Source organism: Maricaulis sp., from assembly GCF_048269565.1.
GTDB lineage: Bacteria > Pseudomonadota > Alphaproteobacteria > Caulobacterales > Maricaulaceae > Maricaulis.
Genome location: NZ_JBLXIK010000001.1, coordinates 446,470 through 672,021, shown reverse-complemented (window position 1 = coordinate 672,021; position 225,552 = coordinate 446,470). Strand labels below are relative to the sequence as shown.

Here is a 225,552-nt window from a genome sequence, read left to right as displayed (position 1 = left end):
GCGGCGAGGCGGCGAAGGCAGGTTGATCGGGTCATGGCGCAACATTGCCGCGCGGCGATCCTCGAGGAAAGGGGGGAAGGAAAAAACATCTGCGCAAGACGGCGATTTTGCAGAATGACGTTGACGTTCGCGTCAAGATATGACCATAGATGCGCCATGATTAAACCGGTCGCACCTGATTCCGAATTCACCATTCGCGAGCTGTCGCAGGAATTCGATGTGACGCCGCGAACCCTGCGCTTTTACGAGCAGAAGGGCATGATCCATCCGGTCCGGCGCGGCGCCAGCCGCATCTATTCGGCGATCGACCATGCCCGGATTGAACTGATCCTGCGCGGCAAGCGCGTCGGCTTTGCCCTCGACGAAATCAAGGAAATCCTCGATCTCGAGCCGATCTACCGCGGCGGTCGCGAACGGATCGAGCCGGCGATCGAGCGCTTCGAGGCGCGCATCAAGGTGCTCAAGCAACAGCGCGAGGATGTCGATCACGCCATTGCCGAATTGCAGGCCGGTCTCGACTGGATGCGTGACCGGCTCGCCGACCGCGTCCCGACTGACGAAGTCCGGCGCCGTGCCCGTGCCTTCGAGGCGCTGGCTGCGGCCCGTCTCGACCCCTGGTCAAGCCTGAACGCGGAATAGCCTCAACACACACAACCCTTTTGCCCTTTACGCCCCATCGGAGATACCAACATGACAACCCCTTATCGCGCCCCGGTTCGTGACCAGCGTTTTGTTCTCCATGATGTGCTCAATATCGCCCAATACGGCGACCTGCCCGGCTTCGCCGACGCCGATACCGACACGATCGACGCCATCCTCGAAGAGGGCGGCAAATTCTGTGAGGGCGTGCTCGCTCCGCTTTCCCATGTCGGCGATGTCGAAGGCTGCGTCCGCGACGCCGACGGCAATGTCAAAACCCCGACCGGTTTCAAGGAAGCGTTCAAGCAGATGGGCGAGGCGGGCTGGACCGCGCTTTCCGGTGATCCGGAATATGGCGGCCAGGGCCTGCCGCACGTGCTCAATCTGGCGGTCAATGAAATGGTTTCCGCGGCCAATATGGCCTTCGGCATGTATCCGGGTCTCACCCTGGGTGCCGCAGCGGCGCTCCACACCGGTGGCAGCGACGAGCAGAAGCGCCTCTATCTGCCCAAGATGATTGCCTGCCAGTGGGGCGGCACCATGAACCTGACCGAGCCGCAGTGCGGCACCGATCTGGGCATGTTGCGTACCAAGGCCGTGCCGCAGGCTGACGGCACCTACAAGATCACCGGCCAGAAGATCTGGATCTCCTCGGGCGAACACGACATGGCGGAGAATATCATCCACCTCGTCCTGGCCCGCATCGAAGGCGCGCCGGAAGGCGTGAAGGGCATCTCGCTGTTCGTGGTGCCGAAATTCCTGCCCGACGCCGACGGCAATCCGGGCACCCGCAACACGCTCAAATGTGGCGGCCTGGAAGAGAAGATGGGCATTCACGGCAATGCCACCTGCGTGATGGATTATGACGAGGCGACCGGCTGGCTGGTCGGCGAGGAAAACAAGGGCCTCAAGATCATGTTCGTCATGATGAATGAAGCCCGCCTCGGCGTTGGCCTGCAGGGCTATGCCCTCGCCGAAGCCGCCTATCAGCAATCGCTTGGCTTCGCCCTCGACCGCCTGCAGGGCCGTTCCCTGACCGGTGCGAAGAATCCCGATGGCCCGGCCGATCCGATCATTGTTCATCCCGATGTCCGCCGCATGCTGATGGACCAGAAGTCCTTCGTGGAGGCGGCGCGCTGTTTCGGGCTCTGGACCGCGCTGCAGGGCGATCTCGAAGAGAAGGCCTCCGATCCGAAAGTGCGCGAGAAGGCCGGCGACTACATGGCGCTACTCACCCCGGTGGTGAAGGGCTATCTGACCGGCAAGGGCTTCGACATGGTCTCCAACGGGTTGCAGATCCATGGCGGATCGGGCTTCACCGAGGAGTGGGGCGCCTCGCAATTGCTGCGCGATGCCCGCATTACCCTGATCTATGAAGGCACGAATGGCATCCAGGCGCTCGACCTGGTTGGCCGCAAGCTGGCGATGAACGGCATGCGTCCGATCATGAGCTTCTTCGCCGAGCTCGACGCCTTTGTTGCCGCCGGTGGCGGCGAGAGCGAGCAGCCCTTCATCGCGGCGGTTGCCGACTGCAAGGCCAAGCTCGAGGAAGCCACCAACTGGCTGGTCGAGAACGGGTTGAAGGATTTCAACAATGCCGGTGCTGCCTCGCACGACTATCTGCAGCTCTTCGGCCTGACCTGCCTGACCTATATGTGGGCGAAAATGGTCAAGGTCTCCGCGGCGAAGATTGCCGCCGGCGACAGCGACCCGATCTATGCCAACAAGATCAAGACCGGCCAGTATTTCATCGAGCGCTGGCTGCCTGAGGGCGCGATGCATCTCGCCAAGGTCAAGACCGGCGCCGATGCGATGATGGCCCTGGCTGCCGAGGAGTTCTAGGGCCGGGCCGGATGCGTGCCGCGAGTACCACAAGAAGCAAAACACACTGGGGAGTGGGTGATATGCAGGATCCGTTGAACGTGCCCAAGCCGGCCTGGCTTGACCGCGAGGACGTTAATATCTTTTCCGAAGCGATCGCCGGCTTCCTCGACAGGGAATGCGCACCCAATGCCGAGCGCTGGGAAGCGGCCGGCATTGTTGATCGCGAGCTCTGGTACAAGGGCGGCGAGGCCGGGCTTCTGGTGCCGTCCTGTCCGGAAGAATATGGCGGCGCGGGCGGCGACTGGCGCCATGACTATGTCTTCCACATGCAGGCCTCGATGCGTGGCACCGGTGGCTGGGGCGCCTCGCTGCACAATTCCATCATCGGGCCCTATATCTGGCATTACGGCTCGGAAGAGCAAAAACATCGCATCCTGCCGCAAATGGTTTCCGGCGAACTGGTCGGTGCCATCGCGATGAGCGAGCCGGGCGCCGGTTCCGACCTGCAGGCGATCAAGACCACCGCCGTCAAGGACGGCAATGGCTATCGCATCAATGGCGCCAAGACCTTCATCACCAATGGCGGCACCGCCAATCTGATCATCGTCGTCGCCAAGACCGATGCGTCGAAAGGCTATGACGGCACCTCGCTTTTCCTCGTCGAGACCGACGGGCTGGAAGGCTTCCGCCGCGGCAAGCTGCTGGACAAGGTTGGCCTCAAATCCCAGGACACCGCCGAGCTCTTCTTCGACAATGTCTGGGTTCCCGCCAGCGCCCTGCTCGGCCCGGAAGAGGGCCAGGGCTTCATCCAGCTGATGCAGCAATTGCCGCAGGAACGCCTGCAGATCGCCGTCCAGGGTGTCGGCGTCATGAAGCGCGCCCTGATCGAGACGATTGCTTACGTCAAGGAACGCGAAGCCTTCGGCCGCCCGATCATCAAGTTCCAGAACACCCAGTTCAAGCTCGCCGAGTGCAAGACCAAGGCGACCCTGGCCGAGGTCTTCGTGCACCATTGTTCCGAACGCCTGCTCAACGGCACGCTCGATGTCTCGACCGCCTCGATGGCGAAATACTGGGTCTCCGATGTCCAGAATGAGGTCGTCGATGAATGCGTTCAATTGCATGGCGGCTACGGCTTCATGAACGAATACCCGATCGCCAAGATGTGGCGCGACAGCCGCGTCCAGCGTATCTATGGCGGTACGAATGAGATCATGAAACTGCTGATCGCCAGGTCGCTCTAGGGCATATTGGACGCGAACCATGTACACGCCAAAACACTTCCGCATCAACGAGCAGGCCTCGCTTTCAGCCTTGATGCGGGCCTATGATTTCGCCATCGTGCTGGTGCCCGGTGAGCCGGATCTGGCGGCGACGCATATTCCGCTCAAGCTCGATGATGGGCGCCAGATGCTGATCGGTCATGTCGCCCAGGCCAATCCGATTGCCCAGGCGATCCGTGAGGGCAAGGAGGCGATTGCGATCTTCTCCGGACCGCACGCCTATGTCTCGCCGACCTGGTATTCGGACCCCGACAATAATGTGCCGACGTGGAATTACATGGCCGTGCACGCCTTCGGCCATTTCATCCCGCTCGAGGGCGAGGCGGCGGAGCGGTCGCTTTCGGCCCAGATCGCCGATTTCGAGTCCGACTGGCGCATCACCAATATCGAGCTTGGCCAGCGTGTCCGGCTCGAATCTGCCATCCAGGCCTTCGAGTTCAAGATTGTCCGCCTGGAGGGCAAGGCCAAGCTGTCGCAGAACAAGCCGGCCAAGGAACGCCTGCTGATCGCCAAGGCACTGGAAGCCCGCGGCGAACAGGCCGTCGCCCATCACATGACCGAGGTGGGGGCGGAGGAATGATCGCCGCCGCACTCATCGCCCGATCGGCCCGGACTGCGTCCGCGCCACTTCCCCGGCAAGCCGGGAAGACAACAACCAAGTCGATAAAGCCACTAACCCGAAAACGGGAAAGGACGTAACATGACCGAAGCTTACATCTATGATGCCGTTCGCACGCCGCGCGGCAAAAAGAAGAACGGGGCGCTCAATGCCGTCACCGCGCTTCAGCTGGCGACCCAGCAGCTGGCCGCGATCCGCGACCGCAACGGGCTCGACACATCCCTCGTTGACGATGTCATCATGGGCTGCGTCTCGCCGGTTGGCGAGCAGGGTTCGGACATTGCGCGTTCGGCCGTGATCAATGCCGGCTATGCCGAAACCACCGCCGGCTATCAGATCAACCGTTTTTGTGCCTCGGGCCTGGAAGCGGTCAATGTCGCCGCTGCCAAGGTGATGTGCGGCGAAGCCGATTTCGCGATCGGTTCCGGCGTTGAATCCATGAGCCGCGTGCCGATGGGCAGTGATGGCGGTGCCATGGGCGTCGATCCGGAAATCAGCTTCGACCATTATATCGTGCCGCAGGGCATCTCCGCCGATCTGATTGCCACCAAGCACGGCTTCAGCCGCGATGATGTCGACGCCTATGCGATGGAAAGCCAGCGCCGTTCGGCCCAGGCCTGGAAAGAGGGCCGCTTCAAGAAATCCATCGTGCCCGTCAAGGACCAGCTCGGCCTGACCATTCTCGACCATGACGAACACATGCGTCCGGGCACCGACATGCAGGCGCTCGGCAGCCTGAAATCGGCGTTCAAGGACATGTCCGATTTCGTCGGTTTTGAAGCCGTGGCGCTGCAGCGCTATCCCGAGATCGAATATCTCAACTGGGTCCACACCGGCGGCAATTCCTCCGGCATCGTCGATGGCTCCTCGGCCATCCTCGTCGGTTCGAAAGAAGCGGGCATCAAGGCCGGCCTCAAGCCACGCGCCCGCATCCGCTCGATGGCCTCGATCGGCTCGGAACCGACCATCATGCTGACCGGCCCGGTCACCGTCACCGCGAAGGCGCTGAAGAAGGCCGGCATGTCGTCCACGGATATCGATCTGTGGGAGCTCAACGAGGCGTTCGCCGCCGTCGTGCTGCGCCTGATGCAGGCCTATGACATTCCGCACGATGTGATGAACGTCAATGGCGGCGCCATCGCCATGGGCCACCCGCTCGGTGCCACCGGTGCGATGATCCTCGGCACGCTGCTCGACGAGCTTGAGCGCACCGACAAGGAAACCGGTCTCGCCACGCTCTGCGTCGGCGGCGGCATGGGCACTGCGACCATTATTGAACGCGTCTAATCGGATCGATCAGGAGATAACACGATGAAAAACTTCACATTCGAGATCGATAGCGACGGCATCGCCCTCGTCACCTTCGACAGCCCCGGCAAGTCGATGAATGTCATTTCCGCCGACGTGATGACGGATTTCGACACGCTCACCGCCAAGATCGCCTCTGATGACAAGGTCAAGGGTGCGGTCATCACCTCCGGCAAGGATGCTTTTTGCGCCGGTGCCGATCTGTCCGAACTGGGCGGGTCTGCCGCCGAGCTCGCCAAGCTTCCCGAAGACGAGATGAAGGCCAAGCTGTTCGAGCAATGCTTCCGTCTCAACAAGACCTTCCGGGCACTGGAAACCTGCGGCAAGCCCGTCGCGGCCGCGATCAACGGCCTCGCCCTCGGCGGTGGCTTTGAAATCGCGCTCGCCTGTCACTACCGCGTCATGCCGTCGGATAATTCCAAGGCCAAGCTCGGCCTGCCGGAAGCCATGGTCGGTGTTCTGCCCGGCGGTGGCGGCACCCAGCGCCTGCCGCGCCTGGTCGGTCTGATGAATGCGGCACCGATCCTGCTGCAAGGCAAGCAGATCGACGCCAATACGGCTCTGGCCCAGGGCATTGTCCACGCTGTCGTGCCGATGGCCGAGCTGGTCGCCAAGGCCAAGGAACTGGTCACGGAAAACAAGCTCGAGTCGAAACAGCCCTGGGATGCCGACAAGTTCCGCTTCCCCGGTGGTGGCCCCTACCATCCGGCCGGTGCGCAAATGTTTGGCGCGGCCAGCCCGATGCTGCGCAAGACCACCTATGGCAATTACCCGGCCCAGCGTTACATCCTGTCCTGCGTCTATGAAGGCGCCCAGGTCTCGATGGATGATGCGATCAAGATCGAGAGCCGCTATTTCACCAAGCTGATGCTGCGGCCTGAAAGCCGCAACATGATCCGCTCGATCTTCCTGTCCAAGCAGGCGCTCGACAAGGGTGGCCGCCGTCCGGCCAGCCAGAAGAAGGGCGAGATCAAGAAGGTCGGCGTCATTGGTGCTGGCTTCATGGGTGCCGGCATTGCCACGGTGTCGGTCCAGGCCGGGATCGAGATCGTCCTGATCGACGCCACGCAAGAGGGCGCCGAAAAGGGCAAGCAGCACGCGATGGATTACTTTGCCGGCGGCGTGAAGCGCGGCAAGGTTTCCCAGGAAAAGGCCGACAAGCTGGCCACCATGATCACCCCGACCACCGATTACGCCCTGTTGAAGGATGTCGATCTGGTCGTCGAGGCCGTGTTCGAGAATTCCGAACTCAAGCACAAGATCACCAAGATGGCCGAGGATGTCATTCCTGAAGGCGCCGTGTTTGGCTCCAACACCTCCTCGATCCCGATCACCTCGCTGGCCACCGCCTCCAAGCGTCCTGACCAGTATATCGGCATCCACTTCTTCTCGCCGGTCGAGAAGATGAACCTGGTCGAGATCATCATGGGCGAGAAAACCGGCGATTATGCCCTTTCGCGCGCGATCGATTTCGTCACCAAGATCAAGAAGACCCCGATCGTCGTCGCCGATACGCGTGGCTTCTACGCCAATCGTTGCGTGATGCGCTTCATCGGCGAGGGCATGAACATGCTCGCCGAAGGCATCAAGCCGGCCCTGATCGAGAATGCGACCAAAATGGCCGGCATGCCGGTCGGTCCGCTTTCCCTGCAGGACGAGGTTGCCCTCGATCTTGGCGTGAAGCTGATCAAGCAGACGAAGGCCGATCTCGGTGCCGACTACAAGCCGTCGCCGACCGAGCCGATCTTGTTCAAAATGGTCGAGGAATACGAGCGTTTCGGCCGCAAGAATGGCAAGGGCTTCTATGATTACCCGGCCGAAAAAGGCCAGCCCAAGCGTCTCTGGCCCGAGCTGGAGCAGTTTGCTCCGGGTGGCAAATACGCGGAAGATCAGCCCTCGGCCGACGAGATCAAGGACCGCATCCTCTACACCCAGGCGCTCGAAGCGGCGCGCTGCATGGAAGAGGGTATTGTCCAGGATCCACGCGAAGCCGATGTCGGCTCCATCCTCGGCTGGGGTTTCGCACCCTATACCGGCGGGGCGCTGAGCTTCATCGACACGGTGGGGGCTGCCGCCTTCGTCAAGCGTGCCGACGAGCTGGCAAAGGCCTATGGCGAGCAGTTCGCCGTTCCGGCCCTGCTGCGCGAAATGGCGACGAAGGGTGAAACCTTCTACGGCCGCTTCGGCGGCGAGGCTGCCGCTGCCTGATTGGCTGCGACACGCTGACTAAAGAGGCCGGTCCGGGATATCCGGGCCGGCCTTTTTGCGTGTCCGGGCCCGGATGGTCGCGGGCGCATAAACTTATCATTAATCAATTATGACGGGCGCGAGGTCGCAGAATGTAGACACTGCAGGTCCTGACTGATGTGAGTCCCTGAACTGGATGCCCGCATGATCCGCACTGATCGCATGACCTGGCAACGCTCAGCCCGTTATGTGGCACTGGCCTCCTGGGCGCTGGCCGCCGCCCTGACCGTTGGCATGGGCTGGCAGGCCTGGACGGCGGTCCAGGACACGAGCGGTCCCAGCCGCTATGACGGACGTCGGGTCGATTCCTCCACCACGCCGACGACGCTGCAATCTGCGGCCCGCATTGTTGCCGACAAGAATCGGAATGGACGCCAGCCGGCGGCGCGGTCCTAGCACACCAGCCGCACACCGGTGCTTGTGCCGCGCGCTGCAAGCGTACAGACTCCTGATAACACAAGGGAGTCCCCCATGAGCTATACGCTGATCGGCACCGCCGTTTCGCTCTATACCGGCAAGGCACGCGGCTATCTGCGCTGGAAGAATGTGCCCTTCCGCGAACAGCTCTCGACGGCCCGGACCTATAAATCCGTCATCCTGCCGCGGGTCGGCTGGCCGGTGGTGCCGGTGCTGCTGCATGATGACGGCAGCGAGCACGGCGCCGTCGTCCAGGACACGACCGAGATTATCGATTATGTCGAGGCGCACGAGCCGGGCCCCTCCGTCTATCCGGCCGGTCCGGTGCAGAAACTGGCCGCCCTGATCCTGGAACTGTTTGGCGATGAGTGGCTGGTCATTCCCGCGATGCACTATCGATGGGCCTATAACCGCGACTTCGCCCAGGGCGAGTTTGGCGCCACATCCTTCCCCGACCTGCCGCCGGAGGAGCAACGTGCGGCGGTACAGAAATCGGTGGACTTCTTCTCGGGCGCGCTGCCTGTACTCGGCATCTGCCCGGAGAGTGTTCCGGCCGTCGAGGCGGCCTTCGAGGCATTCCTCGCGGCTTTCGAGGCGCATCTCGAGCAATATGACTTCCTGTTCGGGACGCGGCCCTCGATCGGCGATTACGGTTTTCTCGGCCCGCTCTATGCGCATTTGCTGCGCGACCCGGCCTCGGGCGAAATCATGGAACGTCTGGCGCCGCGCGTCGCCGACTGGGCCCGCCGCACCCACGCGCCGCAGCATGCGCTGACCGGCGACTTTCTCGAAAACGACGAAATCCCGCCGACGCTGATGCCGATTCTCGAAATGTTTGCTGCGCAGCAATTGCCGGTCCTGTTCGACACCGCCGCGGCGCTGGGAGAGTGGGGCGAAGCCAATCCGGATGCGCAGGAATTGCCGCGCATACTCGGATTCAACAAGGCCGTGATCGGGCATGGCGACAATCGCGTCGAGACCGACCGCGCCATCATCCCTTATCCACTGTGGATGCTGCAGCGCGTGACCGATCACCTCGCCTCGCTACGTGGTGTTGACCGTGAACAGGCCAATGAATTGCTGCGCAGCATTGGTGCAGCAAAACTGATCGATTTCCAGTCGCCCCTGCGGCTCGCACGGGAGAAGTTCAAACTCGTGCGGGGGTAGGCTCGCTTGATCGGCTTGGGCGAATGCCGCATGAATTCGGCCCGCTTTATCGCTTGAGGACATCATGGACCGGATCGACGCCTTGCGGCTTTTCTCCTCTGTCGCCGAGCTGGGCAGTTTCACCCAGGCGGCCGAGCGCGAGGGCATTACGCCCGGCGCAGCCTCGAAGCAGATCACGGCGCTGGAAACCCGGCTGCAGGCGCGCCTGTTCGAGCGCACGACGCGCTCGGTCCGTCTGACCGAGGCCGGCGGCGCCCTGCTCGACCGGGTCCGGCCCTGGCTGGGTGAATATGATGCGCTGGAAGAGGGTGTCGCCGATGCCCGTTCCGCTCCGGCCGGCCTGCTGCGGGTCACCGCCTCGGTCGATTTCGGTGCGCGCCAGCTGATGCAGCCGATCGCTGACTTCATGGCGACCTGGCCGGGCGTCGAGGTGCGGCTGTCGCTGGTCGACCGCATGGTCGATCTGGTCGAGGAGGGTTTTGATGTCGGGGTGCGGATCGGCAATCTCGATGACAGCGCCCTGATCGCCCGCCGTCTGGCCCCGGCCTGCATGGCACTGGTTGCCTCGCCGGCCTATCTCGCGGCGCGCGGTACGCCGCAGCACCCCTCCGATCTCGCCACCCATGACGTCATCATCGACCGTAACAAGCCGGCGCCGCAACAGCTCAAATTCACCCGCGGTGGCGAAGAGACCGAGGTCCGCGTCACCGGCCGGCTTACCCTCAATGGCGCCAGCGCCGCGATCGAGGCGGCCGCAGCCGGCGTCGGCATTGCCTGCTCGCCGCGCTATGCCGCAGAAGCTGCACTGGCCGATGGCCGCGTCGTGCCGCTGCTGCCCGACTGGCAGCCCGAGCACCGCAATCTCTGGGCTGTCTTCCCCTCGAGCCGCTATCTCACCCACCGGGTACGCCTGTTTGTGGATCACCTCGCCGGGCACTTTACCGACAGCATCTGAGGCTGTGGGAAAAGGCGTGGAAAAGCTGTGCAGGGTCTGTGGGCAAACCTGTGGGCAAGCATGCTGGCTGGGCAGGCAGAGCCGTTTCGTCACCGCGCTCGGGCGGGGAAGGTGTGGCGGGATGGCCGCAAGGCCAGCTTGTCTCCGACCTGCCCCGATTTCCCGATTCTGCCCTGTACCGCATCATGGTATAAGGCCCGCAGAAGCAGCATAGAATTCCGGGGGAAATGATGAAAAAGCTGATGGTAATCGCGCTGGCCTGCGCCGGGCTGACGGCCTGTGCCACCACCGATGCCGGGCCGGGCGTGGGCGGCGGGCTCGCCAGCAGCGCCTTTGACTATGCGCCGTCGCGGGCCAATCGATCCACCGACACGCGCTTTGGCTACCGTCTCGCCGGCGAGGGCTGGAGCGGACGGATGGTGTTTGAATCGGTTGGCGGCGAAGCGCGGGTCGATTTCAGCCTGGATGGGGTCGGCGCCGGTCCGGCCCGGGCCGAGCTTCTGATCGCGATGCCGTATCTGGATGGCGGCGTGCGCCGCTATGACGGCGTGACCAGCGAGGGCCGCGATGTCTTCGTCGAACTCCAGGCCGGGCCCTGCCACAATCCCGACGGCGGCACCGACCCCTATTTCGCGACCGTGCGGATGGGCGCCACTGCCCTGAGCGGCTGTGCGTTGGAAACCGCGCCGGTCGACCGCTGGTCGAACTATCTCGCCGCCTATCTGCCGGCGATCGATGCCTGCCTGGCGGAGATGGCAGGCGATGCCGATCATGTCTCGCTCGCCTATACCCTGTCGGGTGGTGCGACCGGCATCCGCCTGGTCGATCATGACGGCGGCAGCTGGGAGTGCGCCACGCGCGAGAATGGCAACCGGGTCAATACGCTGCGTCCCATCGATGCCGCCGACGCGGTCCTCGGCGAGGGCGACCCGATCTTCGTTCGATCCTTGATGCCGTCCGCCGGGCTGAGCTGCTATATCTTTGAATCCGTTCGCGATGCGGAGGGCCGGCTGATCGGTGCCCTGGGCTATGACAGCTGTGATGGCGGCCCCGCCGGGAGTATTGGCTGACCCGATCGGGCCGCTGCGACCATTGCACTTAACCCGGCCTTAACGCGAAGCGGTCGAGGGCTGGGATATGCGCGCTCTGATCTATCTCTGCCTTGCCGTTTTGACCGCCTCTCCGGCCCAGGCCGAACTGCGCGATTTGCGTGCCCGCCTGAGCGGGCAGGAGGGTCTGGTCTGGATTGCCTTTGACGGGCAGCCGACGCTGCTGCGACGCGAGGAGACGGACCATGGCGTCGATCTTGTCGTCGAGGGGATCAGCCTGGAAGCGCGCCGGATCACCCCGCGGCATCGCGAGCTGGTGACTGCCATCGTGGTCGAGCCGACCGAGGGCGGTGCCCGCATCCAGCTGCAGGGCGAGCAGGCCTGGGCCGCCAGCGAGGCCGAATTGCGCCAGGGCGGTGTGCTGGTACGGGTGCATCTGGCCGAAGCCTCCGCGACGATCACGCCCGCCATGCCGGCCGCGGCCTATCCGGCCCCCACTCCAGACTGGCGCCCGACCGTGACGTCAGGACCGGACCGGGTAGCGGCCCCGGCACCAGCATCGATCCCGCTCCCGGCAACGCCCGCACCTGACCGGCCAGAGCCCCGCGCGCCAGCTGCCTTGACCGCGCCGACCGCAGCGTCTGCCCCCGCTGCGGCATCACCCAGGTCTGCCGCGCCGGCGCGCGCAAGCGCGATGCCGGCCCAGGCCGGGGCGGCGGCCGCTGCCGCACTGCCGGCTGAATTGAGCGCTTGCGCTGCCGCTGCTGCCGCCGTCGAGGCCAATCCATGGGATGACGGGCCGCTGATGCAGCATGCCGGCTGCCTCGGCCGCGCCGGCGATCCTGTCGCGGCGATCCGGATTTACGAACAGATCCTCGCCTTCGAGCCCGAGAATGTCACCGCAGCGCTGGCGCTCGCTGATCTGCGCCTGCAGCAGGGCGATCGCGACGCAGCACGGGCGCTCTATCTGCGCGCGGCCGATCATGCGACCAGCGATTCCGAAGCGATGCGGGCGCGTAGCCAGGCGGCAGCACTGCCGCGGGACTGACGCGCCGAACAGGGAAATATCCATGACCGATCTCGAACATGCCGGCCGCGTCCTGGTGATTGCCGGATCCGATAGCGGCGGCGGTGCCGGCATCCAGGCCGACATCAAGGCGGTTGCCGCGATGGGTGGCTATGCCACGACCGCGATCACCGCCATCACCGCCCAGAACACGCTCGGCGTTGCCGCCGTGCATCCGGTCCCCGTCGAAATGGTCGTCGCCCAGATGACCGCCGTGCTCGACGATATCGGCACCGATGCGATCAAGACCGGCATGCTGGTCAATGAGGCCATCGTCCTCGCCGTGGCCGAACTGATCGAACAACGCGCGCCCGGCATGCCCTTCGTGCTCGACCCGGTGATGGTCGCAACCTCCGGCGATGCCCTGCTCGATGCCGGCGCCGAGGCTGCGATCCGCGACCGGCTGCTGCCGCTCGCCCTGCTCGTGACCCCCAATATCGCCGAGGCCGAGCGTCTGGCCGGCGGCAAGATCGAGGATATCGACGGCCAGATCGGGGCCGCCGAAGCGCTGATCGAAATGGGCGCGCGTGCAGCCCTGGTCAAAGGCGGGCATGTGCCCGGCAGTGTCGCGCGCGACGTGCTGGTCTCCTCGCGCGGCATGGAAATCATCGAGCGCCCGCGCATCGACACCCGCCACACCCATGGCACCGGCTGCACCCTGGCCTCGGCCATCGCGGCCCTGCTGGCGCGCGGCTTTTCGCTCTCCGACGCGGTCAGGCATGCAGGCGATTATCTCTTTGAAGCGATCTCGCGCGCGCCGGGTTTTGGTGCCGGCCATGGCCCCGTCGATCATATGTGGATGATCCGCGAATAGGGCTGCGCTCACACGGGTGGCGGCACGGCTTTCTTGCGCGCGATCCAGACGCCGGCGAGGATGATCACCAACGCCAGCAACGCGTTCCAGCCCAGGGTTTCGCCGATCAGCAGGCCGGTTGCGACGGCGGCGACCGGGGTCAAGTAATTGACCGTCGCCAGGAAGCTTGGCCCGGCCGTGCGCGCAATCTGCATCAGCAGGACCGAGGCCAGCGCCGTCGGCCCGATCGCCAGCCAGAACACGCTCAGCCAGGCTGAAACCGGTGCGGCCGGCATCCGGGTCAGGTCCCACAGCCCGAAGGGCAGGCAGAGCAGTGCGCCCATGATCAGCATGCCGGCGCCCGAGAGCGAGGGCGGTGTGTCGGGCAGGAGGCGGGCCAGCACGGCATTGATCCCGTAACAGATCGCCGCGCACAAAATCCCGATCTGGGCCAGCAGCCCCGACCCGCCCAGCCCCTGCAGGGCGACCGGTCCGAGCAGGATAACCACGCCGCCGAAACCGATCAGGAAACCGGCCAGGCGGCGGGCATTCATCCGTTCGCCGGGCACGAAAACATGCGCCAGCGCGATGGTGGTGAGCGGCATGGTGGCGATCAGGATTCCGGTCAGCGAGCTGTCGATGGTCTGTTGGCCCCAGCTGATCAGGAAGAAGGGCGCGGTATTGCCGAACAGGCCCAGCGCGCCAAACCAGAGCCAGCGCCTGTCATTGAGCGGCGGCAGGCGGTGGCCGCGGGCATAGGTCCAGCCGGTCAGTAGAATGGCTGCGCCGCCAATGCGCACCAGGATCAGCGCAGAGGGCGAGAAACTGATCACTGCGTGCTTGATGAAGGCATAGGCCGAGCCCCAGAGCAGGGTCAGCACGAGCAGCATGGCCCAGTCGCGCAGGGACGGGTGGTGAGGCGTGTGGGTCAATTCAGAGCTCGGCTTTCAGCGCGGCGACCAGCCGGGTCAGGTCGGCCTGGTCGTTATAGAGATGCGGCGTCACCCGCAGCCGGTCGCCGCGTTGCGAGACGAAGACCTGGTGTGCGGCCAGACGTTTGACCAGATCGACCGGGGCGCCGCCGGGCAAAGCGAGGCAGAGATAGTGCGGCGCGCGTTGCGGTGTCGCATCGCGCAGACCCAGCGGAGCGACGGTTTCGGCGATTTCGGCGGTGCGCATGGCCAGCGTCGCGGAAATTTCCTCCGGACCCCAATCGAGCAAATGTTGCAGGCAGACATTCGCGGCGGGCACCAGCTGGAAGCCGGAGCGCTCGCCCATGTCGAAACGGCGCGCACCGGGGGCGTATTCATCGGCATAATCGACCAGGCGGGCGAAATCCTCGGCCCGGTCGCGCACGATCCAGTTCTCCTCAAGCGGTTCGCCGCTCTGGTGTTGCGGTGCGACATAAAGCGCACCGATCGAATAGGGACCAAGCATCCATTTATAGCAGGCGGCGACAGCGAAATCGGGCTGGATCGCCGCCATATCGAAGGGCAGGACGCCGAGTGACTGGGTCAAATCGAGCACCAGGGCCGCGCCCTGGCGCCGGGCCGCATCGCTGATCGTGGCCAGGTCGAGCCGGCCGCCATCGGCCCAGTGCACTTGCGGGCAGGCGACGATCGAGGTCGCGGGGCCGATCGCGGCGAGCATGGCATCGGTCCAGCTCTGGTCCTCACGCCGCGAAACGGTGCGGATGCGCGCGCCATACTGTTTCGCCAGGCCTTGCCAGACATAGATATTCGACGGGAATTGCGCGTCGAGGACCAGAATTTCCGACCGGGCATCCGGGGCCAGATTGCGCGCGGCTGTGGCGAGGCCATAGGAGGCGGCCGGCACGATGGCGATATCGTTGCGGCTGGCCGCGAACAGGGTTGCAGCGCGGGTGCGGAAAGCTTCCGGCGCGTCGAAGAAGTCGGCCCGGATATCCAGCGTCCAGGGCTGCGTCTTGCGCGCATAGCTGATGGCGCCGGCGCCCGATGCCGCAATCGGCATCGGACCCATATAGGCGGCGTTGAAATAGGCGACCTCGCGCGGCAGGTCGAACAGGGCGCGCTGTGATGCGATCATGCAAAGCCTCTTGCCCCGCTGCGCGCGGGGCGTCAACGTGTCGGAAACTTCCCCGCCGCCTTATGATCCGGAGATACAAGTGGCCGATTCCATGACAGCAGCCGTCGACACCCCCAATTCCAAACCCATGATCCGTCCGGCCGATCCGCGCTTTTCCTGTGGACCGGTGAAAAAGCATCCGGGCTGGACCTGGGAAGGCCTGTCCGAGGCGCCGCTCTCGCGCACCCACCGTGCCGGCCAGGCCGTGGCCCGGATTCGCGAATCGATTGATCGCACGCATGCGCTGCTGGAACTGCCTGAAGGCTACAAGGTCGGCATCCTGCCCGGCTCCGACACGGGCGCGATGGAAGCGGCGATGTGGTCGCTGCTCGGCCAGCGCGGCGTTGATGTGTTTGGCTGGGACGTGTTCGGCAAGCGCTGGATTCTCGATGCCCGCGACGAGCTGCCGCTTGAGGATTTACGCATTTTCGAGACCCCGGCCGGGCAATTGCCGGATCTGGCGCAGTATGACGGCAAGCGCGATACGGTCTTCACCATGAATGGCACGGCGGCCGGCGTCTGGGTGCCCGATCTCGACTGGATCGATCCGGATCGCGAGGGGCTGACCCTGTGCGACGCGACCTCGGCGGCGTTTGCAGCCGAGATCGACTGGTCGAAGATCGACGTCCTGACTTTCTCCTGGCAGAAGTGCCTCGGCGGCGAGGCCCAGCACGGCATGCTGGTGATGAGCCCGCGCGCGATCGAACGCCTCAACAGCTACAAGCCCTCCTGGCCAATCCCGGGCCTGCTGCAACTGCATTCCGGCGACAAGGCGAATATGGCCGTTTATGAGGGTTCGACCCTCAACACGCCGTCGCTGATGTGTGTCGAGGATTATGTCTCCTCGCTGAAATGGGCCTCGCGCATTGGCGGCCTGCCCGAGCTGATCCGCCGGCGCGAAGCGAATTTCGCGGCGCTGGACGCCTGGGTGCGCCAGTCCGACTGGCTCGGCTATCTGTGCGAGGACGAGGCCGCGCGTTCACCGGTCTCGGTGACGCTGAAATACACCGATCCGCGCGCCGCAGCCCTTGATACCGAGGCGCAATGGGACCTGACCAAGCGGATTTGCAGCCTGCTCGAGCGCGAGAATGCGGCGCTCGACATCTCGATGCACCGCCAGTCCGTGCCCGGTATCCGCATCTGGTGCGGCCCGACGGTGGAGCGTGATGATATGGCCGCACTCGGTCCCTGGCTCGACTGGGCCTGGCGCGAGGCGCTGGACGCGGCGTAGCGGGCGCGCTATCGGTTGGCCAACAGGGGGTCTGTAGCAGGCCACAGCTCAAAGGGGTGATCATGACACGTTGGATGATGGCGGCTGCCGCCACTGCATTGCTGGCCGGGGCCGCCCAGGCCGAAGATCGCGGCATGGAGTTCCGCCTCGGCGTGACCGCCCATGATCTGGCCGACCATGTCGAGGACGGGCCGAATGTGACGGCGGAACTCCTGTTCGCCTCACCGGACTTCCTGTCGGGCATCTGGTCGCCGCGGCCCTATATCTACGGCTCTTTCAACACCAACGGGCTGACGAATTTCGGCGCTGCCGGCCTGGCCTGGAATATCCCGCTCTCGGATCGCTGGCATCTCGAGATCAAGGAAGGCCTGTCCTATAATGACGGCGTGGTTGATATCGACCAGAATTCGGCGCCAAGCGATCCGAACCGGATCCGTCTGGCGACGACGCGGGCGCTGATGGGCAGCCACTATCTCTTCCACACCACCCTCGGCCTTGATTACGACATCAATGACCGCTGGGCCGTCGGTGCCTATTACGAGCACATCTCCCACGGCCAGATCCTGGCTTCGGGCCGTAACCAGGCACTCGACAATGCCGGTGTCCGCCTGAGCTATCGCTTCGGAGGCTAGGCCATGCCTCGCTCGCCGGTGATACGATTCGTGATCGTCGTCGCCGGCGTGCTGGCCATCCTGCTGGCGGCCGCCTGGCTCTGGCTCGACGCCCAGTTTGACGAGCCCGGCGCGCGGCGCGTGCCCTCGATCGCGGGCGAGCTCGGTGCCCGTTCGGTGCTGGCGGTCTTCGCACATCCCGATGACGAGCAATCAATTACCGGCCTGCTGATCCGGGCGAACCAGCGCGACGATGCGGTGACGCGGATGATCACGGCAACGCGCGGCGAGGCGGGCACGCCCTTGCCCCAGGTCAGCCGTCCCGGCGAGCTGGGCATTATCCGCCACGCCGAAGTGCTCAAGAATGGCTGGGCGCTGGGGCTCGAGGAACAGGCGGTCTGGGATTATCCCGATGGCGGACTGTCGGATGCGGACTACGAGGTCTATGTCGGGCGCCTGATGGAGCGGATGCAGGCCTGGCAGCCGGATCTGATCGTCACCTTCTGGCCGGAGAGCGGCCTGTCCTGGCACCCCGATCACCGCACCGCCGGACGTGCCGCGACCGAGGCCGTGCAGCGTTTGCGCGAACTTGATCCCGACACGGCGCCGCGCGCCATCGCCTATATCCTGGCGCCGAGCCGCATGATGGGCCGTTTCGGCGGCGAGCGTGGCCAGCATGTCGTCGCCAACCAGCCCGAGCCCAATCTGCAAATGCCGGGCGAGGGCTGGGCCAAGGTGCGCGGCTGGCAGATCCATGCCTCGCAACGCGATTATCTGCGCCACGCCTACGGTCTCCCCGCCGAGCTGCTCTATGCCCTCTACGACATGGAACACTACTACGTCGTCGAGTTCTGAGCCGCCTTGCCTATTCGCCGCGGGCTGCGGCCGCCTCGGCTGCGCGTGGGTCGGTCTCCTGGCGCACATAGATGCCGACAAACCAGTCAGACCAGCTGCCATCACTGCCCTGTTGCTGGAAATGCTGCCGGACGGAACCATCGTCCTGCAGCGTCCAGACACCGCGGAAGGGCGCGCGAACGCCATTGCCGGTATTGTGGATTTCGCCGGTTAATTCCATGGCGCCATCGGCATTGAGCCCGCCGGTATAGTCGATGAAATTGCCCGGGCTGACCCAGACCTGGCGCCAGGCGCCGACGAGGGGGTCGTAGAAATTCATGCTCTCGCCGGTACTGCCACTGGCGCCGCGCCAGCGTTCGGTAATCAGGCAACCACCCTGGGCCCTGGTGATCGAGTTGTGGCCCTGATAGGGGCCGTCATCGGGCGCATAGACATTCCATTCGCCGACCCAGAAATCGAAATCATCATGCATGGTGTCGTTGCATCCTTGTGGCGCCGATTGCCAAGCGCTGGCGTTCGGCGTCATGGCAAAGGCGAGCAATGCCGAGGCGAGAAGTGTTCGTGCTGAAATCATCATGGTCTCCGCATGAAACTGCCGATGGAGGATTTTCCGGGCACGATGTTGTCGGCATCGCCGGATGAATGCAAATTGATCTGGTCCGGGTCACGGCTTCGTGACAAAAACCCGCGACAGGACAGGAGTCAGACATGGCGAACGTAACCGTGGTGGGCGCCCAGTGGGGCGATGAGGGCAAGGGCAAGCTGGTCGACTGGCTCAGCCATCGCGCCGATGTCGTCGCGCGCTTCCAGGGCGGGCATAATGCCGGCCATACGCTGGTCGTCGGCGAGAAGGTCTACAAGCTGTCGCTGCTGCCCTCCGGTGTCGTGCGCGGCAAGCTGTCGGTGATCGGCAATGGCGTCGTCGTCGATCCCTGGGCCTTCATCGCCGAAGCCGAGCGCATCAGCGCCCAGGGCGTGGATATCAATCCCGACGTCGTCAAGATTTCCGAGACCGCGGCCCTGATCCTGCCGATCCACCGCGAACTCGATGCCTTCCGCGAAAACCGCGATGATGGCGAAGCCATCGGCACGACGCGCCGCGGTATCGGTCCGGCCTATGAAGACAAGGTCGGGCGCCGCGCCATCCGCGTCATCGATCTGATGGACGAGACCGCGCTGAAGGCACGCGTCGCCGATATCCTGCACCATCACAATGCCCTGCGCCGCGGGCTCGGCCATCCGGAATACCCGGCCGCTCAACTGCTCGCGGAAATCCTCGAGATCGCGCCAAAAATCATCCCCTATGCCGCGCCGGTCTGGCGGGTGCTGGCGGACGCGATCCGCGCCGACCAGAAAGTCCTGTTCGAGGGCGCCCAGGGCGCGCTGCTCGATGTCGATCACGGCACCTACCCCTTCGTCACCTCGTCCAACACCGTCTCCGGCCAGGCCTCGGCCGGTACCGGCGTTGGCCCGAAGGATGTCGGCTATGTGCTCGGCATCGCCAAGGCCTATATGACGCGCGTCGGCGCCGGTCCGTTTCCCAGCGAGCTGCACGATGATGACGGCCAGCAGCTCGGCGAGCGCGGCCATGAATTCGGCACCGTCACAGGGCGCAAGCGCCGCTGCGGCTGGTTCGATGCGGTGATCACGCGCCAGACCCTGCAGGTCGGCGGTGTGTCGGGGGTTGCCCTGACCAAGCTCGACGTGCTCGACGGTTTCAAGACGCTGAAAGTCTGCGTCGCCTATGAGCTCGACGGCGAGCGGCTCGATTATCTGCCCGCCGGCAAGGAAGCCCAGGCCCGGGTCACCCCGGTCTATGAGGAGCTTGAAGGCTGGCAGGGCTCGACCGCCGGTGCGCGCTCCTGGGCCGATCTCCCGGCCGAAGCGGTCAAATATGTCCGCCGCGTCGAGGAATTGATCAATTGCCCGATCGCCCTGGTCTCGACCAGTCCGGAACGCGAGGACGTGATCCTGATGCAGGATCCTTTCCGGGCGTAATGACCGGGCGGGGAGGGGCGTGAGGACATGGCTGTTACAAAGGCCCTGATCCTCGCCGTCGCCCTGCTGACCGGGATATTGCTGTCGCTGCCGCGTATCGCCGGCAACCGGCTCTGGCGCGCGACGATCACGCCGCTGGCCTCGATCATCGGCAGCGGTTTTCTCGTCCTCGGGCCGGTGCTGGAAACCTCCTATGGCTATCTTGCACCGCTGGTGATGGCAGGCTTGTGCGCCGGCGCCTGGCTGTTCGGCGCCGCGATTCGCGCCAATATCCATCAGCTTGACCAGGCCACCAGCCCGCGCAGCGCGCTGGAAACCCGGATCGAGACGGCCGCCTCCTGGGTGCTGGCCTTCGCCTACATCATTTCGGTCGCCTATTATCTCAACCTGTTGGGCGCCTTTGGCGTCAGCCTGACCGAGGTTGATGACCGTTTCCATGCCCGGCTGCTGGCCAGCGCCGTGCTGGTGTTGATCCTGGTGGTCGGCTGGACGCGCGGTTTCCATGCGCTGGAACGGCTGGAACAGGTCTCGGTCGGCATCAAGCTGGCGATCATTGCCGGGCTGATTTTCGGACTGATCCTGTTCAATGCCGAACATTTGCGCGCCGGCGATCTGCAAGTCACCGCGCCGGAACTGACCGGCTGGCCGGCCATCACCCTGGCCTTCGGCCTGATCGTCACCATCCAGGGCTTCGAGACCTCGCGCTATCTCAAGGCCAGCTATGACGCTGCCACCCGTATCCGCTCGATGCGCCGCGCCCAACTGATCTCGACCGCGATCTACATCGTCTATATCGCGCTGATTGCTTACGTCTTCACGCCCAGCGAACTGCCCTTCAGCGAGACCGCGATCATCGACATGATGCGGATCGTCGCGCCCATCCTGCCGGTGCTGCTGGTCGCCGCCGCGCTCAGCGCCCAGTTCAGCGCCGCCGTCGCCGATACCGGCGGATCGGGTGGTCTGATGGTGGAGCTGAGCGGTGGCCGCATCAAGCTGCGCCAGGCCTATGCCGTGCTGGTCGGGACCGGGCTGGTACTGACTTGGACGGCCAACCTGTTCGAGATCATCGCCTACGCCTCGCGCGCCTTCGCGCTCTACTACGCCCTGCAGGCGGCGCTCGCGGCGCTCGGAGCACGCCGGGCCGGCGGGCAGAACCTGCGGATGGTGGGCTATGCCGGTCTGTGCCTGCTGGGATTGGCGATCACTGCGTTCGGGACGCCGGTCGAGAGCTAGGGGCTACTCCGCCGCGACCATGCGTGGCTGACGCATCCGGTTCAGCAGGCGGGGCTTCATGGCCAGCGCCGGTTTTTCGACCGTCACCCGCAGCAGCCAGCCGGCGGCAATGGCGCTGACGGTCATGATCGCGAACAGGGCGTTGGCGCCGATGCCCGGGATCAGGGCGAAGGCCATCATGCCCAGCGGCCAGTGCAGGATATAGACGCCGTAGGAGACATCCTCGACCTCGCGCAGCGCCTTGCCGATGCGGCCGGGCACGTCGAGGAAACCAACCCAGAGATAAAGCCAGGCCAGCGCGATCTGCAGCATCACCGGACCCAGCGCCGTGCCCTGGCTGGCGATGGCGGCGAGCAGGGCCAGGCCGACATAGCCGGCCGAGAGCGGCAGCTGGTCGCGGGCGGCATAGAATCCGGCACCGATCATGAAGGCGGGACCAAAGCGGGCCATCGAGCCGATCGTACCCTCGCCAATGCCGCTATAGCCAAAGATCTGGTAGAGGGCGCCGAAGCTGACGGCGAGACCGGCCCAGATCAGGATCACGGTGCGCGAGCGATACAGGCCGACTGCGGCCAGCAGGCCGACGCCGAGATAGGCGAGCAACTCATAGCGGATCGTCCACAGCGCACCATTCATGGTGCCGCCGATCGGTGAGGCGTTGAACACTTCCGGCAGGCCGGCCAGCGGATCGGCCTGGGAGATCACCATCAGCGGGAATTGCAGGGTCTGGGCATGGCTCCAGTATTCGCCGAGCGACAGCTCGGTGAAGAGCGGACCAACCACGAGCCACATCAGCAGCACGGCCGCAATCAGCCCCGGGAAGATGCGCAGCACCCGCGATGCGGTGAAGGAGAGCATGTCCCGGTTATTGAGCAGGCTGGCGGTGATCATATAGCCGGAGAGGATGAAAAACCCGTCGAGCGCCAGCTGTACCGTCGCATCGACAAATTCCGGCCACACCCCGTGATAGGGCAGCCCCATCGGGATCAGCACCGCATGGGCATAGACAACGACAATCGCGAAGACGATCCGCATGGCGGTGAATGTGTTCGACTTGTCTTCGAGCCGGCCATGGCCGGAATGAAAGATCGCCCGCATGATTTCGTCCTCATTTGACCGTTTGTCTTAGGGAATGAGCAATAATTGGGCCGCGATCCGTCAAATGCGGGCCGCGCGGTAAATCTCTTGTTATTGAATTGAATTTGTTGAAAAAACCGGCGCCCAACTTGGCCCGGGCTTAAACCGGATCGCCCAGACTTTCTCCCGTATTGGGAAAAGGGAGGGGCCGATGTCCCGTTTTTGGTTGCGCAATTCACTCGCCCTGGCGGCTGGCCTGGGGCTGGTGGCCGGGTTTGGCGCCCCGGCCCTCGCCGATGATTGCGCGCGCTTCGCGGCCGCGCGGGACAATTATCTCGGCCAGACGGGCGATGGCATGAGGCAGGCGCTGGAACAGATGGCGCGCCAGCGCCAGGTCCCGGTCGAGGCGGCAGCCTTTTATTGGGGCGGCACCCTGCTGCAGGCCGATGACCGTGCCAGCCTCGCCAGTCTGGCGCAATTGACGCTCGCCACCTATCAGTGGGCGGGCAATTCGGACCGCGCCGAACACGCCATGACCCGCATCGCCGACGAGCATGGCAGCCGTGTCGCGGCCCTGTATGCCGGTCTGATGTTCTCCGATGACCGCGGCGCGCGCGATCCCTACCGGGCCCGGGCCTATCTCGCCGAGGCGGCCGATGGCGGCAATCGCGATGCCGACGCCTTCCTGCCCATGCATGATGCCTGTTTCGGGCAGAGGATGGCGCAGAACTGATGGCGCGCGGCGGCGCGTCCGGTTTCTGAACAGGATTTCATCATCCAAATCGCGATGCCGGTGCATCATGGTGACGGCCCGGAATTTCGCCGCGCCGGGAGATTGATGATGCAACACGCGCAGCTCTTTGCAGGCGGCGGGACCTGCGCCCGGCTCAGCTATTATGCCCGGGGCGGGTCGATGCCGGCGCACCATCATGGCGTCCACCAGTTTTCCTGCCTGCTGGCGGGCGAGTTTCTCGAAGCGCATGCCGGGCGTGAGCGGGAAATCGGACAGCCCAGTGTCGGCGTCAAACCCGCCGGTCTCGAGCATCACAATCAATACGGGCCCAACGGGGCCCTGATCCTCTCGATCAATCTGGAGCCGGACCGGCTGGACGAGTATCTGCCGGGGCGTTCAATCGACTGGCGCTGGCAGGCGGGTGTCATGACCGGGCGCGACCGGCGTTCGGCAATGACGCTCGCCGCGCTCCCGCACGGATCGGACGCCGAGGCGGAGGCGATCATTTGCGATCTGCTGGCCGTCATGACGCCGCAGCGCGATCAGCGCAGTGGCGCATCGCCTGGTCCGGCAGTGCCCGGCTGGCTCGTCCGCGCACGCGATGCGCTGCGCGACAGTACGGCCGCTCCCGACCTGAAACGCATCGCCGATGAAGCCGGCGTTCATCGCGTGCACCTGTCGCGAGCCTTCCGTGACCGGTTTGGCGTGCCGCCCAGCCTGTATCGCCGCCGTTGCCGGCTGGCGGGGGCGATCGCCGACATGCTGCAGGGGGCGTCGCTCGCCGACGCGGCCCATGGCGCCGGCTTTGCCGACCAGAGCCATTTCACGCGTCTGGCCAGGAGCGAAACCGGCTATTCGCCGCATCGGCTCAAAACCCTGCTCGCCGCTGCCTGAGACGGCGATGTTACACCCGTTCAATACCGGCCCTGTGTGCCTCTGCTTGACTGGGTCTTGAAATGCTCCCGAGCGGGGAGCGCATAAATGGAGCACCAGGCATGTTACGTCACACTCTCGCGGCCATCAGCGCCCTTCTTCTGACCGGCACCGCGACACTGGCCGAGACGCCCCGGGGCGCAGCCGCGCAGCTGGACGAATTTCTCGACCGCTTTCCCGATCTCGGTCCCGGCTTTGCCGTCGTTGTGGTGACGCCCGACGATATCATCATGAACCGCACCCAGGGGCAGCGCCGCGCCGTGACCGGGGCACCGATGACGTCTGAGACGCCGATCTATATCGCCTCGCAGACCAAGGCCTATATGGGCCTGCTGGCGGCGTATCTCGACCAGGAGGGCATTCTCGATCTCGACAGCGCCATCACGGATCACTGGCCCGACCTGCAATTTCCCGAAGGCGTCGATCCGGCCGACTGGACCCTGCGCGATCTGATCTCGCACCAGGTGCCGATCGAGGCCGACATGATCGTCGTGCTGGAAGCCTATGTGCTGCAGGTGCAGGCGCGTGATTATCCGGGCCTGATCGCCAATTACGCCAGCGTCCGCGAGCCGGGCTTCCAATATGACAATCTCGGCTACAATATTTACGGTGCCATCCTCGAGACGGCGACCGGACGCTCCTGGCAGGACTGGCTTGACCAGGTGATCTTCGATCCGCTTGGCATGGAGCACACCTCGGCGCGCACCTCCGATTTCCCGCTCGACGACCTCTCCTGGGGGCATATCTGGCAGGGCGAGGATGCGGGCTGGTACGAGGTCCGGCCCAAGACCGATGCCATCATGCAATCGGCGGGCGGGCTGGTGACCTCGACCGGGGATATGGCCCAGTGGCTGCAGCTGCAATTGCGCGGTGCCGGGCCTGAGGGCAGCGGTATTAGCGCTGCCATGTTGAGCGATGCCCAGGCCGTTGCGGCGCAGACGCATAGGGATGATCGCCGCAATGCGATCGAACTGCCCTGTTCCGGCTATGCGCTGGGCTGGAATATCTGCGATTTCGAGGGCCATGCGCTCTATGTCCATGGCGGCGGCTATACCGGTATCCGCACCATGATGGCTTTCGCGCCCGATCTCGGTGTCGGTATCGCCACCTTCTCCAATTCCGACAATATGACCGGCTGGGTCACCTCGCGCACCGTGATCCAGTATCTGCAATTCCTCACCGGGCATGAGGATGCCGAGAGCTGGTCCGAGGCCCGGCCGCGCCTCTATCCGGAACGCGCCGCCTGGCTGCTCGACCGGCGCCAGGATAGCCTGGCCGAGGCCCGTGCCGAAGAGCGCTGGGGCGGCTGGAGCTGGCAGCCTTCGGTGACAGAACTCGCCGCCTATGAAGGCCGCTGGAGCACCGGCGATCCCTATCTCGATTTCGACATTGCGCTGGAAGATGGCCAGCTCGTCGCGCGCTGGGGGGATTACGCGGTCACCATGATGCCCGCCACGCCTGACCTGTTTGGTGGTCAGACACACCCGCTCGCCGAACTGGAGGGTTTTGGCTTCAGCCGCGATGCGGCCGGCGCGCTGAACGGTGTCGTCTGGGACGACCGGCACTATACGCGCATTCCCGGCCATTAGGGCTGGCAAGACCGGTCAGGGCGAGCCTGTGTGCCCGGTCGCCATGCTGCCGGGCACATGCGCTTGCCAGAATCACCGGCGGGCGGCATGCTCCGTTCAAGATTTCCGAGGGGCGTCCTGGCAGGTGTCAGGTCTGAGAAGCACCCTTAGAACCGGATCCGGGTCATGCCGGCGTCGGGACGGAGCGGACCATGGACGAAGCCGAATTCAACGCCTTCTGCGGCACGCTGCCCGCCACCAGCACAGTCGTGCAGTGGGGTGAGGCGCATGTCTGGAAAGTCGGCGGCAAGGTGTTTGCCGTTGGCGGCTGGGCGAAGGATGTTGAAGGCTTCGCCATCTCGTTCAAATGCTCGCCCCTGACCTTCGAGATCTACAAGGACGAGCCGGGCATGCGCCCCGCCCCCTATCTCGCCTCGCGCGGCATGAGCTGGCTGCAATGGACCGGCCCGGAAACGCTCGATACCGACACGCTGCGCGACTATCTCGGCGAAAGCCACCGGATCGTCGCCGCCGGCCTGAGCAAGAAGGCCCGCGCCGAGCTCGGCCTGCCCACCGAATAACCCCTTTTCACGCCCCGCCAGGATTTCCCCCAATGAACAAGCCCACCACGCAAGCCAGTTTCGAGACACCCAAGGTCACCACCGGGCCGCTGCCGGGATCGCGCCGCATCTGGACGTCTCCGGTCACCGCGCCGGGCCTGAAGGTTCCGCACCGCGAGATCGATCTGCATCCGACGGCGAATGAGCCGCCGGTGCGCGTCTATGACACGTCGGGGCCTTACAGCGATCCGGATGCGACGATCGATGTCGAGCATGGCCTGCCGCGCATCCGGCTGGCCTCGATCAAAAAGCGTGGCGGCGTTGAGGAGTATGAGGGGCGTCCGGTGACGCCGCTCGATAATGGCGGCGCTTCGGGCAAATATCTGGCGCGCGAATTTCCCGGGCTGCACAAGCCCATGCGTGGCCTCGCTGATGCCCCGGTGACCCAGTATGAATTCGCCCGCGCCGGCATCATCACCGACGAGATGATCTATGTCGCCGAGCGCGAAAATCTCGGCCGCAAGACGCCCATGGCCGGCTTCAAGGAGCGCATGGCCGATGGCGAAAGCTTCGGCGCTTCGATCCCGGAATTCGTGACGCCGGAATTCGTCCGCTCCGAGATCGCCCGTGGCCGCGCCATTATCCCGTGCAATATCAATCACACCGAGCTGGAGCCGATGATTATCGGCCGCAATTTCCTCACCAAGATCAATGCCAATATCGGCAATTCCGCGGTCACCTCCTCGGTCGAGGAAGAGGTCGACAAGATGGTGTGGGCGATCCGCTGGGGCGGCGATACCGTGATGGATCTCTCCACCGGCAAGAATATCCACAACACCCGCGAATGGATATTGCGCAATTCGCCCGTCCCGATCGGTACCGTGCCGATCTACCAGGCGCTGGAAAAGGTGAATGGCGTCGCCGAGGACCTGACCTGGGAGGTGTTCCGCGACACGCTGATCGAGCAGGCCGAGCAGGGGGTGGATTATTTCACCATCCATGCCGGCGTCCGCCTCGCCTATGTGCCGATGACCGCCGACCGCGTCACCGGCATCGTCTCGCGCGGCGGCTCGATCATGGCCAAATGGTGCCTGGCGCATCATCAGGAGAGCTTCCTCTACACCCGCTTCGAGGAAATCTGCGACATCATGCGCGCCTATGATGTCTCCTTCTCGCTCGGCGATGGCCTGCGTCCCGGCTCGATTGCCGACGCCAATGACAAGGCCCAGTTTGCCGAGCTGGAAACCCTGGGCGAGCTCACCAAGATCGCCTGGGCCAAAGGCTGCCAGGTGATGATCGAGGGGCCGGGCCATGTCGCTATGCACAAGATCAAGGAGAATATGGACAAGCAGCTCGAGTGTTGCCACGAGGCCCCCTTCTACACGCTCGGCCCCCTGACCACGGATATCGCGCCCGGCTATGACCACATCACCAGCGGTATCGGCGCCGCCATGATCGGCTGGTTTGGCTGTGCCATGCTCTGCTATGTCACCCCGAAAGAGCATCTCGGCCTGCCCGACCGCAATGACGTCAAGACCGGCGTCATCACCTACAAGATCGCCGCCCATGCCGGCGACCTCGCCAAGGGCCACCCGGCCTCGAAAATCCGCGATGATGCATTGAGCCGCGCCAGGTTCGAATTCCGCTGGGAAGACCAGTTCAACCTCGCCCTCGACCCGGAAACCGCCCGCGATTTCCACGACAAGACCCTGCCCAAGGACGCCCACAAGGTCGCCCACTTCTGCTCCATGTGCGGACCGAAATTCTGCTCGATGGAGATTACGCGGGAGATCCGGGACCGGTTTGGCTCTGCGCGGGCGCCGAATGCGGTCGAGGCTTCCGAGGCCGAGGCCGGGATGGCGGAGAAGGCGGCGGAGTTCAAGGCGCTGGGGTCGGAGATTTATCTCAGCGAGGACGGGAGTGTGAGGGAGGCGATTGATTAGTGGCTTTCGGTATGGCTCGATCAAACGAGCTTGCTCCATCCAAGCCCTTGTTCGGTATTTCAATAGCGCTTGCAGTTTGCGGCTAAACCGATAGAGGTGTTCGCAACTGCTACTACTGAGGGTGTGAGAAGGGGAGATCAAAAATGGATGAATCTGCCGGTGACGTTGAGTTTGACGACGAGCAAGATACGCCATTAGAGGTCGCTTCCGTTGATCGATTTTCACAAGCGGTCTTGTATTCAACCGATTGGACTGTGGAGACCATCGTCTCGCAGCTGACGCGCGGCAACATCGATTTGAACCCTCGGTTTCAGCGTCGCGATGCCTGGTCGCCGCGCAACAAAAGTCGCTTTATTGAATCGGCCATTCTCGGGTTGCCCATACCTCAGATAGTGTTGGCGGAGAAACCGGGAGAGCGTGGCAAATTCGTCGTCCTAGATGGTAAGCAACGTCTTCTTACCCTGCTGCAATATACAGGCAATTCGACAGGTCCAAGAAATGAATTTGGCTTGTCGGGCCTTGAGGCACGAACCGATTTGGCGCGTAAAAAGTATTCTCATTTGAACGCTCAGCCTAATCTGGTTTCTGACCTAAACGCATTTTTGAACCATACGATTCGAACCGTCGTAATTCGAAATTGGCCTGACACGGATTTTTTGCACTTAGTTTTTCGACGTTTGAATACCGGTAGTGTGAAGCTGTCGTCTCACGAACTTAGGCAGGCAGTCGTTGCGGGACCGTTCTTGGATTATGTCGACGATGAGACCCAAGATATGCCCAGCCTTTGGGCTCTTCTAGGCAAGCAAGAACCAGACGCACGAATGCGGGATGTGGAGTTATTGGTTCGAGCTTTGGCATTTCAACTGTATTTGCCGGAATACGGCGGTCGGATGAAAGACTTCTTGGACTTGGTTTGCGGACGCATGAATGATGACTGGGACGCGTCGCTTCCCAGAGCGCAAGCGTTGGTGTCCAATTTCCGAGATGGTTTAACTGTGCTGGTTCAAATATTCGGTGAGAGTGGAATCGCTAGGAAGCCGGGTTCGAACTCGTTCAACCGGGCAATTTTTGACGCCCTCATATTCTACTGTTTCTCAGCCCCGGTGCGGCAAGCAATGGCAGCTCGTCCCCAAGCTGTTCGCGACGCATACCACGGCATTTGGGAGCGGGACCAATTTGCGGAGGCCGTCGAGAGCGACACCGCCGGAATTCCCAACACCGCATCCCGGATGGGCTTATGGGGAGCGCAGCTGGCGCACGCCTTGGGAATTCACATTCCAGTGCCCACTGAGAACCGGGACGGTGATCGTTCGCGCTTGGAATACCGCGGTGTTGAGTGAGTGATGCCATCTTCTCGATTCCGCAAAATGAAGGCATCGGTGGGCGAGTTGCGCCGCCATCTGCTTCCCAAGACCATTGAACCCACTGGGTCCTATGCGTGGCAGGACAAGGTGGAGCGACGGGCTGAGGCGTTCAGGATGCTCGTTCACGCAGAAATTGAGGCGTACCTAGAGGATCGCGCGGAAGAGATCGCCAGCAGCGCTTGGAACGCTTGGTGTGCTGAGCGCAAAGTCTCCGTTGTTACGGTTCATCTATTGGGCTTTAGCGGACGCGAAATGTACGGGCCTGTTAAGACGATTGATGCCCCTACAGATAATAAGAAAAAGGCGTGGCCAGAGAAAAAGTACCTCGATGATCGGTTGAGCCGATCTGTCACGGGATTCATACATTTCCTCCGAACCGAAAATCACGGAATCCGAGAGGCAAATCTATTAAGTATCGTTATTCCTCTCGGTATTGAGGTTGACAAGATTGACGGCGATCTGATTTTCGGTCTCGAGGAGCTTGGGCAACTGCGAGGTCGCGTAGCGCATACTAGCCTGATCGCTCGCGCTTCCGACGGAGTGGATCCGAAGGGGGAATTGGATCGCATTCGATTGTTATTGGGGAAGGTCTCCGTTCTCGATGTTCAGCTCGATTCGTTGCTTGACGAGGCGAAGTGTTAGCGCTTCGTCAGCGGCGCCCGCAGGCATGCTTTTGCTGGGAAACGCAGCCAGTAACACCTGCAACAGCCGAACCTGAAATAACCAAAGGCGACGCGCGCGAGATGGAGTGATTGATTGAAGACGTGTTGTGATCCAATTTGCTTTTGGCGATCATCGACATCGTGACCTGTAAGGGGGGGGGCATGAATCAGCTTGTTGATAACGCATTTTTTCAACAATTGGCTCTATTGGCCTCTGGGCTCATCGGGGGGTGGGCGGTTAGCGAAATTACGCATTACCGAAGAGGTGGCGAGGAAAGGAAGAAAAGGCTTAGTAGGGCATTGGCATATGTCTTGTTTGAACTTCGCCTCTCATATCAAACAATTAATCTGATCGAGTTGTTTAAGGGGAAAGCGGGATCTTGGGCGGACTTCGAGAAGTATCGACAGCGTGTCATTAAGAAAAGGTCATTGACAATCGCAATGGCGCGTCTTGACGGAAGGGATTTAGTAGACGTATGCGCTGACTATTTCCCTTTTGATGTTTCGGAAGCTGTTCTCTTTTCAAACAATTTTGATGAACTTGAGGCAATAAGTTTGAGCCAAGCATCTGTTTTGAGTGATGATGTATACGTCACTATGCTTTCAACGGTCGAAGTAGCTATGGATGGTTCAAATATGATTGGGGAACGTCTGGCAAGGCGTCTCAGTTTAGCTATTGGACTCCTCGAGAGGCGTCGGGCCGGCAAGGCGCTTGATTCAATAAAGCGGCCAACAAAGACCCAGCAGGTAAATCAAGAATTTTTGGGGAATCTAATCGGGGAGTTGTCCTCAAAAATACGGGAAGTGAGAGAGGCGAAATCGCCTCCAAGTTAATCGAACGTCGCGGGAAAAATCGGTGACACACACCTTTTCCCGTCCTGAAAACGGGTGCCCACCCACCCCCCACCTTAAACCCCATGTCGAGAGTCCGCCTCAGGGGACAGGCGCGGTCAAGGGCGCCGGAGGCGCCGCTTCGCGGTTTCACCCTTGACCGCGCCTGTCCCCTGAGGCCCTTTGGCTGGCAAGGGATTTATGGCTTGGCCTCGCCCGGGCGGGCGGGCTTCTGACTCAACGCTTTCCTTCCCGGCTTGCCGGGGAGGGGGACCGTCCGTAGCCTTGGCGTAGGATGGTGGAGGGGCCGGCGCGCGCAGCGCGGCGGTGTCTGGCACCAGCGTTTCACCGCAGCCTGCGGCTGCGGCCCCATCGGCCCCTGCTTCGCCAAGGCTACGCAGGGCCCACTTCCCCGCCCGAGGCGGGGAAGAAAGCGGTTTCGCTGATCAACACGCACAACGCTTTCCTTCTCCGTGAGGAGAAGGTGCCCCGGACTTGATCCGGGGCGGATGAGGCGGGCAATGTTCCCGTCTGCGAGCTTGGCGCTGCCACCCTCACCCGCCCCTGCGGGGCCCCCTCACCCCAGGGAGAGGGAAGGGGAAACTCCGTCGTCCGCCATCGCCTTATCCCCGCCCCACACCGCCCGCAAACCCCCGTCAACAAAGCCAAACCCGAAAAATCGCCTCGACTTATCCCCGCCCCCTCGACCCGCGCGCATAATCTTCAGCGGTTCCCGGGGTGGGAGGCGCAGGCCACGTCACTGATGCCCGGGAGCGCGCGGAGCCTGTCCGGGCGATCGGTGTGACGATCGAAAGCGCTGGCAGGGCGTCCTCTCTTCACGTCCGAGGGCACTAAACGACCGACCCGAGTACGTGTGAGGATTGGAAACGGGGTGGAGACGCCACGGGAAAACTCCGCAAGCGGGATGTCACGATGTCACGCGCTATTCTTCTACCGGTTACCGGCATCGCCGGCATCCCGCTTGCCTCCCATCACTTCGGCGAACGCCGCGCGAAGCGCGCACCCCTGTGCGGGCGCGGCCACAAGACAAGGGATTTCACCATGACACGACGCATTCAATCCGCCACTCCGGCAGAGCCGCCCCTCGACGCGCTGGTCGCGATGTATGAGCACGAGGCATTGCGACTGATGCTGCGCTGCCTCTACCGGCAATTCCTCAATGAGGAGAATGCCGCCGCGGTGCGCACCGCCGCCACCCTGCTCAAATCCCTGCCGCCGGCGCGCCGCGGCCATGAATGGATCGAGGCGCTGGAAGCGGTTGATCGCGACTTCCCCGACGAGGACCCCGAGCTCTATGACGAAATCCAGCGCGAATTTGCCCGCCTGGAGCCGGAGGAGATGGACGCGGAAATCCTGGCGGGGATGGGTGTCGTTGCGGAGGTTGAGGCCGGCGCTGAGGTGGAGGTCGGGGCGGATTGAAGGCGCCTTCCTTCTCCGTGAGGAGAAGGTGCCCCGGACTTGATCCGGGGCGGATGAGGCGGGCCATGCTTCCGTCTGCGAGCGCGGCGCTGCCACCCTCACCCGCCCTTCGGGCACCCTCTCCCTGAGGGAGAGGGAAGGCTTGCCGCCCAACGCACAAAACTACGCCGCTGGCACCGCGCGCACCTTCTCCCCCATCACGCCATTGGCCCTTATCGCCTTTTGGCATTCGAAACTGCCCGGCCGGAAGGCGCGGCAGGCTTCGGGGCGGTGGTCGTAGACGGCGCACAGCGCCTGGCCGGTGTCAGTGCGTAGATGGGTGCAGTGGCCGCAGCTGAAGTCGACGAAAGAACGGCCGCCGTCTTCAAACAGGCTGTCAGGGGGCAGGGCGTCGGGAGCGATGCGGGCCTGGTCTTGCGGCAGGAGGACGAGATAGCGCGGGTGGCGGCTGAAACAGCAGGCTCCGCAGGCGACGCAGTCAAACGCCATATCCGACATGTGAGGTGACGAACCCGCCGCGCGAAGGCGGCCTTCCGCCCCGGCCCGCAGCGCGCGGGATTTACGCCAGTCGGAGGGGATTTGCATCCGGAAAATGCGGCGGCTCTCATCCTCCGTTAATCCCGGGCGTGCTTGGTTTGCGGTTTACCAGAATGGGGGATATCCGATGCGTGCATTTACCCGGCCCGGCCATATCGCCGCGGCTGCCGCCCTTGCCGCGGCGCTGTTGCCGCTCGCCATGCCGGCCGCCAGCGCGCAGGCGTTCGCCTCGCCATCGGGTCAGGTCTATCAGACCCGGATCGAGAATCTGACATCCTTGAAGCTGGCGATCGCCTTCGGCAGCGGCGAGAGCGGCGGCACGGTGACCATTACCCAGCTCGACACCGGCTGGGCCCCGCCGCCGCCCGGCCTGCAAGTCGGCACGCTGGGGGAATGGAGCCAGGCGGCGGACGGTTCGGTGACGATCAGCGGCGATGCGCTCTATTTCCTGCCCGATGGCGGTCCGGCGACCTGCCAGAGCTGGGCGGCGGATTATTCCGGCCAGGAGGAGACCTGCTGGTTCAACAATAACGGGGTCAGCGATAGCGAGCTCCACCTGCAATAGGACCGGACCGGCCGGGCGGGCCGACCGCAATCTCTTCTCGATTGCCCCGACGGCTGAAATTTTACGCGCGCATCAAGCGTCCTCCTCAATCCCGTGCGCCAGACCGGTGCCGAAGCCGAAACGCTCCAGCCAGAAAACGGAAAATCTCATGAAAACCATGCTCATGGCCAGCCTCGCCCTGATTCTTGCCGCCCCCGTCGCGCTGGCCGATGACGGTCCGGCGGGACAGGAATTCACCGCCGTCGCGACCCGCAATACGGATTACGCGCGCATCGGCCAGACGGCGACCATCCGTTTCGAGAGCGGCGGCAATATCACCGTGTCCGGCGTCATGGATGGGATGGGGTCCGACCCGTGGTCGACCGAATGGAATGAGGACGCCAATGGTGAAATCACCAATGGGGCCGATATTTTCTGGATGGATCCCTGGGGCGAGCCTCCGATCTGCCGCAGCTGGCCGGACTATCCGGTCGGCGCCGATGTGGAATCGGTCGGCGGCGACTGGGAGGCGACCGGCGTCTGCTGGCTCGGCCCCGATGGCGGCAGTCTGGACTGGCGCATCACGCGCACCGAATAGGTTTTGCGCGGCGCATCCGGAAACTCGCAGCCCCAGGGGATCAACATGCTGAAATCACTCGCGGCTGTCACCGCTGCCGGGCTCGCATCGAGCATCATGCTCACGGCGTCTGTGGCAGCCGAACTGCCGCAAGCCTATCAGGCGCTGCTGGCCGAGGCCGCCGAACGCCAGGATGATGATGCGCGTTTCCTCGAGACCGCCGACATGGTCGCCGTGCTGGTCGAGGGCGGCCGCGCCGCCGTCCATGCCGATATTCTCGCGCATCTGCCGCACCGTGCCAGCGCCGTCGCCGGCTGGCCGCTGCCGGCTGTAACTGACGCGGCGCCAGCCGGCCCGGCATCGCCGCCGGCCGAGCACGCGGAACATCGCAGTCTGGGCGGTGCACCGATCGCCCTGGGCGGCGCGCCCGAGGGTTCCGGCGGCTGGCTGGCCGGATCGATCCGCATGATGCGGCCGGACAGCTGGGCCGGCCATGTCCGCGCCGGTATCCAGCTGGAACGCGGCAATTCCGAGCTCACCGATTTCACCTTCGCCGTCGAGCTCGACCGCGAGCTGGAGCAGGGCTGGCGCATTGACAGCCAGTTCGAATATTTCCTCTCGGAGAGCGCCACCCATACCACGCGCGACAACTGGCTGGTCGAGCTCCGCACCACGCGCGAACTCGATAGCGGTATCGGCTATTATGGCGGCGGCTCCTATGAGCGCGACCTGATCGGGATTTACGAGCGTTCGGCTTTCGTCACAGCGGGCGGGATCTGGCATGCGCTGGACGGGCCGAAGCTGGACTGGGTGCTGCGCGGCGGTGCCGGCCAGCGTTTCCGCGAGGACCGCCTCAATGGCGAGACCCTGACCGACTGGGTCGCCGAGGCCGGATCGAGCCTGCACTACCAGATTTCCGAAACCGCCCGCTTCAGCTCCGAGACGACCGCCTTCCTCGGCGGCGGCTCGCGCGTCGACCAGCGCTTCAGCCTGACCAACCGCCTGTTCGGCAATTGGGCCGTCCAGACCGGCCTGCGTATCGAGCACGAGTTCGAGACGCGTGCCGGCTATGAGCCGACCGATACCCGGCTGGATATCTCCCTGCTCTACGCTTTCGACTGATCCGCACTGGCGTCCGCGCCCCTGCGACCATGGGGCACTGGTATCGGCGCGCGATCCACGGCAATCTCCCGCATCGGCTCGGCGGGAGTGCCGGCATGGGGGATAACCGGTGAGCGAAGCTTTGCAGCCGAAAGGGGCCTGGATCTGGGTGGGCGCACGGCTCCTGCTCGTCTTTGTCGGGCTCGTCCTGCTGGCCGGCCTGTTCTACGCCCTCGGCGGAACCGATGCCGGGGCGGGTCTTTCGGGCGGATTTACCGCCCTGTTTGGTCTGCCCTTCTGTCTTGGCGCCATCATCCAGTTTGGCATCAGTCCGGCAGGACGGATGGATGCGAGCTGGACCGCGGCCCTGGCGGGTTTCCTCCTGCTGGCGGCAATGGTGATTGTCGGCGTCTTCTTCCGCGAGGGCCTGATCTGCATGGTGATACTGGCCGTGCCGTGGTGGATCAGTGCCTGGCTCGGCGCGCTGGCCGTCAGCGGGCTGCACGCGCGTTTCCGCCAGCGCGCCGTGCTCCACAGTGCCGGCCTGATCGTGCTGCCCTTCGCCTTGTTGTTGCTGGGGCCGCTGGCCGCCAATCCGACGCATCATTTCGAGGTCCGGCGCTCGATGGTGATCGAGGCAGTTCCCGATCAGGTCTGGCCGCATCTTCTGAGCCTCGACGGTCTGTCCGACGAGGAGGGCGTGTGGACGATTGCCCAGGACGTGCTGCGCATCCCGCGGCCACGCTCGGCCCTGGTCGTGGGCGAGGGCGTCGGTGCCGTGCGGCTGGCACGCTGGGGCGAGCAGATCGGTTTCGAGGAACATGTGACGGGCTGGTCGCCAAACAGCCATCTGGCCTGGCGCTTCGTCTTTCCCGACGATTCAATCGCGCGTCATACCGATGCGCATATCGGCCCCGACAGTGAGTTTCTCGGTATCGAGACCGGCAGCTACACCCTGATCCCGCTCGCCGATGGCCGCACCCGGCTGACCCTGACGACGCGCTACCGCGCCAGCAGTCCGGCCAATCATTACAGCGCCGTGTGGGGCGAGATCATTCTCGGCGGCATCCAGCGCAATATCCTCACCGTGATCGCAGACCGCAGTGAGGCGGAGACGGGCTAGCGATAACGCGGCGTTGCCTGGTGCCAGACAGGGGGCAGGTGCCGGTCGCCCGGCAGCCCGCCCCCTCACAGAGTGGTTATTTCTTGCCCGGCGGCACAACCGTGCCCTTGGTGGAAGGCGCGGCGGCGATGGTTTTCTTCTTCTCCGCTTTGGGCTTCTTGACTTCCTTGTTGGATTTTTGCTGACCCTTGGCCATGTCATGCTCCTTTGAGCGAGGTCCGGCGGACCGCGTGGTGTGATATTACGCCGCTCCGTGATGGCGCGATAGCATTTTCGCAATCCGGGACCGGGGCGGGGCAGGGGCAGACGCCAATCACAGCTCCTGAAAATCTGAGCCATGTCACGCACCGAAGCTTAATGGTTTCAGGGCTATAACCGGCGCTACCAACAAGGCCGGGCAGCTGGCCGCAAAACCGGAGCGCTTCATTTTGAAAACCCTGATCACGCTGGCCTTCGCCGCCACCGCCCTGTCCGCAACCGTCATCGCCGCCCCGGCGCTGGCCCAGGATAGCGCCCGCACCCCTGCCGGCCAGAGTTTCAGCCTGCGCTCGACAGACCGCGTGCCCAACCTGCCCGCGGCGGGATATTCCGGCACGATCCGCTTTGAAGGCGGCGGCTATGAGGGTGGCAGCTGGACCGTGAGCGGTTTCCCCGACGCGATGGGCGAGGACCCGTTCAGCGGTGAGTGGTCGATGGAGGCCAATGGCGAGATCATTGTCAGCAATGACATGATCTGGAACGATCCTTATGCAGCCGGCGATGACCGCCCGTCCTGCCGCGAATGGCCGGATTATCCGATCGGCACGCCGATCGAGGATGTCGGCGGCGAATGGGGTTCGAGTGGCGTTTGCTGGGTGGCGTTCGACGGCGAAACGCCGGACTGGGAAATCATCCGCATCGAATAGCGCTGCGGGCCGGACAATGGCCGATTGAGCCGTTCGGCGTGACGGCTGCCGCCCGGGCTCACCCTCAGGTGCAGGCCTGGCAGATCGCGGCGATATGCCGGTCATCCGTGCCGCAACAGCCGCCCAGCAGGGTCAGGCCGGGATGCTTGGCGCGCAGATCGCGGTAGAGCGCTGCGAGTTCTTCGGCATCTCCGGGATCGAGTTCGCTGGCATTGTCCAGCTCTGCATGGCTCTTGCGCGAGGCATTGGCGCGCAGCCCGGTGATGCGCCGCGTCCAGGCCTCGCCGCCCGCAAGGACGGCGCTGAAATGATCCGGATGGGCGCAATTGATCATGAAACCGGCGGCCGCTGACCCGGTCGCCGCATCGACCGCCATGATCGCCTCGTCGAGCGCCTCGCCGCCCGGCAAACGCCCGTTGGTCTCTGTGGTGAAGCTGATGCTGACGGGCAGGCCCGCTGCCTGTGCCGCGCGGACAATGCCGATCGCCTCGCTGGAATGGGTGACGGTCATGGCGGTGGCGCTATCGGCTCCGGCGGCCACGAAGCTGGCGATCTGGGGTGCGTGATAGGCCTCGGCCTCATCGGCGCTCATCACGGTGTCCGGATGATAGGCATCGAAGCGCGGTCCGATACTGCCCTGGACCGGCATCAGACTGGTCCCGGTCTGGTGGGCATCGCGCAGGGCCTGCATGAAGCCGATCGCCTCGCGATTGATGCGGTCGAGCGCGGCGGCGTCATAGCCCAGCTTGGCGCCCCAGTCGGCATTGGCGCGCCAGGTCGGGGCGCCGAGGATGAAGTCGAGCCGGTGTCTGAGCGCGATGGCGATATGGCGCTGCCAATAGTCGGTCAGCCAAGCGCGTCCCGCCGCAGTCTCCAGCAACGGGAAGGCGGCGAAGTACGGCAGGTCCATGCCGCAATCGAACACCAGCCAGGTCTCCAGCCCGCTATCGGTGAGGCGGATCTTGCTGCCGGGACGGGCAGGGGCGGTCTGGTTCATGGTCGCAATTCCCTCACACTCGCCCTGTCTAGAGTTCGCGGGCCGAGAAGGTATCGCAGGACGAGACATCCGGATTGTTGAAGCCACGCATGAACCAGCGCTGGCGCTGGGCGGCGGAGCCGTGGGTGAAGCTGTCGGGCACGACGCTGCGGCCGGCGCGGCGCTGGATGGTGTCGTCACCGACGGCCTCGGCGGCGGCCAGGCCTTCCTCGATATCGCCGGGCTCGAGCAGGTTGAAGCGCTGGTCGGCGCGCGCCGCCCACAGGCCGGCAAAGCAATCGGCCATCAGCTCGACGCGTACCTGCATCAGATTGGCCGCCGCGCCGCCACCACGCCGGCCCTCGGCATCGGCGCGATCGAGAATGCCGAGCATGTTCTCGACATGGTGGCCGACCTCGTGCGCCAGCACATAGGCCTGGGCGAAATCACCATTGCCGGCGCCCATTTGCGCCAGCTCGTCATAGAAGCGGACATCGATATAAACGCGCTCGTCGGCGGGGCAGTAAAACGGTCCCATGGCCGATTGCGCAAAGCCGCAGCCCGAGGACACGGCGTCGGAGAACAGCACCAGTTTCGGCTCGCGATATTGCTGGCCGGCCTCGGCGAAGACCTCGGTCCAGACCTCTTCGGTATCGGCCAGCATGACGGCGGCGAAGCGCGCCGCCTCTTCCGTGCCGGCCGGGATCTCGCCTTCGACCGTGGTCGGCTGCGATGTGCCGCCGGTGAGATTATTGAGGGCGCTGTCGATGCCGCCGCTGAACAGGCCGAAACCGCCCACGACGATGACGGCGAGCACGACGCCCTTCCAGCCGAAAATGCGCAACAACAAGGGCAGCAGGGCCAGCAATCCGCCGCCACCACCGCCGCCGCTATAACGGGTGCCGCGCTGGTCGATCACATTGCGGCTTTCGCGCCGTCCGCGCCATTGCACCATGAACCCGTCTCCTGAAAACTGGCCTTGCCGCGTGCGGCAGCCCTGTGCTGTCCGTCCGGCGAGGGCAGGATAGGGGAGAAGCCGCTTCAGGCACAGGGCCGGTTTCACAGCGCCACCACAGCGCAGTCCGCTCAGCCGACTGGCACTTTATCCCCGCCTGGCCCGGACGGGGCTATGCTGGTGCACGTCCCGGGCGAAGCTCTGTACCCGGAACGCGAAGCAGTTGTATAAGAACCTGAAATGTTCTGGGGAGGGCACATGTCGGATCAAGTTATCGCGCGAGCACGCACCAATGCCCGGGTCAATATCCGGATCGGGGCGCCGGCGCTGGCCGCACCGGTCCGGGAAATACTGGACCCGGGCACCGAGATTTTCATCACCGCGGCAGTGACCGGCGACGATGTTCACGGCAATGACCAATGGTATGCCTGCCGCGGCGATGTCTTCGTCTGGAGCGGCGCCTGCGAGAATTATCACGAGGAGCCGGCGCCGCCCGGTGATGACGAGAATGAGGGCGAACGCCCGTCCCGCGTTGAACTCGGTGAGGTGATGCAGCCGGAGTTCGAGACCCTGCCGGGCGTGTTTCACAAGGTGCGCGGCTATCGTCCGGGCGGGCTGGAGGGGCTGATCGTTCATTTCGACGCGGCCCGGACCCTGCCCGACAGTGACCGCTCGACCAGGGAAGTGATGCGCTATGGCGCCGAGCAGGGCTATCACTATGGCGCGATCAGCCGCTCGGGACGGATATTCCTGCCGCAGGGCTTCAACTGGGAAGCCTGGGGCTATCATGCCGGCACCAGCGAATGCCCGGCGACTGGCCGCAAGGGCGTGTCGCAATACTATGTCGGCTTCGAGCTCAATAATCCGGGCCTGCTCTATCCGGCACAACAGACCGGTGTCTTCTGCCCCTGGTTCAATGCCGAGCGTGACGAGAAGGGCCGGGTGATCCTCGACGCCGATGGCCGCTGTACCCGCCGCGACGAACATGACGAATGGTATCGCGATTACGAGGTACGTCTGTGCGAAGGCGGCAATATCACCAAGGGCTGGTATCTGCCCTATAGCGCCGAGCAATTCGCGGCCCTGACCCGGATCTGCATCTGGCTGTCGCGCCGCTTCCCCGACAGTTTCAGCCTGGAACGGGTGTTTGGCCATGACGAGGTTTCGCCCGGGCGAAAATCCGATCCCGGCGGGGCAATGGGCACGCCAACCGAAATGATGACCATGGCCGAGTTTCGCGCCTCGCTGATGCAACTGGCGCGTTAGAGGCTCCGTTAACACGTCTGTGGCAGGCTAGAGCCCTGTTTGCCTGTCAGAGGTGAGGCATGAGCAAGTCCGTGACGTCGAGTTTCCGGCGCGTTTCTGACCATTTCGAACCCGATCTGGTGCAGGACCCGGCCGAGCAGCGCAAGCTGCGCGGCCATCTCGAACAGATTGACTACACGGTATCGGCTGCCAACCAGGCCGTGATCCAGAAGGAAATCCATCACGTTTCCGTCGATGATTTCCGCAATCTCGCCCTGACCGCCGCCCGGGCCCGCACCGCCTGGGTGAGCACCGCGGTCGAGCTGGCCAAGGCGCACAAACCCCTCGACCCGGCCGAGCTGGCCCGGCTGTCGCATCTGCGCGGTGTCTATGACGAATTGTCGGAAGCCTATGAAGCCATGCGCCGCATGGTCGAGCGCGGCTATCTGAGCTACCACAAGGGCCTGCCGGACAAGGGTTGATCCAGCCGGGCCGAGCCCGCACGCGAACGCGGTATTGAACCCTTTTCGCCCGGCCATGCACCTATAGTCTGAACGGGGCCGCCTGACCGGCCCTGCAGACGGGGTGAGCGGATCCATGCAACGCGACAGCAAACGGGTACTCGGCGAATACCTCGTCATGATGGCCCAGGCCGGTGACCGCGCCGCCTGTGGCCAGCTTGCCCGGCTGTGGCAGCCGGCGCTGTTGCGTCATGCCCTGCGCCTGACCGGTGATGCCGAACTGGCCCGCGACACGCTGCAGGAGGCCTGGATCGATATTTTCCGCGGCGTCGGCGGGCTTGCCGATGCCGCAGCTTTCCCCGCCTGGGCCTATCGCATCGTCACCCGCAAAAGCGCCGCCACGGTTCGCGGTCTGCAACGCCGCCGTCAGACCGGTGAGGCGCTGGCCGCCGAGCCTGTCGCCCCGGATCGCTGGGAGGCCGACGCCGAAGCGCTGGCCGATCGCGGACCGCTGGCGCGGGCCCTGGCCGGTCTGCCGGCAGCGCAACGGCACGCGATGGCGCTGTTCTATATCGACGATTTCACCGCGGCGGAGATTGCCGTCGCGCTGTCCGTTCCGGTGGGCACGATCAAGACCCGCCTGATGCATGGTCGCCGCAAGATGCGCGCGGCACTGGATTCAACAACTTCACAACCCACGAACCAGGGAGGTTCAAATGACGGGATCTGACAAGGAACTCGACGCCATGATCGCCGAGGCCCTCGATGCCGAGGACCGGGAATTGCTCGACCAGTTCGGCGAGGAGCCGGGCTATTTTGACCAGGCAATCGGCCTGTTTGGCGGCCGGCTCGGCTGGGTGACCTGGACGGTCTATATCGTCAATATCGCCGCTGCCGGGCTGGCGATCTGGGCGGGCTGGCACGTATTCATGGCGGCCACGCCATTGCAGGCCATTCGCTGGGGTGTCGCAGCCCTGGCCGCGATGCAGGTCGGCCTGTTCATGAAGGGCTTCATGGGCGATCAATTGCTCAACAACCGGGTAATCCGCGAAGTGAAGCGGCTGGAATTACAGCTGGTTCGCAGCCAGGCGCGCCAGGGCGTCTAGCTTGACGGGCCGGCTTGGCAATCGGGTGCGTTTGGGTCAGACAGAGACCCGACGCACCCATTGGCCGGAGATTTTCGATGCGCCTGAAACCCTTTGCCCGACTTCTCGGCCTCGCTGCGGCAGCCCTCACTCTGGCCGCCTGTCAGCCAGACGCCGCGCCGGAGCCGGGGACGCAAACCCCGATCATCGTTGGAGAGGAAATCGTCCTGGATTCCGGGATCTATGACGGCAACCGCACCATCACGGTTTCCCTGCCCTGGAGCTATGGCGACGGCACGCGCAGCTATCCGGTGCTCTATCTCGTCGATGGCGGCGCGCAGCAGGACTTCATCCCGATGGCCGGGTTGGCGGCGCTGGGCAGCCTGTCGATGCAATACCGGGAATTCATCCTGGTCGGGGTGCAGACCGAGAACCGCTATGTCGAGCTCACGGCGCCGTCCGATCTGGCCGAGGACTTGCGCTGGCTGCCGGAGAATGGCGGCGCCGCCGATTTCCGCAGCCACCTGCTTGATGAGGTCAGACCCTGGATCGAGGCGCGTTACCGCACCTCTGGCGAGGACGCGATCATCGGCGAGAGCATGGCCGGCCTCTTCATCACCGAGACCTTCCTGCGCGCGCCGGACAGTTTCGATCATTATATCGCCGTCAGCCCCTCGCTCTGGTGGCGCTCCGAAGGCCTGAGCCATGAGGCCGCCGACCTGCTGGCTGCGGGCGGTTTCGGCGGTCACTCACTCTTCCTGACCATCGCCGATGAAGGCGAGGACATGCAGACCGGCATGGATCGTCTCGTCGCCGCGCTTGACACCGGTGCACCGGACGATCTCACTTGGTGGTATCAGCCGATGCATGATGAGCATCACCACACCATCTATAATCCGGCTGCCCTGCAGGCCCTGCGGCTGGTCTTCGCGCCGGAGGAGGACGGGTAGGCCAGAGTCCGCCTCATCCGTGAATACCCGCCATGCGCGTCAATATGCCCATCAATGGCGGTCACAGGGTTGTGATACACTCGCAATCGCATGTCCGGCTCCCTAGATAGGGTTCGGACCGGGGAAAGGGCGCCTTGTACAAGGGTGCCGTTTTCCCAGCAGGGATAGGGAAAATCATGGCCAATGCACTGTCAATCTCGCTGTCTCCCGAACAGGGGCTGTCGCGCTATCTCGCCGAGATTCGCCGCTTCCCCATGCTCGAGAAGGATGAGGAATTCATGCTCGGCAAGCGCTGGCGCGAGCATGAAGATGCCGGCGCCGCGGAAAAGCTCGTCACCTCGCATTTGCGTCTCGTGGCCAAGATCGCCATGGGCTATCGCGGCTATGGCCTGCCGATTGCCGAAGTGATCTCCGAAGGCAATGTCGGCCTGATGCAGGCCGTCAAGAAATTCGACCCGGAAAAGGGCTTCCGCCTCGCCACCTATGCGATGTGGTGGATCCGTGCCTCCATCCAGGAATACGTGTTGCGCTCCTGGTCGCTGGTCAAGATGGGCACGACCGCGGCCCAGAAGAAGCTGTTCTTCAACCTGCGCCGGATGAAAAGCCAGATGCAGGCGATCGACGAGAATGATCTCAATCCGGAACAGGCGCAGGCGATCGCGACCAAGCTTGGAGTCACCACCGATGAGGTGATGTCGATGAATGGCCGCATGTCCGGCCCCGATGCCTCGCTCAACGCGCCGCTGCGCGGCACCGAGGGCGAGGGCCAGTGGCAGGACTGGCTCGCCGACGACAATGCCGAGAGCCAGGAAGACGAGCTGGTCGAGAGCGACGAGTTCGACACCCGTATGCAATTGCTGCAATCGGCGATGGGCGAGCTCAATGAGCGCGAACAGCACATCCTGCAGAAGCGCCGTCTGTCGGAAGAGCCGGAGACGCTGGAAGAACTGGCGGCGCATTTCGGCGTCAGCCGCGAGCGCATCCGGCAGATCGAGGTCCGTGCCTTCGAGAAGCTGCAAAAGGCGATGAAGGAAATGGCGGCCGAACAGGGTCTGATGGCCGACGCCTGATCACAGTCTTGCGAAGCAGCGTCCGGATCAGCTCCGGGCGCTGTCTTCGGGATGGCTCAGGCCCAGGGCGATACAGGCCTGGCCACCGAAATAGCACACCCAGACCACGGGTCCGGCCCAGTCGAGCATGCCGGCAAACATGCGCCAGGCCAGCACCGCATCCGAGACCAGGAATAACAGCGCCCCGATCACGGCCAGCTTGGGCGCCCGGCCGATCAGGGCCAGCGCCACCATCACCAGGATAATGCCGTTATAGATACTGGCCGCCACGCGCAGCTCGCCGAAATGCGGCTGCAGCGCCACCAGCATCACCACCCCGAACACCACCATGATGCCGGTCGCCAGATAGCCGGGCAGGCCGCGATTGCCCTCGCGGCGCAGCTGGTCGGCGAACAGACCGATATAGATCAGATGACCGATCCCGAAGGCGAGAATGCCGAGCGCCTGCTGGGTCGGCTGCAGCGCCAGAAAGGCATCGCCGGCGGATCCGGCGAGCAGGCCGAGCCCGAGCCAGAGCCGGCCCTGTTTCAGGGCATAAATCCCGAGCAGGACCACGCCGCCGGCCTTGACGACGACATTGACCGGATAGGGAGTGCCTAGACCGAAATCATCGAACAGATAGATCGCGCCCAGCAACAGGGCGACGAGCAGGATCAGCCGCGAGACGCGGTCGCTGGCGATGGTGATCGGTGTGGCAGCCATGGTCTTCCCCCCTGATTGCGTCGCAGGCTAGACTGTGGGCCGAAACCGGCAAAGGGGTAAATTCATGACGGCAATGCCGGTTCTGCTCGCCCTGGTGCTGGCCACCGCCGCAGCGGATGACGCGCCGGCCACGGGCGCTGCCGTCAGTCTCGCCGAGATCGAGACGCTGCTGACGGTCCAGCCCGGTGCCGTTGAACAGGCCTGGACGCAGCTGAGCCGTAGCGGCCTGCCGCGCATCGAGCCGATCGCCGGCGATGCGGCGCGTTCGCGGGTCACCTTTCTCTACAAGGCCGGTGGTGATGTCACCGAGGTGAGGCTCAACAGCGTCATCAATGCGGTGCGCGTCGACTGGCCGGTCGAGGATTTCAATCGCGACTTCGCCCTGCCGATGCAGCGCATCGCCGATAGCCGGATCTGGCGTCTGACGCTGGATGTGCCGCGCGATGTGCAGGCCAGCTACAGCTTTCTGGTCACCGGGCCGAACGGCACCGGGCGCGTCACCGATCCGGGCAATCGGCGGCGTCTGCGCGGCGGCGCGGCCGAGGCCTTGCTGACCCTGGACCGGGTCGGCGATCTGTCGCCCTTGCTGCCGGTATCGCCAGGACGGCTGGGCGACCATCAGGTCCGGATGATCGACAGCGAAGCGCTGGCGCGGCCGGTCACGCTGGATATCCAGCCCGCCGCGGCGGGTGATGCCAATGCACCGGTGCTGATCCTGTATGATGCCTTCAACTGGGGCGAACGGGCGCCGGCGCGGGAGATCGTGCACAATCTCGTCGCGGCCGGCCGCATCCCGCCGATGCATGTCGTGCTGATCGACCAGCTCGATACAAGCAGCGGACAGGCCCGCTATGCCGACCAAGCCCGCTTCATCGCCGATGAGCTCTTGCCCTGGCTGCGGGCCGAGTTCGGCTGGCGTCTGGCGCGCGAGGATGTGCTGATTGGCGGGGCGTCGCGGCGCGGGCTGTCGGCAGCGATCACGGGTCTGACGCGGCCGGACGCGATTGGTGCCGTGGTGTCGCTGTCGGGGTCATTCTACTGGGCGCCGCCGGATGAAGCGCCGGAATGGCTGGCGCGCCAGCTGGCCGGGGCACCGGAGCAGGCGCCGCGCTTCCTGCTCGCTGCCGGCTCGCTGGAACATGTCGTCACCTCGACCAACCAGGGCCATGTCATGCTTGATGCCAACCGCAATATGGCCGAAGCGCTCGGCGCGGCGGGCTATCCGACCACCTACCGCATCTATCCCGGCGGCCACGATATTGCCGCCTGGCGGCTGGCCCTGGCCGAGGCGCTGGCAGAGCTTTATGCGCCAGAGCCGTGATTGCCGGGTTTTCTGATTACTTGACCGGCTTGCCGATCGGCTGCGCACTGGTGCCGCCCGTGCCGATCCGGCCGGCGACGAAATCGTCGTAATACTGCAGCCAGGCTTCCGAACGCACCGCGATATAGATCATCGGTCCGCCCGGATTGGAGCGGAAATTCGAGTCGGTGCCGACGACGAAATACTGATTGCCCTCGCGCACCATGAAGGGGGAGCCGCTATCGCCGCGGGTCGTGTCGCAATTATGCGCCATGGTGTTGTCGTTGAAGACCTCGGTCATGTGGCAGCCGATATTGCCCGACAGATGCGCGCCGGTATCCCAGCTATAACCCGCCTGGTAGAGATCAGCGCGCATGGCGCCGCGATGGCCTTCATTCTGGACCAGGCCGCGAACCCCGACATGGCCAAGCTCGGCGCCGAGCGGACGGTCGATGCGCAGCAGGGCCCAGTCGGTACCATCGAGATCATTGCCATTGCTGAAGCGTTCCTCGTCCCAGCGCGGATCAATCAGATAGCCGGTGACGCGCGCTTCCAGAGGGCCGCCGCGGCGTCCATAGGCGGTGCGGAAGACGGCACTGGCATCGGTGACGCCGTCCTCATTGATGCAATGCGAGGCGGTGATCAGGACATCGTCGGCGATCAGTGTTGCCGTGCAGGCGCCGCCGCTGTCGAGATCAATCTGGCCGACGACATTCCAGGGGGTGGCGGTGGTGTCCATGAAGACGCGGTCGTCACGCCCGAAATAGTGATCATTGATCGTCAGGGGGCGCTCGCGGCCATAGCAGTCAGCGCGGTCGGTGCGCGCGTCGCATCGGCCATCGCCGGTGCCCGGCTCGTTGCAGACGCCGTCGAAGGCGGTGTCGCAGCTGTCATTGCGGAAGCGAAGATTGATGATGGCGCCGCAATCGGAAAGGTCGGTGGCCTGGGTGCAGGCGCCGGTGCCGAAACCGGGCTCATCGCATTCGCCGTCATTGGCCCACTGGCAGCTGTCATCCTCGACGCCGTCGGCAATGCGCCAGCAGTCGGAATAATCCGTGCCCTGGTCACAGGCGCCGGTGCCGATGCCCGGATCGTCGCATTCGCCATCATTGGCCCAGCGGCAGGTGTCGGTGCCGCGATAGCTGGAGGTGGAGACATCGCCAGGGCGTTGCGGCTTCTGGATCCGGTGCAGCCAGCGCGAAATCTCGCGACTGGACAGGGTTTCGGCGGGACCACCGGCGAGGGCCGGTTCATCGGCCTGGCCGGCAGAGACACACAAAATGGCGGCCAGTGCCGCGATCAGACCTGTACGCATCAAATCAAACTCCCGTCCCCATTGCCTGGCCGCTTATCGCGCAATTCCCCGTCCGCACCAAGCCTGAGCCAGCATTCTATCGTTCATCGAGATGACTGGCAGCTGAACGGCGCATTCAAGGACGTTTCAGCCGGGCTTTGGTGCAATGGGCGCTCAGAAGAGTTTGCAGCTACAGGAAAGCGCCATGAAAGCCCGTATCAAGATCGCCGCCGCCGCCATCCTCGCCTTCGCCGGCATGGCCGCCCTGCCGGGCGTCGCCAGTGCCGGCACTTGGCATGTCAATGCCGCGTCCTGCCCGGATCTGCGTGAGGATCGTGCCGATGCCCGCCGCAATACCGGTCGCGGCGATGTGCGTGAAGACTATCGCGACCGCCAGGTCATCAGCTGTCCGGCGCATGCCTGGCGCTATGCCCCCGATCGCTATGAGCGCATTGCCCTGCATCGTGTCGCGCCGCCGCTGACGGTCTATCGCGATCGCTCCGGCGGCTATTATGCCCGCAACCGCCATGGCGCGGCCTACCGCGTTGATGTCGTGATCGACTATCCACGCGGCACAGCACGCTCACGCAATCATCGCGACTCTTATCGCGGCCATCCGCGGCGCCACTAGAGGGTGACCCGGCCCTCCGGATAGCGCGGCGCGTGGCCATACAGGGCTACGCGCCCGCACCCGGGTGCCGGTCGTATCGCCGTTGGCCACAACTACCAGCGGGCGCTCTCATGCGGTTGAAAGTCGAGATGGAGGTCGGGGTTCTGATGGTCGAACACCGCGACGGTCTCGCCCGAGACCGGTCCGTCGCCGGCCAGTTCGGTCAGGGCGTCGGTCACCATTGAGCGGGCTGAAGTGCGCAGTTGCGCCACCTGGCGCGGCAGGTGGCGGCGCCATTCATCAATCTCTTCAGCGCGGGCGGTAAAATCCTCCGGCCGCTCGTCCGCAGGCCGGGCTCGCCAGCGGCCATCATCGAGATAGGCCCGGGCCAGACGCGCTCCTTCCTCTTCCTCGAACAGGTCGATCTCGATCATCATCGCCTGGTAGACCAGGGAGGATTCGACCACGCCGCCGGCGACGGGAATATCGCCGGCCCAGCGCGCGAAATAGGCACGGGCTCGGTCAACCGGGGTCGAGGCGGCGCTGCCCCAGGCTTCGCGTTCATCGCGATTGAGCAGGGTCTCGTCGGCGGGATCGATAATCATCACCATTGGCGTGGCATAGAGCGCTGCGACGCCGAAGCGGCGGATCACGTCCTGGTTCTGGTCGCGCCAGCCGACATCGATGAAGCGCGTCACATAATGATCGCGCAGGGTTGCGGCCAGCTCCGGGTCCTGGAAATGCCCGACCAAGCCGCGGCTGTCATGACACCAGTTGGCCCCGAACACGAGCAGCAGGCGCCTGTCCTGCGCCAGCGCCTCTTCTAGGGCGGCATCGACCTCGGCCATCGCCGAATAATTCTGGTCGAAGGCGGCAGGCGCGTGGTCTTCGGCGAAGACCGGCGGCGCGATCAGGAGCAGGGCAAGCAGGCTGGCAAGTAGACGCATAATGACCTCGAAACAATTGTCGGCACGAGACAAGCACGCCGCGCCCCTCAGCGCCAGTCAAGCTGGTGTGAAGCGCGCGGCGTTCCGTCTTGTCCCGCGACCGGTCCTATCCCGCTGCCAGTGAGGCGAGGCGCGCATAGGTGCCATCATCCCGGCTGGCCAGTTCGTCATGGCTGCCCTGTTCGACAATGCGGCCCTGGTCGAACACCAGTATGCGGTCGGCATCGCGGATGGTCGAGAGCCGGTGGGCGATGATGATCGTGGTGCGATCCTGCATCACCGCTTCCATCGCCAGCTTCACATCGCGTTCGGTCTCATTGTCGAGACTGGAGGTGGCCTCGTCGAGAATCAGGATCGGCGCATCGGCGAGGATGGCGCGGGCGATCGCAACGCGCTGGCGCTCGCCGCCCGACAGCTTGACCCCGCGCTCGCCGACCAGGGTCTGATAGCCCATCGGCAACCGTTCGATGAAGGCGTGGGCATGCGCAGCCTTTGCTGCGGCGATAATCTCCGCCTCGCTGGCGCCGGGGCAGCCGAAGGCGATATTCTCGGCGATCGTACGGTGGAACAGCGCCGGGTCCTGCGGCACCAGGGCCACATTCTGGCGCAGGCTGGCCTGGGCCACATCGCGCACATCCTGGCCGTCAATCTCGACGGCGCCTTCATTGACGTCGTACAGGCGCTGCACCAGCTTGACGAAGGTCGACTTGCCCGAGCCGGTCGCCCCGACCAGCGCCACCTTCTCGCCCGGCTCGATGGCGAGCGAGAAGTCGCGGTAAAGCGGACGGGTCTGGCCCTCATAGGTGAAGCCGACCCGGTCAAAACGGATCGCGCCGGCACCGGGCCGGAAGTCGCGCGCATCGGGCGCATCCTTGACCGTGCGTTCCTGCAGGTCGAACACGGCGAGATCCTGCAACTCGTCCATCGAGCGCTGGATCGCCTGCACCTGCTCGCCAAAGCGGCGCATATAGCCGGACACCAGCATGTAGGAGGCCAGCGCCGCGACGACATCGCCGGCCGTCGCCGCACCGCGCGACCATTGCCAGACCAGCAGGCCGACCAGTCCGGCCTGCATCGACAGGTCGGTGGCGATATTGACCAGCCAGGAATTGACGAAGCGCAGCCAGGTCTTTTTGGTCTCGTTGCGCCAACGCCAGGTCAGTTCGTGAAAGCGCGCATCCTCGCGCGTCTCGGCGCCGAAGCTCTTGACGGTCGCAATGCCGCCGACCGCATCGGCGAGGGCGCCGCCGATCTGGGAATCGAGCGCGTTGGAGCGCATGTTCTGCGGCCGGATATAATAGCGGCTCAGCATCAGGGATGAGGCGATGAAGATCGCCATCACCACCAGCACGACACCGCCGACCAAGGGCCAGCGCACCGCCATCACCCCGGCGACGCCGAGCATGACGCCGAGCGAGGGGGCGATGCCGAGAAAGATGTTCACGGTGATGGTGTCATAGGCCCACATTCCGCGCGTGATCTTGCGCACGACCGAGCCGGCAAAGGTGTTGGCGTGCCAGTCGAGCGAGAAGCGCTGCACCCTGGCAAAGGCATCTGTTGTCAGATCCGCCATGTTCGCCGACGAGAAGGGCACCTCGCAGCGCGAGGCCATCTGGCGCACGAAATAATAGGTCACGGCGGTGCCGAGATAGAGCGCAAAGGCGGGCCAGGGCTGGCCGGTTTCCGGACCGGCGGCGAGCGCGTCGATCAGATGGCCGGCGGCCACCGGGATATAGACCTCGGCAACCGTCGCCAGCACCATGAAGACAATCATGCCGGACAGCAGCCAGGGCCGCCGCATCCATTGGCGGCGCAAATAGGCCAGCACCTGCAGATTGCTCAACGTGCGATCGGTGGGAGTTTCGGTATCGGCAATGGACATGGCAGCTCGGACCGGGCGGTCCGTCCTCATGAAAGCAATTCATCAAACCTGTGGCGGGTGAACGTCAGCGAATCCGCGCGGGCCGGGCCTGGATGCAGGCGCGGGGTGGTCGCACGGGAAGGGGGCACGTTCTGCCGCCTTCTATGGTCAGATGGATGTGCTCATGGGTCTGCTCCAATGTGCCGATTGGTCCGTGGCGGGGTGGTTACACCGGGCCTGCCGCGGCGGGCAAGGTGCGGAGAGAGGATTTGTCGCTTCTACACCACGAGTGTGTCGAAATTGACACGACGCCTCAGGGCTCAAGACCGGCAATGCAGGCCGCGTCCAGGTCCGGACGAAGTCCGGGCGCCAGGTCGAGAATCTTGCGCGCCTCGAGATCCATCGGTGCGGCGATGCCTTCCATGGTCCACCAGGGCCGGCCGCTTGCCGGATCGAGGACCCAGTGCACGATATTGCGCACTTTCGGCCCGAAGGATGTCAGGCCCGAGCGCACGACATAGCCGTCGCCGGCTCGCGGCCAGCGCCGGGGCAGGATGCGGCATTCCAGCAGGGCGGACCCGATCTCGCCCTCGGCCTGTCCCTGGTGGAAGGCCCACTCTTCGGGGAAGGCCTGTTTGAAATTCACCACCGAGTTGGAAATGCGCCCGAGCAGGACTTCGGTGCGCATGCGACCGAAGACATCGACTTCATCCGGGGTGATGCGGCCGAGCCCGACATGGGCCAGCCCGAGGGCGTCGGCGCGCCCGAGGCTGGCGGTCTTCGTGCCGGGCGCGGCCCCGGAGAGGCCGCGCGGCCGGGCGAAGTCGGGCACGGTCACGCTGTGGGCCCGGAGCCGGTCGGGGAAATGGCTCGGCCAGGAGAAGGCGCGGCCATCGCGCGGCGAGACATGATCGAGATCGATGCGAAAACTCGCGGCCGGCTTGCCGGTTCCGCCATGGCGCATGACCAGTACGGCCGAGCATCCGGTCTCGCTGATGCCCGTCCAGCCGCCTTCGATCAGCAGCGGCGCACCCGGGCGCGCTTCGGCGAGAAAACGGACATGAATGGATGTGGGCAGCAGGGTCGCGTTGGCGTCGGCGCGGTGGATGTTCTTCAGGCCGGTCTGCGCCGCAAGGCCGCCAAGCGCCTCGCTGGCCTTGGCCAGATAGAATTTCACATTCATATGCCCGAGTTCGTCGCACTCCCAGGCATTGGCATTGCCGCGCCAGATCTCAATCATCGAGCGATCCTGTCAGTGCTGGCATTTGCTGCAATGCCCGAAATGCTCGATCACCGAACGTTCGATCGTGAACCCCGCCGGCCGGTTGGTGCTGACCGGGGCGCCATGGCGTTCCTCGACCGCGCCGCAATGGCTGCAGATAAACAGCTCGGCGCAACCATCGGGATGGGTGTGAATCGTGGTGCAGCCGACAAAGGCGTTCAAGGCCTCGACCTTGTGCACCAGACCCAGGCCCATCAGGAAATCGAGCGCGCGATAGACGGTCGGTGGTTTGGCAGAGCCGGCGCCGGGCTTCAGTGCCTCAAGCAAATCATAGGCTTTCACCGGGCCATCGGCTGTCAGCACCAGTTCCAGCACGCGTCGGCGCATCGGTGTCAGCCGTTCGCCGCGCTGGGAACAGAGCGTTTCGGCGGCCTCAAGGGCGGTGAGCGTGGAATCAGCGTGCATGGTCAGGCTATCTAAACCCAGTTCGGGACAAAACACACCCGCCAGTTACGCCGGATCGGTCATGACCGGCAGTATGGCGCAGATCGCCTTGTGTTTTGCCCGGTGCGACAGGCTGACGCGCGGCGAAACGCACACTGCCCGAAGGCCGTCACATCATCGATAAAGGCCATACATTTTTTATGGATGAAGGGGCTCCCTCATGAAACACCTTATGCTTTGCGCGACCATTCTCGGGTCACTGGCTGTCACCGCAGCTCCGGCCCATGCCGAAAGCGGCGACTGGCTGATCCGCGTGCGCGCCATCGACGTGATGCCGAATGAAAGCGCCACGATCGACACGGTCGGCGGCGATGTCGATATCTCCGACCAGATCGTGCCGGAATTGGACATCACCTATTTCGTCCAGGACAACTGGGCCGTTGAACTCATCCTCGGTGTGACACCGCATGATGTTCAGGCCGTCGGCACCATCGCCGGTGATATCGATCTCGGCGATGTCACCCTGCTGCCACCGACACTGACGCTGCAATACCATTTCAACCCGGACGGCCAGATGCGGCCCTATCTCGGTGCCGGCGTCAATTACACGCATTTCTTCAACGAGGACCTGCCCGGTGGCTCGGCACTGACCAGCATCAGTTATGATGACAGCTTTGGTTTTGCCGCCCAGGCCGGGATCGACTTCGCACTGCAGGATGACTGGTTTTTCAACGTCGACGTCAAATATGTCGACATCAATACCGACGTGCTGATCGATGGCGCTATCGGAGCGGATGTCGATATCGACCCGGTGATTCTCGGCATCGGCTTCGGTCGCCGCTTCTAGACCATTCGCCCTCCGAGTGGGCATGCCGGATCCCGGTTGCGGGGTCCGGCATTTTTTTTGCAAACCCTTCCGGTTCCAGTCCCTGCGTGGCCGCGTTGCCGCCATCGGGCATATCCGCTATCTAGCGCCGAAAGCAATGAAGGGTTTCTACAATGGCCGACGCACCAACCACCGAGGCACGCCTCACAGGTACGGTCCCGCTCTACAAGACTGTGGAGCCGCTCAACCGTACAAAACACAAGACCTATGGCGTGAAATCGATCGCACAGCCCTTCAGCTTCTTGAAGGATTGGCACTTCGTTCCCGCCATCGCCGGCGAGTTCACCGTTGCCAGCGGCAGCTATCCGATCATCTTCCTGGGCGACAAGAAAATGCCGGTCCTGGTGATGGGCCTGCGTCAGGGCACCAACGTCTTCGTCAACGCGGACGGCCAGTTTGATACTGATCACTACGTGCCGGCCTATGTACGCCGCTATCCGTTCGTGAGCGCTTCCAATCCGATGGATCAGCCTTCGACCGTCTGCGTCGATGTCGATGCGCCATTCGTCGTCAAGAAAGACCCGGACGTGCCCTTCTTCAACGAAGAGGGCGAGCCGACCGAGTACACCAGCAAGGCGGTTGAATTCGTCTCGGCGTTCGAGAATGACGCCAAGATCACCGAAAGCTTTGTCGAGCGTCTCACCGCGCTCGACCTGTTCGAGCAGAAAAACGTGCGCGTGGCCGATCCGAACAATCCGGACAACACGATCACGGTCGCGGAATACTGGGGTGTTTCTGACGAGAAATTCGCCAACCTGCCGACGGAAAAGCTCGTCGAGATGCACAAGAATGGCGATCTGCTCGCGATTTCTGCCCACCTGATCTCGCTGCAACGCTGGGAGCGCATCATGCGCCGCGTCTCCGTGCAGCAACAGGCAGCTGCCGCTCCGGCCGCCAAGGCCTAGGCTCTGCACATATCATTGTGATGGCTGCGGCCGCGCTGAAAGGCGCGGCCGTTTGCTTGTGTGCGATCACCATTGCGCGAGCGGGCTTCGACCTTGGACAAATCATGGCTATATGGCACGGGTGTTTCCTGCTTCCATTCCTGTCCCGAGGTCTGTTCATGCGTCTCCTAGCCGGTCTTGCCACGCTCTTCGCACTTCTTGCCGGGCAGACACCGGGAGCGCTGGCGCAACCGGGCTGGGCCAATAACGAACCGATCGTCGATGCCAGCCTGGTGTCGGACCGGGCGGCCGTGGCTCCGGGCGAGAGTTTTCATATCGGTCTGCGTCAGGTCATGCCCGAGGGCTGGCACACCTATTGGCGCAATCCCGGAGATAACGGCCTGCCGACCGAGGTCCGCTGGGATGTTCCGGCCGGTGTGAGCATCGGTGAGATCGAATGGCCGGCGCCGGAAGAAATGCCGCTGGCCGAGACCATCATGGATTACGGCTATCACGGCGAAGTGGTGCTGCCCTTTCCCGTTGAGCTTGATGCCGGCTTTGCGGCCGGCGAGCTGGTGGTCACCGGCCATGCCAGCTGGCTGGTGTGTGAAATCATCTGCGTGCCGGAAGAGCGCACCCTGTCGCTGACCCTGCCGGTCGCGGCGCAGTCACAACGCGATACCGACGGCTATTGGTATATCCAGGCTGCACTCGATGCGGTGCCGCAGCCGGTCGAGGGGCTGGAGGCGCGGATCGGATTTGGCGCCAACGCCATTGTGCTGGAACTGGAAGGCGGCGATTTTTCCGCCGCTGAGCCGGACTGGCACGATCTGACCTTCTTTCCCCATGACGGCGCGCTGATCCAGCATGCGGCCGGGCAGCGCAGCGAGCGCGAGGCCGGGCTGGCCCGGCTGATCCTGGCACCGGGTTTCAATCCGCAGCCGCAGAGCGGGACCCTGCGCGGCGGTGTGCTGCGCTACACGCTCGGCAGCGGCGCCGGCGCGCGCGAAGTCTCGGTCGAAATCCAGGCCCGTCCTGACCCGGCGATGACGCTTGCCGCTGCAGCTGCAGCTGCCGGTGCAGGCACTGGCACCGTTCCGGCTCCGTCGGTTCAGCCCGTGGCGCCCGGCCTGATCGGCCTGCTCCTGCTCGCCTTTGGCGGCGGGCTGATCCTCAATCTCATGCCGTGCGTGTTTCCGATCCTGTCGATCAAGGTGCTGCAATTCGTCGAGGGCGCGCATGATCATCCACACCGGACGCGGCGCCATGCGCTGTTCTTCCTTGCCGGGGTGATACTGAGCTTTGTCGCGCTGGCGGCCGTGCTGGTCGGACTGCGCGAATTCGGACTGCCGGTCGGCTGGGGCTTCCAGCTGCAAGTGCCCGTCGTTGTGGCGGCGCTGACGCTGCTGCTGTTCGCGATCGGCCTCAACCTGCTGGGCGTGTTCGAGATCGGCACCAGCCTGCAGGGCGTTGGCAGCGGGCTGAGCCAGCAGCCGGGCGCGCGCGGCGCCTTCTTCACCGGTGTACTCGCCGTCATCGTCGCCGCGCCCTGCGTCGGGCCGCTGGCGGCCGGAGCGCTGGGGCTGGCACTGACCCAGCCGGCAATCATCGTCCTGCTGGTCTCGGCCGCGATGGGGGCCGGTTTGGCCGCGCCCTTCGTGCTGGTCAGTTTCGTGCCGGCGCTGCAGGCCTTCATGCCCAAGCCGGGCCGCTGGATGGAACAGTTCAAGCAATTCCTCGCCTTCCCGATGTTCGCCTCGGTGATCTGGTTGAGCTGGGTGCTGGTGATCCAGTCCGGTTCGACCGGCCTGCTGCTGCTGGGTATCGCCCTGCTGGCGCTGTCGCTGGCGATCTGGGCGCGCAAACAGAAGCATCTCGCCTGGACCTTGGTGGCGATAATCGCCTTGCTCACCGGACTGGCCGCGACCCTGGCGATTGCCCGCCTGCCGGCCGCCACCAATGCGCCGACCCTGTCGGGCGGCGAGGAGGCGTGGTCACGCGAGCGCGTCGCCGAATTGCGGGCCGAGGGGCGCCCGGTCTTCATTGATGTCACCGCCGCCTGGTGCGTCACCTGCCAGGTCAACAAGCTCGGCGCGCTCAGCGATCCGGCCGTGCGCGATGCCTTCGAGCAATACGGTGTGGTGGAGATGCGCGCCGACTGGACCAATCGCAATGACGAGATCGCGGCCCTGATCGCCGAGCACGGCCAGGCCGGTGTTCCGCTCTATCTGGTGTTTCCCGCTGATGGCGGGCCGGCGCGGGTGCTGCCCTCGGTGCTGACGCGCGACATCGTCGTCACGGCCCTGGCCGAAGCGGCGGGCTAGCCCGGTTCAGTCGCGCGAGGCCGGGCAGCTGGCTGGCGGGCCGAGCGTGGCGGGCAGAGCCTCGCCATCGGCCGCCGGAGCGATCTCGGCGGCATCATGCATCAGGGCCGAAATCTCGCGATAGGCGCGGGCCTGGTCGGCGGCGGTCTCGGCGGCATTGAGGGCCTCGAGCCGGCTGGCGGCATCGCCGGACATGCCGCGGAAAATGCAACGCAGATCGATCGGCCCACCGGCCTCGTCGATGGCGCGGCTCAGCCGCATCGCATCGGCGGAGAACTGGTCGAGATCATATTGCAGCGGATCATCAAGATCGATCGGGCTCGCCGGTGCGCCGGGCCGCGCGGCGGCATAGTCAGCACGTTCCCGGGCCTGGCTGGCGATATTGCGCGCGCTGTCGGCGAGGTCGGACCCGGGCCCGGCGAGGGCGGCGGAACTGGCCAGCAAAGCGCAGGCGAGGGCAGGCAGGAGATGGCGCATGACGCGGCTTCCGGTGGCGAACGATGAGGCGCCAGCTTGGCAGAAAGAGTTTTACTGCCGGTGAATCGCCGCGCAGTTCAGCTGCGAACTGGTGAAAAAACTGGTCCGCAGGGGCTGGTCCGATATTGAAGACCGCTGACACGCGGCCGATTGCCTGCTTTACAGGGGCCGGTTGCCGATTGATCAAGCCGGAGACGTCCATGAGCGCGAAGAAACCCTTTCGTCCCAAGGCCCGCCGCCCGCGCGGTTTCGAAGACCGCAGCGGATCGGTTCTGCGCGCCGAACGGCATCTGATCGAGACCGCCAGCCGCGTCTATGACGATTGGGGTTTTGAACCCTTGCAGACGCCGGCCTTCGAATTCGCCGACGCGCTCGGCAAATTCCTCCCCGACGAGGAACGCCCCAATGAGGGCGTGTTCGCGCTCGAGGATGATGACGGCCAGTGGCTGTCGCTGCGCTATGACCACACCGCGCCGCTGGCGCGTTTTGTCGCCGAGAATTTCCAGGATCTGAACAAGCCCTATCGCCGCTATCAGGCCGGCGATGTCTGGCGCAATGAGAAACCCGGCCCGGGCCGTTTCCGCCAGTTTGTCCAGTGCGATGCCGATACGGTCGGCGCCCCGGGACCGGCGGCTGACGCGGAAATGATCGCCCTGGCAGCCGAGGTGATGCGCGCTGTCGGCCTCGATGACGGCGAATACCTCATCCGCGTCAATGACCGGCGCATTCTCGATGGCGTGCTGGAAACGATCGGAGCCGCCGAACCGGAGCGCCGCATGCGTGTGCTGCGTGCCGCCGACAAGCTCGACCGGCTTGGCCGCGACGGGGTTTGCGATCTGCTCGGCGCCGGCCGCAAGGATGAATCCGGCGACTTCACCGAAGGGGCCGGCCTCGACACCAAGGGGATTGAAACCATCCTCGCCTTCCTCGATTCCGGTGGCGGCAGCCGCGGTGAGGTGATTGGCCGGCTCGAACCGCTGGTCGGGCAATCGCAGGCGGGGCGTCTCGGTCTGGCAGCGCTGGGCGAGATTGACGCGGTCCTGTCCGCGATCGGTGTCGGCGACAGCCGCGCCGTGTTTGATCCGTCCGTCGTGCGCGGCCTGGGCTATTACACCGGGCCTGTCTATGAGGCCGAATTGCTGGCGACGGCGCATTATGATGATGGCAAGCCGATCCAGTTTGGCTCTGTCGGCGGCGGTGGCCGTTATGATGACCTGGTCTCGCGCTTCACCGGCCAGGCTGTGCCGGCGACCGGATTCTCCTTCGGGGTCAGCCGTTTTGCCGCCGCGCTCTCGGCGCTGGGCCGGGTGGGTGCCGGGCAGGAGCGTCCGCTCGTGATCGTGATTGCGGCCGAGAAGGACCGGTCAGCGCATTATCTGGCGATGGCGGCCGAGCTGCGCGCAGCGGGTTTTCGCGCCGAGGCCTTTGCCGGTGGCGGCAATATGGGCAAGCAGATGAAATATGCCGACCGGCGCGGCGCTGTTGCAGCCGTCATTGTCGGTTCGGACGAGCGCGAGCAGGGGCTGGTGACGATCAAGGATCTCAAGCTCGGCGCCCGGCTGGCGGCTGAAATCAGCGATAATCGCGAATGGCGCGAGGAGCAGCCGGCCCAGATTACGGTCGCTTCGGACGCCTGGGTCGAAGCGGTCCGGACTGTGGCAAGACGCGACGGAAATAGCGTCTGAACTGTTGATAAGTATCAGGGGCGTGGCAAAACGTGGTGACTGGACTTGACCTCACATGACGTCTACGTCAACCTCGCATCTGGACCGGGCCTGACCGTCTAGTCCTTGGCGTTTCGGGGAGAAACGTCCTTTATCGACCAACCGCAAATTTCGGGGCTGGCTTTGGCCAGCCCCGCCTTTTTGGGCGATTTCCGGCCTGGCGCAGACGGAAAGGCCGGCTTGCGCCGGCCTTGTCACAAATCAAAATGCGAGCGGCTGACGGCCTACTTCTCGTCATCAAGCTCGTCAGTCTCGAACTCGAATTCGAACACGCGGCGGGCGCCGTCATCATCATCACTGCGCAGGACAATCACCTGCCGCCCGGTCAGATCGACCTCGTCGCTGCTGCCGTCATCACGGTCGAAGCGCACGATGCGCCGTTCGCGGTGGCGGTCGGCGGGACCGCCGGCGAGCCGCTCGGCCTCGATCCGGTTGAGCCAGTCAACGAGGCTGTCGCCGGTCTGCTCCTCGCCATTAACCCAGACCTGGCGCCGTCCGTCATCATTGCGCTCGATGCGGACGCTTTGCTCCTGGTACCCATCACCATCGCCGGTCGTTTCCCAGCGCATCACATTGTGCCGCGCGATGCGGGCCTCGTTGCGCGCTTCGCGGGCCAGTTCGCGCGCTTCATCGCGCGCCGCCCGGATCTCGTCGCGGACGGCCCGCTCCGCATCGCGTTCGGCACGGGCCTGGTCACGGTGGCTGCGCACTTCATCGCGCTCGGCGCGGGCTTCATCGCGACGGGCTTCGTGCATCATCTCGACGCGAACCCGGCGCCCTTCGTCGCGAGCCTCGCGGAGTTCGACTTGCACTTCACGCATGGCCTCGCGAATTTCCGCGCGCGCATCCTCGAGGGCGGCGCGGACTTCCTGGCGTTCGGCCTCAGACATATCGTCCCAGTCGCTCGAATTGCCGTCGCGGAAGGTCTCTGAATCCAGCCCCGCGAGCGCGGCAGTGAGTGAGTCGAGGACCTCGGTGCGCATCCCCTCGGAGTCAAATTCAAAGTGGAAATCATGCATGCCTTCGGCCATGCGCGCGGTGTGCTCGGCCCGCTCGGCCATGTGACGGGTAAATCGGCCATCGAAGCGATTGAAATCGCCATCGCGCAGGACCTGAATCTCGTCGCCCTCGACGATGATGACGCCGGCACCCTCGGTCTCGACCCGCTGGCCATCGATCATGACGCTGTTGCCATCGATTTCCACGGTCTGGCCGTTGACGGTCAGGCGGGTCGCGGGGGCATCGCCCTGGATGTGGATGGTGCGTTCGCCATCCTCGCCGCGGATTTCAATCATGGTCCCGGGGGCGTCGGCGGCCCTGTCGCCAGTAACGCGCAGGCGGGTGTGGCGGTTGTCGTCGTCAATCGCCCAAGCAGCTGTTCCGGCCAGGGTGATCGCCGCAGTGGCAAGCAGGATCGTCTTCATGAAATGTCCCTTTCATCGAATCTCGTATTCACACTGCGCCGCGCTGTGTTACCGCGCCTTGGCTCCGGGCTGAACTTTTGGAAAGGCGGCGCGCCCGGTACGAAAGAGGGCGCAACACCGGTCAGGTGCCGCGCCCAGTTACTAAAGGGGCCGTTGATCGTGAAAAGAACGGCTGAGACAAGACTGCCCGACCCCGTCCGGCTCCAGCCTTGCTGCCGTGTGACCTTTTCGCAATGCAGGCGTGATGCCCGCTTGCGCGAGCGGCCCTGGCTTTGCATGGTGCCAGCAGACCTGTTTGGCTCTGGAGAGACTGATGACGCACCCCCTTGGCGGCCCGGACCGCCGCAGCGTCCTGCGCTGGGCGGCCGCCACGGCCGGCATGAGCCTGTTGCCGGCATCCTTCGCGATGGCCGACGAGATGAGCCTGGACCAGCGGATCGGCCAGATGCTGTTGCTCGGCTTTATCGGTTCGACGGTGGACACCGAAGGCGCTGACCAGATCGCCGATCATCTGGGCGAGGGCCGGATCGGTGGCGTGCTTTTCCTGCGCCATAATGTGCGCACGCGTGAGGGGGTGGAAGGTCTGACGGCGCGTTTCAGGGCGATCGCGCCCGATGCCTGGATGGCCGTCGACCAGGAGGGCGGGGTGGTGCAGCGCCTGTCGCGCGATCTCGGCTATACCGCCATTCCGCGTGCCCGGCTGGTCGCCGAGGCCGGCGATGCCGACGCGGCACGTGTCGTCTACGCCGCCGCCGCGCAGGAATTCCGGGCCGCCGGCTTCAACATGAATCTGGCGCCTGTTGCCGATCTGAACGATCCCGAGAATGCCGTCATCGGCCGTCATGGCCGCGCCTATGGCGATGATGGCGCCACCGTTGCCGCCTATGCCAGCGCCTTCATCGACGCCTATCGCGAGGCCGGTGCGGTCTGCGCCATCAAGCATTTCCCCGGTCACGGCCATTCACGCGGCGACAGCCATGCCGGATTTGTCGACATCACCGAGACCTGGAGCGATGCCGAGCTCGACCCCTTCCGCCGCCTGATCGAGGCCGGCGAGGCGCGGCTCATCATGGGCGGGCATCTGACCCAGCGCGGGCTCGACCCGGCCGATGTGCCGGTGACCTTCTCCGCGCCGGTGATCGAGGGCCTGTTGCGGGGCCAGCTCGGCTATACCGGCGCCGTCATGACGGATGATCTCGACATGGCCGCGATCCGCGAGAATTACAGCCAGCGCGAAGCCGTGCTGCGCTCGATCGAGGCCGGCAATGATATCATCATGCTGTCCAACTCGGCCGCCCCCGATCCGGAGCTGCCGCAGCGCATTGTCGACTGGGTGATCGAGGCGATTGTCGAGGGCCGCTTCACCGAAGCGCGCATCGACCAGTCGGTGGCGCGGATTGCGGCATTGCGCCAGCCGGTCTGACGCCTACGGGCGGCCCGGAGGCCGCCCGCCTGTCGCGTCTTAATCTGCCTATTCGCCTTCCCCGCGCAAATACGTATCCAGGAAGCTGAGATAGGCCTCCGACGCCGTGATGCGGTTGTCGCGGCCGCGGAAGCCGTGGCCTTCATCGGGGAAGAGGACGTATTCGACCGGCACACCATTGGCGCGCACGGCGGCGACCATTTCATCGCTCTCCACCTGCAGCACGCGCGGATCATTGGCGCCCTGGATGACCATCAGCGGTTTGGTGATCGTCTCGGCATGGAAGAGCGGCGAGATGGCGCGGTGGCGTTCGGCATCGGTGGCCGGATCGCCCATCTCGTCATACAGCGACTCGCGGAAGCTCTCCCACCAGGGCGGGATGGAGGCGAGGGTGCGCTCCCAATTGGTGACGCCGAAAATATCGATCCCGACCTCGAAGGCGTCCGGGTGGAAGGCGAGGGCCGCAACGGTCATGAAGCCGCCATAGGAACCGCCGATGACGCCGACCTGGTCATCGCGCACCCAGTCGAGCGAGCGCAAGTAATCGCCGGCCGCGACGATGTCATTGAGGTCTTCCTCGCCATGACGGCGGTCATCCATGTGGAAGAAGGTTTTGCCATAGCCCGAGGAGCCGCGGTTGTTGGCGGCGTAGACGGCATAGCCGTGATTGACGAGGTGCTGGATCATCGCCGAATAGCCGATCCGGCTCTGTCCGCCAGGTCCGCCATGAACCATGACGAGGGCGGGGACCGGATTGTCGGCGCTGGCACCATGCGGGCGATACATGATGCCCGGGATTTCCACGCCATCGAAACTGGCAAAGCGCACCACTTCGGCATCGACCATGTCGGCTTCGCTGATCGCCGGATTGAGGGCATTGGTCAGCTGGGCGTGTGCCTGTGTGGCCAGGTCGACGAGATGGACATTTGACGGCGAGGTGGCGGCATTGATCGTGAAGGCGATCGAGCCTTCATCGCGCGAGAAGCGGACCGCGCCGAGATCGCCGGCCGGCAGGTCAGGCAGGGCGAGCGCTTCGCCGGTCTCCAGATCGGTGATGCTCACTTCGGTGCGGGCATCGGCATTGATGCCGGTCACCAGAAAGCGGCCCGAGGGCGAATAGGTGACGAACTGGACATCCCAGTCCGCGGTCACGACCGGTGCGCGCTCACCGGTGGCGAGATCATGCGACCAGGCCTGGGAGAATTCGCCGAACTCGTCGGTGGCATAAATCAGGGCGCTGCTGTCAGGGGTGAAGGTATAGGCGCTGTAGGCGATATTGCCGTCGTGCGGTGTGATCAGCACCGGCTCGCGATCATCCGCGGCCAGATCGACCAGCAGGATATCGCTGTCGGCCGAGGTGCGGCTGCGCACCAGGGCGAGCCAGCGGCCATCCGGGCTGACGGCATTGATGGCCAGTGTGTCGGCGTTCTCGAACAGGACGCTGCTCTCATAGCTCAGCGTGTCGTATTGGTAGACATCGAAGGCGGCGGCGTCCCGCGCATTGGTCGCAATCCAGATATCGCTGCCATCGGGCGAGAAGCCGATGAATTGGGCTTTGACGTTTTCGCCCGGCGTCAGATCGCTCAAACGGCCATCGAGTTCGCGGACATAGACATGGCTGAGCTCATCGCCGCCGCCATCGGCGGTGACCAGGGCGCGGTCATCATTGGGGAACCAGCTGACGGCATAGGTGGCGCTGGTGGTCGATGAGGTCAGCGCCTCGCGGTCGCCCGAGACCGGATCGACAGCATAGGCGTTGAAGACACCGGTTTCGTCCGAGGAGATCAGGATGCGGCCGTCGGAGGCCGCAAAGGCATGCCCGCTGCTGTCGGCCATGCCGAAGCTGGTGGTCATGAAGAAGGTGGCGGCATCGTATTGCGTGACCGCCGGCGCGCTTGCTTCGTCGGTGGCGGGAGCCGCCTGGTCAGCGGGCTGGCAGGCCGCCAGCCCGAACGCCGCCACGAATGCCGCGCCGATTGCGAAATACTTCATGCTGATCTCCCCAAAATGTCTGTTGCGCGCATCATAGCGCAGACCGTGACGAGAGACAGCAAGGAAAAGGGCGGTTCCGGAGGGGGCTAGCCTTCGCCCTCCGCTGCCACCATGAAGAGCATGTCCCGCGCCAATGTTCCGGCCAGCTGCGGTTCGCTGCAATTGAGGTGCACGATGACGGTGATGTCGGGCGACAGCACGCGCACGACCGTTGTGACATAGCCATCGATATAGCCGCTATGGGTCACGAGGTTCAGGCCGGACTCGTGTTCGACATAGGTCGGGCCGAGGGCACGATAGCGGCCATTGCCGCGGTCAAACTTGTCTGAGAGCATGGAGCGGCCGATATCGGCCAGCGCGCCGTCGCTGGAGAAAAGCGCGTCCAGGAAAATCGCCGCATCGCTCGCTGTTGCCAGCACGCCGCCATCGGCACCGTTATTGTCCTGCAGGGTGAAGGTGTCGAAATCCGCATCATCGCCGCGGCCATAGCCGTGAATGCGGTCATGCGGATCGCCATACACATTATAGCCGGTCGCCTGCAGCTGCAGCGGCGCGAAGATAATGCTGTCCATCAGATCTCCGAGCGGCTGCCCGGTCACCGCCTCGGCGACCAGACCCAGCAGCTGATAATTGCTGTTGGAATAGCCAGAGTCTTCGCCCGGCGCGAAATCCGCCTCACGGCCCCGGATATGGTCGAGTGTCGTATCAGCGGTGTTTCTCGCTACGGTGCTGACCTGTGCCTCCCACGCGTCGTCATAATAGTCGGGGACGCCGGAGGTGTGGTTGAGCAATTGCCGGATGGTGGCGATGTCCGCATTCGCGATGCCGTCGATGCGGGCGGGTTCGACATAATCGGCCGCCGTGCGGTCGAGATCGATCCGGCCATCGAGGAGCAGGCGGTGGATGACGGTCGCCGTGTAGAGCTTGCCAACGCTGGCCATGCGCAGCCGGTTATCGTCCGCCATGGCTTCGCCCGTTGCCCGATCGGCGAGACCGCGGCTGAACACCTGGCGCTCGCCGTTCATCTCCAGCAGCACAATGGCGCCGGCCACGCCTTCGGCGAGGGTTTCGTCAATGCGCGCCGCGATGCGGCTGTTCAGGGACGCATCGTCCGGGGCGACGGTCTGGGCCGTGCAGGCGCCTGTCAGCGAGGCGAGGGCGGTGGCTGCGGCGATCAGAAAACGCGGGGCGGAAAACATGGCGACTCGTAGCTTGTTTGAGAGGAGGTGTGAGACTAGACGTAATCGCCCGCCGGGAATGGGCGAATTTCGTGCGTTAAACGGCGAAATTCGCCGATCTGCGCGCCGATGCAACAAGGATACGCCATGCTGGACGCATTCGACCAAGCCATTCTCGCCGTCGTCCAGGCGGATAATCGTCTGCCGAACCGGGAGATCGCCCACCGGGTCAATCTGTCGGAGACGGCGGTGCGGCGGCGGCTCGACCGGCTGCGCAATGAGGGCGTTATCTGCGGCGATGTTGCGTTGCTGGACCGCGACGCGTTGGGGCAGACCATGGTCGTCTCGGTGATCTTCGCCGAGGACAGCGTTGGGGCCTATGCGCGTTTCCGGGAGGAGATGGTTGCGAGCGATCGGGTGACGCAATGCTATTCCATTGCCGGCGAGGTCGACTTCATCCTCATCGTTCACGCCCCCGATCTGCGCGAATTCGAGGCCTGGGCGCAGACGACCCTGCTCGGCGACCCGGTCGTGAAGCGCTATGAGACCTCGGTGGTGTTCACGACCCACAAATTCTCCACGGCCGTCCCGCTCGGCTGAGGGCGCGCGGCATACCGTGCAGGTCAAAGAAAAAGGCCGCCCCCTGTGGGAGCGGCCTTGTCCTTGTGCGTTCAGCGTGAGCCGAACGGCATGATTACATCATGCCGCCCATGCCACCCCCGCCGTCCGGTTCCCGGACGGCTCACCTTTCGATGATGGGCGGACTCATGGGCATCATGATTACATCATGCCGCCCATTCCGCCCATGCCACCCATGCCGCCCATGTCAGGCATGCCGCCACCAGCGGACTCGTCCTTTGGTGTGTCGGCAACGGCGGCTTCCGTGGTGATCAGCAGGGAGGCAACCGAAGCGGCATCCTGCAGAGCGGTACGGACAACCTTGGCCGGGTCGATGACACCGAAGGCGAGCATGTCGCCATACTCTTCCGTCTGGGCATTGAAACCGAAGGTGAGGGATGCGTTTTCCATCACCTTGCCGACCACGATCGAGCCTTCGACGCCGGAATTTTCGGCGATCTGGCGGATCGGGGACTGCAGCGCGCGCGAGATGATCGCGATGCCCTGGGTCTGGTCAGGATTGTCGCCCTTCATGCCGGCCAGCTTCAGCGAAGCTTTCAGCAGCGCAACGCCGCCGCCTGGCACGATGCCTTCTTCAACGGCCGCACGGGTCGCATTGAGGGCGTCGTCGACGCGGTCTTTCTTTTCTTTCACTTCCATTTCGGTCGCGCCGCCGACCTTGATCACGGCCACACCGCCGGCCAGCTTGGCCAGACGTTCCTGCAGCTTTTCACGGTCGTAATCGGAGGTGGTTTCCTCGACCTGGCGACGGATCTGGGTGACCCGGGCCTCGATCGCAGCGGCTTCGCCGGCACCGTCGACGATGGTGGTATCGTCCTTGGTGATGCCAACGCGCTTGGCGGTGCCGAGCATGTCGAGAGTGACGGTCTCAAGCTTGATGCCGAGATCTTCGGAGATGACCTGGCCACCGGTCAGGATGGCGATGTCTTCCAGCATCGACTTGCGGCGATCGCCGAAGCCGGGTGCCTTGACGGCGGCGATCTTCAGGCCGCCACGCAGCTTGTTGACCACGAGGGTCGCCAGCGCTTCGCCTTCGACGTCTTCCGCGATGATCAGCAGCGGACGGCCCGACTGAACGACGGTTTCCAGGATCGGCAGCATCGGCTGAAGCGAGGTCAGCTTCTTCTCGTGCAGCAGGATGTAGGGCTCTTCGAGCTCGACCGTCATCTTCTCGGCATTGGTGATGAAGTAAGGCGACAGGTAACCGCGGTCGAACTGCATGCCTTCAACGACGTCGAGTTCGGTGTCGAGGGATTTGGCTTCTTCAACCGTGATGACGCCTTCATTGCCGACCTTTTCCATGGCCTTGGCAATCATTTCACCGATTTCCGATGCGCCATTGGCGGAGATGGTGCCAACCTGGGCGACTTCAGCGGTGCCCTTGATCGGGGTGGCGGAGGCCTTGATTTCGGCGACGACGAGGGCAACGGCCTTGTCGATGCCGCGCTTCAGGTCCATCGGGTTCATGCCGGCAGCCACCGACTTCATGCCTTCGCGGACGATGGACTGGGCCAGGACCGTGGCGGTCGTGGTGCCGTCGCCGGCTTCGTCATTGGTCTTCGAGGCGACTTCGCGCAGCATTTGTGCGCCCATGTTCTCGAATTTGTCGGTGAGCTGGATTTCCTTGGCGACCGAAACGCCGTCCTTCGTGGTGCGCGGGGCACCAAAGGATTTTTCAAGCACGACATTCCGGCCTTTCGGGCCGAGGGTCACCTTGACGGCGTTGGCAAGGATATCGACACCGCGCAGCATGCGCTCACGGGCGTCGGAACCGAAGAGTACGTCTTTAGCAGCCATGGGATTTTTTCCGTTTGCTAGAGTTTGTCAGAAGGGATCGCGGCGGCCGCTCAGGCGCCAACAATGCCCAGGATGTCGGATTCTTTCATGATGATCAGCTCGGCGCCGTCGAGGGTGACCTCGGTGCCGGACCATTTGCCGAACAGGATGCGATCGCCGGCCTTGACGTCGAGGGGACGGACCGAGCCGTCATCCTTGATGGCGCCGTTGCCGACGGCGACGATTTCGCCTTCCTGGGGCTTTTCCTTGGCGGTGTCGGGGATGATGATCCCGCCTTTGGTGGTGGATTGTTCTTCGAGGCGCTTCACAAGGACGCGGTCGTGCAGAGGACGAAAGCTCATCTTGGTGTATCTCCAACAAGAGGACAGAAATCAAAAAACAGCCTGGCGGAGAAGTTTGGCACTCACGACCGCCGACTGCTAACAGGGGGCAGATAAGCAGTCGCCATCACGGCGTCAAGGGCGCCGATGTGCACTGTGACGGGGAATCGTGCGGCGGTGTTTCCTGCCGGTCATTTTGCGTTCATCGCGTGATTGATATCGCTCGTACGCAATGCCTGTGATAATGAATGCCCTGACGGTCCACGCGACCGATGAGCTAAGAGGTCGAACCCATGAAAATCCGTACTGCCCTGATGACGAGCCTGGCTGCCTTGGCGATGACGGCCTGCACCACAACCGACCCCTATACCGGCGAAGTCCGTCCGAACTACACCGGACGTGGCGCGCTGATCGGCGCTGCCGCCGGCGCTGCGCTGGGCTATCTCACCAATACGTCCGATAGCCAGGAAGGCCGCACCAACGCCCTGATCGGCGCCGGTATCGGCGGTCTCGCCGGGGCCGGGATCGGCAATTACATGGATCGCCAGGAAACGGCGATGCGCGAAGCCATGTCCGACAGCGGCGTCGGCGTGCGCCGCCAGGGCAATGATCTGCTCCTGATCATGCCGGGCGATGTCACCTTCGACACCAACTCCTCCTCGATCAAGCCGGACTTCTACCGCATCCTCAATGATGCTGCCCAGGTCCTCAATCGCTATCCCGCCACCTATGTCGATGTCATCGGCCATGCCGATTCGACCGGCGCCGATGCCTATAACCAGACCCTGTCTGAGCAGCGGGCATCCTCGGTGGGCAGCTATTTGATCTCCCAGGGCGTGCTGCGTGACCGTTTCTACATCGCCGGCATGGGCGAGCGTTCGCCGATCGCCAGCAATGACACGGCCGATGGCCGCGCCCGCAACCGGCGCGTGGAAATCCTGATCCGGCCGCACACGACGTCCTGATCCGGGCAGGCCGTTGAAATGAAGAAGGCGGTCCATCAATGATGGGCCGCTTTTTCTTTGGGGAAAAGCGGGGCGCCGGGGCGGTTTACCTTCGTTAACCAAACGACAACCGGTAGGGGATCAGCCTAGCATCTCGCATTGCCACCGATTCGTTTTCGGCATTGCCGGTTCAACAAGGCTGCCCATGCCCCGCGCATCAGACATTCTCATTCTGCTCACCTATGTGATGGTCGCGGTGGTCGCCGCGGTCGGGTTCGAGTTCTTTGGCCTGATGTCGACGGCGACGGCCTGGATGATGGGCGCGATCGTGTTCATCGTCGCCGGCATGGCCCATTCCGCCGCCTCGCATGCGGCGGAACGCAAGGCGACGGAAGAGGAAATCCGCGGTCTCAAATCGGCCAATCTGGCCCTGGCCGAGGAATTCGAGGCGGCGCAGCGCCGGCTCGATGAGATCACCGATGAGCTGCGCTGCGAGGCCGTCGAGCGCGACAATGCCTTCGTGCATGAGGTCAAGGTGCTCGAGGATCTGGTACGCCGGGTCGGAGAGCCGCTTCCGGAGCGGTCGGGCCAGGCGGTCGAGTCGAGCAGCAAGGCGGTCAATATCGATATTGTCCGCGAGGCCCTGCAGGCCAATCGCGTCGATCTCTATCTGCAGCCCATCGTCACCCTGCCGCAGCGGCGGATCATGTTCTATGAGAGCTTCACCCGTTTGCGCGACGCCGCCGGTCGCCTGCTGGCGCCGGGTGTCTTCATCGAGGCCGCCGAACGCGCCGGGCTGATGACCGAGGTCGACAATCTGCTGCTGTTCCGCTGCGTCCAGATCCTGCGCCGGCTGACGCAGCAGGATCGCCGCGTCGGGATATTCTGCAATGTCTCGCCCCACTCGCTGGCCGATGAGAGCTTCTTCCCGTCCTTCCTCGACTTTATCCGCCAGAACAATGATCTCGCCGGTGCGCTGATTTTCGAAATCCCGCAGCGGGCCTTCATCGAACGCAATGCCATCGCGGCGCGCAACATGTCGCGCATGGTCGATTTCGGTTTCCGCTTCTCCATCGACCAGGTCACCGATGTCGATCTCGATCTGGGCGAGATGCAGCGGGCCGGTGTGCGCTTCGTCAAGATTGCCGGCCAGCGCCTGCTCGATGCAGTCAATAATCTCGAATCGATTGCCGGGCTGGAAGCGGGCTCCATCGCTCATGAAGACATGGCCGGCGTGTTCGCCCGCCACGGCATCGACCTGATTGTCGACAAGATCGAATCCGAATCGACCGTGGTCGAGGTGCTCGAGCTCGATGTCGCCTTCGGTCAGGGTCATCTGTTCGGCGAGCCGCGCCCGGTGCGTGACGAAGTGCTCGACGAAACGGGCAATGTCGTGCGCATGGCCAGCTAGCATCCAGCCAGCGGCGCAGGATTGACCTGGCGCGGCGGCGCTGCTTCAACCCGGTCATGATCCAGCCCGCAACCCTGTCCGAACTTCGTGACCGCTATGACGTCCTGTATTGCGATGTCTGGGGCGTGATCCGCGATGGCCGCCGGCTCTTGCCCGCCGCTATCGATGCGCTGATCCGCTTTCGCCAGTCTGGCGGATTTGTCTGTCTTGTCTCCAATTCGCCGCAACGCGCGCGCGGTCTGGCCGCCCACCTCGACCAGATGGGCATGCCCGGCGGCAGCGTCGATGCGATCGTCACCTCGGGCGATGCGATTCATGAGGAGCTGGCCAAGCGCATGCCCGGCCGCGCCCTGCGGATCGGGCCGGATGATGATGATGCGCTCTATGAGGGCCTCGACATCCGCTTCACCGGCCTTGCCGAGGCGGATTTCATCAGCTGTACCGGGCCGGATGACTATTGGAACGGCAAGCCGGAAGACTATCGCAGCGTGCTGGAGGCGGCGCTCGAACGTGATCTCGATCTGGTCTGTGCCAATCCCGACATTGTCGTGCAGTCCGGTGACCGGCTGGTGTATTGCGCCGGCGCCATCGCGCGGCTGTACACACAGATGGGCGGGCGAAGCATTGTCGCCGGCAAGCCGCACCGGCCGATCTACGAGCTGGCGCGGGCCAAGGTCGAAGCGGCAGGGCGGGTGTGCGATCCCGGGCGTGTGCTCGCGATCGGCGACGGACCGGAGACCGATATTGCCGGCGCCCTGCGTATCGGCGTCGACGCCCTGTTCATCGCCGACGGCATTCACGCCGCAGACCTGAACAGCGACAGCCTCGATTCCGAAACTGTCGCTGACATGTTGGGTGGCTATGGGGTGCAGGCGCGCTGGTGGGCGTCGGCACTCGCCTGGTCAGCCTAGTCGAACAGCGAGTCGATCGAGCCCTGGTCGAGATCATTGACCGGTGGCGCATCCATCGCGGCAAACATGGCGTCGATATCGTCCTGGCTGGTTTCAGGACCGCCCATGGCCGGGCCGTTGAGCAATTGCTCGCGGGCGCGTTTTTCCTCGGGCGTTTCTTCCTGTGGCGTCATGTCGGCATCGCGGACACCCATAACATCGGCGAAGCGGGCGACGCGATCTTCCACATGGCGCAGGCTGTTGACCACCTTGGAAACCCGCTGGCCGGCGAGATCCTGGAAGCTGCAGGCTTCGATGATGGTCATCATCTGCGCTTCGACATTCGCCCGGTAGGCGGCGAAATCGTCAGTGTCATCGCACAGGACATCCTCGGCCGCCGACATGATCGTTTCGGTGGCCTTCTCGGTATCCCCTACCACGGCTTCCAGTTCGGCGCCGGCGGTGGGAATGCGCTGGGTCTTGATATCATTGGGGCGCAGGGCGGCAATTTCGTCCCGTGTCCGTGAGATATACTCTGCGATATAATTGAATTCCTGGCAGATCGACTGGTCGAGGGAGCTGAAGAACAGCTTCATCGTATCCGTCAGCTGGTGGGCCAGCTTCAGGACTTCCATGATCTGCGCACCTTGCAGATCGCCGGCCTTCAGGGAGGCGAGCGATGTGCGGACTTGCGCGGCGACATTGGCGGCGGGCATGGGGCCCTCCTTGCTCAGCAGGTTCAAACGGGGTGTCATTCAGGCCAGAGCCTAGAAATCACCCAGAACAGCAGACATCTTGGACTTCAAGGTGCCGGCATTGAACGGCTTCACGATATAGTTGTTCACGCCGGCTCGTTTCGCCGCGACAACGTTCTCGGTCTTGGACTCTGCGGTCACCATGATGAAGGGCGTGGCTTTCATGCCCTCATCAGCGCGAACCTTCTGCAGCAGCTCGTAGCCGGTCATCGGTTCCATGTTCCAGTCGGAAATGACCAGCCCATACTTGTTTTCCTGCATCTTCGCGAATGCTTCCTGCCCGTCAGAGGCATCATCGACATTCTCGAAGCCAATCTGCTTGAGCAGGTTGCGTATGATTCTGATCATGGTTTTGTAGTCGTCCACAACCAGGATCGACATTGTCATATCGACAGCCATGCTAAGTCTCCATCCACTCGGCGTGTTACCTGAGACAGCTTGTTCCGCTGTCTTCATCTAGGACCCTAGACAACTGCGGATAAAAATCGGTTAAAGCGGGCGAAGAGACGGAGAGAGTCATGGCGGAAATCGAAGCAATTGCCTTGGAAGACATGCGAATCGGCCAATCTGCGGAAGCAGTGCGAGTCGTTGTCGAGGAGGATCTGGACCAGTTTGCCAAGGTGTCAGGCGACTATAATCCGGTGCATATGGACGAGGCCTATGCCCGCACGACGCCGTTCCGCGGCCGCATCGTGCACGGGGCGCTGGTGGCCTCCCACATCTCCGGTGTGCTCGGCAACCAGCTGCCCGGACCGGGCGCGATCTTCCTGGCGCTGAACATGCGCTTCTTCCAGCCGGTGCGCATCGGCGATGAAGTGCTGACGCGGGTCACGGTGAAGGAAATCGACATCAAGGCGCGCCGCCTGGTCATGGATTGTGTCTGCACGGTCGAGGGCAAGGTGGCGATGCAGGCCGAGGCGGAAGTCATGGTCCGCAAACGGCGCCGGAAGCCGGCTGAGTAATCATTGATGCAGACGCTTCACGGATATGACGGGATTGATGCGGGGCATCGCGGTGCGGTGATCGCGCTGGGCAATTTCGACGGCGTGCATCTGGGCCATCGCGCCGTGCTCGATGTGGCGCGCAAGCTGGCGGATACTGCCGGAGCCAAGCTCGGCGTTGCCCTGTTCGAACCCCATCCGCGGCGCTATTTCGCGCCCGATGCGCGGGCTTTTCGCCTGATGAGCCCGGCGCGTCGCGATGCCCTGCTGGCGGCGCTCGGCGTGGCGCAACTGCATGTGCTCGAATTTGACGCCGTGATGGCGCAGATGACGCCCGAGGCCTTCGTACAGCGTGTGCTGGCCGACGGTCTCGGGATCAGCGGCATCGTCACCGGTGCCGATTTCCGCTTCGGTGCCGGCCGTGCCGGATCGACGGTCGAGCTGGCGCAATTGTGCGCGGCACGCAATATCCGCTCGGACTTTGCCGAGCTGGAGGGCAATGGCTCCGACAAGGTCTCCTCGACCCGGATCCGCCAGGCCATTCATGACGGCAATATGCAGGCCGCGGCCGAACTGCTTGGCGTGCGCTGGACGGTGGACGGCATTGTCGTGCACGGCAATCAGCGTGGCCGCACCATCGGCTTTCCGACCGCCAATATCGATCTGGGCGATTATGTCCGCCCCGCCTATGGCGTTTACGCGGTGATGGTCGGGATTGATGGCGAGGCGGCGACGCGTCCGGCCGTGGCCAATATCGGCAAGCGCCCCACCGTTGATGGCACCACAGAACTGCTCGAGGTGCACCTGCTCGACTTTGACGGCGATCTCTATGGCTGTGAGCTGGCGGTTGAGTTCCATGACCATTTGCGCCCCGAACGGCGCTTTGACGGTCTCGACGCCCTCAAGGCGCAGATCGCGCTGGATGCGGCCAGTGCCCGCGACGTGCTGACGCGCGTGGCTGGACCGGCCTGACGCGCTCGGATATACGCGGGAGCATGGTTTGTTCCCGATTGATGATATGCGATGCGGAGCCGTCTCCGGCATCCCTTGCCCGGCGAATTAGCGGCCCGGGCCGCCGGGTTTGATCCCGTGCGGTTCCGGGAGACTGCCTCTCCTTCAGAACCCTCAACGATACTGACCGCAAGGACCTGATCCGATGACGGATAAGCCCGCCGATACCGCCAGCGAAACCGCCGAAAACCGCGATTATCGCCAGACCCTGTTTCTGCCCAAGACCGATTTCCCGATGCGCGCCGGCCTGCCGAAGCAGGAACCGCTCTGGCTCGAGCGCTGGGAAAAGCTGGACATCTACCGCCGCCTGCGCGAGCAGGGCGAGAAGCGGACCCGCTTCGTGCTGCATGATGGCCCGCCCTATGCCAATGGCCACATCCATATCGGCACCGGCATGAACAAGATTCTGAAGGATTTCGTCGTGCGTTCGCGCCAGATGGCCGGCTTCGACGCGCCCTATCGCCCGGGCTGGGATTGCCATGGCCTGCCGATCGAATGGAAGGTCGAGCAGTTCTACCGCTCCAAGGGCCGCAACAAGAATGATGTTCCGACCAAGGAATTCCGCGCCGAATGCCGCTCCTATGCGGCCGGCTGGATCGATATCCAGCGCGAGGAATTCAAGCGTCTCGGCGGTGTCGGGAACTGGGATGATCCCTACACGACCATGGCCTATGAATCCGAATCGGCGATCGTGCGCGAATTCCTCAGCTTCGTGAAACAGGGCCTGGTCTATTGCGGCTCGGCACCGGTGATGTGGTCGCCGGTCGAGCAGACTGCGCTGGCTGAAGCGGAAGTCGAATATCACGACAAGGTCTCGACCACGATCCATGTCCGCTTCCCGCTGCGCGGCCTGCGCAAGGACGGCTCCGCGATCCCGTCGCCCTGTATCGGTGCGCATGTGGTGATCTGGACCACGACGCCGTGGACGATCCCGGCCAATCGCGCCATCTGCTACTCGCCCGACATCACCTATGGCCTCTACGAGGTCACGGCAGTGGGCGAGAGCGAGTTCAAGCCCTGGGCGATGCCTGGCGACCGGCTGATCATCGCCGACAATCTGTGGGAAGAGACCGCCGCGGCAGCCAAGATCACCCGCGCTGACCGGATCATGAGCGTCGATCCGGAAGGCTTGGTCTGTGCCCACCCGCTCACCGATGCCGACAAATACTGGAGCTATGGCGTACCATTGCTGGCCGGCGATCACGTCACCGACGAGACCGGGACCGGCTTTGTCCACACCGCGCCGGGCCATGGTGCGGAAGACTATGTCGCCTGGATGGCGCATCCCGAATGGCATGACCGCAATATGGCCGTGCCACAGACCGTCGGCGAGGACGGGGCCTTCTACGACAATATCCCGCTGTTTGGCGGTCTGCACATCATCCGTGTCGACGGCAAGAAGCAGGGCCAGGACGGTCCGGCCAACAAGGCGGTGATCGATGCCCTCATCGCCCATGGCCGATTGCTGGCACGCGGACGCCTCGAGCACTCCTATCCGCATTCCTGGCGCTCCAAGGCGCCGGTCATCTTCCGCAATACGCCGCAATGGTTCGTCGCCATCGACCGGCCGATGCAGGATGGCCGCTCCCTGCGCGAGGCCGCGCTCAAGGCGATCGGCGACACCGCGTGGACGCCGAAAGTGGCGGAAAACCGCATCCGGGCCATGGTCGAGGGCCGGCCGGACTGGCTGGTCTCGCGCCAGCGCGCCTGGGGCGTGCCGCTGACCCTGTTCGTCGAGGCCGGCACCAAGCGCGTGCTCAATGATCCCAAGGTGCATGCCCGCATCATCAAGGCGGTCGAAGAGGACGGGGCCGATGCCTGGTTCGAGCGTCCGGCCTCGGAATTCCTCGGTGATGAATACAATGCCGATGAGTGGGAAAAGGTCACCGATATTCTTGATGTCTGGTTTGACAGCGGTTGCACCCATGCCTTCGCGCTCGAGCCGCGCCCGGACCTGAAATGGCCGGCCGATCTCTATCTGGAGGGCTCCGACCAGCACCGCGGCTGGTTCCAGTCCTCCCTGCTCGAAAGCTGCGGCACGCGTGGCCGTGCGCCCTATGACGCCGTGCTGACCCATGGTTTCGTGATGGCGGGCGATGGCCGCAAGATGTCCAAATCGCTGGGCAATGTCGTCGCGCCGGAAGATGTCGCCAAGAAATACGGCGTCGAGATCCTGCGTCTGTGGGCCGCCGGCCAGGACTATACCGACGATCTGCGCATCTCCGACGAGATCCTCCAGACCAGCGTCGATGCCTATCGCAAGCTGCGCAATACGATGCGCTATGTCCTGGGCGCCCTCGACGGTTTCGAGGATTCGGAGACCGTGGCGCACCACCAGATGCCATCGCTGGAACGCTGGGTGCTGCACCGCCTGCACGAGCTCGACGGTATCGTGCGCGAGGGCTATGCGGCCTGTGACTTCAAGAAGGTCTATTCGGCGCTGTTCAATTTCTGCGTCGTCGACCTGTCGGCCTTCTATCTCGATGTCCGCAAGGACGCGCTGTATTGTGATCGTCCCGACGCGCTGCGCCGGCGTGCGGCGCGCACGGTGATGCATGAGGTCATCGACCGGTTGACTGCCTGGCTGGCGCCCATCATGCCCTTCACCATGGAAGAGGTCTGGCTCGGCCTGCACCCGTCCGACACCGACAGTGTCCACCTGCGCACTTTCCCGTCGACCCCGGCCGACTGGCATGATGGCAGCCGCGCCGAGCGCTGGCAGACCATTCGCCGCCTGCGCCGGGTCGTGAACGGGGCGCTGGAAGTGGAACGCCGTGAAAAGCGTATCGGCTCCAGCCTCGAGGCCGCACCGCAGGTCTATGTCGCCGATCCGGCCTACCGGGCGGCGCTGGCGCAGGAAGCCGATGGCGATATCGAGGACTATCTGGCCGAGATCGCGATCACCAGCCAGGCCAGCCTGCATGACGAGCCGGCTCCGGACGGGGCCTTCCGGCTCGATGATGTCGCCGATATCGCGGTCATTCCCGGCCGGGCCGTGGGCCGCAAGTGCGCACGCTCGTGGAAATATTCTACCGAGGTCGGCAGCGACAGCCGCTATCCCGATCTCACCCCGCGCGACGCCGAAGCGGTCGCCCACTGGGACGCGATGAATGCTTGAGCCGCTGCGCGCGATCCGGATGACGGCCGAGGCCCGCCTGGGCCTGATCCTTGCCGGGTCCGTGCTGGTGCTGGACCAGTTGAGCAAATGGTGGGTGCTTGACTGGCTCGCCTTTTCGCCGCCGGGCTGTCTGGAGTTCCAGCGCGCCGATGCGGTGGCTCGCGCCAGCATGGTCAATAATTGCGGCCATATCGAAGTCTCGCCGTTTTTCGATCTGACCATGGTCTGGAACAAGGGCGTCAGCTTCGGCCTGCTCGGCGCCGATGGCCCGCTCGGCCGTTTTCTGTTGGTCGGGTTTTCGGTCGCGGTGGCCCTGGCCCTGGTCGCCGGCCTGCTGTCGCTGGGACCGTTCAAGGTCACCCGGCGCTGGCAGGCGATCGCTTTCGGCCTGATTATCGGCGGTGCCCTGGGCAATGCCATTGACCGGGCGCTGTACGGCGCGGTCGCCGACTTCCTGAATTTTTCCGGCCTGATGTTCCCCTGGGTGTTCAATATCGCCGATGTCGGGATCAATCTCGGCGTCGCCGCCATTATCCTGGATGTGTTTATTCTCGACCGCGATAAGCGTGAGACGAAGATGTAATGGTCTGAGGGCTGGAGATCGACGAGACTCTTCGCTACATATGATCTGAAGAATGACTGGAGCTAGTCGACATGCGTTTGCCATCCGTACTCATCGCCGCTGCTGCGGCCAGTTTCGCCCTGACGGGGTGTGCCGCAGTCGAGCGGGGTTTCGGTGGCGGCAAGGTCACGCCGGACGAATTCCGCACGGTTACCATCGCGCCACTGAGCGTGCCGCCTGAGTTCAATCTGCGTCCGCCGGAGCCCGGTGCACCGCGCCCCGAGGAAATCTATCCCGACCAGATGGCCCGTGCGGCCCTGCTCGGTGCCCAGGGTCAGTTCCAGGGTAGCGATGCGGAAGCCCTGCTCGTCGCCCACGCCGGTGGCGGTGCCGCCGATCCGTTCATCCGCTCGATCATTGATGGCGAAACCGCCGGTGTCGTGCACAAGACCCGCAGCTTCGCCGACCAGGTTCTGTTCTGGCGCAATGGCGAATATGTCCCGCCCGTCGATGCGACGCCGCTCGATTCCGAGGCCGAGGCCCTGCGTCAGGAGCAGATTCTCAACTCGACCGGTGGCGGCAATGTCGAGATCGAACGTGATCGCCGGCTATTGCCAAAACTGCCGGGCCTTTGATCGCGATCCCGTCGCGGACTTGACCGACTCAGGGCCAGCCGAAAGGTTGGCCCTATGTCTTTGACCATGACCCAGCCCATTATCCGCCGCCTGCCCGCGCAGACCGTCAATCGCATCGCCGCCGGCGAGGTGGTCGAACGGCCGGCATCCGTGGTCAAGGAACTGGTGGAGAACGCGCTCGATGCCGGCGCCACCCGGATCGATATCGTCGCCGACAGTGGCGGACTGACGCGCCTGCTGATCGAGGATAATGGCAAGGGCATGAGCGCGGCGGAGCTGGCGCTGTGCATCGAGCGCCACGCGACCTCCAAACTGCCCCTGGACGATGACGGCCAGGACGATCTGCTCAACATCGCAACCATGGGCTTTCGCGGCGAGGCGCTGCCGTCGATCGGCTCGATCGCGCGCTTGTCGATCATCAGCCAGGCGCGCGGCATGGGCGATGCCTGGTCGGTCAGCGTCGAGGGCGGACAGGCCAGCGAGGTTGCCCCCGTCGCGCCATTGGGGCGCCCGGGCACGCGGATCGAGGTGCGCGACCTGTTCTATGCGACGCCGGCGCGGCTGAAGTTTCTCAAAAGCGAACGTGCGGAAAACCTCGGCATTTCCGATGTCGTCAAACGACTGGCGATGTCGCGGCCCGATGTCGGTTTCTTCCTGGTGCAGGACGGACGCAAGCGCCTGTCGATTGCCGCCGAGCGCGGTGATGATACCGAAGCCCGCAAGGCGCGGATGACGGCGGTGATCGGCGCGGATTTTGGCGCCAATGCGCTGGAGGTTGACCAGGTGCGCGAAGGCGTGCGTGTGACCGGTTTTGCCAGCCTGCCGACCTATTCCCGCGGCAATGCGATGCACCAGTATCTGTTCGTCAATGGCCGGCCCGTGCGCGACAAGCTGCTCGGCGGTGCCGTGCGCGGTGCCTATCAGGACTTCCTTGCCCGTGACCGCCATCCGGTCGTCGCCCTCAATGTCGAACTCCCCACCAGCCAGGTCGACGTCAATGTCCACCCGGCCAAGGCCGAGGTGCGGTTTCGTGATGCCGGCCTGGTGCGCGGACTGATCGTCGGGGCGCTGCGACATGCGCTTGCCGGCGCCGGCCACCGGGCCTCCACTACCGTTGCCGGCCATGCCCTTGGTGCGGTGCGCCCGGAAGGCTATCGGCCGCTGCAGGGCGTCCAGTATCAGGCAGCTCAGCATTCCCCGCTCTGGGGCCGCATGCCCGAACCGCATCAGCCGGGCGTGTTCGAGCCGGGCATGTCGGCGCGGATCGAACGTGATGACAGCCCGGACTATGCGCCGGACCAGCCGCAGGCCCCGGCGCCGGACTGGCCGCTGGGCATTGCGCGCGCGCAATTGCACGAGACCTATGTCATCGCCCAGACGGCCGACGGCATCGTTATTGTCGACCAGCACGCGGCGCATGAACGTCTGGTCTATGAGCGCATGAAAGCGATGATCGCCGAGACCGGTGTGCAGCGCCAGCGCCTGCTGGTGCCGGAAATCGTCGATCTGGAAGAGGCCGAGGCCCAGCGCCTGCTCGACCGCAGCCATGAACTGGCCGAGCTGGGACTGGTGATCGAGAGCTTTGGCGCCGGTTCGATCGCCGTACGTGAGACCCCGGCCTTGCTCAAGAAGTTGAATGTCCAGGGCCTGATCCGTGATCTCGCCGATGATCTGGCTGAATACGACCAGGCCCTGTCCCTGAAGGAAAAACTCGAGGATGTTGTGGGCACCATGGCCTGCCATGGCTCGGTGCGCGCCGGGCGCCGCCTCAATGGCGAGGAGATGAATGCCCTGCTGCGCGAGATGGAGGCTACGCCCCATTCCGGCCAGTGCAATCATGGCCGCCCGACCTATGTCGAGCTGAAACTGGCGGATATCGAGCGCCTGTTCGGACGGCGCTAGGCTGAGGCCTGCCGGTCGGTTGCCTTGTCGAAGCTGAGGTCGAGAGAGTGGGCCAGCTCGCCGATGAGCTCATTGGCAATGTCGACATCAATCCGTTCGCCGGCATCCTTGCCCTGCCGGTAATTCCAGAAATCGCAGGCATGCGAAATCTCGCCGATTGCCCGCCCGATTTCGGAGAAGGACTGGCTGGCACCTCGCAGGAAGGTCTGGAAGGGCAGCGGGTCATTCTGGTCGATCAGCGACTGGAAGACGGTGTCATAATTGACGAGGTGGACTTTGACCGAGGCGAAATTCTCGTCCAGACGCTGGAGTATCCGCCGCACCAGCCCATAGATGAAGACCTTGTCTTCCTGGCTGGCCCGATGAAGGCGCATGCTGGCCATGCGGGTCGCGACCGCCGGGAAACCCTGCAACAGGCGCGCATAACACCACTTGTAATACAGCACGCCCTTCCAGCCCTTCAGCGAGCGTTCGAAATCATCGATGCCGAAACGCAGGGCGTGGCGCAGGGGCGCCAGCGCCGGGTTGGCGGGATCCTCCATCATCAGATGGGTGAGCCGGTCGGCGGTGAGATCGATATCGAGACCGACCGCGCCGCCGGCCCGATCGACCAGGGCGCGCATGTCCCGGCGCAGGAAGGAGCGCACGGCGCGGATATCCTGTGATGAGATGTCGAAATAACAATCGGCGACCTGCCGGCCGAGGCCTTGTGTCACATCGCGCAGCAGATAGGGATCCAGCGAGGGCAGCCGGGCAATCTCCCGCAACAATTCCAGATCGCGGCTGATGGATTCGTTCGGCGTGTTCGGCCCCACGGCCTCGCGGAATGCCGCGTCCAGATTGGCCTGTTCGACGAAGAGGGCATAGCCGCCCAGCTTGAGGTCCGACTTGCTGAACGGGAAAACGATCTTTGTCGCGGTGGCGCGATGCGTGTGGACATAGGGCCGGTCCTGCGCCCGCAAGGCGTGCTTGAGCAGGATGGCGTCATTCAGGCGCCGGCAACTGAACAAGGGCTCGGCGGCGTGCGCCTGGTTTGCCGCATTGAGGCGCGCAATCTCGTGCAGGTTCAGCACGCGTGCCGATGCAGCGGTCCTGGCCAGTCGATTCAGGCTTCTAAGTTGATGCGTGCCTGTCATGTCCGCCCCGGTCGCGTGTGCATCCTGCTGCACGCTCTCTGCGGGAGAATTGCGGAAAAACTCGAACTTACGGTTAATTCCCGTGTCCATGATGCGCGACCAGGCGGGGAGGCGTGGCAGCGGGTTGCGGCTCAGTTGTCGCGTTCGAGGAACATCACCTTGGCGGCGCCGTATTCGCGTTCATTGGCGCAGATCCAGCCGGGGGTCACCGGTTTCTCCTCGATCCCGACTTCCAGCATGGCGACGGCGTCTTCGGCGACCCATTTCCCGGTCAGCAATTTGCCCAGTGCCTTTTCGCCGAGCCCGCTGCCATAGGGCGGGTCGAGGAAGACCAGATCGAAGGGCTCGGCCATTGCGGCCGGCTTCGAGCCCATCGCGGTGGCGTCCTTTCGGTGCAGGCCGGTCTGGGAGAAGAGCTTGAACGTCTGGATATTGTCGTGGATCGCGGTGCGGGCCCCGGCTTCATTGTCGACGAACAGGCAATAGGCGGCGCCGCGCGACAGGGCTTCCAGCCCAAGGGCGCCGGAACCGGCAAACAGGTCCAGCACCCGGCTGCCGACCAGGGGTGGCGCCCATTCGGCATGTTCGAGCACATTGAAGATCGCTTCACGGGCCCGGTCCGAGGTCGGGCGTGTGGTGCGGCCCTTCGGGGCGACCAGGGTGCGGCCCTTGTATAATCCACCGACAATTCTCATGGCCTAGCTGCGCCCTCTTGGCTTGCGGTCGCTGCCGGGCCTGGTGGCGGGCTTGCGGCCTTTTCCAGCGGGCTGGAAGCCGGCTTTCGGCTTGCCGTCATCCGCCTTGGCGGCGGGTGGCTTGCCCGGGAATTTGCGACCGTCGGCCCGTTTGGTGTCGACCGTCTCGGCCGATGCCGCGCGTGGATCGGACCGTTTCGGCCCGCCACGTTTGGGATCGGTGCGCTTGGGATCGCCACGTTTGGGGTCGGCGCGCTTGGAATCAGGGCGGGCCCGCGGACCGCGCGAACGGGAGTCCTCGAGATATTGCACCTGTTTCGGAAAGCCGGGCTGGCCGGCGCCGCCCATGGTGCGTTTGGCCGGACGTTTGGCGGGGCGGCTGCCGGCGGCGGCCAGCTCCTCGAACACATGCCCGTCTTCCATCAGATGCCCGCACTGGTCCTTGAGGACGCGCGAGGCGACGGATTTGACCTCGCCGCGATCAATCTGGCCGAGCTGGAACGGGCCATAGGCGATCCGGATCAGGCGGTTGACCCGCAGGCCGACGGCATCGAGGGCGCGGCGCACCTCACGGTTCTTGCCTTCCTTGATGCCGATTGTCAGCCAGATATTGGAGCCGGTCTCGCGCTCGACTTCCACTTCCATCGGCCCGTATTTGATACCTTCAACCGTGATGCCGGCCTGCAGCTTGGCGATGGCGGCATTGTCGATCGTCCCGAAGGCGCGGGCGCGATAGCGCCGCGTCCAGCCGGTGGATGGCAGTTCCAGGGCGCGGGCGAGGGCGCCGTCATTGGTCAGCAGCAACAGGCCTTCCGAGGTCAGATCAAGGCGGCCGATCGAGATCACGCGGCCGATCTCCTTCGGCAACCGGTCGAATACGGTCTCGCGCCCCTCCGGGTCGCTATGGGTCGTCACCAGCCCGGCGGGCTTGTGATACAGCCACAGCCGTGTCGCTTCCGGTGTTTCCACCAGCACACCATCGACGACGATCGTCTCGCGGCCGGTCACCTTGAAGGCCGGCGTGTCGAGCGTCTTGCCGTCGACTTTCACCCGGCCACCCTCGATCATGCGTTCGACCTCACGCCGCGAGGCGACGCCGGCCCGGGCCAGGTATTTGGCGATGCGTTCGCCGGTCTCTGCTGCGTCGGTCAAACTTGACCCTTTCCCATCGGCGCTCTACGCCGCCAATATGACAACGTCGCGAGATACCGGGTTTATGGAGGCGGCACTACGCCTGGCGCAAGCGGCAGCGGAAGCTGGCGAGACGCCAATCGGTGCAATCATCGTCGATCCGGCCACGGACGAGATCATCGCGAGCGCGCATAATAGCCCGATTGCCGGTCATGATCCAACCGGGCACGCAGAAATACTCGCCCTGCGCGCCGCGGCCGCGAAGCTGGGCAATTATCGTCTGCCCGGGCTGGAGCTTTTTGTGACACTGGAACCGTGCGCCATGTGCGCCGGCGCCATCTCTCACGCGCGCATCGGCCGGCTTGTTTATGGTGCCGAAGACGCCAAGGGCGGCGCCGTGGCCCACGGTCCGCGTTTCTTCGAACAGCCGACCTGTCATTCACGGCCGCGCGTCACCTCCGGCATCCTCGCCGAAGAAAGTGCGCAGCTTCTGCGCGGCTTTTTCCGGGCGCGCCGCAAGGGTAAGAGCGACGGCAGTCGGTCCTCATAGGGTGCGGGGTCCGAAAATCGCGTCGGTCGCGCGCGGGGCCGCCTCGTGCCTAACAAGATGTTTGCCGATCTCCCCGGTCATCAAACAATGGCATCCAGGCTGTGGGCTCATGGGCTGCGGCGTGCCATTAGATCGCCCGCCGCAGGGCGCGCAGGAAGCTGCGCCGCCATCTTTGCTGGTGGTGCTGCACATTTAGCCGGCCTATTCGTGCCACCACTGCTCTGTGAGTGTCCTCGGCAAGTTCGGCCTCCAGCCTCCGATTAACCTCAGCCGCAACCCGATCGATATTCCGGGCCGCGTCCGGGCCTAAGTCCGAACTGGCTAGCTCAGACAGGTTCTGGAGCTTCGTTCCATCAGCAGGGCGCCCGGGGAAGGGCTCTGCGGGACCTTCGAGGGAGCTCTGGATCGCGTTTGGGGCAATCGGTTCGAGAACGTTGTGGATTGGGTTCGAAACGAGCGTGTTCCACCGAACACTAACGAGGTCCTCTGCCGTTGCCACCATCCGCTCCGCTGTTGCATCGATCATTGCGCTAACTAGTAAATCCCAAAAACCCTCGGCAGAGATTCCTGATGATTGGGCCAGCATCGATGAGGAAAGGTTGCGCAATGCATTCGCGGCGTGGTGGGTCCTTTGAACCTCTGACCGGCGTTCGGTCAGCGCCTCAAAAGCTTCACCAAAGTTGAGACCGTGCAAGTGCCGCCACCTGTTCAGCCAGTCTGCATCGCCCTCACTCATTCCCCATTCACGGGCGCTCTCCAGCATTGGAACGGGATCCGCATTGGGTCGCCAGTCAGACCATCCGCGCATGACTGCTCTGCCGAGCAGAAAGTTTGCGCCGCGCAACGGACAATAATCCGGGTTGGTCGCGGTCGCCAACGAACGTTGGTGCATCGACAACTGTCTGCCGCGCCAAGAGTGGTAATTTCCATTCTCCTGATGCTCGATGGCCATCAAGTCGCGCGCAAGTTGATCCTGCGACCAAGTTTCGCGCGTGGCTAGAAAATCTTCGCGGGCACCGGTGCAGGCCTCCCGAACGCGCGTAACGATGATTCCCAAGTCCCGAGCATAGCGCCGCCGATTCTCGATCTGCCAGATTTCTTGAGCCAGCCAGCCCGCGGCAGACAATTGGCGCCGTGCATTCACTAATTCAAGTTCTGTTCGCCGGAAGGCCGCAGCCAAGTGCTGGCGCTCTGAGTCGGCCGCGACCGCATTTGAGGCGTATGTGACGAAGGTGAAGCTACATGCCGCTCCAAGGGCTGTCGCCGCGATCCCGATGGCCTTGTAAACATTCCCGATCCAAATCAAAGGATTGGCTTTGAGCGTGATCAACCAAACAATCACACCCAACATAAGGAGGCAAAACGTAATTTCCAAGCTGAGTATAGACGACACTATTTCGCGAATTTCGAATACTTTTCTCTCCCAACTTGCTATACGTGATACATCTATATCCAGCCCTCTATTTAAAAGAAATTGTGCGTATAACAGGGTAGCCAGCCCGCCAGCTGAATAAAGTAAGCTTAGTTGAGCGCTATCCGAGGCTGATCGTATGGCTTGGAGAACATTGGCATTGATCCATGGTTTTCCCCAATCGATACGGGCCAGCTTCTTTTTGATCGACTGGCCCGCCGCCGCTCTGGTTTGAATGATTATGTTTCGGACCAAAAGTGCTCCAAACAACCACACCCCGAGTGAAATCCCAAAATAATATGCGACACCCATGATCGGGATTGGCCACGTTATCCGACCAAAGATTTCGATCTGTTCTCTTGCCTTCAAGAGTCCCCCCTCTCTCAGCTCAGGTGGCCTGATAGCTTTATGCTCTGGTGACTATAGGTTCGTTTGTTGGCCATGAGAAGCTTGTAAGATCGACATCGGGGTCCGCAGGCGATGAGCGAAATGAATTTAAAGAAAGTGGATGTAGTGGAAGGCAAAGAAAACAAAGAGCATTATTGATTGCCAGCCGTGAATTTCGTGGGTGGTAAGTTTCATTATACCCAAAATTTGTGTTGCTTCTGGAGTTGCTCGTTCAGCGGTGTCACTGGCGGTCGAATATGCTCGAGCTGGAGTCCGCGAAGGCTTGAAGCTGGCGCTACCTTTCGTGACGACTCGATGAGGGTTTAGCTTGCGGCCGCAAGGCGTGCCTCGAGCCCCGCCAGGGCTGCCGGCCACTCATCCCTGAGCATCGAGAAGTAGACCGAATCCCGCCACTCGCCGGTCCAGCACAGCAGGTGATGGCGCAGCGTGCCTTCCTTCGTCGCGCCCATTTTCAGCATCGCATTCTGTGAGCGCAGGTTTTTGTGATGCGTCTTTAGCTCGACCCGCTCGGCACCGGCATCGAAGGCATTGCCGAGCAGAAGATGTTTGCAGGCCGGATTGACCTTGCCGCCGCGCGCTTCGGCGCAATACCAGGTCCAGCCGACCTCAAGGCGCCTGTGGTCCGGTGTGATCCCCAGATAGGCGCTATGGCCGATCGCGGCGCCGTCGGATTGCCGCCGCACCAGATGCGAGATCTGGTCGCCGCGGGCCTGGCCGGCCAGCATCAGACCGAACCAGGCATCGAAATGGGGGCCGTCGCCACGGATCGAGGTCAAGGCCCACAGCTCGGTTTCCGCCGCCAGCCGCCGCAATGCCTCGCGATGTGCCTCGGTCAGCGGTTCCAGCCGCACAATGTCATTTTCCAATATACGCGCGTTGATCTGCACCACTCAGCTCCCGGTCAGCAAGAGTGCTCCGCGTATCACATAGATGGCGCCAATTCCTGACACGATCCATTTCGTCCAGTTACGGAATTGCACATCGCTCATCACCTCGAGCAGGCGCGCGCCCAGCGTGGTGCCGATGATGGCGAGCGGGCCGGCGATCAGCAGCCAGTGGGTCTGCGGCAGCGCGCCCGCCGCGATGGCCGGGGCGATATAATAGGCGACCTTCACCAGGTGCGAGACGACCTGGGTTGCCGCCTTGGTGGCAACGATGATGCGCCGGTCGCGCGGCGCGGCCACGAAAAAGACATCGACCAGCGGACCGGAGACCCCGGCGACGGTATTGAGCCCGGTGACGAGGAAGCCGCAGGCTGCGGCCTGCACCGGATTGCCGGCATCAAGCGCGAGCCATCGGCGCGGGATCCAGATCACCGCCGGCACCAGGCCGAGCACAATGAAGAGCCAGGGCTTGGGCAGTTCGATGGCGGCGAGGAACAGCGCCGCCGCGGCCGTCGCTGAGCCGGTCAGATAGATGCCCAGTATGCGCCAGTCGATCCATTTGCCGAGCAATATGGCGCGCCAGCCATTGGAGACGGTCTGGACCACGCCATGCACCACCATCGCGGCGGAGACCGGCAGGATCATCGCCAGCACCCCCATCAGGATCAGCCCGCCCGCCATGCCGAAAACCCCGGAGATGAAGGCGGTGACGAAGACCGAAATGATGAGGATGAGAATGCTCACCGCGTCAGGACCGGAATGGGGGCGGACGTCGATCGACCTTGCGGAACACAACGGGAACGTGTAAGATGGGGGTTATGTGGTCCTTGCTGCTTCAAGGCTTGATGCAACTTGCCGCCTGGACGGGCCTGGTGGCGGCACGCATTGCGCTTCCGCTGCGCCAACCGACTGTCTCGGTCTGGCGGAATTGGGAGGTGGTATGCCGGACGGGCGGTCTGGGTGCGATCGGATTGTCGGTGCTCGCGGAGGGCGGGCAGGTCCAGCCAGGTAGCATCCTTGCAGGTATCATTGTGCTGATCGCGAGCACATACTGTGCTCATCGTGCGGGTGAAATGGAGGCAAAGAATGATCGGATCGATTGAAATCAGTCTATGGCCCCTGATTGTGTTCACCGTGTTCATGATCGCCGTCATTGCCATCGCCAGTTACAACGAATCGCGCGCGCAGCGGAACAATAACGCCGAGGACGACGCCCCCTAGGCGCCCGCCTTCTTCGCAAATCCCCATGCGCCCTCGGCCAGCGGCTTGACGGCCTGGCCGATTTCCAGCGCCTTGGCGTTGGAGGCATTGCCCTGCAGCGCCCGGGCATAGACGCCTTGGCAGATCGAGCCGAGCCGGAACAGATTGTAGGCGAAGTAGAAATCGAGCTCCGGAATGTCCTTGCGGCCCGTGCGGGCGCAATAGGCCTTGGTGTAGGCGGCCACATCGGGAATGCCGAGCGCGGCCAGGTCGACGCCAAGGAAACCATTGCGGATCGTCGGCGGCACCATCCAGCCCATCAGCTGATAGGTGAAGTCGGCCATCGGATCGCCCAGGGTCGACAATTCCCAGTCGAGCACGGCGATGACGCGCGGTTCGGTCGGGTGGAAGACCATGTTGTCGAGCCGGTAATCGCCATGCACGACGCTGGTGCGGTCCTGCTCCGGCGCCGCGGTCGGCAGCCAGTCGATCAGCCGGTCCATCGCCTCGATCTTGTCAGTCTCGGCGGCACGGTATTGCTTGGACCAACGCCCGATCTGGCGCTGGAAATAATCGCCCGGCTTGCCATAATCCGACAGGCCCGCCGCCTCTATATCGATGCTGTGCAGATGCGCCAGGGTCGCATTGCAGGCATCATACAGCGCGGCGCGCTCGGCCGGTTCCATGCCCGGCAGCAGCGGATCCCAGAAGATCCGGCCCTCGACGAATTCCATGACGTAGAATTCGGTGCCGATGACATCGCGGTCCATGCACAGGCCATACATGACCGGGCAGGGGAAGCCGGCCTCGCCGAGCGCTTTCATGACGCGGAATTCGCGGTCGACCGCATGGGCCGAGGGCAGAAGCTTGCCTGGCGGTTTGCGCCGCAGCACATAGCTGCGCGAGGGTGTTTCCAGCTTGTAGGTCGGGTTGGACTGCCCGCCCTTGAACTGGCTCACGCCCAACGGTCCGGCAAAACCGGCTACGTGCTGCGCCATCCAGGCCGCCAGGGCGGCCTCGTCAAAGGCCAGCGCATCGGCAACATCCTTGGTGCCGGAAAAACTCTCATCAACCGTGCTCATTCGCTTTTATACACCGTTCCGCCTTGCATAACAAAACCAACATCCATCAAGGCGTCGATATTCTCAAGCGGATCACTGTCAACGGCGATGATATCGGCATATTTGCCGACCTCGATCGTGCCGATCTCGTCATCCATCTGCAGATGGCGCGAGGCGTTGACCGTGGCGGTGGTGATCGCCTCCATCGGTGTCAGACCCGCTTCAACCAGCAGCGAGAATTCCCGCGCATTGATACCATGGCGCGAGACACCGCTATCGGTGCCAAAGGCGATCATCACGCCGCCTTCATGGGCGCTGCGGGCCATTTCGAGCATCACTGGGCCGACCGAGAGCGACTTCTCGCGTATGGCGGGGGTCATCCAGTCGGCGGTCTCGGCGATTTCGGCGACGGTGGCGCCAGCCAGCAGGGTCGGGATCAGATAGGCATTGCGGCTGCGGAACAGCCGGATCGAGTCGCGGTCGAGATAGGTGCCGTGCTCGATCGAATCGCCGCCGGCCTCGAGGAAGGAATTAATGCCGGTGACGCCGTGCGAGTGGGCGGTCACCTGGCGGCCCATCATGTGGGCAGCGCCGACAATGGACTCCAGCTCGTCATCAAAGAATTGCTGTTCGACACCCGCCGCGGTGTTGGACAGGACGCCGCCGGTGCCGGTGATCTTGATGACATCGACGCCGGCGCGGACCAGTTCGCGCACGGCGCGGCGGCAATCGGCCGGACCATCGCAGGCCGCGCGGCTGGTCAGGGCATCCATCACCGCCGTCGAGAAGCCGTTGACATCGCCATGACCGCCGGTCGGGGTCACGGCCGGTCCGGAAACGCGCATGCGCGGCCCGACAATATCGCCGGCACGGATCGCATCGCGCAGGCCGGTCGAGGCTTCCAGATCACCGCCCACATCCTGCACCGTGGTGAAGCCGGCCATCAGGGTCGTGCGGGCGTGGCGCGCGCCGTCAAGCGCGAGATCGGCGCTGTTGAGCGTCACTTCCAGCAGCCGGCCCTGCGGGCTCAGCTCGCCTTGCAGATGCACATGGCTGTCGATCAGGCCGGGCAGCACGAACCGGTCCGACAGGTCGACAATGGTCGCGCCCTCGGGCGTGACGAAACCGGCTTCGACCGCCTCGATGCGGCCGTCGCGGATCAGGATGGATTGATTGGATGTCGGGGCATTGCCCGGCACGGCCAGCAGATGACCGGCATGGATGACCGTAAGGCCGGCACCTGCCGCATCCGTCTGCGCCAGGGCCGAACCGCCGGTTGCCATCAGCGCGATGGCCGCGACCATTGAACGAAACATGTTTGTCTCCCCGCCTTTTGATTTCTTGGCGCAAACATGCCCCGGCTGGCCGGGAAGTCAATTCACCTGTGAAGAACGCGCCGCCCTAATGGGTCTTGAGCGCTCGCCAGGCGATGTCGCGGCGACAGAAACCTTGAGGCCAGTCGATCGCGTCAATCGCTGTATACGCCCTGTCCGCGGCGTAATGCAAGTTTTCTCCGGTCGCGGTGACGTTGAGCACACGCCCGCCCGCGGCGATGCGCCGGCCCTCGCCGTCGCGCGCCGTGCCGGCCTCGAACACGTGCACTCCGTCCATCGCATTGGCGTCATCGACGCCTTCGATAACCGAACCCTTTGCGTAGTCGCCGGGATAGCCCTTCGCCGCCATCACCACCGTGATCGCCGGTTCCGGCGACCAGTCGACCGGCAGCATCTGGTCGAGATGGCCTGTGGCCGCCGCCTTGAGATAGGGCAGGATATCATTGGCGATCCGCGGCATCAGCACCTGGCATTCCGGGTCGCCGAAGCGGATATTGAACTCGACCGTCTTCGGCCCGTCCGGCGTCACCATGATCCCGGCGAACAGCACGCCCTGGAAGGGCGCCCCTTCGGCCGCGAGGCCGGCGGCGGTGGGTTCGATGATGGTCTTCATCACCGTCTCGATCAGTGCCGGGGTCGCGATCGGGGCCGGGGAATAGGCGCCCATGCCGCCGGTATTGGGGCCGCTATCGCCTTCACCGACGCGTTTGTGGTCCTGGGCGGCGCCGCAATACAGCACTGATCTGCCGTCGCTCAGCGCGAAGATCGAGACTTCCTCCCCGCGCATGAATTCCTCGATCACCAGCGTGCGCGAGGCGTCGCCGAACTTGCCCGACAGGAAGGCGTCGATCTCGGCCTCGGCCTCGGCGCGGGTCTCGGGAATCACCACGCCCTTGCCGGCCGCCAGCCCGTCGGCTTTCAGCACATAGGGGGGCGAGAACTCATCGAGAAAGGCCTTGGCCTTGGCGGCATCGTCGAACACGCCATAGCGCGCGGTCGGGACATTGTGGCGGGCGTAGAAATCCTTGGCGAAGGCCTTGGAGGTCTCCAGCATCGCGGCGGCTTTCGAGGGACCGAACACCGCGATACCAATGGCGCGCAGCTTGTCGGCGAGGCCATCGCAGAGCGGGATTTCCGGGCCGACCACCACCAGATCCACCGCCCGGGTCCGCGCCAGTTCGACCAGCCCGTCGAGATCGGAGACGGGGATGTCGACGCAGTCCGCCAGCGTGCCGATTGCGGCACTGCCGGGGGCGGCGATCAATTCAGTGAGAAGCGGACTTTGAGCGATTTTCCAGACCAGGGCGTGTTCGCGCCCGCCGGATCCGATAACCAGAACCTTCATCTCAACCTCATGCCTAATTCGAGCTCGCCCTAACCTAAACCATGGCGCGCCGCGAGTCCCTCGCGCCGTTGCCGCAGCGGCGATTTCACCGTACCAATCGGCACATGGACACTCCGAGCGGCAATATCCACGAATTCTCCGTTTCCGAACTCGCCGGCTCGCTCAAGCGCACCGTTGAGGACGCCTTCGGCCATGTCCGCGTCCGCGGCGAGCTGGGCCGCGTCGTCGTCGCCAAGTCGGGCCATGTCTATTTCGACCTCAAGGACGAGAAATCCGTCATCACCTCGATTGCCTGGAAGGGCACGGCGGCGCATTTCCGCTTCAAGCCGGAAGAGGGGCTCGAGGTTATTATCGAAGGCCGGATGTCGACCTATCCCGGCCGCTCGCAATACCAGCTGATCGTCGAATCGATGGAGCCGGCCGGCGCCGGCGCCCTGATGGCGCTGCTCGACGAGCGCCGGAAAAAGCTCGCCGCCGAGGGCCTGTTCGACACGGATCACAAGCAGGCCATCCCCTTCCTGCCGCGCACGATTGGCGTCGTTACCTCGCCGACCGGCGCCGTCATCCGCGATATCCTGCACCGGCTGCGCGACCGTTTCCCCTGCCATGTCCTGCTCTGGCCGGTGCTGGTCCAGGGCGAGGCCGCCGCTGGTCAGATCGCCGGGGCGATCAAGGGGTTCAATGCGCTCGAGGCCGGCGCTGCCGTGCCGCGCCCGGATGTGATCATCGTTGCGCGCGGTGGTGGCTCGATCGAGGATCTCTGGGCCTTCAACGAGGAAATCGTCGTCCGCGCCGCCTTTGAGTCGCAAATCCCGCTGATCTCCGCCGTCGGCCACGAGACCGACACCACCCTGATCGACTACGCCTCCGACCGCCGCGCGCCGACGCCGACCGGTGCCGCCGAGATCGCCGTGCCGGTCCGCGCCGAGCTCAAGGCCAGTCTCGACACGCTCGGCGGCCGCCTCGTCGCCGGCCTGTCGCGCCTGATCGAACGCCGCCGCACCGAGCTGCGCTCGGCGGCGCGCGCCCTGCCGCGCCCGACCTCGCTGCTGGAACTGAAACGCCAGCGCTTCGACATGGTCGTCGACAAGCTCGACGGCGCCCTGCTCGCCGGTGCCGGAGAAAAGCGCTCGCGCCTGCTCGTCCTCACCGCCCGCCTGCGCCCGCTCACCCTGCGCCGCGACATCCAGCAAAAGCGCGAACGGCTCACAGATCGCAGCGCGCGCCTGGCCCCGGCCGCCACCCGCATTCTGCGCGACCAGCGCCGCATGCTCGACAACTGGGCCGCCCGCCTGGAAGGCCTGAGCCACACTTCGACGCTGAAGCGCGGTTTCGTGCTGGTGCGCGATGGCGATGGCAAACTGGTACGGATCGGCGCGAGCCTGGCGTCCGGTGCCGGTATCGAGCTGGAATTTGCCGATGCCCGCCGTGGCGCCGTGATTGATGGCGAGCCGGGCAAGGGCGCACCGGTCGCCCGGCCGAAAGCGAAACCCCTGCCGAAGGGAAAACCGCCAGCGGCCGGGCAGGGGACCTTGTTTTAGGGGCGATCCGGCAAATCCGCGATTGAGTTGATCCGGCCTGCGTGGGGGCTCGTCTGTCCTGGAATGGAATCGCCATGCCGCCACCAGTTCCGCCCCGGACCAAAGTCCGGCGCACCTCTTCCATCAAGGAAGAGGAGGGCGTTTGATCTCACCCGCTTCGATGATCTCCCTCCTCTTCTCTTCCTTGATGGAAGAGGTGGCCGCGAAGCGGTCGGAGCTGGTGAGGATGGCAGGCGCGGCGGTCGGCAGATGGCGACTTATCCCCCACCAAACGCCCAAATCAGCGTCATTCCAGCGCAGGCTGGAACCCAGATTCACGCACCGCCGCGGATCAAGATAGCGCAACCCCATCAAGCCTTTGCGCTCTATGAACTGGGTTCCAGCCTGCGCTGGAATGACGATCTGTGGCGGATTGTGGGGTGAAACTTATCCCCACCCCCTGCACCCTGGCGCATAATCTCCCTGTTCCGGTTGCACGGGAGGCGTGAGCTCAGTCACTGGCGGCGATCGGGAGCGTGGAGCTCGTCCGGGCGGAGGTTTGACAACCCGAGCGCTGGCGTGGCCACCGGAGAGGAAGGCGGCACAAAGCTCGACCGCACAGTCCATTCCGGTTTCGAGACGGGGGCCGCAAGGCGTCCGAGCAAATCTCCACGTGCGGGACGTTTCGAATGTCTCACTTATCTATTGCGCTAAACGGCATTCGCCGCGTCCCGCACACCTCCCAATCCGGGGGGAACCACTCAAACCTCCAGCGGCGAGCCGCGTGGAGATTTTCGTGCAGGCGCCAACAAAAAAACGCCCCCGGCACCGGGCCGGGAGCGCTTGTCGATCCGGTATCTGGCTTGCGCCTAGTAGCGGTAATGATCGGCCTTGAACGGGCCGGTCTTGGGCAGTTCGAGATATTCGGATTGCTCGGTCGAGAGCTTGGTCAGCTTGGCACCGAGCTTGGGCAGGTGCAGGGCGGCGACCTTTTCGTCGAGATGCTTGGGCAGGATATAGACATTGTTCTCGTACTGCTCGCCCTTGGTCCAGAGCTCGATCTGGGCCAGGGTCTGATTGGTGAAGCTGGCGGACATCACGAAGCTCGGGTGGCCCGTGGCATTGCCGAGATTGACCAGACGGCCTTCCGACAAGAGCACGATGCGATTGCCTTCGGGGAAGTTCACGATGTCGACCTGGGGCTTCACATTGGTCCACTGGAAATTCTGCAGCGCCTCGACCTGAATCTCATTGTCGAAATGGCCGATATTGCAGACGATCGCCATGTCCTTCATCGCCCGCATATTGTCGAGGGTGATGATGTCCTTGTTGCCGGTCGCGGTGACGAAGATGTCCATCTCGCCGATCACGTCCTCGATGGTGACGACGGTGAAGCCGTCCATGCAGGCCTGCAGGGCGCAGATCGGGTCGATCTCGGTGACGAAGACGCGGGCACCGGCGCCGCGCAGGGATTCAGCGGACCCCTTGCCGACATCGCCATAGCCGCAGACGAGGGCGGTCTTGCCGGCCATCATCACATCGGTGCCGCGACGGATCGCGTCGACCAGGCTTTCGCGGCAGCCATAACGATTGTCGAATTTCGACTTGGTGACGCTGTCATTGACGTTGATGGCGGGGAAGGGAAGCTCGCCGCGCTTGTGCATCTGGTACAGGCGCATGACGCCGGTGGTGGTCTCTTCCGAGACGCCCTGGATGGCGGCCTTGGCCTTGGCGAACCAGCCCGGGGTGGCGGCGATACGCTTGCGGATCTGGGCGAAGAGGGCAGTTTCCTCTTCCGACTTCGGATGGTCGAGCACGGACGGCTCGGCTTCGGCCTTCTCGCCGAGGATCAGATACATGGTGGCATCGCCGCCATCATCGAGGATCATGTTGGCGGTCTCGCCATTGCCCCAATGGAAGATCGCGTCGGCATAATCCCAGTATTCCGCCAGCGTCTCGCCCTTGGTGGCGAAGACCGGCACGCCGCTTTCGGCGATGGCGGCGGCGGCATGGTCCTGCGTCGAGAAAATATTGCACGAAGCCCAGCGCACTTCAGCGCCGAGGGCTGTGAGGGTCTCGATCAGGATCGCGGTCTGGATCGTCATGTGCAGCGAGCCGGCGATGCGGGCGCCCTTGAGGGGCTGTGCCTTGCCGAACTCGGCGCGCAGGGCCATCAGGCCCGGCATTTCGATCTCGGCCATGTCCATTTCGGTCCGGCCCCATTTGGCCAGCGACATGTCTTTTACGAGATAGGGTTTGTCCGCAGCAAATTGCGTCATGACCATCAGGTCCTTCCATTGGGTCTGTGTGTTTTGAAACAGTCGGGCAAACGGGCCGGTTTTGCCGGCCCGCTTGTATCAGACTTACGCCAGTTTGCGCAGCTCATCGGCCAGGTCGGTCTTCTCCCAGGAGAAGCCGCCCTCGGTATCCGGATTGCGTCCGAAATGGCCATAGGCCGCAGTGCGCGCATAGATCGGGCGATTGAGTTGCAGCCGGGTGCGAATGCCGCGCGGCGACAGATCGGCCATCTGGCGCAATGCGTCCTCGAGCCGGGCCTCGTCGATCTGGCCGGTGCCGTGCAGGTCGACATAGAGCGAGAGCGGCTTGGAGACGCCGATCGCATAGGAGACCTGGATGGTGCAGCGCTCCGACAGGCCGGCGGCGACGACATTCTTGGCCAGCCAGCGGCAGGCATAGGCGGCGGAACGGTCGACCTTGGTCGGGTCCTTGCCCGAGAAGGCCCCGCCACCATGCGGCGCGGCGCCTCCATAGGTGTCGACGATGATCTTGCGTCCGGTCAGGCCGGCATCGCCATCGGGTCCGCCGATCACGAAAGTGCCGGTCGGATTGACGTAGAATTCGGCTTCCGGCGGGAACCAGCCCTCGGGCAGGACTTCGGCGACGATCGGGCGCACCAGTTCGCGGATCTGCTCCTGGCTGACGCCATCCTTGTGCTGGGTCGAGACCACGACGGATTCGACACCGGCAGGCTGGCCATTGACATAGCGCAGTGTCACCTGGGACTTGGCGTCGGGCTCGAATTCGGGCCGCTGGCCGGACTTGCGCAGGATCGCCATGCGCTTGAGGATCTGGTGCGAATACTGGATCGGAGCCGGCATCAGCTCGGGCGTTTCATTGGTGGCATAGCCAAACATGATGCCCTGGTCGCCGGCGCCCTCATCCTTGTTCTCGCCGGAATCGACGCCCTGGGCGATGTGTTCCGACTGGCCGTGCAGGAAATTCTGGAAATTGGAATTCTTCCAGTGGAAGCCGTCCTGTTCATAGCCGATATCGCGAACGGCTTCGCGTGCCGCGGCCTCGATCTCTTCCGGCTCGACATCGACGGCACAGCGAATTTCGCCGGCCAGGATGATCTGATTGGTGGTGGTGAGGGTTTCGCAGGCGACGCGCGCCTCGGAATCCTTGGCAAGAAGGAGGTCGACGACGGTGTCGGAAATCCGGTCGCAGACCTTGTCGGGATGGCCTTCCGACACGCTCTCGCTGGTGAAAATGTAGGATGAGCGGCTCAAGGACGACTCCTCATATAACGATTGCCTTATGTGGTTTGGACACAAGCAGATTAGTGGTTGTAGCGCAAGCCAGCTGCGCTGCCGCGGCACGACCGCTTTGGCAGGGTCCGGTTCGGTTTGCGATCAGGGGTGATCGCTGCAAGAAACAGCTAGCATCTTTGCTCATATAAAGATATGTTTATGTCTTAGTATGTGTGTAAATGACCGCGGCAGGGGCGCAACACGCCCCGCATGCCCGGTCGATCAAGGTGCGAAATCATGAGTGCAGGCACGGCTTCCAGCGACGGGCTCTCCGTCTCCTTCGAATTCTTTCCGCCCAAGACGGAAGCGATGGAAGCGACGCTGTGGGAGTCGATCCGGCGTCTGGAACCGCTTGATCCGGCCTTTGTCTCGGTCACCTATGGTGCCGGTGGCTCGACCCGCGAGCGCACGCACCGCACCGTGCACCGCATCGTCGACGAGACCGCGATCCGGCCGGCGGCGCATCTGACCTGCGTTTCGGCCAGCCGGTCCGAGGTTGATGATGTGATCCGCGATTACGGGGCAGCCGGTGTGCGCCATATCGTGGCGCTGCGCGGTGATCCGCCGCAGGGGCTGGGCGAGGCCTATGTCCCGACCGCAGACGGCTATGCCAATGCGGCCGAACTGGCAGCCGGCATCCGCGCCATCGGCGATTTCGAGATCTCGGTCGGCTGCTATCCCGAGCAACATCCGGAAAGTCCCAGCCTCGAACATGATCTCGACCTGCTCAAGGCCAAGATCGATGCCGGCGCAACGCGGGCCATCACGCAATTCTTCTTCGAGCCGGACACCTTCCTGCGCTTCCGCGACCGCGCCGTGCAGGCCGGGATCGAAATTCCGATCGTGCCGGGCATCATGCTGCAGCCCAATTTCAAGGGGCTGACCCGCATCGCTGCGCTGTGCAACACCCATATCCCGCAACAAATGCACCAGCATTTCGAGGGGCTCGATGATGACGCCGCGACGCGGCAATTGGTGACCGCGCACCTGGCGGCGCAATTGTGCTCGGACCTGCGCGAGGCCGGGGTCGAGGACTTCCACTTCTACACCCTCAATCGCGCCGAACTGGCGCTGTCGACCTGCCATCTGCTCGGCGTCAAGCCGCGGCCGGCGCTGACGGAAGCGGCGGCATGAGCGCGCGCAGCGACCGGCTCGCCGCCCTGGAGGCAATCGCCCGCGAGCGCATCCTGATCCTTGACGGTGCCATGGGTACCCAGATCCAGGACCTCAAGCTCGACGAGGCCGGTTATCGCGGTGAGCGCTTCGCCGACTGGCCGGTGCTGATCAAGGGCAATAACGACATCCTCAACCTCACCGCCCCGGCGGCGGTGAAGGCGATCCATCATGCCTATTTCGAGGCCGGGGCTGACATCGCCGAGACCAATACCTTCTCCTCCACCACGATCGCCCAGGCCGACTATCAAATGCAGGACCTGGCCGCGGAAATTGCCCGCGAGGGTGCCCGGCTGGCGCGCGAGTCTGCCGACGAGCAGGAGACGCTGACCGGGGCGCCGAAAGCCGTCGCCGGCGCCATCGGGCCGACCAACAAGACTCTGTCGATCTCGCCCCGGGTCAATGATCCCGGCTTCCGCGAAGTCGATTTCGACCAGGTGCGAACAAGCTATGCCGAGCAGGCCCGGGCCATGGCCGAGCATGTCGATTTCTTCCTGGTCGAGACCATTTTCGACACGCTCAACGCCAAGGCGGCGATCAAGGCGCTGATCGACTTGTGTACCGAAGAGGGCATTGATCGCCCGATCATGTTGTCGGGCACGATCACCGACAAGTCCGGGCGCACGCTGTCGGGTCAGACCGCGAGCGCCTTCTGGTACTCGGTCCGCCACGCCAGGCCCTGGGCCGTCGGGCTCAATTGCGCTCTCGGCGCCGATGAGCTGCGGCCCTATATCGCCGAGCTGTCGCGCATCGCCGATACGCGCATCCTTGCCTATCCCAATGCCGGTCTGCCCAATGATATGGGCGAGTATGACGAGACGCCGGACCAGACCGCCGCGCATCTGGGCGAATGGGCCCGATCTGGCCTCGTGAATATCCTCGGTGGCTGTTGCGGTACGACGCCGGCCCATATCCGCGCCATCGCTGCGGCCGCCCGGGGCGCCACGCCGCACCGGCCTGTCTCGGCGGAGCGCGCCATGCATCTCGCCGGCCTCGAGCCGTTCGAACTGTCAGCCTGAGAACCTTTCCCCATGACCACACCTGTCTCCACCTTCGTCAATGTCGGCGAACGCACCAATGTGACCGGCTCGGCAGTGTTCCGCCGCCTGATCACCGAGGGCGACTACGCGTCGGCCGTGGCGGTGGCGCGGCAGCAGGTCGAGAATGGCGCCCAGATCATCGACATCAATATGGATGAAGGCCTGCTCGACAGTGTCGAGGCGATGACGACCTTCATGCGCCTGATCGCGGTCGAGCCTGATGTGGCGCGGGTGCCGGTGATGATCGACAGCTCCAAATGGGAGGTGATCGAGGCAGGGCTCAAAAACACGCAAGGCAAGCCGATCGTCAATTCGATCAGCCTGAAGGAGGGCGAGCAGCCCTTCCTCAGGCAGGCACGTCTGTGCCAGGCCTATGGCGCCGCCGTGGTTGTCATGGCCTTTGACGAGGCCGGTCAGGCCGATACCGCCGACCGCAAGGTCGCGATCTGCAAGCGCGCCTATGACCTGCTGGTCGATACGGTCGGCTTCGCGCCGGAAGACATTATCTTCGATCCCAATATCTTCGCTGTCGCCACCGGGATCGAGGAGCATAATGACTATGCCGTGGCCTTCATCGAGGCGACGCGGCGAATCCGTCAGGAATTGCCCGGCTGTCATGTCTCCGGCGGGCTCTCGAACGTGTCGTTTTCCTTTCGTGGCAATGAGCCGGTGCGCCGGGCCATGCACACCGTTTTCCTCTATCACGCCATCCATGCCGGCATGGATATGGGCATCGTCAATGCCGGCCAGCTCGACATTTATGACGATATCGAACCGAAGCTGCGCGATCTGGTCGAGGATGTGATTCTCAATCGTCGCGAGGATGCCACTGACCGTCTGCTCACCGAGGCCGAGAACTGGCGAGACAGCGGTGGCTCCAGGGCGAAGGAGCGCGATCTCGCCTGGCGCGAGGCGCCGGTCAATGAGCGCATCAAGCACGCCCTGGTCCACGGCCTCAATGAGTTCATCGTCGAGGATGCCGAGGAAGCACGCCAGCTCGCCGAACGGCCCTTGCATGTGATTGAAGGCCCGTTGATGGACGGCATGAATGTCGTCGGCGACCTGTTCGGCGATGGCCGCATGTTCCTGCCGCAGGTTGTGAAATCGGCGCGGGTGATGAAACAGGCCGTCGCACATCTCATTCCGTTCATGGAAGCCGAGAAGGAAGCGGCCGGCGAGGCGCAATCCTCGGCCGGCAAGATCGTGATGGCGACGGTGAAGGGCGATGTCCACGATATCGGCAAGAATATCGTCGGCGTGGTGCTGCAATGTAATGGCTATGAGGTGATCGACCTCGGCGTGATGGTGCCTGCCGAGAAAATCCTCGAGACAGCCCTGCGCGAAAAAGCGGACGTCATCGGCCTGTCGGGCCTGATTACGCCGTCGCTGGACGAGATGGTCTTCGTCGCGTCTGAAATGGAGCGGCGCAATATCACACTGCCGCTGATGATTGGCGGTGCCACCACCAGCCCGGCCCATACCGCCGTCAAGATCGATCCGGCGATCTCGGTCGCACCGGTGATCCATGTCCTTGATGCCAGCCGCGCGGTTGGCGTCGTCTCCAAACTGCTGGGCGATGATCGCGCTGCCTATGCGGCGGAGGTCCGCGAAGACCTGGCCAAGATCCGCGAGCGCCGTCTTGCGGCACGCTCGAAGAAGGCGCGGCTGCCACTGGAAAAAGCCCGGGCCAATGCCTGGGATTGCGACTGGTCGGCCTATAGTCCGCCCAAACCGGCCTTTACCGGCACCCGGAGCTTTTCGCCCTCGATCGAGACCCTGATCGATTATATCGACTGGACGCCCTTCTTCTTCACTTGGGAGCTCAAGGGCAGCTATCCGGCGATTTTCGACGATCCCAAGCGTGGGACTGTTGCGCGCGACCTGTTCAATGATGCCCAGGCGATGCTCAAGCGCATCGTTGACGAGAAATTGCTGGCGCCGAAGGCGGTGTGCGGCTTCTGGCCGGCCAATCGCGTGGGCGATGACGCCGAAATCTACACCGACGAGACCCGCGCGACGCGGCTGCAGACCTTCCACGGTCTGCGTCAGCAGGCAGCCAAGGATAATGACCGGCCGCACCTGTCGCAATTCGACTTCATCGCCCCGCGCGGTCATGCCGACTATATCGGCGGCTTCGTCGTCACCGCCGGTGAGAACGAGGCCTTCCATGCCCGCCTCGCGGCGGAAAAGGATGATTACTCCTCGATCATGTTCAAGGCGCTGTCGGACCGGCTCGCCGAAGCTTGCGCTGAATGGCTGCACGAGCAGGTGCGCCGTGAGCACTGGGGCTATGCGCCGGACGAGGCCCTGTCGCGTCAGGATCTGATCGCCGAGACCTATGCCGGCATCCGTCCGGCCCCGGGCTATCCCTCACAGCCCGACCATTCGGAAAAGCGCACCCTGTTCGCCCTGCTCAATGCGACCGAAGCGACGGGTGTCAGCCTGACCAATTCCTTCGCCATGACGCCGGCCTCGTCGGTTTCCGGCCTGTATCTCTCGCATCCGGACAGCTGCTATTTCGCCGTTGGCCGTATCCTGCGTGACCAGGTCGAGGACTATGCCGCCCGCAAGGGCTGGCCGCTGGAGGACGCCGAGCGGGCGCTGGGGCCGATTTTGGATTATGTCCCGGCCGCGCCGCTCCCGGCCTGACGCGGTTGCAGCGATCATCAGCGATGATTTGGACTTTGCGCCCGATATGCGCCATATCCCGCGGCCTGCCCTGTCCTGCGGACTGATCGCGTCTGGAGCCCACGCATGCGTTTCGCTTTTTTCGGTGACATTGTCGGCAAGACCGGACGCCGGGCGCTGGAAGCGCATCTGCCGGATCTGCGCCAGGACCTCGCGCTCGACTTCGTCGTCGTCAATGCCGAGAACGCGGCGGCCGGTTTCGGCGTCACCGAGAAGATCTGCGAAGGCCTGTTCGATCTCGGCGTCGATGCGCTCACGCTGGGCAATCATGCCTGGGACCAGCGCGAGACCCTGACCTATATCGATCGCGAACCGCGCCTGCTCAGGCCCGCGAACTACCCGGCCGGATCGACCCCGGGCAAGGGCGCCAATCTGATCGAGGCGGCCAATGGCTCGCGTGTCCTGGTCGTCAATCTGATGGGGGCCCTGTTCATGGAAACCCTCGATGACCCCTTCGCGACCATCGAGCGTGAACTTGCGGCGGCACCGCTGGGGATGGTCGCGGATGCGATCATCATCGATTTTCACGCCGAGGCGACCAGTGAAAAAATGGGCATGGGCGTCAATTGCGATGGCCGGGCCAGCCTCGTTGTCGGCACCCACACCCATGTCCCGACCGCCGATGCGCGCATCCTGCCCGGCGGCACGGCCTATCAGACCGATGCCGGCATGTGTGGCGATTACGACTCGGTGATCGGCATGGACAAGGAAGAGCCACTGCGCCGCTTTACGACCCGGATGCGCACCGGCCGTTTTGAACCCGCGACCGGCGAGGCCACGGTTTGCGGCGTGTTTGTCGAAACTGACGACGCCACGGGCCTGGCTCTGCGGTGTGAGCCGATCCGGATCGGCGGCCAGCTGAGCGAGATGATTCCGCAGCGCTGACTAAACTATTTTCAGTTGTGCATTCCAGAGCCTGCAAGCGCTTTGAGGCCCGGGCTGACTCTTGCCCCTTGAAAAATTACGCATATGTCATGATCCTGATCACGGGAGACATGCCGCAGTATTTGCCAGAGTGGCAGAGCAGGCGCTGGCATGATCGAGGGCAGCAAGTCGTGGCCGAGACGAGCCGGACATCTGCCAGGCGCACTGAACGGGGAAACCGCCCGCCCGACTCGCATATGGGGAGCCGGTGCTTCGTTCGATACTGCGCGTGTGGTATGCATCGACTATCGGGGGACGGTATGTTCAAGCAGACGATCCGGTTCGAAAAAGCGCAGGATGCCCTTGTTTTTGATCAGTATCTGGTCGATTTCCTGAGAACTTGCGAGGAAGATGGCACCGATAACCAGGCCTGTGTGTTCACCACCAGCCTGCAGGAGTCCGAGTCCTATATTCGCGTTGTCCAGACTGACAGTGCGAGCATGCTGGGCCAGTTTCTCAATTTTCTCACCATTCGCAATTTCCCGCCCGCGACGGGCGCGGCGAGTGGCAGCAAGGTCGCCAATCTCTGATCCGCGCGGCGGCGCGGCGGGGCTTCCCGGCGATTGCTCGTCGATCGGATGCGCGTCGTGCTGCACTTGCGCTTGTGTGAAACAGTCGGTCCCATCCCCGCTCAGCGCGCCAATCCACCAACGGCCATCGGGCATGATTGTCGCGATTTCCCAACCTGTCCCGGTTCGGCGCGACGCTGCGGCCCGAACGGTTGCAGAACAGGATTAACCTGCGGGCCGGCCTGTGCATTGGCGGCGTGCAATTGTAGAGTTGCACCCAGGCGAGGCTGACCGGCAACGGGCAACCGAATGAGGGCGGGCGAATGGTAGTGCGTATTGTTCCAGTGATCATGTCGGGCGGATCAGGGACACGCCTGTGGCCGCTTTCCCGCGCTGCCCATCCCAAGCAATTGCATCCACTCGTGACCGAGCTCAGCATGGTGCAGGAAACGGCGCGCCGCGTTGCGGCGACCTCGAAGGATTTCGAGTTCGAGCCGCCGATCATTGTCCTCAATGAGTGCCAGTATGATCGTGCCCGGGAGCAGCTCGATGAGCTCGGCTGTGCCCCCTCCTGCTATGTCGTCGAGCCGGTCGGCCGCAATACGGCCCCCGTCGCTGCCGTGGCGGCCGAGCTGGTGCGGCGCGATCTGGGTGATGATGTGCTCATTCTGTTGCTGCCCGCCGATCATCATATTCGCGACATTGACGGCTTCCACCAGGCGATCGCCCACGGCGCGGCCCTGGCGGCGCAGGGGCAGCTGGTCACCTTCGGGATCGAACCGGACGCACCGGAGACCGGCTATGGCTATATCCGCCGTGGCGCACCGGTCCTGTCTGGCTTTCACGTCCGCACCTTCACCGAAAAGCCTGACGCCGAGACCGCGGCAGACTTCCTTGCCAGTGGCGAATACTACTGGAATGCCGGGATATTCCTGTTCGGCGCCGGTGCGCTGATCCGGGAACTGGACGCCCATTGCGCCGACGTCGCGCACTGCAGCCGGGCCGCCGTTGAGGACGCTACGATCACCGGGACCAAGCTGACGCTCGACGCGGCGGCCTTCGGGGCCTGCCCGTCGATTTCCTTCGACTACGCCGTGATGGAAAAAACCGACCAGGCAGTCGTCGTGCCCGCAGACATCGGCTGGTCGGATGTCGGGTCCTGGGATGCGCTGTGGTCGATTTCCGAGAAGGATGAGAACGGCAATGCCGCGCGCGGCAATGTCAGTATCCACGCCAGCGAAAACTCCTTCGTCATCTCCAATGGCGCCAAGGTGGCCATTCATGGCGTCAAGGATCTGATTATCGTGGCCACCGGCGACGCGGTTCTGGTTGTTCATCGCGACGATGCCCAGAGCGTCAAGAAAATCGTCGATGCGCTCAAGGATGGCGGGCACCACGACCTCTTGTGATCTGCCACATCGGTATGTGGCGAACCGAGTGGCCTTTCACGGTCATTCTGGGTAAGGAAAAAACCTCGAATTTGCAGGCATAGGGAAGCCAAACATGGCCGGACATTCCAAATGGGCGAACATCCAGCACCGCAAGGGGCGGCAGGACAAGCTTCGCTCCAAGCTGTTCTCCAAACTGTCCAAGGACATCACGATCGCTGCCAAGCTGGGCGGCGGTGATATCGATGCCAATCCACGGCTGCGTCTGGCGGTCTCGATCGCCAAGGGCCAGTCGGTACCCAAGGACAATATCCAGCGCGCGATCGACAAGGCCGCGGGCGGCGATGCCGACAGCTATGAAGACATCCGCTATGAGGGCTTCGGTCCCGGTGGGGTCGGCGTGATCGTCGAGGTCTCGACCGATAACCGCAACCGTGCCGCGGCCGATGTCCGCACCGCCTTCGCCAAGAATGGCGGCAATATGGGCGAGACCGGTTCGGTCGCCTTCATGTTCGACAATGTTGGTGAAATCCGCTTTCCACTCAGCGTCGCGGATGAGGACACGATGATGGAAGCCGCCATCGAGGCCGGTGCCGAGGATGTCGCGTCCGAAGCCGGCGATGATGACAATGAAGGCCAACACATCATCTACACGGCGCGCGAAGACCTGATGGACGTGGTCGCGGCACTGGGCGAGAAATTCGGTGACCCGGTCTCCGCCTCGCTGATCTGGAAACCGCAGAATCTGATCCCGGTGCCCAGCGACAAGGTTCCCGGCCTGATGAAGATGATGGACGCGCTCGACGACAGCGATGACGTCCAGAATGTGTACGCCAATTTCGATATCTCCGATGAGGACATGGCCGCGCTGGCTTGATAGATTGCCGTAAGCCACTTGATCGGGGTTCCGCGTGGACGGGGTAGGCAGAATTGCACAATGGGGGTTGCAGACGGCGCTGCCCTTCTGGGCCGCACACGGCTGGGACGATGTGCATGGCGGGTTCCGGGAATCGGTAGCACTGGATGGCTCCGCGATTGCCGGCGAGCGTCGGCGGGTGCGAGTGCAGGCGCGTCAGATCTATGTCTATGCCCGGGCCCATCATGAGGGCTGGTTCGATGGTCTCGGGCTGGCCGAGGAAGCGGCGACCCTGCTGCGTCAGCGCGCCTGGCAGGTCGATGGCGCCCCCGGCTGGGTGCATCAGCTTACAGAGACAGGGGATGTCGCCAGCCCGGTCCGTGACCTCTATGACCACGCCTTCATCCTGCTCGCCCTGGCCTGGCTCGGGCGCGCCAGTGGCGATGCGGGCTGGTACGATCTCGCCGACGAGACGCTGGCCTTCCTGGACACCGAGCTTGCCGACCCGGCCGGTGGCTATCGTGAATCGATGGCCGGTCAGCAATGGCCGCGGCGGCAAAACCCGCACATGCACCTGTTTGAAGCCCTGATGGCGCTGCACGAGGCGAGCGGAAGTGCGCAGGCGCTCGCGGGCGTTCATGCGATCAAGGATTTGTTCGACCGGGTCTTCTACGACTCGAAGACTGCCATGGTGCATGAGTTTTTCAATGCAGATTGGGGGCGGGCCGCCGGCGATCTGGGCCTGGTGGTCGAGCCGGGGCATTTGTGTGAATGGGCCTGGTTGCTGCACGAATACCAGCGCATTGGCGGCGAGCCGCTCGATCCAGCCGCCATCGCCCTGTTCGAGACCGCGATGCGCGTTGGCATCAATCCGCGGACCGGTCTTTTGAACGCAGCCATCAATCCGCGCGGGGAGGTGCTGGACAGTTCTTCGAGGACCTGGATGCAGACCGAGTGGCTGCGCACGGCAGTGATGCTGTGTCAGACCGGCAGCCCCGAAACCAGCGCGCATGCCGAACGGGCAGGGGCGGGCCTGCTGGGCTATCATCTCCATGAGACGGTCGCCGGCGGCTGGATCGACCAGTTTGACGGCAATGGCTGTCCGCGCTCGGACCGGATACCGGCCAGCACGCTCTATCATGCCTTTGGCGGTGTCGCCGAATGTGTCCGGCTCGGACCGGGGGCGGACCGCGCGTCCGGCATGGCGCAATGAGCCCGCGACACGGCGCGGCGCTACCGGGCATTTCCTTGTGTTCCGGCGCGGCGGGTTCTAGTTTTTCCGGGCCGACATTGAGTAGGACGAGATCGTGCTTCCTCCAGAACTGACCACGCATGGCGCGCGTCTCGGCGAGGCCCGTCTCAGGGCGTTGATGGCGGCCGATCCCGGGCGCGCAGCCTCTCTGCTCATGGCTCATGCCGGCATCGAGCTGGATTGCTCCAAACAGCGGCTTGATCGCGCAAGCCTGGTGGCGCTTGTCGCCCATCTTGAAGGATTGGGATTCGCTGCCCGGCGCGACGCCCTGCTCTCGGGCGGGATCGTCAATGCCAGCGAAGGCCGGCCGGCGCTGCACATGGCCTATCGTCATGGAGCGCGGGTTGAGGGGTCAGACGCGGAACGTCTCGTCGACCAGACCCAGGCCCAGACCCGGGCCTTCGCCGAACGGGTGCGGGCCGGGGATTTCCGGCCCGGGGGCAAGCCGGTCAGTCGGGTGATCAATATCGGGATCGGCGGATCCGATCTTGGGCCGCGCCTGGTTGCGGACGCGCTGACTCACCATGCCGAGGGCGGGCCCGAGCTGCGGTTCGTCGCCAGCCTTGATCCTTCCGACCTGCAACACGCGGTCGCCGGCGCCGACCCGGAAACGCTTCTCTTCGTTATTGCCTCCAAGTCCTTCTCGACCCAGGAAACCCTGATGAACGGGCAGGCGGCGCGCGAATGGCTGGCCGGCCATGTCGGTGAAGCGCAGGCGGGACGGCACTTCGCAGCCGCATCGGCCGCGCGAGACAAGGCTGTTGCCTTCGGGATTGACCCGGCAAATGTCTTTGATTTCCCCGATTGGGTCGGTGGGCGCTATTCGGTCTGGAGCGCGGTCGGGCTGAGCCTGGAAACCGGTCTCGGGCCGGACGTGTTTGCCGCCTTCCGGGATGGTGCCCGCTCGATGGACGAGCACTTCGCCACCGCGCCGCTGGAGCGAAACCTGCCTGTGGTCAAGGCGCTGGTGGATTTCTGGAACCGCGCAGTGCTGGGCCATCCGGCTCGCTGCGTCGCACCCTATTCGGCTCGCCTGGCTCTGTTGCCAGGCTATCTGCAGCAGCTCGAGATGGAATCGCTTGGCAAGTCAATCACCCCCGGGGGCGAGCCGGCCTCCCTGCCGGGCGGCGCCCTCGTCTGGGGCGGTAGCGGTACCGAGGTCCAGCACTCCTTCTTCCAGTGGCTGCACCAGGGAAGCGATGTGACACCGGTCGATTTCATCGGTATCGCGCGCCATTTCACCAGTGATGACCCGCGCGAGCGCGTCCTGGCTGCGAATATGGTCGCGCAGGGCGCAGCCTTGCTTGACGGTGTACAGCTTCCCGCCGGCGATGATCCGGCGCTGGCGGCGCAACGCTCCATGCCGGGTGGGCGCGTTTCGTCGGTTCTGCTGCTCGAAGCGCTCACCCCTGCGACGCTCGGCGCCCTGCTGGCGCTGCACGAACACAAGGTTTTCGTCGAGAGTGTGCTTTACGGCATCAATCCGTTTGACCAATGGGGCGTCGAACTGGGTAAGGTGCTGACGAAGGGTATTCTGGACGGTGAATTAAGCGGCTATGACGCCTCGACCCGGGCAATGCTTGCCAGGACAGGTTTTGTATCGGATTGACAAGCGGTCTGGCTCGGGCGATCCGAGCCTGACCATGACGCCAAGAGAGAGACAGACATGAACGCATTTTCCCGGACCCGTCTCGCTCAAATGGCCAATGCCATCCGGGCTCTCTCCATGGATGCGGTACAGGCCGCCAATTCGGGCCATCCCGGCATGCCGATGGGCATGGCCGACGTCGCCACCGTGTTGTGGGCCAAGCATATGAAATTCGATCCGGCTGCGCCGGGCTGGGCCGACCGTGATCGCTTCATCCTCTCGGCCGGCCACGGCTCGATGCTGCTGTATTCGCTGCTGCACCTGACCGGGTTCGAGGACATGACGCTGGACCAGATCAAGCAGTTCCGCCAGCTCGACTCGCTGACACCCGGTCACCCCGAATACGGGCACACCGTTGGCGTCGAGGCGACGACGGGGCCGCTGGGGCAGGGCATCTCGATGTCGGTCGGCTTCGCACTGGCCGAGCGCATGCTCAATGCGCGTTATGGCGATGCGGTGGTTGATCATCGTACCTGGGTGATCGCCTCTGACGGTGATCTGCAGGAGGGTATCAGCCACGAGGCCATCTCGCTGGCGGGGCATCTGAAGCTCAATCGCCTGTGCGTGCTGTGGGACGATAATGAAATCTCGATCGACGGTCCGACCAGCCTCTCGGAGTCGACCGATACGCTGAAGCGTTTTGAAGCCGCCGGCTGGGCGACCAGCCGCGTCGATGGCCATGATATCGATGCAGTCGATGCGGCGATCGAGGCGGCGAAGGCCAGCGACCGGCCGGTCCTGATCGCCTGTCGCACAACGATCGGTTTCGGTGCACCGACCAAGGCCGGCACGGCCGGCAGCCATGGTGCGCCATTGGGTGCCGAGGAGATTGCCGGTACCCGCAAGGCGCTGAACTGGCCTTATGGACCGTTCGAGATTCCCGAGGACATCTACGCCGATTGGCGGGCCACGGCTTCGGGCGATGCCCACGCCGCCTGGTGTGACCGTCTGTCAGCGTCCGAGCTGGCTGGCGAGTTTGTGTCGCAAATCTCCGGAGATGCCGGCGAGGCCGAACGCGCGGCATTGACGGCCTGGCGCCTCAAGGTCGCCGAAGATCGACCCGACCTGGCTTCGCGCGTTGCGTCCAGCAAGGCACTTGACGCCTTCATCGGCGACTGGCCCAGCCTGGTCGGCGGTTCGGCGGATCTGACCGGGTCCAACCTGACCAAGGCCCCCGGCATGGATGTGGTTTCCGCGGAATCCTATGCCGGCCAGTACATCCATTTCGGCATTCGCGAACATGGCATGGCGGCCTGCGCCAATGGCATTACCCTGCATGGCGGTTTCCGCGCCCATGTCGCGACCTTCCTGGTGTTTGCCGACTATTGCCGCCCTGCGATGCGCCTGTCCTCGCTGATGCAACAGCCGGTCATCTATGTGCTGACCCATGATTCAATCGGGCTCGGCGAAGACGGTCCGACGCACCAGCCGGTCGAGACGCTCGCCTCGCTGCGCGCCATTCCGAACATGCATGTCTACCGTCCGGCCGATGCGCTGGAGACGGCAGAGGCCTGGGAGCTGGCCTTGTTGCGGCTCGAGGGGCCGAGCGTGTTGGCGCTGTCGCGTCAGACGCTGCCCTTCCTGCGCGATGATGATGGCGAGGAAAACCGCTCGGCGCGCGGGGCCTATATCCTGCGCGACACCGCGGGCGAGCCTGACATCATCCTGGTTGCGACCGGATCGGAGGTTGCTCTTGCCGTCGACGCCGCCACGCAGCTGGCCGGGACGGGCATCGCCGCACGGGTGGTTTCGGCCCCGTGCATTGATCTCTTCCTCGACCAGGGCCGGCGCTATCGTGACGAGATCCTGCCGCCAGGCGTGCCCTGCATCGGGATCGAGGCAGCACTGCGCTATGGCTGGGATGCCCTGATCGGGTCTGACGGGGACTTCGTCGGCATGACCGGGTTCGGTGCCAGCGCGCCGGCCGGTCAGCTCTACAAGCTGTTCGGCATTACGGTCGAGGCGATTGTCGAGAAGGCCCGTACGCGTCTGGACCGTTAATCGGGCAAGACTGAGTGTCCCGGGAATGCAGGTCAGGGTGCGGCTGGATGCTCCGGTGGCTCTGGCGGCGCGAAGCGGCCGATGACGCCACCGAATGCCGAGCCGAACCACAGCACGCCGCCCGGGTCGACCGTGATGCCTGAGAGGTAATTGATCGCACTGTCCGGGTCGTGGAAGCTGTCGCCGATCCGGCCACTGGCCTCATTGAGGCGCAGGATGAAACCTTGCGGTCTCGGTTCGCTTGGACGCAGCCATTGCGGCAACTTGATCAGGACGCGCGTCAGTCCCGGATGGCGGTGTACAGCTGTCAGCAGGCGCGAGCGTCCGGTGGCCATGGCCACGATCACATTACCCTCGCCATCCAGCGTAATGCCCGTCGGGATGCCGGGCAGGTTCTTGGCAAACACCTCGACCTCGCCCCGGCGCGGTCCGGCGATCCATATCCGTCTGATCATGTAGCGGAAGGACTCGCTGACCAGCAGCGACTGGCCGTCAGATGCGATGGCAATGCCATTGGGAAAGTAAAGCCGGTCGCGGACCAGCGCAGACTCGCCCGTCTGCGGATCCCAGGCGTAGACCGCGCCATTCGGCCGGTTCTCCAGCATGTCGTAGTAATAGCCTGGTCGCGGTGAGGCATGATCCCAACGCGCCGAGGAATCGGTGAAGTAGATGGTGCCATTACCTGCGACGGCAATCTGGGTCAGATTGCCGAAGGGTGCGGTGGTATTGCCTGCGCTGAGTGCGGTGATCGTCCCGCTCGTCAAATTCAGTGAAAAAAGCCGGGCGGGCGTCGCGATCGCCAGCGTGGACTCATCGATCCAGGCGAGGCCGAAAATGGGAGCGTCGGCGATGTGGGCGATATGTTCCGGCCTGACGCGGTCGTCGGCGATGCCGGCCCTCAAACGCATGATGTCTCCGGACGGGGTGCCGAAATAGACCATGCCGTCGGCCGAGATGGTGATGCCGCGCGCGGCACCGGCGCCGCCGACCGGGTAGATGGTCGCAGCGCGCAGGGCGCCATTGGGCGCTGTCGCCTCGGTCGGCGCGGGCGCGGGCGGCTCATCCCAGCGGACAGGGTCGATCGGTGACGGCCACATCAGCCAAAGAATGAGAAAAGTGGCGAGTATGCCCAGGGGGATGGCGAGATATCTGAAAATCATGAGCGGTCAGTTTTCCCCACGCCATCAGGGCCCCATGGCCCGGTCGTGCATTATCCAGCCGCCACAGGGCGGTTGCGCGACTGAATAATGCATCGGTGAGGGTAGCCAAATACTTACCGCAATCAGCCGACCGGAGTGCTGAGACCGTAGGCGAAGAGTTTTTTCAGCGTGTCTTGCACTTGATCCGCTGCCAGGTCGGGGAAGCTGCCGTCCGAGATGTCGCCGCCATCGAGCAGAATCTGGATTCCGGCTTCGGCCGCGGCCGGGAAACGGACTTCGCCGCCGGCGGTGATGATCACGATCTCGTCGCCATCCTCGGCCAGACGCCAGGGCACAAGTGGCCGCAGTCGATAACGTTGTCCCGCCTTGGCCGGTGTATCAAAATTCACGATGGTGCCCTGGGTGTTCGGGGTCCGGGACCGGATGAAGTTGTCGACGAACATGTCGAAGGACGAATCGAGATCGGCCTCGCTGGCGAGGGCAGCGACGAGACTCTTGAACTGGGCCTCTGCATTGCTGCGATCAAATTCGGGCTGTGCGAACCCGACGGGCAGGGCGCGCCGGAATTCCGGGCGTCGCAGGGCGACCTCGGAGACGACCTCAAGCATCAGGTCGGCCCAGGTCTTGACGATCAGTCCGACCGTGATGTGCAGCGAGACATCGTGGCCGTGGGTCGAGGCATCATGCATCAGTCCGCGCGGTACGTAGGCGCATTCGCCGGCCCGCAAGACGAATTCCTGCACCGGCTCGCCCACTTCATGAGTGCCGGCCTGGAAACCTTCGCCGCGATAGGGGTTTGCGACTGGCGTGTCGTAGAAGCGCCAGGATTTCGACCCTTCCACCTGCAGGACGAATACATCGTGGTCGTCATAGTGGGTCCTGAAGCCCTGGGCGTCTGGCGGTGTCAGGTAGATATTGGTCTGGACGTGACAGGACAGCAGTGACTCGATCGAGCGGGTGAAGCCGGCGAGAGTCGGGTCGACCTGATGCAGTTGCGGCAGAATGATGGTGGCGCCCTGCTGGAAATTCCGGGCGACGGCACCGCGGTCGATCATGCCGCTGTCGAAGCTGTAGTCGGCACGCGCGATCGGCGGATCCGAGCGCGCCATATCCAGCGTGCCGGACTGGAAATCCATCCCCGAGATCAAGTCATCAATGCGTTGGATCGAGAGCAATGGACGGTAGCGTGCGGGCTCGTCGCGGTGTGCGATGAAGGCCTTCTTTTCGTGATAGTCGGCGAAAAACTCTTCCGGCTTCATTGGGTCGAGCAGGTATCCGAGTACATCCTGCATCCATTGTTGGTCGCTCATTGGTCCCCGCTTGTTTCCGATCACGCCTAGCATCGGAATTCTACATGATTCTGGTTGCCCCGCACGCACTTGCGGTGACTGTGCAGGCTATGACGGCAGGCTGAACGGGCAGGGCATTGCTGCCCTGCCCGCGCATTGTCCTGGCCGGATGGATCAGTTCCCGCGGCCGCGCCCGACCGGGTCGGCATAGGCGCCGGTATCGCTGTCGGTGACATTGCGGCCCTGGCCGCCACGTCCACGTCCCTGACCGACCGGGTCAGCATAGCTGCCGCTGTCATTGTCGGTGACGCCGCCACCGCGCCCGCGCCCGGCGGGATCGGCATAGGCGCCGGTATCGCTGTCCGTGACGCCGCTATTGCCACCGCGGCCGCGCCCCGGCGGGTCTGCGTAGCGGCCTGAATCGCTGTCGGTAATCCGGCTTCCGCCACCGCTGCCGCCGCGTCCGCGGCCGACCGGATCGGCATAATTGCCGGTGTCATTGTCGGTGATTCCGCTGCTGCCGCGCCCGCGTCCGACCGGGTCGGCATAATTGCCGGTATCGCTGTCGGTCACGCCGCCGCCACGGCCCCGTCCGACCGGGTCGGCATAGCTGCCGGTATCGGAGTCGGTGACGCCGCCGCCGCGACCATAGCCGACCTGGTCCGCATAGCGGCCGGTGTCGCTGTCGGTGATCCCGCGGCCACCATAACCGCCGCCACCGCCGCCGACCGGATCATAGGGGTCGGCATCGGTGTAGCCCGTCGTCGCGCAGGCTGAAACAACGCCGGTTGCGCCAACCGCGAGCGAAGCTCCGGCGACACGGCTCAGGAATGAACGTCTGCTCAGTTTGCCACGTTTGGCCATTGCATGATCTCCCTCACAAGAAGGCTGGGCGTAAAGAAAGTTGGGCGGGCCGCATGGTGCGGCCCGCCCGCAAATTCAGTCGCGAGCAATGGGCTCAATAGCCCGGGCGGCCCCGGCCACCGGGATCCGCGCATCGGCCTGAATCGCTGTCAGACGTGCCCTGGCGGACCGGGCCGCGGCCACGCCCGCCGGGGTCGGCACAACTGCCGCTGTCGCTGTCAGTGAAGCCGCGCTGTCCGCGACCATTGCCGACCGGATCGTTTGGATCGGAATCGGTGATGCCGGTGGTATTGTTCGGACGACCGCGTCCACGGCCAACGGGGTCGGCATAACTGCCGCTATCGCCGTCGGTGACGCCGGTGCGTCCGCCGCGACCGCGATTGGCCGGGTCGGCATAGGCGCCAGAGTCGCTGTCGGTGACGCCGGTCGTGCCACGTCCGCGACCGGCCGGGTCAGCATAACTGCCGGTGTCGCTGTCGGTATAACCCGTACTGCCGCGGCCATAGCCGCCACGATCCGCATTCGAACCGCTGTCACTGTCGGTCATACCGGTGCGTCCGTAACCGGCGCGATCGGCGTGGCTGCCGGTGTCGCTGTCGGTGCGGCCAGTATAACGTTGCGCTTCAGAACCGCCGGTAACGACGGCTGCTGCGCCGGTTGCGACTGCCGCACCCGCTACGCTCGTCAGAAACGAGCGGCGGCTCAGCTTTCCCTTTTTTGCCATGGCAAAATTCCTTTGAGATCAAGTCCGGCGCCTCCCCAGGGGCCGGCATGCCATCCCTCGCATGAAGGACGGGTCCGGACGCGCAGGCGCCCGGACCCGGAAATAGCTGGCTTAGCCGCCGCGACCGCGACCACCCGGATCGGAGCAGCTTCCGCTGTCGCTATCCGTATAGCCGGAGTTCCCGCGGCCGTGACCGCCGGTGTCGGCGCAGGCGCCGCTGTCGCTGTCGGTGATGCCGGTGGCGCCAGTGCCGTGACCAGCCTGGTCAGCATAGCTGCCCGAATCGCTGTCGGTGATGCCGGTGCGTGCATTGCCCGCGGAATCAGACGGATCCGCATCGGAGCTGCGCTGCAGCATCGTCGCGCCCGCGACTGTCGCGACGGCGCCGACGGCAACCGTGCCGCCTGCAACCCGCGTCAGAAATGAGCGACGGCTCATCTTGCCTTTTTTAGCCATTTAGAATTCCCCTTTAATACCAACGAACCCTGCGTTCGTAATGGTCCATACTCCCCATTACTGTAGCCGTGAGGCCCGATAGCGGTCAAATGATACTGCGTATAATAAAAATGCCTGTTTTCAATTGCTTACAAAGTTTTCTTGCGACCAATTCGCATCAATTGTGAGACTGCGAAGCGCTTGCAGAAAATCCGCGCCGCGCCGGGCCGTTATGGCGGACATTTCAGATGAGCAATTTTGCGTTCACCTCTTGTTCTTCTCTTTGCGCAAATGCTAAACCCTTGATCAAAGGCGGGCCCTGTTGTGAGCATGATTCGAATTCTGGGAATTGACCCTGGTCTCCGCCGGATGGGGTGGGGGGTAATCACAGTCGATGGCAACCGTCTGGCGGCCATCGCTCACGGCGTTGTGACGCCGCCGACCGATGCGCCGCTCGCAATGCGTCTCAATCACATCTTTGATGCCGTGACCGAACTGGTTCGCCTGCACCAGCCCGACGAGTCGGCGATCGAGGAGGCCTTCATGGCCAACAACGCGTCATCTGCCCTCAAGCTGGGTCATGCTCGCGCTGCAGCCTTGCTGGCCCCGGCCCAGGCCGGCCTGCCGGTGGCCGAATACGCAGCGCGGTTGGTGAAAAAATCGGTGGTTGGGACCGGTGCTGCCGACAAGACCCAGATCGCGGCCATGGTCTCGATCCTGCTGCCTGGCACCAAGGCGACCGCCGATGCAGCCGATGCGCTGGCCATTGCCATCTGTCACGCCCATCATCGCCGGGCACGAAGCATCGGGAGCGTCGCATGATCGGCATGTTGAAGGGGGTCGTCGAGGCAATAGGGGCCGAGGAAGCGGTCATCGATGTCCACGGCGTCGGCTATCTGGTCGGGGCCGGCACGCGGACGCTGTCGCGGCTTGAGCCGGGGCAGGCGGTGGTGCTGCATATCGAGACCCATGTCCGCGAAGACGCCTTCAAGCTTTATGGCTTCACGGATGATCTCGACCGCGCCTGGTTTGTCCGGCTGCAGGAAATCCAGGGCGTTGGCGCCAAGGCGGCGCTGTCGATCCTCGATGTGTTGCCGCCGCACGAACTCGCCAATGCCACCGCGCTCGGTGACAAGGCCGCCTTCGCCCGCGCCAAGGGCGTGGGTCCCAAGCTGGCGACGCGCATCGCGACCGAACTCAAGGACAAGGCACCGCCGCTCGGGCGCAGTTTCTCTATCGGCCTGCCGGTTCATGGTGACGCCACTGCGGTCCCGGACACTGCACCACAAACGCCGATGCCGCCGTCAGCCGGTGCCGCGCGCGATGATGCGGTCTCGGCCCTGCTCAATCTGGGCTATCCGGAGAGCATTGCCCGCCAGGCGGTCGCGACCGTGATGCGCGATGCCGGCAGCGATGCGCCGATCTCCGATCTGATCCGTCTTTCCCTGCGCGTGCTGGCGCCATGAGGGTCGCGCAGCCGGTCATTGCTGCCCGTGGCCGGTTCAGGCTAAACCCGGTGCATCATGACTGACGCCTTTCCGGACCCCACTGCCGACCGTCTCGTCGACCATGCGCCGCAAGCGGGTGACAGTCGCGACAAGGCCCTGCGCCCGCTCTCCTTCGATGATTTCGTCGGCCAAAAAGCCTCGATCGCCAATCTGCAGGTGTTTGTCGATGCTGCCCGCCGCCGCGAGGAAGCGCTCGACCATGTCCTGCTGTCCGGCCCGCCGGGCCTGGGCAAGACGACGCTGGCCCAGATCGTCGCGCGCGAAATGGGTGTCGGTTTCCGGGCCACATCCGGTCCGGTGATTGCGAAGGCCGGCGATCTCGCCGCCATCCTGACCAATCTCGAGCCGCGCGATGTTCTCTTCATTGACGAGATCCACCGCCTGCCGCCCGTCGTCGAGGAAATCCTCTATCCGGCGATGGAGGATTACTGCCTCGATCTGGTGATCGGCGAGGGGCCTTCGGCGCGGACGGTTCGGATCGAATTGCCGCCCTTCACCCTGGTCGGCGCCACCACCCGCGCCGGCCTGCTGGCCAATCCGCTGCGCGACCGGTTCGGTGTGCCGGTAAGGCTGGAATTCTATGACGAGGCCGAGCTCGGCCTGATCGTCAGCCGTGCCGCCAGCAAGCTCGGCATCAATGCCAGCCCCGACGGTGCCCGCGAGATCGCCCGCCGCGCCCGCGGCACGCCGCGCGTCGCCGGACGGCTCTTGCGCCGGGTGCGCGATTTCGTCGAGGCCGATGGCAGCAATGAAATCACGGCCGATACGGCCGACAAGGCCCTGCGGCGGCTCGAAGTGGACGGGCTCGGGCTCGACAGTCTCGACCGGCGTTATCTCAAGGCGCTGATGGTGAGCTTTGCCGGCGGCCCGGTCGGGGTCGAAACCCTTGCCGCCGCGCTGGCCGAGGCCCGCGATGCGCTGGAAGATGTTGTCGAACCCTTCCTGATCCAGCAGGGCTTTCTGCAACGCACCCCGCGTGGCCGCGTCGCAACGGCGCGCGCCTGGGATCATCTCGGTCTGACGCCACCGGTCGCGCCGGCAACGGGGCCGGCCAGCCTGTTCGGGAAATGAGGCCCTGATGACTGATCCACTCCTCCCCACCTCCGGCGCCTTCGGTGCCGACCGCATCCATCGCCTGCCGGTGCGCGTGTATTATGAAGACACGGATTTTTCCGGCGTCGTTTATCACGCGCGCTATCTGCATTTCTTCGAGCGTGGCCGCACCGACAGCCTGCGCTGCCTCGGCATCAGCCATACCGAGCTGGCGACCCAGGCCGATCCGCTGGCCCTCGCCGTGCGGCGGATGAATGTTGAATTTGTCCGGGCCGCGAGAGTGGATGATGCGCTGGTGGTCGAGACGATCTACCGGCCGCAGCAGGGCGCGCGCATGATGATGGACCAGGTCTTGCGCCGCGGTGACGAGATCATCGCAACCGCCGCTGTGCAGGCGGTCTGCATGGATCCGTCAGGGCGCGCCAAACGGCCGCCCAAATCCATGGCGCAAGCCTGGATGCCCTACGTGATTTCCGAAGCCTGACGCTACCGGCTGCAGAAATAAATCAGCAAATTATCAAATTGCAGCCCGCGAAGGCTTGAATTGGCGGCGATCTGCGTTGAGGGTCTGCGACGAATTTGCTGGCAGGGCCGCCGGATCATCTGAAATTTGCCGCAATCGGGCGCCATAGCGCTTGGCGAGCATCAGATGCCCCACGCGTCTCATGGCCTGCAATGTGAATATACGTGCGAAAGCCAATCGTCCGGCGTGTCGTGCCGGGACGCAAGTCGAGGAAAAATTCATGGATGCAACTGTTGTAGACGTGGCTCAGGCGGTCGAGGGCTTCAGCTTCCTCGCCCTGTTCCTGCGCGCCGACTGGGTCGTCAAAGGTGTGATGTGCGTCCTGGCCTTCATGTCGGTCTGGTCTTGGGCGATCGCCATCGACAAGTCGCTGCAACTGCGCAGCCTGCATGCCAAGGCGCGGGTGTTTGAGCGTGAATTCTGGTCGGGCCGCTCGCTCGATGCGCTTGCTGACCAGTTCGCCAAGAATGCCCGCGAGCCGTTCAGCCGCGTCTTCGCGGCCGGGCTGCGCGAATGGAAGGGCGCCAATCCGGGCGGCCGCGTTGCCAAGGCCGCCGGCGCCGAAGCCGGACGCCAGCTGACCGATACCGAAAGCGGTCTCGGTGTTCTCGCCACCATCGCGTCATCGGCGCCCTTCGTCGGCCTGTTCGGAACGGTCTGGGGCATCATGAATGCCTTCCGCGCCATCGCTGCCTCGCAGGACACCAATCTCGCCGTCGTCGCCCCGGGCATTGCCGAGGCACTGTTTGCCACCGCGCTGGGCCTGCTGGCCGCCATCCCGGCCGTGATCTTCTTCAACGTTCTGTCGGCCAATGTGGCCAAATATGCATCGCGCCTTGATGGCTATGTCGACGAATTGTCGGCGCTGGCTGACCGCGACGAGCATTGAGCGATGGCTGCCTCTCTTGATAATGGCCGTTCCGGCCGCGGCCGCGCCAAGTGGAAGCCGAAGGCCGAGATCAACGTCACGCCTTTCGTCGATGTCATGCTGGTGCTGCTGATCGTCTTCATGATCACCGCCCCGCTGCTGACCGTCGGTGTGCCGGTCGATCTGCCGCGTACCGAAGCGCGCAATCTGCCCGCTGGCGAGGAACCGCTGACGATCTCGATCACGACTGATGGCGAAATCTACCTGCAGGAAACCGTCGTGACGCTTGAGGAACTGGCGCCGCGCCTGACGGCGATCGCAGGCACCGGTTATGCCAGCCGGATTTTCATCCGTGCCGATGACGGTGCGGCCTATGGCGATGTGGCCCGGGTGATGGCGCGGGTCAACGCGGCCGGCTTCACCAATCTGGGTCTCGTCACGGACCCGATAGAGCGATAGCGGCCGGCGCGTGCGTGGTTTTGTCCTCTCCCTCTTTGTCCATCTCGGCATCATCGCCGCAGGGCTGATCTATCTGCCCCGTGCGGCGCAGATGTTCGATGCCGCGCCGATCATTCCGATCGATATCGTGACGCTGGGCGAGATGACGAGTGTGCGTGCCCGCGCGCCCGACCCTGTGCCGGAACCGGAAGAGGCCCTCGAAGAGGCCACGATCGAGGACGAGATCGCGGCACCGTCCCCGGCGCCGGAACCGGAGCCTGAGCCGGAACAGGCCGCCGAAGTCATCGATGTCGAGCCGGAAAGCGTGCCCGAGCCGGTCACCCCCGAGCCTGAGCCCGAGCCTGAACCGGAAGAGCCGTCGCCACCGGTGCGCCAGCCGCCACAGCGTATCGTGCAGCCGCCGGAGACCCGCCCGTCCGAGCCCTCCCTGGCGGATCTGCTGGGCGATCTTGAACGCCAGGTCGCCGATGCCCGCCAGGATGCCGGTGCGCCCGATCAGGGCGCTGAGCGCAGCGCCGTCGGCACCGGCGCCAGCAACACCGCTGATCTGGCAACCCTGATCCGCTCGCAGACCTATCGCTGCTGGCGGACCGTTGCCGACATGCCGAATCCGGAAACTCTCGGTGTCGTCGTCGAGGTGCGTCTCAATCGCGACGGCAGCCTGTCCGGGCCGCCGCGCGTGAAGGATCTGGGCCGCATCCAGGCCTCGGGCAATTCATTCTGGCTCACTGCCGCAGAGCGGGCACAGACCGCCGTACTCGATTGCGCGCCCTACAGCCTGCCCGCCGATCGCTATTCGCAGTGGCGCCTTATAGAAGTCAATTTTCACGTCGATCTTGCGGCCGGTTAGTCCGCAGTCCTGGAGTTTGAGATCATGACCCGAATTTTCCGAGCCATTTCCGTTCTCCTCGTGAGCCTCGTGTTTGCGACGGCAGCCACCGCGCAGGAGCCGCTACGCGTCGATGTCACGCAGGGCAATCTTGATCCCTTGCCGGTGGCGCTGCCCGATTTCATCGGTGCCAGCGACGAGGCCGCGACGCGCGGCGCCGACATTACCCGAGTGGTGACCAATGATCTGGCCAGTTCCGGTCTGTTCGCGCCGGTCGATCCGGCGGCCTATATCGAAGAAATCGAGAATATCGACCTGCGCCCGCGTTTTTCCGACTGGCGGGTGATCAATGCCTCGGCCCTGTTGGCCGGCCGTGTCACCATCCAGGATGATGGCCGTCTCCTTGTCGCTTTCCGGCTCTGGGATACGCGTCTCGAGGACCAGCTGCTGGGGCTGCAATTTGTCACCGCACCGGAAAACTGGCGCCGTGTCGCCCACAAGGTTGCTGATGCCGTCTATCAGCGGCTGACCGGTGAGGCCGGCTATTTCGATACCCGCATCGTCTACGTCTCCGAAGGCCGCGGCAGCGAGGACGAGCCGGTGCGCCAGCTGGCAATGATGGACCAGGACGGTGCCAATCCGTCCTTCCTGACTGATCGTTCCTACATGGCCCTGTTGCCCAACTACTCGCCCAATACGCAGGAGATCACCTATGTCTCCTTCATCGAGGGCCAGGCGACGACCTATCTCTACGACCTGCAGACCGGCCGGCAGGAAGCCCTGTTCGCCTCCGGCGGACGCGGCGCCGCCTCCCAGGTCAATCCGGACGGTCAAAGCCTGTCGGCGCGGTTTTCGCCGGATGGTTCCCAGCTCGCCGTTTCGATCGAGACCCGCGGCGGGCACGATATCCATCTGTTCGATCTGCGGACCCGCAACCTGGTGCGCCTGACCGATCACCCGGCTGATGATGTCGAGCCGTCTTTTTCTCCCGACGGTCAACAGATCGTCTTCTCCTCGGCGCGTGGTGGCGGTTCGCAATTATATGTGATGAACGCTGATGGCACCGATGTGCATCGGGTCAGTTTTGGCGAAGGTCGCTATACGGCACCGGTCTGGTCGCCGCGCGGCGATCTGATTGCGTTCACCAAGCAGAGCGGCAACCAGTTTTCGCTTGGCGTGGTGCGGGCCGACGGCTCGGGCATCGAGCGTATTCTCTATGAGGGGTATTATGTCGATACGCCGGCCTGGTCGCCGAATGGCCGGGTGTTGTTGTTCACGCGCGGCGAAGCCCGGACCAATGGCACGCGCTATGAAATCTGGAGTATCGATCTTGCGGGATTCAATCTCCGGAGGTTGGCCACGGGCGGAATGGCGTCAGATCCGGCGTGGTCACCCTTGATTGAATAGCAGATATCTGCGTAACGTTTCGGCCGCAGCCTGGCGCCAAGGGGATTTCATCCTGATTGCGACGTGTTGTGTGTGCAGGGGAGAACACCAAGTGCCATACCGGGCTTGGTCGGATGAAGGTGTACCGTCATGAGAATGAAATTGTTTGCCATTGCCGGGCTCGGCGCATTTGCCACCGCCTGCGCCTCGACGCCGCCGGTGCAGCAGGAAACTGTGCCGATCGCGCAGCCGCAGACGCAGCCGCAGACCGAGCCATACCAGCCCACCGGTCCGATTGCCGGTTCGGTCCAGGACTTTGTCCAGAACGCCGGCGACCGTGTGTTTTACGGCTATGACCGTCACGATCTGACGCCCGAGGCTCGCGAGACCCTGCGCCGCCAGGCCGCCTGGCTGGCCAGCTATAGCGGCACGCGAATCCTCGTCTCCGGCAATTGCGATGAGCGCGGAACACGTGAGTACAATCTGGCTCTCGGCGCCCGCCGGGCCAATGCCGCTCGCGATTACCTGATCAGCCAGGGTGTTGATCCTTCGCGGATTTCCACTGTCTCCTACGGCAAGGAACGTCCGACTTGCCGCGAGTCCGGTGAGGCCTGCTGGGCTGTGAACCGGAATGCGACCACGACGATCACCGGTGGCTACACCAACTGATCGTGAGTCAGGTCCCGGAATAAAGAGGCGCCCGTGACCATCATGTCACGGGCGTTTTCCTTTGATACGTGGCAAGCCCGGAAGACGGGCGAACGCCGCAATTCTGCCGTCCTCTTGCATTAGGTCCGCATCATGATCCGTTCTCTTTGTCTCTCCGTCCTTGCCGCCACATTGCTTGTGGCCGCTCCCGCTCACGCCCAGTCCCGCCGCGAAATGACCGAGCGCATCGATGCCACCGAAGTGCGCATCGGCCGGCTTGAAGACAGTTTCCTCGCCGGAGATCCGGTCGCCGACACCCTGATGCAACGCCTCGACGCCCTCGACTACCAGGTACGCGAGATGACCGGCGAGATTGAACGCCTCTCCTTCGAGAACCGGCAGCTGCGCCAGCAGGTCGAACAGCTCCAGCGTCAGCCACGGGCTGTGGAACCGGCAGCCGTGACGGTTGATGGCGCCGCGCCCGATGACGAGGCGTCCGCCTGGATGCAGGACGGTCTTGATTCCGCGGTCGACCGCGACGGTCCGGCCGGCCTGGCCGTGGTCAATCCTGACGACCCCTTCGCCGAAGAGCGCGCCGCGGCGACCGGCGTGCTCGGTAGTGCGCCGGGAGCAGCGCCCCTGCCCGCCGTCGACCCGGCCGTGATCTATGACGATGCCCGGGCGCGTCTGCTCGATGGCGATTTCGACGGTGCCCAGGCGGGTTTCGAGGCTTTCGTGACCGATCATGGCGATGATCCACGCGCCGGTGAGGCTTGGTACTGGCTGGGCGAAACCTTCTTCGTCCGCAATGATTTTACCCAGTCTGCAGACGCCTATATCGCCGCTTTGCGCGCCGATCCGGAAGGCGTACGTGCGCCCGACGCGCTGGTGCGGCTGGCAGCGTCGCTGCACGGGCTTGGCCGCACCGAGGATGCCTGCAGCACGCTGGCCCGCTTTGGCCGTCAATTCCCCAATGCCTCGGCCGCATCGCGTGACCGGGCGAGCCGGGAATCGGTTCGTGCCGGCTGCCAGTGACGGCCGACACGGAACTTGTAACGCGTCTGCACGCCTGGCTTGATCGCGTGCATCCCCACACGGGACCGATCGCCCTGGCCTATTCGGGCGGCGGCGATTCTCATGCTCTGCTCAGCATCACCGCCCTCTGGGCACGGGCGCGCGGTATTGCCCTGCATGCGCTGACGGTCGATCACGCGCTGCGCCCGGAGAGCCGGGCCGAGGCTGATCAGGCCCTGGAGTCGGCGCGCAGGCTGGAGGCCGAGCCCGTGCTGTTGCGCTGGACCGGCGACAAGCCCGCAACCGGTCTCCAGGCGGCGGCGCGCCAGGCGCGTCATGTCCTGCTGGCCGAAGCCTGCCGGGCCCGCAAGATCGATCAATTGCTGCTGGCCCACACGCTGGATGACCAGGCCGAGACCGTCTGGATGCGATTGCAGGCCGGTGGCGGCTGGCGGGGCTGTGCCGCGATGGCTGAACGGGCCGCATCGCCGGTCTGGCCGCAGGGCCGCGGCCTCGAGCTTCTGCGACCGTTGCTCGATGTACGGCGTGAGGCGCTGCGGACCCATCTCGCCGCGGCTGATGAAGGCTGGATCGAGGATCCATCCAATACCAACCCGCGCTATACAAGGGTTCGCGTGCGCGAGAGTCTGGCAAGGCTGGAGCAGGCGGGCCTGTCGGTGGACCGACTCGCCCGGTGGGCACACGAAATCGGCGCCATCGAACGCAGTGAACGCAGAGCCGCGGCGGCGCTGGCGCAAGACGCTGTGCGCTTGCACCCCTGGGGCGGGGCGGAACTGGATGTGGAGCGGCTCGCCGCCGCCGCCCCGGTGATCCGGCGGCGCCTGGTGGACGCCGTTACCCTCGCGATCTCGGGCCGTGCCGATACGCCGCGCCGGTCCGCGCTGGACGGGCTGGTCGATAGCCTGTTGCGGCGCCGTGCCGGCAGCGCAGCTGGCGTGCAGACCCTGCCATGGCGCGGCGGCAGCTGGATCATTCGCGACCCCGGTGCCGTGCTCGGCCGTGTCGACCGCCCTTGCCGCAAATCCTTCCCGTTGCTGCAAAATTCTGCTCGGGTCTGGGACGGTCGTTACGAGATTGAAACCTCCGGCGTGAATATCATCGCCGAACCCTTGGGCAAGGGGTATAAGGGTGTTGGTGATCGCGCCGATCTGGAGGCCATTCCGGGCCTGGCGCGAAGCGGTTTGCTGACGCTGCGTTCCAGTGGCGAGGTGTTGGCGATTGCCGGTGTGCGGGATCATCCTCAACTGGGGATCGTGCCTCTGATGGCGCAGAGGTTTCACAGCCGTCTGCTCTATGACGCGCCACCAAAACAGGGTGTGGGCCAGCTGGCTCCGGCCTGACAGGGCTTGCGGGCTGCGCCTGTGACTCGCACTTCGCGCCCGGAGTGCCCATATCTGGTCCAAGGTGACCGCTAGATTGAACGGATGATCCGCATGCAAATGAGAAATATCCTGATTTGGGCCGTTGTGTTCGTGCTGCTTCTGGCACTGGTGCAGCTTGTCAGCCGCTCCGGAGAGACCGTGGCACCGACCAGCCAGGTGACCTATTCGGAATTTCTCGGGCGTGTCGAACGCCAGGAAGTCTCTTCGGTGACAATCCAGGGCGACATTATCCGTGCCCAGAGCGGTACCGGGCAGATGATCGAGGCGATGCTGCCGCCGCAGGACAATCAGACGGTCGAAATCCTGCGCGAAGCCGGCATCAATATCGATGTCGAGCCGGTCAACACCGACGGCAATTTCTTCGTCAACATCCTCATCAACTACTTCCCTTTCCTGCTGCTGATCGGGGTGTGGATTTTCTTCATGCGCCAGATGCAGGGCGGCGGACGCGGAGGCGCGATGGGCTTCGGCAAGTCCAAGGCGCGCCTGCTGACCGAAACCCATGGCCGCAAGACGTTTACGGATGTCGCCGGTGTCGATGAAGCCAAGGAAGAGCTGCAGGAAGTCGTCGATTTCCTCAAGGATCCGAGCAAGTTCCAGCGCCTCGGCGGCAAGATCCCGAAGGGCGTGCTGCTCGTCGGCCCTCCGGGGACCGGCAAGACCCTGCTGGCCCGCGCCGTTGCCGGCGAGGCCAATGTGCCCTTCTTCACGATTTCCGGTTCCGACTTCGTTGAAATGTTCGTCGGTGTCGGCGCCAGCCGCGTCCGCGACATGTTCGAACAGGCCAAGAAAAATGCGCCCTGCATCATCTTCATCGACGAAATCGATGCCGTTGGCCGCTCGCGCGGTGCCGGTATCGGTGGCGGCAATGACGAGCGCGAACAGACGCTGAACCAGCTGCTGGTCGAAATGGACGGGTTCGAGGCCAATGAAGGCGTCATCCTGATCGCCGCGACCAACCGTCCTGATGTGCTCGATCCGGCGCTGATGCGTCCGGGCCGTTTCGACCGCGAAGTCGTGGTCGGCAATCCCGACATTATCGGCCGCGAGAAGATCCTCAAGGTCCATATGCGCGACGTGCCGCTGGCGACCGATGTCGATCCGCGTGTCATTGCGCGCGGCACGCCGGGTTTCTCCGGTGCCGATCTCGCCAATCTGGTCAATGAGGCAGCCCTGCTGGCCGCGCGGCGCAACAAGCGCGTTGTCTCGATGGCCGAGTTCGAGGACGCCAAGGACAAGGTCATGATGGGCCCCGAGCGGCGCTCGATGGTGATGACCGATGCCGAGAAGAAACTCACCGCCTATCACGAGGCCGGTCACGCGCTTGTCGGTCTCAACATGCCGCAGCATGACCCTCTGCATAAGGTCACGATCATCCCGCGTGGCCGTGCCCTGGGCGTCACCTTCAACCTGCCGGAGTCCGACCGGTTGAGCTATACGCGCCAGTATTGCGTTTCCCGTCTGGCCTCGATGTTTGGCGGACGCGAAGCGGAAATCATCGCCTTCGGTCCGGAAAACGTCACCAATGGCGCCACCAGCGATATCCAGCAGGCAACCGGCATGGCCCGGGCCATGGTGATGGAATGGGGCATGTCCGAGAAGCTCGGCCGTGTGCGCTATCAGAACCAGTCCTATGAGGCGCCCAATATCTCGCCCGATACGGCTGAACTGATCGACAAGGAAGTGCGTTCCCTGATCGAGGATGCCGAGACCACCGCGCGCCGTATCCTGACGGAACACCGCGATCAGCTCGATCTGCTGGCCGAAGGCCTGCTGGAGTTCGAGGTCCTGTCGGGCGAGGAAGTCAAGGATTTGCTCGAAGGCAAGCGCCCGACACGCCCCGATGAGCCGGACGTGCCATCCTCGCCGCCGCCATCGAGCGCAGTGCCGACGACCGACGACGGCCCGGCGATCGATCCGGAGCCGCAGGGCGCCTGATCAGGCCACAGGCTGAAACATGAAAAGCCCCTGGTGTTTCGCATCAGGGGCTTTTATTTGCCGCCGAACCACTTCAGCTTGCGTCCTTCAATTGTTGAAAGTGGATTCCCATGCGTACGTCTGCTTTGATTGTCGCAGCCATCCTGTCACTGGGAGCGAGCGGCTGTGCCACGACCGCCGCTGATCACAGCCATCGCGACGCGGCGCAGGCGCCCGCGATGCAGCTGGGCGTCGATGCCCGGGCGCTTGTCCAATGGGCGGATGCCCGGCCGGGCCGGAACTATGTTCAGCGGCAGACCACCGCGATAGCGGTCGGCGGCGGCCAGACCCTGGTGCTCCACTTCCCCGGGCTTCCCGCGGAGGTCTTCAACCCGGCGGCGCTCGGCGGCGAGATGCTTGACTTGACGGTGACTGTACTCACGACGGTGCTCGACACGGGCGATGTCCACCACGCCGTCACCCTCGAGACTATGGGCACCGAAACCGGGAGCCTCGAAATCGTCGCGCAACCCAGTCTCGCAGTGGCAGAGGGCGAAACCGCCACGGTCCATATCGGCACTGATGCGCCCGGTCAGCTTGAAGCCGGTTTCACGATGGACCTGGTCGCGTCACGCATCGGGTAAGCTCTACGCTTGCCAAGCGCGAAGCTGCGGCATAGCAGAGGCTCCATGCGCAATATCCGATCCCGCCGCCAGTCCGGCATCCCCTTCATCATGGGCGTCCTCAACGTCACCCCCGACAGTTTCTCCGATGGCGGTGACTTCATCGACCAGCACGCCGCCGTCGCGCGCGGGCTGGAGATGTTGAAAAATGGCGCCGATGTCATCGATATTGGCGGCGAGTCGACACGGCCCGGCGCGGAGCCGGTGGACGCAGCCGAGGAAATGCGCCGCGTCATTCCGGTGATCAAGACGCTGCGCGAGCAGACTGCGGCGCGCATCTCGATCGACACGTTCAAGCCCGAGGTCGCGCGGGCGGCTGTCGCGGCAGGCGCCGATATCTGGAATGATGTCATGGCGCTGCGCGCAGATGGTGCCGTCGCAACGGCCGCCGAGCTCGGGGTGCCGGTGATCCTGATGCACATGGCCGGTACGCCAGCGACGATGCAGAGTGCGCCGCAATACCGCGATGTCGTCAGCGAAGTGTGCGAGTTTCTGACTGATCGCGCCGATATCGCCATGGCGGGCGGTGTTGATGCCGCCAGTATCTGGCTTGATCCCGGCATCGGTTTCGGCAAGTCGCTCGATCACAATCTGGCGCTGATGCACGATCTCGATCAGGTTATTGCCCTGGGTTACCCGGTCCTGTTCGGGGCCTCGCGCAAGCGTTTCATTGCCGCGATCGACGGCGGCGCCGACGAGACCGAACGTCTTGGTGGATCGCTCGCCGCGGCCCTGCGTGCGGCCCAGGCGGGCGCCGCCATGGTGCGCGTGCATGATATCCGGATGACGTTGCAGGCGCTCAAGGTCCAGGCCGCCATTCGCGAGGGCAAGGCATGAGTTACACGCTCTACGGCCAGCGCGGCTTCGGCTCGACCTGCGTCGAGGCGGCGCTGGAACTGCATGGTATCGCATACGATTTCGAGATCGCCGACCCGCTCGATGGCGCCGGCGGGCTGGCGCGGGTCAGGTCGATCAATCCGGTTGGCCAGGTGCCGGCGCTGATCCTGCCCAATGATGATGTGATGACCGAGAGTGCCGCCATCCTGATCTGGCTCGGCGATCTCGACGGCCAGTATCGCTGGGCCCCGCGGCCCGATGCGCCCGAGCGCGCCGAATATCTGCGTTGGATGATCTTCATGTCGTCCAGCTTCTATTCGACGCTGGCGATTTCCGACGGGCCGGCGCGTTTTCATCCCGATCCGGCGACCCACAAGACGCTGCTGCACCAGGCCAATGAACGGCGCAAGCAGATGTGGCGCATCATCGACAATGCGTTCAGGGGCGCGAGCCGGCCCTACCTGCTCGGCGAGAAAATGAGCCTCCTTGATGTCTATGTCGCGATGATGAGCCATTGGCCGCCACGCGGTGGCTGGTTCCTGGAACATTGCCCCAATCTGGCCGGTGCGGTGCGGGCGACTGAGAAACACCCCGTCATCCGCGAGGTCTGGCGCCGCAATTTCGATCTTGAGGTGGAGGCATGATCGCCTTTTTCACCGGCCCCTGGACCCTGCTGGTCATGGGCGGGATATTCGAGATGGCCTGGGCGCTGGGCTTCAAATATGTCGACCGCAATGCGCCGCTCTGGCAGCACGCCGCCGTGTTGGCGGCGCTGGCCGCCTCGATGGTATTGCTGTTCGCGGCGATGAAGCATCTGCCCGCCGGCACCGCCTATGCCGTGTGGACCGGGATCGGTACGCTGGGCGTCGCCACGATCGGCATACTGGTGTTCAAGGAGCCGGTGACGATCGCGCGCATTGTCTTCCTCACCCTGATCATGGTCGGGATTCTCGGCCTGCGGCTGAGCGGTGACAGCTCACACTAGCCGAACGGATCCTCGATCGATTTCGACGGCTGCGTGAACCAGCGCGGCCCGTCGGCGGTCATGTAGAAATGATCCTCCAGCCGGATACCGAACTCGCCGGGAACGCAGATCATCGGTTCGTTGGAAAAGCACATGCCAGCCTCGAGCGGAGTCTCGTCGCCGCCGACCAGATAGGGCGCTTCGTGAATATCGAGCCCGATGCCGTGGCCGGTGCGGTGCGGAATGCCCGGCAATTGATAGCCCGGCCCGAAGCCGCGCCTTTCCGCCTCGGCGCGCGCTGCCGCATCGACGCTGGCGCAGGTCCGGCCCGGTTGCGCCGCCGCGAAGGCAGCGAGCTGGCAGGCCTTCTCCGCATCCCAGACCTCGCGCTGGCGCGCCGTCGGCGCACCGAACACATAGGTGCGCGTGATGTCGGACTGATAGCCGTGGATGGCGCAGCCGGTATCGATCAGCACCACATCGCCTCGCTCCAGCGTCTTGGGATTGGCGACGCCGTGCGGAAATGCGGTGTCGGGACCGAACAGAACGATGCAGAAGGTCGAGCCGCCCGGCGCGCCGATCGCCTTGTGGGCGGCGTGGATGAATTCGGTCACTTCGCCGGCGGTGATCCCTTCGCGCAGGATGGCGGCGGCGGCCTTGTGAACCTCGATCGTGGCCGTCTTGGTCGCCTGCATCAGCGCCAGCTCGGCGGCGGATTTGCGCATCCGGCCCTGAAGGACGACAGCGCCGGCATCGTGGACACCCGTGCCCAATGCATCGCTCAGCCCGGTGACGGCGAAACAGGGCGCAGCCGGATCCACCCCCAGCTGCGCACCAGAGGGCAGCAGGCTGGCCACCAGCGCGTAGGGGTTCTCATGCTCCTCCCAGCCGCGCAAGGGCGCCTCGACGCCCATATAGAGCTTGAGCGTGCCGTCCTCGAAGGCAGGGCCGACATAGGTCAAGGTGCCATCGGCGGTGACCAGCGCGCCAACCAGGCGCTCCGAGGCCCGCCAGCTCATGCCGGTATAATAGGTGAGGTTCGTGCCCGCATTGAGCCAGACGGCATCCAGCCCGGCGGCGTTCATGCGCTGCGCCAGACCTGTCAGCCGCGTCCGGTGCTCGTCATGGCTGATCGGCTGGCAGCCGGTCAGCATGGGTTGGAGCCGGGCCAGCTCCGCGATCGCCGCTGAGCCGCCCACACCGCGGGTTGTCACGTCTGTCATCGGTGGTCTCCTCACTGAGGGAGCTGTTCCAGAACGGCTTCCAGCGCCTTCATATCGTCGGGCAGCTCGCTCTCGAAGCGCAGGTCGACTCCAGTGACGGGATGCTTGAAGCCGAGGATTGCGGCATGCAGCGCCTGACGGCGGAAATCGCGCAGGAAAGGATCGCAGATATCCGAGCCGAGCAGGCGGCCACGCTTGGAACCATAGACCGGATCACCAAGCAGGTGGCAGCCGATATGGGCCATGTGGACACGAATCTGGTGCGTGCGTCCGGTCTCGAGCCGGCATTCGATCTTGGCGGCGAGCCCGGCGCCGACCGAGGCGTGCGGGTCCTGGCCATAGCGTGCCATCGTCACATAATTGGTGATCGCATGCTTGCCGGCCGTGCTGTTCGGATCGTGTGGCACCTCAAATTTGGTGCGGTCGCGTGAGGAGCGCATCAATTGCGTCTCGATGCGGCCGTCCTTCGGGTTGGGCGAGTGGCGGGTGAAAGCGATATAGGCGCGCTCGACGGTGTGGCGCGAGAACTGGATCGTCATCCCCTTGTGCGCCGCATCCGACTTGGCCGCGACCATCACGCCCGATGTGTCCTTGTCGAGCCGGTGGACAATGCCCGGCCGCTCGACACCGCCAATGCCCGACAGCGAGCCGGCGCAATGGTGCAACAGGCCGTGCACCAGCGTGCCGGACCAGTTGCCCGGCGCCGGATGCACTGCGAGGCCGACCGGTTTGACCAGCACCACGAGGTCATCGTCCTCATACAGGATGTCGAGATCCATCTTTTCCGGCACCGGATCGGCGGCGACGGGCGGCGGCACGGTGAGGACATAGGTCGCATCGGCCATAACCTTGGCCGAGCAATCGCTCAGCACGACGCCATTGCAGGTCAGCTGGCCGCTATCGACCAGGGTCTTGAGCCGCGAGCGGGACAGGGTTTCGAACTGGGCGGTCAGCCAGCGGTCGACGCGCTGGCCGCGCGCCTCGTCATCCGCTGTCGCGGTGAGGATCTCTTCAGGTAGACTCATGGCGGGACAGTCCCTCAGGCGTAGCAGGAATGCAACGCACGCCTTTTTGCTGCGGTGCGTCAAATACCTGTCATTGCTTTGTCGGGGAAGTGTCACATCCAGCGCGTAGGCCGGGCGGGAACCAGATATGGCTGGCTATTCCGTACCGTGAACAGGGGACGTTCCATGACTTTCAAGGCCCATCTACTTTGCGCAGCTGCCGCGACCGCCGCGCTCGTTTTTGCTGCAGGCGCTCAGGCGCAAGAGTCCGAGGCCGCGGCCCCGGGCAGCAATGTCGAGATTATCCGCGTCACGACCCAGTTCCGCGAGCAATCCCTCGCCGATGTGCCCGTCAATGTCACCGCCTTTGATGCCGAATTGCTGGCCGCGCTTGATATCCAGGATTTCGAGGATCTCGCCGCCTTCACGCCCGGCCTGATCGTGCAGGAACAGAGCCCCAACAATACCGGCTATTCGATCCGTGGTATCACCACCGACAGTGGTGAAGCGACGTCGGAAACCCGCGTCGCGGTCTTCCAGGACGGTGTTTCCATCACCCGCTCGCGCGGCTCCTATATCGAATTGTTCGATATCGAACGCGTCGAAGTCGCCAAGGGCCCGCAGCCAACCCTGTTCGGTCGTGGCGCCCTGATCGGCGGGATCAACATCATCCAGAACAAGGCCGATGATGAATTCTCCGCCTCCGCGGAAATCGGCGCCGGCAATGACGGCCAGCGCGAAGTGCGCGGCCATGTCAATTTCCGCCTCGCCGAGGATTACGGCCTTCGCTTCGCCGTCGTCAGCCGCGAGCGTGACGGTTATATCGACAATGCCCTCGGTGGCCGCGCCCTGCAGGGTCGCGACACCTGGGCGGCACGTGCCGTGCTCTCGGGCCAGCCCAATGAGCGCTTCTCCTTTGACCTGATCGCCAATTACCAGGAAGACACGCCTCCAGGCACCTCCTTCAAATCGGGCACATTTCCGGTTCCCGGCGGCGATACCGATCCGTTCACGCCGGCGGCCCTGAACTCGATCGCCGGGTTTGAAGGCGACCGCGAACTCGGTCTCGAGCGGACGGTGCGCGGTGTTACGGCGCTGGCGACGCTCGATCTCAATGATGCCTGGACGCTATCCTCGATCACCGGCTGGCGCGATTTTGACTCGGTCGAGATCTTCGACCCCGAAGGCTCGGCCCTGCCCATGGTCGTGATCGGTGAAGACGCGACCGGCGAGCAGGCGAGCCAGGAATTCCGTTTCTCTTATGATAATGGTGGCCAGTGGACCGGTTCGGTTGGCGTGCTTGCCTTCCACGAAACCGGCACTCAGCGCATTCCGGTCGGGCTCAATGAAGCCCAGATCCAGGCCTTGCTGGCCCCGACACTGGCCGCCGGCTTCGGCGCCAGCGTGGCGCAGCTGGAAGGCCTGCTGGCGCTCAATGGCTTCCCGGGCGTGCAGCTGGCCAACCCCTATAACCCCTTCCCTTATTCCGTGGCGGCCCTGCTGGGTCAGGGCCAGCTGGTGCCGTTGCGCGACCTCTACGTCGAAGAGGGCTCCAACTCCGGCGAAACCACGTCCTATGACATCTTCGCCGATGCCTCCTATGAGGTGAATGATCGCCTGACGCTGACCGCCGGCCTGCGCTGGACCTATGAGGACAAGACCTCTTCGGGCTATGGCCGCAATATCGCCGGGCCGAATTTCGTCACCTTCGCCGATACGCTCATCTTGCCGGCCACGCCCGGCGGTGCGGAAGTGTCGCAATCGGGTGAGTTCGATGACTTCACCTGGCGTTTCGCCGCGTCCTACGCGCTCACCGACCAGATCAATACCTGGATCAGCTATGCCCGTGGACGCCGCCCCGATGTGATCTCGCTCGACAGCTCGTCGGCGAGCATGTTCTCGACCTCACCGGCGGAAATCGTCGACTCGGTCGAGGCCGGGGCTTTCTGGACCTTCGGCGCCGGTTCGGTGTCGGGCTCGATCTTCTATTCCGAATACGAGAATTTCCAGACCACCCGTTTCGACCCCAACCAGGTCAGCTTTGTTGTCGATAATGCCGGCAGCGCGACCCAGTATGGCCTTGAACTGCAGGGCGAATACGAATTTGGCGACCGGGTCAGCGCGTATGCGACCTATGCCTATAACTCGGCGACCTTCGATGACACCGATGATGCCGGCAATGCGCTGGAACTGGCGGGCAATACCTTCCGCTATGCGCCGGAACACTCCGCCTCGTTCGGACTGAATGTGAGCCTTGCCGAGGGCGATTGGGGCCGGGTGAGCTTCCTGCCGAGCTATAGCTGGCAGTCGCGCATCTATTTCGACAATGACAATGACCGCTTCGGCGGCATTCTCACCCAAAAGGCCTATGGTCTGCTCAATGCCCGCATCCGGTTTGAAACGGCCGATGAGCGCTATCATGCCGAAATCTATGGCTCCAACCTCACCGATGAGGCCTATCTGATCGATGCCGGCAATACCGGCGGTTCCTTCGGTATCCCGACCTTCATCGCCGGTTCGCCGCTGCTCTGGGGTGCGCGTATCGGCATGGACTTCTAGGCGCGCGCATTCAGGCGCCGATTACAGGGGAGGGCGCGCCACGCACAGGCCTGGCGCCGGCGCGCCCTTCCTTGCAACTTGCAAAGCGACTCGCCTTGCTGCCGTGATCACGCAACAATCCCGCCTCACGCGGGTATAGGCAGCGGGCAAACCGTCGGTAGGGGAGAATGAAATGAGCAAGATGAAGCTGACGCGGCGTGCCGCACTGATGGGCGCTGCAGGCACCTCCCTCGCCGCTGGGGCCTGTGCGCCGCGTATTGATGTCTTCCAGCCAGCCAGCACGGATGGCCCGTTCCGTCATGGTGTTGCCTCCGGCGATCCGGATCAGACGAGCATCATGCTGTGGACGGCCCTGACCAATGATGGCGGCGGCTATCGTGGCGTCGAGGTCGCGACCGATCCGGCGTTCGACAACATCGTATTCGAGAGTGGTGAGGACATCCGCTATGTCATGATGCAGCGGCTGGGGACGCTGAAGGTCCTGGCGACCGGGCTTGAGCCGGGCCGCGCCTATTTCTACCGTTTCCGTCTCGACGATACCTATTCGCCGGTCGGCACGACGCGCACCCTCCCGGCCGGTGCCGTCGACACCTATACGATCGGTGTGATGTCCTGTTCCAACTTCCCGGCCGGGCATTTCAATGTCTATCGTGAAGCGGCGGAGAATGGCGGCCTCGATCTCGTCCTCCACCTCGGCGATTATCTCTATGAGTACGCGATGGGCCAGTATGCGACCGGCAATGCCGAGGCGCTCAATCGTGTGCCCGATCCGGTGCATGAAATGGTCTCGGCGGCCGATTACGTCGCCCGCCACGCCCAGTACAAGACCGATCCGGACCTGCAGGCGCTGCACGCTGCTGCGCCGTGGATCATGACCTGGGATGACCACGAGACCGCCAATGACAGCCATCGCGATGGCGCCCAGAACCATAATGAGGGCGAAGGCAGTTGGGATGATCGCCGCACCGCCGCGCTGCGCGCTTGGTATGACTGGACCCCGACACGTGAGCCGGAAGGCGATAATCGCCAGCGCTATGGTGCCTATGAGATCGGTGATCTCGCCACGCTGGTGATGCTGGAATCCCGGCTGGTCGATCGCGATCCGCAAATCACGCTCGACAGTTTCCCGGTGCCTTCGGACGCCGATGACAGCGATCCGGAAGTCCTTGCTGCGGTCGCTGCCTGGAAGCGCGATGTCGTCGGTGAGGAGAGCCGCACCCTGCTTGGTGCCGAACAGATCGCCGGCATTCGTGACGCCTGTGCGGCCTCGGTTGCGGCCGGCAAGCCGTGGCGCATTCTCGGCAACCAGGTGATCATGGCGCGGGTCAATTTCCCCAATTTCGCCACCGAAATGCCGGCCTGGCTGCGCTGGTTTGTGACGCGGGACAGCGAGTTTGCGCGCAATTTCATCATGCGCACCCGGTTCGAAGTGCCGTTCAATCTCGATATGTGGGATGGCTATCCGGCCGAGCGCGAACGTCTTTATGCCGCGCTTGAAGAGGTCGGCGCTGATGTCATCACCGTCACCGGCGATGTCCATTCCTTCTGGGCCAATGACCTGCTCGATGCCAATGGCCGCCGTGTCGGCACCGAACTGGTCGGCTCCTCTGTCACCAGCCCGGCGCCCTTCTCCGGCTTTGAAGCGCCCGGCGTCGACTACGGCAAGATGCTGCGCGAGGCCAATAGCGATGTCGCCCGGTGCAATATGGTCGATCATGGTTATATCCGGCTGACCCTGACCCCGAACGAGGCGTTGGCCGATTTCGTTACTGTCGACACGATCGACAGCCGCGACTATCGCGCGGGCCTCGACAGCCAGTGGCGGATGCGCCCGGCGATGGGCGGCGAGGTGTCGATGGCCGAACGGGTCGGTTAGGGCGTCAGAACGTCAGTCTGAACCCGGCCCGGGCGCGCTGCGCGAGTCCGTCCGGGACTTCGGCCATCCGGGCGTGCGCCGGCCAGTTGTCTGCGGCCGCGAGGATCTCGCCGAGTATCCGCCTGAGCTTGGCCGGCTTGATGTCGGCATAGCGTGCGAAGCTCAGCAGGTCCTCAAGTTCAAAACCCCTAGTCTTGCCGGCCAGCGACATCTGGTGCTGATACGTCCACTGGCCATCGGGGTTGTGGGCGTAGACGACATCGAAGGCCGGCGCGAGCCGCCACTGGCCGGTCTTGTCCATCAGATAGGCGATATTCTTGACGTGGTCGTCCTGGTTGCGGATGACGATATTGAGCAAGGCGCGGCGTACCTGTTGCTCGATCGCCTCGGGGCCGAGGCCGAGCAGGCGGATGGTCTCGATTGCCTGTTCATAGGAATAGGCGCGCGGCAGGTTGAAATCGAAATGCCGCATCGCGCACAGCGACTGCATGTGCAGTTTTCCGCCGGTGTCGGTACGGTCAAAGCGCCGGGTCATGAAGTGGGCGCGGCCACCTTCCTCGTGCAGGCGCGAAGGGCTCATCTCGATACCGGCTTCAAGCGCCAGCAGGTGGCAGGCATATTCCAGCCGGCCATAGCCGAGCGGGTCGGCGATTTCCTTGTCGGCATTGCCGCTGACGCCATCGAATTTCACCAGCCAATGGGTGAAGCCGGATCCGGTTTCGACCTGGCCGGAGTGAAATTCGCCTGTCGTTTCGTTCCAGGCCAGCACCGCCTTGGCGCGGGCGCCGCCGGCCGAGGTGCCGACGCGCAGGATGTCGCGCAGGGCATCGTGATCGTTCACGCCATCAAACATGCCACCGAGGGTCTGGCGGTCGTGGATGACACGTGCGGCCAGTTCGACCAGTGGTGCAATATCGACCGCCCGCCCGGTCTGACCCGGCGCGCCGCGCGAGGGTTCGAATTCCAAGGCGCCCATGCCGCGCGTGCCGGTATAGCAGAGCCGCTCGACCGGGTTGAAACTGTCGGGCGTGCGGCCCTGCTCGGCGAGCCAGCGATTGATCAGAAGATTGCCGAACTTGTCCGGCAGGCTGTCGGCGAGCAGGCCGGGCAGGCCCTTGAAGGTTTCGCGGGGCAGGGCGGGGAAGTCATAGACGCCGCGCCGCAAGGGCATGGTCAGCGGCGCGACCTCGATGCGCGAGGCGGCAAATTCCGGTGTGTATTCGAACACGGCGACATCACGGGCCGCATCCCAGACGACGGCACCGATCATCCGGCCCCACAGATTGACCCTGGCGCGGGTGTTGGGTGTCTCGCTCATTGGTCGGGCCCGTCATCCCAGCTCCACGGCGCCGGGTCCGTCTTGCGCTCGCGGACGCGCTGGCGGCGCTGGCCGGTCTCGCTCATCGGGTCGAGCGGGCTGAGCGCGGCATCGGGGACGAGGTCGGCCAAGCGGTCGGTGAGGTCGAGCGCCTGCAGCACGCGGACCAGTGTGTCGATCGTGCCGCTGGTGCCAGCCTCAAGCCGCATCAGCGTCGAGCGGGAAATTCCGGCCTTGTCCGCGAGGTCGGCCTGTTTGATGCCACGCGATATCCGGTAGGCTTCGAGGCGGATGCCGAGAGACTCGATGATCCGGGATGTTGGCTGAGAACTCTTTTCGGAATGTTCCATGATTGCTACATTAACTCATCTTTGCGCGTTAATGTAGCAATTTCGCGACTTTTAAGCAATCTTATAAAGATTCATAATTGACGCATTATGGCGGTATTCGCCAACAATGCGTCAATCATGCTGCCTTCAATGGAGAGATTGGTCAGGCCTTTTCGGCGAGACGCATGAAACGGTCGCGCAGATTGGCGTCGGTCTTGAACTCGCCGGTGAAGGTCGAGGTGATGGTCGACACATTGGGATGGTGGACGCCGCGTGTGGTCATGCACTGGTGTTTGGCGTCGATGAAGACCGCGACGCCGCGCGGTTGCATCGCGTCGTTCAACGCACCGGCAATCTGCGCTGTCATGGTTTCCTGGGTCTGCATGCGCTTGGAGAAGATCTCGACGACGCGGGCAATCTTGGAAATGCCGACAACGGCGGCCGACGGCAGGTAGGCGACGTGCGCGACACCCATGATCGGCGCGAGGTGGTGTTCGCAATGGCTCTCGACATCGATATTGGTCAGCATGACCATGTCGTCATAGCCCTGCACATCCTCAAAGGTCTTGCCGAGTGCGCTGGCCGGGTCGGCACCATAGCCGGAGAACCATTCTTCCCAGGCTTTGGCGACACGTTTGGGGGTGTCGAGCAGGCCTTCGCGGGCCGGGTCATCGCCAGCCCAGGCGATCAGGGTGCGCACGGCTTCCTCGGCCTCGTGACGCGAGGGACGGGCAGGCGTGGTTGCGGGCATGCGTGCAGATTCAGGTGTCACAGCGTCCATCTCCATGGATCCTTTCGTTGTCGGGTCGGCTCTGCCTGTTGGATGCAGATTCCGTAGTGCCGGTTTCCGGATCGGGGATGGTCAGGTTGGTGCTTTCGCAGCCAAATCCGTATACCCACCGTGTCCACGCTTGCGCGCAGGGAAGCATTTAGGCCTTCCCTGCGGCAATTCCAATGATATGACCGCACCCGAGCATTACTTTTTTCAGCACCGACCCATCGAGCGAACGGAAAATCCCCATGGCATCCCTCACCCTTTTCGACACGATGGCCCGTCACAAGCGCCCGTTCGAACCGATCGATCCGGACCGGGTGACGATGTATGTCTGCGGCCCGACGGTTTATAACTACGCCCATATCGGCAATGCGCGTCCGGTCGTCGTCTTTGACGTCCTGTTTCGTATTCTACGTCGGGAATTCGGGGTGGATCACGTCGTCTATGCGCGCAATATCACCGATGTTGACGACAAGATCATCGCCGCGGCCAAGGATCTCGGCGAACCGATCTCCGAGATCACCGAAAAATTCGCAGCGATTTACAACGCCGACATGGCGGCGCTGGGGGCCTTGCCGCCGACCATAACGCCCAAGGCGACCGAGCATATTGGTCCGATGATCGGCATGATCCAGTCCCTGGTTTATGGCGGCCATGCCTATGAGGCGGACGGGCATGTCCTGTTCGATGTCGATTCCTATGAGAAATACGGCAAGCTCTCCAATCGCGATCTCGACGAGATGATCGCTGGCGCCCGCGTGGAGGTGGCCTCCTACAAGCGCAATCCGGCCGATTTCGTGCTGTGGAAGCCGGCCGCCGATGACGAGCCGGGCTGGGACAGCCAGTGGGGCCGCGGCCGTCCGGGCTGGCATCTGGAATGCTCGGCCATGACGGCGGCGCATCTCGGCGACACGATCGATATCCATGGCGGCGGCGTCGATCTCGTCTTCCCGCACCATGAGAACGAGATTGCCCAGTCGGTCTGCGCCCATGACGGTGCGCCGATGGCCAATTACTGGCTCCATAACGGCTTCCTCACCATGGGCACCGACAAGATGTCGAAATCGCTCGGCAATGTTCAGCTCGTTCATGACCTCACGGAGCGCTATTCCGGCGAGGTGCTGCGCTATGCGCTGCTGACGGCGCATTACCGCGCGCCGCTGACCTGGACCACCGACCTGCTGACCAAGACCCGCCGGGCACTGGATCGCATCTATGGCGTGCTGCGCCGGCTCGGCGATGTCGAAGCTGCCGAGACCGGGGCACCCGAAGCCTTCCTCGAGGCGCTTTATGATGACCTCAACACACCAAAGGCGCTGTCGGAACTGTTCCAGATCGCCGGCGAGGCCAACAAGGCCGAAACTGACGAGGCCAAGGCCAGCGCCAAGGGTGAGCTGCTTGCTGCCGGCGCACTGCTCGGTATCGGCCAGGGCGACCCGGATGAATGGTTCGGCCTCAATGAACTCGATGCCGCCGAACGCGCCGCGATCGATGATCTGATCGTCAAGCGCCAGATCGCCCGCGAGACCAAGGACTGGGCCGCAGCCGACGCCGTGCGCGCCGAGCTGACGGCGCTCAATGTCCAGGTCGATGACGGCCCGGAAGGTTCCACCTGGCGCAAGCTGGAGCAGGCCTGATGGCGCTGACCGGTTTCAACGTCCTGGTCCAGGTCGAGGATGCCGTCGGTGAGGGCTTCGTCACCTATGGTGTCGTCGCTGCCGACAAGGGCCAGGCCTGCCAGCTCGCCGCCGGCGCGGCCCAGGCCGAGGGTTTCTGGAATGTCGAGATCGACGAGGCCTGGTGTCCCGAGGACGTTGATCCGGCCGATCTGGGCGATATCCCCGAAGTGCTCGGCCGCACCGAGCCGACCTATCTCGACGAGGATGAGCTCGACGAAACCGATGAGCTGGCTGCGGATGATGATGAGGAATAGGGTCGCCACCTGATCGGTATCGTCGCACCCGCCGCGCACATCTGGCGCTGCAGCGCAAAAACGCCTACATTCACCGCGTGATGACAGACGATCTTTATTCCAACGCCGTTCTTCGGCTCGCTGCGGATATTCCGCGCATCGGACGCCTGGCGCGGCCGCAAGCCTCCGTGCGCAAGGTCTCGCGCCTGTGCGGCTCGGAGGTCGAGCTCGATGTCATCGTGCAGTCCGGCCATATCGCCGATCTCGCCCTGCGGGTGAAAGCCTGCGCGCTGGGGCAGGCCTCGGCCTCGATCCTGGCCCGTGCGGCGGTCGGCGCCTCGCTGCGCGAACTGGAACTGGCGCGCGACAGTCTCAAGACGATGCTGAAACAATCCGGCCCGGCCCCGCGTGGCCGTTTCGCCGAGCTGCAATTGCTGCAAAGCGCGCGCGCCTATCCGGCGCGGCACCAGTCGATCATGCTGGCCTTCGATGCCGCCGTCGAGGCGGTGACCCGTGCGACTGCGACCCGCCTCGCAACCCCGCTGACCGGCTAGGGTTGTTCGTACCTGCCCAGCCGGCAGGATGAAGCGGACAGCCCGGAAAAAGCAGACAAACCCAACCTCATTTCAATGCGGCCGGCCGCGCGCCTCTCATCTCGACAGTGGACAGGGCGCGGTGCGGCGTTAAAAGGCTTGAATCCAAATGCGTTCGAGCGACGGGATAAACAAGGCCAAGGGGCCGATGGGATGGCTGATGGTTGGCGCGATCCGCGTCTATCAATACAGCCTGTCACCGGTCTTCTACGCCTTTGGCGTGCGGTGCCGCCATGAGCCGACCTGTTCGGCCTATGGTATCGAGGCGATCCGCGCCCAGGGTGGCTGGCGCGGCTTCTGGCTGACCTTTGGTCGGCTTGGACGCTGCCGTCCGGGTGGGAGCCATGGCTTCGATCCGGCCCCGACTGTTCGCACGCAGGTGCCCTGGTGGGCGGTCTGGCGTTTCAGATCCCGCCCGATGCTCGACACTTCGGACCCGCTTCCGCCGGCAGGCCGCGCCGACGACAAGGACGTAGACCAATGATCAATATTACGCTTCCCGATGGCTCCAGCCGCGAATTGCCCGATGGCGCCACGCCGATGGATCTGGCCGAGGACATCTCGAAATCCCTCGCCAAGGTTGCGGTGATCGCCAAGGTGAATGGCGATGACTGGGATTTGATGCGGCCGCTGCCCGGCAGCTGCTCGGTTTCGCTGGTGACGCGAAAGGATGACGAAGCGCTCGAGGTTATCCGCCACGATACGGCGCATATTCTCGCCCAGGCGGTGCAGGAGCTCTTCCCCGGCACGCAAGTCACGATCGGTCCCTCGATCGAGGACGGCTTCTATTATGATTTCGCCCGCGACGAGCCTTTCTCGACCGAGGATTTCGCCGCGATCGAAAAGCGCATGGCCGAGATCGTCGATGCCGACCTGCCCTTCGAGCGCGAGGAGATGGAGCGCGATGCCGCCATCGCCCTGTTCGAGAAAATGGGTGAGACCTACAAGGCCGAGCTGATCCGCGATCTGCCCGAGAGCGAAACGATCACGATCTATCGCCAGGGCGAGTGGTTCGACCTGTGCCGCGGGCCGCACCTGCCCTCGACGGGCAAGATCGGCAAGGCCTTCAAGCTGATGAAGGTCGCCGGTGCCTATTGGCGCGGCGACCACCGCAATGCCATGCTGCAGCGCATCTACGGCACGGCCTGGGCCGATGACAAACAGCTCAAGGCGCATCTTTTCCGCCTGGAAGAGGCCGAGAAACGCGATCACCGCCGTCTCGGCCGCCAGATGGAATTGTTCCATTTCCAGGAAGAAGCCCAGGGCCAGGTCTTCTGGCACCCGGCCGGCTGGCGTCTCTATCGCACGGTGACGAGCTATATGCGCCGGCGCCTGGAAGCCTCCGGCTATCAGGAAATCCGCACGCCGCAGCTGATGGACCGGAAATTCTGGGAAGCCTCGGGCCATTGGGACAAGTATCGCGAGAACATGTTCATCTCCTCGATCGACCAGGAAGAGAAAATCCTGGCCGTGAAGCCGATGAATTGTCCCTGCCATGTCCAGGTCTTCAACCAGGGCCAGAAATCCTATCGCGACCTGCCGCTGCGCCTGGCCGAGTTCGGCTCCTGTCACCGCTATGAGCCATCCGGCTCGCTGCATGGACTGATGCGCGTGCGCGGCTTCGTTCAGGACGACGCCCATATTTTCTGCACCGTCGACCAGATTGTCGACGAGGTGAAGGCGTTCTGTGAATTGCTGAAGTCGGTCTATGCCGATTTCGGCTTCGAGGAACCGCGGGTCAAGTTTGCTGATCGTCCGGAGCAGCGCGTCGGCGCCGACGAGGTCTGGGACAAGGCCGAGGCGGCGCTGCGCACGGCAGCCGAGGCGTCCGGCCTCGATTTCGAATACAATCCCGGCGATGGCGCGTTTTATGGTCCCAAGCTGGATTTTGTCGTCAAGGATGCGATCGGCCGTGAATGGCAGACGGGCACGATCCAGTGCGATTTCAACCTGCCCGAACGCCTCGATGCCCACTTTATCGGCGACGATAATGACAAGCATCGTCCGGTGATGCTGCACCGTGCCGTGCTCGGCTCGCTGGAGCGTTTCCTCGGTGTGTTGCTGGAAAACTATGCCGGCAAGCTGCCCTTCTGGCTGGCGCCGCGCCAGGTCGTGATCGCGACGATCACCTCGGACGCCGATCCCTATGCCGAACAGGTTCTCGCCGCTATGAAAGCTGCAGGCCTGAATGCCGAGACCGATCTTCGCAATGAGAAGATCAACTACAAGGTTCGCGAACACTCGGTCGGCAAGATCCCGGTGATTGCCGTGATTGGCCGCAAGGAAGCGGAGGAGGGCACGCTCGCCCTGCGCTTCCTCGGCGAAGAGGGCAAGAAGCAGGAGGTCCTGCCGCTGGCCGAGGCGATCACGCGCCTGTGCGAGGATGCCCGCGCACCCGACCTGAAGCGCGGCTGATGTGAGGCAGGCGGCACCAATGATGGCGAAGGGGCAAGGCAGGGTCGGCTGGGTGGCGGTCCTTGCCTTCGTCCTTGCCTTGCCCTGGTCCATCGCCGGTGCCGGCCTGTTGCCGCCCTTTCTGGTGCTGCTGGCGATCATCGCCTTTCCCGTCGATCCCAGGTTCTGGCGGCCGCGCGCGGTGTCGATGTCGCTCGTCTTCGCCGGTCTCTTTCTGGCCTGGGTCGGGATCAGCTTTCTTTGGTCGCCCTATGACAATCCGGAACAACTGCCCAAGACGCTGATCGGCATCCCGCTCTATGTCCTGCTGGTCTTGCGGATCGGCGGCCTGCGCGGCCGCTGGCAGGTCCGCACCGAGGCATCGATTATCTTCCTGGTGATCGCGCTGGGCCTGTTCCTGCTCGCCGAGAGCCTGACCGGCGGCGCCATGACGCGTGCCTACAAGGTCGCGGTGGAGGGCTATGATGGGCTGCCGGAAGCGCATGTGATGAATTATGTCAATCGCGGTCTCGGCCACGCGACCGTGCCGCTCTTGCTGCTCGCCGGCCCGGCCGCCCTGATCGCATATCGCGCAGGCGGGCTGGTCGTGGGCGTGGCGGTGATGCTGTTAACCGCCGTGGCCGCCATTAGTTTCGGGACCGAGGTCAATGCGGTTGCTTTCGTGTCCGGCGGCATCGCTGCGGTCGTGACCGCATTCTGGCCCCGCCGCATGATTGCGGGTCTTTTCGGACTTGTTGCCGGCGGCGTCATGACCGTTCCCGTGGTGCTGCCGGGGCTGATTGCGGCGATCCCGCCGGCCTTGCGCGACTTCTTGCCGCTCTCGTGGGTCTGGCGCCTGGAGATCTGGACCTATGTCAATGAGCTCATCCGGGAAAAACCGCTGTTCGGATACGGGCTGGACGCATCGCGACCGCTGAACGGCGAGATGGAGCTGGCCGGTCTTCAGATTGAGAGGCTGCCACTTCACCCGCACAACGCCAGTCTGCAGGTCTGGTTAGAGACAGGCCTCATAGGCGCGGTGCTGTTGTCTTGTGCGCTGATCTTCCTCGGGGGGCGCATTGCGAGTGCGCCAAGATTGAGCCGGGACCAGGCAGTCGCAGCGGCCTGGGTGCTGGTCACCTATGTCTGCCTGGTTCTTTTCTCCTATGGTGCATGGCAAGAGTGGCATCAGGCCGCCGCCGCCCTGGCGGCGACTGCTGTTCTTTTTCTCGGTGCCCGGAAGCCCGCTCGATGAGCCAGACCCGTCTCAGTGTCGTCACCGTTTCCTGGATGACCGGCCCGCATCTCATGGAGGCGGTCACCGCTGTGCTGGCCGCGCCCGGTGTCGACGAGTTCGTGATGGTCAGCCACGAAAACCCGCCCGACGTGGTGCAGGGCCTGCGCGAGCTGGCGGCATCTCATCCCGAATTTGTCCTGATCGAAACGGATGCCAATCTCGGCTTCTCCAGGGGCTGCAATATCGGCGCCCGGGCCGCGAGCGGAGAGCTGGTCCTGTTTCTCAATCCCGATGCCATCCTCGCGCCGGGCTCGGCCCTTCAGCTCAAGCAGTCGGCGCTGGCGGCGACACAGCAGCCCTGGATCATCGGTGCGCGTATCCTCAACCAGGATGGCAGCGAACAGGCCGGTGGACGGCGCGGCGAGCTCACCCCGTACACGGCCGCTGTCAGCTTCCTGCGTCTCGACCGCCTGATACCCGGCCTGCAAAGCCTGCACTGGGAACGCCGGGAACTGCCGGAGACGATGGTGCGTGTACCGACCGTGTCGGGCGCCGCCCTGATGATGCGCAAGGCGGATTTCCTTGCCATTGGCGGTTTTGACGAGCGCTATTTCCTGCATGTCGAGGATATCGATATCTGCCGCACTGTTCGCGAGGCCGGCGGCGAGGTCTGGTTCGAGCCGCGCGTCGATATCCTGCATTTTGGTGGCACCAGCCGGTCCAGCCCGATGCGGGTCGAGACCCACAAGGCGGCGGGCTTCGTCAAATATTTCTGGAAATTCTATCCCGGTCCGCTGCAGCGGCTGGCGACGATTGTGGCCATCGTTCCGATCTATGGCGCGATCTGGGTGCGCGTCGTCTGGCTGTCGCTTCGCGGCCGGATGCGCGTTGCGCGCGGCGATGGCGACGATCAGGCCTGAGGTTTCGGAAATCCGCCGGCGCGCTTGAGGGCTGAGTCGACGGGGTGTTTCAGCGCTACATCCTCCAGCCATTTCGCCGTCGCGATCATGCGGTCAAGGTCGATCCCGGTCTCGAACCCGCCGCGTTCGAGCATGTAAACCACGTCTTCCGTCGCGACATTGCCCGTCGCCGCCGGCGCAAACGGACAGCCGCCAATCCCGCCGCACGAGGCATCGATTACATCGATGCCGGCATCGACCGCCGCGGCGATATTCGCCATCGCGGTGTTGCGCGTGTTGTGGAAATGCATCCGCAGCCGCATATCGCCGCTCTGCGCCCGCACGATATCGAGCGCCTTGCGCACGCTCCACGGATCGGCGACGCCAATCGTATCACCCAGCGCAAACTCGCAGGCGCCCGCCGCCCTGGCCCGCGCCGCCAGCTCGCCGAGGATCTTCGGATCGACCTCGCCATCGAAGGGATCACCGAACGCCACCGACACCGTCACCGAAACCGGCACGCCCTCGTCATGGGCGAGGATGGCGATCTTGTCGAACAGGTCGGCGGTCTGCTCCGGCGTGGCGTTCTGGTTCCTGAGGCCAAAGCCGGGCGAGGCGACCATGACATAATTGATCTCGTCGCAGCCGGCCTCGAGCGCCCGCCGCAGGCCGCGCTCATTGAGCGCCAGCCCGATATATTTCACCCCGTCGAGCCTTGGTGCCAGCGCCATCACCTCGGCACTGTCGGCCATCGCCGGCACCAGTTTGGGATGGACAAAGCTCGCCGCCTCCATCCGGTTGACCCCGGCATCGATCAGCCGCGAGATGAATTCGATTTTCAGCTCGGTCGAAAGCAGGACCGGATCATTCTGCAGGCCATCGCGTGGCCCGACTTCAACGATTTCAATCTTGCGGGTCATTGGGGAGCTCCGGCAGGCAGCGAGTGAAGAATATGGCCAACACTGTCTCGTCACCGCGGGAATAGTTGGTCCCGGAGGCGAGGCTCAAGTGGCACACTTGTAGCCGTTCAGTCCAACTCAGTCGGGCGCGTCTCTCGCGATCAGCGCTCGCCCAAGGTGGCTCAATCGGCGCCGCAGACGCGAATTCCGGTCTCCAGCTATTCTCAGTGATTTCCTCGGCAATCTCGAACGCGGTGCGGCCAGTGGCAAGGAGGTCGGCCTTGAGCTGGTCGTCCCGCGAAAGGTCGAGCACCAGCATCGTCGGGTCTTGACGGCCCTCCGCGAAGGCCAGCGCCTCCTCCGCCGAGCCCAGCATCGTGTCCGTGCCCAGCGAGAAGACCAAGCTCGGTTCGGTGTAGGACGACGCGGTGACGATATCGCCCGGCGCGATGCCGGCGATGGTCTGCGAATAGCTGCGTGCGGCGCGCACCTGATCGGCGAGACGGACTGCATAGGCGTTGGGGGCCGCAGCGCCGCGCGCCATCACCTGCCAGCCGAGACCGGCGGTGACGGCAAGGCACAGCATCAGCACCAGCGAGCGTCCACGCGCCGCCATAAGCGCCGCACCGCTCAGCCCGGCGAAGATCGCGGCCGTGAGGAAAACAATCGCTGCCGTCGCGGGATCAAGCCCGAGCTGGAAGCCGCCCTCAAACCCGCCCAGCGAAAGCCGCACCGCATCCCAGCTGGCATTATTGCCATAGACGACAAACAGCACCGGCATCACGATCGCGAACACCAGCCCGGCAAAGGCAAACAATCCCCAGCTGACCCATTTCTGCCAGGCGGCAGCCTTGGCGAGTTCCATCAATCCCCAGCCCGCAATCAGGGCGAGGGCGGGGTAGGCGGGCAGGACGTAGTGCGGCAGCTTGGTCGGCAGGATTTCGAACACCAGCCAGACCGGGACCGCCCAGGCGAGGAGGAAGCGTGCGGCGGCGGCAGCCTGATCGCTGTCCTTGCCGCGCAGGGCATTGGCGACGCGTCCGGCACCGGGGATCAGGAAGAGGATGGCGGGGAAGAAGAGCAGGGGCAGCAGAAGGAGGTGATAGCCGAACATGCCGCCATGGCGTTCCGCCGCGCCGACCAGTTTGGGGGCCATGTCATCGCCGATCGCCTGGCGCAGGAAACCCCCATCGGTGGCGATCTGGATCGAGATCAGCCAGGGCAGGACCATGGCAATAGCCAGAAGCGGGCCGGGCCAGAACAATAGCGGCTTCATCCAGCGCGCCTTGCGCTCCCAGATGAACAACACGATCAGCGCCAGCCCGGCGGCCATCGGCGTCACCGGCCCCTTGATCAGCGCGCCCAGGCCGATGGCGAACCAGAAGATGATCGCGGTCTTCCGGCCGCCCGCGCCAAAGCGCAAATTCGCCAACGCCGCCATCGCCAGCGTCGTGCAGCCCACCAGCATCGCGTCGGTCTTGGCGATGCCGCCTTCAATGCCCAGCAGGACAGTGACCGCAAACAGGGCCGCACCGGCAAAGGCCGCCTCGCGTCCGATCAGCCTCTGTCCGCCCCAGAAACAGGCCAGTGCCGCCAGGATCACGCCCAGTAGGGAGGGCAGGCGGTAGGCCCAGATCTCGCGCGCCTCGGCGCTGGAGAAGGCGGCGACGCTGGCGGCCTGCATCCAGTGAATGCCGACGGGCTTCTTGTTGCGTTCCTCGTCGAGAAAATTGATGCGGACGAAATCGCCGCTTTCGAGCATTTGCGCTGTCGCCTGGGCGAAGCGGCTTTCGTCGCGGTCGAGCGCCGGCATGGTGAAAATGCCGGCCAGCGCCGAGAGGGCTGCCAGCAAGCCGATGATGATATAGGCGCGAATTCCCTTCGCCAGCTCGGCCATGAAAGTCTCCAATGGTCGCGGGGCTGTGAAACCCCTCGCGTCATGTGCTAGACGCGTATGTAAAGCAGACCCCGTTTTCCGCAAGCGCAAGCAGAAATCCTTATGAGCCAAACCCCTGATATCTCCGTCGTTGTGCCCGCCTATAACGAGGCTGGCAATGTCGTGCCGCTGGCGCGTGAAATTGCCGAGGCGCTCGCGGGGCGCAATTTCGAGATCCTCTTCGTTGATGATTGCTCGACCGACGGAACGCGGGAAGAACTGATCGCGGCCAAAGGCGAATTGCCGATGTTGCGGGTGATCGGACATCGCCACAATGCCGGCCAGTCGCGCTCTGTTCGAACGGGCGTGATGCATGCCCGCGGCGCGATTGTCGCGACGCTGGACGGCGACGGCCAGAACCCGCCGGACGGACTGCCGATCGTGATTGATGCCCTGACCCGCGCCGATGCGCCGGAAAATCTGGCGCTTGTCGGGGGCGACCGGAGCCAGAACCGCCAGGATTCAGCCTGGAAGAAGTTCGCCTCGCGTTTCGGCAATGGCATCCGCAAGCGCATGCTCAACGATAATTGCAATGATACGGGCTGCGGTCTCAAGGCCTTCAAACGGCAGGCTTATCTGGAGCTTCCCTTCTTCGATCACCAGCATCGCTTCCTGCCGGCGCTGATGAATCGCGAGGGTTATCTGTGCGAATTCAGGCCGGTCAGCCATCGTCATCGCACCATCGGCGCGTCGAAATATACGAATTTTGGCCGTCTTTTCGCCTCTTTGACAGACATGATGGGAATGATGTGGTTAAATTCGCGTGCGCGGAATCCGCGCGGTTCAGACGAGTTATTGTGAGGATCTGATTATGTCAGGTGGCGGGGATAACGGTGTAATGTTGGGTATGATGGCTGCCAATCGCGCACAGCGAGGCGGTCCTGCCAAGGGGAAGAGTTCGATGTTCAATGTATTTCCACTGATGACCGTTCCGGTCATTGTCTATGTGATTATTGCCTTCACGCTCGGTGGCGCTGACCAGGCTTCAATGGTTACCGCCCTCAACGGGCCGGTTTTCCATATTCCGATGGCGTCAGGCCAGTGGGCACTGCCCCTGGGCGATCTGATCGTGATCCTTGGCATGCTGTGTCTGTTTGTCGAGCAGATCAAGGCGGCCGGGTCGGGCACAGCGACCATTATCAATCATGGTCTGTCCATGCTGGTTTTCGTTGTCGCGATGGCGCTTTTCCTGCTGGTCGGGAAGTTCGGCACATCGGCCTTCTTCCTGCTCACCCTGATGACGCTGATGGATACAGTTGGCGGCTTCGTGGTGACTGTGGTGGCCGCGCGGCGCGACCTTGCGGTCGGCGGCGAAGCCTAAAGCAGCACGAAGACCAGTGCGGCGCCAATCGCGGCGTCGCACCAGAAGCCCAGGCGGTGAAGGGTTTCACTGCTCAGCATCAGGCGCGTCGCTCCCACATCGGGGGCGGCGCGCTTTTTTGTGCCGCATCCTGGTAGGCGCGGCGATAGCGGGCCTGCTCGCTGGTCTCGGCCCGGATGCCGCGGCGCGGCGCTCCGGAGATGATCTGGACGATAAGCTCAGCCGGGGCGACCTGCGCCCGCACATGCGGCTGCGAGCGGGTCGCGGCAACGTGTGGGGTCGGGACAGGAGCTTGGGCGCGGTCCTGCCGCGGCTGACGATCATTCGACCCGCGAGCCGAACCGGCCGGCTCGATATGCCGGTTGGTCAGGGTCGGGACAGGATATGGGCTGCGGATCGTGATCATATCGATACCCTCGCAAGGGCGATGCCAGACTTTAAGACCTCATTAACCATGATTCTGGTCGCAAAGGCGAACCGGATGCTGTGTTTTCGCCCCGATCGGGGCCATCAGCGTCCGGCACTGGTCTGAAATGATACGAAAGTCTTAACGTGGCCCCGGGGGCCGATTGGCCCTGCCGCGGCACTTGCGGGTGAGACGCTGCCCGGCGCCCCGGATGAGCATCAGGTCGACCTCAAGGCCGGACCCAGCCCACCAGGCTGCCGCGCCAGAAGGGACGGCCGACCGCGATGAACGGGGCTTTTCCGGCCGCCAATGGCCTCACGCCAGTGCCCCGGTGGGCGGGGCGGCTACTTCTGCTTCTTGAGGAGCTGGTCGAGCTTGGCGCGCATGTCGTCGAGTTCCTCGCGCATCTGCGCCATGTCAGCCTCGCTCTCCGTACCGGCGACCGGATCGGCCGGAGCTTCGGCCGCTTCCGCTTCCGGCGTGGTCGCCGCCACGAAGGGGGTGAACATGCGCATGGTGTTGCCGAAGGCTTCCATATTGCGCCGCGTCTGTTCCTCGATCAGCGCCATGGTGGCTTGCGGCGACATCATCGCATCGCCGACCTTGGTGCGATATTCTTCCTGCTGTTGCGTGAAATTATTCATCGACATCTGCAGATAGCCCGGCACGACATTTTGCAGGCTGTCGCCATAGAAGCCGATCAGCTGCCGCAGGAAATCAACCGGCAACAGATTGGCGCCGCGGGATTCTTCTTCAAAAATGATTTGTGCCAGCACGCCATGGGTGAGGTCTTCGCCGCTCTTTGCATCGATCACCTCGAAATCCACGCCCTTTTTCACGAGATCGCGCAAGTGGTCGAGCGTTACATATTGGCTGGTCGAAGTGTCATAAAGGCGCCGATTGGCGTACTTCTTGATGACGATTTCGCCTTTGCCGCTTTTCGATTTGGTCACAGCGCATTCCTCGTGCTGGTGTAAAATGCGTAGTCCAATGTCGCAATTCGCTCGACATGGGCGCGCACCTATTTCATTACGGTTTACGCTCAGCAAGTGGTGTGCTGCAAGCGCGAAGACTTAAGATGCAATGCCAGATCAAGAAATTGGGGATTGGATATGACACGCACGGCACTGGTTACAGGCGGGACCCGGGGTATCGGGGCTGCCATCTGCGTTGAGCTCCAGGCTGCCGGCCATACGGTCATTGCCAATCATGCCGGCAATGAAGAAGCCGCCCGTGCCTTCAATGCCGAAACCGGGATTGCGACGGCCTGCTGGGATGTTGGCGATCATGAGTCCTGTGTCCGTGGTCTCGCCGAGGCCGAGGCCCTGGCCGGCGCCCCCTTCGATATCCTGGTCAATAATGCCGGTATCACCCGCGACAGCATGTTCCACAAAATGACACCCCAGCAGTGGAATGATGTCATCCGGGTTGATCTCAGCTCGATGTTCAACATGACCCATCCGGTCATCGAGGGCATGCGTGAACGCGGCTTTGGCCGCATCATCAATATCTCGTCGATCAATGGCCAGAAGGGCCAGATGGGCCAGGTCAATTATTCTGCTGCCAAGGCCGGGGTGATCGGGTTTACCAAGGCTCTGGCGCAGGAGACGGCGCGCAAGGGCATTACCGTCAACTGCATCGCGCCGGGCTATATCAATACCGACATGGTGGCGGCGGTGCCGGCGAATGTGTTGCAATCCATCATCGGCGCCATTCCGGTCAACCGGCTGGGTGAAGCCTCGGAAGTCGGTGCCCTGGTGGCCTATCTGGCCTCCGACGCTGCCGGTTTCATGACCGGTTCCGTCCTGACCATCAATGGCGGGCAGTACATGGCATGACGGTCTCGCGGGCCCTTGCCCAAAAAATGCCGTCTTGCCAGTGTCAATGCTGAGCTCAATGACCCGATTTCTTATCGTAATACTCACTGCGGCCCTGTGCGCCGGCGCTGCCATCGGGTTCCAGAACCCGTTGCGGGACCGTCTGCTGCGCAATGAACGCGCCGAGGAAACTGTCGGCTGGTACCAGCGCGCAGACACCGGCGAGTTCTTCCTGTTCGACCGCTCGGGCACAGTGGCCCTGCTGCGCGAGCGTGATGATCCGACCCGTGAGGTCCTGGTGCTGTTTGCCAACCGGGCACCCGGCGGCGGTACCGCCTATGTGACCGATACCGGCCGCGAGGTCATCCGGCTGACCGGTCTGGGTGGCGCAACCTATTTTCCCGCTGATGCCCCCAACGGGGTGATCGCCGATTTCGCCAGCGAAGCGCGCGGGCTCGCACCGGCACCGCGTTCGGCCGAGGAAGTCCGCTTGCAGGCCGAGGAACTCGTCAACGAGCTCTCGGCCGATCTGAACCGGAATATTTCAGTCGGCTATGCGCCGGCGCCGCGCGCCGGACTGGGCGTGCAGTATGACAGCCTGCAGATGATCGCCCTGGCTTTCCGGTCACTGCGCAATGACCGCCGCCGTCTGCGGGGCATTGAACGTGTCGATATCTCGATTGGCGATCAGCCGGCGGCCTACCGCCGCGACAATAGTCTGATCGTTGTCATTGCGCCGGAATACGGTTTTGCCGGCCGCTCCTCGTCGGCCTATATCGCCCGCGCCCTGATGACCGAGGACCAGGCGACCTGATCAGCTTGTGCCAATGCCACTACCTGCCGCCGGGCTCCAGCCCGGCGGGGCCATCTCGAAGCCGGAAAATTCAAAGCCCGGCGTCACCGTGCAGCCAACCAGAGTCCAGGCGCCGCGCGAACGCGCACTCTGCCACACGCCCGGCGGCACGATCTGCTGCGGACGCTGGCCGGCGGCGATATCCGGTCCCAGATCAAGCCGGCTCTGTTGCACCCCGTCTGCACTGATCCCGAGTTCCAGCGCCGCACCCCCATACCAGTGCCAGATCTCTGTCGCGTCGACCCGGTGCCAGTGTGAACGCTCGCCCGCCTCAAGCAGATAGTAGATCGCCGTTCCACGCGTGCGACCGTCCGGCCCCGGGCCATCGCGCCAGGTCTCGACATACCAGCCACCCTCGGGGTGGGGCTGCATGGCCAGAGCCTCGATGATGGCTGCAGCGCCGGGCATCAGAACGAATCCTTGCGGCGGCGGATCTCGGCGAACACCGCGACATCGCCGGCATCGGCCAGGCCGAGGCGGGCGCGGATCGCCGGGTCGGCGGCGCGCAGGAAGGGATTGGCCGCCTTTTCGGCGCCGATCGTCGTCGGCACGGTCGCCTCGCCGCGCGACCGCTTCGCGTCAACCCCGGCGGCGTAGGCCTGTAATTCGGCATTGTCCGGATCAACCGTCAGCGCGAAGCGGGCATTGGCCTGGGTGTATTCGTGGGCGCAATAGACCACGGTGTCGTCGGGCAGGGCCGCCAGGCGTGACAGGCTGTGCCACATCTGCTCCGGCGTGCCCTCGAACAGGCGGCCGCAGCCGAGCGCAAACAGGGTATCGCCGACAAAGGCGACATGCTCGCCGGGCAGGAGATAGACAATATGACCGCTGGTATGGCCCGGCATGAATGCCACCTTCGCCTCGACTCCGCCGAGCCGGACACTGTCGCCTTCGCTGACCGGCTGGTCGATGTCCGGGATGCGGTCGCTCTCATAGGCGGGCGCGACAATGCGCGCGCCGGTCGCTGCCTTGATCGCGGTATTGCCGCCGGCATGGTCGAAATGGTGATGCGTGTTCCAGATCTGGGTGATGGTCCAGCCGGCCGCCTTCGCCTCGGCGAGGATACGGTCGGGATCGGGCGTGTCGATCGTCGCGGTCTCGCCGCTGGCCGCATCATGGACCAGAAAGCCGTAATTGTCGGACAGGCAGGGAAATTGCCGGATGCTCAGTTCGCTCATTGTCGATTTCGCCGCTTTGGTTAGTGTTGCGCTGCAAGCCCCATGATCGGGCGAAACGAGGAGAGTGTGAAGGGTGCGTCGCGAAGCTCTCGAACTGGACCGCTTTTATCGCAGCCGCCAGGGCTTGGTGGCGCGCGAGATGATCGGCCGCCGGCTGACTGCAATCTGGCCTGACGCCAAGGATCTGGACCTGCTTGGTCTCGGCTTTGCCACCCCCTATCTCGAACCTTACCGGAGCAGTGCCCGGCGCAGCATCTGTTTCATGCCGGCGGCCCAGGGCGCGGTGGTCGCCACCGGCGCCTGTTCGGGCATTGCCCTGGGCGACGAGACGCATCTGCCCTTTCCCGAGGCCCTGTTTGACCGTGTCCTGCTGGTGCATGCGCTGGAGGAAGCGGATTCGCTGCAGGCGACACTGCGCGAGATCTGGCGTGTCCTGGCGCCGGAAGGGCGGGTAGTCATTGTCACTGCCGCGCGTTCGGGCATCTGGGCCTGGCTCGACTCAACTCCTTTCGGTCATGGCCGGCCCTTTTCACGCGCCCAGCTGTCGCAATTGCTTGATGATGCCCTGTTCGAGCCCACGGCCTGGTCGCGCGCGCTGTATACGCCGCCGTGGAAGTGGAGCACGCAGACGCGGATTGCGCGGATGTGGGAGGAGACCGGTGAACGCGTCTGGCCCGCGCTCGGCGGTGTCATCCTGGTCGAGGCCGTAAAACGTACCATGGCGCTGCGGCCGCGGCCCTCAACTGCGCCCGCCCGCCGCAAGCCCCTTGAAGCGCAAACCCGCCCCGCGCTATCCCGTCACGACAATCCTTCCGACCTTTCGGACAGCTGAGGTAATTACATGGCCATCGAACCGCGCGCCGGCATTCTCGACATCCAGCCCTACAAGCCGGGCGCCGCCGATGCGCCGGGTGTGGCCAATCCGGCCAAATTGTCGTCGAACGAGAATGCGCTCGGCTGCTCGCTCAAGGCCGTTGCGGCCTTTGAACAGGCCGGCGCGCGCCTGCATCGCTATCCCGATGGCGGCGCCGGCCTGCTGCGCGAGGCGATCGCCCGTGAAGAAGGGCTCGATGCCGACCATATCGTTTGCGGTACCGGTTCTGACGAAATCCTGCAATTATTGGGGCGCGCCTATCTCGATGCCGGCGACAAGGTGGTGCAGTCGGAATACGGCTTCCTGGTTTACCGTCTGGTGGCGATGCAGTGCGGCGCGCGCCTCGTCTCGGCACCGGAGCGCGGCTATACCACCGATGTGGACGCCGTGATTGCTGCGGCGGGCGAGGACACCAAAATCGTCTTCATCGCCAACCCGAACAATCCGACCGGCACTTATATCTCCGACGCCGAAGTGCGCCGTCTGCGCGACGCCCTGCCGCCGACGACCTTGCTGGTGCTCGATGCCGCCTATGCCGAATTCGTTGACGCCGGGGATTATGATCCCGGCATGGCGCTGGCGCGCGAGCGCGACGATGTCTTCGTCACCCGGACCTTCTCCAAGATCCATGGTCTGGCCGGGCTGCGCCTGGGCTGGGGTTATGGCGCGAAGACGATTGTCGATGTCCTCAACCGGGTGCGCGGCCCGTTCAACGTCAATCTGCCGGCGATCGAGGCCGGTGCGGCGGCGATTGCCGATCGTGAATTCATGCAACGCTCGGCACAGCATAATGCGATCTGGGTCGATTTCCTGCGTCAGCAACTTGGTGGACTCGGGCTGGAAGTGACGCCCAGCGTCTGCAATTTCGTGCTGGTGCATTTCCCGCAAACCGCCGGCAAGACCGCGGCCGATGCCGATGCCTACCTGACGCAGCGAGGCCTGATCGTGCGCGGCGTTGCGCCCTATGGCCTCAAGAATGCGCTGCGGATCACGGTGGGCAAGGAAGCGGAAAACCGGCGGGTCGTCGAAGCGCTTGCCGACTTCATGGGACGCTAGGCGTCAGTTCTCCAGATCGCCGAGCCTGACCGGGCCGAGATAGACACCGCCATCGCGAACCCGGAAGGGCAGGGCGACGCCATCGGGCCCGCGGGGCGCCATCATCGCCGCCAGGCGCAGGGCCTGCTCGTTCTCCGCCGGCACCAGTCGCGCCTGCACCAATGCGTCGGCAAGCGCGTCCGGGTCCGTGATGTGCAGCGACAGGCGACCGTCTGGCAGGGCCATACGGTCAAGGGTGAATTCTCCGACGCCGGACAGGTGGGCCGGTCCCCATTCCAGCACCGACTCGGCGATCTGCAACTGGCCGCCGGCCCGGCTCCACGCCCCGGCATCGGCATCACTGGCCAGGGTCGCCCATTCGGTCACAGTCAGGTCCATCCGCGCCAGGTCGGCGCCACGGCCGAATGTGCGCCCGACTTCCGGTGAAACTGCATCCTCGCTGATGGAAAGACCGGTCGCCTCCAGACGGATGCGCAGGGTGTTGTCCTCGGCAACCAGGCCGGAGAACAGGAGTTTCCCGACGGCTTCGATGCCAGGCGCATCGCCGGAGCGGGTCTCGATCAGGAGATCGTCGAATTCGGCGCCGATCCGGACCGTCTCGCCAACGCTATTGCTGACGAGGCTGACCAGGGCCAACGAGGCATCGATTTCCAGCGAGGTCGGCGTGCCGGCGTCGTAGTCGAGCCAGAGCGGTCCGTCGAACTCGATGATCCAGTGGCGGAAGTCATAGAACAGCGCGTGCGCCTTGAGCATGTCGAGCCGCGCGGTCCAGCCGCCATCGCTTTGCGGGGCCTGGAATTGCGGCGCGCTGACTTCGACCTGGAAGCGGTAGGGAAAGCCGGTGACGCGCAGGCGGTCCTGTTCGATGGTGTATCCGGCGCTTTCCTGGCGCGCGATCCAGACACCCACTTCACGTTCGATCGTGCTCTTCGCGTGCAGCCAATAGGCCGTATAGAGCACCAGCACGGCGAGAACGCCGAGTGCGGGAAACAGGAAACGCCTTGGAACTCTCACGCAATCTTCTCCCGGCTGGGCGCTTGGACGGGCTGTTCCAACAGGGCATCAGCCGCCGTATTGATCCGCTCATGCAGGGTTTGCATGAATTGGGCCTTGGGTAATCCCGGGGCGATCGGCTCGAGGAATTCGACGACGATCAGGCCGGGCTTTTTCAATCCGCAATAGGGATGCAAATGGACGCCGGAATTGAGCGCGACCGGCACACAAGGCAGGTTCATCGATCCGTACAGCCCGGCAATCCCGGGCTTGAAGTCCGGGTGCTCGCCGGGGTCAACGCGCGTGCCCTCCGGGAAAATCAACACCTGCCGGCCCTCGCTGCCGCGGGTGGCCGCATCGCGCAGCATCTTGCGCAGGGCTTTCGAGCCGGCCGTCCGGTCGACATTGATATTGCCGAGCTTGACCGCGAACCAGCCGAAGAAGGGCATGAAGATCAGCGAGCGTTTCAGGATGATCGCCGGATCGTCGAGGATGCCCCAGAAGGCCAGGGTCTCCCACATGCTCTGATGCTTGGAGGCGACAAGTGCGCCGCCTGCGGGCAGGTTTTCACGGCCACGCACCTCAAAGCGGACGCCGCAGATCCAGCGCAGGCCAAACCAGATGATGGCAAGATAGAGCCGCAGATAATTGCGCGCCCAGCGGCGCGGTCCGAGCAGCAGCGGCGTGCCCGCCAGTCCCATGATCGCCATCAGGCCGTACATGTAGATCTGGAAAATGATCGAACGTATGGCGTTCATGACACATCGCCTGCGGCCGGAAACAGCGCCCGGCCGATCCAGACCGTGGTGTATTTGGCGTATTCCTGGACCCAGAGCCGGGCCGCGCGCGGATTGCGCCAGGGCGGCGTCGTGCGCACGGGATAGGGAATGAATTCAATATCGGGCATCACCATGTCCATCTCGATCAGACTGCGCGGCAGATGATAGTCTGAGGTGACGATGATCAAGCGCTGATAACCGTTCGCGCGCACCCATTGTGCGGTTTCGCGGGCATTGCCGACCGTGTCGGTGGCCTGGCGGCCGAGTTCAACGCAGCAGGTGAATTGCGCATCGGACAGGCTGGTATGGGCCCGCAACTCCTCGGTCGTCACCGAGGGGTGGACGCCGGAGATCAGCAGATGCCCTGATCGCCCGTCCTGCAATAATTGCGCGCCGGCTGTCAGCCGCCCCTGGTCGCCGGTCAGCACCACAATGCCGTCAGCGCCCAGCGTGTCGTCGGGCAGGTCATAGCCCGTTACGGTTCCGGCATAGGCGGCGAAGCCGATAATGCTGGCTGCCACGGCTGAAAATGCCAATGCCCGCAAGATGCCGATGCCGTGTTTCATGCCTTCACTCGCCCTTGCGTGACGGCATGAGAGGTCATGCCCGGACCGGCGGCAATGCCGGAGCACCACTTATTGCTGCGATTGAGGCCGATTTTGGCCATTACCAGCGTCCCCGCAAGTCGGCAGCGACAGCGAGCCGGGCCGAGACGGCGGCGGTCACGCCGGCCAGCAGCGGGGCGAGCAGCAGCAGGGCGAGCTCAAACGGGTCCATCGCCCAGTGCGGCAGGAAGAAAGCCATGTCGGCCGGGCCCTGGCCAAGACTGGCGGCGATGGCGACCAGTCCGGCGCAGACGGCACCGGCAATGCCGGCTTTCAGTCCGAGCATGAAAAAGCGGCGCTCGAACAGGCCGGCGACGAAACGGTCCTCGGCGCCGCAGATGTGCAGGGCATCGATCACATTGATCCGGGCCGCCAGGCTGGCGCGGGCGGCGAAGGCGACCACGGCCGCCGCTGCACCGGCGAGCAAGAGCATCATCGACAGCCCGAGTGTCTGGGCGGTGCGAGCCGCGCGGCGCACGGCGCCGGCCCAGCGGCTGTTATCGTCGACCGTGGCGGTGAGGCCGGCGGCGTCGAGTGCGGCCTGCAGCCCTTCGCCGGGTGCCGGTTGGGCCGGGTCGAGCCGGACTTCGACCATCAGCGGCAGCGGCAGGTCGGCGGGCAGATTGCCGGTACCGAGCCAGGGCGCCAGCAGTGCTTCGGCATGGGCCCGGTCGTGCGCCGTCGCGGCGACAATGCCGGGCAGGGTCAGGGCGATGTTTGCGGCCTCATCGGCGTCGAGCTGGGCGTCGCGTCCCTCGACCGGCCGGATCTGGATGGTGATGCTGCTCTCGAGACCGGAGGTCCAGCGCTGGGCCTGCAACCAGGCGCCACGCGCACCGAGTGCGGCGATGCAGGCGAGAAAGACCAGGATGGCGGCGACGACGAAGAGCGGCCGGTCGCGGCCGGAATCCGGCGGCAGCAGGGCACCCGGGCCTCCGGGCGGTGGCGGCGGTACTCGGCTAGTCATGGCTGTCCGCCTCCGTGTCGTGGGTGTCGTGATCAGTCTCGGCCGCGTCGGCACTCGCCTGGGCCTGGCGCTGGCTGCGCGGGGCCCGGATATGCAGATGCCCGTTGGACAGCGACATCACGGGGGCATCGAGCATCCGGACCAGCGAGAGGTCATGGGTGGCGATGATGATGGTCGTGCCCAGCTTGTTGAGCTCGGCGAACAGGCGCAGCAGGCGCATGCCCATTTCCGGGTCAACATTGCCGGTCGGTTCGTCGGCGATGAGGATTTCCGGCTGGCCGACCACGGCGCGGGCGATGGCGACGCGCTGTTGCTCCCCGCCCGACAGTGTTGCCGGCACCACATCCATCTTCTCGCCCAGTCCGACCCAGGCCAGCAGTTCGGCAACATCCTCCGCATAGTCGGCGCGCCGCTTGCCGGCGATGCGCAGGGGCAGGGCGACATTGTCGAACACGCTGAGATGGTTGAGCAAACGAAATTCCTGGAACACGACCCCGATGCGTCGCCGCAGCAGGGGCATTTCCTCTCGCGTCAGGCCGGCGGCGTCGCGTCCGAAATAGGAGATTTGCCCGCTTGACGGCTTGGCGGCGAGATAGATCAGCCGCAGCAATGACGTCTTGCCGGCCCCGGATGGTCCGGTGAGGAATTGGAAAGAACCACGTGGTAAATCAAATGAGAGATCGCGCAGCACTTCGGGACCGTGCCCGTACCGCATTCCGACATTGTCGAAGCGGATGACCGGTTCTGCGGCGCTGTTGGGCGATTGGGCAAGACTCGGATCGATGGAATGTCTCCATGGGCGCGGGTGAAGCGGACAAGGCGTAAGCGACTCAGATGAGCATAGTACTCAGCTGCCCCTCATGTTCTACGCGCTATCGCGCCGATCCGCATGCGATTGGTTTGAATGGCCGCCGCGTGCGCTGCGCATCCTGTTCTCATGTCTGGACCGCTGAAGCCGAGGATCCCTCGGATCTGCCTGACCTGCAACCGGCTCCGCCAGAAGACGAGGCGGTGGCGGACAGCAAACCGCACACGGCATTCCGCGAGCGCCAGGCCAAGAAGCGCCGCACCCTGTCGGCCGCTGCCGCCGGCGGCGCCTGGGGTGGACTGGCGATCGCCTGCGCCCTGTTGCTGACGGCTTCCTGGATGTTCCGGGTTGATATCGTCACCCTGTGGCCACGCGCGTCCTCGGCCTATGCGGCGATGGGCGCTGAAGTGAATCCCTATGGCTTCACGGTCGGGGAGCTGACGGTGACGCGCGACAATGCCCACGGTGTTCCGCTGCTGGTCATCGAGGGCACGATCAGCAATCTCGATCGCCGCGCCCGCGCGGTGCCGGCCCTGCGCGCCATCCTGCGGGACGAAGGCAGTGAATCCCTGCTCGAATGGAGTGTCGGCCTTCAGGGGCCTGCGGTTCCGGCCGGGCAGGTGCGCGCCTTCCGTACCGTCGTCAGCGATCCGCCACCGGCTTCGGCTCAGGTCGAGGTGGTGCTGGTCGCCGATGCAGAACCGCTGCACGGCGTCACGTCGGAAGCGGCCGCTGATTCACATACGGCTGCGGCCGGCACTCATGCGGCTGGGCCCGACTCCGGACATCATTGATTTTTGAGGCGCGGCTGCTGCCGCTCTAGAACCGGTCGAGCAGGCGTTCGATATAGTCGAGCTCGTCCTGGGGACGTCCGGCCTCGGCGGCGCGCCGGCGCAGTTCTTCCAGAATGCTGCGTGCCCGCGCCCGCGCCATCTCGTCGGGGATTTCCACGCCGCTGCCATCGGCAAAGGCGCCTTCCGACGGACGTCCGAGCGGGTCACGTTCTTCCTGACCCTGGCCGGCCTCGCCCTGGGCATCCTGCATCCGCTCCAGCAGTTCCTGCGCCAATTGCTCGGCACCCGCGCGCAATCCCGCGAGGGCCTCTTCCTGTGCCTCCAGCGCCGCAGCGGCATCGCCTTCACCAAGCGCATCGGCGGCCGCGCGCATGGATTCCCCAGCCTGGGCGAGGGACTCGCTGCCGCCATCGGGCAGGGCCTGTTGCGCCTGGCCCAATTGCTGCGCCAGTTCGCCCTGCATGGCGCCGAGCGACTGGGCGCTGGCCCCGCCGCCATTCTGGTTCTCGGCCAGGCTCTGGGGCATATTGCCGTCCTGTTGGCCGGGCTGCCCGCCCGATTGCGGTGTTGATGGCCCGCTCGAGTCCTGCTCCTGGCCAAGCCCGAAGGTCTGGTCCTGCAGATCGCGCTGGCTGCCAATGACATCGCCGAGTTCCTCGAGCGCGTCCTGGATTGCCTGGTTGATCGGATCGTCCTGTTCGCCCTCACCGGAGCCCTGGCCCATCTGCATCTGCATATTGCGCAGTAATTCACTCAATTGCTGCAAGGCCTGGCGCGCATCGGCGGTATCGCCCAGCTCGGCAGCCTCACGCAGGGCATCGAGCATCGCCTGCAGCGACGAGGTGTCGAGCTCCTGCGCATTCGGGTCGGGGGTCTCGCCGCTGCGCGCGGCTTCGGCCGCCATCGCGGCCATGTAATTGTCCATCGCTTCCTGGAAAGCATCGAACAGGCCGGCCAGTTCGGTCTCGTCGGCGCCGCGGGCCAGCGCTTCCATCAGGGCGCGCTCGGCAGCACGCAAGGCGGCTTCGGCATCGGCCAGCGAGCCGAGCTCTGCGCGCAGCGCGATCTGCCACAAATCTTCCTGCAGGCCGTCCAGATCGTCCTGTTCGCGCGAGCGGCGCAGGCGCTGCACACTTGCCCGCAGGCCGAGATAGACAACGGCATCATCAAAGAAACGCGCCGGGGCGTCGGTGATGGCGTCCAGGGCGCGGGCGGCGATTTGCAGGCCTTCCGGCGCGCGCTCGATGCGGCGCTCGGGTTCATCGGCGAGATAGGCCATGCCTGGCGCGACATCCTCGGCATACAGGACCGGCCGCGCCGGCAGGGGTGCATAGGCCTGGCCGGCATTGAGGACAGTGCGGCGCTGTTCGGCGACGGCGCGTGCCAGGGCGTTGAGGAAAACGCGGTGCGGCAGGGTAATGCCGAGTTCGGGCGAGCGGCCGGTATTGCCGCCGGCATCCTCGACCGCGACCCGGATCGTCACCCGGCTTCCGGCCAGCGGATGGCGCGCGGTCTCGAGCAATGTGCGCACGCCGTTTTCAGTGTCGAGCGTGGTGATCCCGGCCGGTGTGATCTCGATGCGCTCCCAGGCGGCGTCGGGATCGGTCTCCGGGCGCAGTTCAAGCGCATAGGCGGTGGCGCCATAATCGTCGACGACGGAGAATTGCAGATCGAGCTCGCCGCTCGAATTGGCGTCCGGCACGGCGAGGAGCCGTACAACCGGTGCCCGGTCGGGAATCACATTCACCGTCCAGCTCTGCCGGGTTGAGCCTGCGGCGAGGCGGATATTGGCGTCGAGCGGCACGCTCAGCCGCGCATCCCAGACGCTGTCGCCGATCGTGCTGGCGGTGGCGCGTTCGGAACCGCTGGAATCGCGGCGCGTCAGGGCAGGCGGGCGGCGGCTGCCGGCAATGCGGGTGACGAAGGTCGATCCGGCAGGCACTTCCACCGTGCGGGTCTCGGCGCTGAGGAAGATCGGCGCGCGGCCGGTATAGGCGGGCGGGTCGATCCAGGCGTCAACGCTGACATCAAGCCCGCCGACCTGGATCGGGGTCAGGCTGAAAGCCTCGCCGAGACGGTCCTGCGCTGCGGGCCCGGCCATGAGCCAGGACACACACAGGGCCAGGGTCAGACTGCCGCGCAGGGCCCAGCGATCCTGCCGCGCCCAGGCGGCGCGGGGGCGGCGGGCATGGGCGCTTTCGAGCCGGCGCGCCATGCGGGCCTGGTGCTCATGCCAGACCTGCAATGCGACGGGGTCAGCCGTGGGCGGGGTGTCGAGCAGGGCTTCATGGGGCCGGGCAGCGATTCCGGAATCGTCTTCCACGCGCCGGGCGAGATCCTCGACCGTTGGCCAGGCAAAGCCGGCGAGTCCCTTGCGGGTGAGCCAGATCGCGGCTGCGAGGCTGGCGAGCGCATAGATCGCACGCCAGGGATCGCCGATGGTCTCCCACAGTCCCAGCAGGGCGAGCACGGCAAAGCTCGCTGCCCAGGCAAGGCCTGGCCAGACCACGGGCACAGCGCGCTCCCACATGAGAGCGCACCATGCGACGATCAGGGACCGACGGTGCATGGCGTAAATCTAGCACGCTGCGGCGCGCCGGATAGCGCGGCAAGCATTACGTTTTGTTGAAGTGAGGCGTCGGCGGCAATCGTGCTAGCGACCGGCACTGTCAGCCGCCGTGTCACCCGCTGCATCATCGGACTGCTCGGCGTCCTGCGGATGGCCCCACAGCGGTTCGGGACGTTCCAGATCGCCGCGCAGGCCGCAGGCCGACAGGCTGGCGGTGCCGAGGAGGATCAGGATCAGGCTGGACAGTCGTTTCATCAGGTTTTCCTTCATGCCGACAGGCGGGCTTTCCAGGCTTCGACCTGCTCGCGCACCCGCACGGGCGAGGTGCCGCCAAAGCTGGTGCGGCTTTGCATCGAGGCGCGGGCACTCAACACCGAATAGATGCGTTCGTCGAGGCCGGGCTCGACCGATTGCATGGTCTCCAGCGGCAATTGCGCCAGTGGCACGCCCGCCGCCTCGGCAAGGCGGACGATGGTGCCGGAGATATGGTGCGCGTCGCGGAAGGGCTTGCCCAGCTCGCGGACGACGAAATCGGCCAGGTCGGTGGCGTCGGAATAGGCTTCGCCGGCCGCTTCCTCCATCGCCTCGCCATAAAAGGTGAGATCGCCCGCCATGCCGGCCATCGCGGCGAGCGCCAGTTCCAGATCATCGACGGCCTGGAAGGCGGGTGCCTTGTCTTCCTGCAGGTCCTTGGAATAGGCCAGCGGCAGACCCTTCACCACGACGAGCAGTCCGGTCAGCGAACCGATAATGCGGCCCGGCTTGGCGCGCACCAGTTCAGCAGCGTCGGGATTGCGCTTTTGCGGCATGATCGAGGAGCCGGTCGACCAGGCGTCCGACAGGGTGGCAAAACCGAAACGGCGCGTGCACCACAGCACGATCTCCTCGGCGAAGCGCGACAGGTTGACGGCACAGATCGCCGCCGCCGCCATCACTTCCAGCGCGAAATCGCGCGCGGCAACACCGTCGAGCGAGTTGGCCATCGGGCGGTCAAAGCCGAGCGCCCTGGCGGTCATGTCACGGTCGATCGGAAATGCGGTGCCGGCGAGAGCGGCGCAGCCGAGCGGGCTTTCATTGAGGCGTTTGCGCGCATCGGCAAAGCGGCCGCGATCGCGCTGCGCCAGTTCGACATAGCTCAAGAGGTGATGCGCCAGCGAGACCGGCTGGGCGGTCTGCAAATGGGTAAAGCCGGGCATGACCTGGTCGATATGTTTTTCGGCCTGTTCGACAAGGGCGCGCTGATAGGCCTCGAGCCGGGCATCGATGCGGTCACAGGCGGCGCGCAGCCAGAGGCGGAAATCGGTCGCGACCTGGTCATTGCGCGAGCGCGCCGTGTGCAGGCGGCCGGCCGGTTCGCCGATAATGTCCTTCAGGCGGGATTCGACATTCATGTGCACGTCTTCAAGCGCGGCCGACCACGGGAAATCACCGGCGCGGATCTCTTCACGCACTTGTGTCAGCCCGCGCTTGATCTCGGCAGCATCGGCGCTTGAAATCACGCCGGTTGCGGCCAACATCTCGGCATGGGCAAGCGAGCCGGCGATATCTTCCTCGGCCATGCGCTGATCGATGTCGATCGAGGCATTGATCGCCTCCATCACAGCCGAAGGTCCGGCCGCGAAACGGCCGCCCCACATGGCGCTGGCACTGGAAGTTGGTGTCGTTTTGGTGTCGTCTGACATGGATGACCCGCCGATCAGGAGAATGAAATGCAAATAACGCCCATCAAAGCCGGTATCGCGACCATGCTCGTTATCGGACTGATCTGGCTTGTATACGTGTTCATCTCCGGCACGGGCAAGAGTGAAACCGGTACGCTGGACAGCTATGCACGCGGCGAGATGGGGGCTTTCGTCACGCTCGCCGATGCACCGGCACAACCGGCGATGGCCTATACCGACCCCGATGGTGGTGAGCATCATCTCTCCGATTATCGCGGCAAGGTGATCCTGCTCAATCTCTGGGCCACCTGGTGCGGTCCCTGTGTCGAGGAGATGCCGGCCCTCAACCGCCTGCAACAACAGTTCGGCGGCGAGGATTTCGATGTCGTGACCATCAGTTTCGACCGCGAGTTCGCACCGGTCACCGAATTCTTCGAGCGCGAGCAGATCGATAGCCTGCCGGCGCTGCGGGATGACAGCTTCACCAGCCACAATCTCGTCGGCGCGCTCGGCCTGCCGATGTCGATTCTCTATGATCGCCATGGCCGCGAGATCGGCCGCATGCCGGCTCCCGCCGACTGGGACAGCGAGGACGCGCACCGCCTGGTCCAGGCAGCGATCAATCGCGGCTAAAAAATTGGGCCGCCCCGAAGGACGGCCCAGTTCGTGTGTTTGGCGCGGAGGGATACCGGGCCGTGAGACTCATCCGGGGAGGAGAAGTTTCGCCGCTCTCACTAGGCGGCGGGCACGACGGATTGATGACAGCAGAGCGACGCTTTTGCGGCGTGTTCAGACAAAATGGGGCCCCGGTGGAAATCTCCGCCGGGGCCCCGTCATGTCAGGTCCGATGCGCCGGACTAGTAGGTGAAACGCACGCCGAACACCGTTGACCAGCCATATTCCTCAAGCTGTTCGAGGCGATCGATCCCGTCCGGCCGCGTCACGGCGCGATAGGGTTCGTCGGTGGCGTTCTTCAGGTCGGCGAAGATCTGCAGCGAGCCATTGAGATTGTACTTGGCTGACAGATCGAGCTGGGTGTGTTCCAGCACATAGCGGTCTTCGCCGGCATCGCCGCGGATTTCGTCGAGATATTCGCCGCGCGAGCTGAGCACGGCGCGCAGGTCCCAGGGACCGTGGTCATAGCCGAGCACCGCATTCCAGACCCAGTCGGACTGGTGTGGCAGCGGGATGACCCGGCCATCGGCCGTCGTCGCCTCGCTGTCCGTGCCGGTATAGTTGAAGCCGGCGATGAAGCCTTCGATCGGCAGGAAGTCCAGCGATTGCTGATAGTTGAACTCGAAGCCGCTGACATCGGCCGAGGGCAGGTTCACATAGGTCACTGCTTCATCGAAGAAGGTGCCATTGATCGTCGTGTCCTGGTACTGGATCTCGCCGATGAAATTGTCGAGGCTCTTCTGGAACACGCCGAAATAGACCACGGAGTCATTGTTCGGATACCATTCCAGCGACGCGTCGAAATTGTCGGCCTGGACCCGCTGGAGGTCCGGATTGCCGAACTCGCCTTCGACATCGTCATCATCATTCTGCTCGATATAGACGCGCGGAGCGTACTGGCCCGGATTGGGGCGCTGGATCGATTGGTAGAATGAGAAGCGGCCGATGATGTTCTCGCTCACTTCCCACCGCACCGAGACGCTTGGCAGCACATCGGTATAGTCGTCCGACGCCGTGGTCGGGGTGATGAAGAGCTCGTCATCCGCCAGCACCTGGCCATTCACGGTCGCGCCTTCCTCGGCGAAGAAGGTCTCATAACCGGCAGCCGAGGTTTCGGTCTGCTCGACGCGGACACCGCCGACAACGCGCAGGGCTCCGGCATCGATCCCGCCCATCAGATAGCCCGCCGTCACGTCTTCCTCGACGCGATAGCTGGCGCCGAGGCTGGCGATCAGGCTGTCGAATTCCTGATAGTCGAGGCTGGACCGGTTGGCGTCGAAAAAGTCACGCACGCCGGATGGCGAGGCAACCGGGCCAATTGCGGCCTGGCTATAATCGACCGTGTTGAGAACGTCGGCGAGGGTGAAATTGCCCTCGTCATAGATGTCGATATCCAGGGCGTATTTCTTGTCGCGGGTGCGGTAGCGGCCGCCGAACTGGAGATAGCTGGCATAACCGGCCAGCTGCAGGTCGCGACGGACATTGAAGGCGCCGGCATATTCGCGGTCCTGGGAGAGGCCTTCGGTGGCCTCAAAACCGTTATTCTCGTAATTGGCCGCATCGAACACCTGGGTCGTGGTCGCGCCGCCTTCATAGATCGGACGCGGGTGCAACGGATCGGAGATGTCGACGCCGAAGGCCTGTCCATCCTCGAACGTGTAGCGGAAATCGGTATCGAGACGGTTGGGCTCTGCTTCCTCGGCATAGACATAGGACAGCGACCAGTCGACGGTCGTATTGTCATTGAACCATTCGCCGCCAAAATCGGTGGCAAAGATCAGCTGGGTCTCGAGCCGGTCCTTGATGTCGCGGTCGATATCCATGTCCGAAGCGGTGAAAGCCGCCAGGTCGCCGCTGGAAACGGCGTCATTGTAATCGCCGTCCTCAAGCTTGATCTCGACGCGCGAGCGGTATTCCTGGTCGGAGAAGTCCGAGAAGGTCGTGCGCAGATAGAAGCTGAGATCATCGGCGTGTTGATAGTCCAGGTTCAGCGCGGCAGTGGTGCGTTCGCGGGTCACCTCGTAATTGCGCATCTCGATTTCGTTCGGGAAAGCGACGCTCTCGCCGGTTTCCCAGCCGCCATCGACTTCCAGGCTTTCCGAGCCGAAAACGCGTTGCTGGTAGGACAGCGAGGCGGCGACGCCGAGCCGGCCTTCCATGAAATTGTCGGCGAAATTCACCGAACCGCGCCAGCCGAACTCGTTTTCCAGATCGGAAAACAGGCCGGCGATGCGGCCCTGCAGCACCATGCTGTCGGTGTTGAGGCCGGATGTGGTCTCGATCTCGACATTGCCGCCAATGCTGTCGCCATCCATGTAGGGCAGGAGCGACTTGTTGATCACGACGCTGGAGAGCACGTCGGCGTCAATCACGTCGAGACCGACCTGGCGATCTTCCGCTTCCGGCGAGGTCAGGCGCACGCCATTGAGCGAGGTCGAGACCAGGTTCGGGTCGATGCCGCGGATCGAGACAAAGCGGCCTTCGCCCTGGTCGTTGAGTACGCTGACGCCGACGGCGCGGCGGGCGGCTTCGGCGACATTCTCGTCGGGGAACTGGCCGATGGCATCGGCGGAGAGCACGGTGACAAGCCCGTCATCGGCCCGCTGGCGCGACAGGGCGGAATTGATCGAGCCGCGCTGGCCCATGATCAGGATATTGTCGACATACGCGACATCATCGCCGAGCGTGATATTGCGCGAGGCTATTGCGTCGGCGCTGTCGAGACGGACGGTGAGTTCGCGCGCCTCGGTGCCGACATAGGCAATGCGAAGCGTGTATTCACCGGCGGCGAGGCCGGAGATCCGGTAGGTGCCGTCGCGGCCGACCGTGGCGGACTGCCCGGTTTCGACGACGCGGACGACGGCGCCGGCCAGACCAATGGTCTCGGAGGCGTCGGTGACGCGGCCGGCGATCGTGCCGGCCTGGGCTGCGCTGGCGGCAGCGAGTGCAAGCACGGAAACCGTGCCGAGCATGGCGATGGTGGTCTTCATGGGAGTTCCCCTCACATGGACTGACAACAGCCTTGCCCGGTCGGGCAAAGTGGCGGTTTCTATGCGTGGAGATCAGCAACATGGTGATGACGTTTCGGATTCACCTCCGTGTCGTTTCTGCGAGAATCTCGTGACAACGCGAAATATCGAAATGAATGTCACGGAAATGTCGCCCGGTGAGGGCTTGGCGACTTGTCTCTCGCGGGCTATCGCGCGGCGTCAGGGATGGGAGAGACACCGTGAAACACCTGTTGGGACTTCTGGTTGGCGCGAGCGCCCTGGCCGCTTGCAGCCCGGGCCTGCCGCCGATGGAGATCGAGGCTGCGCGCGAAACTGCCAGCGTCGCCGGGACCGGCGATGCCGCCGACGATCCGGCCGTCTGGGTCGCTGACAATCCCGCCGACAGCCTGATCTTCGGCACCGACAAGGATAATGGTGTCTATGTCTACACCATGACCGGCGAGGAGCATGCCTATCTGCCCGAAGGCCGGCTCAATAATGTTGATGTCCGTTACGGTTTTGACCTGGGCGACCGCGTGGTCGACATCGCGGCCGCCTCCGACCGGTCCAATGGCGGCATCGCCTTCTTCTTCATCGATCCGTCGACGCGCGACGTCTCCCATGTCGGGGCGGTGACGGTTGCAGATGTGACCGAGCCCTATGGTTTTTGCCTCTACCGGTCACCGCTCGACCAGGCGCTCTACGCCTTCCTCTCGGACAAGGAGCCGGGCACATTCGTCCAGTATGCGCTGGGCTGGGATGGCGCCATGGTCACCACGCAGGAAGTCCGCCGTGTCACGCTCGGTACGATCGCGGAAGGCTGCGTTGCCGATGACCGCACCGGCCTGCTCTACATGAATGAGGAAAATGTCGGCGTCTGGACCATGGGGGCCGAGCCTACGGATCCGGCCGAGCCGCAACAGATTGCGTCCACCGATGGCCGCGAGATCACGGCCGATGCGGAAGGCGCCGCCCTGCTGCCACAAGGCGAGACCGGCGGCTGGCTGGTCGTTTCAAGCCAGGGCGACAACACCTATGCCGTCTACGACCTGGAGAGCCATGCCTTTGTGACGCGCCTGCAGATTGTCGATGCGGCCATTGACGGGGTGACCCATACCGATGGTCTCGACATCTCCACCGCCAATCTCGGGCCGGACTTCCCGGCCGGTGTGCTGGTGGTTCAGGACGATGAGAATGATACGGGTGGGCAGAATTTCAAATTTGTTGATTTGCGGTCGGTGATGGCGGCGATTGAGGCGAGCGCCACCGCGGATTAGACAGTCGGGATGGCCCTGCTCGTCCCGATCGTCCTCGCCCTGATCCTGGTTTTCCTGGCCCTGCGCTATCGCTCGCGCGATGGCGGGCTGAAGGCCTGTCTGGGGCGTATCGAGCAATCCCTGGCCGATGCACAGGAGCACGGCGCCGCCAGGAAACTGGCCGGGGCCGATGCCGAAGCGCTGCGCGAGGCACCGGAGCATCTCTTTCGGCTGGTCATATCGGCGATGGAAGACGAGAGCCCCCGCACGCGCGTGCGCGCGCTCGCCGCGATCCGCGAATATCGCGAGTTCCGGGGCTGGAAAGTCTGATGGCCACCGATTGCCTTCGTTCCGGGGATAGCTAGTCTCGTCTCATGTCCCTGTTCGCTGTCAATCTGCTGCAATTCGCCTTGATCGGTGTCGCCGGTCTGGGAGTCGCGCTGACCGTGACCCGGCCGCGCCTGCGGGCGGTGTCGGCCTTGCTGGCCATGTCGGCGACCTGGATGGTTTTCAACTTCCTGGAAGAGACGTCGGGCTTTCGCGATATCTGGCTGGTGACCCCGGCCTTTCGCCTGGCCTATCCGCCCCTGGTCTATCTGGTCGTGCGCGGGGTGATGAGCGCCGGCCCGGCCCTGCGCTGGCGCGACTGGCCGCACGCCCTGCCATTCCTGGTCGCGCTGCCACTGACACCGCAGATCGAGCTGGTCGAACACGCGGCCCGGATCAGCCTGTTTGTCTATTCCGGCGCGGCGCTGCTGCTGGTCCGCCGCTTTCACCACGCGACCCGGGACATGCGCTCCGATGCGCACGCCATCCAGCTCAACTGGATGGTCGCGATGATTGCCTTTTATGTCATCGACGGCGTGTTCGACATCTTGCGGATGGATGCGCACTGGCTGCATGCCTACTGGCCCTGGCTGGGGACATCGTCGGCCTATGTCTTCCAGATCGCGGTGTCGCTGCTCTTCGTGTGTGTCCTGGTCGTGCTGGCCGTTCAGCATGCCCGCCTGTTTTCGGGCCTCGATGACCGGGTCCTGGAGGCCTGGGCCGAGGGGCGTGCCGCGTCGCGCCCATCCGATGACACCGCCCTGGCCAGCACGGCTGCGATCGCTGATTTCGAGCGTGTCGAGGCCGCTGTCCGCGATGAGGCGCTCTACACCGAACCCCGGCTGACACGGCAGGAGGTCGCGCTGGCCGCCGGCCTCACGGAACGCGCCGTGACCCTGGCCATCAAGTCGGCGACTGGGCGAAATTTCAACGACTATATCAACTCGCTCCGGATCGGGGATGTTTGCGCGATGATGCAGGCGGATGCCCGGACGGGGACGCGCCAGCGTGTGATCGATCTCGCCTTCACGGCCGGCTTCAGCTCCAAGTCCGTTTTCAACGCGGTGTTCAAGCGCGAGACCGGCCAGACACCATCCGCCTTCGCGGCCGCCATGGATGCCGCGCCGGCAGGTGCGAAATCCGGTCCGCCCGGCAGCTGACGCATTTGGCACGTCCGGAATCCGGATACTGGGCGACCCCACCCGGACGCCCGTGATCCTGTCATCCCGTCATCAATCGGGAGACAGACATGTTTCGGTTTTTCATGGCCCTCGGGCTTCTCGTCAGCGCCGTCGCCGCGATCCTCGTCGTTTGGGCGCACCAATTACCGGGGGTGATGCGCCCGGATCACGACGCGCCGCGATCCTATCTGATCACCAATGCAGGCCTGCTCGACCCCGCGACCGGCAGTGTGCAGGTGAATGGGCACGTCCTGGTCATCGACGGGCGGATTGCGCGCACCGGGACCGGTGCCTTGCCGGCCTGGCCCGACGGCGTCGAGACAATCGATGCGGGAGGGCGCGTCCTGATGCCGGGGCTGATTGATATGCATGTCCATGTCTTTGACGAGACGGATCTGGCGGCGGGCCTCGCCCGCGGCGTCACGACGGTGCGCAATATGGGCGGCTTTCCCTTCCACCTGCCGCTGGCTGCGCGCATCGAGCGGGGCGAGATCCTGGGGCCGCGCCTGTTGACCACCGGTCCGATCCTCAATGAGGTCGGCGGCCGCAATGGCAATCTCCTGCACGAGGCGGTCGAGGGGGCAGACGAGGCGCGGGCCAGCGTGCGCCGGCAGTATGCGGCCGGCTTTCGCGATCTCAAGCTCTACTCGAACCTGTCCCGGGAAAGCTTCGCCGCGATCCGCGACGAGGCGGCCGGTCTGGGCATGACGATGAGCGGGCACCCGGTCGAGGGCACCGAGGCCGACCCGGTCGATTTCGCGGTCTCGCTGGATGCCGGTTTCCGGACGCTCGAACACACCGAGTCGATCGTCTGGCATGCGTTGAATGATGAGACGGACCCGGAGGGGGTGCGCCAGCTTGCCCGGCAGATCGCCGCCTCCGGCATGTTGATCGACCCGACCCTGGTCGTGCACGAAAACCTGGCTCGGATCGTCGAGACCGGCGGGGCTCATATCAGCCGCCCCGCCATGGCGAGCTACAACCCGGTGGTTGCCGGGTTTGAGCAGGAGAATTTCGAGTTCTGGTCGCACTATCCGCATGATGACCGCTCGAGCATGCAGGCCTTCTATGTCGAGGTGACCGCCGCCCTGCACGCGGCCGGTGTCCGCCTGACGGTCGGGACGGATTCCGGGGTCATGGCGACGCCGCACGGCGTCTCGACCGTGCGTGAAATGGAGTTGCTGGTCGATGCCGGCCTGACGGCGTCCGAGGCGATCCGCGCCGCGACGCTGAACGGGGCCGAGGCGCTGGGGCTGGACGGGCAGATCGGTTGCCTGGCAGCGGGCTGCGCCGCCGACCTCATCCTGGTCGCTGGCGATCCGACGCAGGACATTGCCTGGCTCTACCAGGTCGATGCGGTGATGCGCGACGGGCGCTGGCTTGACCGCGACACGCTGGCGGGCCTCGAAGAGGCGGGCCATCATCCCTCATCGCTGCGCACCTGGTGGCGCCTGGGGCAGCACCTGCGGGCGATCGGCTGACGGCCATTCGCCACGAAAAAGGCCCGGCTGAACCAGCCGGGCCTTGTCCGTTTCGATGCGAAGCCGCTCTAGCCCAGTGCCGCGTCCAGTTCGGGCAGGGCCACGAACAGGTCTGCAACGAGGCCGTAATCGGCGACCTGGAAGATCGGGGCTTCCTCGTCCTTGTTGATGGCAACAATGACCTTGGAATCCTTCATGCCGGCGAGATGCTGGATGGCGCCGGAAATGCCGACCGCGATATAGAGGTCAGGCGCGACGATCTTGCCGGTCTGGCCGACCTGGTAATCATTCGGCACGAAGCCGGCATCGACCGCAGCGCGCGAGGCACCGACGGCGGCGCCGAGCTTGTCGGCGATCGAATCCAGCAGGTGGAAATTATCACCCGACTGCATGCCGCGGCCGCCGGAGATGACGATCTTGGCAGCGGTCAGTTCCGGGCGGTCCGACTTGGACATTTCTTCGGAAACGAATTCCGATTTGAACGGGCCCGACGAGGCGGCCATATTGTCCTGGGCCGCCGAACCACCATCGCCGGCCTTGGCGAAATTGGTCGGGCGCACGGTGATGACCTTCTTGGCGTCGGATGATTTGACCGTCATCAGCGCGTTGCCGGCATAGACCGGGCGCACGAAGGTGTCGGGGCTGACGACCTCGATGATTTCGGAAATCTGCATCACATCGAGATGGGCGGCGATGCGGGGCATGAAATTCTTGCCCGTCGTTGTCGCAGCCGCGAGCACGGCGTCATAATCGGCCATCATCGGTGTGATCAGCGCGTCCAGCGCCTCGGCGGTCGGCTTGGTGAAGACATCGGCCTCGGCGTGGATCACCTTGGCGACGCCATCGACCTTGGCCGCTTCATCAGCGACGGCCTGGGCGCCGGAACCGGCGACGAGGATATGGATATCCCCGCCCAGCGCCTTGGCGGCGGTGACAACGGCGCGGGTGGCGTCGTTGAGTTCTTTATTGTCGTGCTCGGCAAAAACGAGAACAGCCATATCAGATCACTCCCGCTTCGTTTTTCAGCTTGTCGACCAGTTGCGCGACGGATTCGACCTTGATGCCGGCCTCGCGCTTCTTTGGTTCGGTCACCTTGACCACAGCCAGGCGCGGCGCGAAATCGACGCCGTAATCGGCCGGGGTCTTCATGTCGATCGGCTTGCGCTTGGCCTTCATGATGTTCGGCAAGGATGCATAGCGCGGCTCGTTGAGGCGCAGATCGGTGGTGATGATCGCCGGCAATTGCAGCTTCACCGTCTGCAGGCCGCCATCGATCTCGCGCGTGACGCTGGCAGCGCCATCGGCGACGTCGACGACCGAGGCGAAGGTGCCTTGCGGCCAGTCGAGCAGGGCGGCGAGCATCTGGCCGGTCTGATTGCTGTCATCATCGATCGCCTGCTTGCCGAGGATCACCAGTTCTGGCGATTCTTCTGCGACGACGGCTTTCAGCGCCTTGGCGACGCCGAGCGGTTCGACGGTCTCGTCGGTCTGGATCAGGATGCCGCGATCAGCGCCCATGGCCAGCGCGGTGCGGATCGTTTCCTGCGCCTGGGTCGGTCCGACCGAGACAACGACGATTTCCGTCGCGATTCCCTTTTCCTTGAGACGGATCGCTTCTTCGACCGCAATCTCGCAGAACGGGTTCATGGACATTTTGACGTTGGCGAGGTCGACACCTGTTTGATCAGGCTTCACGCGGACCTTCACGTTGTAATCAACGACCCGTTTGATGGGGACGAGAATCTTCATGCCGGTGCTCCGAATTTGGACGCGCACGGGGGAGCGCGCACCTTGAAAGGACAGGCGCCGAACCTGCCTATGCCTGCGCTCTAAGTCAATGTGACACGCGGGCTGACGTGCGCGTCAAATGTCAGCAGGTCTCAATCCCTCATCCAGCGGGAGACCGGTCCGCCCGGCGCGACCGAAAAACGCCACAGGGCGTAGAGCAGGGCCGAGACGCAGGCGCAGAGCGTCAGCATGGCCGGGATGAACCAGCCGCCGAGCACTTCGGTGGCGCCTTCCTGCGCTCCGTAGGACAGGGACCAGTCGCCCTGGCCGTGGTGCCACAGGCCGACACCTTGCGGGGTGAACACCTCCATCACCGTCATGTGGAGAAAGACGAGCACAAATATCCCGGCAACCCCGAGCGCGAGGATGGAGCCATAGTGCAGCACGATCGCCACGGGCTGACGCCAGACCGGTGGTGCGGCGGGCAAATCGCCATAGCTGGCGATCGCTGCTTGCAGGCGCGTCAGCTCGTCGCCTTCGCTCAAGGCCTCCATCGCGTCGCGGATATGGGTAGCGGCTTCGGCGCTGATGTCAGCGCGGTCGGCGGCGTCGATCTCGCGATTGGCCCGGTCGAGACGGCGCTGGAAGTTCTGCCACAGGCGGCGGGCCTCAGGCGTGGAGAGTGTGAGAGCTCCGGTCATGACGTCACCTCCTGCGCATCCAGCGCTTCGCCCATTGCCGCCCAGATCGACTTCATGTCCTTGAGCACGTCGGCACCGAAGGGCGTTGTTGTGTAGTATTTGCGCGGCGCACCGCTGTCCTCGGCCACCCATTCGGCGGTGACCAGACCGTCATTCTTCATCCGCGTCAGCACCGGATAGACCGTGCCTTCGGCGAGGTTTTCGAAGCCGGGCACCTGCTTCAGGCTGGCGACGACCTGGTAGCCATAGGCGCGGCCGGCCTGCAGGCGGGCCAGCAGCAACATCTCGAAATATCCCTTGCGGGCCTGGGAAATCCAGCGTTCGAGCACGCCTGCCTTGTCAGTCTTGTCCGCCATGAATGTCTCGCCGTTTTGAAGCAGCCATTGGTATCCCTTGTATTATGTTATGGCAAGATATATAGCAATGCATAGTAGTTGCTATAGCCAAGGAATTTGCCGATGCGCACGCTCAACCTCGTCCGACTTGCCGCCGTCCTGGCGGCGCTGGGCTGGATGTCTTTCATTGCTGCAGACTGGCGCCCGTTCACCGGGATTGCTGCCGATGCGCCGCCGGAGGAAATGGCGGCCCGGCTCGACGATGTGCTTGACCGGGCGATGCAGCGCTATTCGATCGCCGGTGTTGCCGCCGGTGCGCTGCGTGATGGCGAGGTGATCTGGTCGGCACGGCGCGGCGAGGCGCAGGCCAATGGTTCACCCGTCACCGGCGAGACCGCCTTCAATCTCGGCTCGATCTCGAAGCCCGTCACGGTCTGGGCCGTGCTGGCCCTGGCCCGAGATGGCCGCATTGATCTGGACGCGCCAATCCAGCCCTATCTGGCCCGCTTCTCCCTGCCCGAGAGCGAATTCGACGTCAGCGGTGTCACCGTGCGCCGCCTGCTGCAGCATGTCGCCGGCATCAATGTCCACGGCTATGGCGGCTACAGCCCGGAAGAGGACCAGCCGGCCGATATCGTCGAACTGTCACAGACCTATGAGCCGCTCCAGCTGGTGCGCGAACCGGGCACGGATCCCAGCTATTCCGGCGGCGGCTATGTCTTGTTGCAGATGATGGTCGAGGATGTGACCGGGCAGACATTCGACGCCTATGTGCGCGACCAGGTCTTCGCCCCGCTGGGCATGGATCATAGCGGCTTCGTTGAGGCCGAGCTTCCGACCCGTTCGGCAGCGTTCAATTACTATCGCCGCGAGATCACCGATCTGCGCGATGTCGCGCTGGCGGCGGCCGGCGTCTATATGTCAGGCGATGACATGGAGGCTTTCCTGCGCGCGCATCTTGATGGCGGCGGTGTGCTGCCAATGTCCTGGCTCGACCAGGCCTTCGCACCGTCCGAGGGTACGCCGGGCATCGGCATGAGCTATACGCGCCTGGAGACACCACGCGGCCTGCTGATCGGGCATGGCGGCAATAATTCCAGCTGGAATGCCCGGATCTATATCCGTCCGGAAACCGGGGACGGCTTCTATTTCATGACCAATGCAACCTCGGGCGCCCAGCTCGATTTCGATCTCAGCTGCGCCTGGCTGTCGGCCGCACGCGAGATGCCGGTCGAGCAGGTCTGCGATGAGGCCTATGAACTGACGCACCAGATCAGTCTGGCCGCGGGACTCGCCGGTCTGCTGGCAATCCTGGCCGCCTACTGGTTGTTTGCAGGTCTTGCGGCGGGGCGGCGTCGCTTCGCCTGCCCGCCTCGGGCGCGTGGCCCGATTGTGCTGACGGTGCGGCTATTGCTGTGCGTGGTGTCCGCGATAGGAGCCGGTATTGCGGTCTGGATTTTTTACACCAATTCGGTGATGTGGCGCACCGAGGTGATCCTGATCGACGAGATGCCGGTCGATGAATTCGAGCAGCTCCTGCCGGCGGTCCTCGCCGTGCTCATCCTTCTGGCCCTGAGCCTGTGGTCGAGCCCGCCGAAGCGGGCCGTCAGGCCGGCGCCAGCGGTGGCGCAACAGGTCTAGTATCGAACCGATGCTGCAGGTTGCCCCTGCAGCATCGGTCTCGAGGGCCTATTCGGCCGCGGCCGGCTCGGTCACTTCTGTCGATATGAAGAGCTGGATCTCATCGGAGACGTAAGGCACGGCAAAACCCATATCCCAGTCCGAGCGGAGCAATGAACCGGTGGCGGTGAAGCCGAGCTTGGAGCGCCCGTCCTGGGTCTCGCCGGACTTGTTCAGGGTCACGTCGAGGGAGACTGGATGCGTCTGGCCATTCATCGTCAGATTGCCGGTCATCACGCCGGTCTCGCCATCTTCGGTCTCAAAGCTTGTGCCGACGAAATGCGCGGTCGGGGTGACGGCGGTGTCGAAGAAGTCACCGGAATTGAGGTGGGTGATGAAGCGCTCGTGATGCGCGCCGACCCACATGCCGCTGACCAGGTTGAAGGTGATGTCGACTGTGGAATTGGCAGGGGTTTCCAGATCCAGATCCAGCGTCCCTGCGAAATCGGTGAATTGCAGCGATTGCCGCGAATAACCCTGGTGCTCCCAGCTGGCGCTGACCTCGGTATGGGTGAGGTCGAACTCATAGGCGACGGGCTCGGCCATGGCGCTGGAAAAGGCCAGCAGGACGGCAGGGGCGGCGGCAAGGAAAGGGCGGATCATGGGGGTCAACTCCGGGATGACTTGAAAACGGTTCGCAATAAATAGGGCATCGGGCGGGGAAATCGAGTCCGCTCGCAGGAAGTTGATGTTTCCGCGCCGGAAAGAATGGCGCGCGTCAGCGCTCGCCGCCGGGGACCCAGAGCACATCGCTGCGCCCTTCATCATTGGCGATGCGCGCCATGACGAAAACCAGGTCCGACAGGCGGTTGAGATATTTCAGGGCCGCCGGATTGATGCGGGCGTCGCCGGCAATCAGGGCCGAGACCTTGCGTTCGGCACGGCGGCAGATCGTGCGCGACAGGTGCAGCCGAGCGGCCGCCTCGCTGCCGCCGGGCAGGATGAAGGAATTGAGCGGGGTGAGGCGGGCATTGAGGGCGTCGATCTCGGTTTCCAGCCGCGTCACCTGGCCGTCAGTGATGCGCAGGGGTTCAAAGCCGAGCGGTTCATCGCTCTCGGGCACACACAGATCGGCGCCGAGGTCGAACATGTCATTCTGGACCCTTTTCAGGATCGCATCGAGTTCATGGCCACCGCCGAGTGCGGCGCGCGCCAGTCCCAGGGAGGAATTGGCCTCGTCAATATCCCCGTAGGCATCGACCCTGGGGTCGTGTTTGACTGTGAGCGACATATCGCCGAGGCGGGTTTTCCCGCCATCGCCGGTGCGCGTGTAGATTTTGTTGAGTTTGACCATGAGTGTTGTTTAGCGCTTCGGCGCGCGCGGCGCGAGCCTCGCATCATGCCCCATGGTCACAGCTTGAGACAGGGAAGACGAGATCATGATCCGTAGTTTCACACTGGCCCTGGCCGTGCTGACGGCCCCGGCTGTCCAGGCGCAGCCCGCCAGCAATGATGCGCAGCTCGCCGCGCTGGCCGAGACCGCACGCGAGGCCAGCGGTTCGCCCGCTGCCGCCGTGATGCTGTGGCAGAATGGCGAGGCCCGCATCGGCGTTACCGGTGTGCGCGCGACAGGCAGCGATATCGCCGTCACGCCGGACGATCTCTGGCACCTCGGCTCCGACACCAAGGCGATGACCGCCACCCTGGCCGCACGGCTGGTCGAACGCGGGGTGATCGCCTGGGATGATACGATCGGCGAACGTCTTGGCGGCGCGATCGAGGAGATCGATCCGGCCTATTCAGGCCTCACCTTCCGCCACCTGTTCAGCCATCGCGCCGGTCTGCCGGCCAATATCGGCATGGTCGACATGGTCCGCTTCCAGATGGAAGGCACCGGCGGTCGGCCGATGCCCGAGCAGCGCTTGGACTATGCCGCGCGCATCTTGCGCACCGGGCCGGCGGCCGAGGCTGAAACCGAATTTCTCTATTCCAATGCCGGCTATGTCATTGCCGGTGCAATGATCGAACAGGCGACGGGTGAGAGCTGGGAGACATTGATGGTCCGCGAGGTTTTCGAGCCGCTGGGGATGGCCTCGGCCGGCTTCGGGCCTCCGGGCAGTGCGGATGAAATCGACCAGCCACGCGGCCATCGCTCCGGCCTGCTCGGCGGCCTGACCGCTGTCCCGCCGGGACCGCGCGCCGACAATCCGCCCGTGCTCGGGCCGGCCGGCACCGTGCATGTCTCACTGGCGGATCTGGGGCGTTATCTGCAGGCCCATATCGCGGGTGAGCGCGGCGAGGGTGGCGATTATCTGACTGCGGAGAGCTGGCATACCCTGCACACCGCGCCGTTCGGCGGCGATTATGCGTTTGGCTGGGGGCTGCAGAATGGCCGTCTGCTGCATGCCGGATCGAACACGATGTGGTTCGTGCAGATCGTGATGGACCCGCAAAATGACCGCGCCGTGGTCATCGCCTTCAATGACGGCCGCACCGATCGCGTCGCGCCGACGATGGCGCCCATCTTCCAGGCCCTGCTGGCGACGCCGGACTAGGCGCCCGGCTCAGCCGCCCCAGTGTTGCTTGGCGAAATAGATCAGCACGATCAGCACAATCGCGGAGAATTGCAGCACGATGCGCAGACGCATCAGCTTGTTGGAGCGCGAGCGCGCCTCGTCGCCGGAGCGGTAGAGGGTGAAAATGCCGAAGCCGAGCACGATCACCACGGCGAGCATGGCGACATAAAGCAGTCCGGTTAGCAGATCGACGGCCATCAGCTTCTCCATCTCAGGGTGGCGGGTTTGACAGGATTGACGAAGGGCTCGCCGGTTTCGCGATGCTTCGCCCAGGCGCGTTTGAGCGCGAAATACCATTTCGCCTGCACATCGCTATCATGGATCAGCATCAGGTCGGGATCATAGGCGAGCCCGATCTGCTGCGCATTCACCGCCTCGCGGTCCTGGCCGACGAAAATCTCGATCCCCTTGCGGATCAGGAAATTCGGCATGATGTGCAACAGCGGATGATCCCAGTACACGACGATGGTGATCGCGGTGGAGTTCTCGTTCGTCGGCGTCACCGCGGTGAAACCGGTGAAATGCTTGCCGCCTGCCTTGACGTATTCGGTACGCAGGCCCGGGATCTCGAAGCGGATCTCCGTCTGGGGCTCGCCGAGCAGGGCGTAGAGATAGGAATTCTTCGACGGCACGTGCGGCAGCATCGAAAAACCGCGCCCGACCGGTCCGAACTGCTTCGCCTTGTCATGCACCGACTTGCCGGATCGCCACCACCATTGCCGGTGGATGAAGGGGATGTGCGCCGGGTCCATCAGGCCGATCACGGCATGATCGACATGGCAGTTGAAGACGTCATGGATCACCATGCGGGGGCGTTCGCCCTCGGGTAGATCCAGCTTCGGCGGTGCGATGGCCGGCTCGGGATTGTCCTCCGAACCATAATAGATCCAGACCAGGCCCTGATCCTCATGCAGCGGGAAGGTGCGGGTGCGGATTTTGGTGAGGTCCATCGCCTCGGCCTGGTCGGCGGTCAGCGAGGGAATGGCGGCGCAGGAGCCGTCGGTGCGGAAACGCCAGCCATGATAGGGGCATTCAACCTGGCTCTCGCCGTCATGGCATTGCATCTTGCCGCCGGAGAGGAGAATGCCGCGGTGCGGGCAGACATCCTTCATCGCGAAGGCGCGCCCCTCATGGTCGCGGCCGAACAGGATCGCCTGGCCCAGCAGCTCGCGGTGGAGATGCTGGCCCGGTTTGAGCTCGCTCGAAAGCGCCCCGAAATACCAAAGATCGCGCAAAAACATGTCCGCGTGATAGCGGCTCGCGCGGCGCTTGCCTAGTTCGAGCGCCTGATACTGGCTGCGACATGATCGCGGGGCGCGCCCTGGCGCCGGTTTTCAGCGCAAAAAGAGCGCGCGCAGCCCTTCCGACGTCTCGCCGCTCTCGCGCATCGCCTGCAGTGTCGCCGCCTGGTCACGCTTGGCGAAGCGCTTGCCGTTTTCGTCGAGCAGCAAGCGGTGATGGCGATAGACGGGTGTCGGCAGGCCGAGCAGGGTCTGCAGCAGCACGTGCAGCGGTGTCAGCTCGAACAAATCCTCGCCGCGGATGACATGGCTGATGCCCTGCAGCGCGTCATCATGGACCACCGCGATATGATAGCTGGTGCCGACATCCTTGCGCGCCAGCACGACATCGCCGAGCGGGGCCGGATCGGCCACCACTTCGCGCGCGCCCTGGCCCTTCGTCACGCCGGCGCCTTCCTCGACAAAACGCAACGCACCAAAGCGGTCACCAAGATGATCGCGGCAGCGATCCAGCGACAGCCGCCAGGCATAGGCCTCGCCCGCTGCCAGCCGCGCGGCTTCCTCATCCGCCGGCATCGGCGCCAAGGGCCCGCGATAGACCTCGCCAACCCCGTGCGGCGCCCGCGCGATATCCTCGAGGATTTCCGTGCGCGTCTTGAAGCAGCGATAGACGAGCCCCGTCGCCCGGAGCCGCTCCAGCACGGCAGCATAGTCATCAAAATGCTCGCTCTGGCGCCGCACCGGCTCTTCCCAGTCGAGCCCGAGCCAGATCAGATCGTCAAACAGCGGCGCCTCGAATTCGCGTTTGCAGCGCGTGGTGTCGATATCCTCCAGCCGCAGCAGGAAACGCCCGTCATTGTCGCAGGCCGCACGCCAGGCAGTCCAGGCCGAGAAGGCATGGCCCAGATGCAGATAACCCGAAGGCGAGGGGGCAAAACGTGTGACGAAATTCATGGTCCGGTTTCAATCAGCTTGAAGCGGAAGCAAGCGTTGATCCGTTCCAATGTCAAAACCTTCTAGCGCCATGGCGCGGCCAGGGGCCCGGGTTCGCACTGGCCCATGCCGATGATCGCATCCTGACTGGCGACGATAAAGCCGACGCTTGTGCGAATGCCGATCAGCCCGTCGCCCATCGGTGCGGCCCAGTGCGGCACGCCCGGCAGGCTTGAAATTTCTGTGACATCCCAGCCCGTTCCCTCGGAGCTCACCCGATAGAGGGTGCCCTCATCGATACCGAGGTGCGCGAGCCCGGTCGCGGCGAGAAATGTTCGGTCGTCCAGCGGAATCAGGGCCCTGATGTTGTCCGCAATGAGGCGTTGATCGACGCCGCCTTCGCGCCAAACCAGTTCGCCGCCGAACTCACCTTCGTCCGTATAGCGAAACTCACCGTTCAAGACTTCAAGCGAGGCTGGTTCCCGATAGGCCGGGCGCGCTGCCGCCTGGCGTGAGATGATCCTGTCGCGAAACCGGAACGCCTCCGACGGGCAGATATCCCATCTCGGTGTCGGTAGGCGGTAGAACCCCAGTTCCGGAAGCCGGCGCGCCAAACGCTCCTCTTGGGACGGGTTGTCGAGAGGAACGGAGCCTCGCTCGGAATCCGGGCTGGGATTGTATCGAAACCGGCTGGCGGCGGCCCATGCGCGAGCGCGAACTCCCGGCAGCCAATGGCTCGCGGCGAGTTCTGACAGGCGGGCAACGTCCTCAGCACCTCCCAGCAGAGCGATGGCATCAATCGCTGCCAGCGCTTCAAACCAATCGGAGGCGTCGAGATGCTCGCGCACTTCGGGCAAGCTTTCTGTATCGCCGAAATGACCCAAGACCCGAAGTGCTGTAGTTCGCGCGTGCAGATCCGGGTGATCAAGGAGCGGCCGGATCGCCGCTGCCGCGGCCTCGCCGTCCCACCCCAATGCGGCGAGCTCGTTCATGCAGCCCTGGAAGCTGTATAAAGCCAATAGCGCCTCCGGCTCGGGTTCACCCGCGACCAGGCTGGGCAATGGTTCCGCAAAATCGCTTAGATCGTCCACATGCTTCACGCATTCCTCCGCCCAGTGGAGCAGGGTCGGCGCATCGGCGGTTGATAGCTGCAAGTATGCGGCGGCGATCAGGCTCAGCATGTTCAGATCCTTCAGGTGAATGCGGCTTTGAAACGACTTAAGCGCGAGATAGCGCTGGTATCAAGCACGGCGTGGCCTTGGCGAGGATGCTGGAACGGGCTATCTCCGAGCTGACACCCCGCAGGAGACCCGCATGACCCCCATCGATGGCCCCCGTCTGGCCCCGCGTGACGGACAGCCGCCGCGCAAGCTGGTGATTTTCCTGCATGGCTATGGCTCCAATGGCGATGATCTGATCGGGCTCGGCCAGCATTGGGCGCCGGCCCTGCCGCATGTGCAATGGGTGTCGCCGAATGCGCCTGAAGCCGTGCCGGGGGCGCCGAATGGCTATCAATGGTTCCCGATTTCCAATCTGGACCCCGACCGCATCGAGGCCGGCGCCGCCACCGCCGGACCGATTATTGACCGTTTCATCGACCAGGAATTGGCGCGCTACCGTCTCACCGAGGCCGATCTGGTGCTGTGCGGTTTCTCGCAAGGCACCATGCTCTCGCTGCAGGCGGGTCTGCGCCGCGAGCGGCCGCTGGCGGGAATCCTCGGCTTTTCCGGTGCCTTGCCGGGCGGGCCGAAGTTGAAAGACGAGATGCGTTCCAAGCCGCCGGTGATGCTGATCCATGGCGACCAGGATCCGGTCCTGCCGCTCGGCTTCATGTTCGATGCGCTGGAAAACCTGGCCCAGGCCGGTCATGGCGCGCAATGGCATATCTCCCAGGGCCTGCCGCATTCGATCGGCCAGGACGGGCTGCAGCTTGGCGAGCATTTCCTCAAGGCGGCGCTCTCCGGCCGCTATCGCTGAACAGGCCGTCGCCAGCCCCTGCAGCGCCATGTCGCAGCCGCTGTGGCCGTGATGTCATAGGCGTGTCACCGAAAGGCGCGTAAACTCTCCCTCAAGGACACATGATCCGATTCGCCTTCGGGCGGGCGGTCAGTCCAAGGAGGTGCGTTTTCAGGACGACTGTCCGGGATACATCCTCCCCGCGCGGCTTCCGGGCCGGGTCACACAGGGGAGGCGGCCATGCAGGTGCTTGCTAAAGCCCCGCAGGGAATGCCCTGTCTGGTGCTGAATGCGGATTTCCAGCCGCTCAGCTATTGGCCGCTCTCGACCTGGCCGTGGCAGGAAGCGGTCAAGAATGTCTTCCTCGAACGCGTCGCCATCGTCTCCAATTACGAGGAGGTGGTCCACTCCCCCTCCTTCGAGATGCACATCCCCTCCGTCGTTGCCCTGCGCGACTACATCGCCCTCGACCGCACCCCCGCCTTCACCCGCTATAATGTCTGGCTGCGCGACGGCTTCAGATGCGCCTATTGCGGCGCCGGCGGTGGTGCAAATGGCGGCCCGGGCACCGAACGCCTCACCTTCGACCACGTCATCCCCCGCCGCGCCGGCGGCAGGACCTCCTGGGAAAACATCGTCGCCGCCTGCAGCCCCTGCAACCTGAAAAAAGGCGGCCGCAATCCCCGCGAGGCCCGCATGCCCCTCAAACGCCCGCCCCAACGCCCGACCATGTACGAACTCCAGGCCCAGGGCCGCAGATTTCCGCCGAAATTCCTGCATGAGAGCTGGCTGGATTATCTGTATTGGGATGTGGAGCTGGAGCGGTAGCGCCCGTCCATCGACCGTTTGAGCTGCCCGCCTCATCCGGCCTTCGGCCACCTTCTCCTCACGGAGAAGGAAAGTGCGCGCGTCTTCCCTCTCCGTGAGGAGAGGGTGCCCCGTAGGGGCGGGTGAGGCGGGCAGCTGCAACGCTGGCGGCCGTCGCAATGCGAGACCGGCGCCTCACCCCTCCCGCCGCAAAATCCGCACCACCCGGTCGTAAACCACTTCCGTCGCCGTCCAGCTATTCCCGCCGCTCGTATTCACGAACTGCACCACCACGGCGTCGATATCAGGGTGGTAGCGGGCGATGCTGGAATAGCCGGCGAGAAGGCCGGTATGGCCGTATTCGTAGATGGATGAATAGATCGCCTGTTCGGTATCTGTGAACAGGGTGCCGTCATTGAGGGCGCGCAGGAAGATGCCGGTATCCTCGGCGCTGGCGACCATGGTGCCGCCGGGGACATGGTGGACACGGGGGCGGAAATTCTCTTGAGGCCAGCCCGGATCATAGCCGCCGGGAATGCGCTCGATCTCGACATCATCCACCGAGGCGAAAGTGTTGCTCAGCCCGAGCGGGTCGAGGATTTCGGCGCGGATGAATTGCTGGTGCGGATAACCCAGGGCCTGGTCGAGGATATTGCCGATCAGCAGGTAATTGGTGTTGGAATATTGATAGCGCGTGCCGGGCTCGAATTCGGCCGGATCGTCAAACACCAACGCCAGATAATCATTCACTTCGCCCGACGTGATAGCCCAGCGGTCGGGATCCTCGACCCAGTTGGGAATGCCGCTCCTGTGCTGCAACAGCATGCGCAGCGTGATGCGCTCGGCATTGGCGAGCTGGCCGACAAGGTCGGGGAAGAAATCCGCGACCGTGTCATCGAGATCGAGCTGGCGATCGGCGACCAGCATCGCAGTCGCCGCGGCGATATAGAGTTTGGAAATGCTGGCAATCTTGAACAGGGCGTGCGGATTGGCGGGTATCCGCAGGTCGCGGTCATGCCAGCCGGCGGCGTAGAATTCCGGCGCATGACCGGCGCGGTCGACATAGACGATGATGCCGTCGAGGCCGTAATCCGTGGCGGCATCGACCTGCGCCTCGACCGTCGCCGGCAGCGGCATCAGATAGCCGATGGCGGCGCGCCAGGGGGCGAAGAGATAGAGGCTGCCGATCGTCAAGATGGCGGCGCCGAGTCTCAGGACCCAGATGATGGCGGTTGGTTTTTTCATGGCGGAATTTCCCGGTATCCAGGCCCGGCCGGTCCGGCAGACCGGCCGGGGTCAGGCGAAATTGTGCGGCGAGGCCAGGGGGCGTGTCTTGACACCGGCCCGGCGCTCGCTTGCAGGCAAGGTGCGGCAGCCAGGCCGCGCTCACGCGTCCATATAGCGGGTGATGAGCTCGATGACGATCACGGTCGCGGCATGCGACGCCAGGCCAACACCCCACCAGATCAGCGGCCATTTCATGATGAAACTGCCCACTGTCAGGCTGATGGCGATGAAGATAATGGTCCCGAGCCCGTAGGCAGCGAGATGGATCCATAATATCAGGCGCGCGCCGGCTCTCACCCGCTCATTCCGGCGCTGGACAATATCGCTCGCCTCGACCTCCGGGTCGATGACCAGCGCAATCGCCTCGACATTGAAGGCGGCGGCCAGGGCGGTCAGCGAGTCCCGCGAGGCCTGTTCACCATTCTCGATGCGCTGGATGGTGCGAAGGCCGATCCCGGCCAGTTCGGCGAGATGTTCCTGTGACCAGTGGCGTTCCTCGCGCCAGCGTTTGATCTTGTCTGCGTCTGTCTTGTAAGCCATGAATTACTCCTGCCTGGCATGGGTGATCAGATGGCCTCCCAAGACCACAAAAACCGCTCGCCGAACCACGCCATCCATGCGTCACGGCCACGTCATCAGTCCGCCATCAGCCCGCCATCGGCCCGCCACGCGCCTGCCAGCACGCCCGGTCTGCCTGATTAGCCCGGTCTTCCTGATTAGACGGTGCCGGGCGCGGCGGTTCAAACAAAAAAGCCCTCCTGCGCCGCTCAAACCGGCACCGGGGCCGGTTTTTCGTGGCGCCGCGCGCCGCCTCGCTATACCGTCCCGCCAGATCACAGGGGGAAGAGCATGGAATTCGGATCGGTCAGCGAGATTGTGACGGCGCTTGCGTCGGTGGTGATGGCGCTCAGTGTTATCGTTGCCGCGCTGCAATTGTCGGAAAGCCGGGCCAACTGGGTCGCCGAGAACAAGCGGCTGAAGAAACAGGCGGCCATCGATGCGGCCAAGATCTATATCGACAACAAGCGGCCCGAAACCGATCTGATGCTGCAATTCGTCAATAATGCCTGCCATCTCGACAGCCGCATCATCCAGGATATCGAGAAGTTCAACCTGCCCCGCTTGCCGGTCTCGCTGCTCGATGATGTGCGCGGCTGTGTTGAATTCTATGATCCCGCTGCGCTCGGCTCGCTGGCCGAGAAGGACGGTTTCATCACCGGCGTGACGGCGAAACACATCATCCAACTGCGCTGGCTGATGATCGATTATCTCAATACGCTCGAGACCGTGCTGACTTATTGGTGGCAGGGCACCGCCAATGAACGCCTGCTCGAGCTCGAATTCGCCTTCCTGCGGGCCCAGTCCGACAGCGCCCGCCCGGTCCGGCATCTGGTGGAATGCTATGGCGAAACCAATTTCCCGGCGATTGCGGCCTTTCTGCGGGCTGGTGCGGCGCGCCAGGCGCCGGAGCCGGATTTTCACTGAGGTGGCCGCGAAGCGGTCGGAGCCGGTGAGGATGCCGGGCGCGGTGCCATGCCACTAATTTCACACCTTTAATTCCAAACTCGCTGTCATCCCGGATGGATGCCCGGACGCGCCAGCGATCCGGGCGTAGATCCGGGACCTACCCGTCAGACCAGCTGGAACAGCGGGTAGGTCTCGGCGCTGCGCCCCGCCGGCGCGGGGCATCCGGCCGGGATGACAAATTTTGGGGTTTTTTGGCGTTGGGGGCGGCGTTGATGCCCACTTATCCCCGCCATCGAAAAATTATCTCACGTCATCCCGGAGGAGGCCGGGACCTAGACATAGCAGGCGCGGAGCCCGTGATATCGAGGTCCCGACTTGCGTCGGGATGACGAAAAATCATCAAACTTATCCCCACCCCCTCCCGCCTGGCGCATAATCTCCCTGTTCCGGTCGCACGGGAGGCGTGAGCTCAGTCATTCGCGGCGGTCGGGAGCGTGGAGCTCGTCCGGGCTGAGGTATGACACCCTTAAGCCCCGGCGTGGCCACCGGAGAGGAAAGGCGGCACAAAGCTCGACCGCACAGTCCATTCCGGTTTCGAGACGGGGGCCGTAAGGCGTCCGAGCAAATCTCCACGTGCGGGACGTTTCGAATGTCTCACTTACTTATTGCGCTAAACGGCATTCGCCGCGTCCCGCACACCTCCCAAATCGGGGAGGGCCACTCAAACCTCCAGCGGCTCGCCGCGTGGAGATTTTCGTGCAGGGTCGAAGGGTCTCAGCGCCCGGCCAGCCGGCGCAGGGCGGCTCGATCGAACCAGACCAGCAGCAGCGAGAGCAGGAAGAAGGGCAAGGCCATGGCGAACAGCATCGGACTGAAGACATAGCCGCCATCGGCCGCGAAGGCGACGGGGGCATTGATGCCCAGCCAGGGCGAGAGGTGGAAGACCAGCGCCCCGCCTGTCAGGCCCGCCGCCATCACCGCGCCGAGACCGCGCAGGCGCGCCATGAACAGGCCGGCCAGGATCAGGGCCGCGGCCAGGATTTCCCCGGCACCGACGGCAAGCCGGATCACCGGCTCGAACAATTCGATCCCCGACATCGCCGCGATATAGCTGAACACCGGATTGCCGGCGCCGAACTTCTGGACGCCCATGAAGACGAGGAATGCAGCCAGGAGGAGGCCGAGGCCCCTGTGAATATAGGTCATGACAATATGTCCCGCCGGGGGTTGAGGACTTGCGTCCGGAATGAGAAAACTTGCTTGCGACCAACATGTTGCTAGACAGAGCATGACGCCAGTCACATTCGTTCACGGCGGCAGTGATATATTCGTGATGATATTCAAACCTGGATCTGTGTAGCGCTCTTGCTGTTTTTTGGCCCCCTTGCCCGAAACCGGAAGCTCCGGCTCCCGCCCTTCGGCGCTTACCTCCTGCTCGTCGGATGCTGGTTCTTCAGCTTCGGACTGCAGACGACGCTGTTTCCCGGCGTCATCACTTTCACGCTCGGCGAAAGCCCGGAACGGCTGGGAATCGCCCAGGCGGCCCTGACCGCACCGATGATGCTGCTCCTGCCGCTGGCCGGCGTGCTGGCGGAACGGCGCGACCGGCGCGGGATCCTGTTCTATTTCTACATCTTCGCCGGGATCAGCGCCCTCGCCCTCGCCGCCCTGCTGCTGACCAACCGCCTGTCCTACGCCCTCATGGTCGCCTTCGCCCTGATGATCGGGGTTGCCGGCGGCTTCGTCATGCCGGCCCGCGACAGCGCCATCAATCCCATCGTCCGCATCGCCGGCCAGACCCGCCATGGCGGCATCGACCTGCAGCGCGCCGTCGTGCTGACCTCCAGCGTCCAGTTCGCTTCACAGCTCGCCGGCATGGGGGTTGGCTATTTTGCGTCCTGGACCGGACCGGGCGCCCTGTTCGCGCTGCAGGGGATCGGGCTGGTGATCGGCGGCATCGCCGCGACCTTCATCCCGCGGCTCGGCTCCAATCGCGGGCGCTCGACCGCCCACCCCCTCGCCGACCTGGTCGATGGCTGGCGCGCGGTGATCCACTCGCCGGTGCTGATGCCGATGACGGCGATCATGGTGGCGATCGGTTTCCTCGTGGTCGGCGGCGCCTTCCTGGTGCTGATCCCGCTGCTGATCCGCGAAGCCTATGGCGGCGGTTTCCAGGAGATCGCCAGCCTGATGGTCTGTTTCTGGCTCGGCGCCCTGGCCGCCAATCTCGCCCTCGCCCGCCTGCCGCAGATCGAACGTCCCGGCCGCGCCGTCATCCTGGCCCAGCTCGTCACCGTCGCTGCACTGGGCGCCTTCGCCATTCCGATGCCCTTGTGGACGCTTTACGGGCTGGTATTTTTCTGGGGGCTCGGCGCCGGTGTCGCCATCTCGCTGAGCCGGTCGGTGGTGCAGGAACAGGCACCGCCCGCCAAACTGGCGCGGGTGATGTCGGTCTACCAGCTCGGCCTGTTCGGCGGCATGCCGGCCGGGGCCATCATCATGGGTTTCGTCGTCGGCGCTACCGATCCGCGGATCGCGGCACTGATACCGATGGCGGGACTTGCACTGGTATTGTTGGTCATCAGCCTGGCAACACCCATATTGTCGATCGGGCGGGTCCATGGTGCCGTCCGCGACGCCACAGGCGAGGAGGCCGATCATGCCACGACTGAGTGAAGCCGAGATTGCGCGCCTGCGCGCCGCGCTCGACCCTGCAACCGACGCCATCGCCTTTGCCGAGGGCACCGAACCGCCCTTCTCGCACCCGCTCAACAACGAAAAGCGCAGCGGCACTTATCATTGCGCCGTCTGCGGCGAGCCGGCCTTTGCTGCGGCCAACAAGTATGAGTCCGGCTCCGGCTGGCCCTCCTTCTGGCAAGCGGTATCGGCAGACGCGATCGAGACCAGTACCGATTACAAGCTGCGCTATCCGCGCACCGAGATTCACTGCGCCAATTGCGGCGCCCATATGGGGCATGTCTTCACCGACGGCCCGCCGCCAACCGGCGAACGCTATTGTACCAATGGCGGTGTACTGGACTTTCGCCCCGCGACGGGCGAGGACTGATCATCAAGCGACCAACAGGGGGAAATGATGACATCACGAACCGCCCATAATCGGCTGATGTGGATCGGCGCCGGGCTCACAGCCCTGATCGCCGCCGCCTGCAGCCCGGAGACAAGCATGACCACTGAGACCACCGCCACCACCACCGAGTCCGCCCTGATCGCCCGCGCCCGCGGTATCGAGGCGCCGGTGGCGGAGCAACGCCCGGTCGAGATTGAACAGCTCGGCTTCACCCGGATCGACGAATACCAGTGGATCAAGGACGAAAACTGGCAGCAGGTGATGCGCGAACCGGAGGTGCTCGACCCCGATGTCCGCGCCCTGCTCGACGCCGAAAACAGCTATATCGATGCCGTGATGGAACCGACCGCAGCGCTGCAGGAACGGATTTTCCAGGAGATCCGCGGCCGCATCAAGGAAGACGACAGCTCGGTGCCCGAGCGCGACGGCAATTACGAGTATTTCAGCCGCTATCGCGAAGGCGGCCAATATCCGATCTATGCCCGGCGCCCGGTTGACCCGGTGACCGGTGAAGCCAATGGCGAGGAGGAAATCCTGATCGATGGCGATGCCGAAGCGGCCGATTTCGATTATCTCGATTTCGGCGAGGTCGAGCACAGCCCCGACCATCGCTATCTCGCCTATGCCGTCGATATCCGCGGCTCGGAATATTACGAGGTCCGCATCAAGGACATCGCCACCGGCGCCATCGTCTCGACCCTGACGGACGAATCCACCGGCGACTTCGTGTGGACCAATGACAGCGAGACGCTGTACTGGATCTGGCGCGACGACAATGGCCGCTCACGCCGGGTCTATCGCCAGCCGCGCGAGGGCGGTGTCAGCGAGCTGGTCTATGAAGAGCCCGATGCCGGCTTCTTCATCTCGATCGGCCTGTCGGACGGCAATAATTATGTCGTCATCAATGCCGGCGGTCACACCTCCAACGAGATGCGCCTGATCGACGCCAATGACGCCACGGCCGAGCCGGTGCTGATCGCGCCGCGTGAGGAGAATGTCGAATATTATCTGACCGAAGCGCCCGATCGCTTCTATTTCCGCACCAATCTCGACGGCGCCGTCGACTTCAAGGTCATGTCGGCACCGCTCGACAATCCGGGCCGTGAAAACTGGGTCGATGTCATCCCGCATCGTCCCGGCGTGCTGGTGCTCGACCTCGTCGGTTTCCAGGACTGGCAAGTGCGCATGGAGCGCGAGAACGCCCTGCCCCGCATCGTCGTGCGTGAGTACGCCACCGGCGCCGAACACCAGATCGATTTCGCCGAGGAAGCCTATTCGCTCGGCGTCTCGGCCGGCTATGAATATGCCGTCGACCAGATCCGCTTCACCTATGAAAGCCCGTCCACGCCGGAAGAGACCTACGACTACAATATGCGCACCCATGAGCGCATTCTGCTGAAGCGCCAGGAAGTACCGTCCGGCCATGATCCGGCCGATTATGTCGTGCGCCGCATCATGGCCCCGGCCGAGGACGGGGCCCAGATCCCGGTCACCATTCTCTATCATGCCGGCACGCCACTCGACGGCAGCGCGCCACTGATGCTGTATGGCTATGGTTCCTACGGCATCACCATCCCGGCCGGATTCCGCGTCACGCCGCTCTCGCTGGTCGACCGCGGCATGATCTATGCCGTCGCCCATATCCGCGGCGGCATGGCCGGTGGCTATCAGTGGTATCTCGACGGCAAGCTGGAGAACAAGGAAAACACCTTCTCCGATTTCGTCGCCGCCGGTGAGGCGCTGGCGCGCGAAGGCTATACCTCACGCGGCAATATCGTCGCCTATGGCGGTTCCGCCGGCGGTCTTCTGGTCGGCGCCGCGATCAATCTGGCACCCGACCTGTTTGCCGGCGCCATCGCGGCCGTGCCCTTCGTCGATGTCGTCAATACCATGTCGGATGCCGAATTGCCGCTCACCCCGCCGGAATGGCCCGAATGGGGCAATCCGATCGAGAGCGCCGAGGATTATCAGACGATGATCGCCTACAGCCCCTACGACCAGGTCGGCGAACACGCCTACCCGCACGTGCTGGCAACCGGCGGCCTGACCGATCCGCGCGTCACCTATTGGGAGCCGACCAAATGGGTCGCGCGCCTGCGGGATCGCCGCACCGATGACGGGCTAACACTGCTGCGCATGAATATGGGCGCCGGCCATGGCGGTGCCTCGGGCCGGTTTGACAGCCTGCGCGAGACCGCGATGAACTGGGCCTTCGCCCTGATGGCGGTCGGCCTCGCCGACGCCGAAGTCGAGGCGATCGCTGCCGAGCCCGCGGCGGCCGAATAGAAAAGGGCCGCTGCGACCGGGGTCGCAGCGGGCCGCTTCCGGTTGGACGGGGCCATCCGTGCCGGCCGGAAAGCTATTCGTCGAGGCGGAAGACCAGTTGTGTCGTGGCTCCCCGATACATGGTCGGCTCGCCCGCCTCGATTTGTGGACTATAGCGCCAGTTGGCAACCGCATTGACCGAGGCGCGCTCGAACAGCGAGCTGGTACAATCAAGCGCCCGCACATTGGTCGTCGTGCCTTGCGGGGTGATGTCGAACAGGACCGAGCACTGGCCTTCGAGCCGGCGTTCGGCGGCGCGCGGCGGATACATCGGCTGCACCCTGACCACCGCAACCGGCTCGCGCTGCGTGATGACGATGCTGCCCGGCCCGCTGATCTCCGAGCGTCCGACGGGTGCCACCACGTGCCCGCCCGAGCCGGGAAGGGCATCGACGGGACTGGTCGGCGCATCAGTCGCGGGACGCGCAGGCGGCGGTGCGACAGGCTCGACATGGATGATGTCCGGGCTGCGATCGATTTCCGCATCGATCGGTTCGAAGCGGATGACGACCGCCGGCGGTTCGACCTCGACGACGGGTTGCACAGGTCCGATATCGATCAATTGCCGCATCATCAGGAACAAGCCGACCGTGATGACGGCGGCCAGCGGCAAGATCAATGGTATTCTCAGTGACTGAAAAGTGGCTGTCATTGGACAGGCCTCCCCTTTGACAGTGTCTGCACGGCCCCGACAGCGTCTGTCACCCGACCCGCCGTTCGCCCGGTGGCGTCGATCGCCTGCCGGGATGACGGGTGCGACGCAGAGCCACAACACGGCCCCGCGCCACCATGAAATGATCAACCCGGGACGCGGCGAAACCGCGGCGGAAGAAGGAAGGATTGTGGCGATTACAGGGTCTTTTTCCGGGAGATCACCCGGTGCCACCGGTTCTGCATCGCGCCCGTTTCGGCGCACAAGCCCCGCCACGCAAAGAAAAACGCCCCGGCCAGAAAGCCGGGGCGTCATTCAGTTCATGTCTGCTGCCAGACGGCTGGCCTGGCGAGACCGTTTAGCCGGCGTCGTCAGCTGCTTCGGTGGTTTCGGCTGCAGTCGCTGCCGTCACCGAAGACAGCGCTTCACCATACTGGTTGTAGAGATCGGCACAGCGCGGCTGCACTTCGATAACCGTGCGACCGGTTTCGTCGATCGTACCCAGCAGGCGTGCGGTCTCAAGTGCATCCTCGACACCGAAGCGGCACTCATCCTGACGCACGCGTTCACGAATGCGGATGCGGTCGGCTTCGGCCCGGATCACACTGTTGATATAGGTGATATAGCCATTCGCAGTAGAGCGTGAGTATGGATAGCGGGCGCCCTCCTGGAAGGCCGCGAGCGCGGACTGACGACGGTCAAGATCGAGCCGGACATTGCCCAGCAGGGTCCAGGCCGTACCCGGACGGTCGAGACCGCCGCGGTTGAGAGCTTCCTGGAACGCCGACTCGGCCTCGGAGAGCTGCCGCTCCTGGTAGAGAGCCTCGGCCAGCTTCAGATAATCATTGCCGTCACTGGACAGTTGCGCCAGCTGACGCAGCACCGGAATGGCGCGTTCCCATTCGCGGGCCTGACGCCACATATTGGCCAGAAGGTTGAGATTGCGCTGGTTACGCTCCACAACACCGGCATTCATTTCGCGCTCGAGGATAACCGCGCCGCGATAGGGGTATTCGAAGAAGCTGTAATACTGGGCCAGCGCCTCGATCTCACGTCCCTCGGTGAACATGCCGTTGATGTACATGATCTTGTTGGCTTCGAACGCGTCTTCTTCGCGATCGACCTGGGCCAGCAGTGACGCATAGGAGCGCCAATTGCTCTTCTCGGCCGGCCAGCGCTGCACCATCTGTTCGACGATACCCATTTGCTGGGGAATCATTTCGAGTTGCTGATAGTAGAACAGCATCAGGCTGTAATCGCCGCGCTGACGGTCGGCGTCGGGGATCATCGCCCAGAAGCGATTGGCCCAAACAAGGCCTTCCCGGTAGCGCTCGGCCTGACCATAGGCCTGGGCCAGCATGCGGGCGAGCGGTGCGTTGACGATTTCGGTGCCGCCATCGGCGACAGCGCGCTCGAGCGAGGCGATGCCACGGGTATAATCATCGATCGTGATGTAGAGCTGACCGATATTGATCCGGTAGCTGTTCACTTCGCTCGGCAACATGGCGCCGGTCGCGATCGCCGCTTCCCAGTCCTGGATCGCCTGGGACACCCGGTCGGTGTCATAATAGGCGCGACCACGCAATTGCAGCGAAACGGCGCGCTCATACGGATTGATGCTCGACGAGCCCAGGGCCCGGTTCAGGGTCGTGATGGACGCGGCATACTGTTCCGCTTCCTGTTGCGCCAGGGCTTCCTGAACGATCTCGCCGATCGCTGCCGAGAAAACCCGGTCTGCAGCGTTCTGGTCGGATTGCTCGTCCGAACGGCGCTCGCGCCGCTGCGCATCTGCCGCCGTCGCGAAGACACCACCGGTCAACGACACGGCCATCGCGAGCATGGCAAGCTTGCGGGTTACCCCAGTCAGATCGAAACCGCTAATACGGATCATCGATGGCTCCTTCATACCAGTCCCGCTCCCCTGGACAGGCTTTCACAAACTGTCTGGGTGGCGCCCATGAGGCCCGCACCCGCTCCCGCAGTCGCCGATGGACAAGCGTGGTGGGCCACGCTCATCCATCGCCGTAGTCCTATTGCGAAATGCGGAACTCGAATTGCGTTTCCACATTCACACGCGCCACTGGCACGCCGTCCTGCACTTTCGGGCTGTAGCGCCACCGCTCGACCGCTCGCTCTGCGGCGCGCTCGAACAGTGAACTGTCACAGGCAATGATCCGGATATTGGTCGGCGTGCCATCGGCGGTCACGTCAAACCGGACATTACAGGTCCCCTCGGTGCCGCGTTCGAGGGCCCGCATTGGATATTGCGGCTCGATGCGGACCAGTGGCTGGGCGTCACGGTCAGAGACCGAGAAGCTGACACTGTCACTGTTCAGTTGGGGGGCAGCGAAATCCGGGATCTCGCCCATCACCGTTGCCAGGCCTTCAGTGGGCTGTTCGGCCCGCTGACGGTCAATCTGTGGCGGCGGTGGCGGCGGATCCACCTGCTGCACGTCCTCGATGGTCGTATCCCGCCGACGGGCCGCGATGTCCTGGACCTCGTCATTGATCGTGAAGGAGAGTTCCTCCTCGCTCTGCTCCGGTGGCGCGCCCTCGGTAAAGATCAGGCGGGTCATCAGCATGAAGAGTGCGACCGTCACAATGGCGGCAATCGGTATCCCGCCCATGAGGCGAATTATGCTACCCATAATCAGTCCTCCCTAACCTTGTAACGTCGAAATCTTGACTTCGACACCCATTTCCGTGAGCAGATCCTGCACGTCGAGGATAACGCCGATATTGGCGGACTCGTCGCCCTGGATCATGGCCTCACCCTTGGGGTTTTCAAGCAGAAGCTGCTCGATCACGCCCCGGAGCTCGGCCATCTCATAGGACCTGCGATTGACCCAGATCTCGTTGGTGGACGTGATGGCCACCAGCATGGACGGGGTCTCACGCTCTTCGGTCATGGCATCCGGACGGATCACCGACACGCCCGGCTCCTTGATGAAGACGGAGGTGACGATGAAGAAGATCAGCAGAATGAAAACAACGTCGAGCATCGGCGTCATGTTCAGTTCGACTTCTTCCTCTCCGGTACTTACGCGGCTAACACGGCGCGCCATATTGAACCTCCCCGGACCTAACCGTTTTCTTCGTTGCGCTGGAGCGAGACCGGAATGCCATTGGCACCCATCTCATCCCAGATCTGGACAATGATCCCATGATCGGCTTCGTCCTCGACATCGACGAGAACCGCGCTGCCCGGCTCTTCCGAGCGGAAGCGGTTCACGGCCGCGAGAACCCGGTCAACATCCGTCCGGACCCGATTGACGAAGATATTATTGTCGTCATCAACCTGGACCAGGATCGGTGGTGGTGCCGGCTCGTTGGTCTCCGGCGGGGTATCCGCAGGTGGCCGCATGTCGATCCCCTCTTCCGAGAGGAAGGTCGCCGTCACGATGAAGAAGATCAGCAGGATAAAAACGATATCCAGCATCGGGGTCATATTGACCTCGGCCTGGTCGTCCGTGTGCTTGTTGCGCCGCCTCATGACTGAGCTCCTTCACCGATTTCGAGCTTGTCGGCGAGGCGCGCTACACGGCGCTTGGCCAGAAGTTCGATCTGGGTTGCGAAAATCAGTCCGGACAGGGATGCCACCATCCCCGCCATGGTCGGGATCGTGGCCCGGGAAACACCGGCCGACATGGCCTGTGCGTCCGAAGACCCTGAAATCGCCATGACATCGAAAACCGAGACCATGCCGGTCACTGTTCCCAACAATCCGAATAGCGGGGCGACCGCGACGAGGGTTTTCACCAACTCGACATTCTGGTCGCAACGCTGCTTAACCTCCGAGATGAGCTGGTCGCGGATGGCATGGGCATACCAAGACTTTCGGTCTGCCCGTGCCGACCACTCCCGCATCGCCGCACTCTCTTGTCCGCCAAAGGCGAAGTAGAAGTAGGCGAAGCGCTCGAGGATGAAAGCCCACATTACAAAGGTCGTTATCATGATAACAACCAGAACGGGGCCTCCGCGCTCGAGGAACTCCTGAAGGCCGGTACTTACGGCCTGGAAATCCATAACGCTTCCTCCAATCAGCCCTGAGCGCGCTCTTCAGCGTGCCGCGCAACCATGCCAGCAGCCTGTTCTTCAAGCACTTGCTGCACACCGCGAGCGAAGCTCTGTGCGAAGCTGTGAATGAACAACAGCGGAATGGCGGCAATAAGACCAAGAACCGTGGTCATGAGCGCTTCGGAAATACCGCCGGCCATGATTCTCGGATCGCCCGTACCGAACAGCGTGATCTGGGTGAAGGTCTTGATCATCCCGGTCACGGTACCCAGCAGGCCCAGCAGTGGTGCAATACCGGCTGCCAGTTTCAGGAAGTTGAGGCCGAATTCGAGCTTCGGCGATTCCTGGAGAATGGCCTCGTCGAGCTTCAATTCCATCGTCTCGACGTCTTTGTCCTTGGCAGCTTCATAAGCCATCATGACACGGCCAAGCGGGTTGGACTTGGACGCTTTCGACTTGCGCTTCTGACCATTGACGGCCGCCTGCGTGCTCAGCAGGGCAAACATGCGGAACAGACCGAAGGCTGCCGAGATCGCCAGAAGACCGATGATCACCAGGCCAACCATGCCGGACTGATTGATGCGCTCTTCGAGATCCGGAACGTCCTTGTAGATGTCCAGCAGGGCACCACGCGACGGATCGACAACACCCATGACAATCTCGTTCGGATCGGCATTGAACAGGGTCGATGCGGCACCGATCAGATTGCCCGGAGGCTGGGTCGCAAGGTCAGACAGGGTCCACGCACCGGTGGTGGTGTCTTCCTTCCAACGCGCGAAACGCTGGTTGTTGTTGAAGTTTGTGAAGGCAATGAACGGTCCGACACGCGTTACAGGAACAGGCTGGCCATTGCCGATACCCGTCACCATCGAGTCGAAGGTCACAACACCTTGCTGGCCGATCATTTCATCGATCGCCCGGCGCCAGATGTAGTCCAGTTCCGCGCGGGTCGGAAGCGTACGGCCGGTTGCCAGGGATTCCAGCGCATCGGCACGGCCCGGGAACTGGGCAGACACCAGAGATGCGTTGATGATGGCGGCGAATTCACCAGCGGCCTGACGGGCTGCACCGAACAGCTCACCAAACGCACCCTGGCGCTGGCGAAGATCCGTTGCGAGAACGTCAATCTGGGTCTGGTTGTTTTCGAATTGCGTCGTCAGCGTTGCGGCCTGACGCTCCAGAGCGGCCATTTCGGCGCGCGCCTGGCTCAACAGGGCTTGCTGCTGGTTCGTGCTGTTCTGGAACTCACGCAGACGAGCCTGGTTTTCCTGGCTGGCCTCACGCGCATCGCTGCGCACGCGGTTCAGAAGTTCGCTGATTGATCCGGCCGGCTGCGTCTGTGCGCCAGCTCCGGCAGTGAGCGCCACACCCATCGAAACGGCGGCGGCGAGTATCTTAAAGGTGGTCTTCATCGCTTAACTCTCCGTTCCAATCCGTTACTGCGCAACCGTCGGCCCCGGGAGAGGCGCGAGGAAGACAGACGGGGTGGTGACTTCTTGAGCGATCCGGATTGCGCGGGTCACGTTGGCTTCATAGCTGCCCGGAAGAGCAACCCAATCGGTGCCATTGATATGACGCATGGTCATGCGGCCATCAGGGTATTTGCGGATCATGGCGATACGGCCGATCTGCAGCACGGTCACATTGACCGGAATGCCGTCCTCGAGAATTTCTTCTTCGTAGGAATTCAGCGAGCGACCGTAGGACGCCTCGATGTCATAGGCATTCAGGATCACGCGGTAACGCTCTGCCGGGGAAATTTCCGGGTCGTCGATCAGCTCGTAAAGACGCTCGATCCGGTGAAGCCGGCCATTTTCGCCCTCAAGGCGGAAAGGAAGGTCAAGATTCACGAATTGCTCGAGATTCTGGACCATTTCGCGCATCATCGGCGACAGGTCGCGCTGGATGTTTTCAACGCGGTCGATCTGCGCCTGCAGCGAACCCATCTCGTTCTCTTGCGAACGGATGAACACTTGTTGCTGCTCAACGAACAGACGCTGCGATTCGATCTGGTCGAGCAGGGCACGATATTCGAGTTCGATATCCGTGCGCTGGTCGTCCAGCTGGTCAATACGGGATTGCGTCTGCGCACCCTCGGTCGTTCCCTGACGTGCCGTTTGCAGCACGGGAGCGAGTTGCGCACTGGCAACTCCCCCGACGGCGCTCGCCGCAACCGCCGCCATGAGCGACGCGCGAACCATTTTCTTCAAGTCCACCATTTCTCGCCTCACAATGGTAATCGCAGGTCGCCAGTACGGCTCCCCGCCCACATTAACTTCGATGCTAAACCGGCAAAATGCCTGCCGGATTGGCCCCCTACCCTAAACTCAAGCGGCGCGCTGGCCGCCATCGGATAACCCGATTAGCGTTCAAATCTGCACGGATGGTTACCGTAGCTGTTGTTACAGACCACCCATAGACCGCGATGGTGAACCCATCGTCTCATTGACGCATGCGCGCCCTTGAAATCCGGCTGAACGCTAACACTAGCCAAGCCTTACGATCAATACATCATTATGGCTGGAATGCGACCAAACCAGCTCCGAAAGCAGCAGTTTTCGCCTGATGCGATTAATTGTTTGGCCAAGCTCGCCTGAGGGATGCAGTAAGGTCTTCGCGTCGCAAGGGATTACCGGCTGGCGGCAGCGGGGGGTGTCACGGAAACTTCACGTCTGCGTGACAGCGCCTGGCGGCGAGGCTGCAGCCTGCGGCACCCGGACTGCCGAATCATCGCACCGGCCGTGACCGGGATATCCCGGTGCCGGCAATGATTCGCGCTGAAGGATCAACTGAGTCGGTTGGCTGGGGCGCCAGGATTCGAACCTGGGAATGCCGATACCAAAAACCGGTGCCTTACCACTTGGCGACGCCCCAACCGGATCCGTCATCTGCGACGGAGCGGGCTAGATACCGAGTCGAGCCGACGGATGCAACGGCTCAATGCGGTGCCTGCCGGGCGGATTTGCAGCTGCTGTGCAGTGACAGGGCCCAAACCGTCGCCGCCAGGGGGCAACGGGCGCTTGGATCGACACGCAGAGCCGGGGCGGGCAAGCCTGCTATACAGGCGGCGCCGGGTGTTTTTGGCGCGTTGCACGGCTGCCGCGAGTTGGTTATAAGCGCCGCCTCGGTTCGGAGTATAGCTCAGCCTGGTAGAGCACCGTCTTCGGGAGGCGGGGGTCGCAAGTTCAAATCTTGCTACTCCGACCACCATGCCCCGCCCCGCCTGCGTCACCCTGGCATTCCCGCCCGCAGGGATATTGCCTCAGGCCGGGACGCCAGCACCGCCAATCCCTCGCGCCTGTCCCGCTCCGGCACTGTAGTCTTGGGTCTGGACAGGACTGCTTCTTGCACAGATTGTCCGGTCAGCCGCGCATCCGGTTTGGAAGGACCTTTGATGAAACAGTTCTGGATTACATTTTTTGGCTCGATTTTCGGCGTGATCGTCGGATCGGTTCTCGCCCTCATCCTCGTCGCCTTCCTGGTCGCAGGCATGCTGGCTTCGGCTGTCTCGGGCGCCCGGCCCGAACCTACCCTGCCTGGCAATGGCGCCGTGCTCGAACTCGACCTGCGGGCCGAGCGGCTCGATTCGCCGTCGCGCTCCCCCTTCGCTTTCGCAGAGCCGCTCTCGCTGGTCGAGATCGTGCAAACGCTGGAGCACGCCGAGACCGACCCCGCTGTTGCCGGTGTTTTCATCCGGGCCAATGAATTCGGACTGGCGCCCGGCATGGCCGAGGAAGTCCGCAATGCGATCACCGATTTCCGCGACTCCGGCAAATTCGTCATCACCCACGCCCAGGGCTTCGAAGGTACCTCGGTGACCGGCTATTTCGCGGTCTCCGGTTCCGATGAGCTCTGGCTGCAGGACACGGCCAACTTCACCCCGGCCGGCCTGGCATCGGAAGTGCTCTTCCTCGGCGGCATGTTCGAACATTTCAACGCCAACCCGCAATTCGAGCAGTTCTTCGAGTTCAAGAATGCGGCGAATGTCTACACCGAGACCGGTTTCACGGACGCGCATCGTGAAGCGACGCTGTCCTATATGAACTCCATCTTCGACACCGCAATTGCCGGCATTTCCGGTGATCGTGACATCACGCCGGAGACCCTGCGCGGCGTCTTTGAAACCGCGCCTCACTCCGCCGAGGACGCCCTCGAGCGCGGCCTGGTCGACCATCTCGGCCATGTGGTCGAGGCGCGCGAAGCCGCCCTTGCCCGCGCCGGCTCCGGTGCGGAAATTGTGACGATCGAGGCCTATCAGGCGATGCTCAATCCCTGGAGCCAGGGTCCCGCCATCGCCCTCATTGAGGGCCAGGGCGCAATCATGACCGGCACTGGCGACCAGAGCCCGTTCAGCAATGGCAGCGGCATCGGCAGCGACAGCATGGCCGAGGCCATTCTCGAGGCCGCCAATGACAGCAGCATTCGCGCCATCCTGATTCGGGTCGACTCACCGGGCGGGTCCGCGATTGCCTCGGACCAGGTCTGGAACGCGATCGGGCGGGCCCGTGAGGCTGGCAAGCCGGTGATCATCTCGATGGCCTCGATGGCCGCATCCGGCGGCTATTATCTCGCCGCACCGGCCGATTACATCCTGGCCCATGCAACGACGCTGACCGGTTCGATCGGCGTGCTCGGCGGCAAGGTGGCGCTGGAAGGCACGTTCGAAATGGTCGGCCTGCAATCGGAGTCGGTCCATGTCGGCGGCGAGTATGCCACTGCTTTCTCCGGGCAACAGAGCTGGACCGATACCCAGCGTGCCGCCTACCGCGCCCAGATGGCCGATACCTATGACGACTTCACCCGGCGCGTCGCCGATGGCCGTGACCTGCCGCTCGAACGGGTGCTGGAAATCGCCCGCGGCCGTGTCTGGACCGGAGCCCAGGCGCTCGATCTCGGCCTGGTCGATGAAATCGGCGGCTTCCGCGACGCGGTCGATGTGTCGCGGGAACTGGCTGGCCTCGCGCCTGAAGCCGATGTCCGCCTGGTCCGCTTCCCGCGTGAACAGACACCGCTGGAGGCCTTCTCGGCCCTGTTCGGCATGTCGGCAGAAACGGCGGAAACCGCAGCCCGGATGAATGCCCTGCTCGACCTGCCCGAAGTGCGCGCTGCGCTTGAGGCCCGGTCACAGATGGGCTCCGGCCAGGCGCAATTGCGCAGCACGGCGCCTGAGCCGAACTGACGCAAATCGCTATACCTGCAAGGGATCGGGGGCTGCAGCACACGCTGCAGCCCCCCTTTTTCTGTCCGGATCAGACCGAGAGAATGCCGATCAACAACAGGATCATCATCCCGACAAACAGGATGATGCCGTAGAGACAATCCAGGAACACCGTCCGCAGCAGGGATGAGAAGCGGCCATGGCGGTAGACGACGCGGTGCAGCCGGTAGAGGTAGTAATTCGCCCACACCACGAACGCCATTCCAGCGGGGGCCGAGCCGATAATCGCCCCCAGTCCCAGCACCAGGATGAAGCCGAAGAACAGCACCGAGTGGAAGTGCAGCGAGACGACGAGATGGTCGTAGAAGAAATAGCCCCGCTTGTAGAAATGCGTGATCGCCAGCAATAGCGCGTAGATCGGCAGCAGAACGAACATCAGCCTCGGCGCCCAGACCTGCATCGAGGTGGCAATCGAGGCGCCGCCATCGTCAATGATCCGGTCGGCCTGGTCGGCCAGGCGTTCGCGGACCTCGAGCGGCACATCGGCCAGTCCCTCGTCCACCGCATCGCCCACGGCATCCGAGTCGAGCGAGCCGGAGCCGTTTTCACCGGCATCGGCCCCTGACCCGGTGTCCCCCTGCGCAGTTCTGTCGCGCAGCAGGGCCTCACGGATTGCCTGTTTGAGCTCGTCAGCGCTGACCGCTTCGCGCGCCGCCCGTTCCTCGTCTGTCTCCTCGACACCGGCAACGACTTCGGAGCCCCGGCCCAGCTGCTCTGCGATTGCCGCCCGCTGCGCCTCTGGAATGCCCTGATCCGCGAGCTCCTGGTCGAGTTCATCAAGCGGGATTTCGGCAACCGCCGCATCCATCGCCGCGCGTGCATCCGGCGACAAGATCGCGGAATCGGGATTGTCCTGGAAGCTGTCGATCGCAAAGACAGCGAGAAAAAACAGAACACTGGCTGTCAGATAGAGCCGGAACGGCATGACATAGCGCGCCCGGGTCCCTGACAGATATCGGCGGGTCAGCTTGCCGGGCTGGAACATCAGCGGCGGCAGTGTCCGCCACAGACGGCCCTCAAGCCCGAACAGCCCGTCGAGGACGTCGAGCACCAGGTCCCAGATCGGTCGGTGAAAGGTTTCCGCAGTCTGGCCGCAGCTGTGGCACACAGGCCCGATCAGCTTGGTACCGCAATTGCTGCACTGGCCCGCCGGATAGGCTGGCTCGAAGGCCGAGTGCCGTTGCCGCTTCTTGCGACGCGACGCCTGGATCGCATCGCCCAGCTCGCCGCCGGCCGAATCGGCAATAATTGCGTCTGTAATATTGTCGCCACCTGACATGAGTGCCCCCCGAACCTGCCCGAATTCACCTCAAGCTAGGTCGGGAGGGCCTCATCTGACAAGCGTCTGTTATTCAGCCGGCGTTTCGCCACGATCCAGATCGGCGAAACACAGGTAACGCGTCCGGTGGATATCGGTCAGATTGTCGACCCAGCCGGTGACGCGCGGATTCACGAGGTTCTTGTTGACGTAGAAGACCAGCGGGATGATCGGCATGTCATCGACCAGCATCTGCTCGGCCTGCGCCAGCATGCTCGCCCGCAGCTCCAGATCCTGTTCACGATTGGCCTGCTCGACCATCGCGTCATAGTCCGGATTGTTGTAGCGGGCATAATTCATCGGCACCGAGCGGTACTCGCCGAGGAAGAGGAAGTTGTAGGGATCATTATAGTCGGCGACCCAGCCGCCATCAGCGATCTCGAAGTCGGAGGCGCGCAGATTGTCATAGTGAATCTGCGTATCGTTGACGATCAGCTCGGGCTGAACCCAGGATGCGATTGCCGACCAGTCATTCTGCACAACCGGCGCGACACGCGGATTATCACCCGTGGCGCGGTAGGTGTATTCGAACCGGAATGGATTGTCCGGGCCGTAGCCGGCCTCGATCAGCAGATCGCGCGCCATGACGCGGCGCTCTTCCACCGGGATGTCGGCCCAGCTTGCTTCAACACCGCTGACATAATTGTCGACCCCCGGCGGGACGAGTGAATAGGCAGGCAATTGGCCGGCGCGCAGGATTTCATTGGCGATGAATTCGCGATCAATCGCCATTCCCAATGCGTTGCGGACGGCCGGATCCGAGAACTGCTCCAGCGTCGTGTTGATGGAGAAATACACCGTGCCCATATAGGGGTGCACGCGCACATAATCGGGGATTTCCCGGCGCAGGAATTCCATCTGCTGACCGGGGAACTCCATGTTCAGGTCGAGTTCGCCATTGCGCACCCGGCGGCCGGCCGCACTATTGTCGACCGTGGGGTAGTAATAGACCTCATCGATGCAGAGATTGGCATCATCGAAGAAGAGCGGGTTGCGGCTGAGGTGGACGAAATTATTCGTCCGCCAGTCAATCAGCTTGTAGGGACCGTTGACCTCGATATTCTCGGGCCGGATCCACTCATCCCCGAATTGTTCCACCACGTGCTGCGGCAGCGGGAAGGTGGTGTAGTGGGTCAGGAGGCCCGGCAGGTAGGGCGCCGGGTTCTCGAGATGGATTTCCAGCGTCCGGTCATCAATCGCCATGACGCCAATCGCCTCCGGCGGCGCCTCGCCGCGACTGACAGCCGCCACTCCGACGATCGGATAGAGCAGCGAAACATACTGGGCTCCGGTCTCCGGGTTGGCGATTCGGCGCCAGGCATAGACAAAATCGCCCGCCGTCACCGGCACGCCGTCAGACCACTGGGCCGCGCGCAAATGGAAGGTCCAGACCAGGCCGTCATCGCTGACTTCCCAGCTTTCCGCCATGCCCGGAATCGGGTGCGCATCAGGATCTTCGGTAAAGAGCCCGACGAACATGTCACCGATAATGTTGTTTTCCCAGGTTCCGCTGGCCTTGTGCGGGTCCAGCGAAAGCGGCTCCGCATTATTTCCCCGGTGGATGACCACTTCGTCTGTGGGCGCAGGCCCCTCGCCGCCACAACTGGTCAGCGCCAGCGCTGATGCCGATGCAAGCATGGCGAACAAGATTTTATTGCGGGTCACGATTTCGGTCTCCCCTCCGAGATATCCAAGCGATTCATAGTCGCACTGTCTAGCGCAACATCATCTGCCGGTCGACACTTGCCGACGGGTCGCGCATAGTTCTGGTCCATCTGGTAGATATATGTGTGATCATGAACACTCGATTACTGCTTCTGGCCTTCGCCGCCACCTTGCCCTCACAAGCCATCGCCCAAACCCCCGGCTCACCGCTTGACGGGCTCTTCGCCTGTGAGGCTATCGCGGATGATACCGCGCGGCTGAGCTGCCTAGATGCCGCGGTCGCGGCCTTGCACGGAGAAACGGAGTCCGGCAGCGTCATCGCGGTCAACCGGACCGAGGTCGAGGCGGCAGAAGAAGCGACCTTCGGCCTCAACATTCCCGGCTTCAGCCTGCCGTCGCTGCCACGCCTGGGCCTGCCACGGGGCTCGGCCAGCGACCTTGCTGCAGCCGGCGACTCGGCCGCCTCGGGGAATCGCACCGTATCAAGGGACGCATCCGGCCAGATCGATCGCATCGATAATCTTGCCGTTGCCAGCATCACCTTCAACCACTCACGCCGCGCGGTGGTCACGCTTGAAAACGGTCAGGTCTGGCAACAGCTCGACTCTGACACGACCCATGTCGCCCGCAGCGTTGATGCCGGAGATGGCGCCACCATCCGCAGCGCCGCACTCGACTCCTATATGATGCGGATCGGCGAGAATGGCCGCTGGTTCAGGGCCCGGCGCCGGCAATAGGCCATCCCGCCACGGCCTTGGGCCGCCGGGGTTATCCGCGCGGAGAGCCGCGGCAACGGGTCAGCCGTCACCTGACAGCAAAAAGGGCCACCTGATCGGGTGGCCCTTTTCTGTTGCACAAACGCCCTGGCAGCACCGAGGGCAACACCGGGACCGTCAGCGATCCTTGGGATCGATCGCATCACGCAGGCCATCACCGATGAAGTTCAGGCAGAACAGCGTCACCATCATCGTCACAGCCGGCACGATCAGCGTCCAGGGAGCGACTTCCATGTCCTGGGCTCCCGCCGAGATCAGACGGCCCAGTGATGTCAGCGGCTCCTGCACCCCGAGGCCAAGGAAGCTCAGAAAGCTTTCCGCCAGGATGACGACCGGGATCATCAGCGTGACATAGACCACCACGGGCCCGAGCACGTTCGGGATGATGTGGCGCTGGATGATCTTCCATTGCGACACGCCGGCCGCTTCCGCCGCCTCGACGAATTCCATCCGCTTCAGGGCAATGGTCTGGCCGCGCACGATCCGCGCCATGGTCAGCCACTCCACCGCGCCGATAGCGACGAAGATCAGGATGATATTGCGACCGAACACCACCATCAGGATGATGACGAAGAAAATGAAGGGCAGCGAGTAGAGAATGTCGACGAAGCGCATCATCGCCTGGTCGACCCGGCCGCCGATAAAGCCGGCCGTCGCGCCCCAGGTCACGCCGATCACGAGCGAAACAATGGTCGCAACCACGCCGACCATCAGCGAAACGCCCAGACCCACAAGGGTTCGCGCCACCATGTCGCGTCCCTGGGCATCGGTACCGAACAGGTGCCAGTTCTCGAAGGTTGGCGGCACCCAGACTTCTTCGCGATAGATGGTGTCATAATCATGCACCCAAACACCGAGCTGGCCGAGAATGGCCAGCACGATCAGCGTGCCGAGAACGATGATGCTGGCGACGGCAGCCTTGTTGCGCATCAGGCGCGCGCGGGCATCCTCCCACAGCGAGCGGCCCTTGACCGCGGCCGTTTCAATCAGCTCAGCCTTTTCGCCAGGTGTTGCAAGCGTGGTCATTATTCGTACTTCACCTTCGGATTGAGGACGCCATAAAGCAGGTCCGCCACCAGATTGAGGATGATGATCAGGCTGGCGTAAATGATCACGACCCCCATCACCATCGTATAGTCACGCTGCAGGGCGGCGTCGACGAAATGCTTGCCGATACCGGGCAGCTGGAACACGACCTCGATCACCAGCGAACCGGAAATCAGGGCTGCCGATGCCGGGCCGAGATAGCTGACCAGCGGCAGGATGGCCGAACGCAGCGCGTGGCGAACGATTACGGCCGACGGGGACAGGCCCTTGGCCCGCGCCGTGCGGATATAGTTCGAGCGCAAGACCTCGATCATGCTCGCCCGCATCAATCGGGCAATGATGGCGATCTGCGGCAGCGCCAGTGTCACCACCGGCAGGATCAGCCGGTCCGGCGTCATGCCGAGCCGCGGATCGAGACCGCCGGTCGGCAACCAGCCGAGATACAGGCCGAAGAAGAGCGCCAGGATCGGCCCCATCACGAACGGAGGAATGGAAATGCCGACCATTGCGAAGGTCATGACGGCAAAATCGCCGCTGGTATTCTGACGCAGGGCCGCAACCGAACCGAGGAAGGATCCGAAGATCACGGCCAGGATCATCGAGCAGATGCCGATCGTCGCACTGACCGGGAAGCCCTCGGCGATGATTTCCGCAACATCCTTGTCGCGCACTTTCAGCGACGGCCCGAGATCGCCATGGAACAGATTGACCATGTAATCGAGATATTGCTTCCAGATCGGCTGATCCATGCCATAGCGGGCCATCAGGATCTGACGCGTCTCGTCCGGCATCGGGCGTTCGAGGTCGAACGGCCCGCCCGGCGCGGCATGCATCATGAAAAACGCGACCGCAATGATCACGAGAATCGTCGGGATGGCGATAAGAACTCGCCTGAAAATGAATCCAAACATGCTGTATAGAGCTCAATCCGGGTTTTGTTGCAGTTTCAGTCTGAGAGACACGATGTCAATGAAGGCTATGTCGCTGCAGCGCAACATTCTCGGCGGACAAGGGCGGAACAGCTGCAGTTCGCGAGGTTGGCGGCTGACCGGCCATCAATGCACCAGCCAGCTGTGCCGCTGCAAGCAGCAACAGCATCCAGCAGATGCGCACAAGGCGCTTGCCTAGAAACCGGGCGACGTTCAAATTCCCATCCTCGAAACGAACCACGATGTCGATCACGCAAATTTCGCGCCGCCCGTGAACGAGCGTGATTTGCGTGTGTTCGCGACGCGCCTAAAATGTGCAGGGTGAGAACCGGAAGGGCCATAACCATGCACCACGCGCTTTGGTGGAAGGATTTCGAGTTCCAGGATGGCGTGGTCACCGTCAAGAAGACGGGCGCGCGCCTGCGCCTCGAGCCCGGGCTGATCGGCGAGGTCCTGTCCTGGTTCCCCTTCTACTTCGTTGTCGAGGGCTGGCGCCTGCGCCGCTCGTCCCGATCTGGGCCAAAAATCTGGTTTGCGCCCGACCGGCCGCGCCCCTGGTATCTGATCTGGTCGGTCCTGCACGCCGCCGGAGCCCGGATCGCCAAATCGGAAAGCGAGGCCGACGCCGTCTTCTTCTTCGATGACTCGACCATATCCGGTGCCGTGGAATGGCCCTCGAGTGCCCGGGCGATCAATCGCCACTGCCAGAGCATCGCCAAGAGCCATGTCGGGACCGTGTTTGAACAGTGTTTCGGCTACCCGCTGAACGTCGACCCGGCGCATTTCAGCGGCGAACTGGTGCGCAAGTCGGAAGCCAACGGCGCCCATGACGGCCAGATCATCCAGGGCCCGTGTGTGGCCGAACCCGGTTTTGTCTACCAGAGACTGATCGACAATTCGATCGATGGCGCCCTGGTCGAGGATTTGCGCTGCCCCACCGTTGGCGGCCAGATCCCGCTTGTCATTCTGAAGCGGCGCCCGCGCGGTGACCGCTTCGCGAATTCGAACGCCTGCGTGAAAGTCGTCGAGACACACACCGTCCTGACCGCCGCGGAACAGGCACAACTGGCCGGTTTCGCCCGCGCGATGCAGCTCGACTGGGGCGGGCTCGACGTCTTGCGCGACAACAAGGATGGCCGCCTCTATGTCGTGGACGTCAACAAGACCGATATGGGCCCACCAATTGCCATGGCGATGGACGATAAGATACGGGTGACACAACGGCTGGCGACAGCCTTCCTCGACTTTCTGCGTCCCACAGCCGTGCTGGAACAGCGAACACGCCCATGACAAGCATCCCCTTCCTCCAGAAGACCGATGTCGAATACGGCGTCTGCGAGACAATCTCACCGTCTGTCCGGCGGGTAATTGCCCCCAATCCCGGCCCCTTCACCTATACCGGCACCGGCGTTTATATCATCGGTCATGGCGAGGTCGCGGTGATTGATCCCGGTCCGTTCGATCCGGTGCATGAGGCAGCCCTCGACAAGGCGCTGGCCGGTGAGCGCGTCACCCATGTTTTCGTCACCCATCACCATCTCGATCATTCCCCGCTCGCCCGCCCGCTCGCGGAAAAGCACGGGGCAAAGGTGTATGGCTTCGGCGCCCAGAGCGTTCTGCCGGCTGGCGGCGAGGTCCGGCTTGAGGCTGGCGATGATGTCGGGTTCCAGCCGGATATCGAACTGACCGATGGCGAACGCTTTACCGGTCCGGGCTGGACCCTCGAGGCGCTGCACACGCCTGGCCACACGTCCAACCATGTCTGTTACGCGCTGGAGGAGGAGAACATCCTGTTCAGCGGCGATCATGTCATGGCCTGGTCAACCAGCGTCATCAGCCCGCCCGACGGCCATATGGGCGATTATCTGAGGGAATTGGCGCGGGTGCGCGACCGCAATTTCACCCGGCTGTGGCCGACGCACGGCCCGGCGGTCGAGAACCCGGCCGAATTCGTTCAGGCCTATATCGACCACCGCCTGAAACGGGAACAGCAGATCATCGCGCACCTGGCGTCGGGCCCGCAGCGCGTGCCGGAACTCGTGGCCGCCATCTACACCCATGTCGACAAGCGCCTGCACCCGGCAGCCGCGCATTCCATCCTCGCCCACATGATCCACCTGGTCGAAACCGGCGCAGTTGCATGCGATGACGAGCCGAGCCTGACGGCCCGCTTCCGGCTGCGCGATCAGGGCTGAGGCGAGGCCAGCAGGACCAGAAAGTCCTGCACCCGATCCACATTCCGGCCGAGGTCATGCACCGGTTGACGCGCCAGCGAGCGCACGTCGACAAGGCTGCCGCCGGCCTCGTCGGGCCTGATCCGGACAACCATATCGTCCCGGAATCCGTACCAGAGGCTTTCCGCGCCGGCCTCGAACATGCCCGCCTGACGGGATGCCGTGCCGACACGCCAGCCCTGCACACGCGCCAGTTCGAGCGCGCGAGCGAAGGCAGTGTCGACCGGAAGGTCGAGATGCAGTGTCGCGATTTGCGGATAGCGTTCCGCCTGCAGGGCCGGCAGCGGCTGCCCGTCACCGGCGGTCTTGCCGGCATAGTCCAGGCTGGCATCCAGACTTGAGCGGCGTGAAATGAAGCCCGAAGAGAAGTTGGGCGGTTCCACAAGATCGGTTGTCACGTCGAGAATGGCCGGGCCGTCCGCCTTGAGCTTCTCGACATGCACAGCCCAGGACAGGCCGGCCACAGCGATCAGCGTCACGGCGACGGCGCTGGTCCAGTTGCCATAACCCTCGCGCGCCATGATCCGGTATACGAGCAGGCCAATCAGGGTCAGCACGCCCGCGACCAGTCCGGCGAGCAGGAGGTGCATGCCCCAGACATGGGTCATCGCATTGAGACCGGTCTGCCAGTCCCAGAATTCCCATTTGGTGCCAAACGCCGCCAGCGCGAACCAGAGCGGAATCGCCAGCACCAGCACCGCGCAAAGCGCGACCGTGATGTCGATCGCCGTTCGCAAGAGTTCGAGAATCCGTGCCATGTCAGCCCCTCCCGGTGGCTTCTCGCATCAAGGGTATAGCCGATTGGTCGTCCAGGGCGACGCCAAATCGGCGCGTGAGAACACCAGGCGGTCATGCAGCCGGAATGGACGGTCGCGCCAGAATTCCATCTGGACGGGGCGAAGGCGAAAGCCCGACCAGTGCGCGGGCCGCGGCACTTCACCCAGACCGAAGCGTGCAGCTTGCTGGGCCACCGCTTTTTCCAGCGCGAACCGGCTTTCCAGCGGCCGCGACTGGGTTGAGGCCCAGGCGCCGATGCGGCTGTTGCGGGCCCGCGAGGCGAAATACTCGTCGGCCTCTTCCGGCGTGACCGGCTCGACCGCGCCACGGACACGCACCTGCCGGCGCAAGGACTTCCAGTGAAAACACAGGGCAGCAGCCGGATGGGTCGCCAATTGCTGCCCCTTGGCGCTGCCCAGATTGGTGTAGAAGACAAACCCGCCGCGATCGACATCCTTGAGGAGCACCATGCGGACGTCCGGCAGGCCGTCCGCATCGACCGTCGCCAGGGCCATGGCATTGGGGTCGTTCAATTCTTTCTTGCGCGCGTCCGTCAGCCATTCGGAAAACAGCTCAAACGGCTCGTCGCGGTCGAAGATCTCGACAGCATTGGCCTCATTGGTGCGGGCATAGTCGGCCGCGTCGGGGCTTGGCGGTATCAGGCTTTTGTCGGTCATCGCGCGATCTCCCACGGCGTCACGCCTTCCTACGCCCGTCGCGGGCGGCGTCAACCTTTCAGGAATCTTCTTGCGCTATCGAAGCAGGATGACATCGCGCGTTTTGACAGTTTCTGCGGCCTATGCCGCGTTCGGCCTCGAGCCGGGCGCCGGGCTGACCGCGGCGAAATCCCGCTTCCGCGACGAGGTCAAGACGCTGCATCCCGACATGACCGAGCCAACACCGGAAGCGCTCACACGGCTCGCGTCCATCGTCGAGGCCATCCGCTTTCTCGAGCGGCACCTGCCCGCCTGCATGGAAGTGGAAATCAGCGCCGGCCAGGCCCGGCGCGGGCTCACCCGTTCCCTGCGCTCGGGCGAGCGGGCGATCCTGCTGCGCATTCCACCGGGTGTGACCGATGGCGCCAGCCTGCAGGCGGTCGGCGAGCCGGATATCATGGTCCAGGTGCGGGTTCTGGCAGCGGCACCACAAACTGCCACAACACCCTGCCCCGCTGACTTCGAGCCCCTGGACGATTTCATCGAGGCTTTCTCGCGCCCCTCGGCCAATGCCCGCTTCGCGCGCTGGATCCGCAAGGCACAGTCAGCAGCGTGACGCCGGGCCGCAGTCCGACTATGGTCACCAAAAGCGCGCGGATCGACCATGTCACACAACACATTCGGACATTTGTTCAGGGTTACGACCTGGGGTGAAAGCCACGGCCCCGCCATCGGCGCCATTGTCGATGGCTGCCCGGCGGGAATCCCGCTGAGCGAGGCTGATCTGCAGCCCTGGCTCGATCTGCGCCGCCCCGGCACCTCGCGTCATGTCACGCCGCGCCAGGAACCTGATCAGGTGCGCATTCTTTCGGGCACTTTCAGCGATGACCGCACCGGCGGGCCGGTCACCACCGGCACCCCGATCAGCCTGATGATCGAGAACCAGGATGCCCGCTCGAAGGATTATGGCGATATCCGCGACAAGTGGCGGCCCGGCCATGCCGACTATGTCTACGATATGAAATACGGCGTGCGCGATTATCGCGGCGGCGGCCGTTCCTCGGCGCGCGAGACGGCTTCGCGGGTCGCGGCCGGCGGCGTTGCGCGCAAGGTTCTCGGCGACGGCATCAGCATTCGCGCCGCACTGGTCCAGGTCGGTGCCCGCGCCATCGAGCGCGACCGCTGGGACTGGGCGGAAGTTGCGAACAACCCCTTCTTCTGCCCCGATGCTGCCACCGCCGAGCTATGGGCGGCCGACATGGACGCACTGCGCGCCGAGGGCTCCTCGACCGGGGCGATTGTCGAAGTCGTCGTCTCCGGCCTGCCGGCCGGTTGGGGCGCGCCGGTCTATGCCAAGCTCGACAGCGAGATCGCCGCGGCGATGATGACGATCAATGCCGTCAAGGGCGTCGAGATCGGTGCCGGTTTCGGCTCGGCCGCGATGCGCGGCGAAGACGCTGCCGATGAAATGCGGATGGGCGAAGACGGGCCCGTCTTCCTGTCCAACCATAATGGCGGCGTGCTGGGCGGCATCTCGACCGGACAGGACCTGGTGATCCGCTTTGCGGTCAAGCCAACCTCCTCGATCCGCATCGAACGCCAGACGCTTGATCGCGATTTTGCCGAGACAGTGATCGAAACACGGGGCCGCCATGACCCCTGTGTCGGCATCCGTGCCGTACCGGTCGGTGAAGCGATGGCAGCCATCGTGCTGGCCGATCAGAAGCTGCGCCATGCGGGCCAGTCCGCCTTCTGACTCATGAACATGAAGGGCGCGTTCATCCAGCGCTCATCAAGATTTGGTTAACCTGCTCCAGACTCGGGCGAGGATTCCCGGAAAGCTGTCATGAAGGAGCCTCCAACAATGACCAAATTCAGCCTGCTCACTGCCACCGCCGTCGCGCTGATCGTGCTGCCTGGCCTTGCATTTACGGATGCGGCCGAAGCGCAAGGTCGCCAGGAACGCAATGGGTCGGGCCGATCCGCATCCTCTGAGGATCAGTCGCCCCGGCGCTCGCGCAGTGATGGTGATCGCGGGCGTGGCAATCAGCAAGCCGACCGCGGCCAGCGTTCGCAACCCTCGTCCGCGCCACCGGCGCGCAGTTCGCGGACCGAACGTCCCGCCTCTCGCCCTTCATCGCGGAACAATCGCGGCGATACCCCGCCCCCTGCACGCTCCGGTCGGAGCGAGCCGAGGGGCGACCAGTGGCAGAATCGCGGTGGCACCTCGACCGGCCGCAGTGATCGCAGCGTACAACCGCCCGCCGTTCGCAGAGGTGATCGCCGCACAACCGGCACCAGCCGGCCGGCCACGCGCCCCGGCACCACTGGCGTCAACAATCCACGCGGCCACGGTTCGGGCTCCAGCCGGCCCGCCACTCGCCCGGGGCGTGATGTGGCCACGAACCCGCGCGGCCCGAGATCCGGCGTCGACCGGCCGGCGACGCGTCCAGGTCGTGATGGGGTTTACAATCCGCGCGACCGGAGAGCGGGGTCAAACCGACCGACCACACGGCCGTCGACACGTCCGTCGACACGGCCATCCACACGGCCCGGCCGCGACACCCGCTACAGCCCGCGTGACACGCGTCCGAACGCACACAATCCACGGCCGGCACCGCGCCATAATGGCTATCGCAATAACAGCCGCCGTTATGAATATGCCCAGCGGCGCCAGTCCTTCTACCGGACCGACCATCGCAACCACATTCGCTGGGTCCCGCATCTCAATGTCGGCTGGAACAATTCGCGCTATTACGGCCATTACGGCCCGTCGACGCGCTGGCGCTATAACTCGCGCTATTACGACCGCGGCTACAACTCCCGCCAGTTTGCCTATTATGACGGCGCCTGCCGTTATGACCGCAATGGCAACGGGGCGGCCGTCGGTGCCATCCTCGGCGCCATTCTTGGCGGCGCGGCAGCCGATGGCGACAATGTCGGCGCCGGCATCCTGCTCGGGGCCGGCTTCGGTGCCGTGCTGGGCTCTGCCGTCAGCCAGCTCGACGACTGCGACAGGGTCCAGTACCAGTACGCGATGAATTACGCCTTCGAGAACGGACAGCCCTATTACTGGGGCAATCCCTATTCCGGCGTCCGTGGCAGCATCGTGATCCGCGACAGCTATGCGTATGGCAATACGGAATGCCGTTGGGGCGACGCGGAAATCTACATGCCCGACGGGACGTATAACTACGACCAGGTCCGCATGTGCCGCGATGCCTATGGCGACTGGGAAGTGGCCCGGCAGCAATAGACCGGGCGAATTTCAGTCAGGATCAGGAGGCCGGGCCGGCAGGTCCGGCCTTCTTTCTGCGACGGATTGCGCCGGCCACGGCCCGGTGATTGCAAAAGCCTGAACATCGTTCATCCTCGGCTCATCGACGCCTGTCTATGGTATGTATGAAAGTCGGGCCAGAAATGGCCTGCCCACGCCAGGAGAATGACATGAAACTGCTGACAACCGCCCTGCTCGCCGCCTCAGCCTTCGCTGTCGTGACCCCTATGGCATCGGCGCAGTCGCATGGCTATCGCGAGTGCGAAGCCCAGCGCGGAGACCGTCAGGTCGCCGGCGCCATCATTGGCGGCATTCTCGGCGCCGTGATCGGCAATGAACTGGCCGATGATTCCAACAATCGACCCGATTACCGCCATGGCCGCCGCGGTCACTACGACCCGTATCGGGGCCGTGGACGCAATCGCGGCCATGACCGGGGCAATGCCGAGGAAGTCGGCACGATTGCCGGTGCCGGTGTCGGCGCCCTGATCGGCGCAGGCATTGCCGGCGGTGGCGATTGCGTGACCAGCAGCCGCTCAGGCTACAATGATTACGAAGCCTATCCCGGCAAGCCCGGCTATGCCGACAATGCCTACCAGGACCAGGGCTATCGCGGCTATCCGACCCAGGCCTATCGCGATGACGGCAGCGACTACGGCTATGTCGACGGCTATGATTCCTATTCCTCGACGCAGCTGCTCGGCGGCAGCGAGCCCGGCCCGGATGCGCGCATCTACGAGACCAATGCCCAGGACTGGAACTGCCAGTGGACCCCGACCCGCCGCATGGGCGAGTACGGCCAGACGGTCACGGAACAGGTCTATATGTGCCAGGGTGCCGACAATATCTGGCGGCCTTACGATACCTACACGCAGTAGATTTGATTCAGCATCACGCCGAAATCGAATCGACATTCCGGTGGGCGGCAATTAGGTATTCCTGATTGCCGTCACCACCTTTCACCGGACTCTCCATGACCTCGGACACGACAAAGCCTTCGAGGCCATCCAGCACGGCCCGCACCCCGGCGACTGCGCGCGCGCGCTCCTTTGCGCTCTTTACCAGACCGCCACGGCCAACGCCGGCCTTGCCGACTTCGAACTGGGGTTTGATCAGCGCGATCAGGTCGGCCTGGTTTGCCGCCAGGGACATCGGTCTGGGGATCACTTTCAGCAGGGAAATGAAGCTGGCGTCACAGACGATCAGCGACGGCGCCTGCACGAAGTCCGAGCCGGTCAACGACCGCGCATCGACCCCCTCCATCGACACCACCCGCGTGTCACTGCGCAAGCTCGGGTGAAGCTGGTCGCGTCCGACATCGACGGCATAGACCCGGCTCGCGCCGCGCTCGAGCAGGACCTGGGTAAAGCCCCCGGTCGATGACCCGACATCCAAGCAGGTGCGGCCCGCCGGATCGATGGCGAAGCGGTCGAGCGCGGCGACAAGCTTGAGCGCCGCCCGCGAGACCCAGGGATGGGCCGGACGGGCCACCACGGCGGCGCCCTCGGCGATCTTGTGGGACGCCTTGGTGATGGTTGCGCCATCGACACTGACCATGCCGGCCGCAATGGCTTCCTGGGCCTTGGCCCGGGTCTCGATCAGACCGTGCTGCACCAGATAGAGATCGGCCCGCATCATACCCTCACCCTGTAGCGGCATTTCTGCCGGATCCCGTGTTGATACATCACATGCCCGGCCGGAATATCGACGGTCTCCACCAGCACAGCACCGACTTTCTCGCAGACACGGCGCGAGGCCCGGTTTTCCGGATTGCAGGTGATCCAGACCTCATCATAGCCAAGCCCCTGCATCACCGCCAAACCCTGCCGGCAGGCCATGCTGGCATGGCCACGGCCGCGAAAGGCCGGCTGGACCTCATAGCCAATCTGGCCGAAATAGCGCCGGAGATCCGAGGTCTCACCGAGCCGGAGACGCAGCTCACCGACAGTCTGTCCCGCCACCTCGATCCGGTAGCGCAGGACCGGGACATCGATCGGGGGCCGGGGCTCGAAATATTCATCAAGGCAGAGCGTGACGCCGCCACGGCTCACACTTTCCGGCGGCATCATCGCCGGACCGCGCGCGCTATTCCGCCAGCATCGGTGCGACGGCGATCTTGGCGACATCCCGGTCACGACCGATCGCGCCAAGGGCCATCGCCGCGATATGCTTGGCATTGAGCTGCGCCGTGTCGTACATGGCGAAGGGGCTGTCATGATCCTGGAACACGTCAGGCAGGGTCATGGTGCGGATCTTCAATCCGTTGTCGAGCGCGCCGCGCTCTGCGAGAAGCTGCAGCACGAAGGCGCCGAAGCCACCGCGTGCCCCCTCCTCGATCGTCACCAGAACCTCATGTTCGCGCGCCAGACGCAGGATAAGATCCTCGTCGAGCGGTTTGGCAAACCGGGCATCGGCGACGGTAGTGGAATAACCCTGCGCGGCGAGCGTGTCGGCCGCCTTCAAGGCTTCCCCGAGCCGGGTCCCCAGCGCCAGCAGGGCGATACTCGTGCCCTCGCGGACAATCCGGCCCTTGCCGATCTCGAGCGGCTCGATCACGGCCGGCATTTCCAGCCCGAGCCCATTGCCACGCGGATAGCGGAAGGCCGAGGGGCCATCATCGATCTGAGCCGCCGTGGCGACCATGCGCGCCAGTTCAACCTCATCGGCTGCGGCCATCAGAACCATGCCGGGCAGCGCCCCGAGATAGCCGACATCGAAGGAGCCGGCATGGGTCGCTCCATCGGCACCGACCAGGCCGGCCCGGTCGATGGCAAAGCGCACCGGCAGGCCCTGGATCGCGACATCATGGACAACCTGGTCATAGCCACGCTGCAGGAAGGTCGAATAGAGGGCGGCAAACGGTTTCATGCCATCGGCGGCGAGCCCGGCGGCGAAGGTGACGGCATGCTGTTCGGCAATGCCGACATCGAAACAGCGGTCTGGGAAGCGCTCGGCGAACAGGTCGAGGCCCGTCCCCGCCGGCATCGCCGCCGTGATCCCGACGATGCGCTTGTCGGTCTCCGCTTCACGGATCAATTGCCGGGCAAAGACCTTGGTGTAGGAATCCGGGCCACCGGTGGGCTTTTGCTGCTCGCCGGTGACGACATTGAATTTGGCGACACCGTGATACTTGTCATCGGCCGCCTCGGCAGGGGCATAGCCCTTGCCCTTCTGGGTCACGACATGGATCAGGACCGGACCGTCATCACCGTCGCGGATATTGCGTAGCACCGGCACCAGCTGGTCAAGATCATGGCCGTCGATCGGGCCGACATAGCGAAAGCCCATCTCCTCGAACAGCGTCCCGCCCATCGCCATGCCGCGCATGTATTCCTCGGCCTTGCGCGCCGGACCTTCAACGCCGATCGCCTTGGCGACGCCCTTGCCGATCTTGCGCAGTGAGCGATAGCTGTTGGAGGAGACCAGCCGCGCGAAGTAATGGCTCATCGCCCCGACCGGCGGGGCGATCGACATGTCGTTATCGTTGAGGATCACGATCAGGCGCTTGTCGAGCCCGCCGGCATTGTTCATCGCCTCATAGGCCATGCCGGCCGACATCGAGCCATCGCCGATCACCGCAATGACATTATTGCTCTCGCCCTTGAGATCGCGCGCGACGGCAAAGCCGAGCGCGGCGGAAATCGAGGTCGAGGCATGGGCGGCGCCGAAGGGATCGTATTCGCTTTCCGAGCGCTTGGTAAAGCCTGACAGCCCGCCGCCCTGGCGCAGGGTGCGAATGCGGTCACGGCGGCCGGTAAGAATCTTGTGGGGATAGCACTGGTGCCCGACATCCCAGATCAGGATGTCCTTCGGGGTCTCGAACACGTGGTGCAGCGCCGTCGTCAACTCGACCACGCCGAGGCCCGCGCCGAGATGCCCGCCGGTGACGGACACCGCGTCGATGGTCTCGGCGCGCAACTCGTCCGCCACCGCCTGCAGCATATCGCGATCAAGATTTTTCAGATCGGCAGGGGTGGTGATCCGGTCGAGATTGGGCGTATTGGTGGTCATGCAAATACCGGCCTTTCAGGAGCGGCGCGCGAGAACGTAATCGACCGCTTCTCTAAGAATGTCTGCCCGTGCGCCAAACGGTTCGAGGTGATCCTTCGCCTGCGCAGCCAGGTGCTGCGAACGATCCAGCGCGCCCTCCACCCCCAGAATGGTGACAAAGGTGGCTTTTCCTTGACCGGCATCCTTGCGGACCGCCTTTCCAGTGTCGGCGGTGTCTCCGGTCGCGTCGAGCAAATCGTCCGTTATCTGATAAGCCAGGCCGAGATCATGGGCAAATCCTTCAAGCGCCCGGCGGATATGCGGTTCGACCTCGCGCAGGATAAAGGCCGTCTCTGCCGCATAGCTGATCAGCGCTCCGGTCTTCATGCGGTGCATGCGGGTGACGATGGAAATATCAAGCTCCTGGCGTTCGCCGAGGATATCGATCATCTGCCCGCCGACCATGCCATAGGGTCCACAGGCGCGCGACAGCCGCTCGACCAGACGGGCACGGACACTGCCGCGGTTATGGGTATCGGGATGGGCCAGGATCTCGAAGGCCACCGCCTGCAGCGCATCGCCCGCCAGCACGGCGGTTGCCTCGTCATAGGCCCGGTGCACGGTCGGGCGCCCGCGGCGCAAATCATCATCATCCATGCAGGGCAGATCGTCATGGATCAGCGAATAGGCGTGAATGCATTCCAGCGCCGAGGCGACACGCAACAGGCCGCGCTCATCGGCATTGACCAGACGCCCGCATTCCATCGCCAAGAAGGGGCGCAGGCGTTTGCCCGGACCGAGGGCCGCATAGCGCATAGCGGAATTGAGCTGGCTCTCCGGCCCTTCCGCCCGCGGAAGCAGTGCATCAAGCGCGACGGTAACCCGGTCAGCGGCCTCGTTCAGACGTTGCTCGAATGTGGTCATGGTCCTCGTCCGGTCTCACCGCGAACCCGGCAATACATGATGCCGCGGCGCAATGTGGCTTGTGCTTCCCTTGCCATCTCAAGGCCGCGATGTCAGCTCTTGAGACAGTATGGTTACAAACAGACGGGGAGATCATTTCACCGCCGTGAACGCGTATCGGCCGCTCTCAATCGAGCCCTGCCGGCTGCAGCGCCGGCTGGCCGTCCTCGCCGCGAACGATTTTCTCGACTTTCAGCTCGGCATCCTTGAGCTTGCCGTCGCAATGGGCACGCAGGGCGGCGCCGCGCTCATAAATGGCGATGGAGCGTTCGAGTTCGACGTCACCCGATTCAAGCTGTTTCACGATGGCTTCCAGCTCGGCAAGCGCCTGCTCGAAACTCATTTTCTCGATATCGGCATTGGGGGTGTCGGGCATCACAACTCTCCTGCAGGATTCGCAACATAGGCAGCCACCCGCCGGGCGGCAATTGCGCAATTTAGCGCGGCCGGTATTCGTACCGCCGCGAAGACCAGTAATTGTCGCCGCCATCGCGAACGCAGTGCCAGCCGAGCGCCCGCAAATGCGGCCGCATCATGCGGTTGAACCAGCCATGGGCGCACAGCAGGACCGGGCCGGATTGCGCCGCCTCCACCAGAGTGCGAGCCGCCAGGGCGGCCCGCTTTTCCGCATCCTTGCGGCTTTCGCGCCCACGCGAAAAGCCCAGCCACCAGGAACAGCGTGCGAATACGCCCCAGGTCTTGGCCATGAAGCGGCCCGGCATCGCCGGTGGCGGCAATTCGGCTTCGACAAAACAGGCGTCAATGATGAGTTCGCGGCCGGGCGCGGCCGTGCGCGCGGTCTCAATGGCCCGGCGCAGCGTGCTGGCGAAAATGGTGTGCGCATCGCCGGCCGCAGCGGTCAGGCAGGCCGGCACGGACTGGCCTTCGACCAGGCCGGCGGGCTGATAGACCCCGTCCCACCATGCCTCATAGCCGCGCCAGTCGAGCACGGTGGTGCGATCGGCATCGGGTTGGCCATGCCGGGCAATGGTGATCGGCCCCGGCCTGGACGGGGAAGGCTGGATTGCGGACTTGGACATGGATTGGCAGGAGGGCTCCGACACACTCAGCTGGTGCGCCCCGTCGCCACCGGCCTGACCAGTAATCATGCCTCGACCAGGGCCTGCACAAAGGCAGCAGCCGAGCGGCCGAGCGCGGGGCAGTCGTATCCGCCCTCCAGCACGGAAACAAGCCGCGAAGACGCAAATTCTGCCGCCAGCGCCGCGAGTTCGCCGGCCACCCAGGCAAAATCATCCTCGAGCAGGGCCAGCCCGCCAGCCGGATCGCGCTCATGGGCGTCGAATCCGGCGGAGACGAAAATCAGTTCGGGCCGGAAGTTCGCCACCGCCGGCCGCACCTGTTGTGTGAACGCTTGACGCCAGGCTTCGCCGCGCGTGCCTGCGGCCAGCGGCAGGTTGATGACATTACCGTTGAGCCCCGTCTCGGCCGCACTTCCGGTGCCCGGATAAAGCGGTGACTGATGCAGCGAGGCAAACATCACCCGTGCATCCGTTTCGGCCAGGCATTGCGAGCCATTGCCGTGATGCACATCGATATCGACGATTGCCACACGCTTCAGATCGTGGACCTCAAGCGCATGCAGGGCGGCGATCGCGATTGAATTGAGCAGGCAGAAACCCATCGCCCGCTCCGGCTCGGCATGATGGCCCGGCGGGCGGGCGAGGCAGAAAGCCGTGTCGGCCTCACCGGCCATGATGCGGTCGACGGCATCGAGCGAGGCCCCCGCTGTCGCCAGCGCCGCATCCCAGGATTCCCGGCAGACCTTGGTATCGAGGTCGAGCGAGACCCATTGCGCCGGCTCGGCCGTCAGACAGGCAGCGCGGATGCTCTCGACATAATCGGCGGTGTGAAAGCGCTCGACCGCCGCGGCATCGGCACGATTGGCCTCATGCCAGACGGGTGCCGTCAACTCCAGCAAGGCATCGCGTACCGCGACATAGCGGCCTTCGTGTTCGGGATGGCCCGGCGGTACGCGGTGCATGCGGCTGGCGGGGTTGTCGATGACCAGTGTTCTCATGGGGTCCGTTTGCTCTGGAGCTCACACCGCCGCGAACCGTAGAGGCAAAATGCCGAATGGCACAGGCCCGATTCGGGCCCGGCCGAGCGGCAGGCGGATGGCGCCGGGCCTCAATGCTGCAGCGACACATCCATGATCTTGACGCCGGGAGGCGCCGGCACGTCATCGGGGACAAAGAAATCAGGCAGCAGCTCGATGCCGGGCACATAGCTGTATTGCTCGAGATCGCGCTCGCCCTCATCCCACAGGAAGCTGTCATCGATCAGGAAATTGCCGGTAAAGCTGGCGGCCGGCTTGTTGAGGACCCGATAGGCGGTCTCGGCGAGAATCTCCGGCTTGCGGCAGGATTTCATCGCCGCGTCATTGGCGAGAACATTGGAGATCGCCGCCGTGGCGACAGCGGTGCGTGGCCAGATCGCATTGGCGGCAATCTTCCCCTTGAACTCCTCGCCCCAGCCGAGAATGCACAGGCTCATCTGGTATTTGGCGCTGGTATAGGCGACGTGCGGCCCGAACCACATCGGCCGCATATCGAGCGGCGGTGACAGGGCGATGATGTGGGGGTTTTCCGCCTTTTCCAGCCAGGGCAGGCATTTCTGCGTCACCATGAAAGTGCCGCGGCCATTGACCTGGTGCATCAGGTCATAACGCTTCATCGGCACATCGGCCGTGCCACGCGGGAAGATCGCCGAGGCATTGTTGATCACGGCATCGATGCCGCCAAAACGCTCGACCGCCGCGGCGACCGCGGCCTCGACCTGGGCCTCGTCACGGATATCGCACTTGACCGCCAGCGCCTGGCCGCCCGCCGCCTCGACCGCTTCGGCGGCCGAATGGATCGTGCCCTCCAGCTTGGCCTGTTCGGTGTCTGACTTGGCGGCGATGACGATATTGGCGCCGTCGCGCGCGCAACGCTCGGCGATTGCCAGGCCAATGCCACGGCTGGCGCCGGTGATGAATATCGTCTTGTCCTTGAGGCTCATGGCGCTCTCCCGATCTGGTTTTCTGACCGGAAGGTTAGGCCGGACTTACAGCCCGCGCCAGACCCGGCCTGACGGACAATACAGCCCCGGCTCCGCGCGGCAGCGCGCGAAGGTGAAGGGCACGGTCTCGGCGCGCCCGATCACATGCGACATCGGGACAAAACCCGGCCCGTCGGCGGCGCGGCTGTCAGTCGAGTTGTCGCGATTATCGCCCATCAGGAAGATGCGCCCGGCCGGCACAATGACCGGGCCGAATTCATCGAGATACTGGCGGTCATCGCGCTCATAGATGTCATGCGTCAGCCCACCCGGCAGGGTCTCGATATAGTGCGCGACCTCAACGATCTCCGGATAGCCATGGAATTGCCGGTAGGTGCGCACATCGACCAGCTCGCGCTCAACGGGGGCGCCATTGATATAGAGCCGCCCCTCGCGCACGGCGATTTCATCGCCCGGCACGCCGATGACGCGCTTGATCAGGGTGAGGTTCTGGCGCGTGTCACGCAGCACCACGACATCGCCGCGCTCCGGTTCGGCCCAGCCCAGCCGGCCGTCCCAGGCGTCGGGCAGACGGTCGCCCAGCCCCAGCGGCAGCGAGTGCCGCGAATAGCCATAGGCCCATTTAGACACCAGGATCCGGTCGCCGACCTCGAGCGTCGGCTGCATGCTTTCGGAAGGAATGTAGAAGAAAGCGAAGGCCACCGACGTCATCGCGAACCACAGGCCCGCAACGCCGGCGAAAAAGCGCACGGTATCGCGCGCCTCGCCGAGGCCATGTCGCGCCCAGCGCGGCAGACGCCGGGCAAACCCTTCCAGATCACCCATCCTACAAACCCTGCCAGACCCGGCCGCTCGGGCAGTAGAGCCCATCTTCGCGGCGGCAACGGGCGAAGGTAAACAACACCGTCTCGGCGCGCCCGACCACATTCTCCAGCGGGACCAGGCCAGGACCAGGTGTTGCGCGGCTGTCGCGTGACGCATCACGATTATCGCCCATCACGAACACCGTGCCCGGCAGCACTGTCACCGGGCCATAGGTATCGAGTTCATGCACGTCGTCGCGCTCATAGATCGGGTGCTCGCGTTCGCCCGGCAGGACTTCGGTGTAGTGGGTCACGGTCTGGACGCGCTGGGAGGGATGTTCGCGGTAATTGCGGATATCCTCGAACTCGCGCGGCGGCGCTTCGCCATTGAGATAGAGCCGGCCTTCGCGCACTTCGATGACATCACCGGCGATGCCGATGACGCGCTTGATCAGATTGCGCGGCGGCGACTGGCGCTCGTCCCGGAAAACAACCACATCACCACGGCGCGGCTCCGACCAGGCCAGGCGCGCATTCCAGTTGTCCGGCAGCATGTAGCCGATGCCGAGCGGCAGGGAGTGCCGCGAATAGCCATAGGCCCATTTCGAAACCAGCACGCGATCACCGACTTCCAGCGAGGGCTGCATGCTTTCCGAGGGAATGTGGAAAGCGGCAAAGCCGAAGGTCACAAGGCCAAGCCAGACGGCAGCGACACCAACCAGAAAGCGGGCGGTCTCGACGATTTCATCGGCGGCGCGGCCAGCCAGACGTTTCAGCAAAGGATTCATTTCAGTTTCACCGCAGTTCCATAGGCGAGAATTTCGGCCGTACCTTCCATCACCGTCGATGTCGCGAGGCGGAAGGTGATGATTGCGTCAGCGCCCAGTTCCTCGCCATGGCGCACCATGCGGTCGAGGGCCTGTTCGCGGGTTTCCGAGAGGAGCTTGGTGTATTCCGGCACTTCACCGCCCACCAGATTGCGCAGACCGGCGACGAAATCACGTCCGAAAAAGCGCGCCCGCACGACATTGCCGCGCGCCACGCCAACGACGCAGTCAATCTCGCGGCCCGGCACGGTGTCGGACATTGTTACGATCAGGCTCATATCATTCCCCTTCAACAGGACGGTCATCCGCGCCGTCTTCGCAGGTCTGCAGATACAGCAGGGCGACACCCGCTGCCGGGATCGCGACCAGAACGATCCAGAGCAGATTGTAAGGATAGGCCAAGCGCCACCCGACCAACAGGTCGAGCACCAGCAGGGCAACATATATCGCCATCCCGCCCGCCAGCAGGGCCAGCGCGCCGTGATCGCGCATCCAGATCTGCACTGCCTGAATCATGCCTGACGCTTCCTGAAACCGGTCCTGTCAGCCGCATACGCCGAAATCAGGGCGTAACCAAGGGCGCGAAACCCTGAGGCGAAGATTTGCGCCCGCGCGTGGCCTGACGGTCGCACCCTGCCCGCGCCCCGGCGCCATCGCCACAGGGACAGCTGCGGCCTCATTCCCCCTTGGCCTGCCGGCCCGCAACTGGGATTATGCCAGCCAAAGGAGTTTGACCCATGTCCCAGACGATTCTCGAACCTGAAACCGACCGCGCCGCCGATCGCGATGAGCGCCTGATGGCCGGGCTGGGCTATGTCCTGATCCTGCTGGGCAATATCATCGGCGTCACGACGCTGATCGCCGTCATCATCGCCTATGCGCGCAAGGACCGGGCGCCGGGCTGGATCTATTCCCATTATGTCTTCCAGATCCGCACCTTCTGGGTCGCGGTCTTTGGCATCATCGCCAGCACCGGCCTGATCATGACGCTGATCCTCTCGCCCTTCGGCTTTCTCGGCTTCGGCCTGGTCTGGCTCTGGATCCTGATCCGCTCCATCGTCGGCCTGATCCGCCTGGTCGATGGCCGCGGCAATGCCGACCCGGAAGGCTATTGGGTCTAGGGGCGAGAGGGCGCGCCGGCCTCCAGCGTGAGCCGGGGCATCGAAACAGAAGCCTGACACAACCGAATTGCTTTGCTTGTTCGGGCAACGCCCCGCACAATGAAGGCTTGAGGTGCGTCCGGGCCGCCCCGCGCCAAGACCCTGGCGCGGTTTCAAAGGCGGCCGCTCCAACCGGGATGGACCTCGCCCACCTGTTGAAAGGCCTGATCACATGACACTTACCGGATTACTCGTCTGGCTCGTTATCGGTGCCGTCGCCGGCTGGCTCGCCGGCCTCATCGTCAAGGGCTATGGCTTCGGCCTGCTCGGAAACATTGTCGTCGGCATTGTCGGCGCCTTTGTCGGCAGCTGGCTGTTCGGCCTGCTCGGCATTGCTGGCCTGCACGGCATTGTCGGCGCGATCATCGGCGCCACAGTCGGTGCGGTTGCCATCCTGCTTCTGCTCGGCCTGATACGGCGCGCCTGACGCGGCCGCCGGGCGCAGACGCGCTGCGAGACCCACGGGTCCGGCATCACTTGATCCCTCTTCCCACTGGCATATATTGCCAATGAGACTGCGGAGACCCTGATGCCGACACGAAACATCGTCCTGACCGAAGCCCAGTCGGAACTTGTCGATCGCCTCGTGGCGTCCGGCCGCTTCCAGAACGCATCCGAAGCCCTGCGGGCCGGGCTGCGTCTGCTCGAACGCGACGAGGCAGAGTTTGATGAAACCCGGGAGCGCC

The 225,552-nt window shown here is 64.0% G+C and carries 221 protein-coding genes, 2 tRNA genes, 1 pseudogene and 1 riboswitch (2 of these 225 cut by a window edge); of the genes and pseudogenes, 124 read left to right on the top strand and 100 right to left on the bottom strand.

Features of this window, described 5'->3' with window-relative positions:
• Window positions 1-35, bottom strand: the 5' end (the start) of a protein-coding gene (locus tag ACN0YL_RS03355; RefSeq protein WP_417497024.1) for a hypothetical protein. It extends 1,987 nt beyond the left edge of the window; the window shows 35 of its 2,022 coding nt (coding positions 1-35); its start codon is at window positions 33-35; its stop codon lies beyond the left edge, outside the window.
• A gap of 121 nt (window positions 36-156) precedes the next feature.
• Between ACN0YL_RS03355 and ACN0YL_RS03350 the strand changes: the two genes are divergently transcribed.
• From ACN0YL_RS03350 to thiD, 12 genes are all read left to right on the top strand, one after another.
• On the top strand, window positions 157-639 hold the full coding sequence (locus tag ACN0YL_RS03350; protein WP_417471001.1) for a MerR family transcriptional regulator: 483 nt from the start codon (window positions 157-159) through the stop codon (window positions 637-639).
• Between the two features lie 51 nt (window positions 640-690).
• The gene (locus tag ACN0YL_RS03345; RefSeq protein WP_417497023.1) at window positions 691-2,481 is read left to right on the top strand and encodes an acyl-CoA dehydrogenase C-terminal domain-containing protein; all 1,791 of its coding nucleotides are present in this window, start codon (window positions 691-693) and stop codon (window positions 2,479-2,481) included.
• 62 nt (window positions 2,482-2,543) lie between these two features.
• Window positions 2,544-3,707: an acyl-CoA dehydrogenase family protein gene (locus ACN0YL_RS03340; RefSeq protein ID WP_417497022.1), complete on the top strand. Its 1,164-nt coding sequence runs from the start codon at window positions 2,544-2,546 to the stop codon at window positions 3,705-3,707.
• A gap of 19 nt (window positions 3,708-3,726) precedes the next feature.
• Window positions 3,727-4,326 carry an FMN-binding negative transcriptional regulator gene (locus ACN0YL_RS03335; RefSeq protein ID WP_417492305.1) on the top strand — a complete coding sequence of 200 codons (600 nt, stop codon included), beginning with the start codon at window positions 3,727-3,729 and terminating at the stop codon, window positions 4,324-4,326.
• 120 nt (window positions 4,327-4,446) lie between these two features.
• A complete protein-coding gene (locus ACN0YL_RS03330; RefSeq protein ID WP_417492306.1) occupies window positions 4,447-5,652 on the top strand; it encodes an acetyl-CoA C-acetyltransferase in 1,206 nt (401 codons plus the stop codon).
• Between the two features lie 24 nt (window positions 5,653-5,676).
• Window positions 5,677-7,881, top strand: a complete 2,205-nt coding sequence (locus ACN0YL_RS03325; protein ID WP_417492307.1) for a 3-hydroxyacyl-CoA dehydrogenase NAD-binding domain-containing protein — start codon at window positions 5,677-5,679, stop codon at window positions 7,879-7,881.
• Window positions 7,882-8,064: 183 nt separating this feature from the next.
• Window positions 8,065-8,316 carry a hypothetical protein gene (locus ACN0YL_RS03320; protein WP_417497021.1) on the top strand — a complete coding sequence of 84 codons (252 nt, stop codon included), beginning with the start codon at window positions 8,065-8,067 and terminating at the stop codon, window positions 8,314-8,316.
• A 75-nt stretch (window positions 8,317-8,391) separates the two neighbouring features.
• Entirely contained in the window at window positions 8,392-9,504 is a 1,113-nt protein-coding gene (locus tag ACN0YL_RS03315; RefSeq protein WP_417497020.1) for a glutathione S-transferase N-terminal domain-containing protein, read from the top strand.
• Window positions 9,505-9,568: 64 nt separating this feature from the next.
• The gene (locus ACN0YL_RS03310) at window positions 9,569-10,459 is read left to right on the top strand and encodes a LysR family transcriptional regulator (RefSeq protein ID WP_417492310.1); all 891 of its coding nucleotides are present in this window, start codon (window positions 9,569-9,571) and stop codon (window positions 10,457-10,459) included.
• Window positions 10,460-10,689: 230 nt separating this feature from the next.
• A complete protein-coding gene (locus tag ACN0YL_RS03305; RefSeq protein ID WP_417470982.1) occupies window positions 10,690-11,529 on the top strand; it encodes a hypothetical protein in 840 nt (279 codons plus the stop codon).
• Between the two features lie 67 nt (window positions 11,530-11,596).
• The gene (locus ACN0YL_RS03300) at window positions 11,597-12,556 is read left to right on the top strand and encodes a tetratricopeptide repeat protein (protein ID WP_417492312.1); all 960 of its coding nucleotides are present in this window, start codon (window positions 11,597-11,599) and stop codon (window positions 12,554-12,556) included.
• Window positions 12,557-12,578: 22 nt separating this feature from the next.
• Window positions 12,579-13,388, top strand: a complete 810-nt coding sequence (gene thiD / locus ACN0YL_RS03295; RefSeq protein WP_417492313.1) for a bifunctional hydroxymethylpyrimidine kinase/phosphomethylpyrimidine kinase — start codon at window positions 12,579-12,581, stop codon at window positions 13,386-13,388.
• Between the two features lie 8 nt (window positions 13,389-13,396).
• Here the strand turns inward: thiD and ACN0YL_RS03290 are convergent, their stop codons facing one another.
• Together ACN0YL_RS03290 and ACN0YL_RS03285 are read right to left on the bottom strand one after the other, a co-directional pair.
• The gene (locus ACN0YL_RS03290; RefSeq protein WP_417492314.1) at window positions 13,397-14,299 is read right to left on the bottom strand and encodes a DMT family transporter; all 903 of its coding nucleotides are present in this window, start codon (window positions 14,297-14,299) and stop codon (window positions 13,397-13,399) included.
• Between the two features lies 1 nt (window position 14,300).
• Entirely contained in the window at window positions 14,301-15,434 is a 1,134-nt protein-coding gene (locus ACN0YL_RS03285; protein ID WP_417492315.1) for an aminotransferase class V-fold PLP-dependent enzyme, read from the bottom strand.
• Between the two features lie 91 nt (window positions 15,435-15,525).
• Between ACN0YL_RS03285 and ACN0YL_RS03280 the strand changes: the two genes are divergently transcribed.
• The 3 genes from ACN0YL_RS03280 to ACN0YL_RS03270 all read left to right on the top strand — a co-directional run bounded on the left by ACN0YL_RS03280 (window position 15,526) and on the right by ACN0YL_RS03270 (window position 18,170).
• Complete coding sequence (locus tag ACN0YL_RS03280; protein WP_417471043.1) at window positions 15,526-16,704, top strand: phosphoserine transaminase; 1,179 nt, start codon at window positions 15,526-15,528, stop codon at window positions 16,702-16,704.
• Window positions 16,705-16,766: 62 nt separating this feature from the next.
• Window positions 16,767-17,336, top strand: a complete 570-nt coding sequence (locus ACN0YL_RS03275) for an acyloxyacyl hydrolase (RefSeq protein ID WP_417470974.1) — start codon at window positions 16,767-16,769, stop codon at window positions 17,334-17,336.
• Window positions 17,337-17,339: 3 nt separating this feature from the next.
• Complete coding sequence (locus ACN0YL_RS03270) at window positions 17,340-18,170, top strand: PIG-L deacetylase family protein (RefSeq protein ID WP_417497019.1); 831 nt, start codon at window positions 17,340-17,342, stop codon at window positions 18,168-18,170.
• Between the two features lie 10 nt (window positions 18,171-18,180).
• Here ACN0YL_RS03270 and ACN0YL_RS03265 read toward each other — a convergent pair whose 3' ends face one another.
• A complete protein-coding gene (locus ACN0YL_RS03265) occupies window positions 18,181-18,744 on the bottom strand; it encodes a hypothetical protein (protein WP_417497018.1) in 564 nt (187 codons plus the stop codon).
• A 134-nt stretch (window positions 18,745-18,878) separates the two neighbouring features.
• On the opposite strand from ACN0YL_RS03265, the gene ACN0YL_RS03260 reads away from it, so the two are divergent.
• Both ACN0YL_RS03260 and ACN0YL_RS03255 read left to right on the top strand, forming a co-directional pair.
• A complete protein-coding gene (locus ACN0YL_RS03260) occupies window positions 18,879-20,168 on the top strand; it encodes an adenylosuccinate synthase (RefSeq protein ID WP_417497017.1) in 1,290 nt (429 codons plus the stop codon).
• Between the two features lie 27 nt (window positions 20,169-20,195).
• The gene (locus ACN0YL_RS03255; protein ID WP_417497016.1) at window positions 20,196-21,401 is read left to right on the top strand and encodes a hypothetical protein; all 1,206 of its coding nucleotides are present in this window, start codon (window positions 20,196-20,198) and stop codon (window positions 21,399-21,401) included.
• Window positions 21,402-21,404: 3 nt separating this feature from the next.
• Here the strand turns inward: ACN0YL_RS03255 and ACN0YL_RS03250 are convergent, their stop codons facing one another.
• Complete coding sequence (locus tag ACN0YL_RS03250) at window positions 21,405-22,499, bottom strand: acyltransferase family protein (protein ID WP_417497015.1); 1,095 nt, start codon at window positions 22,497-22,499, stop codon at window positions 21,405-21,407.
• A gap of 190 nt (window positions 22,500-22,689) precedes the next feature.
• Between ACN0YL_RS03250 and ACN0YL_RS03245 the strand changes: the two genes are divergently transcribed.
• From ACN0YL_RS03245 to ACN0YL_RS03205, 9 genes are all read left to right on the top strand, one after another.
• Window positions 22,690-23,211 (top strand): hypothetical protein, encoded by a 522-nt coding sequence (locus tag ACN0YL_RS03245; RefSeq protein ID WP_417497014.1) that lies wholly within the window; start codon window positions 22,690-22,692, stop codon window positions 23,209-23,211.
• Between the two features lie 108 nt (window positions 23,212-23,319).
• Complete coding sequence (locus tag ACN0YL_RS03240; RefSeq protein WP_417497013.1) at window positions 23,320-24,105, top strand: helix-turn-helix domain-containing protein; 786 nt, start codon at window positions 23,320-23,322, stop codon at window positions 24,103-24,105.
• A gap of 101 nt (window positions 24,106-24,206) precedes the next feature.
• The gene (locus tag ACN0YL_RS03235) at window positions 24,207-25,733 is read left to right on the top strand and encodes a serine hydrolase domain-containing protein (RefSeq protein WP_417497012.1); all 1,527 of its coding nucleotides are present in this window, start codon (window positions 24,207-24,209) and stop codon (window positions 25,731-25,733) included.
• A 98-nt stretch (window positions 25,734-25,831) separates the two neighbouring features.
• Window positions 25,832-25,930, top strand: a riboswitch (TPP riboswitch).
• Window positions 25,925-26,293 carry an MmcQ/YjbR family DNA-binding protein gene (locus tag ACN0YL_RS03230; protein ID WP_417497011.1) on the top strand — a complete coding sequence of 123 codons (369 nt, stop codon included), beginning with the start codon at window positions 25,925-25,927 and terminating at the stop codon, window positions 26,291-26,293. It overlaps the preceding riboswitch by 6 nt.
• 32 nt (window positions 26,294-26,325) lie before the next feature.
• A complete protein-coding gene (gene thiC, locus ACN0YL_RS03225; RefSeq protein WP_417497010.1) occupies window positions 26,326-28,215 on the top strand; it encodes a phosphomethylpyrimidine synthase ThiC in 1,890 nt (629 codons plus the stop codon).
• A 143-nt stretch (window positions 28,216-28,358) separates the two neighbouring features.
• Window positions 28,359-29,555, top strand: a complete 1,197-nt coding sequence (locus tag ACN0YL_RS03220) for a DUF262 domain-containing protein (RefSeq protein ID WP_417497009.1) — start codon at window positions 28,359-28,361, stop codon at window positions 29,553-29,555.
• 27 nt (window positions 29,556-29,582) lie between these two features.
• The gene (locus ACN0YL_RS03215) at window positions 29,583-30,221 is read left to right on the top strand and encodes a hypothetical protein (protein WP_417497008.1); all 639 of its coding nucleotides are present in this window, start codon (window positions 29,583-29,585) and stop codon (window positions 30,219-30,221) included.
• Between the two features lie 182 nt (window positions 30,222-30,403).
• Entirely contained in the window at window positions 30,404-31,075 is a 672-nt protein-coding gene (locus ACN0YL_RS03210; protein ID WP_417497007.1) for a hypothetical protein, read from the top strand.
• A 1,059-nt stretch (window positions 31,076-32,134) separates the two neighbouring features.
• Complete coding sequence (locus ACN0YL_RS03205) at window positions 32,135-32,512, top strand: hypothetical protein (RefSeq protein WP_417497006.1); 378 nt, start codon at window positions 32,135-32,137, stop codon at window positions 32,510-32,512.
• A 162-nt stretch (window positions 32,513-32,674) separates the two neighbouring features.
• Here ACN0YL_RS03205 and ACN0YL_RS03200 read toward each other — a convergent pair whose 3' ends face one another.
• Window positions 32,675-33,010, bottom strand: a complete 336-nt coding sequence (locus tag ACN0YL_RS03200) for a YkgJ family cysteine cluster protein (protein WP_417497005.1) — start codon at window positions 33,008-33,010, stop codon at window positions 32,675-32,677.
• A gap of 166 nt (window positions 33,011-33,176) precedes the next feature.
• Here ACN0YL_RS03200 and ACN0YL_RS03195 point away from each other — a divergent pair, with 166 nt between their 5' ends.
• The 5 genes from ACN0YL_RS03195 (at window position 33,177) to ACN0YL_RS03175 (ending at window position 37,299) form a co-directional block, all read left to right on the top strand.
• Complete coding sequence (locus tag ACN0YL_RS03195; protein ID WP_417497004.1) at window positions 33,177-33,614, top strand: hypothetical protein; 438 nt, start codon at window positions 33,177-33,179, stop codon at window positions 33,612-33,614.
• Window positions 33,615-33,762: 148 nt separating this feature from the next.
• Window positions 33,763-34,191, top strand: coding sequence for a hypothetical protein (locus ACN0YL_RS03190; RefSeq protein ID WP_417497003.1), 429 nt, complete (start codon window positions 33,763-33,765; stop codon window positions 34,189-34,191).
• Window positions 34,192-34,236: 45 nt separating this feature from the next.
• Entirely contained in the window at window positions 34,237-35,292 is a 1,056-nt protein-coding gene (locus ACN0YL_RS03185; RefSeq protein WP_417497002.1) for a DUF481 domain-containing protein, read from the top strand.
• Between the two features lie 109 nt (window positions 35,293-35,401).
• Entirely contained in the window at window positions 35,402-36,394 is a 993-nt protein-coding gene (locus tag ACN0YL_RS03180; RefSeq protein ID WP_417497001.1) for an SRPBCC family protein, read from the top strand.
• 428 nt (window positions 36,395-36,822) lie between these two features.
• Entirely contained in the window at window positions 36,823-37,299 is a 477-nt protein-coding gene (locus ACN0YL_RS03175) for a hypothetical protein (protein ID WP_417497000.1), read from the top strand.
• Between the two features lie 64 nt (window positions 37,300-37,363).
• On the opposite strand, the gene ACN0YL_RS03170 is transcribed toward ACN0YL_RS03175, so the two are convergent.
• Entirely contained in the window at window positions 37,364-38,296 is a 933-nt protein-coding gene (locus ACN0YL_RS03170; RefSeq protein WP_417496999.1) for a homocysteine S-methyltransferase family protein, read from the bottom strand.
• Between the two features lie 28 nt (window positions 38,297-38,324).
• Window positions 38,325-39,230, bottom strand: a complete 906-nt coding sequence (locus ACN0YL_RS03165) for a neutral zinc metallopeptidase (protein ID WP_417496998.1) — start codon at window positions 39,228-39,230, stop codon at window positions 38,325-38,327.
• Window positions 39,231-39,488: 258 nt separating this feature from the next.
• Here ACN0YL_RS03165 and ACN0YL_RS03160 point away from each other — a divergent pair, with 258 nt between their 5' ends.
• The 6 genes from ACN0YL_RS03160 to rpoH all read left to right on the top strand — a co-directional run bounded on the left by ACN0YL_RS03160 (window position 39,489) and on the right by rpoH (window position 44,041).
• A complete protein-coding gene (locus ACN0YL_RS03160) occupies window positions 39,489-40,496 on the top strand; it encodes an N-acetylmuramoyl-L-alanine amidase (RefSeq protein ID WP_417496997.1) in 1,008 nt (335 codons plus the stop codon).
• A 59-nt stretch (window positions 40,497-40,555) separates the two neighbouring features.
• Window positions 40,556-40,957, top strand: coding sequence for a hypothetical protein (locus ACN0YL_RS03155; protein WP_417496996.1), 402 nt, complete (start codon window positions 40,556-40,558; stop codon window positions 40,955-40,957).
• Window positions 40,958-41,072: 115 nt separating this feature from the next.
• Window positions 41,073-41,666, top strand: a complete 594-nt coding sequence (locus ACN0YL_RS03150; RefSeq protein WP_417496995.1) for an RNA polymerase sigma factor — start codon at window positions 41,073-41,075, stop codon at window positions 41,664-41,666.
• Window positions 41,653-42,042, top strand: a complete 390-nt coding sequence (locus ACN0YL_RS03145; RefSeq protein ID WP_417492531.1) for a DUF6768 family protein — start codon at window positions 41,653-41,655, stop codon at window positions 42,040-42,042. Before ACN0YL_RS03150 ends, ACN0YL_RS03145 begins: the two co-directional genes overlap by 14 nt.
• A gap of 77 nt (window positions 42,043-42,119) precedes the next feature.
• Complete coding sequence (locus ACN0YL_RS03140; protein ID WP_417492530.1) at window positions 42,120-42,971, top strand: alpha/beta hydrolase; 852 nt, start codon at window positions 42,120-42,122, stop codon at window positions 42,969-42,971.
• Between the two features lie 176 nt (window positions 42,972-43,147).
• Window positions 43,148-44,041, top strand: coding sequence for an RNA polymerase sigma factor RpoH (gene rpoH / locus ACN0YL_RS03135; RefSeq protein WP_417470937.1), 894 nt, complete (start codon window positions 43,148-43,150; stop codon window positions 44,039-44,041).
• 27 nt (window positions 44,042-44,068) lie between these two features.
• Here rpoH and ACN0YL_RS03130 read toward each other — a convergent pair whose 3' ends face one another.
• Window positions 44,069-44,743, bottom strand: a complete 675-nt coding sequence (locus ACN0YL_RS03130) for a lysoplasmalogenase (protein ID WP_417496994.1) — start codon at window positions 44,741-44,743, stop codon at window positions 44,069-44,071.
• A 64-nt stretch (window positions 44,744-44,807) separates the two neighbouring features.
• Between ACN0YL_RS03130 and ACN0YL_RS03125 the strand changes: the two genes are divergently transcribed.
• Window positions 44,808-46,064, top strand: coding sequence for an alpha/beta hydrolase (locus ACN0YL_RS03125; protein ID WP_417496993.1), 1,257 nt, complete (start codon window positions 44,808-44,810; stop codon window positions 46,062-46,064).
• Between the two features lie 16 nt (window positions 46,065-46,080).
• On the opposite strand, the gene ACN0YL_RS03120 is transcribed toward ACN0YL_RS03125, so the two are convergent.
• Window positions 46,081-47,358 (bottom strand): trypsin-like serine peptidase, encoded by a 1,278-nt coding sequence (locus tag ACN0YL_RS03120; protein ID WP_417496992.1) that lies wholly within the window; start codon window positions 47,356-47,358, stop codon window positions 46,081-46,083.
• Between the two features lie 184 nt (window positions 47,359-47,542).
• Here ACN0YL_RS03120 and ACN0YL_RS03115 point away from each other — a divergent pair, with 184 nt between their 5' ends.
• Entirely contained in the window at window positions 47,543-47,968 is a 426-nt protein-coding gene (locus ACN0YL_RS03115; RefSeq protein WP_417492526.1) for a hypothetical protein, read from the top strand.
• A 92-nt stretch (window positions 47,969-48,060) separates the two neighbouring features.
• Here the strand turns inward: ACN0YL_RS03115 and ACN0YL_RS03110 are convergent, their stop codons facing one another.
• From ACN0YL_RS03110 to ACN0YL_RS03095, 4 genes are all read right to left on the bottom strand, one after another.
• Complete coding sequence (locus ACN0YL_RS03110) at window positions 48,061-48,894, bottom strand: thioredoxin family protein (RefSeq protein ID WP_417492525.1); 834 nt, start codon at window positions 48,892-48,894, stop codon at window positions 48,061-48,063.
• A 106-nt stretch (window positions 48,895-49,000) separates the two neighbouring features.
• Window positions 49,001-50,776, bottom strand: coding sequence for an ABC transporter ATP-binding protein (locus ACN0YL_RS03105; RefSeq protein WP_417496991.1), 1,776 nt, complete (start codon window positions 50,774-50,776; stop codon window positions 49,001-49,003).
• A 292-nt stretch (window positions 50,777-51,068) separates the two neighbouring features.
• Window positions 51,069-51,995, bottom strand: a complete 927-nt coding sequence (locus ACN0YL_RS03100; protein WP_417492523.1) for a thioesterase family protein — start codon at window positions 51,993-51,995, stop codon at window positions 51,069-51,071.
• 12 nt (window positions 51,996-52,007) lie between these two features.
• The gene (locus tag ACN0YL_RS03095; protein ID WP_417492522.1) at window positions 52,008-52,442 is read right to left on the bottom strand and encodes a transcriptional repressor; all 435 of its coding nucleotides are present in this window, start codon (window positions 52,440-52,442) and stop codon (window positions 52,008-52,010) included.
• 199 nt (window positions 52,443-52,641) lie between these two features.
• Here ACN0YL_RS03095 and ACN0YL_RS03090 point away from each other — a divergent pair, with 199 nt between their 5' ends.
• From ACN0YL_RS03090 to ACN0YL_RS03080, 3 genes are all read left to right on the top strand, one after another.
• A complete protein-coding gene (locus ACN0YL_RS03090) occupies window positions 52,642-53,268 on the top strand; it encodes an OmpW/AlkL family protein (RefSeq protein ID WP_417492521.1) in 627 nt (208 codons plus the stop codon).
• 152 nt (window positions 53,269-53,420) lie between these two features.
• Window positions 53,421-54,212, top strand: a complete 792-nt coding sequence (locus ACN0YL_RS03085; protein WP_417492520.1) for a SapC family protein — start codon at window positions 53,421-53,423, stop codon at window positions 54,210-54,212.
• Between the two features lie 158 nt (window positions 54,213-54,370).
• Window positions 54,371-56,515: a protein-disulfide reductase DsbD family protein gene (locus tag ACN0YL_RS03080; protein ID WP_417496990.1), complete on the top strand. Its 2,145-nt coding sequence runs from the start codon at window positions 54,371-54,373 to the stop codon at window positions 56,513-56,515.
• A 6-nt stretch (window positions 56,516-56,521) separates the two neighbouring features.
• Here the strand turns inward: ACN0YL_RS03080 and ACN0YL_RS03075 are convergent, their stop codons facing one another.
• Complete coding sequence (locus tag ACN0YL_RS03075; protein WP_417496989.1) at window positions 56,522-56,992, bottom strand: hypothetical protein; 471 nt, start codon at window positions 56,990-56,992, stop codon at window positions 56,522-56,524.
• Window positions 56,993-57,192: 200 nt separating this feature from the next.
• Here ACN0YL_RS03075 and hisS point away from each other — a divergent pair, with 200 nt between their 5' ends.
• Complete coding sequence (gene hisS / locus ACN0YL_RS03070) at window positions 57,193-58,677, top strand: histidine--tRNA ligase (RefSeq protein ID WP_417496988.1); 1,485 nt, start codon at window positions 57,193-57,195, stop codon at window positions 58,675-58,677.
• Between the two features lie 263 nt (window positions 58,678-58,940).
• Here hisS and ACN0YL_RS03065 read toward each other — a convergent pair whose 3' ends face one another.
• On the bottom strand, window positions 58,941-60,140 hold the full coding sequence (locus ACN0YL_RS03065; RefSeq protein ID WP_417496987.1) for a hypothetical protein: 1,200 nt from the start codon (window positions 60,138-60,140) through the stop codon (window positions 58,941-58,943).
• A 313-nt stretch (window positions 60,141-60,453) separates the two neighbouring features.
• Between ACN0YL_RS03065 and ACN0YL_RS03060 the strand changes: the two genes are divergently transcribed.
• Window positions 60,454-61,563, top strand: coding sequence for a glycoside hydrolase family 3 N-terminal domain-containing protein (locus tag ACN0YL_RS03060; protein ID WP_417496986.1), 1,110 nt, complete (start codon window positions 60,454-60,456; stop codon window positions 61,561-61,563).
• Window positions 61,564-61,611: 48 nt separating this feature from the next.
• Here the strand turns inward: ACN0YL_RS03060 and ACN0YL_RS03055 are convergent, their stop codons facing one another.
• Both ACN0YL_RS03055 and ACN0YL_RS03050 read right to left on the bottom strand, forming a co-directional pair.
• A complete protein-coding gene (locus ACN0YL_RS03055) occupies window positions 61,612-63,555 on the bottom strand; it encodes a S9 family peptidase (RefSeq protein WP_417496985.1) in 1,944 nt (647 codons plus the stop codon).
• A gap of 86 nt (window positions 63,556-63,641) precedes the next feature.
• Window positions 63,642-64,754 (bottom strand): serine hydrolase domain-containing protein, encoded by a 1,113-nt coding sequence (locus ACN0YL_RS03050; RefSeq protein WP_417496984.1) that lies wholly within the window; start codon window positions 64,752-64,754, stop codon window positions 63,642-63,644.
• A 126-nt stretch (window positions 64,755-64,880) separates the two neighbouring features.
• Between ACN0YL_RS03050 and ACN0YL_RS03045 the strand changes: the two genes are divergently transcribed.
• On the top strand, window positions 64,881-65,333 hold the full coding sequence (locus ACN0YL_RS03045; RefSeq protein ID WP_417496983.1) for an Lrp/AsnC family transcriptional regulator: 453 nt from the start codon (window positions 64,881-64,883) through the stop codon (window positions 65,331-65,333).
• Window positions 65,334-65,513: 180 nt separating this feature from the next.
• On the opposite strand, the gene groL is transcribed toward ACN0YL_RS03045, so the two are convergent.
• Entirely contained in the window at window positions 65,514-67,169 is a 1,656-nt protein-coding gene (gene groL, locus ACN0YL_RS03040; RefSeq protein WP_417496982.1) for a chaperonin GroEL, read from the bottom strand.
• A gap of 50 nt (window positions 67,170-67,219) precedes the next feature.
• A complete protein-coding gene (gene groES / locus ACN0YL_RS03035) occupies window positions 67,220-67,510 on the bottom strand; it encodes a co-chaperone GroES (RefSeq protein ID WP_417470899.1) in 291 nt (96 codons plus the stop codon).
• A gap of 272 nt (window positions 67,511-67,782) precedes the next feature.
• Between groES and ACN0YL_RS03030 the strand changes: the two genes are divergently transcribed.
• From ACN0YL_RS03030 to ACN0YL_RS03020, 3 genes are all read left to right on the top strand, one after another.
• On the top strand, window positions 67,783-68,454 hold the full coding sequence (locus ACN0YL_RS03030) for an OmpA family protein (RefSeq protein WP_417496981.1): 672 nt from the start codon (window positions 67,783-67,785) through the stop codon (window positions 68,452-68,454).
• 184 nt (window positions 68,455-68,638) lie between these two features.
• The gene (locus ACN0YL_RS03025) at window positions 68,639-69,844 is read left to right on the top strand and encodes an EAL domain-containing protein (protein WP_417496980.1); all 1,206 of its coding nucleotides are present in this window, start codon (window positions 68,639-68,641) and stop codon (window positions 69,842-69,844) included.
• A gap of 56 nt (window positions 69,845-69,900) precedes the next feature.
• A complete protein-coding gene (locus ACN0YL_RS03020; protein ID WP_417496979.1) occupies window positions 69,901-70,755 on the top strand; it encodes a TIGR01459 family HAD-type hydrolase in 855 nt (284 codons plus the stop codon).
• Here the strand turns inward: ACN0YL_RS03020 and ACN0YL_RS03015 are convergent.
• Window positions 70,752-71,450, bottom strand: coding sequence for a protein phosphatase CheZ (locus ACN0YL_RS03015; RefSeq protein WP_417470892.1), 699 nt, complete (start codon window positions 71,448-71,450; stop codon window positions 70,752-70,754). The genes ACN0YL_RS03020 and ACN0YL_RS03015 overlap by 4 nt on opposite strands.
• A gap of 51 nt (window positions 71,451-71,501) precedes the next feature.
• A complete protein-coding gene (locus ACN0YL_RS03010; RefSeq protein ID WP_417470890.1) occupies window positions 71,502-71,888 on the bottom strand; it encodes a response regulator in 387 nt (128 codons plus the stop codon).
• Window positions 71,889-72,007: 119 nt separating this feature from the next.
• Here ACN0YL_RS03010 and ACN0YL_RS03005 point away from each other — a divergent pair, with 119 nt between their 5' ends.
• From ACN0YL_RS03005 to mutL, 6 genes are all read left to right on the top strand, one after another.
• Entirely contained in the window at window positions 72,008-72,451 is a 444-nt protein-coding gene (locus ACN0YL_RS03005) for a MaoC family dehydratase (RefSeq protein WP_417492506.1), read from the top strand.
• 6 nt (window positions 72,452-72,457) lie between these two features.
• Window positions 72,458-73,402 (top strand): bifunctional riboflavin kinase/FAD synthetase, encoded by a 945-nt coding sequence (locus ACN0YL_RS03000; protein WP_417496978.1) that lies wholly within the window; start codon window positions 72,458-72,460, stop codon window positions 73,400-73,402.
• A 184-nt stretch (window positions 73,403-73,586) separates the two neighbouring features.
• On the top strand, window positions 73,587-76,559 hold the full coding sequence (gene ileS / locus ACN0YL_RS02995; protein ID WP_417496977.1) for an isoleucine--tRNA ligase: 2,973 nt from the start codon (window positions 73,587-73,589) through the stop codon (window positions 76,557-76,559).
• On the top strand, window positions 76,552-77,142 hold the full coding sequence (gene lspA / locus ACN0YL_RS02990; RefSeq protein ID WP_417496976.1) for a signal peptidase II: 591 nt from the start codon (window positions 76,552-76,554) through the stop codon (window positions 77,140-77,142). Before ileS ends, lspA begins: the two co-directional genes overlap by 8 nt.
• A 71-nt stretch (window positions 77,143-77,213) precedes the next feature.
• Window positions 77,214-77,756 (top strand): DUF3035 domain-containing protein, encoded by a 543-nt coding sequence (locus ACN0YL_RS02985; RefSeq protein WP_417470880.1) that lies wholly within the window; start codon window positions 77,214-77,216, stop codon window positions 77,754-77,756.
• 54 nt (window positions 77,757-77,810) lie between these two features.
• Window positions 77,811-79,658, top strand: coding sequence for a DNA mismatch repair endonuclease MutL (gene mutL / locus ACN0YL_RS02980; RefSeq protein WP_417496975.1), 1,848 nt, complete (start codon window positions 77,811-77,813; stop codon window positions 79,656-79,658).
• Here mutL and ACN0YL_RS02975 read toward each other — a convergent pair.
• From ACN0YL_RS02975 to ACN0YL_RS02965, 3 genes are all read right to left on the bottom strand, one after another.
• The gene (locus tag ACN0YL_RS02975) at window positions 79,655-80,731 is read right to left on the bottom strand and encodes a hypothetical protein (RefSeq protein WP_417496974.1); all 1,077 of its coding nucleotides are present in this window, start codon (window positions 80,729-80,731) and stop codon (window positions 79,655-79,657) included. The two genes, mutL and ACN0YL_RS02975, sit on opposite strands and share 4 nt — an antisense overlap.
• 194 nt (window positions 80,732-80,925) lie before the next feature.
• Window positions 80,926-81,489: a 16S rRNA (guanine(966)-N(2))-methyltransferase RsmD gene (rsmD, locus tag ACN0YL_RS02970; RefSeq protein WP_417496973.1), complete on the bottom strand. Its 564-nt coding sequence runs from the start codon at window positions 81,487-81,489 to the stop codon at window positions 80,926-80,928.
• A gap of 3 nt (window positions 81,490-81,492) precedes the next feature.
• Complete coding sequence (locus ACN0YL_RS02965; protein ID WP_417496972.1) at window positions 81,493-82,641, bottom strand: pseudouridine synthase; 1,149 nt, start codon at window positions 82,639-82,641, stop codon at window positions 81,493-81,495.
• A 37-nt stretch (window positions 82,642-82,678) separates the two neighbouring features.
• Between ACN0YL_RS02965 and tadA the strand changes: the two genes are divergently transcribed.
• Window positions 82,679-83,170, top strand: coding sequence for a tRNA adenosine(34) deaminase TadA (gene tadA / locus ACN0YL_RS02960; protein ID WP_417497052.1), 492 nt, complete (start codon window positions 82,679-82,681; stop codon window positions 83,168-83,170).
• Window positions 83,171-83,297: 127 nt separating this feature from the next.
• On the opposite strand, the gene ACN0YL_RS02955 is transcribed toward tadA, so the two are convergent.
• From ACN0YL_RS02955 to ACN0YL_RS02945, 3 genes are all read right to left on the bottom strand, one after another.
• Complete coding sequence (locus ACN0YL_RS02955; RefSeq protein ID WP_417496971.1) at window positions 83,298-84,950, bottom strand: hypothetical protein; 1,653 nt, start codon at window positions 84,948-84,950, stop codon at window positions 83,298-83,300.
• Between the two features lie 341 nt (window positions 84,951-85,291).
• Complete coding sequence (locus ACN0YL_RS02950) at window positions 85,292-85,855, bottom strand: GNAT family N-acetyltransferase (protein WP_417496970.1); 564 nt, start codon at window positions 85,853-85,855, stop codon at window positions 85,292-85,294.
• Between the two features lie 24 nt (window positions 85,856-85,879).
• Window positions 85,880-86,617, bottom strand: coding sequence for a TSUP family transporter (locus ACN0YL_RS02945; protein WP_417496969.1), 738 nt, complete (start codon window positions 86,615-86,617; stop codon window positions 85,880-85,882).
• 342 nt (window positions 86,618-86,959) lie between these two features.
• On the opposite strand from ACN0YL_RS02945, the gene ACN0YL_RS02940 reads away from it, so the two are divergent.
• On the top strand, window positions 86,960-87,094 hold the full coding sequence (locus tag ACN0YL_RS02940) for a hypothetical protein (RefSeq protein ID WP_417496968.1): 135 nt from the start codon (window positions 86,960-86,962) through the stop codon (window positions 87,092-87,094).
• Here the strand turns inward: ACN0YL_RS02940 and ACN0YL_RS02935 are convergent.
• The 3 genes from ACN0YL_RS02935 to purD form a co-directional block, all read right to left on the bottom strand.
• Window positions 87,091-88,155, bottom strand: coding sequence for a phosphotransferase (locus ACN0YL_RS02935; protein WP_417496967.1), 1,065 nt, complete (start codon window positions 88,153-88,155; stop codon window positions 87,091-87,093). The genes ACN0YL_RS02940 and ACN0YL_RS02935 overlap by 4 nt on opposite strands.
• On the bottom strand, window positions 88,152-89,450 hold the full coding sequence (locus tag ACN0YL_RS02930; RefSeq protein ID WP_417496966.1) for an amidohydrolase family protein: 1,299 nt from the start codon (window positions 89,448-89,450) through the stop codon (window positions 88,152-88,154). The genes ACN0YL_RS02935 and ACN0YL_RS02930 overlap by 4 nt, the downstream gene beginning before the upstream one ends.
• An 85-nt stretch (window positions 89,451-89,535) precedes the next feature.
• Window positions 89,536-90,813 (bottom strand): phosphoribosylamine--glycine ligase, encoded by a 1,278-nt coding sequence (gene purD / locus ACN0YL_RS02925; RefSeq protein WP_417496965.1) that lies wholly within the window; start codon window positions 90,811-90,813, stop codon window positions 89,536-89,538.
• A 104-nt stretch (window positions 90,814-90,917) separates the two neighbouring features.
• Between purD and xseA the strand changes: the two genes are divergently transcribed.
• Window positions 90,918-92,354: an exodeoxyribonuclease VII large subunit gene (gene xseA, locus ACN0YL_RS02920; protein WP_417492492.1), complete on the top strand. Its 1,437-nt coding sequence runs from the start codon at window positions 90,918-90,920 to the stop codon at window positions 92,352-92,354.
• Window positions 92,355-92,477: 123 nt separating this feature from the next.
• Here xseA and ACN0YL_RS02915 read toward each other — a convergent pair whose 3' ends face one another.
• The 3 genes from ACN0YL_RS02915 to metK all read right to left on the bottom strand — a co-directional run bounded on the left by ACN0YL_RS02915 (window position 92,478) and on the right by metK (window position 95,863).
• Window positions 92,478-92,672 (bottom strand): hypothetical protein, encoded by a 195-nt coding sequence (locus tag ACN0YL_RS02915; RefSeq protein WP_417492491.1) that lies wholly within the window; start codon window positions 92,670-92,672, stop codon window positions 92,478-92,480.
• Between the two features lie 530 nt (window positions 92,673-93,202).
• Window positions 93,203-94,612, bottom strand: a complete 1,410-nt coding sequence (gene ahcY, locus ACN0YL_RS02910; RefSeq protein ID WP_417490846.1) for an adenosylhomocysteinase — start codon at window positions 94,610-94,612, stop codon at window positions 93,203-93,205.
• 84 nt (window positions 94,613-94,696) lie between these two features.
• Window positions 94,697-95,863: a methionine adenosyltransferase gene (gene metK, locus ACN0YL_RS02905; RefSeq protein WP_417496964.1), complete on the bottom strand. Its 1,167-nt coding sequence runs from the start codon at window positions 95,861-95,863 to the stop codon at window positions 94,697-94,699.
• A 258-nt stretch (window positions 95,864-96,121) separates the two neighbouring features.
• On the opposite strand from metK, the gene metF reads away from it, so the two are divergent.
• The 10 genes and pseudogenes from metF to tkt form a co-directional block, all read left to right on the top strand.
• Window positions 96,122-97,018, top strand: a complete 897-nt coding sequence (gene metF / locus ACN0YL_RS02900; RefSeq protein WP_417496963.1) for a methylenetetrahydrofolate reductase [NAD(P)H] — start codon at window positions 96,122-96,124, stop codon at window positions 97,016-97,018.
• Window positions 97,015-98,076, top strand: a complete 1,062-nt coding sequence (locus tag ACN0YL_RS02895; RefSeq protein ID WP_417496962.1) for a homocysteine S-methyltransferase family protein — start codon at window positions 97,015-97,017, stop codon at window positions 98,074-98,076. Before metF ends, ACN0YL_RS02895 begins: the two co-directional genes overlap by 4 nt.
• A gap of 12 nt (window positions 98,077-98,088) precedes the next feature.
• Entirely contained in the window at window positions 98,089-100,746 is a 2,658-nt protein-coding gene (metH, locus tag ACN0YL_RS02890; RefSeq protein WP_417496961.1) for a methionine synthase, read from the top strand.
• Between the two features lie 105 nt (window positions 100,747-100,851).
• A complete protein-coding gene (locus tag ACN0YL_RS02885; RefSeq protein WP_417467311.1) occupies window positions 100,852-101,670 on the top strand; it encodes a TIGR00282 family metallophosphoesterase in 819 nt (272 codons plus the stop codon).
• A gap of 299 nt (window positions 101,671-101,969) precedes the next feature.
• Window positions 101,970-102,239, top strand: coding sequence for a hypothetical protein (locus tag ACN0YL_RS02880; protein ID WP_417467309.1), 270 nt, complete (start codon window positions 101,970-101,972; stop codon window positions 102,237-102,239).
• A 302-nt stretch (window positions 102,240-102,541) separates the two neighbouring features.
• A complete protein-coding gene (locus tag ACN0YL_RS02875) occupies window positions 102,542-103,627 on the top strand; it encodes a mannose-1-phosphate guanylyltransferase/mannose-6-phosphate isomerase (RefSeq protein ID WP_417490641.1) in 1,086 nt (361 codons plus the stop codon).
• 94 nt (window positions 103,628-103,721) lie between these two features.
• Window positions 103,722-104,483, top strand: coding sequence for a YebC/PmpR family DNA-binding transcriptional regulator (locus ACN0YL_RS02870; RefSeq protein WP_417490642.1), 762 nt, complete (start codon window positions 103,722-103,724; stop codon window positions 104,481-104,483).
• Window positions 104,484-104,550: 67 nt separating this feature from the next.
• A complete protein-coding gene (locus ACN0YL_RS02865) occupies window positions 104,551-105,675 on the top strand; it encodes an AGE family epimerase/isomerase (protein ID WP_417496960.1) in 1,125 nt (374 codons plus the stop codon).
• A gap of 94 nt (window positions 105,676-105,769) precedes the next feature.
• Window positions 105,770-107,323: a glucose-6-phosphate isomerase gene (pgi, locus tag ACN0YL_RS02860; RefSeq protein ID WP_417496959.1), complete on the top strand. Its 1,554-nt coding sequence runs from the start codon at window positions 105,770-105,772 to the stop codon at window positions 107,321-107,323.
• Window positions 107,324-107,377: 54 nt separating this feature from the next.
• Window positions 107,378-109,363, top strand: a pseudogene (gene tkt / locus ACN0YL_RS02855) (transketolase); the annotation flags it as partial.
• A 32-nt stretch (window positions 109,364-109,395) separates the two neighbouring features.
• Here the strand turns inward: tkt and ACN0YL_RS02850 are convergent.
• From ACN0YL_RS02850 to ACN0YL_RS02830, 5 genes are all read right to left on the bottom strand, one after another.
• A complete protein-coding gene (locus tag ACN0YL_RS02850; RefSeq protein ID WP_417496958.1) occupies window positions 109,396-110,523 on the bottom strand; it encodes an SMP-30/gluconolactonase/LRE family protein in 1,128 nt (375 codons plus the stop codon).
• A gap of 122 nt (window positions 110,524-110,645) precedes the next feature.
• Entirely contained in the window at window positions 110,646-111,833 is a 1,188-nt protein-coding gene (locus tag ACN0YL_RS02845) for a cupin domain-containing protein (RefSeq protein ID WP_417490646.1), read from the bottom strand.
• A 153-nt stretch (window positions 111,834-111,986) separates the two neighbouring features.
• Complete coding sequence (locus tag ACN0YL_RS02840; RefSeq protein WP_417496957.1) at window positions 111,987-112,676, bottom strand: hypothetical protein; 690 nt, start codon at window positions 112,674-112,676, stop codon at window positions 111,987-111,989.
• A gap of 94 nt (window positions 112,677-112,770) precedes the next feature.
• A complete protein-coding gene (locus tag ACN0YL_RS02835) occupies window positions 112,771-113,400 on the bottom strand; it encodes a hypothetical protein (protein WP_417496956.1) in 630 nt (209 codons plus the stop codon).
• Between the two features lie 111 nt (window positions 113,401-113,511).
• On the bottom strand, window positions 113,512-113,838 hold the full coding sequence (locus tag ACN0YL_RS02830; protein ID WP_417490649.1) for a hypothetical protein: 327 nt from the start codon (window positions 113,836-113,838) through the stop codon (window positions 113,512-113,514).
• Window positions 113,839-114,165: 327 nt separating this feature from the next.
• Between ACN0YL_RS02830 and ruvC the strand changes: the two genes are divergently transcribed.
• From ruvC to ACN0YL_RS02750, 16 genes are all read left to right on the top strand, one after another.
• Window positions 114,166-114,657: a crossover junction endodeoxyribonuclease RuvC gene (gene ruvC / locus ACN0YL_RS02825; protein ID WP_339740008.1), complete on the top strand. Its 492-nt coding sequence runs from the start codon at window positions 114,166-114,168 to the stop codon at window positions 114,655-114,657.
• Window positions 114,654-115,301 (top strand): Holliday junction branch migration protein RuvA, encoded by a 648-nt coding sequence (gene ruvA / locus ACN0YL_RS02820; protein WP_417496955.1) that lies wholly within the window; start codon window positions 114,654-114,656, stop codon window positions 115,299-115,301. Before ruvC ends, ruvA begins: the two co-directional genes overlap by 4 nt.
• 57 nt (window positions 115,302-115,358) lie before the next feature.
• Window positions 115,359-116,414: a Holliday junction branch migration DNA helicase RuvB gene (ruvB, locus tag ACN0YL_RS02815; protein ID WP_417496954.1), complete on the top strand. Its 1,056-nt coding sequence runs from the start codon at window positions 115,359-115,361 to the stop codon at window positions 116,412-116,414.
• A gap of 7 nt (window positions 116,415-116,421) precedes the next feature.
• On the top strand, window positions 116,422-116,880 hold the full coding sequence (locus tag ACN0YL_RS02810) for a YbgC/FadM family acyl-CoA thioesterase (RefSeq protein WP_417496953.1): 459 nt from the start codon (window positions 116,422-116,424) through the stop codon (window positions 116,878-116,880).
• A gap of 259 nt (window positions 116,881-117,139) precedes the next feature.
• Window positions 117,140-117,808, top strand: coding sequence for a protein TolQ (tolQ, locus tag ACN0YL_RS02805; protein WP_417490654.1), 669 nt, complete (start codon window positions 117,140-117,142; stop codon window positions 117,806-117,808).
• 3 nt (window positions 117,809-117,811) lie between these two features.
• The gene (locus ACN0YL_RS02800) at window positions 117,812-118,246 is read left to right on the top strand and encodes an ExbD/TolR family protein (RefSeq protein ID WP_417467284.1); all 435 of its coding nucleotides are present in this window, start codon (window positions 117,812-117,814) and stop codon (window positions 118,244-118,246) included.
• A gap of 10 nt (window positions 118,247-118,256) precedes the next feature.
• Entirely contained in the window at window positions 118,257-119,096 is an 840-nt protein-coding gene (locus tag ACN0YL_RS02795; protein ID WP_417496952.1) for a hypothetical protein, read from the top strand.
• A gap of 24 nt (window positions 119,097-119,120) precedes the next feature.
• Window positions 119,121-120,482, top strand: coding sequence for a Tol-Pal system beta propeller repeat protein TolB (gene tolB, locus ACN0YL_RS02790; protein ID WP_417467280.1), 1,362 nt, complete (start codon window positions 119,121-119,123; stop codon window positions 120,480-120,482).
• Window positions 120,483-120,611: 129 nt separating this feature from the next.
• Window positions 120,612-121,130 carry a peptidoglycan-associated lipoprotein Pal gene (gene pal / locus ACN0YL_RS02785; RefSeq protein WP_417467278.1) on the top strand — a complete coding sequence of 173 codons (519 nt, stop codon included), beginning with the start codon at window positions 120,612-120,614 and terminating at the stop codon, window positions 121,128-121,130.
• 213 nt (window positions 121,131-121,343) lie between these two features.
• Window positions 121,344-122,144, top strand: coding sequence for a tol-pal system protein YbgF (gene ybgF, locus ACN0YL_RS02780; RefSeq protein WP_417496951.1), 801 nt, complete (start codon window positions 121,344-121,346; stop codon window positions 122,142-122,144).
• Window positions 122,141-123,484 (top strand): tRNA lysidine(34) synthetase TilS, encoded by a 1,344-nt coding sequence (gene tilS, locus ACN0YL_RS02775; RefSeq protein WP_417496950.1) that lies wholly within the window; start codon window positions 122,141-122,143, stop codon window positions 123,482-123,484. Before ybgF ends, tilS begins: the two co-directional genes overlap by 4 nt.
• A gap of 93 nt (window positions 123,485-123,577) precedes the next feature.
• Complete coding sequence (ftsH, locus tag ACN0YL_RS02770) at window positions 123,578-125,464, top strand: ATP-dependent zinc metalloprotease FtsH (protein ID WP_417496949.1); 1,887 nt, start codon at window positions 123,578-123,580, stop codon at window positions 125,462-125,464.
• A 110-nt stretch (window positions 125,465-125,574) separates the two neighbouring features.
• On the top strand, window positions 125,575-126,087 hold the full coding sequence (locus tag ACN0YL_RS02765) for a hypothetical protein (protein ID WP_417490659.1): 513 nt from the start codon (window positions 125,575-125,577) through the stop codon (window positions 126,085-126,087).
• A 45-nt stretch (window positions 126,088-126,132) separates the two neighbouring features.
• Window positions 126,133-126,963, top strand: a complete 831-nt coding sequence (gene folP, locus ACN0YL_RS02760) for a dihydropteroate synthase (RefSeq protein WP_417490660.1) — start codon at window positions 126,133-126,135, stop codon at window positions 126,961-126,963.
• Entirely contained in the window at window positions 126,960-127,607 is a 648-nt protein-coding gene (locus ACN0YL_RS02755; RefSeq protein WP_417496948.1) for a glutathione S-transferase family protein, read from the top strand. The genes folP and ACN0YL_RS02755 overlap by 4 nt, the downstream gene beginning before the upstream one ends.
• Complete coding sequence (locus tag ACN0YL_RS02750; protein WP_417496947.1) at window positions 127,604-127,948, top strand: DMT family transporter; 345 nt, start codon at window positions 127,604-127,606, stop codon at window positions 127,946-127,948. The genes ACN0YL_RS02755 and ACN0YL_RS02750 overlap by 4 nt, the downstream gene beginning before the upstream one ends.
• On the opposite strand, the gene ACN0YL_RS02745 is transcribed toward ACN0YL_RS02750, so the two are convergent.
• Together ACN0YL_RS02745 and ACN0YL_RS02740 are read right to left on the bottom strand one after the other, a co-directional pair.
• Window positions 127,945-129,150 (bottom strand): M24 family metallopeptidase, encoded by a 1,206-nt coding sequence (locus tag ACN0YL_RS02745; RefSeq protein ID WP_417496946.1) that lies wholly within the window; start codon window positions 129,148-129,150, stop codon window positions 127,945-127,947. The two genes, ACN0YL_RS02750 and ACN0YL_RS02745, sit on opposite strands and share 4 nt — an antisense overlap.
• An 11-nt stretch (window positions 129,151-129,161) precedes the next feature.
• Window positions 129,162-130,175 carry an RluA family pseudouridine synthase gene (locus ACN0YL_RS02740; protein WP_417496945.1) on the bottom strand — a complete coding sequence of 338 codons (1,014 nt, stop codon included), beginning with the start codon at window positions 130,173-130,175 and terminating at the stop codon, window positions 129,162-129,164.
• 165 nt (window positions 130,176-130,340) lie between these two features.
• Here ACN0YL_RS02740 and ACN0YL_RS02735 point away from each other — a divergent pair, with 165 nt between their 5' ends.
• Both ACN0YL_RS02735 and ACN0YL_RS02730 read left to right on the top strand, forming a co-directional pair.
• A complete protein-coding gene (locus ACN0YL_RS02735) occupies window positions 130,341-132,713 on the top strand; it encodes a TonB-dependent receptor (RefSeq protein ID WP_417496944.1) in 2,373 nt (790 codons plus the stop codon).
• Between the two features lie 172 nt (window positions 132,714-132,885).
• The gene (locus tag ACN0YL_RS02730) at window positions 132,886-134,589 is read left to right on the top strand and encodes an alkaline phosphatase D family protein (protein WP_417496943.1); all 1,704 of its coding nucleotides are present in this window, start codon (window positions 132,886-132,888) and stop codon (window positions 134,587-134,589) included.
• 4 nt (window positions 134,590-134,593) lie between these two features.
• On the opposite strand, the gene ACN0YL_RS02725 is transcribed toward ACN0YL_RS02730, so the two are convergent.
• The 3 genes from ACN0YL_RS02725 to folE form a co-directional block, all read right to left on the bottom strand.
• Entirely contained in the window at window positions 134,594-135,907 is a 1,314-nt protein-coding gene (locus tag ACN0YL_RS02725) for a type II toxin-antitoxin system HipA family toxin (RefSeq protein ID WP_417496942.1), read from the bottom strand.
• Window positions 135,904-136,257 (bottom strand): helix-turn-helix domain-containing protein, encoded by a 354-nt coding sequence (locus ACN0YL_RS02720; protein ID WP_417496941.1) that lies wholly within the window; start codon window positions 136,255-136,257, stop codon window positions 135,904-135,906. The genes ACN0YL_RS02725 and ACN0YL_RS02720 overlap by 4 nt, the downstream gene beginning before the upstream one ends.
• Before the next feature lie 142 nt (window positions 136,258-136,399).
• Window positions 136,400-137,017 carry a GTP cyclohydrolase I FolE gene (gene folE, locus ACN0YL_RS02715; RefSeq protein ID WP_417496940.1) on the bottom strand — a complete coding sequence of 206 codons (618 nt, stop codon included), beginning with the start codon at window positions 137,015-137,017 and terminating at the stop codon, window positions 136,400-136,402.
• 239 nt (window positions 137,018-137,256) lie between these two features.
• On the opposite strand from folE, the gene cysS reads away from it, so the two are divergent.
• From cysS to ACN0YL_RS02680, 7 genes are all read left to right on the top strand, one after another.
• Window positions 137,257-138,648 (top strand): cysteine--tRNA ligase, encoded by a 1,392-nt coding sequence (cysS, locus tag ACN0YL_RS02710; protein WP_417490670.1) that lies wholly within the window; start codon window positions 137,257-137,259, stop codon window positions 138,646-138,648.
• The gene (locus ACN0YL_RS02705) at window positions 138,648-138,944 is read left to right on the top strand and encodes a hypothetical protein (protein WP_417490671.1); all 297 of its coding nucleotides are present in this window, start codon (window positions 138,648-138,650) and stop codon (window positions 138,942-138,944) included. The genes cysS and ACN0YL_RS02705 overlap by 1 nt, the downstream gene beginning before the upstream one ends.
• 80 nt (window positions 138,945-139,024) lie before the next feature.
• A complete protein-coding gene (locus ACN0YL_RS02700; RefSeq protein WP_417490672.1) occupies window positions 139,025-139,477 on the top strand; it encodes an iron-sulfur cluster assembly scaffold protein in 453 nt (150 codons plus the stop codon).
• A 148-nt stretch (window positions 139,478-139,625) separates the two neighbouring features.
• Complete coding sequence (gene yidD / locus ACN0YL_RS02695) at window positions 139,626-140,000, top strand: membrane protein insertion efficiency factor YidD (RefSeq protein ID WP_417467247.1); 375 nt, start codon at window positions 139,626-139,628, stop codon at window positions 139,998-140,000.
• Window positions 139,997-141,931 carry a threonine--tRNA ligase gene (thrS, locus tag ACN0YL_RS02690; RefSeq protein WP_417496939.1) on the top strand — a complete coding sequence of 645 codons (1,935 nt, stop codon included), beginning with the start codon at window positions 139,997-139,999 and terminating at the stop codon, window positions 141,929-141,931. The genes yidD and thrS overlap by 4 nt, the downstream gene beginning before the upstream one ends.
• Before the next feature lie 19 nt (window positions 141,932-141,950).
• Window positions 141,951-143,165 (top strand): O-antigen ligase family protein, encoded by a 1,215-nt coding sequence (locus ACN0YL_RS02685; RefSeq protein ID WP_417496938.1) that lies wholly within the window; start codon window positions 141,951-141,953, stop codon window positions 143,163-143,165.
• Window positions 143,162-144,067, top strand: coding sequence for a glycosyltransferase family 2 protein (locus ACN0YL_RS02680; RefSeq protein ID WP_417496937.1), 906 nt, complete (start codon window positions 143,162-143,164; stop codon window positions 144,065-144,067). The genes ACN0YL_RS02685 and ACN0YL_RS02680 overlap by 4 nt, the downstream gene beginning before the upstream one ends.
• Here the strand turns inward: ACN0YL_RS02680 and ACN0YL_RS02675 are convergent.
• On the bottom strand, window positions 144,058-144,966 hold the full coding sequence (locus ACN0YL_RS02675; protein ID WP_417496936.1) for a hydroxymethylglutaryl-CoA lyase: 909 nt from the start codon (window positions 144,964-144,966) through the stop codon (window positions 144,058-144,060). The genes ACN0YL_RS02680 and ACN0YL_RS02675 overlap by 10 nt on opposite strands.
• Window positions 144,950-146,842, bottom strand: coding sequence for an ArnT family glycosyltransferase (locus ACN0YL_RS02670; protein WP_417496935.1), 1,893 nt, complete (start codon window positions 146,840-146,842; stop codon window positions 144,950-144,952). Before ACN0YL_RS02670 ends, ACN0YL_RS02675 begins: the two co-directional genes overlap by 17 nt.
• A 102-nt stretch (window positions 146,843-146,944) precedes the next feature.
• Here ACN0YL_RS02670 and ACN0YL_RS02665 point away from each other — a divergent pair, with 102 nt between their 5' ends.
• Window positions 146,945-147,682: a glycosyltransferase family 2 protein gene (locus ACN0YL_RS02665; protein WP_417496934.1), complete on the top strand. Its 738-nt coding sequence runs from the start codon at window positions 146,945-146,947 to the stop codon at window positions 147,680-147,682.
• 121 nt (window positions 147,683-147,803) lie between these two features.
• Window positions 147,804-148,202: a hypothetical protein gene (locus ACN0YL_RS02660; RefSeq protein ID WP_417490679.1), complete on the top strand. Its 399-nt coding sequence runs from the start codon at window positions 147,804-147,806 to the stop codon at window positions 148,200-148,202.
• 79 nt (window positions 148,203-148,281) lie between these two features.
• Here ACN0YL_RS02660 and ACN0YL_RS02655 read toward each other — a convergent pair whose 3' ends face one another.
• Complete coding sequence (locus ACN0YL_RS02655) at window positions 148,282-148,608, bottom strand: hypothetical protein (protein WP_417496933.1); 327 nt, start codon at window positions 148,606-148,608, stop codon at window positions 148,282-148,284.
• A gap of 344 nt (window positions 148,609-148,952) precedes the next feature.
• Window positions 148,953-149,561, bottom strand: coding sequence for a polyhydroxyalkanoate synthesis repressor PhaR (gene phaR / locus ACN0YL_RS02650; protein WP_417496932.1), 609 nt, complete (start codon window positions 149,559-149,561; stop codon window positions 148,953-148,955).
• A 159-nt stretch (window positions 149,562-149,720) separates the two neighbouring features.
• Between phaR and phbB the strand changes: the two genes are divergently transcribed.
• A complete protein-coding gene (phbB, locus tag ACN0YL_RS02645) occupies window positions 149,721-150,446 on the top strand; it encodes an acetoacetyl-CoA reductase (RefSeq protein WP_417496931.1) in 726 nt (241 codons plus the stop codon).
• A gap of 58 nt (window positions 150,447-150,504) precedes the next feature.
• Complete coding sequence (locus ACN0YL_RS02640; RefSeq protein WP_417496930.1) at window positions 150,505-151,239, top strand: DUF4908 domain-containing protein; 735 nt, start codon at window positions 150,505-150,507, stop codon at window positions 151,237-151,239.
• Here the strand turns inward: ACN0YL_RS02640 and ACN0YL_RS02635 are convergent, their stop codons facing one another.
• Both ACN0YL_RS02635 and gloB read right to left on the bottom strand, forming a co-directional pair.
• Window positions 151,240-151,686, bottom strand: coding sequence for a cupin domain-containing protein (locus ACN0YL_RS02635; protein WP_417490683.1), 447 nt, complete (start codon window positions 151,684-151,686; stop codon window positions 151,240-151,242).
• On the bottom strand, window positions 151,686-152,456 hold the full coding sequence (gene gloB, locus ACN0YL_RS02630) for a hydroxyacylglutathione hydrolase (protein WP_417496929.1): 771 nt from the start codon (window positions 152,454-152,456) through the stop codon (window positions 151,686-151,688). Before gloB ends, ACN0YL_RS02635 begins: the two co-directional genes overlap by 1 nt.
• Window positions 152,457-152,529: 73 nt before the next feature.
• On the opposite strand from gloB, the gene ACN0YL_RS02625 reads away from it, so the two are divergent.
• Window positions 152,530-153,288: a class I SAM-dependent methyltransferase gene (locus ACN0YL_RS02625; RefSeq protein WP_417496928.1), complete on the top strand. Its 759-nt coding sequence runs from the start codon at window positions 152,530-152,532 to the stop codon at window positions 153,286-153,288.
• Window positions 153,289-153,297: 9 nt separating this feature from the next.
• Window positions 153,298-154,386, top strand: coding sequence for a histidinol-phosphate transaminase (gene hisC, locus ACN0YL_RS02620; RefSeq protein ID WP_417496927.1), 1,089 nt, complete (start codon window positions 153,298-153,300; stop codon window positions 154,384-154,386).
• A 3-nt stretch (window positions 154,387-154,389) separates the two neighbouring features.
• On the opposite strand, the gene ACN0YL_RS02615 is transcribed toward hisC, so the two are convergent.
• The 5 genes from ACN0YL_RS02615 to ftsE all read right to left on the bottom strand — a co-directional run bounded on the left by ACN0YL_RS02615 (window position 154,390) and on the right by ftsE (window position 158,514).
• Window positions 154,390-155,400, bottom strand: a complete 1,011-nt coding sequence (locus tag ACN0YL_RS02615) for a DUF2125 domain-containing protein (protein WP_417496926.1) — start codon at window positions 155,398-155,400, stop codon at window positions 154,390-154,392.
• Window positions 155,397-156,137, bottom strand: coding sequence for a lysophospholipid acyltransferase family protein (locus ACN0YL_RS02610; RefSeq protein WP_417496925.1), 741 nt, complete (start codon window positions 156,135-156,137; stop codon window positions 155,397-155,399). The genes ACN0YL_RS02615 and ACN0YL_RS02610 overlap by 4 nt, the downstream gene beginning before the upstream one ends.
• Window positions 156,134-156,724 carry a YdcF family protein gene (locus tag ACN0YL_RS02605; protein ID WP_417467217.1) on the bottom strand — a complete coding sequence of 197 codons (591 nt, stop codon included), beginning with the start codon at window positions 156,722-156,724 and terminating at the stop codon, window positions 156,134-156,136. Before ACN0YL_RS02605 ends, ACN0YL_RS02610 begins: the two co-directional genes overlap by 4 nt.
• A 100-nt stretch (window positions 156,725-156,824) precedes the next feature.
• Window positions 156,825-157,730 carry a cell division protein FtsX gene (locus ACN0YL_RS02600; protein ID WP_417496924.1) on the bottom strand — a complete coding sequence of 302 codons (906 nt, stop codon included), beginning with the start codon at window positions 157,728-157,730 and terminating at the stop codon, window positions 156,825-156,827.
• Complete coding sequence (ftsE, locus tag ACN0YL_RS02595; protein WP_417490847.1) at window positions 157,723-158,514, bottom strand: cell division ATP-binding protein FtsE; 792 nt, start codon at window positions 158,512-158,514, stop codon at window positions 157,723-157,725. The genes ACN0YL_RS02600 and ftsE overlap by 8 nt, the downstream gene beginning before the upstream one ends.
• A 50-nt stretch (window positions 158,515-158,564) precedes the next feature.
• Here ftsE and ACN0YL_RS02590 point away from each other — a divergent pair, with 50 nt between their 5' ends.
• Window positions 158,565-159,332 (top strand): MJ0042-type zinc finger domain-containing protein, encoded by a 768-nt coding sequence (locus tag ACN0YL_RS02590; RefSeq protein ID WP_417490690.1) that lies wholly within the window; start codon window positions 158,565-158,567, stop codon window positions 159,330-159,332.
• A 25-nt stretch (window positions 159,333-159,357) separates the two neighbouring features.
• On the opposite strand, the gene ACN0YL_RS02585 is transcribed toward ACN0YL_RS02590, so the two are convergent.
• From ACN0YL_RS02585 to argH, 3 genes are all read right to left on the bottom strand, one after another.
• Entirely contained in the window at window positions 159,358-161,901 is a 2,544-nt protein-coding gene (locus ACN0YL_RS02585; RefSeq protein WP_417496923.1) for a DUF4175 domain-containing protein, read from the bottom strand.
• 84 nt (window positions 161,902-161,985) lie between these two features.
• Window positions 161,986-162,156 (bottom strand): LPS translocon maturation chaperone LptM, encoded by a 171-nt coding sequence (gene lptM / locus ACN0YL_RS02580; protein WP_417496922.1) that lies wholly within the window; start codon window positions 162,154-162,156, stop codon window positions 161,986-161,988.
• An 11-nt stretch (window positions 162,157-162,167) separates the two neighbouring features.
• Entirely contained in the window at window positions 162,168-163,583 is a 1,416-nt protein-coding gene (gene argH, locus ACN0YL_RS02575; RefSeq protein WP_417496921.1) for an argininosuccinate lyase, read from the bottom strand.
• A 27-nt stretch (window positions 163,584-163,610) separates the two neighbouring features.
• On the opposite strand from argH, the gene ACN0YL_RS02570 reads away from it, so the two are divergent.
• The gene (locus tag ACN0YL_RS02570; protein WP_417467206.1) at window positions 163,611-164,195 is read left to right on the top strand and encodes a TlpA family protein disulfide reductase; all 585 of its coding nucleotides are present in this window, start codon (window positions 163,611-163,613) and stop codon (window positions 164,193-164,195) included.
• Window positions 164,196-164,419: 224 nt separating this feature from the next.
• On the opposite strand, the gene ACN0YL_RS02565 is transcribed toward ACN0YL_RS02570, so the two are convergent.
• Window positions 164,420-167,227: a TonB-dependent receptor gene (locus ACN0YL_RS02565; protein WP_417496920.1), complete on the bottom strand. Its 2,808-nt coding sequence runs from the start codon at window positions 167,225-167,227 to the stop codon at window positions 164,420-164,422.
• Between the two features lie 239 nt (window positions 167,228-167,466).
• Between ACN0YL_RS02565 and ACN0YL_RS02560 the strand changes: the two genes are divergently transcribed.
• The 4 genes from ACN0YL_RS02560 to ACN0YL_RS02545 all read left to right on the top strand — a co-directional run bounded on the left by ACN0YL_RS02560 (window position 167,467) and on the right by ACN0YL_RS02545 (window position 171,472).
• Entirely contained in the window at window positions 167,467-168,504 is a 1,038-nt protein-coding gene (locus ACN0YL_RS02560; protein WP_417496919.1) for a phytase, read from the top strand.
• Between the two features lie 9 nt (window positions 168,505-168,513).
• A complete protein-coding gene (locus ACN0YL_RS02555) occupies window positions 168,514-168,813 on the top strand; it encodes a hypothetical protein (protein WP_417496918.1) in 300 nt (99 codons plus the stop codon).
• A 44-nt stretch (window positions 168,814-168,857) separates the two neighbouring features.
• Window positions 168,858-169,970, top strand: a complete 1,113-nt coding sequence (locus ACN0YL_RS02550; RefSeq protein WP_417496917.1) for a helix-turn-helix domain-containing protein — start codon at window positions 168,858-168,860, stop codon at window positions 169,968-169,970.
• 89 nt (window positions 169,971-170,059) lie between these two features.
• A complete protein-coding gene (locus ACN0YL_RS02545) occupies window positions 170,060-171,472 on the top strand; it encodes an amidohydrolase family protein (RefSeq protein ID WP_417496916.1) in 1,413 nt (470 codons plus the stop codon).
• Window positions 171,473-171,540: 68 nt separating this feature from the next.
• Here the strand turns inward: ACN0YL_RS02545 and ACN0YL_RS02540 are convergent, their stop codons facing one another.
• From ACN0YL_RS02540 to ACN0YL_RS02525, 4 genes are all read right to left on the bottom strand, one after another.
• The gene (locus ACN0YL_RS02540; protein ID WP_417496915.1) at window positions 171,541-172,470 is read right to left on the bottom strand and encodes an electron transfer flavoprotein subunit alpha/FixB family protein; all 930 of its coding nucleotides are present in this window, start codon (window positions 172,468-172,470) and stop codon (window positions 171,541-171,543) included.
• Between the two features lies 1 nt (window position 172,471).
• Complete coding sequence (locus tag ACN0YL_RS02535; RefSeq protein WP_417496914.1) at window positions 172,472-173,221, bottom strand: electron transfer flavoprotein subunit beta/FixA family protein; 750 nt, start codon at window positions 173,219-173,221, stop codon at window positions 172,472-172,474.
• Between the two features lie 131 nt (window positions 173,222-173,352).
• A complete protein-coding gene (locus ACN0YL_RS02530; protein ID WP_417496913.1) occupies window positions 173,353-173,901 on the bottom strand; it encodes a hypothetical protein in 549 nt (182 codons plus the stop codon).
• Window positions 173,898-174,257, bottom strand: coding sequence for a PadR family transcriptional regulator (locus ACN0YL_RS02525; protein WP_417490703.1), 360 nt, complete (start codon window positions 174,255-174,257; stop codon window positions 173,898-173,900). The genes ACN0YL_RS02530 and ACN0YL_RS02525 overlap by 4 nt, the downstream gene beginning before the upstream one ends.
• Window positions 174,258-174,359: 102 nt before the next feature.
• Here ACN0YL_RS02525 and ACN0YL_RS02520 point away from each other — a divergent pair, with 102 nt between their 5' ends.
• The gene (locus ACN0YL_RS02520) at window positions 174,360-175,877 is read left to right on the top strand and encodes a serine hydrolase domain-containing protein (protein ID WP_417490704.1); all 1,518 of its coding nucleotides are present in this window, start codon (window positions 174,360-174,362) and stop codon (window positions 175,875-175,877) included.
• Window positions 175,878-175,925: 48 nt separating this feature from the next.
• Here ACN0YL_RS02520 and ACN0YL_RS02515 read toward each other — a convergent pair whose 3' ends face one another.
• Window positions 175,926-176,519, bottom strand: coding sequence for a YceI family protein (locus ACN0YL_RS02515; protein WP_417496912.1), 594 nt, complete (start codon window positions 176,517-176,519; stop codon window positions 175,926-175,928).
• A gap of 115 nt (window positions 176,520-176,634) precedes the next feature.
• The gene (locus ACN0YL_RS02510; RefSeq protein ID WP_417496911.1) at window positions 176,635-177,210 is read right to left on the bottom strand and encodes a cob(I)yrinic acid a,c-diamide adenosyltransferase; all 576 of its coding nucleotides are present in this window, start codon (window positions 177,208-177,210) and stop codon (window positions 176,635-176,637) included.
• Window positions 177,211-177,295: 85 nt separating this feature from the next.
• Here ACN0YL_RS02510 and ACN0YL_RS02505 point away from each other — a divergent pair, with 85 nt between their 5' ends.
• Window positions 177,296-178,411, top strand: coding sequence for a serine hydrolase domain-containing protein (locus ACN0YL_RS02505; protein WP_417496910.1), 1,116 nt, complete (start codon window positions 177,296-177,298; stop codon window positions 178,409-178,411).
• Window positions 178,412-178,420: 9 nt separating this feature from the next.
• Here ACN0YL_RS02505 and ACN0YL_RS02500 read toward each other — a convergent pair whose 3' ends face one another.
• From ACN0YL_RS02500 to ACN0YL_RS02485, 4 genes are all read right to left on the bottom strand, one after another.
• Window positions 178,421-178,630, bottom strand: coding sequence for a twin transmembrane helix small protein (locus ACN0YL_RS02500; protein ID WP_417482916.1), 210 nt, complete (start codon window positions 178,628-178,630; stop codon window positions 178,421-178,423).
• The gene (locus ACN0YL_RS02495; RefSeq protein WP_417496909.1) at window positions 178,630-179,673 is read right to left on the bottom strand and encodes a Rieske 2Fe-2S domain-containing protein; all 1,044 of its coding nucleotides are present in this window, start codon (window positions 179,671-179,673) and stop codon (window positions 178,630-178,632) included. The genes ACN0YL_RS02500 and ACN0YL_RS02495 overlap by 1 nt, the downstream gene beginning before the upstream one ends.
• Before the next feature lie 93 nt (window positions 179,674-179,766).
• Entirely contained in the window at window positions 179,767-180,627 is an 861-nt protein-coding gene (gene gluQRS, locus ACN0YL_RS02490; RefSeq protein ID WP_417496908.1) for a tRNA glutamyl-Q(34) synthetase GluQRS, read from the bottom strand.
• 62 nt (window positions 180,628-180,689) lie between these two features.
• A complete protein-coding gene (locus tag ACN0YL_RS02485; protein WP_417496907.1) occupies window positions 180,690-181,787 on the bottom strand; it encodes a HEAT repeat domain-containing protein in 1,098 nt (365 codons plus the stop codon).
• A gap of 133 nt (window positions 181,788-181,920) precedes the next feature.
• On the opposite strand from ACN0YL_RS02485, the gene ACN0YL_RS02480 reads away from it, so the two are divergent.
• Window positions 181,921-182,583 (top strand): alpha/beta hydrolase, encoded by a 663-nt coding sequence (locus tag ACN0YL_RS02480; protein WP_417496906.1) that lies wholly within the window; start codon window positions 181,921-181,923, stop codon window positions 182,581-182,583.
• Between the two features lie 219 nt (window positions 182,584-182,802).
• Window positions 182,803-183,390: an HNH endonuclease gene (locus tag ACN0YL_RS02475; RefSeq protein WP_417490712.1), complete on the top strand. Its 588-nt coding sequence runs from the start codon at window positions 182,803-182,805 to the stop codon at window positions 183,388-183,390.
• 174 nt (window positions 183,391-183,564) lie between these two features.
• On the opposite strand, the gene ACN0YL_RS02470 is transcribed toward ACN0YL_RS02475, so the two are convergent.
• Window positions 183,565-184,614: a serine hydrolase domain-containing protein gene (locus ACN0YL_RS02470; RefSeq protein WP_417496905.1), complete on the bottom strand. Its 1,050-nt coding sequence runs from the start codon at window positions 184,612-184,614 to the stop codon at window positions 183,565-183,567.
• Window positions 184,615-184,755: 141 nt separating this feature from the next.
• Window positions 184,756-185,196 (bottom strand): helix-turn-helix domain-containing protein, encoded by a 441-nt coding sequence (locus ACN0YL_RS02465; protein WP_417496904.1) that lies wholly within the window; start codon window positions 185,194-185,196, stop codon window positions 184,756-184,758.
• Between the two features lie 309 nt (window positions 185,197-185,505).
• Here ACN0YL_RS02465 and ACN0YL_RS02460 point away from each other — a divergent pair, with 309 nt between their 5' ends.
• Window positions 185,506-186,141: a hypothetical protein gene (locus tag ACN0YL_RS02460; RefSeq protein ID WP_417467174.1), complete on the top strand. Its 636-nt coding sequence runs from the start codon at window positions 185,506-185,508 to the stop codon at window positions 186,139-186,141.
• 756 nt (window positions 186,142-186,897) lie between these two features.
• Here the strand turns inward: ACN0YL_RS02460 and ACN0YL_RS02455 are convergent.
• Window positions 186,898-187,329 (bottom strand): hypothetical protein, encoded by a 432-nt coding sequence (locus ACN0YL_RS02455; RefSeq protein WP_417496903.1) that lies wholly within the window; start codon window positions 187,327-187,329, stop codon window positions 186,898-186,900.
• A gap of 159 nt (window positions 187,330-187,488) precedes the next feature.
• Here ACN0YL_RS02455 and ACN0YL_RS02450 point away from each other — a divergent pair, with 159 nt between their 5' ends.
• The 3 genes from ACN0YL_RS02450 to ACN0YL_RS02440 all read left to right on the top strand — a co-directional run bounded on the left by ACN0YL_RS02450 (window position 187,489) and on the right by ACN0YL_RS02440 (window position 191,497).
• On the top strand, window positions 187,489-188,799 hold the full coding sequence (locus tag ACN0YL_RS02450) for an MFS transporter (RefSeq protein ID WP_417496902.1): 1,311 nt from the start codon (window positions 187,489-187,491) through the stop codon (window positions 188,797-188,799).
• Window positions 188,783-189,190 carry a peptide-methionine (R)-S-oxide reductase MsrB gene (msrB, locus tag ACN0YL_RS02445; RefSeq protein WP_417496901.1) on the top strand — a complete coding sequence of 136 codons (408 nt, stop codon included), beginning with the start codon at window positions 188,783-188,785 and terminating at the stop codon, window positions 189,188-189,190. Before ACN0YL_RS02450 ends, msrB begins: the two co-directional genes overlap by 17 nt.
• Window positions 189,191-189,307: 117 nt before the next feature.
• Complete coding sequence (locus ACN0YL_RS02440; RefSeq protein WP_417496900.1) at window positions 189,308-191,497, top strand: S9 family peptidase; 2,190 nt, start codon at window positions 189,308-189,310, stop codon at window positions 191,495-191,497.
• Window positions 191,498-191,570: 73 nt separating this feature from the next.
• Here the strand turns inward: ACN0YL_RS02440 and ACN0YL_RS02435 are convergent, their stop codons facing one another.
• The 9 genes from ACN0YL_RS02435 to ACN0YL_RS02395 all read right to left on the bottom strand — a co-directional run bounded on the left by ACN0YL_RS02435 (window position 191,571) and on the right by ACN0YL_RS02395 (window position 199,079).
• Window positions 191,571-192,155 carry an energy transducer TonB gene (locus tag ACN0YL_RS02435; RefSeq protein WP_417496899.1) on the bottom strand — a complete coding sequence of 195 codons (585 nt, stop codon included), beginning with the start codon at window positions 192,153-192,155 and terminating at the stop codon, window positions 191,571-191,573.
• A 391-nt stretch (window positions 192,156-192,546) separates the two neighbouring features.
• Window positions 192,547-194,079, bottom strand: a complete 1,533-nt coding sequence (locus ACN0YL_RS02430; RefSeq protein ID WP_417496898.1) for a hypothetical protein — start codon at window positions 194,077-194,079, stop codon at window positions 192,547-192,549.
• 139 nt (window positions 194,080-194,218) lie between these two features.
• On the bottom strand, window positions 194,219-194,836 hold the full coding sequence (locus ACN0YL_RS02425) for an energy transducer TonB (protein WP_417468848.1): 618 nt from the start codon (window positions 194,834-194,836) through the stop codon (window positions 194,219-194,221).
• Between the two features lie 12 nt (window positions 194,837-194,848).
• Window positions 194,849-195,253, bottom strand: a complete 405-nt coding sequence (locus ACN0YL_RS02420; RefSeq protein WP_417468847.1) for an ExbD/TolR family protein — start codon at window positions 195,251-195,253, stop codon at window positions 194,849-194,851.
• Between the two features lie 17 nt (window positions 195,254-195,270).
• Entirely contained in the window at window positions 195,271-195,681 is a 411-nt protein-coding gene (locus ACN0YL_RS02415) for an ExbD/TolR family protein (RefSeq protein WP_417468846.1), read from the bottom strand.
• Entirely contained in the window at window positions 195,678-196,214 is a 537-nt protein-coding gene (locus tag ACN0YL_RS02410; protein ID WP_417468845.1) for a MotA/TolQ/ExbB proton channel family protein, read from the bottom strand. Before ACN0YL_RS02410 ends, ACN0YL_RS02415 begins: the two co-directional genes overlap by 4 nt.
• Before the next feature lie 14 nt (window positions 196,215-196,228).
• Window positions 196,229-197,617: a MotA/TolQ/ExbB proton channel family protein gene (locus tag ACN0YL_RS02405; protein ID WP_417496897.1), complete on the bottom strand. Its 1,389-nt coding sequence runs from the start codon at window positions 197,615-197,617 to the stop codon at window positions 196,229-196,231.
• A gap of 24 nt (window positions 197,618-197,641) precedes the next feature.
• Entirely contained in the window at window positions 197,642-198,406 is a 765-nt protein-coding gene (locus tag ACN0YL_RS02400) for a DUF3450 domain-containing protein (RefSeq protein WP_417490855.1), read from the bottom strand.
• A 598-nt stretch (window positions 198,407-199,004) separates the two neighbouring features.
• Window positions 199,005-199,079, bottom strand: a tRNA-Gln gene (locus tag ACN0YL_RS02395).
• Between the two features lie 256 nt (window positions 199,080-199,335).
• Between ACN0YL_RS02395 and ACN0YL_RS02390 the strand changes: the two genes are divergently transcribed.
• Window positions 199,336-199,412 (top strand) — tRNA-Pro (locus ACN0YL_RS02390).
• Between the two features lie 187 nt (window positions 199,413-199,599).
• Complete coding sequence (gene sppA / locus ACN0YL_RS02385; RefSeq protein ID WP_417496896.1) at window positions 199,600-201,384, top strand: signal peptide peptidase SppA; 1,785 nt, start codon at window positions 199,600-199,602, stop codon at window positions 201,382-201,384.
• A gap of 70 nt (window positions 201,385-201,454) precedes the next feature.
• On the opposite strand, the gene ACN0YL_RS02380 is transcribed toward sppA, so the two are convergent.
• Together ACN0YL_RS02380 and ACN0YL_RS02375 are read right to left on the bottom strand one after the other, a co-directional pair.
• Window positions 201,455-202,702 (bottom strand): DUF3667 domain-containing protein, encoded by a 1,248-nt coding sequence (locus tag ACN0YL_RS02380; protein ID WP_417496895.1) that lies wholly within the window; start codon window positions 202,700-202,702, stop codon window positions 201,455-201,457.
• A 69-nt stretch (window positions 202,703-202,771) separates the two neighbouring features.
• Window positions 202,772-204,406 carry a peptide ABC transporter substrate-binding protein gene (locus ACN0YL_RS02375; RefSeq protein WP_417468841.1) on the bottom strand — a complete coding sequence of 545 codons (1,635 nt, stop codon included), beginning with the start codon at window positions 204,404-204,406 and terminating at the stop codon, window positions 202,772-202,774.
• 131 nt (window positions 204,407-204,537) lie between these two features.
• Between ACN0YL_RS02375 and ACN0YL_RS02370 the strand changes: the two genes are divergently transcribed.
• A complete protein-coding gene (locus ACN0YL_RS02370) occupies window positions 204,538-205,143 on the top strand; it encodes a hypothetical protein (RefSeq protein ID WP_417490839.1) in 606 nt (201 codons plus the stop codon).
• A gap of 156 nt (window positions 205,144-205,299) precedes the next feature.
• Here the strand turns inward: ACN0YL_RS02370 and ACN0YL_RS02365 are convergent, their stop codons facing one another.
• The 3 genes from ACN0YL_RS02365 to ACN0YL_RS02355 are packed head-to-tail and all read right to left on the bottom strand — an operon-like array spanning window position 205,300 to window position 207,411.
• Window positions 205,300-206,208 (bottom strand): ABC transporter permease subunit, encoded by a 909-nt coding sequence (locus ACN0YL_RS02365; protein WP_417468839.1) that lies wholly within the window; start codon window positions 206,206-206,208, stop codon window positions 205,300-205,302.
• A complete protein-coding gene (locus ACN0YL_RS02360; RefSeq protein ID WP_417490838.1) occupies window positions 206,208-207,140 on the bottom strand; it encodes an ABC transporter permease in 933 nt (310 codons plus the stop codon). The genes ACN0YL_RS02365 and ACN0YL_RS02360 overlap by 1 nt, the downstream gene beginning before the upstream one ends.
• A 55-nt stretch (window positions 207,141-207,195) precedes the next feature.
• Window positions 207,196-207,411 (bottom strand): hypothetical protein, encoded by a 216-nt coding sequence (locus ACN0YL_RS02355; protein ID WP_417490837.1) that lies wholly within the window; start codon window positions 207,409-207,411, stop codon window positions 207,196-207,198.
• Window positions 207,412-207,503: 92 nt separating this feature from the next.
• On the opposite strand from ACN0YL_RS02355, the gene ACN0YL_RS02350 reads away from it, so the two are divergent.
• Both ACN0YL_RS02350 and ACN0YL_RS02345 read left to right on the top strand, forming a co-directional pair.
• Window positions 207,504-208,448: a hypothetical protein gene (locus tag ACN0YL_RS02350; protein ID WP_417496894.1), complete on the top strand. Its 945-nt coding sequence runs from the start codon at window positions 207,504-207,506 to the stop codon at window positions 208,446-208,448.
• The gene (locus tag ACN0YL_RS02345; protein WP_417496893.1) at window positions 208,445-209,353 is read left to right on the top strand and encodes an MBL fold metallo-hydrolase; all 909 of its coding nucleotides are present in this window, start codon (window positions 208,445-208,447) and stop codon (window positions 209,351-209,353) included. Before ACN0YL_RS02350 ends, ACN0YL_RS02345 begins: the two co-directional genes overlap by 4 nt.
• Here the strand turns inward: ACN0YL_RS02345 and ACN0YL_RS02340 are convergent.
• Window positions 209,344-210,150, bottom strand: coding sequence for a DUF1499 domain-containing protein (locus ACN0YL_RS02340; RefSeq protein WP_417496892.1), 807 nt, complete (start codon window positions 210,148-210,150; stop codon window positions 209,344-209,346). The two genes, ACN0YL_RS02345 and ACN0YL_RS02340, sit on opposite strands and share 10 nt — an antisense overlap.
• A 27-nt stretch (window positions 210,151-210,177) precedes the next feature.
• The gene (gene pdxH / locus ACN0YL_RS02335; protein WP_417490833.1) at window positions 210,178-210,846 is read right to left on the bottom strand and encodes a pyridoxamine 5'-phosphate oxidase; all 669 of its coding nucleotides are present in this window, start codon (window positions 210,844-210,846) and stop codon (window positions 210,178-210,180) included.
• A gap of 103 nt (window positions 210,847-210,949) precedes the next feature.
• On the opposite strand from pdxH, the gene ACN0YL_RS02330 reads away from it, so the two are divergent.
• The 4 genes from ACN0YL_RS02330 to ACN0YL_RS02315 all read left to right on the top strand — a co-directional run bounded on the left by ACN0YL_RS02330 (window position 210,950) and on the right by ACN0YL_RS02315 (window position 214,980).
• On the top strand, window positions 210,950-211,441 hold the full coding sequence (locus tag ACN0YL_RS02330; protein WP_417490832.1) for a hypothetical protein: 492 nt from the start codon (window positions 210,950-210,952) through the stop codon (window positions 211,439-211,441).
• A 48-nt stretch (window positions 211,442-211,489) separates the two neighbouring features.
• Window positions 211,490-212,581, top strand: coding sequence for a chorismate synthase (gene aroC, locus ACN0YL_RS02325; protein ID WP_417496891.1), 1,092 nt, complete (start codon window positions 211,490-211,492; stop codon window positions 212,579-212,581).
• 639 nt (window positions 212,582-213,220) lie between these two features.
• Window positions 213,221-214,081, top strand: coding sequence for a hypothetical protein (locus ACN0YL_RS02320; protein ID WP_417490830.1), 861 nt, complete (start codon window positions 213,221-213,223; stop codon window positions 214,079-214,081).
• 191 nt (window positions 214,082-214,272) lie between these two features.
• Window positions 214,273-214,980, top strand: coding sequence for a hypothetical protein (locus tag ACN0YL_RS02315; protein WP_417496890.1), 708 nt, complete (start codon window positions 214,273-214,275; stop codon window positions 214,978-214,980).
• A 13-nt stretch (window positions 214,981-214,993) separates the two neighbouring features.
• Here ACN0YL_RS02315 and ACN0YL_RS02310 read toward each other — a convergent pair whose 3' ends face one another.
• The 12 genes from ACN0YL_RS02310 to ACN0YL_RS02255 all read right to left on the bottom strand — a co-directional run bounded on the left by ACN0YL_RS02310 (window position 214,994) and on the right by ACN0YL_RS02255 (window position 224,222).
• On the bottom strand, window positions 214,994-215,740 hold the full coding sequence (locus ACN0YL_RS02310; RefSeq protein WP_417468828.1) for a TlyA family RNA methyltransferase: 747 nt from the start codon (window positions 215,738-215,740) through the stop codon (window positions 214,994-214,996).
• On the bottom strand, window positions 215,737-216,171 hold the full coding sequence (locus ACN0YL_RS02305; RefSeq protein WP_417496889.1) for a GNAT family N-acetyltransferase: 435 nt from the start codon (window positions 216,169-216,171) through the stop codon (window positions 215,737-215,739). Before ACN0YL_RS02305 ends, ACN0YL_RS02310 begins: the two co-directional genes overlap by 4 nt.
• A 16-nt stretch (window positions 216,172-216,187) precedes the next feature.
• Entirely contained in the window at window positions 216,188-218,113 is a 1,926-nt protein-coding gene (gene dxs, locus ACN0YL_RS02300) for a 1-deoxy-D-xylulose-5-phosphate synthase (RefSeq protein ID WP_417496888.1), read from the bottom strand.
• Window positions 218,114-218,128: 15 nt separating this feature from the next.
• Window positions 218,129-219,016 (bottom strand): polyprenyl synthetase family protein, encoded by an 888-nt coding sequence (locus ACN0YL_RS02295; RefSeq protein ID WP_417490827.1) that lies wholly within the window; start codon window positions 219,014-219,016, stop codon window positions 218,129-218,131.
• Between the two features lie 166 nt (window positions 219,017-219,182).
• Window positions 219,183-219,431 carry an exodeoxyribonuclease VII small subunit gene (locus tag ACN0YL_RS02290; RefSeq protein ID WP_417496887.1) on the bottom strand — a complete coding sequence of 83 codons (249 nt, stop codon included), beginning with the start codon at window positions 219,429-219,431 and terminating at the stop codon, window positions 219,183-219,185.
• Window positions 219,432-219,492: 61 nt separating this feature from the next.
• Window positions 219,493-220,095: a histidine phosphatase family protein gene (locus ACN0YL_RS02285; protein ID WP_417496886.1), complete on the bottom strand. Its 603-nt coding sequence runs from the start codon at window positions 220,093-220,095 to the stop codon at window positions 219,493-219,495.
• 65 nt (window positions 220,096-220,160) lie between these two features.
• The gene (locus ACN0YL_RS02280) at window positions 220,161-221,093 is read right to left on the bottom strand and encodes a histone deacetylase family protein (RefSeq protein ID WP_417496885.1); all 933 of its coding nucleotides are present in this window, start codon (window positions 221,091-221,093) and stop codon (window positions 220,161-220,163) included.
• A gap of 110 nt (window positions 221,094-221,203) precedes the next feature.
• Window positions 221,204-222,076 carry an SDR family oxidoreductase gene (locus ACN0YL_RS02275; protein ID WP_417496884.1) on the bottom strand — a complete coding sequence of 291 codons (873 nt, stop codon included), beginning with the start codon at window positions 222,074-222,076 and terminating at the stop codon, window positions 221,204-221,206.
• A gap of 45 nt (window positions 222,077-222,121) precedes the next feature.
• Window positions 222,122-222,901 carry a signal peptidase I gene (gene lepB, locus ACN0YL_RS02270; RefSeq protein ID WP_417496883.1) on the bottom strand — a complete coding sequence of 260 codons (780 nt, stop codon included), beginning with the start codon at window positions 222,899-222,901 and terminating at the stop codon, window positions 222,122-222,124.
• A 1-nt stretch (window position 222,902) separates the two neighbouring features.
• Window positions 222,903-223,667, bottom strand: a complete 765-nt coding sequence (lepB, locus tag ACN0YL_RS02265) for a signal peptidase I (protein WP_417468819.1) — start codon at window positions 223,665-223,667, stop codon at window positions 222,903-222,905.
• Window positions 223,664-223,984, bottom strand: coding sequence for a YbjQ family protein (locus tag ACN0YL_RS02260; protein ID WP_417477470.1), 321 nt, complete (start codon window positions 223,982-223,984; stop codon window positions 223,664-223,666). Before ACN0YL_RS02260 ends, lepB (ACN0YL_RS02265) begins: the two co-directional genes overlap by 4 nt.
• A gap of 1 nt (window position 223,985) precedes the next feature.
• Window positions 223,986-224,222 (bottom strand): hypothetical protein, encoded by a 237-nt coding sequence (locus ACN0YL_RS02255; RefSeq protein WP_417496882.1) that lies wholly within the window; start codon window positions 224,220-224,222, stop codon window positions 223,986-223,988.
• 221 nt (window positions 224,223-224,443) lie between these two features.
• Here ACN0YL_RS02255 and ACN0YL_RS02250 point away from each other — a divergent pair, with 221 nt between their 5' ends.
• From ACN0YL_RS02250 to ACN0YL_RS02240, 3 genes are all read left to right on the top strand, one after another.
• Window positions 224,444-224,827, top strand: coding sequence for a DUF4870 family protein (locus tag ACN0YL_RS02250; protein WP_417496881.1), 384 nt, complete (start codon window positions 224,444-224,446; stop codon window positions 224,825-224,827).
• 211 nt (window positions 224,828-225,038) lie between these two features.
• Window positions 225,039-225,293, top strand: coding sequence for a GlsB/YeaQ/YmgE family stress response membrane protein (locus ACN0YL_RS02245; protein WP_417468815.1), 255 nt, complete (start codon window positions 225,039-225,041; stop codon window positions 225,291-225,293).
• Between the two features lie 102 nt (window positions 225,294-225,395).
• A protein-coding gene (locus ACN0YL_RS02240; RefSeq protein ID WP_417490818.1) for a type II toxin-antitoxin system ParD family antitoxin crosses the window boundary here: on the top strand, window positions 225,396-225,552 show its 5' portion. It continues 101 nt past the right edge of the window; only the first 157 of its 258 coding nucleotides appear in the window; the start codon lies at window positions 225,396-225,398; its stop codon lies beyond the right edge, outside the window.

Bases quoted from the DNA above. Each gene is read 5' to 3' on its own strand.
- ACN0YL_RS03350 (WP_417471001.1), top strand. From the start codon at position 157: ATGATTAAACCGGTCGCACCTGATTCCGAATTCACCATTCGCGAGCTG.
- ACN0YL_RS03345 (WP_417497023.1), top strand. From the start codon at position 691: ATGACAACCCCTTATCGCGCCCCGGTTCGTGACCAGCGTTTTGTTCTC.
- ACN0YL_RS03340 (WP_417497022.1), top strand. From the start codon at position 2,544: ATGCAGGATCCGTTGAACGTGCCCAAGCCGGCCTGGCTTGACCGCGAG.
- ACN0YL_RS03335 (WP_417492305.1), top strand. From the start codon at position 3,727: ATGTACACGCCAAAACACTTCCGCATCAACGAGCAGGCCTCGCTTTCA.
- ACN0YL_RS03330 (WP_417492306.1), top strand. From the start codon at position 4,447: ATGACCGAAGCTTACATCTATGATGCCGTTCGCACGCCGCGCGGCAAA.
- ACN0YL_RS03325 (WP_417492307.1), top strand. From the start codon at position 5,677: ATGAAAAACTTCACATTCGAGATCGATAGCGACGGCATCGCCCTCGTC.
- ACN0YL_RS03320 (WP_417497021.1), top strand. From the start codon at position 8,065: ATGATCCGCACTGATCGCATGACCTGGCAACGCTCAGCCCGTTATGTG.
- ACN0YL_RS03315 (WP_417497020.1), top strand. From the start codon at position 8,392: ATGAGCTATACGCTGATCGGCACCGCCGTTTCGCTCTATACCGGCAAG.
- ACN0YL_RS03310 (WP_417492310.1), top strand. From the start codon at position 9,569: ATGGACCGGATCGACGCCTTGCGGCTTTTCTCCTCTGTCGCCGAGCTG.
- ACN0YL_RS03305 (WP_417470982.1), top strand. From the start codon at position 10,690: ATGAAAAAGCTGATGGTAATCGCGCTGGCCTGCGCCGGGCTGACGGCC.
- ACN0YL_RS03300 (WP_417492312.1), top strand. From the start codon at position 11,597: ATGCGCGCTCTGATCTATCTCTGCCTTGCCGTTTTGACCGCCTCTCCG.
- thiD (WP_417492313.1), top strand. From the start codon at position 12,579: ATGACCGATCTCGAACATGCCGGCCGCGTCCTGGTGATTGCCGGATCC.
- ACN0YL_RS03285 (WP_417492315.1), bottom strand. From the start codon at position 15,434: ATGATCGCATCACAGCGCGCCCTGTTCGACCTGCCGCGCGAGGTCGCC.
- ACN0YL_RS03280 (WP_417471043.1), top strand. From the start codon at position 15,526: ATGACAGCAGCCGTCGACACCCCCAATTCCAAACCCATGATCCGTCCG.
- ACN0YL_RS03275 (WP_417470974.1), top strand. From the start codon at position 16,767: ATGACACGTTGGATGATGGCGGCTGCCGCCACTGCATTGCTGGCCGGG.
- ACN0YL_RS03270 (WP_417497019.1), top strand. From the start codon at position 17,340: ATGCCTCGCTCGCCGGTGATACGATTCGTGATCGTCGTCGCCGGCGTG.
- ACN0YL_RS03265 (WP_417497018.1), bottom strand. From the start codon at position 18,744: ATGATTTCAGCACGAACACTTCTCGCCTCGGCATTGCTCGCCTTTGCC.
- ACN0YL_RS03260 (WP_417497017.1), top strand. From the start codon at position 18,879: ATGGCGAACGTAACCGTGGTGGGCGCCCAGTGGGGCGATGAGGGCAAG.
- ACN0YL_RS03255 (WP_417497016.1), top strand. From the start codon at position 20,196: ATGGCTGTTACAAAGGCCCTGATCCTCGCCGTCGCCCTGCTGACCGGG.
- ACN0YL_RS03250 (WP_417497015.1), bottom strand. From the start codon at position 22,499: ATGCGGGCGATCTTTCATTCCGGCCATGGCCGGCTCGAAGACAAGTCG.
- ACN0YL_RS03245 (WP_417497014.1), top strand. From the start codon at position 22,690: ATGTCCCGTTTTTGGTTGCGCAATTCACTCGCCCTGGCGGCTGGCCTG.
- ACN0YL_RS03240 (WP_417497013.1), top strand. From the start codon at position 23,320: ATGCAACACGCGCAGCTCTTTGCAGGCGGCGGGACCTGCGCCCGGCTC.
- ACN0YL_RS03235 (WP_417497012.1), top strand. From the start codon at position 24,207: ATGTTACGTCACACTCTCGCGGCCATCAGCGCCCTTCTTCTGACCGGC.
- ACN0YL_RS03230 (WP_417497011.1), top strand. From the start codon at position 25,925: ATGGACGAAGCCGAATTCAACGCCTTCTGCGGCACGCTGCCCGCCACC.
- thiC (WP_417497010.1), top strand. From the start codon at position 26,326: ATGAACAAGCCCACCACGCAAGCCAGTTTCGAGACACCCAAGGTCACC.
- ACN0YL_RS03220 (WP_417497009.1), top strand. From the start codon at position 28,359: ATGGATGAATCTGCCGGTGACGTTGAGTTTGACGACGAGCAAGATACG.
- ACN0YL_RS03215 (WP_417497008.1), top strand. From the start codon at position 29,583: ATGAAGGCATCGGTGGGCGAGTTGCGCCGCCATCTGCTTCCCAAGACC.
- ACN0YL_RS03210 (WP_417497007.1), top strand. From the start codon at position 30,404: ATGAATCAGCTTGTTGATAACGCATTTTTTCAACAATTGGCTCTATTG.
- ACN0YL_RS03205 (WP_417497006.1), top strand. From the start codon at position 32,135: ATGACACGACGCATTCAATCCGCCACTCCGGCAGAGCCGCCCCTCGAC.
- ACN0YL_RS03200 (WP_417497005.1), bottom strand. From the start codon at position 33,010: ATGTCGGATATGGCGTTTGACTGCGTCGCCTGCGGAGCCTGCTGTTTC.
- ACN0YL_RS03195 (WP_417497004.1), top strand. From the start codon at position 33,177: ATGCGTGCATTTACCCGGCCCGGCCATATCGCCGCGGCTGCCGCCCTT.
- ACN0YL_RS03190 (WP_417497003.1), top strand. From the start codon at position 33,763: ATGAAAACCATGCTCATGGCCAGCCTCGCCCTGATTCTTGCCGCCCCC.
- ACN0YL_RS03185 (WP_417497002.1), top strand. From the start codon at position 34,237: ATGCTGAAATCACTCGCGGCTGTCACCGCTGCCGGGCTCGCATCGAGC.
- ACN0YL_RS03170 (WP_417496999.1), bottom strand. From the start codon at position 38,296: ATGAACCAGACCGCCCCTGCCCGTCCCGGCAGCAAGATCCGCCTCACC.
- ACN0YL_RS03165 (WP_417496998.1), bottom strand. From the start codon at position 39,230: ATGGTGCAATGGCGCGGACGGCGCGAAAGCCGCAATGTGATCGACCAG.
- ACN0YL_RS03160 (WP_417496997.1), top strand. From the start codon at position 39,489: ATGTCGGATCAAGTTATCGCGCGAGCACGCACCAATGCCCGGGTCAAT.
- ACN0YL_RS03155 (WP_417496996.1), top strand. From the start codon at position 40,556: ATGAGCAAGTCCGTGACGTCGAGTTTCCGGCGCGTTTCTGACCATTTC.
- ACN0YL_RS03150 (WP_417496995.1), top strand. From the start codon at position 41,073: ATGCAACGCGACAGCAAACGGGTACTCGGCGAATACCTCGTCATGATG.
- ACN0YL_RS03145 (WP_417492531.1), top strand. From the start codon at position 41,653: ATGACGGGATCTGACAAGGAACTCGACGCCATGATCGCCGAGGCCCTC.
- ACN0YL_RS03140 (WP_417492530.1), top strand. From the start codon at position 42,120: ATGCGCCTGAAACCCTTTGCCCGACTTCTCGGCCTCGCTGCGGCAGCC.
- rpoH (WP_417470937.1), top strand. From the start codon at position 43,148: ATGGCCAATGCACTGTCAATCTCGCTGTCTCCCGAACAGGGGCTGTCG.
- ACN0YL_RS03130 (WP_417496994.1), bottom strand. From the start codon at position 44,743: ATGGCTGCCACACCGATCACCATCGCCAGCGACCGCGTCTCGCGGCTG.
- ACN0YL_RS03125 (WP_417496993.1), top strand. From the start codon at position 44,808: ATGACGGCAATGCCGGTTCTGCTCGCCCTGGTGCTGGCCACCGCCGCA.
- ACN0YL_RS03120 (WP_417496992.1), bottom strand. From the start codon at position 47,358: ATGCGTACAGGTCTGATCGCGGCACTGGCCGCCATTTTGTGTGTCTCT.
- ACN0YL_RS03115 (WP_417492526.1), top strand. From the start codon at position 47,543: ATGAAAGCCCGTATCAAGATCGCCGCCGCCGCCATCCTCGCCTTCGCC.
- ACN0YL_RS03110 (WP_417492525.1), bottom strand. From the start codon at position 48,894: ATGCGTCTACTTGCCAGCCTGCTTGCCCTGCTCCTGATCGCGCCGCCG.
- ACN0YL_RS03105 (WP_417496991.1), bottom strand. From the start codon at position 50,776: ATGTCCATTGCCGATACCGAAACTCCCACCGATCGCACGTTGAGCAAT.
- ACN0YL_RS03100 (WP_417492523.1), bottom strand. From the start codon at position 51,995: ATGATTGAGATCTGGCGCGGCAATGCCAATGCCTGGGAGTGCGACGAA.
- ACN0YL_RS03095 (WP_417492522.1), bottom strand. From the start codon at position 52,442: ATGCACGCTGATTCCACGCTCACCGCCCTTGAGGCCGCCGAAACGCTC.
- ACN0YL_RS03090 (WP_417492521.1), top strand. From the start codon at position 52,642: ATGAAACACCTTATGCTTTGCGCGACCATTCTCGGGTCACTGGCTGTC.
- ACN0YL_RS03085 (WP_417492520.1), top strand. From the start codon at position 53,421: ATGGCCGACGCACCAACCACCGAGGCACGCCTCACAGGTACGGTCCCG.
- ACN0YL_RS03080 (WP_417496990.1), top strand. From the start codon at position 54,371: ATGCGTCTCCTAGCCGGTCTTGCCACGCTCTTCGCACTTCTTGCCGGG.
- ACN0YL_RS03075 (WP_417496989.1), bottom strand. From the start codon at position 56,992: ATGCGCCATCTCCTGCCTGCCCTCGCCTGCGCTTTGCTGGCCAGTTCC.
- hisS (WP_417496988.1), top strand. From the start codon at position 57,193: ATGAGCGCGAAGAAACCCTTTCGTCCCAAGGCCCGCCGCCCGCGCGGT.
- ACN0YL_RS03065 (WP_417496987.1), bottom strand. From the start codon at position 60,140: ATGAAGACGATCCTGCTTGCCACTGCGGCGATCACCCTGGCCGGAACA.
- ACN0YL_RS03060 (WP_417496986.1), top strand. From the start codon at position 60,454: ATGACGCACCCCCTTGGCGGCCCGGACCGCCGCAGCGTCCTGCGCTGG.
- ACN0YL_RS03055 (WP_417496985.1), bottom strand. From the start codon at position 63,555: ATGAAGTATTTCGCAATCGGCGCGGCATTCGTGGCGGCGTTCGGGCTG.
- ACN0YL_RS03050 (WP_417496984.1), bottom strand. From the start codon at position 64,754: ATGTTTTCCGCCCCGCGTTTTCTGATCGCCGCAGCCACCGCCCTCGCC.
- ACN0YL_RS03045 (WP_417496983.1), top strand. From the start codon at position 64,881: ATGCTGGACGCATTCGACCAAGCCATTCTCGCCGTCGTCCAGGCGGAT.
- groL (WP_417496982.1), bottom strand. From the start codon at position 67,169: ATGGCTGCTAAAGACGTACTCTTCGGTTCCGACGCCCGTGAGCGCATG.
- groES (WP_417470899.1), bottom strand. From the start codon at position 67,510: ATGAGCTTTCGTCCTCTGCACGACCGCGTCCTTGTGAAGCGCCTCGAA.
- ACN0YL_RS03030 (WP_417496981.1), top strand. From the start codon at position 67,783: ATGAAAATCCGTACTGCCCTGATGACGAGCCTGGCTGCCTTGGCGATG.
- ACN0YL_RS03025 (WP_417496980.1), top strand. From the start codon at position 68,639: ATGCCCCGCGCATCAGACATTCTCATTCTGCTCACCTATGTGATGGTC.
- ACN0YL_RS03020 (WP_417496979.1), top strand. From the start codon at position 69,901: ATGATCCAGCCCGCAACCCTGTCCGAACTTCGTGACCGCTATGACGTC.
- ACN0YL_RS03015 (WP_417470892.1), bottom strand. From the start codon at position 71,450: ATGCCCGCCGCCAATGTCGCCGCGCAAGTCCGCACATCGCTCGCCTCC.
- ACN0YL_RS03010 (WP_417470890.1), bottom strand. From the start codon at position 71,888: ATGGCTGTCGATATGACAATGTCGATCCTGGTTGTGGACGACTACAAA.
- ACN0YL_RS03005 (WP_417492506.1), top strand. From the start codon at position 72,008: ATGGCGGAAATCGAAGCAATTGCCTTGGAAGACATGCGAATCGGCCAA.
- ACN0YL_RS03000 (WP_417496978.1), top strand. From the start codon at position 72,458: ATGCAGACGCTTCACGGATATGACGGGATTGATGCGGGGCATCGCGGT.
- ileS (WP_417496977.1), top strand. From the start codon at position 73,587: ATGACGGATAAGCCCGCCGATACCGCCAGCGAAACCGCCGAAAACCGC.
- lspA (WP_417496976.1), top strand. From the start codon at position 76,552: ATGCTTGAGCCGCTGCGCGCGATCCGGATGACGGCCGAGGCCCGCCTG.
- ACN0YL_RS02985 (WP_417470880.1), top strand. From the start codon at position 77,214: ATGCGTTTGCCATCCGTACTCATCGCCGCTGCTGCGGCCAGTTTCGCC.
- mutL (WP_417496975.1), top strand. From the start codon at position 77,811: ATGTCTTTGACCATGACCCAGCCCATTATCCGCCGCCTGCCCGCGCAG.
- rsmD (WP_417496973.1), bottom strand. From the start codon at position 81,489: ATGAGAATTGTCGGTGGATTATACAAGGGCCGCACCCTGGTCGCCCCG.
- tadA (WP_417497052.1), top strand. From the start codon at position 82,679: ATGACAACGTCGCGAGATACCGGGTTTATGGAGGCGGCACTACGCCTG.
- ACN0YL_RS02940 (WP_417496968.1), top strand. From the start codon at position 86,960: ATGATCGGATCGATTGAAATCAGTCTATGGCCCCTGATTGTGTTCACC.
- ACN0YL_RS02935 (WP_417496967.1), bottom strand. From the start codon at position 88,155: ATGAGCACGGTTGATGAGAGTTTTTCCGGCACCAAGGATGTTGCCGAT.
- ACN0YL_RS02930 (WP_417496966.1), bottom strand. From the start codon at position 89,450: ATGTTTCGTTCAATGGTCGCGGCCATCGCGCTGATGGCAACCGGCGGT.
- purD (WP_417496965.1), bottom strand. From the start codon at position 90,813: ATGAAGGTTCTGGTTATCGGATCCGGCGGGCGCGAACACGCCCTGGTC.
- xseA (WP_417492492.1), top strand. From the start codon at position 90,918: ATGGACACTCCGAGCGGCAATATCCACGAATTCTCCGTTTCCGAACTC.
- ahcY (WP_417490846.1), bottom strand. From the start codon at position 94,612: ATGACGCAATTTGCTGCGGACAAACCCTATCTCGTAAAAGACATGTCG.
- metF (WP_417496963.1), top strand. From the start codon at position 96,122: ATGAGTGCAGGCACGGCTTCCAGCGACGGGCTCTCCGTCTCCTTCGAA.
- ACN0YL_RS02895 (WP_417496962.1), top strand. From the start codon at position 97,015: ATGAGCGCGCGCAGCGACCGGCTCGCCGCCCTGGAGGCAATCGCCCGC.
- metH (WP_417496961.1), top strand. From the start codon at position 98,089: ATGACCACACCTGTCTCCACCTTCGTCAATGTCGGCGAACGCACCAAT.
- ACN0YL_RS02885 (WP_417467311.1), top strand. From the start codon at position 100,852: ATGCGTTTCGCTTTTTTCGGTGACATTGTCGGCAAGACCGGACGCCGG.
- ACN0YL_RS02880 (WP_417467309.1), top strand. From the start codon at position 101,970: ATGTTCAAGCAGACGATCCGGTTCGAAAAAGCGCAGGATGCCCTTGTT.
- ACN0YL_RS02875 (WP_417490641.1), top strand. From the start codon at position 102,542: ATGGTAGTGCGTATTGTTCCAGTGATCATGTCGGGCGGATCAGGGACA.
- ACN0YL_RS02870 (WP_417490642.1), top strand. From the start codon at position 103,722: ATGGCCGGACATTCCAAATGGGCGAACATCCAGCACCGCAAGGGGCGG.
- ACN0YL_RS02850 (WP_417496958.1), bottom strand. From the start codon at position 110,523: ATGATTTTCAGATATCTCGCCATCCCCCTGGGCATACTCGCCACTTTT.
- ACN0YL_RS02845 (WP_417490646.1), bottom strand. From the start codon at position 111,833: ATGAGCGACCAACAATGGATGCAGGATGTACTCGGATACCTGCTCGAC.
- ACN0YL_RS02840 (WP_417496957.1), bottom strand. From the start codon at position 112,676: ATGGCCAAACGTGGCAAACTGAGCAGACGTTCATTCCTGAGCCGTGTC.
- ACN0YL_RS02835 (WP_417496956.1), bottom strand. From the start codon at position 113,400: ATGGCAAAAAAGGGAAAGCTGAGCCGCCGCTCGTTTCTGACGAGCGTA.
- ACN0YL_RS02830 (WP_417490649.1), bottom strand. From the start codon at position 113,838: ATGAGCCGTCGCTCATTTCTGACGCGGGTTGCAGGCGGCACGGTTGCC.
- ruvC (WP_339740008.1), top strand. From the start codon at position 114,166: ATGATTCGAATTCTGGGAATTGACCCTGGTCTCCGCCGGATGGGGTGG.
- ruvA (WP_417496955.1), top strand. From the start codon at position 114,654: ATGATCGGCATGTTGAAGGGGGTCGTCGAGGCAATAGGGGCCGAGGAA.
- ruvB (WP_417496954.1), top strand. From the start codon at position 115,359: ATGACTGACGCCTTTCCGGACCCCACTGCCGACCGTCTCGTCGACCAT.
- ACN0YL_RS02810 (WP_417496953.1), top strand. From the start codon at position 116,422: ATGACTGATCCACTCCTCCCCACCTCCGGCGCCTTCGGTGCCGACCGC.
- tolQ (WP_417490654.1), top strand. From the start codon at position 117,140: ATGGATGCAACTGTTGTAGACGTGGCTCAGGCGGTCGAGGGCTTCAGC.
- ACN0YL_RS02800 (WP_417467284.1), top strand. From the start codon at position 117,812: ATGGCTGCCTCTCTTGATAATGGCCGTTCCGGCCGCGGCCGCGCCAAG.
- tolB (WP_417467280.1), top strand. From the start codon at position 119,121: ATGACCCGAATTTTCCGAGCCATTTCCGTTCTCCTCGTGAGCCTCGTG.
- pal (WP_417467278.1), top strand. From the start codon at position 120,612: ATGAGAATGAAATTGTTTGCCATTGCCGGGCTCGGCGCATTTGCCACC.
- ybgF (WP_417496951.1), top strand. From the start codon at position 121,344: ATGACCGAGCGCATCGATGCCACCGAAGTGCGCATCGGCCGGCTTGAA.
- ftsH (WP_417496949.1), top strand. From the start codon at position 123,578: ATGCAAATGAGAAATATCCTGATTTGGGCCGTTGTGTTCGTGCTGCTT.
- ACN0YL_RS02765 (WP_417490659.1), top strand. From the start codon at position 125,575: ATGCGTACGTCTGCTTTGATTGTCGCAGCCATCCTGTCACTGGGAGCG.
- folP (WP_417490660.1), top strand. From the start codon at position 126,133: ATGCGCAATATCCGATCCCGCCGCCAGTCCGGCATCCCCTTCATCATG.
- ACN0YL_RS02755 (WP_417496948.1), top strand. From the start codon at position 126,960: ATGAGTTACACGCTCTACGGCCAGCGCGGCTTCGGCTCGACCTGCGTC.
- ACN0YL_RS02750 (WP_417496947.1), top strand. From the start codon at position 127,604: ATGATCGCCTTTTTCACCGGCCCCTGGACCCTGCTGGTCATGGGCGGG.
- ACN0YL_RS02745 (WP_417496946.1), bottom strand. From the start codon at position 129,150: ATGACAGACGTGACAACCCGCGGTGTGGGCGGCTCAGCGGCGATCGCG.
- ACN0YL_RS02740 (WP_417496945.1), bottom strand. From the start codon at position 130,175: ATGAGTCTACCTGAAGAGATCCTCACCGCGACAGCGGATGACGAGGCG.
- ACN0YL_RS02735 (WP_417496944.1), top strand. From the start codon at position 130,341: ATGACTTTCAAGGCCCATCTACTTTGCGCAGCTGCCGCGACCGCCGCG.
- ACN0YL_RS02730 (WP_417496943.1), top strand. From the start codon at position 132,886: ATGAGCAAGATGAAGCTGACGCGGCGTGCCGCACTGATGGGCGCTGCA.
- ACN0YL_RS02725 (WP_417496942.1), bottom strand. From the start codon at position 135,907: ATGAGCGAGACACCCAACACCCGCGCCAGGGTCAATCTGTGGGGCCGG.
- ACN0YL_RS02720 (WP_417496941.1), bottom strand. From the start codon at position 136,257: ATGGAACATTCCGAAAAGAGTTCTCAGCCAACATCCCGGATCATCGAG.
- folE (WP_417496940.1), bottom strand. From the start codon at position 137,017: ATGGACGCTGTGACACCTGAATCTGCACGCATGCCCGCAACCACGCCT.
- cysS (WP_417490670.1), top strand. From the start codon at position 137,257: ATGGCATCCCTCACCCTTTTCGACACGATGGCCCGTCACAAGCGCCCG.
- ACN0YL_RS02705 (WP_417490671.1), top strand. From the start codon at position 138,648: ATGGCGCTGACCGGTTTCAACGTCCTGGTCCAGGTCGAGGATGCCGTC.
- ACN0YL_RS02700 (WP_417490672.1), top strand. From the start codon at position 139,025: ATGACAGACGATCTTTATTCCAACGCCGTTCTTCGGCTCGCTGCGGAT.
- yidD (WP_417467247.1), top strand. From the start codon at position 139,626: ATGCGTTCGAGCGACGGGATAAACAAGGCCAAGGGGCCGATGGGATGG.
- thrS (WP_417496939.1), top strand. From the start codon at position 139,997: ATGATCAATATTACGCTTCCCGATGGCTCCAGCCGCGAATTGCCCGAT.
- ACN0YL_RS02685 (WP_417496938.1), top strand. From the start codon at position 141,951: ATGATGGCGAAGGGGCAAGGCAGGGTCGGCTGGGTGGCGGTCCTTGCC.
- ACN0YL_RS02680 (WP_417496937.1), top strand. From the start codon at position 143,162: ATGAGCCAGACCCGTCTCAGTGTCGTCACCGTTTCCTGGATGACCGGC.
- ACN0YL_RS02675 (WP_417496936.1), bottom strand. From the start codon at position 144,966: ATGACCCGCAAGATTGAAATCGTTGAAGTCGGGCCACGCGATGGCCTG.
- ACN0YL_RS02670 (WP_417496935.1), bottom strand. From the start codon at position 146,842: ATGGCCGAGCTGGCGAAGGGAATTCGCGCCTATATCATCATCGGCTTG.
- ACN0YL_RS02665 (WP_417496934.1), top strand. From the start codon at position 146,945: ATGAGCCAAACCCCTGATATCTCCGTCGTTGTGCCCGCCTATAACGAG.
- ACN0YL_RS02660 (WP_417490679.1), top strand. From the start codon at position 147,804: ATGACCGTTCCGGTCATTGTCTATGTGATTATTGCCTTCACGCTCGGT.
- ACN0YL_RS02655 (WP_417496933.1), bottom strand. From the start codon at position 148,608: ATGATCACGATCCGCAGCCCATATCCTGTCCCGACCCTGACCAACCGG.
- phbB (WP_417496931.1), top strand. From the start codon at position 149,721: ATGACACGCACGGCACTGGTTACAGGCGGGACCCGGGGTATCGGGGCT.
- ACN0YL_RS02640 (WP_417496930.1), top strand. From the start codon at position 150,505: ATGACCCGATTTCTTATCGTAATACTCACTGCGGCCCTGTGCGCCGGC.
- ACN0YL_RS02635 (WP_417490683.1), bottom strand. From the start codon at position 151,686: ATGCCCGGCGCTGCAGCCATCATCGAGGCTCTGGCCATGCAGCCCCAC.
- gloB (WP_417496929.1), bottom strand. From the start codon at position 152,456: ATGAGCGAACTGAGCATCCGGCAATTTCCCTGCCTGTCCGACAATTAC.
- hisC (WP_417496927.1), top strand. From the start codon at position 153,298: ATGGCCATCGAACCGCGCGCCGGCATTCTCGACATCCAGCCCTACAAG.
- ACN0YL_RS02610 (WP_417496925.1), bottom strand. From the start codon at position 156,137: ATGAACGCCATACGTTCGATCATTTTCCAGATCTACATGTACGGCCTG.
- ACN0YL_RS02605 (WP_417467217.1), bottom strand. From the start codon at position 156,724: ATGAAACACGGCATCGGCATCTTGCGGGCATTGGCATTTTCAGCCGTG.
- ACN0YL_RS02600 (WP_417496924.1), bottom strand. From the start codon at position 157,730: ATGACTAGCCGAGTACCGCCGCCACCGCCCGGAGGCCCGGGTGCCCTG.
- ACN0YL_RS02590 (WP_417490690.1), top strand. From the start codon at position 158,565: ATGAGCATAGTACTCAGCTGCCCCTCATGTTCTACGCGCTATCGCGCC.
- ACN0YL_RS02585 (WP_417496923.1), bottom strand. From the start codon at position 161,901: ATGCACCGTCGGTCCCTGATCGTCGCATGGTGCGCTCTCATGTGGGAG.
- lptM (WP_417496922.1), bottom strand. From the start codon at position 162,156: ATGAAACGACTGTCCAGCCTGATCCTGATCCTCCTCGGCACCGCCAGC.
- argH (WP_417496921.1), bottom strand. From the start codon at position 163,583: ATGTCAGACGACACCAAAACGACACCAACTTCCAGTGCCAGCGCCATG.
- ACN0YL_RS02570 (WP_417467206.1), top strand. From the start codon at position 163,611: ATGCAAATAACGCCCATCAAAGCCGGTATCGCGACCATGCTCGTTATC.
- ACN0YL_RS02565 (WP_417496920.1), bottom strand. From the start codon at position 167,227: ATGAAGACCACCATCGCCATGCTCGGCACGGTTTCCGTGCTTGCACTC.
- ACN0YL_RS02555 (WP_417496918.1), top strand. From the start codon at position 168,514: ATGGCCCTGCTCGTCCCGATCGTCCTCGCCCTGATCCTGGTTTTCCTG.
- ACN0YL_RS02550 (WP_417496917.1), top strand. From the start codon at position 168,858: ATGTCCCTGTTCGCTGTCAATCTGCTGCAATTCGCCTTGATCGGTGTC.
- ACN0YL_RS02545 (WP_417496916.1), top strand. From the start codon at position 170,060: ATGTTTCGGTTTTTCATGGCCCTCGGGCTTCTCGTCAGCGCCGTCGCC.
- ACN0YL_RS02540 (WP_417496915.1), bottom strand. From the start codon at position 172,470: ATGGCTGTTCTCGTTTTTGCCGAGCACGACAATAAAGAACTCAACGAC.
- ACN0YL_RS02535 (WP_417496914.1), bottom strand. From the start codon at position 173,221: ATGAAGATTCTCGTCCCCATCAAACGGGTCGTTGATTACAACGTGAAG.
- ACN0YL_RS02530 (WP_417496913.1), bottom strand. From the start codon at position 173,901: ATGACCGGAGCTCTCACACTCTCCACGCCTGAGGCCCGCCGCCTGTGG.
- ACN0YL_RS02525 (WP_417490703.1), bottom strand. From the start codon at position 174,257: ATGGCGGACAAGACTGACAAGGCAGGCGTGCTCGAACGCTGGATTTCC.
- ACN0YL_RS02520 (WP_417490704.1), top strand. From the start codon at position 174,360: ATGCGCACGCTCAACCTCGTCCGACTTGCCGCCGTCCTGGCGGCGCTG.
- ACN0YL_RS02515 (WP_417496912.1), bottom strand. From the start codon at position 176,519: ATGATCCGCCCTTTCCTTGCCGCCGCCCCTGCCGTCCTGCTGGCCTTT.
- ACN0YL_RS02510 (WP_417496911.1), bottom strand. From the start codon at position 177,210: ATGGTCAAACTCAACAAAATCTACACGCGCACCGGCGATGGCGGGAAA.
- ACN0YL_RS02505 (WP_417496910.1), top strand. From the start codon at position 177,296: ATGATCCGTAGTTTCACACTGGCCCTGGCCGTGCTGACGGCCCCGGCT.
- ACN0YL_RS02500 (WP_417482916.1), bottom strand. From the start codon at position 178,630: ATGGCCGTCGATCTGCTAACCGGACTGCTTTATGTCGCCATGCTCGCC.
- ACN0YL_RS02495 (WP_417496909.1), bottom strand. From the start codon at position 179,673: ATGTTTTTGCGCGATCTTTGGTATTTCGGGGCGCTTTCGAGCGAGCTC.
- gluQRS (WP_417496908.1), bottom strand. From the start codon at position 180,627: ATGAATTTCGTCACACGTTTTGCCCCCTCGCCTTCGGGTTATCTGCAT.
- ACN0YL_RS02485 (WP_417496907.1), bottom strand. From the start codon at position 181,787: ATGCTGAGCCTGATCGCCGCCGCATACTTGCAGCTATCAACCGCCGAT.
- ACN0YL_RS02480 (WP_417496906.1), top strand. From the start codon at position 181,921: ATGACCCCCATCGATGGCCCCCGTCTGGCCCCGCGTGACGGACAGCCG.
- ACN0YL_RS02475 (WP_417490712.1), top strand. From the start codon at position 182,803: ATGCAGGTGCTTGCTAAAGCCCCGCAGGGAATGCCCTGTCTGGTGCTG.
- ACN0YL_RS02470 (WP_417496905.1), bottom strand. From the start codon at position 184,614: ATGAAAAAACCAACCGCCATCATCTGGGTCCTGAGACTCGGCGCCGCC.
- ACN0YL_RS02465 (WP_417496904.1), bottom strand. From the start codon at position 185,196: ATGGCTTACAAGACAGACGCAGACAAGATCAAACGCTGGCGCGAGGAA.
- ACN0YL_RS02460 (WP_417467174.1), top strand. From the start codon at position 185,506: ATGGAATTCGGATCGGTCAGCGAGATTGTGACGGCGCTTGCGTCGGTG.
- ACN0YL_RS02455 (WP_417496903.1), bottom strand. From the start codon at position 187,329: ATGACCTATATTCACAGGGGCCTCGGCCTCCTCCTGGCTGCATTCCTC.
- msrB (WP_417496901.1), top strand. From the start codon at position 188,783: ATGCCACGACTGAGTGAAGCCGAGATTGCGCGCCTGCGCGCCGCGCTC.
- ACN0YL_RS02440 (WP_417496900.1), top strand. From the start codon at position 189,308: ATGACCACTGAGACCACCGCCACCACCACCGAGTCCGCCCTGATCGCC.
- ACN0YL_RS02430 (WP_417496898.1), bottom strand. From the start codon at position 194,079: ATGATCCGTATTAGCGGTTTCGATCTGACTGGGGTAACCCGCAAGCTT.
- ACN0YL_RS02425 (WP_417468848.1), bottom strand. From the start codon at position 194,836: ATGGGTAGCATAATTCGCCTCATGGGCGGGATACCGATTGCCGCCATT.
- ACN0YL_RS02420 (WP_417468847.1), bottom strand. From the start codon at position 195,253: ATGGCGCGCCGTGTTAGCCGCGTAAGTACCGGAGAGGAAGAAGTCGAA.
- ACN0YL_RS02415 (WP_417468846.1), bottom strand. From the start codon at position 195,681: ATGAGGCGGCGCAACAAGCACACGGACGACCAGGCCGAGGTCAATATG.
- ACN0YL_RS02410 (WP_417468845.1), bottom strand. From the start codon at position 196,214: ATGGATTTCCAGGCCGTAAGTACCGGCCTTCAGGAGTTCCTCGAGCGC.
- ACN0YL_RS02405 (WP_417496897.1), bottom strand. From the start codon at position 197,617: ATGAAGACCACCTTTAAGATACTCGCCGCCGCCGTTTCGATGGGTGTG.
- ACN0YL_RS02400 (WP_417490855.1), bottom strand. From the start codon at position 198,406: ATGGTTCGCGCGTCGCTCATGGCGGCGGTTGCGGCGAGCGCCGTCGGG.
- sppA (WP_417496896.1), top strand. From the start codon at position 199,600: ATGAAACAGTTCTGGATTACATTTTTTGGCTCGATTTTCGGCGTGATC.
- ACN0YL_RS02380 (WP_417496895.1), bottom strand. From the start codon at position 202,702: ATGTCAGGTGGCGACAATATTACAGACGCAATTATTGCCGATTCGGCC.
- ACN0YL_RS02370 (WP_417490839.1), top strand. From the start codon at position 204,538: ATGAACACTCGATTACTGCTTCTGGCCTTCGCCGCCACCTTGCCCTCA.
- ACN0YL_RS02365 (WP_417468839.1), bottom strand. From the start codon at position 206,208: ATGACCACGCTTGCAACACCTGGCGAAAAGGCTGAGCTGATTGAAACG.
- ACN0YL_RS02360 (WP_417490838.1), bottom strand. From the start codon at position 207,140: ATGTTTGGATTCATTTTCAGGCGAGTTCTTATCGCCATCCCGACGATT.
- ACN0YL_RS02350 (WP_417496894.1), top strand. From the start codon at position 207,504: ATGCACCACGCGCTTTGGTGGAAGGATTTCGAGTTCCAGGATGGCGTG.
- ACN0YL_RS02345 (WP_417496893.1), top strand. From the start codon at position 208,445: ATGACAAGCATCCCCTTCCTCCAGAAGACCGATGTCGAATACGGCGTC.
- ACN0YL_RS02340 (WP_417496892.1), bottom strand. From the start codon at position 210,150: ATGGCACGGATTCTCGAACTCTTGCGAACGGCGATCGACATCACGGTC.
- pdxH (WP_417490833.1), bottom strand. From the start codon at position 210,846: ATGACCGACAAAAGCCTGATACCGCCAAGCCCCGACGCGGCCGACTAT.
- aroC (WP_417496891.1), top strand. From the start codon at position 211,490: ATGTCACACAACACATTCGGACATTTGTTCAGGGTTACGACCTGGGGT.
- ACN0YL_RS02315 (WP_417496890.1), top strand. From the start codon at position 214,273: ATGAAACTGCTGACAACCGCCCTGCTCGCCGCCTCAGCCTTCGCTGTC.
- ACN0YL_RS02310 (WP_417468828.1), bottom strand. From the start codon at position 215,740: ATGATGCGGGCCGATCTCTATCTGGTGCAGCACGGTCTGATCGAGACC.
- ACN0YL_RS02305 (WP_417496889.1), bottom strand. From the start codon at position 216,171: ATGATGCCGCCGGAAAGTGTGAGCCGTGGCGGCGTCACGCTCTGCCTT.
- dxs (WP_417496888.1), bottom strand. From the start codon at position 218,113: ATGACCACCAATACGCCCAATCTCGACCGGATCACCACCCCTGCCGAT.
- ACN0YL_RS02295 (WP_417490827.1), bottom strand. From the start codon at position 219,016: ATGACCACATTCGAGCAACGTCTGAACGAGGCCGCTGACCGGGTTACC.
- ACN0YL_RS02290 (WP_417496887.1), bottom strand. From the start codon at position 219,431: ATGCCCGACACCCCCAATGCCGATATCGAGAAAATGAGTTTCGAGCAG.
- ACN0YL_RS02285 (WP_417496886.1), bottom strand. From the start codon at position 220,095: ATGTCCAAGTCCGCAATCCAGCCTTCCCCGTCCAGGCCGGGGCCGATC.
- ACN0YL_RS02280 (WP_417496885.1), bottom strand. From the start codon at position 221,093: ATGAGAACACTGGTCATCGACAACCCCGCCAGCCGCATGCACCGCGTA.
- ACN0YL_RS02275 (WP_417496884.1), bottom strand. From the start codon at position 222,076: ATGAGCCTCAAGGACAAGACGATATTCATCACCGGCGCCAGCCGTGGC.
- lepB (WP_417496883.1), bottom strand. From the start codon at position 222,901: ATGGGTGATCTGGAAGGGTTTGCCCGGCGTCTGCCGCGCTGGGCGCGA.
- lepB (WP_417468819.1), bottom strand. From the start codon at position 223,667: ATGAATCCTTTGCTGAAACGTCTGGCTGGCCGCGCCGCCGATGAAATC.
- ACN0YL_RS02260 (WP_417477470.1), bottom strand. From the start codon at position 223,984: ATGAGCCTGATCGTAACAATGTCCGACACCGTGCCGGGCCGCGAGATT.
- ACN0YL_RS02255 (WP_417496882.1), bottom strand. From the start codon at position 224,222: ATGATTCAGGCAGTGCAGATCTGGATGCGCGATCACGGCGCGCTGGCC.
- ACN0YL_RS02250 (WP_417496881.1), top strand. From the start codon at position 224,444: ATGTCCCAGACGATTCTCGAACCTGAAACCGACCGCGCCGCCGATCGC.
- ACN0YL_RS02245 (WP_417468815.1), top strand. From the start codon at position 225,039: ATGACACTTACCGGATTACTCGTCTGGCTCGTTATCGGTGCCGTCGCC.